The 222,483-nt window shown below is 68.9% G+C and carries 236 protein-coding genes, 2 tRNA genes and 1 pseudogene (2 of these 239 cut by a window edge); 174 read left to right on the top strand and 65 right to left on the bottom strand.

Annotation, left to right across the window (positions count from 1 at the left end; translation table 11 throughout):
• The 3 genes in view from FGL91_RS01465 to FGL91_RS01455 are tightly spaced (at most 59 nt apart) and all read right to left on the bottom strand, a layout consistent with a single transcriptional unit that may run on beyond the window.
• Window positions 1-614 carry the 5' portion of a tryptophan 2,3-dioxygenase gene (locus FGL91_RS01465; protein ID WP_153242873.1) on the bottom strand. 238 nt of this gene lie to the left of the window's left edge, so the window shows 614 of its 852 coding nt (coding positions 1-614); the start codon lies at window positions 612-614; its stop codon lies beyond the left edge, outside the window.
• Window positions 615-673: 59 nt separating this feature from the next.
• The gene (locus tag FGL91_RS01460) at window positions 674-2,401 is read right to left on the bottom strand and encodes an amidase (protein ID WP_153242872.1); all 1,728 of its coding nucleotides are present in this window, start codon (window positions 2,399-2,401) and stop codon (window positions 674-676) included.
• Complete coding sequence (locus FGL91_RS01455) at window positions 2,401-3,441, bottom strand: agmatine deiminase family protein (protein ID WP_153244641.1); 1,041 nt, start codon at window positions 3,439-3,441, stop codon at window positions 2,401-2,403. The genes FGL91_RS01460 and FGL91_RS01455 overlap by 1 nt, the downstream gene beginning before the upstream one ends.
• Before the next feature lie 80 nt (window positions 3,442-3,521).
• Here FGL91_RS01455 and FGL91_RS01450 point away from each other — a divergent pair, with 80 nt between their 5' ends.
• Window positions 3,522-4,181 carry a TetR/AcrR family transcriptional regulator gene (locus FGL91_RS01450; RefSeq protein WP_131494231.1) on the top strand — a complete coding sequence of 220 codons (660 nt, stop codon included), beginning with the start codon at window positions 3,522-3,524 and terminating at the stop codon, window positions 4,179-4,181.
• Between the two features lie 10 nt (window positions 4,182-4,191).
• Window positions 4,192-5,565 (top strand): pyridoxal phosphate-dependent decarboxylase family protein, encoded by a 1,374-nt coding sequence (locus FGL91_RS01445; RefSeq protein ID WP_131494233.1) that lies wholly within the window; start codon window positions 4,192-4,194, stop codon window positions 5,563-5,565.
• Window positions 5,566-5,706: 141 nt separating this feature from the next.
• Here FGL91_RS01445 and FGL91_RS01440 read toward each other — a convergent pair whose 3' ends face one another.
• Window positions 5,707-6,231, bottom strand: coding sequence for a TetR/AcrR family transcriptional regulator (locus FGL91_RS01440; protein WP_153242871.1), 525 nt, complete (start codon window positions 6,229-6,231; stop codon window positions 5,707-5,709).
• 80 nt (window positions 6,232-6,311) lie between these two features.
• Between FGL91_RS01440 and FGL91_RS01435 the strand changes: the two genes are divergently transcribed.
• Window positions 6,312-7,019 (top strand): MBL fold metallo-hydrolase, encoded by a 708-nt coding sequence (locus tag FGL91_RS01435; protein ID WP_153242870.1) that lies wholly within the window; start codon window positions 6,312-6,314, stop codon window positions 7,017-7,019.
• 17 nt (window positions 7,020-7,036) lie between these two features.
• On the opposite strand, the gene FGL91_RS01430 is transcribed toward FGL91_RS01435, so the two are convergent.
• The 3 genes from FGL91_RS01430 to FGL91_RS01420 all read right to left on the bottom strand — a co-directional run bounded on the left by FGL91_RS01430 (window position 7,037) and on the right by FGL91_RS01420 (window position 10,383).
• The gene (locus FGL91_RS01430; protein ID WP_153242869.1) at window positions 7,037-7,594 is read right to left on the bottom strand and encodes a cysteine hydrolase family protein; all 558 of its coding nucleotides are present in this window, start codon (window positions 7,592-7,594) and stop codon (window positions 7,037-7,039) included.
• A complete protein-coding gene (locus tag FGL91_RS01425) occupies window positions 7,591-9,033 on the bottom strand; it encodes a purine-cytosine permease family protein (protein ID WP_131494241.1) in 1,443 nt (480 codons plus the stop codon). The genes FGL91_RS01430 and FGL91_RS01425 overlap by 4 nt, the downstream gene beginning before the upstream one ends.
• Window positions 9,034-9,099: 66 nt before the next feature.
• Window positions 9,100-10,383: a M18 family aminopeptidase gene (locus tag FGL91_RS01420; RefSeq protein ID WP_131494243.1), complete on the bottom strand. Its 1,284-nt coding sequence runs from the start codon at window positions 10,381-10,383 to the stop codon at window positions 9,100-9,102.
• A 266-nt stretch (window positions 10,384-10,649) separates the two neighbouring features.
• Between FGL91_RS01420 and FGL91_RS01415 the strand changes: the two genes are divergently transcribed.
• The 3 genes from FGL91_RS01415 to FGL91_RS01405 all read left to right on the top strand — a co-directional run bounded on the left by FGL91_RS01415 (window position 10,650) and on the right by FGL91_RS01405 (window position 13,912).
• Window positions 10,650-11,513, top strand: a complete 864-nt coding sequence (locus tag FGL91_RS01415) for an EamA family transporter (protein ID WP_153242868.1) — start codon at window positions 10,650-10,652, stop codon at window positions 11,511-11,513.
• 108 nt (window positions 11,514-11,621) lie between these two features.
• The gene (locus tag FGL91_RS01410) at window positions 11,622-13,049 is read left to right on the top strand and encodes an HNH endonuclease signature motif containing protein (RefSeq protein ID WP_153242867.1); all 1,428 of its coding nucleotides are present in this window, start codon (window positions 11,622-11,624) and stop codon (window positions 13,047-13,049) included.
• Between the two features lie 113 nt (window positions 13,050-13,162).
• Complete coding sequence (locus FGL91_RS01405; RefSeq protein WP_153242866.1) at window positions 13,163-13,912, top strand: TIGR00266 family protein; 750 nt, start codon at window positions 13,163-13,165, stop codon at window positions 13,910-13,912.
• Between the two features lie 67 nt (window positions 13,913-13,979).
• Here FGL91_RS01405 and FGL91_RS01400 read toward each other — a convergent pair whose 3' ends face one another.
• A complete protein-coding gene (locus FGL91_RS01400; protein ID WP_227991794.1) occupies window positions 13,980-14,636 on the bottom strand; it encodes a response regulator in 657 nt (218 codons plus the stop codon).
• A gap of 227 nt (window positions 14,637-14,863) precedes the next feature.
• On the opposite strand from FGL91_RS01400, the gene FGL91_RS01395 reads away from it, so the two are divergent.
• Window positions 14,864-16,009, top strand: a complete 1,146-nt coding sequence (locus FGL91_RS01395; protein WP_153242865.1) for a sensor histidine kinase — start codon at window positions 14,864-14,866, stop codon at window positions 16,007-16,009.
• Between the two features lie 243 nt (window positions 16,010-16,252).
• Here the strand turns inward: FGL91_RS01395 and FGL91_RS01390 are convergent, their stop codons facing one another.
• Window positions 16,253-16,996, bottom strand: a complete 744-nt coding sequence (locus tag FGL91_RS01390; protein ID WP_227991793.1) for a GntR family transcriptional regulator — start codon at window positions 16,994-16,996, stop codon at window positions 16,253-16,255.
• A gap of 169 nt (window positions 16,997-17,165) precedes the next feature.
• On the opposite strand from FGL91_RS01390, the gene FGL91_RS01385 reads away from it, so the two are divergent.
• The 6 genes from FGL91_RS01385 to FGL91_RS01360 all read left to right on the top strand — a co-directional run bounded on the left by FGL91_RS01385 (window position 17,166) and on the right by FGL91_RS01360 (window position 23,730).
• Window positions 17,166-18,095 (top strand): phosphate/phosphite/phosphonate ABC transporter substrate-binding protein, encoded by a 930-nt coding sequence (locus FGL91_RS01385; RefSeq protein WP_047524604.1) that lies wholly within the window; start codon window positions 17,166-17,168, stop codon window positions 18,093-18,095.
• Window positions 18,096-18,202: 107 nt separating this feature from the next.
• On the top strand, window positions 18,203-19,033 hold the full coding sequence (gene phnC, locus FGL91_RS01380) for a phosphonate ABC transporter ATP-binding protein (protein WP_153242864.1): 831 nt from the start codon (window positions 18,203-18,205) through the stop codon (window positions 19,031-19,033).
• Window positions 19,030-20,784 carry a phosphonate ABC transporter, permease protein PhnE gene (gene phnE / locus FGL91_RS01375; RefSeq protein WP_131494252.1) on the top strand — a complete coding sequence of 585 codons (1,755 nt, stop codon included), beginning with the start codon at window positions 19,030-19,032 and terminating at the stop codon, window positions 20,782-20,784. Before phnC ends, phnE begins: the two co-directional genes overlap by 4 nt.
• Window positions 20,781-21,926 carry a TIGR03364 family FAD-dependent oxidoreductase gene (locus FGL91_RS01370; RefSeq protein ID WP_153242863.1) on the top strand — a complete coding sequence of 382 codons (1,146 nt, stop codon included), beginning with the start codon at window positions 20,781-20,783 and terminating at the stop codon, window positions 21,924-21,926. The genes phnE and FGL91_RS01370 overlap by 4 nt, the downstream gene beginning before the upstream one ends.
• Window positions 21,923-22,630: a phosphonatase-like hydrolase gene (locus FGL91_RS01365; protein ID WP_134352142.1), complete on the top strand. Its 708-nt coding sequence runs from the start codon at window positions 21,923-21,925 to the stop codon at window positions 22,628-22,630. Before FGL91_RS01370 ends, FGL91_RS01365 begins: the two co-directional genes overlap by 4 nt.
• Before the next feature lie 11 nt (window positions 22,631-22,641).
• Window positions 22,642-23,730, top strand: coding sequence for an alcohol dehydrogenase catalytic domain-containing protein (locus FGL91_RS01360; RefSeq protein WP_153242862.1), 1,089 nt, complete (start codon window positions 22,642-22,644; stop codon window positions 23,728-23,730).
• A gap of 66 nt (window positions 23,731-23,796) precedes the next feature.
• Here the strand turns inward: FGL91_RS01360 and FGL91_RS01355 are convergent, their stop codons facing one another.
• Together FGL91_RS01355 and FGL91_RS01350 are read right to left on the bottom strand one after the other, a co-directional pair.
• Window positions 23,797-24,210, bottom strand: coding sequence for a CBS domain-containing protein (locus tag FGL91_RS01355; protein ID WP_131494260.1), 414 nt, complete (start codon window positions 24,208-24,210; stop codon window positions 23,797-23,799).
• Complete coding sequence (locus tag FGL91_RS01350) at window positions 24,207-24,686, bottom strand: FHA domain-containing protein (protein ID WP_047524595.1); 480 nt, start codon at window positions 24,684-24,686, stop codon at window positions 24,207-24,209. Before FGL91_RS01350 ends, FGL91_RS01355 begins: the two co-directional genes overlap by 4 nt.
• Before the next feature lie 189 nt (window positions 24,687-24,875).
• On the opposite strand from FGL91_RS01350, the gene FGL91_RS01345 reads away from it, so the two are divergent.
• From FGL91_RS01345 to FGL91_RS01335, 3 genes are all read left to right on the top strand, one after another.
• Entirely contained in the window at window positions 24,876-25,223 is a 348-nt protein-coding gene (locus tag FGL91_RS01345) for a hypothetical protein (protein WP_021201203.1), read from the top strand.
• A gap of 100 nt (window positions 25,224-25,323) precedes the next feature.
• A complete protein-coding gene (locus FGL91_RS01340; protein ID WP_153242861.1) occupies window positions 25,324-26,208 on the top strand; it encodes an SDR family oxidoreductase in 885 nt (294 codons plus the stop codon).
• Between the two features lie 51 nt (window positions 26,209-26,259).
• On the top strand, window positions 26,260-27,177 hold the full coding sequence (locus FGL91_RS01335) for an EamA family transporter (RefSeq protein ID WP_153242860.1): 918 nt from the start codon (window positions 26,260-26,262) through the stop codon (window positions 27,175-27,177).
• Here the strand turns inward: FGL91_RS01335 and FGL91_RS01330 are convergent.
• Window positions 27,149-27,928, bottom strand: coding sequence for a YidC/Oxa1 family membrane protein insertase (locus FGL91_RS01330; RefSeq protein WP_153242859.1), 780 nt, complete (start codon window positions 27,926-27,928; stop codon window positions 27,149-27,151). The genes FGL91_RS01335 and FGL91_RS01330 overlap by 29 nt on opposite strands.
• 66 nt (window positions 27,929-27,994) lie before the next feature.
• On the bottom strand, window positions 27,995-28,267 hold the full coding sequence (locus FGL91_RS01325) for a DUF6412 domain-containing protein (RefSeq protein WP_047524590.1): 273 nt from the start codon (window positions 28,265-28,267) through the stop codon (window positions 27,995-27,997).
• 133 nt (window positions 28,268-28,400) lie between these two features.
• Between FGL91_RS01325 and FGL91_RS01320 the strand changes: the two genes are divergently transcribed.
• Window positions 28,401-29,447 (top strand): NAD(P)H-dependent flavin oxidoreductase, encoded by a 1,047-nt coding sequence (locus tag FGL91_RS01320; RefSeq protein ID WP_153242858.1) that lies wholly within the window; start codon window positions 28,401-28,403, stop codon window positions 29,445-29,447.
• Window positions 29,448-29,500: 53 nt separating this feature from the next.
• Here FGL91_RS01320 and purU read toward each other — a convergent pair whose 3' ends face one another.
• Complete coding sequence (purU, locus tag FGL91_RS01315) at window positions 29,501-30,352, bottom strand: formyltetrahydrofolate deformylase (RefSeq protein WP_047524587.1); 852 nt, start codon at window positions 30,350-30,352, stop codon at window positions 29,501-29,503.
• Window positions 30,353-30,438: 86 nt separating this feature from the next.
• On the opposite strand from purU, the gene FGL91_RS01310 reads away from it, so the two are divergent.
• Entirely contained in the window at window positions 30,439-31,653 is a 1,215-nt protein-coding gene (locus FGL91_RS01310; protein ID WP_134352135.1) for a cation:proton antiporter, read from the top strand.
• On the top strand, window positions 31,650-32,120 hold the full coding sequence (locus tag FGL91_RS01305) for a glutaminase (RefSeq protein ID WP_153242857.1): 471 nt from the start codon (window positions 31,650-31,652) through the stop codon (window positions 32,118-32,120). The genes FGL91_RS01310 and FGL91_RS01305 overlap by 4 nt, the downstream gene beginning before the upstream one ends.
• Window position 32,121: 1 nt before the next feature.
• Here FGL91_RS01305 and FGL91_RS01300 read toward each other — a convergent pair whose 3' ends face one another.
• The 4 genes from FGL91_RS01300 to FGL91_RS01285 all read right to left on the bottom strand — a co-directional run bounded on the left by FGL91_RS01300 (window position 32,122) and on the right by FGL91_RS01285 (window position 35,482).
• Window positions 32,122-32,838, bottom strand: a complete 717-nt coding sequence (locus FGL91_RS01300; RefSeq protein WP_153242856.1) for a glutamine amidotransferase-related protein — start codon at window positions 32,836-32,838, stop codon at window positions 32,122-32,124.
• Window positions 32,839-32,878: 40 nt separating this feature from the next.
• Complete coding sequence (locus FGL91_RS01295) at window positions 32,879-33,568, bottom strand: substrate-binding domain-containing protein (protein WP_153242855.1); 690 nt, start codon at window positions 33,566-33,568, stop codon at window positions 32,879-32,881.
• A 61-nt stretch (window positions 33,569-33,629) separates the two neighbouring features.
• Window positions 33,630-33,944 (bottom strand): hypothetical protein, encoded by a 315-nt coding sequence (locus tag FGL91_RS01290; RefSeq protein ID WP_153242854.1) that lies wholly within the window; start codon window positions 33,942-33,944, stop codon window positions 33,630-33,632.
• Window positions 33,944-35,482 carry a PspC domain-containing protein gene (locus FGL91_RS01285; RefSeq protein WP_153242853.1) on the bottom strand — a complete coding sequence of 513 codons (1,539 nt, stop codon included), beginning with the start codon at window positions 35,480-35,482 and terminating at the stop codon, window positions 33,944-33,946. Before FGL91_RS01285 ends, FGL91_RS01290 begins: the two co-directional genes overlap by 1 nt.
• 106 nt (window positions 35,483-35,588) lie before the next feature.
• On the opposite strand from FGL91_RS01285, the gene FGL91_RS01280 reads away from it, so the two are divergent.
• From FGL91_RS01280 to FGL91_RS01270, 3 genes are all read left to right on the top strand, one after another.
• Window positions 35,589-36,842, top strand: a complete 1,254-nt coding sequence (locus tag FGL91_RS01280) for an ATP-binding protein (RefSeq protein ID WP_227991791.1) — start codon at window positions 35,589-35,591, stop codon at window positions 36,840-36,842.
• Entirely contained in the window at window positions 36,835-37,491 is a 657-nt protein-coding gene (locus FGL91_RS01275; protein WP_153242852.1) for a LuxR C-terminal-related transcriptional regulator, read from the top strand. The genes FGL91_RS01280 and FGL91_RS01275 overlap by 8 nt, the downstream gene beginning before the upstream one ends.
• 103 nt (window positions 37,492-37,594) lie before the next feature.
• Window positions 37,595-38,794: an Ig-like domain-containing protein gene (locus FGL91_RS01270; RefSeq protein WP_153242851.1), complete on the top strand. Its 1,200-nt coding sequence runs from the start codon at window positions 37,595-37,597 to the stop codon at window positions 38,792-38,794.
• A 19-nt stretch (window positions 38,795-38,813) separates the two neighbouring features.
• Here FGL91_RS01270 and FGL91_RS01265 read toward each other — a convergent pair whose 3' ends face one another.
• Window positions 38,814-39,221, bottom strand: a complete 408-nt coding sequence (locus FGL91_RS01265; RefSeq protein ID WP_047524579.1) for a DapH/DapD/GlmU-related protein — start codon at window positions 39,219-39,221, stop codon at window positions 38,814-38,816.
• Window positions 39,222-39,319: 98 nt separating this feature from the next.
• On the bottom strand, window positions 39,320-40,060 hold the full coding sequence (locus tag FGL91_RS01260; RefSeq protein ID WP_153242850.1) for an alpha/beta fold hydrolase: 741 nt from the start codon (window positions 40,058-40,060) through the stop codon (window positions 39,320-39,322).
• A 73-nt stretch (window positions 40,061-40,133) separates the two neighbouring features.
• On the opposite strand from FGL91_RS01260, the gene FGL91_RS01255 reads away from it, so the two are divergent.
• Window positions 40,134-40,835, top strand: a complete 702-nt coding sequence (locus FGL91_RS01255) for a helix-turn-helix transcriptional regulator (protein WP_153242849.1) — start codon at window positions 40,134-40,136, stop codon at window positions 40,833-40,835.
• Here FGL91_RS01255 and FGL91_RS01250 read toward each other — a convergent pair whose 3' ends face one another.
• From FGL91_RS01250 to FGL91_RS01235, 4 genes are read right to left on the bottom strand one after another with little or no spacing between them, the layout of a single operon-like run.
• A complete protein-coding gene (locus FGL91_RS01250; protein WP_131492427.1) occupies window positions 40,836-41,609 on the bottom strand; it encodes a DNA-formamidopyrimidine glycosylase family protein in 774 nt (257 codons plus the stop codon).
• Window positions 41,609-42,403, bottom strand: coding sequence for an EI24 domain-containing protein (locus FGL91_RS01245; RefSeq protein WP_131492426.1), 795 nt, complete (start codon window positions 42,401-42,403; stop codon window positions 41,609-41,611). The genes FGL91_RS01250 and FGL91_RS01245 overlap by 1 nt, the downstream gene beginning before the upstream one ends.
• A 23-nt stretch (window positions 42,404-42,426) precedes the next feature.
• Window positions 42,427-47,031, bottom strand: coding sequence for an ATP-dependent helicase (locus FGL91_RS01240; protein WP_153242848.1), 4,605 nt, complete (start codon window positions 47,029-47,031; stop codon window positions 42,427-42,429).
• 49 nt (window positions 47,032-47,080) lie between these two features.
• Entirely contained in the window at window positions 47,081-48,772 is a 1,692-nt protein-coding gene (locus tag FGL91_RS01235; RefSeq protein ID WP_153242847.1) for an ABC-F family ATP-binding cassette domain-containing protein, read from the bottom strand.
• A 283-nt stretch (window positions 48,773-49,055) separates the two neighbouring features.
• On the opposite strand from FGL91_RS01235, the gene FGL91_RS18825 reads away from it, so the two are divergent.
• Window positions 49,056-49,340, top strand: a complete 285-nt coding sequence (locus tag FGL91_RS18825; protein ID WP_194239383.1) for a hypothetical protein — start codon at window positions 49,056-49,058, stop codon at window positions 49,338-49,340.
• Here FGL91_RS18825 and FGL91_RS01225 read toward each other — a convergent pair whose 3' ends face one another.
• Complete coding sequence (locus FGL91_RS01225) at window positions 49,341-49,997, bottom strand: alpha/beta hydrolase (RefSeq protein ID WP_194239287.1); 657 nt, start codon at window positions 49,995-49,997, stop codon at window positions 49,341-49,343.
• A gap of 72 nt (window positions 49,998-50,069) precedes the next feature.
• Here FGL91_RS01225 and FGL91_RS01220 point away from each other — a divergent pair, with 72 nt between their 5' ends.
• The 9 genes from FGL91_RS01220 (at window position 50,070) to FGL91_RS01180 (ending at window position 59,023) form a co-directional block, all read left to right on the top strand.
• Window positions 50,070-50,675 (top strand): NUDIX hydrolase family protein, encoded by a 606-nt coding sequence (locus FGL91_RS01220; RefSeq protein ID WP_047524563.1) that lies wholly within the window; start codon window positions 50,070-50,072, stop codon window positions 50,673-50,675.
• A gap of 271 nt (window positions 50,676-50,946) precedes the next feature.
• On the top strand, window positions 50,947-52,671 hold the full coding sequence (locus FGL91_RS01215) for a dihydroxyacetone kinase family protein (protein ID WP_153242846.1): 1,725 nt from the start codon (window positions 50,947-50,949) through the stop codon (window positions 52,669-52,671).
• Window position 52,672: 1 nt separating this feature from the next.
• On the top strand, window positions 52,673-53,128 hold the full coding sequence (locus FGL91_RS01210; protein WP_194239286.1) for a ribose-5-phosphate isomerase: 456 nt from the start codon (window positions 52,673-52,675) through the stop codon (window positions 53,126-53,128).
• 13 nt (window positions 53,129-53,141) lie between these two features.
• A complete protein-coding gene (locus tag FGL91_RS01205; protein ID WP_153242845.1) occupies window positions 53,142-53,882 on the top strand; it encodes a triose-phosphate isomerase family protein in 741 nt (246 codons plus the stop codon).
• A 30-nt stretch (window positions 53,883-53,912) separates the two neighbouring features.
• Window positions 53,913-54,635 carry a GntR family transcriptional regulator gene (locus tag FGL91_RS01200; protein WP_131492420.1) on the top strand — a complete coding sequence of 241 codons (723 nt, stop codon included), beginning with the start codon at window positions 53,913-53,915 and terminating at the stop codon, window positions 54,633-54,635.
• A 112-nt stretch (window positions 54,636-54,747) separates the two neighbouring features.
• Window positions 54,748-55,695 (top strand): sugar phosphate isomerase/epimerase family protein, encoded by a 948-nt coding sequence (locus FGL91_RS01195; protein ID WP_153242844.1) that lies wholly within the window; start codon window positions 54,748-54,750, stop codon window positions 55,693-55,695.
• A 22-nt stretch (window positions 55,696-55,717) separates the two neighbouring features.
• A complete protein-coding gene (locus tag FGL91_RS01190) occupies window positions 55,718-56,692 on the top strand; it encodes a 3-hydroxyacyl-CoA dehydrogenase family protein (RefSeq protein WP_153242843.1) in 975 nt (324 codons plus the stop codon).
• A gap of 11 nt (window positions 56,693-56,703) precedes the next feature.
• Window positions 56,704-57,474, top strand: coding sequence for an SDR family NAD(P)-dependent oxidoreductase (locus FGL91_RS01185; RefSeq protein ID WP_153242842.1), 771 nt, complete (start codon window positions 56,704-56,706; stop codon window positions 57,472-57,474).
• A gap of 154 nt (window positions 57,475-57,628) precedes the next feature.
• Complete coding sequence (locus tag FGL91_RS01180; RefSeq protein WP_153242841.1) at window positions 57,629-59,023, top strand: MFS transporter; 1,395 nt, start codon at window positions 57,629-57,631, stop codon at window positions 59,021-59,023.
• A gap of 83 nt (window positions 59,024-59,106) precedes the next feature.
• Here FGL91_RS01180 and FGL91_RS01175 read toward each other — a convergent pair whose 3' ends face one another.
• On the bottom strand, window positions 59,107-60,174 hold the full coding sequence (locus FGL91_RS01175; protein ID WP_134352125.1) for a threonine aldolase family protein: 1,068 nt from the start codon (window positions 60,172-60,174) through the stop codon (window positions 59,107-59,109).
• A 55-nt stretch (window positions 60,175-60,229) separates the two neighbouring features.
• Between FGL91_RS01175 and FGL91_RS01170 the strand changes: the two genes are divergently transcribed.
• Complete coding sequence (locus tag FGL91_RS01170) at window positions 60,230-61,693, top strand: MFS transporter (RefSeq protein WP_153242840.1); 1,464 nt, start codon at window positions 60,230-60,232, stop codon at window positions 61,691-61,693.
• Window positions 61,694-61,717: 24 nt separating this feature from the next.
• Here FGL91_RS01170 and FGL91_RS01165 read toward each other — a convergent pair whose 3' ends face one another.
• Window positions 61,718-62,377, bottom strand: coding sequence for an SDR family NAD(P)-dependent oxidoreductase (locus tag FGL91_RS01165; RefSeq protein WP_153242839.1), 660 nt, complete (start codon window positions 62,375-62,377; stop codon window positions 61,718-61,720).
• 131 nt (window positions 62,378-62,508) lie between these two features.
• On the bottom strand, window positions 62,509-63,948 hold the full coding sequence (locus tag FGL91_RS01160) for a DUF6421 family protein (RefSeq protein WP_153242838.1): 1,440 nt from the start codon (window positions 63,946-63,948) through the stop codon (window positions 62,509-62,511).
• A gap of 72 nt (window positions 63,949-64,020) precedes the next feature.
• On the opposite strand from FGL91_RS01160, the gene FGL91_RS01155 reads away from it, so the two are divergent.
• A complete protein-coding gene (locus FGL91_RS01155) occupies window positions 64,021-64,479 on the top strand; it encodes an Lrp/AsnC family transcriptional regulator (RefSeq protein ID WP_047520924.1) in 459 nt (152 codons plus the stop codon).
• A 9-nt stretch (window positions 64,480-64,488) separates the two neighbouring features.
• Here the strand turns inward: FGL91_RS01155 and FGL91_RS01150 are convergent, their stop codons facing one another.
• Window positions 64,489-65,514 (bottom strand): ArsR/SmtB family transcription factor, encoded by a 1,026-nt coding sequence (locus FGL91_RS01150; protein ID WP_134352122.1) that lies wholly within the window; start codon window positions 65,512-65,514, stop codon window positions 64,489-64,491.
• 45 nt (window positions 65,515-65,559) lie between these two features.
• On the opposite strand from FGL91_RS01150, the gene FGL91_RS01145 reads away from it, so the two are divergent.
• From FGL91_RS01145 to FGL91_RS01135, 3 genes are read left to right on the top strand one after another with little or no spacing between them, the layout of a single operon-like run.
• Window positions 65,560-65,922, top strand: a complete 363-nt coding sequence (locus FGL91_RS01145) for a cupin domain-containing protein (RefSeq protein WP_153242837.1) — start codon at window positions 65,560-65,562, stop codon at window positions 65,920-65,922.
• Window positions 65,923-65,940: 18 nt separating this feature from the next.
• On the top strand, window positions 65,941-66,231 hold the full coding sequence (locus FGL91_RS01140; RefSeq protein WP_047520928.1) for a DUF4287 domain-containing protein: 291 nt from the start codon (window positions 65,941-65,943) through the stop codon (window positions 66,229-66,231).
• A gap of 51 nt (window positions 66,232-66,282) precedes the next feature.
• Window positions 66,283-67,257 carry a 1,4-dihydroxy-2-naphthoate polyprenyltransferase gene (locus FGL91_RS01135; RefSeq protein ID WP_153242836.1) on the top strand — a complete coding sequence of 325 codons (975 nt, stop codon included), beginning with the start codon at window positions 66,283-66,285 and terminating at the stop codon, window positions 67,255-67,257.
• Window positions 67,258-67,272: 15 nt separating this feature from the next.
• Here FGL91_RS01135 and FGL91_RS01130 read toward each other — a convergent pair whose 3' ends face one another.
• The 4 genes from FGL91_RS01130 to FGL91_RS01115 form a co-directional block, all read right to left on the bottom strand.
• Complete coding sequence (locus FGL91_RS01130) at window positions 67,273-67,578, bottom strand: DUF4229 domain-containing protein (protein WP_047520932.1); 306 nt, start codon at window positions 67,576-67,578, stop codon at window positions 67,273-67,275.
• 9 nt (window positions 67,579-67,587) lie between these two features.
• On the bottom strand, window positions 67,588-68,505 hold the full coding sequence (locus FGL91_RS01125; protein ID WP_153242835.1) for a hypothetical protein: 918 nt from the start codon (window positions 68,503-68,505) through the stop codon (window positions 67,588-67,590).
• Window positions 68,506-68,624: 119 nt separating this feature from the next.
• Window positions 68,625-69,404, bottom strand: coding sequence for an ABC transporter permease (locus FGL91_RS01120; protein WP_131492407.1), 780 nt, complete (start codon window positions 69,402-69,404; stop codon window positions 68,625-68,627).
• Window positions 69,401-70,441 (bottom strand): ATP-binding cassette domain-containing protein, encoded by a 1,041-nt coding sequence (locus tag FGL91_RS01115; protein WP_153242834.1) that lies wholly within the window; start codon window positions 70,439-70,441, stop codon window positions 69,401-69,403. The genes FGL91_RS01120 and FGL91_RS01115 overlap by 4 nt, the downstream gene beginning before the upstream one ends.
• 63 nt (window positions 70,442-70,504) lie before the next feature.
• On the opposite strand from FGL91_RS01115, the gene FGL91_RS01110 reads away from it, so the two are divergent.
• The 3 genes and pseudogenes from FGL91_RS01110 (at window position 70,505) to FGL91_RS01100 (ending at window position 72,776) form a co-directional block, all read left to right on the top strand.
• Entirely contained in the window at window positions 70,505-71,491 is a 987-nt protein-coding gene (locus FGL91_RS01110) for a helix-turn-helix transcriptional regulator (protein WP_131492405.1), read from the top strand.
• A gap of 85 nt (window positions 71,492-71,576) precedes the next feature.
• Window positions 71,577-71,652: pseudogene (locus tag FGL91_RS01105) on the top strand.
• Between the two features lie 122 nt (window positions 71,653-71,774).
• On the top strand, window positions 71,775-72,776 hold the full coding sequence (locus FGL91_RS01100; protein ID WP_047520937.1) for a TIGR00341 family protein: 1,002 nt from the start codon (window positions 71,775-71,777) through the stop codon (window positions 72,774-72,776).
• Window positions 72,777-72,809: 33 nt separating this feature from the next.
• Here FGL91_RS01100 and dacB read toward each other — a convergent pair whose 3' ends face one another.
• From dacB to FGL91_RS01080, 4 genes are all read right to left on the bottom strand, one after another.
• Window positions 72,810-74,390: a D-alanyl-D-alanine carboxypeptidase/D-alanyl-D-alanine-endopeptidase gene (gene dacB, locus FGL91_RS01095; RefSeq protein WP_153242833.1), complete on the bottom strand. Its 1,581-nt coding sequence runs from the start codon at window positions 74,388-74,390 to the stop codon at window positions 72,810-72,812.
• Window positions 74,387-75,652, bottom strand: a complete 1,266-nt coding sequence (locus FGL91_RS01090) for a serine hydrolase domain-containing protein (RefSeq protein ID WP_153242832.1) — start codon at window positions 75,650-75,652, stop codon at window positions 74,387-74,389. The genes dacB and FGL91_RS01090 overlap by 4 nt, the downstream gene beginning before the upstream one ends.
• Window positions 75,653-75,841: 189 nt before the next feature.
• Window positions 75,842-76,504, bottom strand: coding sequence for a response regulator transcription factor (locus tag FGL91_RS01085; RefSeq protein ID WP_153242831.1), 663 nt, complete (start codon window positions 76,502-76,504; stop codon window positions 75,842-75,844).
• Window positions 76,492-78,240: a sensor histidine kinase gene (locus FGL91_RS01080; RefSeq protein ID WP_153242830.1), complete on the bottom strand. Its 1,749-nt coding sequence runs from the start codon at window positions 78,238-78,240 to the stop codon at window positions 76,492-76,494. The genes FGL91_RS01085 and FGL91_RS01080 overlap by 13 nt, the downstream gene beginning before the upstream one ends.
• A 122-nt stretch (window positions 78,241-78,362) precedes the next feature.
• On the opposite strand from FGL91_RS01080, the gene arfB reads away from it, so the two are divergent.
• Window positions 78,363-78,803 carry an alternative ribosome rescue aminoacyl-tRNA hydrolase ArfB gene (gene arfB, locus FGL91_RS01075; protein ID WP_134352114.1) on the top strand — a complete coding sequence of 147 codons (441 nt, stop codon included), beginning with the start codon at window positions 78,363-78,365 and terminating at the stop codon, window positions 78,801-78,803.
• 97 nt (window positions 78,804-78,900) lie between these two features.
• Here the strand turns inward: arfB and FGL91_RS01070 are convergent, their stop codons facing one another.
• Window positions 78,901-79,377 carry a hypothetical protein gene (locus tag FGL91_RS01070; protein ID WP_227991788.1) on the bottom strand — a complete coding sequence of 159 codons (477 nt, stop codon included), beginning with the start codon at window positions 79,375-79,377 and terminating at the stop codon, window positions 78,901-78,903.
• A 178-nt stretch (window positions 79,378-79,555) separates the two neighbouring features.
• Here FGL91_RS01070 and FGL91_RS01065 point away from each other — a divergent pair, with 178 nt between their 5' ends.
• The 3 genes from FGL91_RS01065 to FGL91_RS01055 all read left to right on the top strand — a co-directional run bounded on the left by FGL91_RS01065 (window position 79,556) and on the right by FGL91_RS01055 (window position 81,884).
• Window positions 79,556-80,209, top strand: a complete 654-nt coding sequence (locus tag FGL91_RS01065; RefSeq protein WP_153242829.1) for a DUF998 domain-containing protein — start codon at window positions 79,556-79,558, stop codon at window positions 80,207-80,209.
• A 62-nt stretch (window positions 80,210-80,271) separates the two neighbouring features.
• Window positions 80,272-80,640, top strand: a complete 369-nt coding sequence (locus FGL91_RS01060; protein ID WP_131492398.1) for a YciI family protein — start codon at window positions 80,272-80,274, stop codon at window positions 80,638-80,640.
• Window positions 80,637-81,884, top strand: a complete 1,248-nt coding sequence (locus FGL91_RS01055; protein ID WP_131492397.1) for an RNA polymerase sigma factor — start codon at window positions 80,637-80,639, stop codon at window positions 81,882-81,884. The genes FGL91_RS01060 and FGL91_RS01055 overlap by 4 nt, the downstream gene beginning before the upstream one ends.
• A gap of 15 nt (window positions 81,885-81,899) precedes the next feature.
• On the opposite strand, the gene FGL91_RS01050 is transcribed toward FGL91_RS01055, so the two are convergent.
• From FGL91_RS01050 to FGL91_RS01030, 5 genes are all read right to left on the bottom strand, one after another.
• Entirely contained in the window at window positions 81,900-82,718 is an 819-nt protein-coding gene (locus tag FGL91_RS01050) for a nucleotidyltransferase domain-containing protein (RefSeq protein ID WP_227991786.1), read from the bottom strand.
• A 4-nt stretch (window positions 82,719-82,722) separates the two neighbouring features.
• The gene (locus tag FGL91_RS01045) at window positions 82,723-84,801 is read right to left on the bottom strand and encodes a bifunctional lysylphosphatidylglycerol flippase/synthetase MprF (protein ID WP_153242828.1); all 2,079 of its coding nucleotides are present in this window, start codon (window positions 84,799-84,801) and stop codon (window positions 82,723-82,725) included.
• A 51-nt stretch (window positions 84,802-84,852) separates the two neighbouring features.
• Window positions 84,853-85,659 (bottom strand): tyrosine-protein phosphatase, encoded by an 807-nt coding sequence (locus tag FGL91_RS01040; protein WP_131492394.1) that lies wholly within the window; start codon window positions 85,657-85,659, stop codon window positions 84,853-84,855.
• A gap of 96 nt (window positions 85,660-85,755) precedes the next feature.
• Window positions 85,756-86,406: a DsbA family protein gene (locus tag FGL91_RS01035; protein WP_153242827.1), complete on the bottom strand. Its 651-nt coding sequence runs from the start codon at window positions 86,404-86,406 to the stop codon at window positions 85,756-85,758.
• Between the two features lie 73 nt (window positions 86,407-86,479).
• On the bottom strand, window positions 86,480-86,908 hold the full coding sequence (locus FGL91_RS01030; protein ID WP_227991784.1) for a hypothetical protein: 429 nt from the start codon (window positions 86,906-86,908) through the stop codon (window positions 86,480-86,482).
• 75 nt (window positions 86,909-86,983) lie between these two features.
• Between FGL91_RS01030 and FGL91_RS01025 the strand changes: the two genes are divergently transcribed.
• From FGL91_RS01025 to FGL91_RS01015, 3 genes are read left to right on the top strand one after another with little or no spacing between them, the layout of a single operon-like run.
• Window positions 86,984-87,334 carry a PLD nuclease N-terminal domain-containing protein gene (locus tag FGL91_RS01025; protein ID WP_047524129.1) on the top strand — a complete coding sequence of 117 codons (351 nt, stop codon included), beginning with the start codon at window positions 86,984-86,986 and terminating at the stop codon, window positions 87,332-87,334.
• A 14-nt stretch (window positions 87,335-87,348) separates the two neighbouring features.
• Window positions 87,349-88,995 carry a 2-succinyl-5-enolpyruvyl-6-hydroxy-3-cyclohexene-1-carboxylic-acid synthase gene (gene menD / locus FGL91_RS01020; protein ID WP_153244638.1) on the top strand — a complete coding sequence of 549 codons (1,647 nt, stop codon included), beginning with the start codon at window positions 87,349-87,351 and terminating at the stop codon, window positions 88,993-88,995.
• Window positions 88,996-89,011: 16 nt separating this feature from the next.
• Window positions 89,012-89,854, top strand: coding sequence for a polyphosphate kinase 2 family protein (locus FGL91_RS01015; protein WP_153242826.1), 843 nt, complete (start codon window positions 89,012-89,014; stop codon window positions 89,852-89,854).
• On the opposite strand, the gene FGL91_RS01010 is transcribed toward FGL91_RS01015, so the two are convergent.
• Window positions 89,851-91,104, bottom strand: a complete 1,254-nt coding sequence (locus FGL91_RS01010; protein ID WP_153242825.1) for an isochorismate synthase — start codon at window positions 91,102-91,104, stop codon at window positions 89,851-89,853. The two genes, FGL91_RS01015 and FGL91_RS01010, sit on opposite strands and share 4 nt — an antisense overlap.
• Before the next feature lie 56 nt (window positions 91,105-91,160).
• Here FGL91_RS01010 and FGL91_RS01005 point away from each other — a divergent pair, with 56 nt between their 5' ends.
• The 5 genes from FGL91_RS01005 to FGL91_RS00985 are packed head-to-tail and all read left to right on the top strand — an operon-like array spanning window position 91,161 to window position 96,049.
• Entirely contained in the window at window positions 91,161-91,724 is a 564-nt protein-coding gene (locus FGL91_RS01005) for a DUF402 domain-containing protein (protein WP_153242824.1), read from the top strand.
• Window positions 91,721-92,440 (top strand): class I SAM-dependent methyltransferase, encoded by a 720-nt coding sequence (locus tag FGL91_RS01000; protein WP_047524124.1) that lies wholly within the window; start codon window positions 91,721-91,723, stop codon window positions 92,438-92,440. Before FGL91_RS01005 ends, FGL91_RS01000 begins: the two co-directional genes overlap by 4 nt.
• Window positions 92,441-92,486: 46 nt before the next feature.
• A complete protein-coding gene (locus FGL91_RS00995; protein WP_047524123.1) occupies window positions 92,487-93,548 on the top strand; it encodes a polyprenyl synthetase family protein in 1,062 nt (353 codons plus the stop codon).
• Between the two features lie 59 nt (window positions 93,549-93,607).
• Window positions 93,608-94,981 (top strand): FAD-dependent oxidoreductase, encoded by a 1,374-nt coding sequence (locus tag FGL91_RS00990; protein WP_153242823.1) that lies wholly within the window; start codon window positions 93,608-93,610, stop codon window positions 94,979-94,981.
• Between the two features lie 60 nt (window positions 94,982-95,041).
• Window positions 95,042-96,049 carry an alpha/beta hydrolase gene (locus FGL91_RS00985; RefSeq protein WP_134352105.1) on the top strand — a complete coding sequence of 336 codons (1,008 nt, stop codon included), beginning with the start codon at window positions 95,042-95,044 and terminating at the stop codon, window positions 96,047-96,049.
• A gap of 25 nt (window positions 96,050-96,074) precedes the next feature.
• On the opposite strand, the gene FGL91_RS00980 is transcribed toward FGL91_RS00985, so the two are convergent.
• The 3 genes from FGL91_RS00980 to FGL91_RS00970 all read right to left on the bottom strand — a co-directional run bounded on the left by FGL91_RS00980 (window position 96,075) and on the right by FGL91_RS00970 (window position 98,061).
• The gene (locus FGL91_RS00980; RefSeq protein WP_047524138.1) at window positions 96,075-96,713 is read right to left on the bottom strand and encodes a GntR family transcriptional regulator; all 639 of its coding nucleotides are present in this window, start codon (window positions 96,711-96,713) and stop codon (window positions 96,075-96,077) included.
• A 202-nt stretch (window positions 96,714-96,915) separates the two neighbouring features.
• On the bottom strand, window positions 96,916-97,407 hold the full coding sequence (locus tag FGL91_RS00975) for a YajQ family cyclic di-GMP-binding protein (protein WP_047524120.1): 492 nt from the start codon (window positions 97,405-97,407) through the stop codon (window positions 96,916-96,918).
• A gap of 9 nt (window positions 97,408-97,416) precedes the next feature.
• Window positions 97,417-98,061, bottom strand: a complete 645-nt coding sequence (locus tag FGL91_RS00970) for a hypothetical protein (protein ID WP_153242822.1) — start codon at window positions 98,059-98,061, stop codon at window positions 97,417-97,419.
• 200 nt (window positions 98,062-98,261) lie between these two features.
• Here FGL91_RS00970 and FGL91_RS00965 point away from each other — a divergent pair, with 200 nt between their 5' ends.
• The 44 genes from FGL91_RS00965 to rplQ all read left to right on the top strand — a co-directional run bounded on the left by FGL91_RS00965 (window position 98,262) and on the right by rplQ (window position 128,002).
• Entirely contained in the window at window positions 98,262-99,470 is a 1,209-nt protein-coding gene (locus tag FGL91_RS00965) for a sugar ABC transporter substrate-binding protein (protein ID WP_153242821.1), read from the top strand.
• A gap of 73 nt (window positions 99,471-99,543) precedes the next feature.
• Window positions 99,544-101,148, top strand: a complete 1,605-nt coding sequence (locus FGL91_RS00960) for an ABC transporter permease subunit (protein WP_153242820.1) — start codon at window positions 99,544-99,546, stop codon at window positions 101,146-101,148.
• 1 nt (window position 101,149) lies between these two features.
• Window positions 101,150-102,058, top strand: coding sequence for a sugar ABC transporter permease (locus FGL91_RS00955; protein WP_153242819.1), 909 nt, complete (start codon window positions 101,150-101,152; stop codon window positions 102,056-102,058).
• A 67-nt stretch (window positions 102,059-102,125) separates the two neighbouring features.
• Window positions 102,126-102,458: a PadR family transcriptional regulator gene (locus tag FGL91_RS00950; protein ID WP_153242818.1), complete on the top strand. Its 333-nt coding sequence runs from the start codon at window positions 102,126-102,128 to the stop codon at window positions 102,456-102,458.
• On the top strand, window positions 102,455-103,108 hold the full coding sequence (locus FGL91_RS00945) for an HAAS signaling domain-containing protein (RefSeq protein ID WP_153242817.1): 654 nt from the start codon (window positions 102,455-102,457) through the stop codon (window positions 103,106-103,108). The genes FGL91_RS00950 and FGL91_RS00945 overlap by 4 nt, the downstream gene beginning before the upstream one ends.
• 71 nt (window positions 103,109-103,179) lie before the next feature.
• Window positions 103,180-103,332 carry a hypothetical protein gene (locus tag FGL91_RS00940; protein ID WP_153242816.1) on the top strand — a complete coding sequence of 51 codons (153 nt, stop codon included), beginning with the start codon at window positions 103,180-103,182 and terminating at the stop codon, window positions 103,330-103,332.
• 115 nt (window positions 103,333-103,447) lie between these two features.
• On the top strand, window positions 103,448-104,488 hold the full coding sequence (locus FGL91_RS00935; protein WP_153242815.1) for an ABC transporter: 1,041 nt from the start codon (window positions 103,448-103,450) through the stop codon (window positions 104,486-104,488).
• A 65-nt stretch (window positions 104,489-104,553) separates the two neighbouring features.
• Complete coding sequence (locus FGL91_RS00930; RefSeq protein ID WP_227991782.1) at window positions 104,554-104,988, top strand: hypothetical protein; 435 nt, start codon at window positions 104,554-104,556, stop codon at window positions 104,986-104,988.
• Between the two features lie 67 nt (window positions 104,989-105,055).
• The gene (locus FGL91_RS00925; protein WP_194239285.1) at window positions 105,056-105,703 is read left to right on the top strand and encodes a spermidine/putrescine ABC transporter substrate-binding protein; all 648 of its coding nucleotides are present in this window, start codon (window positions 105,056-105,058) and stop codon (window positions 105,701-105,703) included.
• Window positions 105,704-105,929: 226 nt separating this feature from the next.
• Window positions 105,930-106,298 (top strand): 30S ribosomal protein S12, encoded by a 369-nt coding sequence (gene rpsL / locus FGL91_RS00920; RefSeq protein ID WP_017201609.1) that lies wholly within the window; start codon window positions 105,930-105,932, stop codon window positions 106,296-106,298.
• A gap of 5 nt (window positions 106,299-106,303) precedes the next feature.
• Window positions 106,304-106,774, top strand: coding sequence for a 30S ribosomal protein S7 (rpsG, locus tag FGL91_RS00915; protein WP_017201608.1), 471 nt, complete (start codon window positions 106,304-106,306; stop codon window positions 106,772-106,774).
• Window positions 106,775-106,861: 87 nt separating this feature from the next.
• Window positions 106,862-108,976 carry an elongation factor G gene (gene fusA / locus FGL91_RS00910; RefSeq protein WP_047524111.1) on the top strand — a complete coding sequence of 705 codons (2,115 nt, stop codon included), beginning with the start codon at window positions 106,862-106,864 and terminating at the stop codon, window positions 108,974-108,976.
• 169 nt (window positions 108,977-109,145) lie between these two features.
• The gene (gene tuf / locus FGL91_RS00905) at window positions 109,146-110,336 is read left to right on the top strand and encodes an elongation factor Tu (RefSeq protein WP_047524110.1); all 1,191 of its coding nucleotides are present in this window, start codon (window positions 109,146-109,148) and stop codon (window positions 110,334-110,336) included.
• A gap of 150 nt (window positions 110,337-110,486) precedes the next feature.
• On the top strand, window positions 110,487-110,699 hold the full coding sequence (locus tag FGL91_RS00900; protein WP_153242814.1) for a hypothetical protein: 213 nt from the start codon (window positions 110,487-110,489) through the stop codon (window positions 110,697-110,699).
• A gap of 835 nt (window positions 110,700-111,534) precedes the next feature.
• On the top strand, window positions 111,535-111,843 hold the full coding sequence (rpsJ, locus tag FGL91_RS00895) for a 30S ribosomal protein S10 (RefSeq protein WP_017201594.1): 309 nt from the start codon (window positions 111,535-111,537) through the stop codon (window positions 111,841-111,843).
• Between the two features lie 8 nt (window positions 111,844-111,851).
• Window positions 111,852-112,511, top strand: coding sequence for a 50S ribosomal protein L3 (gene rplC / locus FGL91_RS00890; protein WP_047524109.1), 660 nt, complete (start codon window positions 111,852-111,854; stop codon window positions 112,509-112,511).
• A gap of 2 nt (window positions 112,512-112,513) precedes the next feature.
• Window positions 112,514-113,176 carry a 50S ribosomal protein L4 gene (gene rplD / locus FGL91_RS00885; protein WP_047524108.1) on the top strand — a complete coding sequence of 221 codons (663 nt, stop codon included), beginning with the start codon at window positions 112,514-112,516 and terminating at the stop codon, window positions 113,174-113,176.
• Complete coding sequence (rplW, locus tag FGL91_RS00880) at window positions 113,173-113,496, top strand: 50S ribosomal protein L23 (protein WP_017829206.1); 324 nt, start codon at window positions 113,173-113,175, stop codon at window positions 113,494-113,496. The genes rplD and rplW overlap by 4 nt, the downstream gene beginning before the upstream one ends.
• A 20-nt stretch (window positions 113,497-113,516) precedes the next feature.
• A complete protein-coding gene (gene rplB, locus FGL91_RS00875; RefSeq protein ID WP_017201590.1) occupies window positions 113,517-114,356 on the top strand; it encodes a 50S ribosomal protein L2 in 840 nt (279 codons plus the stop codon).
• A 12-nt stretch (window positions 114,357-114,368) separates the two neighbouring features.
• Complete coding sequence (gene rpsS / locus FGL91_RS00870) at window positions 114,369-114,650, top strand: 30S ribosomal protein S19 (protein WP_017829205.1); 282 nt, start codon at window positions 114,369-114,371, stop codon at window positions 114,648-114,650.
• Window positions 114,650-115,048 carry a 50S ribosomal protein L22 gene (gene rplV, locus FGL91_RS00865; protein ID WP_021201121.1) on the top strand — a complete coding sequence of 133 codons (399 nt, stop codon included), beginning with the start codon at window positions 114,650-114,652 and terminating at the stop codon, window positions 115,046-115,048. The genes rpsS and rplV overlap by 1 nt, the downstream gene beginning before the upstream one ends.
• Entirely contained in the window at window positions 115,048-115,803 is a 756-nt protein-coding gene (gene rpsC / locus FGL91_RS00860) for a 30S ribosomal protein S3 (protein ID WP_017201587.1), read from the top strand. The genes rplV and rpsC overlap by 1 nt, the downstream gene beginning before the upstream one ends.
• Complete coding sequence (gene rplP, locus FGL91_RS00855) at window positions 115,803-116,222, top strand: 50S ribosomal protein L16 (RefSeq protein ID WP_047524107.1); 420 nt, start codon at window positions 115,803-115,805, stop codon at window positions 116,220-116,222. Before rpsC ends, rplP begins: the two co-directional genes overlap by 1 nt.
• The gene (gene rpmC, locus FGL91_RS00850) at window positions 116,222-116,539 is read left to right on the top strand and encodes a 50S ribosomal protein L29 (RefSeq protein WP_017829202.1); all 318 of its coding nucleotides are present in this window, start codon (window positions 116,222-116,224) and stop codon (window positions 116,537-116,539) included. Before rplP ends, rpmC begins: the two co-directional genes overlap by 1 nt.
• Window positions 116,539-116,871, top strand: coding sequence for a 30S ribosomal protein S17 (gene rpsQ, locus FGL91_RS00845; RefSeq protein WP_047524106.1), 333 nt, complete (start codon window positions 116,539-116,541; stop codon window positions 116,869-116,871). The genes rpmC and rpsQ overlap by 1 nt, the downstream gene beginning before the upstream one ends.
• Entirely contained in the window at window positions 116,868-117,236 is a 369-nt protein-coding gene (gene rplN / locus FGL91_RS00840) for a 50S ribosomal protein L14 (RefSeq protein WP_017201583.1), read from the top strand. The genes rpsQ and rplN overlap by 4 nt, the downstream gene beginning before the upstream one ends.
• Before the next feature lie 2 nt (window positions 117,237-117,238).
• Complete coding sequence (gene rplX, locus FGL91_RS00835; RefSeq protein WP_047524105.1) at window positions 117,239-117,598, top strand: 50S ribosomal protein L24; 360 nt, start codon at window positions 117,239-117,241, stop codon at window positions 117,596-117,598.
• Window positions 117,598-118,188, top strand: coding sequence for a 50S ribosomal protein L5 (gene rplE / locus FGL91_RS00830; RefSeq protein ID WP_047524104.1), 591 nt, complete (start codon window positions 117,598-117,600; stop codon window positions 118,186-118,188). Before rplX ends, rplE begins: the two co-directional genes overlap by 1 nt.
• 132 nt (window positions 118,189-118,320) lie before the next feature.
• Complete coding sequence (rpsH, locus tag FGL91_RS00825) at window positions 118,321-118,719, top strand: 30S ribosomal protein S8 (protein WP_047524103.1); 399 nt, start codon at window positions 118,321-118,323, stop codon at window positions 118,717-118,719.
• A gap of 6 nt (window positions 118,720-118,725) precedes the next feature.
• Window positions 118,726-119,262 carry a 50S ribosomal protein L6 gene (rplF, locus tag FGL91_RS00820; protein WP_047524102.1) on the top strand — a complete coding sequence of 179 codons (537 nt, stop codon included), beginning with the start codon at window positions 118,726-118,728 and terminating at the stop codon, window positions 119,260-119,262.
• A gap of 2 nt (window positions 119,263-119,264) precedes the next feature.
• Window positions 119,265-119,624, top strand: coding sequence for a 50S ribosomal protein L18 (gene rplR, locus FGL91_RS00815; RefSeq protein ID WP_017201578.1), 360 nt, complete (start codon window positions 119,265-119,267; stop codon window positions 119,622-119,624).
• Window positions 119,625-119,644: 20 nt separating this feature from the next.
• On the top strand, window positions 119,645-120,322 hold the full coding sequence (gene rpsE / locus FGL91_RS00810; RefSeq protein WP_269406194.1) for a 30S ribosomal protein S5: 678 nt from the start codon (window positions 119,645-119,647) through the stop codon (window positions 120,320-120,322).
• Window positions 120,322-120,507 (top strand): 50S ribosomal protein L30, encoded by a 186-nt coding sequence (rpmD, locus tag FGL91_RS00805; protein WP_017201575.1) that lies wholly within the window; start codon window positions 120,322-120,324, stop codon window positions 120,505-120,507. The genes rpsE and rpmD overlap by 1 nt, the downstream gene beginning before the upstream one ends.
• Window positions 120,507-121,142, top strand: a complete 636-nt coding sequence (gene rplO, locus FGL91_RS00800; RefSeq protein ID WP_052193795.1) for a 50S ribosomal protein L15 — start codon at window positions 120,507-120,509, stop codon at window positions 121,140-121,142. Before rpmD ends, rplO begins: the two co-directional genes overlap by 1 nt.
• Window positions 121,143-121,325: 183 nt before the next feature.
• The gene (gene secY, locus FGL91_RS00795) at window positions 121,326-122,648 is read left to right on the top strand and encodes a preprotein translocase subunit SecY (RefSeq protein WP_047524101.1); all 1,323 of its coding nucleotides are present in this window, start codon (window positions 121,326-121,328) and stop codon (window positions 122,646-122,648) included.
• Window positions 122,645-123,250, top strand: a complete 606-nt coding sequence (locus FGL91_RS00790) for an adenylate kinase (RefSeq protein ID WP_153242813.1) — start codon at window positions 122,645-122,647, stop codon at window positions 123,248-123,250. The genes secY and FGL91_RS00790 overlap by 4 nt, the downstream gene beginning before the upstream one ends.
• Window position 123,251: 1 nt before the next feature.
• Window positions 123,252-124,103, top strand: a complete 852-nt coding sequence (gene map, locus FGL91_RS00785) for a type I methionyl aminopeptidase (protein ID WP_131492367.1) — start codon at window positions 123,252-123,254, stop codon at window positions 124,101-124,103.
• Window positions 124,103-124,768 (top strand): DsbA family protein, encoded by a 666-nt coding sequence (locus tag FGL91_RS00780; RefSeq protein WP_153242812.1) that lies wholly within the window; start codon window positions 124,103-124,105, stop codon window positions 124,766-124,768. Before map ends, FGL91_RS00780 begins: the two co-directional genes overlap by 1 nt.
• Before the next feature lie 164 nt (window positions 124,769-124,932).
• On the top strand, window positions 124,933-125,154 hold the full coding sequence (infA, locus tag FGL91_RS00775; protein WP_017201569.1) for a translation initiation factor IF-1: 222 nt from the start codon (window positions 124,933-124,935) through the stop codon (window positions 125,152-125,154).
• Between the two features lie 64 nt (window positions 125,155-125,218).
• Window positions 125,219-125,335, top strand: a complete 117-nt coding sequence (rpmJ, locus tag FGL91_RS00770; RefSeq protein WP_005050492.1) for a 50S ribosomal protein L36 — start codon at window positions 125,219-125,221, stop codon at window positions 125,333-125,335.
• A gap of 148 nt (window positions 125,336-125,483) precedes the next feature.
• Complete coding sequence (gene rpsM / locus FGL91_RS00765; protein ID WP_047524098.1) at window positions 125,484-125,858, top strand: 30S ribosomal protein S13; 375 nt, start codon at window positions 125,484-125,486, stop codon at window positions 125,856-125,858.
• Window positions 125,859-125,889: 31 nt separating this feature from the next.
• On the top strand, window positions 125,890-126,288 hold the full coding sequence (gene rpsK, locus FGL91_RS00760) for a 30S ribosomal protein S11 (RefSeq protein ID WP_017829189.1): 399 nt from the start codon (window positions 125,890-125,892) through the stop codon (window positions 126,286-126,288).
• Between the two features lie 133 nt (window positions 126,289-126,421).
• A complete protein-coding gene (locus FGL91_RS00755) occupies window positions 126,422-127,411 on the top strand; it encodes a DNA-directed RNA polymerase subunit alpha (protein WP_047524097.1) in 990 nt (329 codons plus the stop codon).
• Between the two features lie 33 nt (window positions 127,412-127,444).
• Complete coding sequence (gene rplQ, locus FGL91_RS00750; RefSeq protein WP_153242811.1) at window positions 127,445-128,002, top strand: 50S ribosomal protein L17; 558 nt, start codon at window positions 127,445-127,447, stop codon at window positions 128,000-128,002.
• Between the two features lie 86 nt (window positions 128,003-128,088).
• Here rplQ and FGL91_RS00745 read toward each other — a convergent pair whose 3' ends face one another.
• Window positions 128,089-128,634 carry a helix-turn-helix domain-containing protein gene (locus tag FGL91_RS00745; protein WP_205802331.1) on the bottom strand — a complete coding sequence of 182 codons (546 nt, stop codon included), beginning with the start codon at window positions 128,632-128,634 and terminating at the stop codon, window positions 128,089-128,091.
• Window positions 128,635-128,810: 176 nt separating this feature from the next.
• Here FGL91_RS00745 and FGL91_RS00740 point away from each other — a divergent pair, with 176 nt between their 5' ends.
• The 12 genes from FGL91_RS00740 to FGL91_RS00685 all read left to right on the top strand — a co-directional run bounded on the left by FGL91_RS00740 (window position 128,811) and on the right by FGL91_RS00685 (window position 141,210).
• Entirely contained in the window at window positions 128,811-130,409 is a 1,599-nt protein-coding gene (locus FGL91_RS00740) for an ABC transporter substrate-binding protein (protein ID WP_131492364.1), read from the top strand.
• Between the two features lie 80 nt (window positions 130,410-130,489).
• Window positions 130,490-131,512, top strand: a complete 1,023-nt coding sequence (locus FGL91_RS00735) for an ABC transporter permease (RefSeq protein WP_153242810.1) — start codon at window positions 130,490-130,492, stop codon at window positions 131,510-131,512.
• On the top strand, window positions 131,509-132,411 hold the full coding sequence (locus FGL91_RS00730) for an ABC transporter permease (RefSeq protein ID WP_131492362.1): 903 nt from the start codon (window positions 131,509-131,511) through the stop codon (window positions 132,409-132,411). The genes FGL91_RS00735 and FGL91_RS00730 overlap by 4 nt, the downstream gene beginning before the upstream one ends.
• Window positions 132,411-133,235, top strand: a complete 825-nt coding sequence (locus tag FGL91_RS00725; protein ID WP_131492361.1) for an ABC transporter ATP-binding protein — start codon at window positions 132,411-132,413, stop codon at window positions 133,233-133,235. The genes FGL91_RS00730 and FGL91_RS00725 overlap by 1 nt, the downstream gene beginning before the upstream one ends.
• Entirely contained in the window at window positions 133,232-134,068 is an 837-nt protein-coding gene (locus FGL91_RS00720) for an ABC transporter ATP-binding protein (protein ID WP_131492360.1), read from the top strand. The genes FGL91_RS00725 and FGL91_RS00720 overlap by 4 nt, the downstream gene beginning before the upstream one ends.
• Window positions 134,065-135,291 carry an amidohydrolase family protein gene (locus FGL91_RS00715; RefSeq protein WP_153242809.1) on the top strand — a complete coding sequence of 409 codons (1,227 nt, stop codon included), beginning with the start codon at window positions 134,065-134,067 and terminating at the stop codon, window positions 135,289-135,291. Before FGL91_RS00720 ends, FGL91_RS00715 begins: the two co-directional genes overlap by 4 nt.
• A complete protein-coding gene (locus tag FGL91_RS00710; protein ID WP_153242808.1) occupies window positions 135,288-136,982 on the top strand; it encodes a DUF885 domain-containing protein in 1,695 nt (564 codons plus the stop codon). Before FGL91_RS00715 ends, FGL91_RS00710 begins: the two co-directional genes overlap by 4 nt.
• Window positions 136,979-137,368, top strand: a complete 390-nt coding sequence (locus FGL91_RS00705; RefSeq protein WP_131492357.1) for a nuclear transport factor 2 family protein — start codon at window positions 136,979-136,981, stop codon at window positions 137,366-137,368. The genes FGL91_RS00710 and FGL91_RS00705 overlap by 4 nt, the downstream gene beginning before the upstream one ends.
• A gap of 29 nt (window positions 137,369-137,397) precedes the next feature.
• Window positions 137,398-138,327: a dihydrodipicolinate synthase family protein gene (locus tag FGL91_RS00700; protein WP_131492356.1), complete on the top strand. Its 930-nt coding sequence runs from the start codon at window positions 137,398-137,400 to the stop codon at window positions 138,325-138,327.
• A gap of 2 nt (window positions 138,328-138,329) precedes the next feature.
• A complete protein-coding gene (locus FGL91_RS00695) occupies window positions 138,330-139,502 on the top strand; it encodes an NAD(P)/FAD-dependent oxidoreductase (protein ID WP_227992030.1) in 1,173 nt (390 codons plus the stop codon).
• On the top strand, window positions 139,499-139,780 hold the full coding sequence (locus FGL91_RS00690; RefSeq protein WP_131492354.1) for a 2Fe-2S iron-sulfur cluster-binding protein: 282 nt from the start codon (window positions 139,499-139,501) through the stop codon (window positions 139,778-139,780). The genes FGL91_RS00695 and FGL91_RS00690 overlap by 4 nt, the downstream gene beginning before the upstream one ends.
• The gene (locus FGL91_RS00685; protein WP_153242807.1) at window positions 139,777-141,210 is read left to right on the top strand and encodes an FAD-dependent oxidoreductase; all 1,434 of its coding nucleotides are present in this window, start codon (window positions 139,777-139,779) and stop codon (window positions 141,208-141,210) included. Before FGL91_RS00690 ends, FGL91_RS00685 begins: the two co-directional genes overlap by 4 nt.
• Window positions 141,211-141,245: 35 nt before the next feature.
• On the opposite strand, the gene FGL91_RS00680 is transcribed toward FGL91_RS00685, so the two are convergent.
• Complete coding sequence (locus tag FGL91_RS00680; protein ID WP_153242805.1) at window positions 141,246-142,820, bottom strand: AMP-binding protein; 1,575 nt, start codon at window positions 142,818-142,820, stop codon at window positions 141,246-141,248.
• Between the two features lie 88 nt (window positions 142,821-142,908).
• The gene (locus FGL91_RS00675) at window positions 142,909-144,129 is read right to left on the bottom strand and encodes a PAS domain-containing protein (protein WP_131492351.1); all 1,221 of its coding nucleotides are present in this window, start codon (window positions 144,127-144,129) and stop codon (window positions 142,909-142,911) included.
• A gap of 163 nt (window positions 144,130-144,292) precedes the next feature.
• Here FGL91_RS00675 and FGL91_RS00670 point away from each other — a divergent pair, with 163 nt between their 5' ends.
• The 13 genes from FGL91_RS00670 to FGL91_RS00610 all read left to right on the top strand — a co-directional run bounded on the left by FGL91_RS00670 (window position 144,293) and on the right by FGL91_RS00610 (window position 156,149).
• Window positions 144,293-145,312: a Bug family tripartite tricarboxylate transporter substrate binding protein gene (locus FGL91_RS00670; RefSeq protein ID WP_131492350.1), complete on the top strand. Its 1,020-nt coding sequence runs from the start codon at window positions 144,293-144,295 to the stop codon at window positions 145,310-145,312.
• A gap of 1 nt (window position 145,313) precedes the next feature.
• On the top strand, window positions 145,314-145,805 hold the full coding sequence (locus FGL91_RS00665) for a tripartite tricarboxylate transporter TctB family protein (RefSeq protein WP_131492349.1): 492 nt from the start codon (window positions 145,314-145,316) through the stop codon (window positions 145,803-145,805).
• Entirely contained in the window at window positions 145,805-147,352 is a 1,548-nt protein-coding gene (locus tag FGL91_RS00660) for a tripartite tricarboxylate transporter permease (protein ID WP_131492348.1), read from the top strand. Before FGL91_RS00665 ends, FGL91_RS00660 begins: the two co-directional genes overlap by 1 nt.
• Window positions 147,353-147,389: 37 nt before the next feature.
• Window positions 147,390-148,187, top strand: coding sequence for a sulfite exporter TauE/SafE family protein (locus FGL91_RS00655; protein ID WP_047524847.1), 798 nt, complete (start codon window positions 147,390-147,392; stop codon window positions 148,185-148,187).
• A gap of 71 nt (window positions 148,188-148,258) precedes the next feature.
• On the top strand, window positions 148,259-148,534 hold the full coding sequence (locus FGL91_RS18995; RefSeq protein ID WP_131492347.1) for a hypothetical protein: 276 nt from the start codon (window positions 148,259-148,261) through the stop codon (window positions 148,532-148,534).
• Complete coding sequence (locus FGL91_RS00645) at window positions 148,527-150,086, top strand: sensor histidine kinase (protein WP_153242803.1); 1,560 nt, start codon at window positions 148,527-148,529, stop codon at window positions 150,084-150,086. Before FGL91_RS18995 ends, FGL91_RS00645 begins: the two co-directional genes overlap by 8 nt.
• Window position 150,087: 1 nt before the next feature.
• The gene (locus tag FGL91_RS00640; RefSeq protein ID WP_131492345.1) at window positions 150,088-150,747 is read left to right on the top strand and encodes a response regulator transcription factor; all 660 of its coding nucleotides are present in this window, start codon (window positions 150,088-150,090) and stop codon (window positions 150,745-150,747) included.
• Entirely contained in the window at window positions 150,744-152,324 is a 1,581-nt protein-coding gene (locus tag FGL91_RS00635) for an SLC13 family permease (protein WP_153242801.1), read from the top strand. The genes FGL91_RS00640 and FGL91_RS00635 overlap by 4 nt, the downstream gene beginning before the upstream one ends.
• Window positions 152,325-152,443: 119 nt before the next feature.
• A complete protein-coding gene (locus FGL91_RS00630) occupies window positions 152,444-153,646 on the top strand; it encodes a glycerate kinase (RefSeq protein WP_153242799.1) in 1,203 nt (400 codons plus the stop codon).
• A 58-nt stretch (window positions 153,647-153,704) separates the two neighbouring features.
• Window positions 153,705-154,172: an FAS1-like dehydratase domain-containing protein gene (locus tag FGL91_RS00625; RefSeq protein WP_153242797.1), complete on the top strand. Its 468-nt coding sequence runs from the start codon at window positions 153,705-153,707 to the stop codon at window positions 154,170-154,172.
• A complete protein-coding gene (locus FGL91_RS00620) occupies window positions 154,172-154,570 on the top strand; it encodes a MaoC/PaaZ C-terminal domain-containing protein (protein WP_047524845.1) in 399 nt (132 codons plus the stop codon). Before FGL91_RS00625 ends, FGL91_RS00620 begins: the two co-directional genes overlap by 1 nt.
• 13 nt (window positions 154,571-154,583) lie before the next feature.
• A complete protein-coding gene (locus FGL91_RS00615; RefSeq protein WP_153242795.1) occupies window positions 154,584-155,717 on the top strand; it encodes a UDP-N-acetylmuramate dehydrogenase in 1,134 nt (377 codons plus the stop codon).
• A 30-nt stretch (window positions 155,718-155,747) separates the two neighbouring features.
• Window positions 155,748-156,149 (top strand): VOC family protein, encoded by a 402-nt coding sequence (locus FGL91_RS00610; protein WP_047524843.1) that lies wholly within the window; start codon window positions 155,748-155,750, stop codon window positions 156,147-156,149.
• Window positions 156,150-156,281: 132 nt separating this feature from the next.
• Here FGL91_RS00610 and FGL91_RS00605 read toward each other — a convergent pair whose 3' ends face one another.
• Both FGL91_RS00605 and ald read right to left on the bottom strand, forming a co-directional pair.
• Window positions 156,282-157,481, bottom strand: a complete 1,200-nt coding sequence (locus FGL91_RS00605; protein WP_153242793.1) for a pyridoxal phosphate-dependent aminotransferase — start codon at window positions 157,479-157,481, stop codon at window positions 156,282-156,284.
• Window positions 157,482-157,562: 81 nt separating this feature from the next.
• Window positions 157,563-158,657 (bottom strand): alanine dehydrogenase, encoded by a 1,095-nt coding sequence (gene ald, locus FGL91_RS00600; RefSeq protein WP_131492340.1) that lies wholly within the window; start codon window positions 158,655-158,657, stop codon window positions 157,563-157,565.
• 105 nt (window positions 158,658-158,762) lie between these two features.
• Here ald and FGL91_RS00595 point away from each other — a divergent pair, with 105 nt between their 5' ends.
• Complete coding sequence (locus FGL91_RS00595) at window positions 158,763-159,281, top strand: Lrp/AsnC family transcriptional regulator (RefSeq protein ID WP_131492339.1); 519 nt, start codon at window positions 158,763-158,765, stop codon at window positions 159,279-159,281.
• Between the two features lie 13 nt (window positions 159,282-159,294).
• Here FGL91_RS00595 and FGL91_RS00590 read toward each other — a convergent pair whose 3' ends face one another.
• Entirely contained in the window at window positions 159,295-160,749 is a 1,455-nt protein-coding gene (locus FGL91_RS00590) for a PLP-dependent aminotransferase family protein (RefSeq protein ID WP_153242791.1), read from the bottom strand.
• Between the two features lie 68 nt (window positions 160,750-160,817).
• Here FGL91_RS00590 and FGL91_RS00585 point away from each other — a divergent pair, with 68 nt between their 5' ends.
• Window positions 160,818-161,816 (top strand): aldo/keto reductase, encoded by a 999-nt coding sequence (locus FGL91_RS00585; RefSeq protein WP_153242789.1) that lies wholly within the window; start codon window positions 160,818-160,820, stop codon window positions 161,814-161,816.
• Window positions 161,817-161,942: 126 nt separating this feature from the next.
• On the opposite strand, the gene aceB is transcribed toward FGL91_RS00585, so the two are convergent.
• The gene (gene aceB, locus FGL91_RS00580) at window positions 161,943-163,598 is read right to left on the bottom strand and encodes a malate synthase A (RefSeq protein WP_153242787.1); all 1,656 of its coding nucleotides are present in this window, start codon (window positions 163,596-163,598) and stop codon (window positions 161,943-161,945) included.
• Window positions 163,599-163,741: 143 nt separating this feature from the next.
• On the bottom strand, window positions 163,742-165,067 hold the full coding sequence (gene aceA, locus FGL91_RS00575; RefSeq protein WP_153242785.1) for an isocitrate lyase: 1,326 nt from the start codon (window positions 165,065-165,067) through the stop codon (window positions 163,742-163,744).
• Window positions 165,068-165,312: 245 nt separating this feature from the next.
• On the opposite strand from aceA, the gene FGL91_RS00570 reads away from it, so the two are divergent.
• The 6 genes from FGL91_RS00570 to FGL91_RS00545 all read left to right on the top strand — a co-directional run bounded on the left by FGL91_RS00570 (window position 165,313) and on the right by FGL91_RS00545 (window position 171,978).
• Entirely contained in the window at window positions 165,313-166,755 is a 1,443-nt protein-coding gene (locus tag FGL91_RS00570) for a helix-turn-helix transcriptional regulator (RefSeq protein ID WP_153242783.1), read from the top strand.
• 113 nt (window positions 166,756-166,868) lie between these two features.
• Window positions 166,869-167,972 (top strand): ABC transporter substrate-binding protein, encoded by a 1,104-nt coding sequence (locus FGL91_RS00565; protein ID WP_131494301.1) that lies wholly within the window; start codon window positions 166,869-166,871, stop codon window positions 167,970-167,972.
• Complete coding sequence (locus FGL91_RS00560; protein ID WP_131494303.1) at window positions 167,957-168,769, top strand: ABC transporter ATP-binding protein; 813 nt, start codon at window positions 167,957-167,959, stop codon at window positions 168,767-168,769. The genes FGL91_RS00565 and FGL91_RS00560 overlap by 16 nt, the downstream gene beginning before the upstream one ends.
• A complete protein-coding gene (locus FGL91_RS00555; protein WP_047522375.1) occupies window positions 168,762-169,610 on the top strand; it encodes an ABC transporter permease in 849 nt (282 codons plus the stop codon). The genes FGL91_RS00560 and FGL91_RS00555 overlap by 8 nt, the downstream gene beginning before the upstream one ends.
• Window positions 169,611-169,721: 111 nt before the next feature.
• A complete protein-coding gene (locus FGL91_RS00550) occupies window positions 169,722-171,101 on the top strand; it encodes an NtaA/DmoA family FMN-dependent monooxygenase (RefSeq protein ID WP_047522373.1) in 1,380 nt (459 codons plus the stop codon).
• A complete protein-coding gene (locus tag FGL91_RS00545; RefSeq protein WP_153242781.1) occupies window positions 171,094-171,978 on the top strand; it encodes a ribokinase in 885 nt (294 codons plus the stop codon). Before FGL91_RS00550 ends, FGL91_RS00545 begins: the two co-directional genes overlap by 8 nt.
• Before the next feature lie 4 nt (window positions 171,979-171,982).
• On the opposite strand, the gene FGL91_RS00540 is transcribed toward FGL91_RS00545, so the two are convergent.
• A complete protein-coding gene (locus FGL91_RS00540; RefSeq protein ID WP_047522369.1) occupies window positions 171,983-172,582 on the bottom strand; it encodes a PadR family transcriptional regulator in 600 nt (199 codons plus the stop codon).
• 103 nt (window positions 172,583-172,685) lie between these two features.
• On the opposite strand from FGL91_RS00540, the gene FGL91_RS00535 reads away from it, so the two are divergent.
• Window positions 172,686-173,195, top strand: coding sequence for a flavin reductase family protein (locus tag FGL91_RS00535; RefSeq protein WP_131494309.1), 510 nt, complete (start codon window positions 172,686-172,688; stop codon window positions 173,193-173,195).
• The gene (locus FGL91_RS00530; RefSeq protein WP_153242779.1) at window positions 173,192-173,599 is read left to right on the top strand and encodes a riboflavin kinase; all 408 of its coding nucleotides are present in this window, start codon (window positions 173,192-173,194) and stop codon (window positions 173,597-173,599) included. Before FGL91_RS00535 ends, FGL91_RS00530 begins: the two co-directional genes overlap by 4 nt.
• Before the next feature lie 76 nt (window positions 173,600-173,675).
• Here the strand turns inward: FGL91_RS00530 and FGL91_RS00525 are convergent, their stop codons facing one another.
• Complete coding sequence (locus FGL91_RS00525; protein ID WP_131494312.1) at window positions 173,676-175,184, bottom strand: PucR family transcriptional regulator; 1,509 nt, start codon at window positions 175,182-175,184, stop codon at window positions 173,676-173,678.
• 98 nt (window positions 175,185-175,282) lie between these two features.
• Between FGL91_RS00525 and gabT the strand changes: the two genes are divergently transcribed.
• The 8 genes from gabT (at window position 175,283) to poxB (ending at window position 185,900) form a co-directional block, all read left to right on the top strand.
• Complete coding sequence (gene gabT, locus FGL91_RS00520; RefSeq protein WP_131494314.1) at window positions 175,283-176,650, top strand: 4-aminobutyrate--2-oxoglutarate transaminase; 1,368 nt, start codon at window positions 175,283-175,285, stop codon at window positions 176,648-176,650.
• 105 nt (window positions 176,651-176,755) lie between these two features.
• Window positions 176,756-178,138, top strand: a complete 1,383-nt coding sequence (locus FGL91_RS00515) for a flavin monoamine oxidase family protein (protein WP_047522362.1) — start codon at window positions 176,756-176,758, stop codon at window positions 178,136-178,138.
• On the top strand, window positions 178,138-179,022 hold the full coding sequence (locus tag FGL91_RS00510) for a universal stress protein (RefSeq protein WP_131494316.1): 885 nt from the start codon (window positions 178,138-178,140) through the stop codon (window positions 179,020-179,022). Before FGL91_RS00515 ends, FGL91_RS00510 begins: the two co-directional genes overlap by 1 nt.
• The gene (locus tag FGL91_RS00505; protein ID WP_131494318.1) at window positions 179,022-180,569 is read left to right on the top strand and encodes an APC family permease; all 1,548 of its coding nucleotides are present in this window, start codon (window positions 179,022-179,024) and stop codon (window positions 180,567-180,569) included. Before FGL91_RS00510 ends, FGL91_RS00505 begins: the two co-directional genes overlap by 1 nt.
• Window positions 180,570-180,591: 22 nt before the next feature.
• Window positions 180,592-182,058: an NAD-dependent succinate-semialdehyde dehydrogenase gene (locus FGL91_RS00500; RefSeq protein WP_153242777.1), complete on the top strand. Its 1,467-nt coding sequence runs from the start codon at window positions 180,592-180,594 to the stop codon at window positions 182,056-182,058.
• A gap of 58 nt (window positions 182,059-182,116) precedes the next feature.
• A complete protein-coding gene (locus tag FGL91_RS00495) occupies window positions 182,117-183,481 on the top strand; it encodes an NAD-dependent succinate-semialdehyde dehydrogenase (RefSeq protein WP_047522354.1) in 1,365 nt (454 codons plus the stop codon).
• A 112-nt stretch (window positions 183,482-183,593) separates the two neighbouring features.
• On the top strand, window positions 183,594-184,031 hold the full coding sequence (locus FGL91_RS00490) for a pyridoxamine 5'-phosphate oxidase family protein (protein WP_047522352.1): 438 nt from the start codon (window positions 183,594-183,596) through the stop codon (window positions 184,029-184,031).
• Between the two features lie 144 nt (window positions 184,032-184,175).
• Window positions 184,176-185,900 carry a ubiquinone-dependent pyruvate dehydrogenase gene (poxB, locus tag FGL91_RS00485; RefSeq protein ID WP_153242775.1) on the top strand — a complete coding sequence of 575 codons (1,725 nt, stop codon included), beginning with the start codon at window positions 184,176-184,178 and terminating at the stop codon, window positions 185,898-185,900.
• Window positions 185,901-185,908: 8 nt separating this feature from the next.
• Here poxB and FGL91_RS00480 read toward each other — a convergent pair whose 3' ends face one another.
• Together FGL91_RS00480 and FGL91_RS00475 are read right to left on the bottom strand one after the other, a co-directional pair.
• A complete protein-coding gene (locus tag FGL91_RS00480; protein ID WP_153242773.1) occupies window positions 185,909-188,713 on the bottom strand; it encodes a hypothetical protein in 2,805 nt (934 codons plus the stop codon).
• 23 nt (window positions 188,714-188,736) lie between these two features.
• On the bottom strand, window positions 188,737-190,560 hold the full coding sequence (locus tag FGL91_RS00475; protein WP_227991781.1) for an HSP90 family protein: 1,824 nt from the start codon (window positions 190,558-190,560) through the stop codon (window positions 188,737-188,739).
• A gap of 196 nt (window positions 190,561-190,756) precedes the next feature.
• On the opposite strand from FGL91_RS00475, the gene FGL91_RS00470 reads away from it, so the two are divergent.
• From FGL91_RS00470 to FGL91_RS00430, 9 genes are all read left to right on the top strand, one after another.
• Window positions 190,757-190,829 (top strand) — tRNA-Trp (locus tag FGL91_RS00470).
• Between the two features lie 40 nt (window positions 190,830-190,869).
• Window positions 190,870-191,142: a preprotein translocase subunit SecE gene (gene secE, locus FGL91_RS00465; RefSeq protein ID WP_017201518.1), complete on the top strand. Its 273-nt coding sequence runs from the start codon at window positions 190,870-190,872 to the stop codon at window positions 191,140-191,142.
• Window positions 191,143-191,184: 42 nt separating this feature from the next.
• Window positions 191,185-192,219 (top strand): transcription termination/antitermination protein NusG, encoded by a 1,035-nt coding sequence (nusG, locus tag FGL91_RS00460; protein ID WP_047522345.1) that lies wholly within the window; start codon window positions 191,185-191,187, stop codon window positions 192,217-192,219.
• Between the two features lie 330 nt (window positions 192,220-192,549).
• Window positions 192,550-192,981 carry a 50S ribosomal protein L11 gene (gene rplK, locus FGL91_RS00455; RefSeq protein ID WP_033106100.1) on the top strand — a complete coding sequence of 144 codons (432 nt, stop codon included), beginning with the start codon at window positions 192,550-192,552 and terminating at the stop codon, window positions 192,979-192,981.
• A gap of 11 nt (window positions 192,982-192,992) precedes the next feature.
• Window positions 192,993-193,682, top strand: a complete 690-nt coding sequence (gene rplA / locus FGL91_RS00450) for a 50S ribosomal protein L1 (RefSeq protein ID WP_047522875.1) — start codon at window positions 192,993-192,995, stop codon at window positions 193,680-193,682.
• 187 nt (window positions 193,683-193,869) lie between these two features.
• Window positions 193,870-194,691 carry an amino acid ABC transporter substrate-binding protein gene (locus tag FGL91_RS00445; RefSeq protein WP_153242769.1) on the top strand — a complete coding sequence of 274 codons (822 nt, stop codon included), beginning with the start codon at window positions 193,870-193,872 and terminating at the stop codon, window positions 194,689-194,691.
• A 3-nt stretch (window positions 194,692-194,694) separates the two neighbouring features.
• On the top strand, window positions 194,695-195,360 hold the full coding sequence (locus FGL91_RS00440) for an amino acid ABC transporter permease (RefSeq protein ID WP_047522873.1): 666 nt from the start codon (window positions 194,695-194,697) through the stop codon (window positions 195,358-195,360).
• Complete coding sequence (locus FGL91_RS00435) at window positions 195,347-196,150, top strand: amino acid ABC transporter ATP-binding protein (RefSeq protein ID WP_153242767.1); 804 nt, start codon at window positions 195,347-195,349, stop codon at window positions 196,148-196,150. Before FGL91_RS00440 ends, FGL91_RS00435 begins: the two co-directional genes overlap by 14 nt.
• A 39-nt stretch (window positions 196,151-196,189) precedes the next feature.
• Window positions 196,190-196,546 carry an iron chaperone gene (locus FGL91_RS00430; RefSeq protein WP_153242765.1) on the top strand — a complete coding sequence of 119 codons (357 nt, stop codon included), beginning with the start codon at window positions 196,190-196,192 and terminating at the stop codon, window positions 196,544-196,546.
• Between the two features lie 6 nt (window positions 196,547-196,552).
• On the opposite strand, the gene FGL91_RS00425 is transcribed toward FGL91_RS00430, so the two are convergent.
• Window positions 196,553-197,215: a LysE/ArgO family amino acid transporter gene (locus FGL91_RS00425; protein WP_153242764.1), complete on the bottom strand. Its 663-nt coding sequence runs from the start codon at window positions 197,213-197,215 to the stop codon at window positions 196,553-196,555.
• Window positions 197,216-197,285: 70 nt separating this feature from the next.
• Between FGL91_RS00425 and FGL91_RS00420 the strand changes: the two genes are divergently transcribed.
• Entirely contained in the window at window positions 197,286-198,230 is a 945-nt protein-coding gene (locus tag FGL91_RS00420) for a LysR family transcriptional regulator ArgP (protein WP_194239284.1), read from the top strand.
• Here FGL91_RS00420 and FGL91_RS00415 read toward each other — a convergent pair.
• Both FGL91_RS00415 and FGL91_RS00410 read right to left on the bottom strand, forming a co-directional pair.
• Complete coding sequence (locus FGL91_RS00415) at window positions 198,169-198,657, bottom strand: MarR family winged helix-turn-helix transcriptional regulator (protein ID WP_153242760.1); 489 nt, start codon at window positions 198,655-198,657, stop codon at window positions 198,169-198,171. The genes FGL91_RS00420 and FGL91_RS00415 overlap by 62 nt on opposite strands.
• Complete coding sequence (locus tag FGL91_RS00410) at window positions 198,644-200,365, bottom strand: DHA2 family efflux MFS transporter permease subunit (RefSeq protein ID WP_153242759.1); 1,722 nt, start codon at window positions 200,363-200,365, stop codon at window positions 198,644-198,646. Before FGL91_RS00410 ends, FGL91_RS00415 begins: the two co-directional genes overlap by 14 nt.
• Before the next feature lie 295 nt (window positions 200,366-200,660).
• Here FGL91_RS00410 and FGL91_RS19210 point away from each other — a divergent pair, with 295 nt between their 5' ends.
• The 4 genes from FGL91_RS19210 to FGL91_RS00400 all read left to right on the top strand — a co-directional run bounded on the left by FGL91_RS19210 (window position 200,661) and on the right by FGL91_RS00400 (window position 202,528).
• A complete protein-coding gene (locus FGL91_RS19210) occupies window positions 200,661-200,786 on the top strand; it encodes a hypothetical protein (RefSeq protein ID WP_265491361.1) in 126 nt (41 codons plus the stop codon).
• Window positions 200,783-200,974 carry a hypothetical protein gene (locus tag FGL91_RS18990; protein WP_227991779.1) on the top strand — a complete coding sequence of 64 codons (192 nt, stop codon included), beginning with the start codon at window positions 200,783-200,785 and terminating at the stop codon, window positions 200,972-200,974. The genes FGL91_RS19210 and FGL91_RS18990 overlap by 4 nt, the downstream gene beginning before the upstream one ends.
• Window positions 200,975-201,004: 30 nt before the next feature.
• Window positions 201,005-201,409 carry a S24/S26 family peptidase gene (locus FGL91_RS00405; RefSeq protein WP_227991777.1) on the top strand — a complete coding sequence of 135 codons (405 nt, stop codon included), beginning with the start codon at window positions 201,005-201,007 and terminating at the stop codon, window positions 201,407-201,409.
• Between the two features lie 624 nt (window positions 201,410-202,033).
• Entirely contained in the window at window positions 202,034-202,528 is a 495-nt protein-coding gene (locus tag FGL91_RS00400; protein WP_153242757.1) for a hypothetical protein, read from the top strand.
• Window positions 202,529-202,579: 51 nt separating this feature from the next.
• Here FGL91_RS00400 and FGL91_RS00395 read toward each other — a convergent pair whose 3' ends face one another.
• Window positions 202,580-203,260 (bottom strand): YqaJ viral recombinase family protein, encoded by a 681-nt coding sequence (locus FGL91_RS00395; protein ID WP_047522864.1) that lies wholly within the window; start codon window positions 203,258-203,260, stop codon window positions 202,580-202,582.
• 411 nt (window positions 203,261-203,671) lie between these two features.
• On the opposite strand from FGL91_RS00395, the gene FGL91_RS00390 reads away from it, so the two are divergent.
• From FGL91_RS00390 to rplL, 3 genes are all read left to right on the top strand, one after another.
• Entirely contained in the window at window positions 203,672-204,532 is an 861-nt protein-coding gene (locus FGL91_RS00390) for a hypothetical protein (RefSeq protein ID WP_153242755.1), read from the top strand.
• 351 nt (window positions 204,533-204,883) lie between these two features.
• Complete coding sequence (gene rplJ / locus FGL91_RS00385) at window positions 204,884-205,372, top strand: 50S ribosomal protein L10 (RefSeq protein WP_017829129.1); 489 nt, start codon at window positions 204,884-204,886, stop codon at window positions 205,370-205,372.
• A gap of 48 nt (window positions 205,373-205,420) precedes the next feature.
• Complete coding sequence (gene rplL / locus FGL91_RS00380; protein ID WP_017829128.1) at window positions 205,421-205,804, top strand: 50S ribosomal protein L7/L12; 384 nt, start codon at window positions 205,421-205,423, stop codon at window positions 205,802-205,804.
• 79 nt (window positions 205,805-205,883) lie between these two features.
• Here rplL and FGL91_RS00375 read toward each other — a convergent pair whose 3' ends face one another.
• Window positions 205,884-206,888, bottom strand: coding sequence for a LacI family DNA-binding transcriptional regulator (locus FGL91_RS00375; protein ID WP_153242753.1), 1,005 nt, complete (start codon window positions 206,886-206,888; stop codon window positions 205,884-205,886).
• A 285-nt stretch (window positions 206,889-207,173) separates the two neighbouring features.
• Here FGL91_RS00375 and FGL91_RS00370 point away from each other — a divergent pair, with 285 nt between their 5' ends.
• The 8 genes from FGL91_RS00370 to FGL91_RS00335 all read left to right on the top strand — a co-directional run bounded on the left by FGL91_RS00370 (window position 207,174) and on the right by FGL91_RS00335 (window position 216,216).
• Window positions 207,174-208,490, top strand: coding sequence for an ABC transporter substrate-binding protein (locus FGL91_RS00370; protein WP_047522129.1), 1,317 nt, complete (start codon window positions 207,174-207,176; stop codon window positions 208,488-208,490).
• 102 nt (window positions 208,491-208,592) lie between these two features.
• A complete protein-coding gene (locus tag FGL91_RS00365) occupies window positions 208,593-209,732 on the top strand; it encodes a carbohydrate ABC transporter permease (protein WP_131491375.1) in 1,140 nt (379 codons plus the stop codon).
• Complete coding sequence (locus FGL91_RS00360; RefSeq protein WP_047522133.1) at window positions 209,729-210,691, top strand: carbohydrate ABC transporter permease; 963 nt, start codon at window positions 209,729-209,731, stop codon at window positions 210,689-210,691. The genes FGL91_RS00365 and FGL91_RS00360 overlap by 4 nt, the downstream gene beginning before the upstream one ends.
• Window positions 210,692-210,789: 98 nt before the next feature.
• On the top strand, window positions 210,790-212,166 hold the full coding sequence (locus FGL91_RS00355; RefSeq protein WP_153242751.1) for a cystathionine beta-synthase: 1,377 nt from the start codon (window positions 210,790-210,792) through the stop codon (window positions 212,164-212,166).
• Between the two features lie 73 nt (window positions 212,167-212,239).
• Window positions 212,240-213,406 (top strand): cystathionine gamma-synthase, encoded by a 1,167-nt coding sequence (locus tag FGL91_RS00350; protein ID WP_153242749.1) that lies wholly within the window; start codon window positions 212,240-212,242, stop codon window positions 213,404-213,406.
• Between the two features lie 129 nt (window positions 213,407-213,535).
• Complete coding sequence (locus FGL91_RS00345; protein WP_194239283.1) at window positions 213,536-214,924, top strand: multidrug effflux MFS transporter; 1,389 nt, start codon at window positions 213,536-213,538, stop codon at window positions 214,922-214,924.
• A 31-nt stretch (window positions 214,925-214,955) separates the two neighbouring features.
• A complete protein-coding gene (locus FGL91_RS00340) occupies window positions 214,956-215,585 on the top strand; it encodes a phosphatase PAP2 family protein (protein ID WP_227991770.1) in 630 nt (209 codons plus the stop codon).
• A gap of 28 nt (window positions 215,586-215,613) precedes the next feature.
• Complete coding sequence (locus FGL91_RS00335; RefSeq protein ID WP_131491378.1) at window positions 215,614-216,216, top strand: GNAT family N-acetyltransferase; 603 nt, start codon at window positions 215,614-215,616, stop codon at window positions 216,214-216,216.
• A gap of 118 nt (window positions 216,217-216,334) precedes the next feature.
• Here FGL91_RS00335 and FGL91_RS00330 read toward each other — a convergent pair.
• Window positions 216,335-216,422, bottom strand: a tRNA-Ser gene (locus tag FGL91_RS00330).
• 192 nt (window positions 216,423-216,614) lie between these two features.
• Between FGL91_RS00330 and FGL91_RS00325 the strand changes: the two genes are divergently transcribed.
• The 9 genes from FGL91_RS00325 to mpaP form a co-directional block, all read left to right on the top strand.
• Window positions 216,615-217,337: a hypothetical protein gene (locus FGL91_RS00325; protein WP_153242748.1), complete on the top strand. Its 723-nt coding sequence runs from the start codon at window positions 216,615-216,617 to the stop codon at window positions 217,335-217,337.
• A complete protein-coding gene (gene mpaB / locus FGL91_RS00320) occupies window positions 217,337-218,386 on the top strand; it encodes a daptide biosynthesis RiPP recognition protein (RefSeq protein ID WP_153242747.1) in 1,050 nt (349 codons plus the stop codon). The genes FGL91_RS00325 and mpaB overlap by 1 nt, the downstream gene beginning before the upstream one ends.
• Window positions 218,387-218,388: 2 nt before the next feature.
• The gene (mpaD, locus tag FGL91_RS00315) at window positions 218,389-219,642 is read left to right on the top strand and encodes a daptide-type RiPP biosynthesis aminotransferase (RefSeq protein WP_227992029.1); all 1,254 of its coding nucleotides are present in this window, start codon (window positions 218,389-218,391) and stop codon (window positions 219,640-219,642) included.
• Window positions 219,639-220,823, top strand: a complete 1,185-nt coding sequence (gene mpaC, locus FGL91_RS00310) for a daptide-type RiPP biosynthesis dehydogenase (RefSeq protein WP_153242745.1) — start codon at window positions 219,639-219,641, stop codon at window positions 220,821-220,823. Before mpaD ends, mpaC begins: the two co-directional genes overlap by 4 nt.
• 4 nt (window positions 220,824-220,827) lie before the next feature.
• The gene (gene mpaA1 / locus FGL91_RS19205) at window positions 220,828-220,962 is read left to right on the top strand and encodes an MpaA1 family daptide-type RiPP (RefSeq protein ID WP_261812217.1); all 135 of its coding nucleotides are present in this window, start codon (window positions 220,828-220,830) and stop codon (window positions 220,960-220,962) included.
• Between the two features lie 42 nt (window positions 220,963-221,004).
• Window positions 221,005-221,130: an MpaA2 family daptide-type RiPP gene (gene mpaA2 / locus FGL91_RS19200; protein ID WP_261812218.1), complete on the top strand. Its 126-nt coding sequence runs from the start codon at window positions 221,005-221,007 to the stop codon at window positions 221,128-221,130.
• Between the two features lie 34 nt (window positions 221,131-221,164).
• Window positions 221,165-221,284, top strand: coding sequence for an MpaA3 family daptide-type RiPP (gene mpaA3 / locus FGL91_RS19300; RefSeq protein ID WP_308191516.1), 120 nt, complete (start codon window positions 221,165-221,167; stop codon window positions 221,282-221,284).
• Window positions 221,285-221,348: 64 nt separating this feature from the next.
• Window positions 221,349-222,188, top strand: a complete 840-nt coding sequence (gene mpaM, locus FGL91_RS00305; RefSeq protein ID WP_153242744.1) for a daptide-type RiPP biosynthesis methyltransferase — start codon at window positions 221,349-221,351, stop codon at window positions 222,186-222,188.
• A gap of 31 nt (window positions 222,189-222,219) precedes the next feature.
• Window positions 222,220-222,483 carry the start of a daptide biosynthesis intramembrane metalloprotease gene (mpaP, locus tag FGL91_RS00300; protein ID WP_153242743.1) on the top strand. 1,386 nt of this gene lie beyond the right edge of the window, so only the first 264 of its 1,650 coding nucleotides appear in the window; its start codon is at window positions 222,220-222,222; the stop codon falls past the right edge of the window.

Genomic DNA, 222,483 nt, shown 5'->3' with positions numbered 1-222,483 from the left:
ATCGCGGCCACCAGCTCCGGGGTCTCGCGGTACGGCTCGCGCACATCGCGGTCGAGGATCGACGACGGCACCGGCAGTCCGCGCCGGGCGGCGAACCGCAGGAACTCGTCGTACAGGGTCGGCTTCTCCCACTCGGCCGTGAGCAGCGCGAGGTTCGCGGGGTGGTCGGCGAAGACGTTCAGCATCTTCTCGTTCTTGTTGCCGAGGGCGAACTCCACCGCCCGGTACTGCACGGACTGGAACCCGGACGAGTTGCCGAGTGCTCCGCGGAACTGTGCGTACTCGGTGGGCGTGAGGGTGGCGAGCACCGACCACTGCTGCGTCATCACGTCCTGGATGCGCTTGACCCGGGCGATGCGCTTGAGTGCTTCGCGCAGGTCGTCACGGGCGAGCAGCTCCCGAGCAGACGAGAGCTCGTGCAGCAGCTGCTTGAGCCACAGCTCGGTGGTCTGGTGCTGGATGATGAACAGCATCTCGTCGTGGTGCTGCGGCTCGCTCACCGGGTGCTGTGCCGTGAGCAGCTGGTCCAGCGCCAGGTACGACCCGTAGGTCATCCGGCCGGACAGATCGGTGACGATCCCGGATTCGAGGGCGCGTTCGTTCTCGGTGCTCATGCGCCGAACATATCACTTCTGTGGCGAGCGTCACAGGTGTGAAATGTTCTCGATCCGGATCAGCCGTCCGACGGCAGGGCCGGTGTGCGCGGCGGGGGAGTGCGCCGCGTGCCCGGAGCGCCGGTGGCTTCGAACGCCGCGGCCAGGCGCAGCAGCATCGTGTCGTCGTACGCTCGTCCGGCGAAGGTCAGGCCGATCGGCATGCCGATGTCGCTCATCAGCCCCATCGGAACCGTGACCGTCGGGATGCCGAGGTGTCGGATGGCGAGGTTGCCGTTCGCGATCCAGGTGCCGTTACGCCACCCCAGGTCCGCGGAGTCCGGGTTCACGTCCATGTCGGCCGGACCCACATCCGCGACCGCGGGGAACACCACGGCGTCGAGGTGGAGCGCATCCATCCACTCCTCGAGGTCGCGGCGACGCGTCTCCTCCAGGCCCCGCAACCCGTTTTCGAGCTCGGGCATGTCCGTGAAGGGGGCATCGGGGTGGCTCCGCACCCAGTCCGGATACTCGGCGATGTCGTCGTCGAAGCCGGAGTAGCGGTCCGGGAGGGCGCCTTCCGGGTGCGGGAAGATCGTGGCCCCGTCGACCTCCGTGAGCGTGCGGAGAGCCGGATCGCCGTTCGCCTGTAGGAAGTCCTCCCACGCCCACGCCGAGAGGTCGACGATCTCGCGTCGCAGGTACTCGGGCGACACCAGTCCGCGTGTCGGGAGGGTGGGGGCGCCCGGGCGGTCTCCCTCGTAGTTGGACACCACCGGGAAGTCGACCTCGACCACGGTCGCGCCGGCGGCGCTGAGGTCGCGGCGGGCCGCCTCCCACCGTTCGATCACACTCGCCCGCGTCTCGATGCGCCGACCTGTCGGGCCGCCGATGCCCGGGGCCTGCGCGCTTCCGGCATCCGGATCCGCATTGATGTACATCTTCGGGATGCCGATCCGCATGCCGTCGAGCGCTGCCGGGGTGCCGGTGGCGAGGGCCGGATACGAGTCCGGTCGGACCGAGGCGGCCGAGGGGATCGGGACCCACGGCTGTGCTCGCCAGAAGTCGCCGCGGGAGTCGGGGTCGTCGGCGACGATCACCTCGAGCACTTCGAGCAAGTCGGCCATGGTGCGGGTGTGCGGCACCACCACGTCCATCGTGGGAACGAGCGGCCAGTTGCCCCGGGTCGAGATCACGCCGCGGGAGGGGGTGTAGGCGCACAGGGCGTTGTTGGTCGCAGGCCCGCGACCGGAGGACCAGGTCTCCTCCCCGAGCCCGAAGGCGGCGAAGCTCGCGGCAGTCGCGGTGCCGGAGCCGTTGGAGGAGCCCGACGCGAAGGGTGCGGTGAGGAACGCGGCGTTGTACGGGCTCTCCGCTCGGCCGTAGACCCCACGCTGCATGCCGCCGTTGGCCATCGGCGGCATGTTCGTCAGCCCGAGGCAGATCGCTCCGCCCGCGCGCAGGCGCTCGATCGTGAAGGCGTCGCGCTGGGCGATCAGATCCGCGAAGGCCGGGCTTCCGGCTGCGGCGGTGAGCCCCCGCACGAGGTAGCTGTCCTTGGCCGTGTACGGGATGCCGTCGAGGGGGCCGAGCACCTCGCCTCGGGCACGGCGTGCGTCGGAGGCCGCAGCCTCGGCGCGTGCGTCGGGGTTCGCGACCACCACCGCGTTCAGGGCGGTCGGCGTGCCCGGCGCATCGAAGGCGGCGATGCGAGCCCGGTAGGCGTCGACGAGGTCAACCGCGGTCGTGGTGCCGCTCTCGAGCGCGCGCCGCAGGTCGGCGATGGAGGCTTCGACGACGTCGAACATCAGCGCGACCCGTCCACGGAAGGCTGCTGCTGCGTGATGCAGTGGATGCCGCCGCCGCGGTCGAACAGCGGGCGCGCGTCGACCGTGACCACGCGGCGTCCGGGGTACGCGTCCGCGAGGATCTCGCGGGCCGCGGCATCCGCCTTCTCGTCGCCGAACCCGCACGCGACCACGCCGTCGTTCGTCACGAGATGGTTGACGTAACTCCAGTCGACGGGCCCTTCGTCGTCGCTCAGCGTCGAGGGCGCGGGCAGGACGATCACTTCCACGCGGCGACCGGCGGCATCCGTCTGCTCGGAGAGGAGGACGCGAAGGTCGCGGGAGACGGCGTGGTCCGGGTGCTGCGGGTTCTGCTGGTCGTGCAGCAGGAGCCGGCCGGGGGAGACGATCGTGGCGACGATGTCGACGTGGCCGTTCGTCCCGAAGTCGTCGTAGTCGCGAGTGAGCCCGCGCGGCAGCCAGATCGCCTTCGTCGCGCCGATCGTCCTGGCCATCTCGGCCTCGATCCGCTGTTTGTCGGCGTAGGGATTGCGTCGCGGGTCGAGCTGCACGGTCTCGGTGAGCAGCACCGTGCCTTCGCCGTCGACGTGGATGCCGCCGCCCTCGTTCACGAGCGTCGAGCTCACGAGCTCCGCCCCGACGGCGCCGGCCACGATGCGGGCGTGCTGAGCGGCCTTGCGCCACTCGGCCCAGTCGGGAGCGCCCCAGCCGTTGAAGATCCAGTCGACGGCGCCGAGCACGCCCGGGCGCTCGTCGTCGACGACGAAGGTCGGGCCGGAGTCGCGCATCCAGAACTCGTCGACCGGTGCCTCCAAGATCTCGATGCCGGCACCGAGCATGCGTCGGGCCCGCGCGATCTCGCTCGGGTCGACCAGCATCGTCACGGGTTCGAACTCGGCGACGGCGTGGGCGACGGCCGTCCAGGTCGCGTACCCCTCTTCGCGCTCGGCATCCGTGGCGCCGAGCGTCTCGCCCTCCGCGGGGAACGCCATCCAGGTGCGCTCGTGAGGTGCCGTCTCGGCGGGCATGCGCCAACTCATCGTGATCTCCTCGTCGACGATCTCGGGCGGACGGAATCCGCTGTTGAACACGTGATCAACGAGTGATACCGTAGCCCGCGATGAAGATCACGTCAAGAAGCACCGCGCCGCGGCGGATGCCCCCGGAGGAGCGCGAGCGATCGATCGTCGACGGCGCGATCGCCCTGGCACGCGAGGGCGGACTCGAGGTGCTCACCGTGCGTGCGGTGGCGGCGCGCGTCGGTGTCACCCCGGCCCTGGTCGCTCACTATCGGCCCGTCATGGACGCCTTCGTCGCCGAGATCTTCGGGCACATCGTCGCGGCCGAGCGCGATGAGGTGATCGCGGCCTTCGATGGCGTGGGCGACATCCGCGCGGGTCTGCACGACCTGATCGAGACCCTCCTCGACGGCGAGCGCGACGACGTGACACTGATCTGGGTGCAGGCCTGGGCGCTCGGTGCCCGCAACGACATCCTCGCTGCCCGCGTGCGGTCCGAGATGGACGGGTGGCAGAGCGCTCTCGAGCAGATCTTCGTCCGAGCGGCGGCGGCGGGAGTGATCGCCGACGGCCGTTCCGACACCGCCGCGTGGCTCCTGCTCGCCATGGTCGACGGCATGAATGCGCACTCGCTCGTGAAGTGGGCGCCGAGCGATCGCGCCGACCTCGCCCGCCGCGCGCTGTCCGCCGTCCTCGACAGCGCCGCACCCCACGCGATCTCCCTCGCTTCCCCGACCGAACCCCGCACCGAAGACCAGTAAAGGAACGCTCATGGATGCTGTGCGCATGCACGCGGCTTCGCCCGAATCGACGGCGATCGTGGATGCCGTGCTCGACTACTCGCGCCGTCGCATGCTCGCCGCCGACGTGCCACTCGACAAGCCCCAGACCGAGGCGGAGCTGAACCGTCTCGTGGGGGCGACGATCACCGACGCCGGGCTCGGAGCCCAGCGCGCACTCAGCGTGTTCGAGCACATCCTCGCGCCGGCCTGTCTCACCACGAGCCACCCGCTCTACCTGTCCTTCATCCCGACCGCTCCGACCATGGCGGCCATCGCGTTCGACCTCGTCGTCTCGGCATCCGGTCTCTACGGCGGGAGCTGGCTCGAAGGGGCAGGTGCGGTGCATGCCGAGAACGAGGTGCTCGCGTTCCTCGCCGGGGAGTTCGGGCTGCCGGACACCGCGGGCGGTGTGTTCGTGCAGGGCGGCACGATCGGCAACCTGTCGGCCCTCGTCGCGGCGCGGGAGGCCGCCAAGGCCCGGCTGGTCGCCCAGGGCAAGGAACTTCCGGCGCGCTGGAAGATCGTGTGCAGTGCGGAGGCCCACTCCTCGAACAAGTCCGCCGCGCGGGTGATGGATGCCGACGTGGTGCTCGTACCCGCGGGTGACGACGGCATGCTGCGTGCCGACGCGGTGCGCGAGGCGCTCGACACCCACGGCGACGAGATCTGCGCCGTCGTCGTGACCGCGGGTTCGACGAACTTCGGCATCGTCGACGACATCGAGGCGATCGCCGCGCTCAAGGATGAGTACGACTTCTGGCTGCACGTGGACGGTGCGTACGGGCTCACCGCGATGCTCGCGCCTGCCGCGCGCTCCCGCTTCCGCGGTGTGGAGCGCGCCGACTCGGTGATCGTCGACCCGCACAAGTGGCTGTTCGCGCCGTTCGACTGCTGCGCGCTGATCTACCGTGAGCCGGACCAGGGTCGCCGCGCGCACACCCAGCACGCCGAGTACCTCGACACGCTGACCGACGCCGAGGAGTTCAGCCCCTCGGACTACTCGATCCAGCTGACCCGTCGCCCGCGCGGGCTTCCGATGTGGTTCTCGCTCGCGACCTACGGGGTGGATGCCTACCGCGAAGCGATCGGCGCGACCATCGCCCTCACTGAGCGCATCGCCGCAGAGATCTCCCGCCGCCCGGAGCTGCGCCTCGTGCGGGATCCGCAGCTGTCGGTCGTGGTGTTCGAGCGCGACGGCTGGGAGCGCGCCGACTATGACCGCTGGTCGGCGGAGCTGCTCGACTCCCAGCGCGCCTTCGTCGTGCCCAGCTCGCACGCCGGTCGGCCGAACACGCGCTTCGCCATCCTGAACCCGCTCACGACCTTCGAAGACCTCACCGGCATCCTCGACACCATGAAGTAGATGGCCGTGCCGGATGTCGGGAGGATTCCCGGATGTCGGGGGAGTCGGCCCGATCTTCCCGACATCCGTCCTTCCTCCCGACATCCGTACCGGATACGGGAGCGGGGTGCGGGAGCGGGAGCGGCGCTCGGGGGCGAGAGATCAGCCGCCCATGCCGGCGATGAGTCGCGTCAGCCCGTACTCGAAGGCGCGGTCGACGTCGCCGCCGAGGCGGAAGGCGCCGGCGAGCTCCATCTGCAGGAAGCCGGTCGCCCACGCCGTGAAGAGACGGGCGGCGTCGAGGGCGTCGTCCTCGCCGACCAGAGCGGAGGACGCCCGGATCACCGGCGCGGCGGAGCGCGCGAGGGCATCCTGGGGGGCCGCGATCGTGAACATCAGCCGGAACCCCTCGGGGTTCTCCTTCGCGAAGCCGCGGTAGACGTGCGCGAGGCCGGCGAGGTCGTCGCCCTCGTGCTCGAGCCGTGCGGTGAGGGCGTCGATCGTGGACACGGCGACCGCGGTGTGCAGGGCGTCCCGATCGCGGATCCGCTTGTAGAGCGAGGGGGCACGGACGCCGACGCGAGCCGCGACCGCCTGCATGGTGAGTCCCGCGGGTCCGGCGATTTCGAGGATCTCCCGTCCGGCGGCGACGATCTCCGCGATGGACGTGCGTTCGGGGGTCGGCATCGGTCCTCCTGGATGGCTATTGACATTAGCCATGATAGCTACGTATCGTAGCTATCGCAACAATCCCGAGAGGATCCGCCATGAAGCTCGCACCCCACCTGCACCGACTGGGCAACGACATCGTCGCCTCCTACCTCATCGACCTGCCCGAGGGGATCACCCTGATCGATGCGGGTCTTCCCGGGCACTGGCACGACCTCCAGCGCGAGCTCGAGCTGATCCGCCGTCCGCTGTCCGATGTCCGCGGCCTCGTCCTCACCCACGGCGACAGCGACCACATCGGTTTCGCCGAGCGGCTGCGCACCGAGGCGGGGGCGCCGGTCTTCATCCACGCGGCCGACAGCCACCGCGTGCGCACGGGCGAGAAGCCGAAGACGGCGATGGGGCCTGCGAGGCTCGGGCCGACGCTCGGATTCTTCGCCTACGCCCTCCGCAAGAACGCCCTGCGCACACCGCACGTCTCCGTGGTGACGGAGGTCGCGGATGGCGACGTGCTCGACCTGCCGGGCGCTCCCGTCGTGATCGGGATGCCCGGTCACTCGCCGGGGAGCGTCGCGGTGCATGTCCCGGTCGTCGACGCCGTGTTCGTGGGGGATGCGCTCACGACGAGGCACGTGCTCACCGGCCGTACCGGCGCACAGCCCGCGCCCTTCACGGATGAGCCGGAGGCCGCTCTGTCCTCGCTCGATCGCCTGGCCGCGGTGTCGGCCTCCTGGGTGCTGCCGGGACACGGCGCCCCGTGGCAGGGAAAGCCGTCCGAGATCGCAGCGGCCGTGCGGGCGGCCTGAGCGGGCGACGCCCTGGTTCAGCCGAGGATCGTGTCCGTGTCGCTGACGGTGATCTGCGGGGGATAGAGCCTCATCACCTGCAGCGCGGCCTCATGGTTCTCCGCCGTCGATCCGGCGCAGGCGTCTGCGGCGATCGTGACGTGGGCACCCGCATCCGCGGCGGCCAGCGCCGTCGAGATCACGCAGCAATCGGTCGAGACGCCGGCCAGCACCACGCGGCCTCCGCGGCCGACCACGGTTTCGAGCTCGGGCCCCCACTTGCCGAAGGTCGGCAGGTCGATCGTCGGGTGGGTGCTCACGGTGGCCGCCTCCGGCACCAGCGCGAACAGCGGATCGCTCGGCGGCTGATCCGCGAACGGCCAGGCGTCGAAGTACGCACCCCACGACGTCGTCCGGTCGGCGGTCGGCATCCAGCGGGTCACGAGGACCCGGTCACCGAAGGCGTCGGCCAAGGTGCGGATGCGGGGCATCGCCTCGGCGAAGAAGGGAGACCCCCAGGCGGACTCCGGCGCGGCGAAGATGGCCTGCGGATCGATCACCACCAGCCAGGTGTCGTCGAGCGGGCCCGCACTCACGCGTTCTCCTGGCGCCGGATCTTCCCGGCCCGGGCGAAGTACGTCACGAGGAACGACAGCACCAGCGCGAAGAACACCCCGAGGTTCGCGTAGGCCCAGTCCCCGTCCCTGCCGCCGACCAGGAACAGCAGATAGCCCTGCCAGTTGTTCCACGCGGCATCCTCGGCGAAGTTGTTCACGACCAGCCCCCACCCGATCACGCTGGTCACGACCATGGTGCCGATCGAGGTCCAGTCCCAGGCGCCGTAGCGGCCGCGGCTGTCGAACAGGGCATCCTCGTCGTAGTCCTTCCGGCGGCGCAGGATGTCGGCGATCAGGATGCCCGCCCAGGATGCGAGCGGGACACCCAGTGTGATCAGGAAGCTCTGGAAGGGCCCGAGGAAGTCGGTGGCGAAGAACACGACGAAGACCGTGCCGAGGGTGAGGATCACTCCGTCGATCGCCGCGGCGGACGGACGGGGGATGCGGATGCCGAGGCTGAGGAGCGTCAGCCCCGAGGAGTAGATGCCCAGCACCGCACCCGAGACGAGGGCGAGCACCGCCGTCAGCAGGAAGGGCACGAGCACCCAGGTCGGCAGGATCGACGCGAGGGCGCCGATCGGGTCCGCGGCGATCGCATTCATCAGCTCTTCGTTCGACCCGCCGAGCAGCAGGCCGAAGACGACCAGGATGACCGGCGCGACCGAACCGCCGATGGTGTTCCACGCCACGATCGCCCCGTCGGACGCTGTGCGCTTCTGGTAGCGGGACCAGTCGGCGGCGATGTTGATCCAGCCCAGTCCGAATCCGGTCATCACCATGACGAGTGCGCCGATGACCTGGCCGATGCCGCCGTCCGGGCGGGCCAGCACCGCGGCGAGGTCGATCTGTGGCGCCGCGAGCACGATGTAGAGCACGGTGACGACGCCGGTGATCCAGGTGAGCACCGACTGCATCCGCATGATCGTGTGATAGCCCAGCACGGATGCCGTGACGATCAGCGCCGCGACGATTACCGTCGCGACGATCTTGAGTCCGATGCTGTCTCCGTCGCCGCCGAGCTGGGTGATCACGGTCGCGGTCGCGAGCACGGCCATGATCGCGAGGAATGTCTCCCAGCCGATCGAGGTCAGCCACGAGACGATGCCGGGGACCTTCTGTCCCTGCACGCCGAAGGCCGCGCGAGAGAGCACCATGGTCGGCGCCGAACCGCGCTTGCCGGCGATCGCGATCAGCCCGCAGAGCAGGAACGACACCACGATGCCGAGGACCGATACGAGGGTCGCCTGCCAGAACGAGATGCCGAAGCCGAGCACGAACGACCCGTACGACATCCCGAAGACCGACACGTTCGCCGCGAACCAGGGCCAGAAGAGGTCGCGGGGTCGCGCGGTGCGCTCCGACTCGGGGATGATCTCGATGCCCGCGCGCTCGATGAGAGCCGGCTTGATGTCCGTCATGCTGACATCCTGGCACTGCCGCCCCGTCACCGGGCGGACTTCTGCGGTCGAACCGCGCCAGAAGGCTCAGCCGGCGAAGAACGCCTGTGCGGTGCGCGTGAGGTCGTGGAGGTCGGAGACCCCGGCGAGTTCGCGGGCGGAGTGCATCGAGAGGATCGGGATGCCGACGTCCACCGTGCGGATGCCGAGGCGCGTCGCGGTGATGGGGCCGATCGTCGACCCGCAGGGCACGCTGTTGTTCGACACGAACTCCTGGGCCGTCACCCCGGCCCGCTCGCACCAGGACAGCCAGGACGCGGTGCCGACGGCATCCGTCGCGTACCGCTGGTTGGCGTTGATCTTCAGGATCGGCCCCGACCCGAGCACCGGCTGCACGACGGGGTCATGCTTGGCGGCGTAGTTGGGGTGCACGGAGTGTCCGACATCGCTCGACAGGCACCACGACGACGCGTACCCTCGGCGCCGCTCGGAGGCATCGGCGCCGAGCCCGGCATACAGGCGCTCGAGCACGTCCTCCAGGAACGGGCCGGCCGCTCCGGAGCGCGACTCGGAACCGAGCTCCTCGTGGTCGAAGGCGGCGAGCACGGCGATGGGGCCACCCGCCCTCGGCTCGTGTGTCGCGAGCGCGACCACCCCGGCGTGCACCGAGGCGAGGTCGTCGAGACGGCCGGAGGCGAAGAAGGCGTCGTCCTTGCCGAACACGGCGCCGCGTGCGCTGTCGGCGATCACCACGTCGTATCCGCGGATGTCGGCGGCCGCCACGTCGGCGGAGGCGGCGAGCTCGGCGAGGATGTCGGCTTCACTCGCGTCGCCCAGGCCCCACACCGGCTGCGTCTCGACCTGCTTGTCGAGGGCGAGGCCGTTGTTGACGCCGCGGTCGAGGTGGATCGCGAGCTGCGGCAGGCGCAGGAGAGGGCCGGTGTCGGCGAGCACCACGCGTCCGTCCGCGAGGGCCAGGCGTCCGGCGAGACGCAGCTCGCGGTCGAGCCAGGAGTTCAGCAGCGGGCCGCCGTAGACCTCGACGGCGGCCTGCAGCCAGCCGCGCGACCCCGTGGTCGGCTGCGGCTTGAGCTTGAAGCCGGGGGAGTCGGTGTGGGCGCCGAAGATCTGCACGGGTGTCGTCGCCGTGGCATCCGCGGGCACCGTCCAGGCGATCGCCGCGCCGTCGCGGACCACCACATACCGCCCGCCCGCGGGTGCGGTCCAGGCGTCCTCCTCACGCAGCCGGGTGAACCCTGCGCTCTCCAGGCGCCGAGCGACCTCCGCCGCCGCGTGATAGCTCGACGGAGAAGCGGCGACGAAGTCGGCGAGATCCTCGGCGTGGGCGAGCGCGGCGGGGGTGACAGGCATGTCGTGACCTTCCTTCGGATGTGCGGTCCTTCGAGCGTAGTCCGGGGTCTGCTCTCGGAATCGCCGTCGAGCGGGGCGCTTCGCGTTCCCGGGTGTTCACCACGGCGCGGTAGGGTCTTCTCGATAGCGCCTAGGGTTCCGGGGTTCACGCCCGTCTGGTCCGAGCGGCGCCACGGCACTCCTCCGCAGGAGAGCCGTCATCTGACAGGACAAAAGCCCGGAGGACCCTGTTCGTCGCGCCGTGCGTCGGACGGAAGGGTCTCGCCGTGTCGCCTCTCGCCTTCGTCCTGGTCTTCGGAGCCGCCATCGCCCACGCGGCGTGGAACATCATCGCGCACGGCATCAGCAGGGCCGGAGCGCCGTTCTTGTGGTGGGGTGCCGTCGGGAGCACCGTCGTGTGGGCCGGAGCCGTGCCGTTCACAGGCGGCCTCGGTACCGACGATGTGGGGTCCTTCGCCCTCGGTGTCGTCGTCTCGTCGATCCTTCACGTCGGCTACATGGCGGTCCTCCAGCGCGGGTATCAGCGAGGCAACCTCTCCACCGTCTACGCGACCGCCCGCGGCACCGGCCCCTTCCTCTCCGTGATCGTCGCCGTACTGGTGCTGGGGGAGCGCCCGTCGGCGGTCGCGCTCGTGGGCGTGGCGGCGGTGATCGTCGGGGTCGTCGCCGTCGGTCTCGTCGATCGGGGCAAAGGGGCGGGCACGGGGCGGATCGATCCCGGCATCGTATTCGGCCTGCTCACCGGCGTCGCGATCGCGATCTACACGATCTGGGACGCTCACGCGGTGCGGACGTGGGACCTCTCGCCCGTCGCGTTCATGGTCGGGACCACGGTGCTGCAAGTGCCGTTCTACTCGATCGCGGTTCGTCGCCGCTGGGATGCGGTGTGGGCGCTCGGCCGCACGCAGTGGCGCCGCATCCTCGCTTTCGGGATCCTCTCCCCGCTGTCGTACATCCTGGTGCTGACGGCGATCCAGATCGCTCCGGTCGCGCTGGTCGCACCGTTGCGCGAGGTGAGCGTCGTGCTGGTGAGCCTCTTCGGGGTCTTCGTCCTGCGGGAATCGCGTCCGGGATGGCGGATCGCCGCATCGCTCGTGGTCGTCGCAGGCATCGTGCTGCTCGCGCTCTGAGCGTCGTGGTCCGCTCCCCGCCGAACGCATTCCGGGATATCGCGAAACACCTCCTGAACAGGCCTGTTTCGGGCTCGAAATGTCAGTGGTCGGGCGTTGAATGAGGGCATGCACCCGCTCCTGGACTCTCTCGATCAGCTGGTCACCGACCTCGATCGCGTGCTGTCCAGCGGAGGGTTGGCGGGGCAGACCGATGCCGGGCGGATGGAGGTGCTCCGCACCGCAGGAGAAGCGCTGCGGCGGGTGGAGGCGGTGATCGTGGAGGCGGTTGCATCGACCGACCAGCGGTTCTCCGACGGCTTCGGGTGCCGCTCACTGAACGAACTGCTGCAGAGGGTGCTGCGGCTCGACGCGCCGGGGGCCTCGCGAGTCGTGAAGGCAGCCTCCGCCGTGCGTCGCGAGGTGTCGTTGTCGTCGGGGGAGCGACTGCCCGCTCGGTACCCCGCGCTGCGTGAGGCACTCCTCGACGGTGCGATCGGCGTGACCGGCGTCCTCGCGGCCACGACCCCGATCGATCAGGCGGGCGATCGCATCGGCACCGCGGAGCGGCTGGTGGCCGACGCGGCGCTGGCAGACATCGCCCGCGGCTGCCCCACTGCGGACGACGTCGCGGATGCCGACTCCGCGCCGCCCGCGACACCCGACGACCTTCGTCAGTTCGCGCAGGTGCTGGCCATGACGCTCGATCCGGATGGCGCTGAGCCGTCCGACCTCCGGGCACAGCAGCAGCGGTTCGTGACGGTCGGGCGCCTCCGCGACGGGGTGCATCCGCTGCGAGGCAATCTGCTGCCGGATGCCGCGGCGCAGCTGCAGCTGATCCTCGACGCGCAGTGCAATCCGAAGACCGGCGCTCCGGTTCCGCCCGGCGTCGTCTTCCGCGACTCCGAGGGAGAAGCGCCGGACGCTGAGCCGTGGAACACGGATCCGCGGCACGTGATCGACGGGCGCTCCGCGGCGCAGAAGCGACATGATGCGCTGACCGCCGCGTTGGGGATCGCAGCGCGCCATGACGAGATGCCGAGCCTGGGCGGCGCCGCCCCGACTCTGGTCGTGCAGGTGGGGGCCGAAAGTGTGGCGACCGGCACGGGATGGGCCACGATCGCGAACACGCAGGCGCCGGTCCCTCTCGGAGTGGCCTCGCAGGTCGCGTGCGCGGGAGCGATCCAGCGTGTCCTCACCGACGAGGGGCGGATCATCGGCGTGACGGTCAGCGATCGGGTGTTCACCGTGCACCAGCGGCGCGCGATCGTCGCGCGCGACGGGGAGTGCCTGATTCCGGGGTGCCACGTTCCCGCGTCCTGGTGCGAGATCCACCACGTGGTCGAACATGCCCGGGGTGGTCCCACCCAGACCGACAACGGCGTGCCGTTGTGCTGGTGGCATCATCGTTCGCTGGAGACCTCCGGATGGGAGATCAGGATGAGCGGGGGGCTTCCGCAGATCCGCGGTCCCGCGTGGTGGGATCCGGGGCGCCGCTGGCGCGCTCCCCATCGTCCGGTTCTGTCGAGCGTTGCGGGGACATGCCTCGCTCAGTGACCCCTGTCCTTCGGTGATCGCCGTCTCTCAGTGATCGGCGTCGCGGAAGAACGCATTCCGGTATATCGCCAAATCCCTCAATTGGCACGCCCTGTAGCAGTTATCCTTGCTGCATGTCAAGCTTTGAACTTCTTCCGAATGAGGGTGCCGCGACCGGCTTCGGCTACCGCGTCGACTACCGCCCCGCCTTCCCCATGGCCACCGTGGGTCTTGCCGCCGGCGCGTCGATGGCAGCCCAGGCCGGGGCGATGGTCTCGATGAGCGCTTCCGTCGAACTCACCTCCAAGATGGAGGGCGGGATCCTGGGGGCGATCAAGCGCTCCGCCGCGGGCCGCTCGGCGTTCGTCTCCACCTTCACCGCGGGATCGCAAGGCGGCGAGGTCGTCCTCGCACCGGCCACCCTCGGCGATGTCGTCCCCGTACGGCTCGACGGGGAGTACCTCATCGCGGCCTCGGGCTACCTGGCCAGCGAACCGGCGATCGACATCGACACTCGGTGGGGTGGCTCGGCGGGCTTCTTCGGTAGCAACAGCCTGTTCATCCTGCGTGCGAGCGGCTCCGGAGTGATGTTCCTCACGGCGTTCGGAGCGCTCCACCAGAAGCAGCTCGCTGCGGGCGAGGAGTACATCGTCGACACGGGGCACGTCGTGGCCTGGGACTCGACCCTGAAGTACAAGACCAAGAAGGCTGCGAGCAGCCTGTTCCGCTCGGTCACCTCCGCCGAAGGGCTGGTCGCGCACTTCACGGGGCCGGGCGTCGTCCTGATGCAGACCCGGAACGTCGAGGCCTTCGCAGGTTCGCTGAGCCCCTTCATCGGTGCGTCCAGCGGCTCCGGCGGCGACACCGTCAGCATCTTCGGCTGACGCCACTCGCCGCTGAGCCCGCGTCCCTCCTGTCGACCGAGTGTCGGGGGGAGGGACGCGCTGGTTCTCAGCGGAAGTTGACGAGGCCGGCGTGCGCGGCCGTGACCAGGATCTGCACCCGGTCGCGCAGGTGCCACTTCGACATCATGCGTCCGAGGTGGGCCTTCACCGTCCCCTCGGAGACGATCAGTGCTTTGGCGATCTCGGCGTTCGACATGCCCTTCGCGAGGCATTGGAGCACCTCCGCCTCCCTCTCGGTGAGCGGCTCGAGGGCATCCACATCGGCGGTCGCGGGGGTGGAGTCGCGGACGTGCTTGATGAGCATCGACGCGATCCGCGGGGAGAGCGAGCTCGCTCCGCTGTGCACCTCGCGCACCCCGATGACGATCTCTTCGGCGCTGGAGTCTTTGAGGAGGTAGCCGGAGGCGCCGGCGCTCAGCATGGGGAGGACCGTGTCACTCCCGTCCAGCGTCGTCACGGCGAGCACTCGGACGTGCGGCCAGCGTTCGGCGATCACACCCGTGGCCTCGATGCCGTCCATCTCGGGCATCTGCACGTCCATCATCACGACGTCGGGCTGCTCGCGCTCGACGGTGGCGATCGCCTCGAGCCCGTCCTCCGCCTGGGCGATGACGGTGATCTCGGGGTCACGGGAGACGAAGTGAGACAGCGCCGAGCGGACCAGCGGATCGTCGTCGACGATCAGGACACGGATTTCCTGCATAGAGGGAAGCCTAACGGCGTGAGCGGCTCGACGACCGCATGTAGACCTTTGGCTAAAAAGGTCTGGACTTGAGGCAGATGTGCCCCGTGAAGATCACCGAGAAGATGAATACAGACATCGACGAACGACTACATGATGGAGGTGAACACGATGACTTTCTGGCAGCAGGTGGGCAAGTTCTTTGGTCTCCACAACTAAGATAGTTGGCAAATAGGAGATAGTGAAGCATGGCCTTCGACCAATCGACACGGGAAACTGCGGACACGCTCCGCCTGACCCGAGGCGAGAAGCTCAGCGCAATCGAACGCATCGTCGTTCTGGTGATCCTCGGGATCACCGTCGCTGCAGATCTCATCGGCTTCTTCACCACACCGGGTGTGAACCCGGTCGCGCTTCTCCTGAGCATCGCGACCACGTCTGTGTTCGCGCTATACCTCTGGAAGCCGCTCATCGCGACATGCGCCCTCGGCGTTGTGTTCGCGCTTTCCTTCCTCCCCGGATCAGAACTCCAGGTCCTCACCGCGGCTGCAGTCGCGGCCAGCTTGGTCATGAGGCTGGGGTGGACTTCGCTGATCCTCTCGTATACCGGCGCGTTCTTGGTCGCCGCGGCAATCGTCCCGTTTGCCGCTGAGCCAGGCGTGACCGTCAATGTTGGTCTCTATCTCGTCTTCGCCACGGTGGCCGGAGCCGTCGGGTTCGCCCTTCGGCTCGCGTTCGCCCGTGGCAGCCGCCTCGAGCGCGAACTCCAGGCGGCGGCCGAACAGGAGCGCCAAGCAGTACTCGCCGAGCGGCGCTGGATCGCCGGTGAGTTGCATGACAGCATCGCTCACCACCTCACGGTGGTGTCGTTGCACGTGCAGATGCTCGAAGACCCCCAGACAAGTACAGATTCGCAAGAGGCGATTCGCGTCGCCGCGCGCAAGGCGATGACCGATCTCCGTTTCGTGATCGAGCTCGCCGACGACGCGCCGCAATCCTCGAGCGTGCAGACCGGTGACCTCGCTGCGGCGATCGACGAGGCCCAAGAAGAATTCGAGGCTGCAGGTCACTCCGTGGACCGCGTGGGAGATCCTCGGGACGAGCGCATCCCGCGTGCGGTCGAGATCGTCCTCGCGCGCATCACGCGCGAGTCCGCCACGAACATCCTCAAGTACGCCGGCCCCGGCGAAGTGCAGATGCACCTCGCGGTCGACGACGAGGTCGCGCATCTCATCCTCCGGAGTCCTCTCCCGACCGCCCCGCGCCGGGAGCTCTCCTCGAGCCGTACGGGTCTCACCCGCATGGCGGAGCGTGTGATGGGAGCGAGCGGACAGTTCAGTGCCGGCGAAGAGGAAGGATTCTGGGTCGTGTCGGCCCGCCTTCCGGTCGTCTGATGCTCTAGAGTGTGTGAGCACGCTTCGTCGATGACCGCAAAATCTGGACAAAAGTCTAGATAAACCTCGACGTTCGGCCCTACGTTTCGGGTTGAGTCTCTCCGTATTCTGGAGGCTCCCCAGATAAAGCGTCCCCAGCGCTGCGATCGCGAGCGCGGTCTTTCTGGCTTCTGAAACACTTTGCGCGCTCGCGATCGCCATCTGCGTTAACGGGCGATTTTCCGGCCCCGTTCTGGCCCCGGGCTACGCGCCCACCGCTCGCATGTAGTGCCCATCGGTGGAGATTCCCGACGCGGCGACGGTGAAACGCACGACCTCGCTCAGGTAGCGGTCCTCCGACGCCTCGAAGATCCGTCCCTCCGCGTCGCGCGAGGTACGGGTGAGGCGCAGGATCGGCGTGCCGCGCGGTACGCGCAGGAGTGCGGCATCCTGGTCATCCGCCGCGACCGCGTCGATCACGTGCTCCAGGGTGACGATGGGGTGTCCCACCGACGACAGATACTCGGTGATCGAGACCTCATCCAGGTTCACCTCGAACAGGTGACGCCCCGCGACCTCGGTGTAGTTGAGGCGCTCGAGCATGGTCGGGCGTCCGTCGAGGAAGCGCAGCCGTACGACGCTCACGATGGTGTCGCTCTCGTCGACGCCGAGCGCCGCCCCCAGGGTACCGGCGCGCCGCAGGCTCAGCTCCTGGGTCTGGGCGCCGGGCGAGACCCCGAGTTCGCGCGCCCAACGTGTGAACGGCACCGACACGTCCACCGCCTGATTGGCCTTGCGCGCCACCACGCGCGCGGGGCGGCCGCGCGTCGTCTCGATCAGGCCCTCTGCGCGCAGAGCCGCCAACGCATTGCGGATCGGGCCGCGCGAGGTCTGCCACCTCTGCGCGAGCTCCGCCTCGGTCGGGACGTCGTCTCCTGGGCGCAACCCGCCGTCGGCGATCCGAGCGCGGAGGTCGTCAGCGATCTGGGTGTACACAGCTTCAGCCACATAGGTACATTACTTCGTCATGCCCGCTCGCGCGATCGCGTTCCAGGAGCGTTCATCCAGGCGAATGGCCGGTAAACGAGTTCTGAACTCTTCCGAGTTAGGTACATATCTCGGTGCGGCACCTGTCAGAGTCTTCCGTGGATCACCCCTCCCACTCTGAAAGGTCCTCATGAAGCTTCGCGCTCTCCCCGCCCTCGCCGGTGTCGCGATCCTCGCACTCGGTCTCGCCGCCTGTTCCGGCTCGGCTGAGGCGACCGGTGCCTCGGGCGCCGACGGGTCGTCCTCTGCGAGCGGATTCGCGGTCGACGAGAACACGCTCGTCTTCGGCGTCGTGCCCGACTCGGTCGACACCGAGACCAACTACCAGCCGCTGATGGACTACATCGCCGACCTCACGGGCAAGTCCGTCGAGTACCACGAATCGACCGACTACGCCGCGCTCATCGAGGCGGCCGTGGCCGGCAAGGTCGACGTGGCGTCGTTCTCGGGCTTCACCTACGTCACCGCCACCAACAACGGCGCCAAGCTCACTCCCATCTCCTCGATCGTGACCGAAGAAGGCCAGGAGCCGGGCTACTACTCGCAGGCGATCGTCCCCGCAGACAGTGACATCACGAGCATCGACGGCTTCAAGGGCAAGAAGGTCTGCTTCGTCGACCCGTCCTCGACCTCGGGCTACCTGTTCCCGTCGTACAACCTGCTCGAGGCCGGCATCGACCCGAAGACCGACATCACCCCGGTCTTCGCCGGCAAGCACGACGTCAGCGTCACCAAGGTCGGCGAGGGCGTCGAGTGCGAGGCGGGCTTCGCCGAGGACTCCGAAGTCGAGAAGTCGGACAAGGTGAAGGTCATCGACGAGACCATGGTGCCCGGTGCACCGCTCGTCTACTCGTCCACGCTCCCCGACGACGTCTCGAAGAAGCTCATCGACGGACTCTCCGAGATCACGATCGACGACATCATCGCCGCAGGCATCGACAGCGCCGACACCGACTCCTTCCGCAGTGTGTTCTACGCCACGAAGCCGGTCGACGACGCGTACTACGACCTGATCCGCGACATCTGCAAGGAGACCGAAGCGGAGCAGTGCAAGGCCTGAGCCCGGCCTGACCACCTCGCCTCATCGGCGCCCTCCGTCCCGTCCGCCTCGCACGGACGAGACGGAGGGCACCACCGCACGACTCACCACACCACAGGAGCCACGACATGACCGCCTCGGCATCCGACGCCCTCATCCGCCTCGACGGCGTGACGAAGACCTTCGGGACGACCACTGCGTTGAAGGACGCCTCGCTGGAGGTGTCCCGCGGCGAGATCGTCGTGCTTCTCGGGCTCTCCGGCTCGGGCAAGTCGACCCTGCTGCGCCACCTCGACGGCCTCGAGATCCCCACCTCGGGCTCGGTCGAGGTGTTGGGAGCCGAGGTTCCCTCGCTCAAGGGCCGGGCGCTGCGCGACCTCCGCAGCCGCGTGGGCTTCATCTTCCAGCAGTTCGAGCTCGTGCCCTCGCTCACGGTGCTCGAGAACGTCCTCACCGGTTCGCTCTCCGACCTGCGCGGACCGCGCCTCGGGCTCTGGGGGTACTCGCGAGCCGCGAAGGTCACCGCGCTCGAGCACCTCGATCGGGTCGGGCTGCTCGACCGCGCCTACCAGCGCGGCGACACCCTCTCGGGGGGACAGCAGCAGCGCGTGGCCATCGCCCGTGCCCTCATGCAGAAGCCCGACATCCTGCTCGCCGACGAACCGGTCGCCTCGCTCGACCCCGAGTCGAGTGAACAGGTGATGGCACTGATCCGCGAGATCGCCGCCGACGAGGGACTCACCGTCGTGTGCAGCCTGCACCAGGTCGACCTCGCGATCAGCTGGGCCGACCGCATCGTCGGACTCCGCCACGGCGAGGTCGTGCTCGACACCCCGACCGGCGACCTCACCAAGGCCGAGGTCATGGAGATCTACGGCCGCGTCGCCACCACGACCGCCGAGATCCGTGCCGTCCAGGAAGAACTCGTCGAAGCGGCGGCGCAGGTGGCCGCATCATGACGGCTCTCGACGCGTCGACGGACTCCTCGACGCGGGGCGGTGGCGCGGCTCCTCGGCAGGCGGGACAGGTGAGGGAGCGCGCCCCGAAGCGGGTGGTCTCTCCGGAACGCATCGCCGCATCCCTCACCCTTGTCGCGCTCTTGGTCCTCGGCATCCTCGCCGTCCGTGACGTCGACATCTCGATCCCCGCCATGGTGCAGAGCTGGGGCAACGCCGAGAACTTCATGGCCCGCATCGGCGGACTCACGTTCCCCGCGCCCGGCGATCTCGTCTGGCTGATCGCACTCACCGTCGGTCTCGTGCTCGTCGGAACCCTGCTGGCCGCGGTTCTCTCGGTGCCGATCGCCTACCTCGCCGCGTCCAACACGACTCCGGGCAACGGCTGGCGTGCCGCCGCTCGATTCATCGGCGTGCTCACCCGTGCGCTCCCCGATGTTGTCCTCGCGATGGCGTTCGTGCTGATGTTCTCGCTCGGCACCCTTCCCGGCATCCTCGCCATCGGCATCCACTCGATCGGCATGATCTCGAAGATGTTCGCCGATGCGATCGAGCAGATCGACGAGGGTCCCCGCCTCGCGATCCGTGCCGCGGGCGGTTCGAAGATGCAGGAGTTCTCTGCGGGGATCCTCCCTCAGGTGCTGCCCAGCTGGGTGGCCACCGTGCTGCATCGCAACGACATCAACCTGCGAGGCAGCGTCGTGCTCGGCTACGTCGGGGTGGCCGGTCTGGGCCTGGAGATGTCGTACGCCTTCAAGTCGCTGAACTACGGCAAGGGTCTCGGCATCGCGCTCGTCATCTTCCTCCTGTGCATCGCGATGGAGGTCATCTCGAGCATGGTTCGCGGTGCGATGCTGGGCGAGCAGAAGCACACCCGCTCGTGGATCGACCGGATCCTCCACCCGCGCCTCGGAGCGAACACCGCAGCCGCGCCGGTCGGTCGCCCTGCTTGGGCCACGAGCCCCGAGACCGCCGTGCGTCGCCCCTGGACCTCCCGACGCGTGCGCCACACCGTCGCCGGCGTCGTGGCGGTGCTCGTCGTCATCGGCAGCATCGTGGTCAGCCAGATCAACTGGATGGACCTCATCACCTTCTGGGCCAAGCTGCCCGAGGTCGCCGCGCTGTTCTGGCCGCCCTCCTTCGGGAACTACGACGCGAGCGCCATGTTCGAGGCGATGCGGGAGACGGTCGCGATCGCGCTCGCCGCCACGGTGCTCACCCTCCTGCCTTCGCTCGTGCTCGGCTCGCTCGCCGCCCGCAACGTCGCGCCGAACTCCGGAGCACGGGGGACGGCACGACTCCTGCTCGTCGGCATCCGCGGCATCCCGGAGCTGATCCTGGCGATCGTGCTCGTCGTGATCACGGGACTCGGCGCGCAGGCCGGCGTCATCGCCCTCGCGATCGGCGGGATCGGGCTCCTCGGCAAGCTCATCGCCGACTCGTTCGAAGAGGTGGATCGCGGCCCCGAGCGCGCGCTCCGGGCCGTCGGGGCGACGCGTCTGCAGACCTACGCCTCGGCCACGGTGCCGCAGGGGACCCAGGCGCTGATCGGTCACAGCTTCTACATGCTCGACACGAACATCCGTGCGGCGACCATCCTCGGGATCGTCGGTGGCGGTGGGGTCGGCTACTACCTGCTCAACGCGAGCCAGGGTTCGCGCTACGAGACCGTGACGGCGATCGTGCTGATGATCCTCGCCACCGTGCTCGTCGTCGAAGGCCTCGCCATGTGGATGCGGAAGGTGTTCCGATGAACCCGGATCGCTCCGCGGACTCTGCGGACGTCGTGGTGGTCGGGGCCGGGATCGTCGGTCTCGGCGCGGCCTACGCGGCGGTCCGTCGCGGGCTGCGGGTGATCGTGGTCGACCGCACCGATGCACCGGTCGGCGCCACGATCCGCAACTTCGGGCACCTCTGCATCGGAGCGCAGGGCGGCGAGGCCCGGCGGTATGCCGACACCTCGCGCGAGCTGTGGCTGCGTCTCTCCCAGGACGCGGGCTTCTGGCTGCGCGAGTCGGGAACGCTGGTCGCCGCCCGCCACGACGACGAGATCGCGGTGCTCGAGGCGGCCGCTCACGACGGCGGGATCCGGATGCTCGAGGCCGACGAGCTCCTGCAACTCGCACCGCTGCGCGCCCAGGGCCTGGTCGGCGGCGCACACATCGAGAGCGACCTGCAGACCGATCCGCGCACGGCGGCGTCTGCGATCGTCCGCCACCTCGCAGCCCTCGGCGTGGACTTCCGCTTCCGCACCGGCGTGACCGGAGTCGGGCGCGGCCGGGTCGACACCACCCGCGGGCCCCTCACCTGCGGCAGCGTGGTCGTCGCCGTGAACCACGACATCGACCAGCTGCTGCCCGAAGTGGCCGAACGGCACGGGATCGTCCGCTGCGCCCTCGACATGATGCGGGCGGCCGTGTCGTTCCGGCATCCGCTCGCGGCGCCCTTGCTCACCGGATGGTCGCTCGTGCGGTACGGGCGCTTCTCCGACGGACCGGAGGCCGCCGTGCTGCGCGAACGTCTCCACGCCGAACGGCCTGATCTCGCCGCGCTCGACCTGAACCAGATGTACACACAGCTCCCCGACGGCACGCTCATCATCGGGGACTCGCACGCGACCGCCGCGGCTCCTTCGCCGTTCCAGCCCGAGGCCGCCTTCACCGCGTTCCTCACCGAGGCGGAAGCGCTGTTCGATGCGCCGGCGCCGCGGGTGATCGAACGCTGGCAGGGCGTGTACGCCAAGGGTCGGCAGGCGTTCCTGATCGATCGGGGCGACGACGGTGTGCTCGTGCTCGCCGCCACGACAGGGATCGGGATGACCACGGGCCTGGGTCTCGCGGAACACAATCTCACCGCCGCCTTCGGATGGGCGGCAGCAAGGGAAGGAACAACATGACCACTCCCCTCGAACTCGTCGTCCTCGACATGGCGGGAACCACGGTGCTCGACGACGGCGTCGTGGAGCAGGCGTTCCAGCGCGCGGCCGAGCGCACGGGCGTCGCGGACCGGATGCCGTGGGCGGAGGCACTCGACCACGTGCGTGCCACGATGGGGCAGTCGAAGATCGACGTCTTCACGCACCTCTCCGGCGGCGATGCCGATGCCGCGGCACGGGCGACCGCGGCCTTCGAGGGCGCCTACGCCGAGATCATCACCGAGCAGGGCGTCTCCGAGATCCCCGGTGCGGCGGACGCCATCCAGGGTCTCAAAGACGCCGGACTGCGGGTCGCGCTGACCACGGGCTTCGCTCCGATCACCCGAGAGGCCCTGCTCGACGGTCTCGGTTGGCGCGGCCTCGTCGACCTCGCGCTGTCGCCGATCGATGCCGGACGCGGTCGCCCCGCTCCCGACCTCGTGCTCACGGCGCTGCTGCGCACGCAGACCTCGTCGGTCTCCGCGGTCGCCGTCGCGGGCGACACCGTCAGCGATGTCGAGTCCGGACGCCGGGCCGGCGCCGGCTTCGTCGCCGGTGTGCTGACCGGTGCCCATGATCGGCCGGCCTTGAGCGCAGCGGGCGCCGATGCCGTGCTCGCCGACGTCACCGCGTTGCGCGGAGTGCTCGCCCAGCGCGAGCTGCTTCCACTCATCACGACCTCCTGAGAGACCGTGACATGGGAACGCTGCTGATCCGTCCTCCCGGGCACCGCAGAGACGTCGCGCTGCGCCCGGCGGCGACCGCGATGGTCTGGATCGGCGCCGGACACCCGCACGAGACGATCGCGGTGCCGGGAGTGGCGCTCGCCGATGGCGACGTGCTGGTCGCGGTCGAGATGTCGACCATCTGCGGCTCCGATGTCCACACCGTGCAGGGGCGCCGCTCCGCTCCGGTGCCGCTGGTGCTCGGGCACGAGAGCGTCGGGCGTGTGATCGCGACCGGTGACGCCGGGGCGAGCGGGGTCGACGGCACCCCGCTGCGCATCGGCGATCGCGTGGTGTGGTCGGTGACCGTCTCCTGTGGGAGCTGCGACCGCTGCCTGCGCGGGATACCGCAGAAGTGCCGCGACCTCGGCAAGTACGGTCACGACCGGGTCGGTGTCCACGGCGACCTCACCGGCGCCTTCGCGAGTCACGTGCAGCTGCGCACCGGCACCGCGATCGTCCGCGTGCCGGAGGCACTCCCCGCCGCAGTGCTCGCTCCCGCCTCGTGCGCCACGGCGACCGCCTGGGCAGCGGTGGCCAGGGCTGCCCAGGGACGGGACCTCGACGGCGCCGCCGTGCGAATCCACGGCGCGGGATTGGTCGGGCTGTCCGCCGCGGCCATCGCCGTCGAACAGGGCGCGACGGTGGAGGTGCTCGACCCGAACCCGGAGCGCAGGGCGCTCGCGACACGATTCGGCGCGACCGTGGTGGACCGCGAACCCGATGTCGTGATCGAGGCGTCCGGTCACGCGGTCCGCGACGCGCTCGAAGGCGTGGCGGTCGGCGGCACGGTCGTGCTCGTCGGCAGCGTCTTCCCCGCAGACCCCGTACCTTTCGACGCCGAGAGCATCGTGCGGCGCCTCGTGACGGTCGCCGGTGTCCACAACTACACGGGTGCCGAGCTGGCGGAGGCGGTCGGCTTCCTGGCCGGGCGCGGTCGCGCCTATCCCTTCGGTGACGCCGTCGGCGCGGTCCGCGGGCTCCTCGAGATCGACAGGGCCTTGGAGGAGGCAGCCGAGCCAGGGGCGCCGCTGCGGATCGGGCTGGTCCCGGGGCGCTGACCCCCCGGGCGCGCTGACCCCCCCCGGCGCGCCGGCCTCCTGCGCGCCGGCCTCGTGGACCTGGGCTCAGCGGGAGATGCTCTCCACGGTCTTGCCCGTCGTGGCCGCCGAGAGCGATCGGGCGATGTCCGCCTGGCTCACGATGCCGACCAGGCGGCGGTCCGCGATCACGGGCAGACGGCGCACCTGGTTCTCCTGCATGCGCTCCAGGGCCACGCGGATGTCGTCGTCCGCGCCCACCGTGACGGGTTTCCCCTTCGCGAGCGCTTCGACCGGTGTCGTCTCGGGATCCATCCCCAGAGCGACCGCACCGACCACGATGTCGCGATCGGTGAGCATGCCCTTGAGGCGGCTGTCCTCTCCGCAGATCGGCAGCGCGCCGACGTCGAGCTCGGCCATGACGGATGCGGCGATGCGGAGCGAATCGTTCACGCCGATGCAGCGCGGACTCGGCGTCATGAGGTCGCGCGTGGTGGTCATCGCTCTTCGCTCTCGTCGTAGTCGGGACGCGGCGGCTGCAGCGGCTGATCGGAGTACTCCCCGCCCGCGCGCCCCCCGTACGGACGTCCGTGGTCGGCGAACTCGTCGCGTGCGAACACGAACGTCCAGGGCCCCGCCGTGAAGTGCGCGCCCGTGCGCAGCGTCTCGGAGGACTCGTCGGTGTGAGTCGCGTCCACACCCAGGCTCGCGTTGGTCTCGCCCTCGCCGTTCAAGGTCAGCACGTACTCGTCGCGGTCGTCGTGCGTGATGGTCGCGTGCACGGGGTCGGTCTCGGGGAGGCGCAGTTCGTTGCCCTCGGCCGACCCGATCCGCACCACGTCGGCCTCGAGCGCGAATTCGGTGCGTTCGTCGTCTCGGCTGATGCGCAATCGAGGGTTCCCCGCGCCCCATTCGGCATGCGTGGTCGTGGGGGTGTATCCGTCATCCGGGCGGTCGTCGATGTGTCGGTCGTTCATGGCAGTCCTCCTCGAATCGCGTGTCCCGAGGCTAGGGTCCTGCCGTCGCTCCGCCGAAGGGGGTTGACTTCGGTGCAGCGAGTCGCCAGCGCGCGGTCGACCGCACTCGGAGGCGATAACCTTCTCCCGAGTACGGGAGAATGAGGTGAGCCGTCGTCTCGGCCCGGCAGCGACCAAGGAGCACCACCCATGGGTAAATTCGTCTACGAAGGCGGCGTGAAGACCGAGATCGAGGATCGCGCCCTCACCCACCTTCAGCTCGTCATCACCGCGAAGCTGCGCCGCGGGGAGCCCTTCCCGTTCAGCTGGCGTGAGGATGCGAGCGTCGGCGGCGGGCGCACCACGGTGTGGATCCAGCCGGGGAGCTCGCTCGTCTTCAAGTACTTCGGCAGCCGTCAGCCGTCCATCAACCGGGCGTGGATCGAGGCACTCGCCTTCACCGCGAACGCGCCGAGCGGGCTGTACCTCGTGCCCGAACCCGCCGAGGCCGGCGACGAGCCCGGTGCCGGCGAGGTTCCGGTCACCCCTCCGCTCTGAGCCGGGACCGCGGCTCCGAGCCCGGGATGTCAAGCCCCTGACCACGGGCGGGCAAGGGTGGAAGTGTGGGCCTCGTTCGACGAGACGAGGAGGATCGGCCATGACCGACGACACCACCGACCCCCGGCACGCGCACCGCGAAGAGGGCTTTCCCGACCAGCACCAGGACCAGCCGGGGCTGACCGAGCGGACGCGCCCTGAACCGGATCACGGCGAAGGGACCTACGTCGGCCACGGGCGCCTGGAAGGTCGCCGTGCTCTCATCACGGGCGGTGACTCCGGGATCGGTCGGGCCGTCGCGATCGCCTTCGCCCGGGAGGGCGCCGACATCGCGATCGCGCACCTGCCCGAGGAGCAGGACGACGCGGAGGACACGCTCGCCCTCGTCCGCGAGACGGGGCGCACGGGTGTGGGCTTCGCAGGCGACCTGCGAGAAGAGGCTTTCGCGACCGACATCGTCGCCCGCACGCGGAGCGAGTTGGGTGGGCTCGACGTGCTCGTGCTCAACGCGGGCTATCAGCACGACATCGACGACTTCGGGAGTCTGGAGACGGACCGCATGCGTCGGGTGTTCGACACGAACCTGGCGGGCATGCTGTTCTCGGCGCGGGCGGCCTACCCCGACCTCCAGCCCGGAGCGAGCATCATCGTGACGGCTTCCATCCAGGCCTACAACCCCTCACCGGGATTGATCGACTACGCCATGACCAAGGCGGCGCAGATCGCGTTCGTCAAGGCGCTCGCCGAGGAGGCGGGACCCCGCGGGATCCGGGTCAACGCCGTCGCGCCGGGACCGGTCTGGACACCCCTGATCCCCGCGACCGGATGGGATGCCGAGCGGCTGGCGACCTTCGGTGCCGACACTCCGCTGGGGCGGGCGGGTCAGCCGGCGGAACTGGCCGGCGCCTACGTGTACCTGGCATCGGCGGAATCCTCATACACGTCCGGCTCGGTCATCGCGGTCACCGGCGGCAAGGGCCTCTGACACGTGCTCAGGCGGCGGCACCGAGGGGGAGCCGCCGCCTAAGCTTGGGGAGTGCAGAAGCCGGCCGCGTCCCGTCCCCTCGTCGGAGTCGCGCTCGTCATCGGCTCCTGCCTCTCGCTTCCTTTCGGCGCCGCCGTCGCGGCCCAGCTCTTCCCGGTGCTCGGTCCGTGGGGGGTGACCTCACTGCGCGTCGCCATCGCCGCGATCCTCCTGGTCGTCATCGTGCGCCCGCGGCCCGGGAAGTGGACCCGCCCGCAGTGGTTCGCCGCGGTGCTCTTCGGCGTCTCGCTGGCAGCGATGAACGGCTTCTTCTACGCGGCGATCGACCGCATCCCCCTGGGCCCCGCCGTCGCGATCGAGTTCCTCGGACCACTCGTGCTCGCGGCCGTGCTCACCCGGAAGGTCACGGACTTCGTCTGGGTCGGAGTGGCCCTCCTCGGAATGATCGTGCTGGGCATCGACGGCCTGATCGGTGCCGAGCCGCTCGATCCGCTCGGTGTGCTGTTCATCCTGATCGCAGCGGCCTTCTGGGCCATGTACATCCGGATGAGCGCCCGCGTCGGCTCCCTCATCCCGGGCAGCAGCGGCCTGGCGATGGGGCTCGTGGTCGCTGCCGTCCTGCTCATCCCGGTCGGCATCCCGGCCGCGTCGACGGTGGCGATGGATCCGCAGCTGCTCCTGCTCGCTGCGATCACCGCGGTGCTGTCGTCCGTGATCCCCTACAGCTTCGAGCTCGCGGCGCTGCGCCGTCTGCCGCAGCGCGTGTTCGGTGTGCTGCTGAGCCTCGAACCGGCGTTCGCGACGCTCGCCGGCTGGCTCATCCTCGGGCAGGACGCCACGCCGCTGCGGATGCTCGCCGTCGCCCTCGTGATCGCCGCGAGCGTCGGGACCACGCTCGGGGTGCGGAGGGAACGCCGCGACGACGGTCCCTCCGGCCTGTTCACTGCACCGATACCGCTGCCCGACTGACCGCGGGGACCGGCAGCGGGTACCGGCGGCGCAGGATCACGCGCTGCACGAGCGTCCACACCACCGTGACCGTCAGGTAGAGCGCAGCGGCGAGAGGCACGAACACGGCGAAGACCGCGGTCGCGTAGTGCATCGCCGAGACGACGCGCAGCAGGGTGGGGGAGTTCAGGGGTGAGTCGTCCCCGTCGACCGGCGTCGGGCGGAACACGCGGCGGGTGATCTCGGCGACGGCGAGCATGACCGCGAGCAGCACCCCGAACACGAGGAAGGTGGCGGGTGTCGCGGTGCCCCCGAACAGCGCCGACACCAGGCTCGTGCCCAGCGGTGCGCCGAACAGGTCGTGCGCGAGCAGCTCGTTCGGGTGTCCCGCGATCTCGGTCCGGAGGAACAGCGTGTAGAGGATGCCGACCACGGGGGCCTGTGCGAGCACCGGGAGCATCCCCGCGAACGGCGACGTGTTCTCTGCGCGGTACAGCGCCAGCGTCTCCTTCTGCAGGCGCTCGGGGTTCTTCTTGTGGCGGCGCTGCAGCTCGCGCAGCTTCGGCGCGAGACGCGCCCTGGTCTGCTCGGCCTTGGCCTGGGAGATGCCGACGGGGATGAGCAGTACCCGCACGAGCAGTGTGACGAGGACGACGGCGAGAGCGGCGGCGGAGGCACCGGCGATGGGGGTGAGCAGGTCGGAGAGCCCGGTCAGCGCGCCGTAGGCGGCGTCGAGGAGGGCGGCGAGGGGTGGAAAGGCAAAGGGGTCCATGGAAGTGTCCGTTCGAGGTGTCGGGAAGGGTCGGCGAAGGCCGCGCGGTCCCGTCGAAAGAGCGGACTACGCGGCGGTCGCGACTCCCGGCGCCCGAGGGCGCGGATGCCCGGCGGCATCAGGGTCACTCTGCGTGAGGAGGGTGCCGACGTCGATGGCGCGCAACGGATGCGGGGCACCGGTCGAGGCCTCGGGGCGCACACTCAGCACGATCGCGAGGGTGAGTGCGGTCACCGCGAGCAGGGCGACGGCGAGGCCGAGAGCCGTGGCATCCGGCATCGACACGAGGCCGAGCGCGGTCGCGACGATGCTCAGCATCTGCCCGAACCACTCGCTCATGCGCGCTCCCTTCCTGTTGTGAGGGTAGCACCGGGGGCCGCCGCCGCTTTCGAATCGCGCGAATGGTGCGCTCCCGGCCACTTATGCCACACAGTGCGCGATTCGAAAGCCGACGGGGCGTACGGTCGAAAGCATGAGTGACCTTCGCGCCCTGTTCGGGATCGAGCATCCGATCATCCTCGGCCCGTTCGGCGGGCTCTCCTCGACCGCCCTCACGGCTGCGGTCAGCGCTGCGGGCGGCCTCGGTTCGTTCGGACTCTACGGCTACGACGTCGACCGTATCCGTGCGACCGGCGCGGCGCTGCGGGCGGCGACCGATCGTCCGTTCGCGGTCAACATCTGGCTCCCCACCGGCGACGAGGTCGAGCCGAATCCGCAGCACGCGGTGTTCGCGCAGGCGCTGCAACCCTTCTACGAGGCGGTCGGCATCGATGTCCCGGCGCGCCCGGAGCGGTACGTCCCGTCGCTCGAGGAGCAGCTCGACGCGATCTGGGAGATCCGGCCCGCGGTGCTCAGCACGGTGTTCGGGGTGCCGTCGGCCGAGGTCGTCCAGGCGGCACAGCGCCGGGGGATCCGCATCGTCGGTACCGCGACCACCGTCGCCGAGGCCGTCGCGCTCGCCGACGCCGGGGTGGAGGCGGTGGTCGCCACGGGTGCCGAGGCGGCCGGGCATCGGGTGTCGTTCCTCCGTCCCGCTGAGGACTCGCTCGTCGGCACGTTCGCGCTCGTCCCGCAGGTGGTCGATGCGGTGGACGTGCCGGTGATCGCGGCAGGCGGCATCGCCGATCGACGGGGAGTCGCCGCGGCGTTCGCGTTGGGGGCGACCGGCGTGCAGGTCGGGACGGCCTTCCTCGCGACGGCGGAATCCGTGGCCACGCCCGCGCATCGCGCCGCAATCCGTGCGACCGCCGCCGAGGGGACGGTGCTCACCCGTGCCATGAGCGGTCGTCTGGCCCGGGGCGCCCGCAACCGTGCGGTGCGGGCGATCGAGGCGAGCGGCACGATCGCACCGTTCCCGATGCAGAACTGGCTCACCGGACGCTTCCGGGCCGCGGCGGGGGAGCAGAATCTCGGGGAGCTCCAGTCGCTGTGGATGGGGCAGGCGGCGCCGCTCGCACGCCATGACAGCGCCGCCGAGGTGTTCGCGGAGCTGGCCGCCGGCGTGCCGCGCCCCTCCTGACCGCTCACCGCATGCGCCCCCGAGACCGGAGGAAGGCCCAGCGGGCGTCGGGGCTAGAGGATGACGGTGGACTTGCCGTGCACGATCACACGGTCCTCGGCGTGCCACTGCACGGCGCGGGCGAGCACGAGTCGCTCGACATCGGCCCCGCGGCTCTGCAGCTCGGCCGCTGACTCGGAGTGGGTCACGCGCGTGACGTCCTGCTCGATGATCGGCCCCTCATCGAGGTCGGCCGTCGCATAGTGCGCGGTCGCGCCGATCAGCTTCACGCCGCGGTCCTTGGCGCGGGCGTAGGGGTTCGCCCCGATGAACGCGGGCAGGAAGGAGTGGTGGATGTTGATCACCGGCGCTTCGAGGCGGGTGATGAAGTCGTCGGTGAGGATCTGCATGTAGCGCGCCAGCACGACGAGGTCGACGTTCCCGCGCAGCAGTTCGAGCTGTCGCTCCTCCATGGCGGCCTTGTCGCCCGAGGGGATGTGCACGAAGGGCACGCCGAAGGAGCGGACCGACTCGGCAAGGTCGGGGTGGTTGGAGACGACCATCGTGATGTCGATGTCGAGCTGGCCGCGCTGTGTGCGCCAGAGCAGCTCCATCAGGCAGTGGTCGTACTTCGAGACGAAGATCGCCACGCGCTTGCGGCGGGCGACGTCGTGCAGCGACCACTCCATGCCGAAGCGTTCGGCGACGACGGCGATGTCGGCTTCGAGCGCGGGGCGTGCGGCGGCGAGTCCATCGAGGTGGATCACGGTGCGCTGGAAGAAGCGTCCGCCCTCGGAATCCGTCGAGTGCTGGTCGAGCGAGATGATGTTCGCACCGTGCTGGGCGAGCACGCCCGCCACGGCGGCGACGATCCCGGGCTGGTCGTCGCAGGCGATGAGCAGGCGGGCGGTATCGGGCTGGGACATGGAGGCTCCTCGAGGGTGTGCATCGATTCTGCCGTGGATGCACACCGGGGGCGAATCGCGGGAGGCGACTCGCTACTCTGAGAATCGTGGAAGCGAGCGATCTCGGCCTGGTGCTGATCCCCCTGCTGGCTGTCGCCGCGCCCCTGCTCGCCCGCGGGGTCCGCCCGGCGGTGCGGGTGCCGATCGTGGTGTTCGAACTCGTGCTCGGGATCCTCGTGGGGCCGGCGGTGCTCGGCTGGGTCGAACCGGGCCCCCTGCTGGAGAAGCTCAGCGACTTCGGTCTGGCGCTGCTGTTCTTCGTCGCCGGCACCGAGATCGACTTCAAGACCGTGGCGGGCAAACCGCTCGCCCGCGCCTCCCTCGGCTGGCTCCTCAGCGTTCTGCTGGGCATCGGCCTGGGCTTCTTCTTCGCCCCCGGCGAGGGGATGGTCGTGATCGGCATCGCGCTGAGCTCCACCGCGCTCGGCACGCTGATGCCGATCCTGCGCGACGCCCGCGAGCTGGACACGCCGTTCGGTCGTGCGATCAGTGCGATCGGCGCGGTCGGCGAGTTCTTGCCCCTGATCGCGATCTCGATCTTCCTCAGCACGCGCACCACACCGATCGCCACGGCCGTCCTGCTGACGTTCGTGGTGCTGGCCGGGCTCGCGGTGCTGCTCGCGCACCGTGTGCCGCACGGGCGGCTGCACCGCATCGTCCGTGCGACGCTGCACACGTCCGACCAGTTCGGGGTGCGCTTCGTGATCCTGCTCATCGCGGCGCTGGTCGGCCTGAGCGTGATGCTCGACCTCGACATGCTGCTCGGAGCCTTCGTCGCGGGAGCGGTGTGGCGCATCATCATGACGCGGGCACCGAAGGAATCCGCCGAGGAGGTCGAGAGCAAGATCGAGGCGATCGCATTCGGATTCCTCGTGCCGATCTTCTTCCTCTACACGGGCGTGACCTTCGACCTGCAGGCCCTGCTCACCTCGCCGACGGCCCTCGCCCTGGTGCCCATCTTCCTGATCGCGCTGCTGGCCATCCGCGGGGCGGCCGCGCAGCTCTCGGCCCCGGTGGGGATGAGCGTCCGCGACCGTGCGGCCCTCGGGCTCCTCGCCGCCACCGGACTGCCGATCATCGTCGCGGTCACCGCGATCGGCGTCGACGAGAAGATGCTCGACACCGGCACCGCGGCGGCACTGGTCGGAGCGGGCATGCTCTCGGTGCTGCTCTATCCGTTGATCGGGATGACCCTGCGCGGGGATCGCGCCGACGTCGTCGGGCCCGCCCGTGCGGGCGACGCCGTGCAGGGGGAGCTGTGACGAGTGCGTCGGCGCTCCTGACCCGTACGGTTCAGAGCCTCGACGGCATCGCGAAGGAAGGGCTCGGCGAGCAGCGCGTCTCCCGGTGGCGCGGGCGCCGCATCGTGCGGGTCGGCGAAGCATGGCATCTGGGTGTGCTGCTGCTGACCGACACGCACGCGCTGGCCACGGCCGAGGTGCTCCGCGCGGCCGATCCCGGACGCCGCGGTTACACCGCCGAGTCGTCCAGAGCACGCGCCGAACGTCGCGCAGAAGCCCTGCGGGGTGGCTTCGACGAGGGCGATGTCGTCCACGTGGGATGGAGTGTGATCGACGTCGACGCCGTGGATGCGGGCGGCTCCTCCGGTCCGCTGGTGCTCGTCGACGGCGTCCCCTCGGTGCGGTGGAGCGCAGCCGGCGGGTACATGCCCCTGGAGGTATACCTGCGTGAGCGCGTGTCCCTGTTGCGGGATTCGGCGGAAGGCTGAGTCAGGCGAAGGTCTCGGCGAAGCGGCGCAGAAGCGCGGCGCCCTCGGTGACCGATGCGGCGAGCACCTGCTGCTGCACCGCGTCGAACTCCTCCGGGTCGAAGTAGCCGGTGGTGCGGTAGAACGTCATCCGGTCCGCGAAGTCGCGGGGAGTGGGCTCCGGATGGAACTGCGCTGCATACAGGTGCGTGCCCACGCGGTAGGCCTGCACCAGGCAGGCCTCATTGGTCGCCAGGAGCACCGCGCCCGGCGGGGTGCTCGCCGAGCTCTCCTTGTGTGCCGTGAACACCGTGAGAGCGGGGCCGCTCGGACCGAACACGGGATCGGCGGCGCCGGCTTCGGTCACATCGATCACGGTGGCGCTCGCGGGCTCGGGAGTGTCCGTCACGACCTCGCCCCCGAGCATGCGGGTCACGACACCGATGCTGAAGCAGGTGAAGAACACCGCGATCTCGCCGGCCATCGCCGCGTCGGCCAGTGTGCGGAGGTCGGCTTCGACCCGCAGCTGCTCCGCGGACTTCACCGTGTCGGAGACGTTGAACGGCGAGCCCCCGACCACGACGCCGCGGTATCCGCGTAGACGCTCGATGTGCAGCGGTGTCTGCAGCAGGTCGAGTCGATCGACGACGTCGACTCCGAGCGCCCGTCGGAAGGACGCATGCTCGGCGTCCGCCGCCCCGATCTCGGGTCGCACGCACACGTAGAGAAGCGAGGCCATCAGGAGATTCTAACGAGCGCGCGGAGCCGGGCCGACGCGGTCACCGGGAGGAGTTCGCGGTCCGGCCGCGGACGATGCCGACGAAGGTCTCGACGTCGGGTGTGGTGCGATCGCGAGGCCAGACCAGCGCCACCGTGGACGTCGGAGCGCCGACGAGCACGCGGTGGTCGGCATCCTTGCGGTGGTGCAGGCGAGCCAGCGACATCGGGACGATCACGATGCCGACGCCGGAGGCCGCCGTGGCGATCGCCTCTCCGGTAGGCAGTGCGGCGAAGGCGGCCGGGAGTGTGCCGGGGAGGTCGAGCGGGCTCAGCACGTCATCGGACAGCCCGATCACGACCTCGCCCTCGAGATCCGCGGCGGAGAGCTCTTCGGCCGCCATCAGGTGCGAGTCGACCGCGGCGATCACGACCGGTACCTCGTCGTACAGAGGGATGATGTGCAGGGACTCGTCCGTGAGCGGCAGACGGACCAGCGCCGCATCGATCGCGTCGAGCGCCTCGCGCTGGGCGGCGACCTCGATCGGGACGAGCTCGAGCGGCACTCTCGGCATGCGCTGCTTCCACGCGTCGATCCACTTGCCCGGTGTCGCGCCCGGCACCGCGCCCAGACGGAAGGTACGCGGTGCCTCGGGCTCGGGCTGAGGGGCATCGAAGACGACCTTGGCCGTCTTCTTCTTCGGCTTCTGCGGCGGGAACCGCTCGGCGGGGGCGGCCTTGTTGCGACGCACAGGGGTACCTCGACCTGCGCCCTTCCCGGGCCGCCTTCCCTGATTCGCCATGGGGTCCAGGCTACTCGGCGGGGGAGGCGGGCACGTCCGCCCGCGCGACGGGGTCCGCCGCCGTCGCGAGTTTCCGCTGCGCACGGCGGATGAGCCCTGCGGCTCCCCCGACCAGGATCAGCACGCCCACGGTCAAAAGGAGGATCGTGACGATCGTGGTCGGCGTCAGGGCGAGGAGCCCATCGGCGACGGTGTCCCTCCGGTCGGCGTCGGCCAGCATCCATAGGGCGACCGCGGCGATCGCGGCGAACAGGAGGCCCCAGATGATGGCGGCCCAGCGCGTGCGGGGAGGGGAGGGGGCTTCGACGATCGTCGGCGTACTCATCACTGGTCTTCCTTCGCGGGCTCGTAGAGGGTGACGGAGATCACTCCGCTGGTCTGATCGATCGTGACGGGTTGTACGAGGGTGGGCTCGGTGTCCTCAGCGGCGACCTTCTGCAGGACGATCGACTCCCCGTTCCTGCGCACGGGAGTCCAGGTGCCGTGCGCAGTGATCTGGCCGGTCTCCTCATCCACTCGGGTCCACGAAACGGTCGCCGATCCGACGACGGCGCGCAGATCGAGCTCGACGCCCGACTGGACGTCGATGTAGGTGTTGCCGGATCCCTTGTCCACGACGATCGACCTCGCACCATCCTCGAACGGATTCAGCGTGAGGAACGTATCGCCGAAGGGCTGCCGGACGTGCGCGGATTCGTTGTTGCCGAGCGCGACGTAGCCCAGCGTGACGCCCGGGAAGGCGGAGAAAGCGCCGGCGACGAGTCCGCCGATGAGCGTCACCACGGTCGCGAAGGCCAGGAACCCGCTGCGCCGACGGAACGCCCCGGCCACGATCATCCCGAGTGCCAGGATGAGCGCCGCCGCGAGCATTCCCAGGGCACCGCCGAGGGCCTCACCGCCCGTGACGAGACCGACGGCAGAGCCCGTGATGATCGCGAGGCCGACGATGGTCGCGGCGAACGCGAAGCCGGCCCGGGGGTTCGAGGCACGGCGGAGGCGTCGGCGCTCCGCGGCTTCGGTCGCGAACACCGCAGCCTCGGCCTGGCGTTCACGACGCAGCTGGTCGCGGGCGGCCCGCTCGATGTCCTGCTGCTGGCGGCGCCACGCCTGATCCTGTTCCTTCCAGGCCGCGTGCTGGGCGCGCCAGGCCTCGAGAGCGGTGGGGTCCTGCGAACCGGGCGGGAGGGGGGCGGGCGGTTCCGGGGGAGTGAAGGCGAGCGCGGTGTCGGAGACCTCATCGGCGAGAGTGGCATCCGCCCCCTCAGCGGTACCCGAATCGCTGAGGGGGTCGGATGCGGCCGGGGCCGCCGAATCTGCGGAAGCCATCGGCAGATCCGGCGCGGAAGCACCCGGGGTGCGGCGCATGGCGCGCACGATCAGGAAGAGCAGACCGGCGACGAGCACGAGCCCGACGATCCAGCTGACGACGGAGAGGGCCGACCACCCGTCGTAGCCGAGTCCGAAGAGACGTCCGGCCAGTGGTGCGGTCGGGAAGAGACCGATGACGGCCATCGCGAGGATGCCCCACTGCGCCGGCTGATAGTCGCGGCGGAACAGATCGCGGAGGTGGACCCGTCCGTCGATGTCGGGCAGCAGCGCCCAGGCCACGGCATACAGGAAGATCACCGGCAGGCCGAAGAGCGCCGCGACCACGAGGATCCCGCGGACGATCAGCGGATCGATGCGCAGCCGGGCAGCGATCCCCGCGGCGACACCGCCCAGCCAGCCCTCGGACCGGGCGACGCCGAGGCCGGCGACCCAGAGGAGGAAGCGTTCGGCTCCGCGGGGGATGCCGGTGCCCGGTGCGCCGACGGCCGGAGTGGCCTGGTCGGCAGGAGGCGGGGGTGCAGTCGGAATCGTCATGCTTCGATCCTGGCGTCATCCGTCGGGCCCCTGCCATGGGGGGAACCCCTGAGTGGCCCCTGATTCTGGCCAGGGGAGGACCCGGAGCGCCCATGCGGATGATTGGATGGGCGACATGTCCTCTTCGGCGCACGCTCCCGTGCGATCAGCGTCCATCGCTGCGCCGCGCCCGCCGCTGACCCGTGATCGCGACTGCCTGGTGGCCGGGGTGAGTGCGGGCCTCGCGCGACACCTGGGCGTGCGGGTGGGGCTGGTGCGAGCACTGTTCCTCGCGCTGACCCTGTGCGGCGGCGCCGGCATCCTCCTCTACGCCTGGTGCTGGGCCTTCACACCGTGGAGCGAGGGGGAGGAGGCCCCGACCAGACGCGTACCGGTCGCCTGGCTGCTGCTCGCTCCCGCCGGTGTCGGGATCCTCATCGTGCTGGCCTGGCGCGGCGGCAGCGACTGGCTGAGCGGATCGATCCCGCCCGATCTCGCCGCGGTCGTCGTCGGCGGCACCGTGGGCTTCGCGACGGGCGCCGGGCTCTGGGCGACCCTGATCGATCGCACCGACACCGCGCGCGGACCGCGACACACGATGACCGTCCGGATCCTGGCTCTCGTGCTGCTCGCCCTGCTGTTCACCGTGCTGCTCTCCTGGCCCGTCGCGCGCTCGGGGGTGGCGCTCGTGCTCCTCCCTCTCGCCGGGCTCGCTGCGGTGATCTCCTCGGCCCTCATCCCGCGATGGCGCGAACTGTCCGGCGAACGGGTGCGCCGCATCCGCGAGGAGCAGCGCAGCCAGATGGCCGCGCACCTGCACGATTCCGTGCTGCAGACGCTGGCGCTGATCCAGAACAGGGCAGGAGCCTCCAGCGAGGCGGCCCGCCTCGCCCGGGCACAGGAGCGCGAACTGCGCGCATGGTTGTACGACGGCGACGCACCGGCCGACAGCGACCTCCCGACGGATCTGCGTGACTACGCAGGGGCCCTCGAGCTCGACTATCCGGTGCGCATCGACGTCGTGTCGGCGGGCCTCTCCACCGAGCGCGCCAGCGGGGAACTCGCGGCGGCGGCCCGAGAGGCGATCCTGAACGCCGCGCGGCATGCCGGCGGGGACATCTCGGTGTACATCGAGGGGAGCGCCGCGGGCGTCGACGTCTTCATCCGGGACCGCGGCGAGGGCTTCGACCTCGACGATGTGCCGAGCGATCGCCTCGGGGTACGGGAGTCGATCATCGGCCGGATGCGTCGTGCCGGTGGTACCGGAGCGGTCCGCAGCGACGCGAACGGGACCGAAGTGCATCTGAGCATTCTGGCGGCCCCGCCGTACGACCGGGCGGCGGGGCGACCGATCCCCACCCGGGAGGACGACCATGCCTGAGAGCATCCGCGTCGTGATCGTCGACGACCATTCGATCTTCCGCTCCGGCCTGCGTGCCGACCTCGATGCGAGTGTCGACGTGGTCGGCGAGGCGGCGGACGTGCCGTCCGCGATCGCCGTGATCGCGGAGACACAGCCGGACGTCGTCCTGCTCGACGTGCACCTGCCGGGTGGGAGTGGCGACGATGCCGCGGGCGGAGAAGCGGTGATCCGCGGGTCGGCCACGGCAGCGCGGTTCCTCGCGCTCAGCGTCTCGGATGCTGCCGCCGACGTCGTGTGCGTGATCCGGGCGGGCGCCCGCGGCTACATCACCAAAGGGTCATCGGGCATCGAGGTCAGCAGTGCCGTGCACGCCGTGGCGGACGGGGATGCGGTCTTCTCACCACGGCTCGCCGGGTTCGTGCTCGACGCCTTCGGAGCGGTCGCCGGTGAGACCGCGACGGCGACCGACGAACTGGATCGCCTCTCCGCGCGTGAGCAGGAGGTCATGCGGCTAATCGCCCGCGGCTACGCCTACAAGGAGGTCGCTTCGGAGCTCTTCATCTCGATCAAGACGGTCGAGACGCACGTCTCATCCGTGCTGCGCAAGCTGCAGCTCTCCTCCCGCCACGAACTCACCGCGTGGGCGTCGGAGCGCCGCCTGCTGTAGTCGTGACGCAGGATCGGCTTGTGCGTCGGTTCGATTCGCGAGACTCTGGCCTGGAAACGAACCGGGAGCCGAGCCATCGGCAGCACAGCAGAACGGAGCGATCATGCGCGTACGCAGGGCCTTCGGAGCGATCAGTGCGGTCTCGGTGCTGGCCTTCGCTTTCGCGTTCGCCTCGCCGCCACGGCAGGCTTCGGCCGTCGAGATCGGAGACGTGTTCACGTCGATCACGATCTCGCCGGTGCTGGGAACGCCGTGGCAGCAGACAAGCGATCCCACAGCGGTCCCCGATGGATCGCTCGTCGATGTGTCGTTCGCCTTCGCCCTCCCCGACGAGGCCACAGCCGGCGATACCGCCAGCATGACGTTCCAGAGCACCGGGGGCGTCACGACATCGGTCGCCGACCTGGCACCCTTCCCCATCCTGTCCGAAGACGGGGAGACGATCGCCACCGTCACCGGGGCAGGGGACACCGTGACGGTGACCTTCGCTCCGTATGTGGACACGCATACCGCCGTCAGCGGATCCGGGACCTTTCAAGCCAGAGTGAGCGCCGCGGCTGCCACGCCGACGCCGTCAGCGTTCGGCATCCCCATCGCGGTGTCCAGCGGGCAGTTTCCTGCGACCGTGAGGATCTACCGCGTCACCGAGCTCACCACCGAGGTCACGGGCGTGCGTGGAGCGGTGCTCGACGACACCTCCCTCGAGTGGAGGTACTTCAGCGCCGTCCCGCTGTTCAACCTCGATCTCGCCCTGATGGATGGTGCGACCGCCGTCGATTGCGCGGCGCTACAGCTCGAATACCGTGATGCCGCGTGGACGACCGGCGATCCGTATCCGAGCGACGCGCAGTTCGGCGCACCGGTCGACGTGGCCACCGCGAGTTGCACGCCCGTATCCTCGGGACTCGACGCGGCTTCGCAGGTCGTCAGCGTCGTTCCGGAAGCGCAGGTCCCCGCCGGGACGCTCCGCGAGTTCCGGCTCATCGCCGGCATCACCTCGGACGAGCAGCCCGAGTTCCAAGCCGTGCTCGCGACAAGCGATGCGGGGTCCACGCAGACCCTCGCGTTCGTCGGGTTCGCGGAACGACAGACCGCACGTGGCGTCGGGCAAGGAACGCTCATCCCGCTCCCGCCCGAGCCGGACCCGGACACGTCGGGCGGCGGCACGACGCCACCCGACACTCTGGCAGACAGCGGAGTGAACCCGAGCGGGCTACCGGGACTCGGCCTGGCCCTGGTCGCGCTCGGTCTCCTGGTCGTCGCCGGTGCGCGCCGGGTCAGGCACACAGCGATCCAGGAGTGACGACCCGGCTGTCACCCCGTCAGGCCGCGAGCCACAGCCCCTTCTGATCCGTCGCGATGGTGAGCCCGGCCGCGACGGTCTCGTCGTCGCCGATCCTGGCGCCGCGGATGATGCGCGCTCCGGCGCCGACATCGGTGCGGACACCCACGTAGGCGTGGTCGCCGATCGCGGCACCCTGGCCGATGTGCGCGTGCGCGTCGACGAACGCGCCCTCCCCGACCACGGCGTCTTCGTCGATCCAGGCGCCGCGGGCGATGGTCGCCCCGGCGCCGACGCGCGCGCCCGGTTCGATGTAGGCACCCGCCTCGATATGCGCCTTCGGATGCACCTTCGCGCCATGCGCGACGAGACCCCGACCGTTCGCGTGCTTGCGGTACCGCAGCGTCGCTCCCTGGTCGTTCTCGATGTCGACGTAGTTCTTACCCACGATTCCTCCCGTGCTCCGGAGTCTCTTCCGGATATATCAACAACCACGGCAGGGGTGGATTCATTCCCTCGGATGGATGTCCTCGGTGTCCGCGGTGCTCAGCTCACGCGCGAGGCCGCGTCGCGGATCGCCATTGCGAGATCCGCGGGACGGCTCCACAGGGGCCAGTGGCCGGTGGGCAGGTCCACGAGCTCCAGATTCTCGAGTGCGTCGACCTCGGCGAACATGGGGTGTCCGGCGCGGGCGAGTTCCTGCAGCTGCTCGCTCGGGATCGAGCAGCAGACGATGGTGGTGGGGATCCGGCGGCGCGCATCGTCGGAGAGGGGCACAGGGTCCCGGAGCACGGGTCCCGGCTCGGGGACCGCGCGTTCGCGGAAGCGGTCGAGCATCGCGGTGCTCAGGCCCTCGAGGCTGGCCTGCTGTCCGAGAACGTCGAACGGTGGCAGGGGCAGCGCCTCCACCGTCTCCGGGAGGTCCGGTGCGAAGACGCTTCCCGGCGCGACCGGGCCGGAATCGACCCACACCACACGGCGGACGAGCGCGGGGTGCCGATCGAGGACGATGCTGACCGGGGCATTGGCTCCGCTGTGCCCGACGAGCGCGACCGGCTGCTCCGCCGTGGCTCCGGAGCGCAGGACGGCCGCTTCGATCGCCGCCGCCTGCTCGTCGAGGGTCCGCGAGGAACGGTCGGGGTCATCCGGATCCAGGCCGGGGAGCGTGAGCGCGATGGCGTCCGATCCGTCCGCCGCCAGGTGTGCGCGCACCTCGTCCCAGGCCCATGCGCCGAGCCAGTGGCCCGCGATCAGGAGGATGGTCGGAGTACTCGATGCTGTCGTCATGACCCGATGCTCGCACGGCGTGCGGACAGCTGTATGGCACTATTTCTGTCATGAATTCATCGGAGTGTGCAGAGTGAGGCGGACCGAACGACTTCATGCGCTGTCCGAGATGCTGCGTCGCGGCGGAACCAGGGGTTACCCGGCCGAGCGGCTGGCGGCGGAGTTCGAGGTGTCCGTCAGAACCGTCAAGCGAGACCTCGCCGCCTTGGCGAGCAGTGGCGCGCCCGTCTGGTCGAGACCCGGACCCGGAGGAGGCTACGGACTGGCTCCGAGCGCGAATCTGCCGCCGATCACCCTCTCGCCGGCCCAGGCGGTGGCGCTCCTGGCGGCTGTCTCCGCGGCGTCCGACGCCCCGTACGCCGATCTGGCTTCGGCCGGGGTCCGGAAGATCCTGGACGTCCTCGATCCCGCCACGCGCGGCCGCGCGGCCGACCTCGCACGTCGGATCTGGGTGGCGGGGGCGCCCTCGTCCTCACGCACCGTCCGGTCGGTCCTGGAGGAGGCGATGTCCGCGCAGCGTACGGTCCGCATCCGCTATACGTCGCGCGTCGGGGCCACGACCACGAGGGAAGTGGAGCCCGTGATGTTCGCCTCCACGAACGGGCAATGGTACCTCGTCGGGTGGTGCCTGCTGCGCGACGCGATGCGCTGGTTCGTCGTGTCGAACATCGAGAAGGCGACCCTGACGAGCGCGGCCTGCAGCGGCCATACCGTTGCGGAGGTCGGAACCCCTCCGCCGAACGCCAGGCCCGTGCTCGTCAGCGACGGCGAGTGACTAACGCTGACACGACGGGCACCAGAAGGTCACGCGTTCGCGTGTCGGATCCGCGCCCTGTTCGCCGCGTCGGATGAGGGTGCCGCAGCGTCGGCAGGGGCGTCCGGCGCGGCCGTAGACCCAGGTGCCCTGACCCGGTCGATCGATGCCCGTGAAGGTCCTGCTGCGGCGGTCGCGGTTGGCGCGGATGGTGCGCACACCGAGGTCGAGAAGAGCGGAGACATCGACCTCCGGCGTCGGCGTCGTCGGCAGGATCCCCCGGAGGAACAGGAGCTCTGCAGCGTACTCGTTGCCGAAGCCCGCGACGTTGCGCTGGTCGAGGAGGGCGACGTGGATACTGCGGGCGTCGGCACCGAGCCGCCGGTTCGCCTCGTCTGCATCCCAGTCGTCGGCGAGCGGGTCAGGGCCGAGATAGCCCACCAGCTGTTCCTCGTCGCGGGTCGGGACGACCTCGATCTCGGCGAGATCGACACCGACGGCCTCACGGTCGGCCGTGCCGATGATCGCGCGGACCTTGAAGGCCGGATGCCGCCACTTCTCGCCGTGGCGGTAGACGAACCACGCCCCGTCCATGCGCAGATGGGAATGCAGGGTGCTGTCGCCGATGCGCGCGAGCAGGTGCTTGCCCCGGGGCACCACCGCGTGCACCCGCTGACCGGTCAGATCCAGGGTGGCGAAGCGGGGGACACGAAGGTCGAACCGGGTCACCTCGGACCCGGCCAGAGCCTCGTCGAGGCGTCGCGCCGTGCGGAAGACCGTGTCGCCCTCGGGCATCAGGGAGCCTCGGACGGCGCGGGTGGAGGCGGGAGCAGCGGGGGGTGAGGGGAGGCCGTGACGGCGGCACGAGCGAGCATGTCGCGCGCCAGCACGGTGCTGCCGGCGACCGCAGCCGGCATCACCGCGACGGCACCACCGGGAATCAGGAAACAGAGCTGGGTGGCGACGCCGAAACCGAGCACCCGCGCCCGGCTGCCCGAGAACAGGGCGGCACGGTCGGCCGGACTGAGGTCACGAGCGTCGAAGGCACGCCCGGTGAGTTCGCGCGCCAACAGTCGGCCGGTCAGCACCACACCCGCGATCGCGCCGAGGAATCCCCCCACGGCAGGGAGGAAGCCGATCAGGAGGACCAGGATCGCGATCAGGATGCCGAGCACCACGAGACGCAGCCCCTCGCCGATCGTGGTCCAGAAGCTGCCGCCGTCGGCGGGAGGAGCATCACCGAGATCGACCTCGACGGCGTGCCAGATGCGCTGGTAGAACGGGTCGCCGATGGTCAGCGTCAGTGCGCTGAAGACCACGCTGGCGAGGGCGAGGGCGGCTGCGACGACCACGAAGCCCACGGCCGCGCGCAACAGGCCCTTCCACGGCTCGATCCATCCCTCCGCGAACGGCGTGAGCCACGCGGAGACCGAAGGCATGCCGATCACGAGCGGGATCAGCGCTGCGGCGAGGATCAGGACCGCGATGATCGCAGGGATCAGACCGAGCATCATGAGCCCGGGACGCGTGCGCCACAATCCGAACCCGTGCAACAGCGTGCGGACGCCGGTGGCGAACTCTCGGATCATGGCTTCCAGCGTAGGTGCATCGTTCAGGTGGCCTTGCGGAGGGTGTAGCCGCGGGGCGTCGCCACGAAGCCCGCCTCCTGCAGGGCGAGGGCGAGCTCGGTGCCGTAGACGCCCTCGCCGTTGATCTTCTCGACCGTGAGGGTGTCGAGCCGGCGTGCGCGTGCGGTCGCCGCGAGATCGGTGGCCGCGGCCCGCAGCACGTCGCCGTCTTCGCTGAAGGCCAGCACCGTGCGTCCGCCGCGCTCGAGGGAGAGGACGAGTGTTCCGTCGACGAGGACCACGAGCCCGCCGGCCTTGCGCCCCGGGCGGTGCGAGACCCCGTCGAGCTTGGGCCAGCCGAGAGCGGCACCGTAGGGGTTGGCGGGGTCGGTGGCGGCGAGGGTCACGGCATCGCGTGGGGGCGGATCGGCGAGTCCCGCATAGGTGCGCAGACGATCGACCGTTCCGGACGCGGCGAACTGGGCGGCCCCGAGCTTCTCGATCACGTAGCCACGACGACAGTGCCCGGCCTCTTCGAAGCCCGCCAGCACGCGGTACGCCTGGGCGAAGCCGCCGGGGAGGCCCTCCGCCTGGACCGCACCGCGGGTGACGACACCGTAGCGATCGAGGAGGAGGCCCGCGGTCACAGTGGCCCTGCGGGAAGCGTCCTTCTCGACGGGAGGCAGCAAAGACCATCGGCCTCCGATCGACGGCGGCCTCGGCGCGGCGGAACCGGTGAAGGACACACCGCGGTAAGTGCGGGCGCGGGGGGCGCGGCGTTTCACCTTGTGCGCCTGCGAGCCGCCGGCGAGCAGGGAGCGGATCGGCGCGAAGGTGTCGTTGGTCACGTAGCCCGACCAGGTCAGCGACCACAGCGCTTCGAGGACGGACTGCTCGTTCTCGGCGGCTGCCATGTCTTTCAGCTGCCCTGCGAAGTACGCGCCGCCGACGTCGAGGGCGATGAGGATCCGCGACTCCAAGGAATCGGAGGCAATCTCGGCATCGGGCTCCGGCAGCGTGAACGGCGCGAGATCGGCGGGGTGCATCGACACCCAGCCGTCGCGTCCCGGGAGCGTGCCGTGGCCGGACCAGATCACCTCGCCGGCTGCCGTGAGCTCGTCCAGAAGGGCGGGCGTGTAGTCGCGCACGCGAGAGGGCAGCACCAACGATTCCCACGCGCTCGCAGGGATCGGCACGCCCGCGAACTGCTCGATCACGGCGAGCACGCCGTCGACGCCTTCGAGAGGGCGACCGATGTGCTGCCAGTCGGGGAGGAAACGGGCGTAGGCCTCGGGGGAGACCGGTTCGACGGATCCGCGGATCGCGGCGAGCGAGCGCATGCGGAGCCGGCGGAGCACCTCGGCGTCGCACCACTCGATCGCGTCGCCGCTCCCGGCGGCCTCGGGGAGGAAGTACCCGCTGGTGAGGCGCCCCGCGGTCTCCAGGCGCTGAAGCGTATGACGGGCGACCGCGGCGCCGAGTCCGAACCGGGTGGCGACGGCGTCCGTCGTGAACGGGCCGTGCGTGCGGGCATACCGGGCGACGAGATCGCCCAGCGGATCGGCGACGGGTTCGAGGAACGCGACCGGGATCCCCGTCGGGAGTGCGGAGCCCAGCGCATCGCGCAGTCGTCCGGCGTCCTCGATGGCGGCGACACGGCTCATCCCGCCGACCGTCACGGGGATCGCGCGCCGGGCCGCGACCAGGTCGCCCAGCAGTGCGGCGGCGGCATCCGCCCCGACGGTGTCTCCCGCTGCGCCGGGCACGCTCTCCGGGTCGAGGCGCAGGGCCACTTCCTCCGCATCGAGCGGCCCGAGCATGCGCAGCAGATCGGCCACGCCCTCGATGCCACGCGCGCGACGGTCGGGGTCGAGCCGCTGGGCCTCGCGCTCGAACTGGGCGAGCACCTCGGGGTCGAGGAGTTCACGCAGTTCCACCGTGCCCAGCAGCTCTCCGAGGAGCGCAGGGTCGACCGACAGCGCGGCTGCCCGGCGTTCAGCGAGGGGCGAGTCGCCCTCGTACATGAACGCGCCCACATAGCCGAACAGCAGATCGCGGGCATAGGGCGACGGCTGGCCGGGCTCGGTCTCCACCAGGCGGATCCGGCGGTCGGCGATCGACGTCGCGAGGGCGCGCAGGGAGGGGAGGTCGTAGACGTCTTGGAGCACCTCGCGCAGCGTCTCGAGGATCACGGGGAAAGTGGGGTGGCGCCTGGCCACTTCGAGCAGCTGCGCCGACCGCTGCCGCTGCTGCCACAGCGGGGTGCGCTTGTTCGGGTTCATGCGGGGCATGAGCAGCGCGCGTGCCGCGCACTCGCGGAAGCGGGAGGCGAACAGGGCCGAGCCGCCCACCTCCTCCGTCACGATGTGCTCCAGCTCTTCGGGCTCGAACACGAACAGTTCGGCGCCCGGCGGCTCCGCCTCCGCGTCGGGGATCCGCACGATGATGCCGTCGTCACTCGCGACCGCCGACCCCTCGACGCCCAGGCGTTCGCGCACGCGGGCGTTGATCGCCAGAGCCCAGGGCGCGTGCACCTTCATGCCGTACGGGGAATGCAGGATGACCCGCCAGTCGCCGACCTCGTCGCGACCCCGCTCCACCGTGAGCGTGCGGTCGGTGGGGAGCGTGCCCGTCGCCTCGCGCTGCTCCGTGAGGTGCGCCAGGAGGTTCGCTCGAGCCTGCTCGTCGAGGCCCGCATCGATCAGTCGCTGTGCCGCCTTCTCGGGGGGTGCCGTCGACACCTCGCGCGCGAAGGCGCCGAGCGCCTCGCCGAGCTCGAACGGCCGGCCGATGCCGTCGCCGTGCCAGAACGGCACCTTGCCGGGCTGTCCGTAGGCGGGGATCACGTTGACACGGTCGTGGGTGATCTCGGCGATCCGCCAACTGGTCGTGCCGAGCGTGAACACGTCGCCCACCCGCGATTCGTAGACCATCTCCTCATCGAGCTCGCCCACGCGGGCACCGGTGGTCTCGCCGGCCACGAAGACCCCGAACAGTCCGCGGTCGGGGATCGTCCCGCCGCTGGTCACCGCGATGCGCTGCGCGCCGGGCCTCCCGGTCAGCGTCCCCGCGTCGCGGTCCCAGACGAGTCGCGGACGCAGCTCGGCGAACTCATCGGACGGGAAGCGTCCGGCGAGCAGATCGAGCGTGGCCTCGTACGCAGAACGCGGGAGGGACTGGAACGGTGCCGAACGACGGACGGTCTCGAACCACTCCTCCACACTGATCGCCCCGAGGGCGCTCGCCGCGACGGTCTGCTGGGCGAGGATGTCGAGCGGATTGCGCGGCACCTGGATCGCCTCGATCTTCCCCGCCAGCATCCGCTCGGTGACGATCGCGGTGTGCAGCACATCGCCGCGGTGCTTGGGGAAGAGAGCGGCACGGCTGATCTCGCCCACCTGGTGTCCTGCGCGTCCGACGCGTTGCAGGCCGGAAGCCGCCGACGGCGGGGCCTCGACCTGGATCACGAGGTCGACCGCACCCATGTCGATGCCGAGTTCGAGGCTGCTCGTCGCGACGACGCAGCGCAGGACGCCCGACTTGAGCTCTTCCTCGACCTGGGCGCGCTGCTCCTTCGACACCGATCCGTGATGTGCCTTGGCGAGCACGGGATCGGCGCCGGCCGTGGCTCCGGCCTGCGCCATCATGGCTGCAGGGACGGTCGCTGCGGGCAGCTCGACGCCGATCCGCTCGGAGTGGATCTCGTTGAGACGACCTGTGAGCCGCTCGGCCAGGCGCCGCGAGTTGGCGAACACGATCGTCGAGTTGTTCTGCAGGATGCGGTCGACGATCGCCTCCTCCACATGCGGCCAGACCGAGCCGGTGACTTCGGTGTACTCCGCATCCCCGGTCTCGCCCGCGACACCGGGCGGGGGCGGCGGATTGGTCATGTCGTCCATCGGTACGACGACCCCGAGTTCGAAGGTCTTGGACGCCGGCGGTGCCACGATCTCGACCGGAGCCGACCCGCCGAGGAACCGCGCGACCTCGTCGATCGGACGCACGGTGGCCGAGAGGCCGATCCGTTGTGCCGGTGTCTCGATGCCGTTCGTGCGGCGCAGCGCGTCGAGGCGTTCGAGACTCACGGCCAGGTGCGCGCCGCGCTTGGTGGCGGCGACGGCGTGCACTTCGTCGATGATCACGGTGTGCACGCCCCGCAGCGTCTCGCCCGCGCGGCTTGTGAGCATGAGGTACAGCGACTCGGGGGTGGTGATCAGGATGTCGGGCGGATCAGACACCAGCTTGCGGCGGTCGCTCGACGTGGTGTCGCCCGAACGCACTCCCACCGTGACCGCGGGCGCGGGCACACCGAGGCGGCGCGCGGACTGGCCGATGCCGATCAGCGGGGAGCGCAGATTGCGTTCGACGTCGACGCCCAGTGCCTTCAAGGGGGAGATGTAGAGGATGCGGGTTCGAGGCTCGCCCTTCGCCGGGAGCGCGGCCTCTGACGTGCGTTCTCGGAAGACGCTGTCGATCGACCACAGGAACGCCGACAGCGTCTTTCCGGAGCCCGTGGGCGCCACGACCAGAGCGTGCTTCCCGGCGGAGATCGCCTCCCACGCACCCGCCTGGGCCGGGGTGGGCGCGGGGAACGCACCCCGGAACCAGTCCTGTGTGGCCGGGGTGAAGCGGTCGAGCACGTCGCTCATCCCTCCATCTTCGTCGAGGCCGGGGACATCCGGGCCGTCCTCCCGCGCGTCAGGGCTCCAGCGAGACCTCCCGCAGCGCGCCGTCCTCGTCGATCTCGAGGGTGAGGTCGAGGTCGAGCCGACGCAGGAACGCGTCGTCATGACTCACCACGAGCACCGCACCGCGGTAGGCGCGGAGGGCTTCGACCAGCTGGTCGACCGTGTCGAGGTCGAGGTTGTTCGTCGGCTCGTCCAGCACCACGAGGTGCGGGGCGGGGTCGGCGAGCAGCAGCGTCGCCAGCGCGACGCGGAAGCGCTCGCCGCCGGACAGCGCCGACACCGGGCGGTCCGCGGTGGCCCCTCGGATGAGGAACCGGGCGAGGCGGTTGCGCAGTTCCTTCTCCGGTACGTGCGGCGCCGCGGCGGCGATGTTCTCGAACACCGAGCGCTCCTCGTCGAGACCGTCGACCCGCTGCGGCAGGTAGCCGATCAGGTCGGTGTGGGCCTCGGCATGCAGGCTCGGGCGTTCAGAACTCAGGACTTCCGTCTCGGATCCGCCTTCTTCCGCCCTCGGCGCCTCGAGGGGAGCCGTTTCTCCTGAGTTGTGAACCCCGCCGGCCACCAACCGCTCCAGGAGGGTCGTCTTCCCGGCACCGTTGCGCCCGATCAACGCCACCCGCTCGGGGCCCTGGATCACCCAGGCCCGCTCGTGATCGCCGATCGTCGCGATCCGGCGGCTGCGCGACATCCCGGGGTCGGGCAACTCGATCTTCATCGACGCCTCGGAGCGCACGCGTCTCCCGGCGTCGTCGAGCACCGACCGTGCGGCATCCTCTTTCGCCCCGACCTCGGTGCGGAGCCTGCCGGCCGACACCTCGGCCGCCATCTTGCGGCCGTGGGCGATGATCTTCGGGACCCGCTTCTCGATCTCGGCCTTCTTCGCCGTGCGTGCGCGGTGGGCGAGCTTCACCTCGGCCTCGATCCGCTGGCGCTTCTCCTTGCGGAACGCCTGGGCGGCGGTGACCTCGGCCTGTTTCGCCGCATCCTGCTCGGCATCCAGCCAGGCGCGCCACTGCGAGTACGGTCCGCCGAACACACTGAGCGTCTGGGCGTACAGCTCCGCGGTGTCGTCCATCAACTCGAGCAGGGACAGGTCGTGGCTGACGACGATGAGCGTGCCCTTCCAGGCGCGCACCATCGTGCCGAGCTTCGCCCTGGCGTCACGGTCGAGGTTGTTGGTCGGCTCGTCGAGCAGCGTGATCGGCGCGCGGCGCAGGCGGATGCCGGCGATCGCGACCAGGACCGCTTCGCCGCCGGACAGCTCGCCGACCCTGCGATCGAGGAACTCCGGCGCGAGGCCGGCTTCCGCCAACGAGGCCTCGGCGCGCGCCTCGATGTCCCAGTCGTCGCCGACGGCGTCGAAGTGCGCGGGATCGATGTCGCCCGCGCCGATCGCCCGGACGGCGTCGAGCGCCGCGGAGACGCCGAGAAGCTCCGCGACCCGACGGTCGACATCGAGCGTCAGCTGTTGCGGGAGATACGCGACATCGCCGGACGCCGTGACGATGCCCGAGGTGGGGTCGAGCTCGCCGGCGATCAGCCGCAGCAGTGTGGACTTGCCGGCACCGTTGCGACCGACCAGGCCCGTGCGACCGGAACCGAAGCTGCCGGAGACGCCGTCGAGCGCGATCGTGCCGTCCGGCCAGGCGAAGGCGAGCCGGTCGAGGGTGACCGATGCGTGAAGGGAAGTGGGTGTTGACATGGGTGTCTCCTGTCGAGTGCGAGGGTGCACTGACACCGAGCACCGGCCGGACGTGTGGAGTCACAGGTCGCGGAGGAGCGGGTCTGCCGTGGAGTCGGCGATCGTCGGGTCAGCGCGCGGGAAGAGAGGCGCGGAGGCGACGGATCAGATCAAAGGACTTCCAGACACGGCGGACAGGACTCCCCGACGATACCCGGGCGTGTCGGTGCCGCGCAACCCGGGCGTGTCGCGCATCCGTCGCGCGGGGGATGCCGCCGTGCGCAGGGATGCGTAGCGTGGAGGCATGGCAGATCGAGGTCCGAGTCCCCAGGAGTCCCGTTCGCGGATGGGGCTGGGCGTCGGTCTCGCGCTCGGAATGGCGATCGGCGTGTCCCTCGGCTCCGCGCTGCAGAACTGGGCGCTCGGCATCGGGATCGGGATGGCGATCGGCATCGCGCTCTCCGTCGCCATCACGTCCGGCGGCACGTCACGCCGCCCTGCCGAGGGTGAGGCCGAGGACGAGGAATCCGAGGACGGGGACTCTCTCCCGGGCGAGCCGGATGTCGACGGGGATCGGCCCCCGCGCTGATCAGGGCGACGGGATCCGCTCGAGCCACTTCGCCAGGAACCGATGCACGTCGACCAGCTCCTCTTCGGAGATGCTGTGGGTCAGACCCGTGTACACCCGTCCGGAAAGCTCGGAGTGCGCGGGGAGCCACTGTGCCGTGTGGTCGATCAGTGCGGTCGGGATGACGTCGTCGTTCGTGCCGCGGCCCCAGAACACGGAGGGGCGCAGTTCGGTCAGCGCCTCGTCGTTCGGCAGCTCGCCCGGTGCGGCGTATCCGCTCAGCGCCACCACGGCGTCGATGCGCTCGGGCGCGAGTCGCAGCGCTTGCAGTGCCACCGCGGCACCCTGCGAGAAGCCCAGCAGAGCGACCGACGGGGCATCTCCGACGGCCGTGGCGAGCCACTGCAGGAAGGCCTCCCCGGCAGCGGTCACGGCCTCGGGGGCGCGCCCTTCGAGCCCCTCGATCGGGTACCACGAGCGGCCCGGCATCGGCCACGGAGGCGTGAGGGGTGCAGCGACGGAAGCCACGGCGATGCCCTCCGGCAGATAAGGGGTGAGCCCGAAGAGGTCGTGCTCGTCGGCCCCGTAGCCGTGCAGAAGGACCAGCAGCGGCATCCGTCCGCGGTCGAGGGACGACCATCGGGTCGCGGTGTCGTCGATCGTCAGGTTCTCGCTCACACCGTCATCCTGCCAGCAGCCGCCGACGTGGGGCCGGTGTCGGTCCGAGGAGGCGGCTGGTAGAAAGGACACATGGCGGTCCGTACACCTGATCCCGACCCGGAGCCCGAAGACGAAGGTCTCGGCGCTTTCCGAGACGCGAACCCGCCGGCTCCGGATGCGAACCCCGGCTGGCTGAGCGAGTTCGAGCTGGAGGAGGCGCGGCGGCGACTGCCGATGCTCTACGTCGAGGCGATCCCCGTGCGCACCGACGGCTCCGGCCAGGTGACCGAGATCGGCATCCTGCTGCGGTCCACCCCGATGGGGGAGATGACGCGCACGATCGTTTCCGGACGTGTGCGCTTCGGGGAGACGATCCGCGAGGCGCTCTTCCGACACGTGGAGAACGACCTGGGCCCGATGGCCTTCCCGCTGCTCCCGCCGCAGCCGCTGCCGTTCACGGTGGCCGAGTACTTCCCGATCCCCGGTGTCAGCGCCTTCCATGACGATCGGCAGCACGCCGTGTCGCTGGCCTTCGTCGTGCCCGTCACCGGAACGTGCGAGCCGCGCCAGGACGCGCTCGAGGTCACCTGGTTCTCGCCGGAGGCCGCGGGATCCGACGCGGTCGCGGCCGAGATGGAGAACGGTCGAGGCACCCTGATCCGTCAGGCTCTCGCGAGCCTGGGTCTTCTGCGATAGCACCCGCGCCCGGCACCCTTCGCGCCCGCCAGCCCCCGCGCCCGGCACCCCCGCGCCCGGCACTCCCGCGCCCGGCACTCCCGCGCCGAGACCCCGCCTGCGCACCGAGACCCCGTCCTGTCCGCGTCACTAGCAGGGGGCTTCGGCGCGCAGGCGGGGTCTCGCGTGTGCCCGCTTCGATCTCTGCGCAAGTTGAAGACTTCTGTCATCCCATTTCCTATAGGATCGACGAAAAGATCTAGCCCGCATCTGTTCCGCAGAGGAGACCGCAATGACGCGTTTGTTCGATCAGCCCGACGATTTCGCCGCAGATTCCGCCGTCGGCTTCGTCGCCGCCTCGAGTCGCTGGGTGCGTCCTGTGAGCGGCGGTGTCGTCCGCTCGACCCGGGGTGCCGACCCGACCGTCGCGGTGGTGATCGGCGGCGGGAGCGGGCACTATCCCGCCTTCGCCGGTCTGGTCGGTCCCGGCCTCGCGCACGGGGCCGTCATGGGCAATCTGTTCGCCTCGCCGTCCGCGCACCAGGTGCACGCGGTCGCCACGGCTGCCCACGAGGGGCGCGGAGTCCTCCTCAGCTACGGCAACTACGCGGGCGACGTGCTCCACTTCTCGCGAGCGCAGGAGCGGCTCCGTGCAGCGGGGATCGACTGCCGGACGGTCACCGTCACCGACGACATCTCCAGTGCCCCGGCGTCGGAGCATCGGAATCGGCGGGGCATCGCCGGGGATCTGGTCGTCTTCAAGATCGCGGGCGGCGCGGCCGAGGAAGGGATGTCGCTCGATGATGTCGAGCGCGTGGCCGTCCTCGCCAACGAGCGCACCCGATCGCTGGGTGTCGCCTTCAGCGGCTGCACACTGCCGGGCGCCGAGGAACCGCTGTTCACGGTCCCCGAGGGGCGCATGGCGGTCGGTCTGGGCATCCATGGCGAGCCGGGCATCGACGAGGTGGACGTGCCGACGGCGACCGGCCTGGCCGAGCTGTTCGTGTCGTCGCTCCTCGCCGAGGTTCCGGACGGCGTCGACGTCGCCGGCGCCAGGGTCGTCCCGATCCTCAACGGTCTCGGAAGCGTGAAGTACGAGGAGCTCTACGTGGTCTACGCCGCTGTGGACCGGCTGCTCTCCGAGGCAGGACTCACCGTGGTCTCGCCGGAGGTGGGGGAGTTCTGCACCAGCTTCGACATGGCGGGAGTCTCGCTCACGCTCCTCTGGCTCGACGAGGAGCTCGAGCGCCTCTGGCACGTGCCCTGCGACACTCCCGCGTATCGCCGGGGCGCGGTCGGCGGTCGCATCGCTCGCGACTCGGTGCTCCTCGCCCCGGAAGACGAGGTCGTCATCGGCCCGGCCAGCGAGGCCTCCCGTCGCGCCGCCGCCACGATCGGACGAGCGCTCGATGACATCGCGCACATGTTGCACGCCCAGGCCGAAGAACTCGGTCGCCTGGACCGCATCGCCGGCGATGGCGACCACGGCATCGGGATGCAGCGGGGGAGTAGAGCAGCATCCGCCGCTGCGGCGACGGCCATCGCTGCCGGGGCGGGAGCGCGTACGGCGCTGCACCGTGCCGGCGACGCCTGGGCCGACCAGGGCGGCGGCACGTCGGGGGCCATCTGGGGCGAGATGCTCGGTGCCCTCGGCACGGCGCTCGGTGATGACGCGGTGGTCGACGCCGCGGCGGTCGGCGGCGGGATCGTGCGGATGAAGGAAGCCGTCATGTCCTACGGCAAGGCGACGGTGGGCGACAAGACGATGATCGATGCGATCGTCCCGTTCGCGGACCGGCTCCGCGCCCGCCTCTCCGCCGGCGACGATCTCACGGTGGCGTGGGCGGATGCCGCGGAGACCGCGAGCGTCGCCGCGCAGGCCACCGCGACGCTCACCGCCCGCCTCGGCCGTGCCCGCTCGCACGGGGACAGGAGCCTGGGCACCCCGGACCCCGGCGCGATCTCGTTCGCGCTCATCACGCACACCGTGCACCACATCCTGGAAGGGGATGACTGACATGACACTTCGTCTCGTCATCGGTTCGGACGACGCCGGACACGTCTACAAGGAGCGCATCAAAGCCGACCTGCTGGCCAATCCGCAGGTCACGGAGGTGGTGGATGTGGGGGTGGACGCCGACGGTCACACGCACTACCCGGCGATCGCCACGACCGCTGCGGAGAAGGTCGCTGCGGGAGAAGCGGATCGAGCGATCCTCATCTGCGGGACCGGTCTGGGCGTCGCGATCGCCGCCAACAAGGTGGCGGGCATCCGCGCGGTCACCGCACACGACTCGTTCAGCGTCGAGAGATCCGTCCTCTCCAACGATGCGCAGGTGCTGTGCATGGGACAGCGCGTGATCGGGGTGGAGCTCGCGCGTCGCCTGGCGGCGGAGTGGCTGACCTACACGTTCGATCCGGAGAGCGCCTCGGCGGCGAAGGTGCGCGAGATCCGCGCGTACGAAGGATGCTGAACGCGGGCCCCGCATGCTGATCGGGGCGAGCCTGAAGATGTACTTCTCCCATGCGCGGACGCGGGAGTGGGTGTCCGCGGTGGAGGAGCTGCTCGACGCCCATCCGGCGCGGGACGCCGTCACGGCCTTCGTGCTCCCGCAGTATCCCTCGATCCCGGCCAGCATCGCGCACGGCGGGCGGCTCCTGGTCGGTGCGCAGGATGTGGCCGCCGAGGACCGCGGCCCTTTCACGGGGGAGGTGTCGGCGGAGGTCCTCGCGGAGCTGGGCTGCCGGTTCGTCGAGGTGGGGCATGCCGAGAGGCGCCGTCTCTTCGGTGACACGGAAGAGGTGATCGCCGCTAAGGTCCGGGCGGCTCTGCGCCACGTGCTCATCCCGATCATCTGCGTCGGTGAGGCGGAGCGCGTGGATGCCGACGGTGCCGCGCAGGTGTGCATCCGCCAGGTTCGCTCGGCTCTCGAGGCGGCGGATGCTGCAGATGTGGGCGGCGAGATCGTCATCGCCTACGAGCCCGTGTGGGCGATCGGCGCCCCGGAACCCGCCGATCCTGCGCACATCCGCGGGGTGTGCGGGCGACTGCGCACGCAATTCGGGAGCGGTGCGCGCGGGGCGAAGGTGATCTACGGAGGAAGCGCGGGACCGGGGCTGCTGAGCGGCATCGCCGAGAGTGTCGATGGGCTCTTCCTCGGCCGATTCGCGCACGATCCGGCCGCAGTTCGTGACATCCTCGATGAAGTGGACGCGCTGACTCGGTGAGCTGCGTCCCCCTGATCCGGAAGAGGGACGATGGCCACAGCACGTGACGGCAGCCTGAACGGGCTCGACGCGACGATCGAGCGCCGAGGGCTGCGCGACCACGTGTACGAGCGCATCCTGCGGTTGCTGCTGAGCGGAGAAGCGGCCCCGGGGGAGCGGCTCTCGATCGACACGATCGCCCGTCAGCTCGACGTGTCGCCGACGCCCGTCCGCGAGGCCATGGTGCAGCTCGAACGCACCGGGCTCGTGACCCGCGAGGCGCTCAAGGGGTACCGGGTCGCCCCGCCGCTCGGTCTCGCGCAGTTGCGGGAGCTCTTCGACGCGCGCATCATGCTCGAAGCGCGCGCCGCTCGCATGGCGACGCCGGCCACCCCGCAGATGCTCGAGGAGCTCCGCGTCGCGGAAGAGGCGCATCGTCACATGGGCGAGCGCGTGATCACGGCTCTGCGCGCCGGTGCCACCGACGTCGAGCTGACCGCCGCGTACTTCGCGGCCGATGCGGCCTTCCATCGCGTCGTGTTCGCCCACTGCGGCAATCGCTATCTGACCGAGATGTCCGAGACGCTGGGGGCGCAGCTGCACCGCATGCGCCAGTCGATGCTGCATGGGGTGACGGACGTGCGCGAAGCGATCGCCGAGCATGAGGCGATCGTCGATGCCTTCGCGAGCGACGATGCGGACGCCCCGGAGCGACTCATGCAGCACCATGTCGAGCAGGTGCGGGCTCGCTCGCTCGATCTCGAGCAGGACTGAACGCACGGAGAGCGCCGCCGGGATGACCGCGCGAAGCGTTGCTTGACTCTATGCCTATTTCCTATAGGATCTACGAAGAGTCGCTCGGACTCATCACGTCAACGGAGTCGTCATGAACGCATCGCTGCACCCCCTCACCCGCGAGAACTGGCCCATCGCCGTGTGCATGCACGGATTCGCGCCGATCGCCGCTGACGGCAGTCGCCTGCATGACGCCTCGGGCGAGAGCTGGGACGCGATGTTCCGACAGATCGCGCGCCTGGGCTTCACCGCGGTCGAGATCGCCGACAGCCACATCCGACCTGCCGACCTCAGCCCCACCCGTCGCGCCGAGCTCGCGGCGATCGCGAACAGCCACGGGGTCGAGCTCCTCTCCGTGCACGTGCAGCGTCAGAGTGTGATCCAACCGGGCAGGGGCGAGCAGAATCTCGCCTACGCCCACCGGGCCATCGATGCGGCGGCCGAGCTCGGCATGCGCGTGTTCTCGACGGGTCTGCATCAGCCGTTCACCGAAGCACAGCGCGCGGCGCTCTGGTTCTGGACGGCCCAGGGACCCGTCGACCCCGACGACGCCGAGACCCGTGCCCTCGCCGTGCGCCGGCTGCGCGAACTCGGCGAGCACGCCGGCTCCGTCGGTCTGCCGATGTCGCTCGAGATGTACGAGGACACGTATCTCGGCACCGCCGACAGCGCCGTGCGCCTGATCGAGGAGATCGGGCTCGACAACGTCGGCCTGAACCCCGACATCGGCAACCTCGTGCGCCTGCATCGACCGATCGAGGACTGGCGGGAGATGCACGAGAAGACCCTGCCGTACGCGAACTACTGGCACGTGAAGAACTACATGCGTGACGAGGCCGGCGACGGTACGTGGCAGACGGCGGTGCCGACCAGCCTCGAGCTCGGCCTCATCAACTATCGGGCGATGGTCGCGCACGCGGTCGAGGTCGGGTTCCGCGGGCCCTTCCTCATGGAGCAGTACGGGGGAGACAGCCTCGGTGTCTGCGCCTCCAACCGTGACTACCTCCGAACGCTGCTGCCGGACTCGACCGACGCCTGAACGAGAAGGACCAAGGAGAACCATGAAGAATGAGAACGGACGTCCCGTATACGCGGTGGTCGGCAGCGGGTACATGGGCGGAGGCATCGCCCAGTCGCTCGCGCTGTCGGGGGCGGACGTGCGCATCGCCGACGTCGACATCGAGATCGCCCGCGGCAATCGTGATCGCCTGATCGCCGAGGCGGCGCAATTCGCGGCGGACGAGCTCTTCCCCGTCGACGCGGCGGCCATCGTCGCCGAGCGCCTGACCGCGGCCACGATCGAAGACGCCGTCGCCGGGGCCGACTTCATCGAGGAAGCGGTGCCGGAGAAGATCGAGATCAAGCACGCGACGCTGCGCCGCATCAGCGCCGCCGCCGACCCCGCGGCGATCATCGGGAGCAACACCTCGACGATCCTGATCGGTCGTCTGGCGGAGGCCGTCACGAACCCCGAGCGGTTCCTCGGTGTGCACTTCTCCAATCCCGCACCGTTCATCCCCGGAGTCGAGCTGATCCCTCACGCCGGCACGGACGAGGCGGTGGTGTCCGTCGTCGAGGGCATCATCGCCGCCACCGGCAAGGAGACCGCGCGCGTCACGGATGCGACCGGTTTCGTACTCAACCGCCTGCAGTACGCACTCTTCCACGAGGCGACCCAGCTGGTGGAGGAGGGCGTGGCGACACCGGAGGACATCGACACGATCGTGCGCACCACCTTCGGCTTCCGGCTTCCGTTCTTCGGGCCTTTCGCGATCGCCGACATGGCGGGACTCGACGTGTACGCCTTCTGCTACGCCTCGCTGCAGACGGAGTTCTCGGAGCGGTTCGCGACCCCGGCCATCCTCGAGGACCTCGTCTCGGCAGGGAAGCTCGGAACGAAGTCCGGCGCAGGATTCCTCGACGTCCCCGCCGATCGCGTCCCCGAACTCGTCGCCTACCGCAACAAGGCGTATGTCGCGATGAAGAAGCTGAGCGACGAGCTCGGCCCCGCCCCGGTCCGTCCCCTCCAGAGCTGAAGGAGTCCGCCGTGGCATCCCCCTTCCCCGAAGAACGCACGGTGATCCTCACCGGAGCGGCGAGCCCCCGCGGCATCGGCCGTGCGGCCGCCTTCCATCTCGCCGCGCGCGGGTGGAACGTGGGCATCATCGACCTCGACGTGGAGGCCGCCACACGCACCGCGGCCGAGGTCGCCGAGACCCATCACGTGTGCGCCGCCGGAGTCGGGGCCGACGTGTCGGACCACGACCAGGCCGTCGCCGCGGTCGATGCCCTCGAAGGGGCACTTCCGCAGATCGTGGCGCTGGCGACCTTCGCCGGTGTCTCGTCGCCCGTCCCCTACCTCGACGTCACACCCGAGGAGTGGCACCGTGTGCAGCGGATCAACCTCGAAGGGACGCACTGGGTCACCCAGCGCGTGGCGCGCACACTCGCCGAGAACGGCGTCGGCCGGCTCGTCGGCATCTCCTCGGTCTCCGCCCAGCGCGGCGGCGGCACGTTCTCGAAGACCCCGTACTCGGCGTCCAAGGCCGGCGTCGTCGGACTCATGCGCTCGATCGCCCGTGAGCTCGGCCCGCTCGGCATCACCGCGAACGTGATCTCGCCCGGCCCCATCGACACCGACATCATGGGCGGCACCCTGACCGAGGCGCGGAAGACCGCGATGGCCGCGGACGGCGTGCTTCCCCGTATCGGCACCCCGACGGACATCGCCGCGGCGGTCGCCTACCTGATCAGCGAAGACGCCGGTTTCGTGACGGGGCAGACCCTGAACGTCGACGGCGGCCTCTACATGCACTGAAGGAGAAGACCATGAACCGCACCTGGTCCCGGGGCCGCATCGCCTTTCTCGCGCTCGGCGTGATCTGCGTGGCCGTCGGCCTCTTCCTGATCATCCCGGCACTGGGCGCCTGAGCCCACCGTCCCTCGTGAGAAGCACTCAAAGGAGAGTCCACATGTCACCCATCCCGTCCGGTCCCACGACACGGGCAGACGCCGACGTCGCGTCGGATCTGCTGTCCAGTCCGCATCTCGCCAGCGGCATCAAGAAGGCCACTTTCCGGCTGATGCCGATGCTGATCATCCTCTACTTCGTCGCGTTCCTCGATCGCACGAACGTCGGTTTCGCGGAGGCTGCGCTCGAGGTCGACCGCGGCATCACCGCCGGTGCCTACGCCCTCGGTGCGGGCATCTTCTTCATCGGGTACGCGCTGTTCGAGATCCCCTCGAACCTGCTGCTGGACAAGTTCGGAGCGCGCTTCTGGCTCGCCCGCATCGCAATCACCTGGGGCATCGTCGCCGCCGCGTTCGCCTTCGTCAACGGTGAGCCGATGTTCATCATCCTGCGCTTCCTCCTCGGCGTGACCGAGGCCGGCCTGTTCCCCGGCGTGATCATGTTCCTGTCGCAGTGGTTCCCGAACAAGCGTCGCGTGCAGATGTTCGCGCTGTTCTACCTCGCTCAGCCCTTCTCGCAGATGCTCGGCGCGCCGCTCTCGGGCGGACTGATCAGCTTCGGTGACCAGTTCACCCCGTGGGCCGGGTGGCAGGTGATGTTCTTCGTCGAGGGCGCGCTCGCGGTACTCGCCGGAATCGCCGCGTTCTCCTTCCTCGTCGACTCCCCGCAGAAGGCGAAGTTCCTCGATGACGACGAGAAGCGCGCGCTCAAGGAGGTCATGGCGCATGAGGACGCCGTCAAGGAACAGGACGGTCCGCGCGGTATCGGGGCCGCGCTGATCAGCGGGAAGGTGTGGTACTTCACCACCATCTACTTCTGCCTGCAGATCGCCGTCTACGGCACGACCTTCTACCTGCCGCAGCAGGTCTCGAGCCTGATCGGGGAATCCGTCGGGTGGCAGGTCGGCCTCGTCTCCGCCATCCCGTGGGCCTGCGGCCTGTTCGCCTGCTACTACGTCGGCAAGCACGCCACGACGTTGCGGCGTCGCCGGACCTGGGGTGCGCTGTTCTTCCTGATCACAGGACTGGCGATCCTCGTCTCGGCCTGGGCCGGCGCGAACGGGCAGGGCCTGCTCGGTATCGTCGCGATCACCGTGGCCGTCGCGGCGTTCCTGTCGACGGGTCCGATCACCTGGTCGTTCCCGACGTCGTTCCTCACCGGAGCGGCCGCTGCGGCGGGTATCGGTCTGATCAACTCGTTGGGCAACCTCGGAGGGTTCGTCGCGCCGATCATGCGCACCGCCGTCAACGAGTCGATCCCGACGGACAGCGGCGCGTGGGGAGTGGTGTCGCTCGGTGTCTTCGCGTTCCTCGGAGCGATCCTGATGTGGGCGACGCGGTTCTTCAGCGCGAAGGCCGATGCCCTGCTGGGCCCGGAGAGGGCGTCCGGAGACTGACGCGGACGGAAGCGGACGGGCGGGCGCGCATCCCTCGGGGTGCGCGCCCGTTCCAGGAGCACCGCGCCGAGGTCGGCCCCGGGTCAGCGCCGCGTGAGACGGGAGAGCTCGGCGACGAACGCGTCGACGTCGGCCTCCTCGGTGTCGAAGCCGCACATCCAGCGGACTTCCTTGCGGGCGGCATCCCAGTCGTAGAAACGGAACGAGTCCCGGAGCTGGTCGGCGACGCCGTCGGGCAGCGTCGCGAACACGCCGTTCGACTGGGTCGGCTGCGTGAAGCCGACGCCGTGGATGGATCCTTCGGCGATGCCGGCCTCGATCTCGGAGCGCAGACGGGCCGCCATGGCGTTGGCGTGCTGAGCGTTGCGCAGCCAGAGGTCGCCTTCGAGCAGCGCGATCAGCTGGGCCGAGACGAAGCGCATCTTCGACGACAGCTGCATGTTGAACTTGCGCGAGAATCTGAGGCCTTCGGCGGCGTCGGGGTTCAGCACCACGATCGCCTCGCCGAGCATCGCACCGTTCTTGGTGCCGCCGAACGTGAGCACGTCGACGCCGACGTCCCGGGTGAAAGCACGCAGGGGCAGGTCGAGGGCGGCGGCGGCGTTGGAGATGCGGGCGCCGTCGAGGTGCAGCTTCATGCCGCGCTCGTGCACGTGATCGGCGATCGTGCGGATCTCTTCTGCGGTGTACAGGGTGCCCAGCTCAGTGCTCTGCGTGATCGAGACCACCAGAGGCTGCGCCCGGTGCTCGTCGCCCCAGCCCCAGGCCTCGCGGTCGATCAGCTCGGTGGTGAGCTTGCCGTCGTCGGTGGGAACCGTCAGCAGCTTGAAGCCGCCGATCTTCTCCGGGGCGGCAGCCTCGTCGACGTTGATGTGCGCGGTCGACGCCGCGATCACGGCGCCCCACCGGGGGAGCATGGACTGCAGGCCGGTCACGTTCGCACCCGTGCCGTTGAACACGGGGAACGCCTCCACGCCGTCGCCGAAGTGCGCCTGGAAGACCTCCTGCAGGCGGGCGGTGTACGCATCCTCGCCGTAGGCGCTCTGGTGACCGCCGTTCGCCGCGGCGATCGCCGCGAGGACGTCGGGGTGGATGCCGGAGTAGTTGTCACTGGCGAAGCCGCGGATCGCGGGATCATGCTGGATGCTCACCGCTCAAGCCTAATCGCCCTACCGGATGTCCCCGCCCCGCCCTACCCTCTAACCCATGGAGCGCACCGCAGCCAAGAGGGCTTTCGGCAACGTCCTCGTCAACACGCTCATTGCGAACGTGACGACGAGCTTCCTCTGGTTCGCGCTCACGTTCTGGGTCTACATCGAGACGCAGTCCGTGCTGGCCACGGGCATCATCGGCGGTGCGTACATGCTCTTCATCGCGTTCTTCGCGATGGCGTTCGGCACCATCGTCGACCGCAACCGCAAGCACACGGTCATGGTCATCTCGAGCGTCATCTCGGCGGCCGCCTTCCTGGTCGCCGGCGCTCTGTATCTCTGGCAGCCCGAAGCAGCGCTCCTCGATCTGGGCGGCCCGTGGTTCTGGCTGTTCTCCGGCGTGATCCTGTTCGGCGGGGTGATCGAGCAGCTGCGCAACATCGCCCTCTCGACCACCGTCACCCTGCTCATCCCCGAAGACCGCCGCGCGAACGCCAACGGCCTCGTGGGAACCGTGCAGGGCATCGCCTTCCTGGTCACCAGCGTGTTCTCGGGGCTCTCGATCGGGTTCCTCGGCATGGGCTGGACCCTCGCGATCGCGATCGCTGCGATGGCGCTCACCTTCGCGCACCTGCTCTTCATCCGCATCCCCGAGGGGACGCCGAAGCCCGACCCCGAGGCGTCGAGCGCTCTCGACTTCCGCGGCAGTGTGAAGGTGATCCGCCTCGCTCCCGGGCTGTTCGCGCTCATCATCTTCTCCACGTTCAACAACCTCATCGGCGGCGTCTACATGGCGCTGATGGATCCGTACGGGCTGACCCTGTTCGACGCGCAGACCTGGGGCTTCGCCTTGGCGTTCGCGTCGACCGGCTTCTTGATCGGTGGTGCGCTCGTGGCGAAGTTCGGCCTCGGCCCCAAGCCGATGCGCACGATGCTGCTCGTGGTCATCGCGATGGGGCTGCTGGGCTCGGTGTTCATGCTGCGCGAGTGGTGGCCGCTGTACGTGGTCGGCATGTGGGTGTACATGGCACTGGTGCCGCCGGTCGAGGCCGCGGAGCAGACCGTGATCCAGAAGGTCGTCCCGTTCGAGCGACAGGGGCGGGTGTTCGGGGTCGCGGCGGCGATGGAAGCGGCGGCGGCGCCGATCACCGCGTTCCTGATCGCCCCGATCGCGGAGTTCCTGATCATCCCGTACATGAACACCGCCGAGGGGCAGCAGCAGTGGGGGTGGCTGCTCGGCGAGGGCGAGGCCCGGGGCATCGCCCTCATCTGCCTCTTCGCGGGATTGATCATGGTGGTGGCCGCGACGCTCGCCTTCTTCACCCGCTCGTACCGCAAGCTCACCGAGCTCTATGCGCAGGCGCCGGAGCAGGACATCCCGACGCCCGAGGGAGACGCCGAGGGGTCGGCGCCGCACAGCCCGGACGCGAGCGGGGGAGAAGAGCCGGAAGAGCACGCCGAGGTCCGGCACGTGGAGGCCCCGCCCGTCGTACCGGGCATACCGCCGGAAGCCCGCTGAGCGCGGCGGGGATCCCGTCCGGACTCACTCCAGGTCGAACACCCGGTCGTTGAGGTCGGCGGCGTCGGCGTCCCACAGCGAGAGGATCCGGGTTGCGAGAGCCTCGGGGTCGAGAGCCTTGGCGCGGAGCACGACGGAGGCGGTGCGCAACGGTACCCCGGCTTCCCGCGCGGCCTTGGCGTACCCCTGAGCAACCGCCCGCGCCCAGGCCTCACTGGCGGCCTTGACGGAGGCGTAGTTCGCTCCGCCGGCGAGGGGTCGTGCGACGGCGGTCGACGACACGATCGCGAATCGTCCGGCCTCGGAGGCGCGCAGCGCGGCGTCGAAAGCCCGGCTCGTGGCGCGCACGGATTCGAGGGCGGGCAGCAATGCGGCGAAGTCCTCGTCCGACTGCCCGGCGAGGCCGCCGCCGCCGCGCCAGCCGCCCACCAGCGGGATCACCGCGTCGACGGCTCCCGACCGGGAGGCGAGTGCGGCCATCTCCGCGAGGGAGGTCGCATCGGCGACCACGACCTCGGCGCCGGCATCGGCGAGCTCCTGCAGTCTGTCGGCGGAGCGACCGGTGGCGATGACGTGCGCACCGGCTCCGTGCAGGGCACGCGCGACCGCGAGACCCGCAGTGCTGGTCGCTCCCGCCAGCACGACCCTGCGGCCGGAGAGTCTCGAATCCGTCTGTTCAGCCATGTCTCCCACTCTTCCGCGTCGGAGGGGCTTCTGCGGCCGGAACCCGCGGAAGAATTCGCAGAACAGGTTCCGGCCGCAGCGCGGTGCGCCCCAGCGTCACACTCGGAACGCGCGCGATGCGCGCGTGGTCATCAGTCGTCCGTGCCGCGGATGCCGACGGTCGATTCGATGACCGGCTTCATCTTCTTGTGGAGGGTCTCGAAGAACATCGACAGCGGGAACTCGTCGTCCATCACCGCGTCCGTATAGCCCCTCGGTGCGCCGGCGAGGATCTCGTCCGACAGACCGCGCGCCCACTGCGAGGCGGGGTGCGGGGTCAGCGTGCCGCGGACGAGCTCGTACGCGGCGAGCCAGTGCGCGACCTTCGGGCGGTCGATCGAGTGCCAGTACAGGTCGTCGATCGCGTCTCCCAGAGCGACCACGGCGTCGGGCACGTTGTCCCAGTCGAACGCGAGGGCGGTGTCGGTCCAGTGCAGCACACCGCGCTGGTGCAGCCAGGCGAACAGCAGCTGGCCGCCGACCGCGTCGTAGTTGCGGGTGCGGGTGCCCGTGATGGCGAACCGGAAGATGCGGTCGAAGATCACCGCGTACTGCACGAGGTGCGCGTAGTCGTGCATCTCCTGCTCGGTCTCGGTGAGTTCCTCGCCGGCGGCGATGCGGGCTGCGAGCGCGCGCTCGATCTTCACGGACTCGCGGAACGCCGTCATGTCGCAGCGCATCTCCTCCAGCGAATAGAGGAAGAACGGCATCCGCTGCTTGATCATGAACGGGTCGAACGGCAGATCCCCGCGCATGTGCGTGCGGTCGTGGATGATGTCCCACATGACGAAGGTCTTCTCCGCCACCTGCTGGTCGTCGAGCATCGCGGCCGCGCGCTCCGGCAGCTCGAGGTTGGTGATCTCGGCCGCGGCACGGGTGACGCGACGGTAGCGGGCGGCCTCACGGTCCTGGAAGATCGCGCCCCACGTGAAGGTCGGGATCTCGCGCATCGCGACGGTCTCGGGGAACAGCACGGCCGAGTTGGTGTCGTAGCCGGGCGTGAAATCGACCAGACGCAGCGAGACGAACAGCTTGTTGCCGTAGTCGCCGGCCTCGAGAGCGGCGATGAACTCAGGCCAGATGGTCTCGACGATCAGAGCCTCGACCAGGCGGTCGCTCGAACCGTTCTGGGTGTACATCGGGAACACGACGAGGTGGCGGATGCCGTCGACTCGGTGCTGCTGCGGCTGGAAGGCCACGAGCGAGTCGAGGAAGTCCGGCACGCCGAAGTCCTCCGATGCCCACCGGTCGAAGTCGACCACCGATGCGGCGAGGTACTCGGCGTCATGCGGGAAGGCGGGGGCGAGTGCGCGGATCGCGCCGGTGATCGCGCCGACGAGCTCGCGGGCTGCGGCGTGGTGCGCGGCGTCGGGGATCGAGCCGTCCTTGATCTGCATCTCGCGAATCGCGATCGCGGCGTCCTTGAGCTGCGCCCAGGCGGCGGACTGCTCGGCGATCGCTGCGTCCTCGACGACCTCGGGTTCGCCGACGATGGCCTGAACAGCGGAACTGTTGGCGGAAAGAAGGGACATCGGGACCTCCGATCAGAGATTTAGACGGAAAGATTCCTGCATAAACGGAATCCTGACGATAATCTTACAGCCATGGATGACTCTGTCGACCGCGCGATCCTGACCGCGATCTCCCGCGACGGGCGTGCCACGCTCTCCCAGCTGTCGGATGCCGTCGGGCTCTCGGTCTCGGCGGTGCAGTCCCGCCTGCGCAGGCTGGAGACGCGCGGCGTGATCTCCGGATATCGGGCGATCCTCGACCCCGAGCAGGTGGGCACGCCGCTCTCCGCCTTCATCGAGATCACGCCGCTCGATCCGGCTCAGCCCGACAACGCGCCCGAGATGCTCGAGCACCTCGGCGCGATCGAGGCCTGCCACTCCATCGCCGGCGACGCGAGCTACATGCTGTTCGTCCGCGTCCCGACTCCGCGGGCGCTCGAGGAACTCGTGCGGGACGTGCGCCTCGCGGCGAACGTCAGCACGCGCACCACCGTGGTGCTGCAGACCTACTACGAGCACCGGCCGATCATCCCGGTGGGCTCGACCGAGTAGCCGCGCGACTCAGAGCACGGCGCCCACCATCGCCTCGCCGAGCGGGGTGCGCAGGTGCTGCATCCTGGCGCCATCGCGTTCGCTGGCGATCAGGCCGGCGCCTCGGAGCACGGCGAGGTGATGCGAGGCGGTGGAGATCGCAACGTCGGCCTCCTGGGCGACCTGCGAGGTGGTGCGCGCGGTGCCGGCCCGAAGCAGGATGCCGGCGCGGGCCGGCCCCAGCAGCGCGCCGAGGGCATCGGCGATGTCGGTCGCGTCCCGCGCCCAGCCGGCCGTGACGCCTCGGGCGGGGTAGAACAGGGTGGGTTGCGCGGGAGGCTCGGTGAGCACCATGCACCCCCACGACGACATGACCGAGGGGACCAGGACGAGACCGCTTCCCCGGCAGTCGACCTGCTCGCTGTGACGGCGGAGGGAGACGCGGACGGCACCTGCACCCCAGGTCACCTGAGGGTGCAGGTCGCCGGCCATCCCCGCGATGCCCGTGCTCGCGATCGCGCGCGTGCGGACGGCGATGTCGGCGCGCAGCAGGCGTTCGAGCTGCGGCCACACCGGGGCGAGCGCCGCGTCCCAGACGGCGGCGCAGGCGTCCGCGATGAGGCCGCGGGCGCGCTCGGGGTGATCCTGCATCTCGCGCAGCGCCTGTCGTCGAGCGCCGGTCGAACGCACCACCATCTTCCCGAAGTCGACGCGCATCGGCTCGAGCGGTGCGCCGCGCAGCTCCTCGAGCTCGACCTCGGGCGTCAGATCCCACCGTGGAGCGGTGGTCAGGAAGTCGGGCAGGTAGCCGTCATCTCCGATCACGGTGGTGAGCAGGGCGAAGTCGTCGCGCGGAAGACGATCGCGAACGGCCCGCAGCCATCCCCACTGCAGCGGATGCGCGGCCGGACGCCGCAGCACACGTACCGCGTGAGCCAATTCGTGACCGGGCGAGATGCCGAACCGCACCGCCTCGACGTCGCCGGGGGTGAGGTGGAACTCGACCCGATGATCGGGATGCTCAATGCCCTCGATCGGACCGGAGTTTCGATGCACATCGAAACTCTAGGGGGTGAGTCCTTCGCTGTCGAGACTGGGATCATGAACAGCACATCTCTTCCCGTGGCGGTCGTCGCCGGCGCCGACATCCGCATCGGCTCGGGTCGCAGCCGCCGATTCGTCGGGGTCGAACACGGCGCCGAGGTGTCGTACTTCTTCGTCGAGAATCAACCGGGCGAGGGGCCGGGGCTGCACTGGCATCCCTATCCTGAGACCTGGGTCGTGATCGAGGGCGTCGCCTCGATCACGGTGGGCGAGGAGACGTTCGTCGCCGAGGCCGGAGACACGGCCACCGGCCCCGCTTTCATCCCGCACCGCTTCATCAATGCGGGTGACGGGGTTCTCAAGATCATCGGCATCCACGCCTCCGCCACCATCATCCAGACGTTCCTCGACGAGGACTGACACACCGTAGGAGACCCCATGTCCTTCCAGGCATACCTCGACAACATCGAGACCAAGACCGGCCTCACCCCGCGACAGTTCATCGAACGCGCCACGGAGAAGGGCTTCGACCAGACGACCAAGGCCGCGCCCATCGTCGCGTGGCTCAAAGAGGACTATCAGCTGGGACAGGGCCATGCGATGGCGCTCGTGCACGTGATCACGAAGGGTCCACAGATCAGTGACAAGCACGTGGGCAAGGGCGGCGCCCACGGGGACGCCTCCGACACCCTGTGGCTCGACGGCAAGGACAGCAATCCGAACGCCTGATCCCTCCGCACGCGCAGGCCGCGCATCGCCCCGGCCAGTAGGATTCCCTGCGTGGCAGCATCCTCCCAGCGCAAGAAGAAGGCCCCGAGTGCCCAGCGCACGCCGACCCGCAGAAGCGGCAACCCGGCGAAGCGTCCGGTCGTCGAAGCGGGGCCGGTGACGGCATCCGACTGGATCGGGGCTGCACGGCTGCGCACGCTGCCGCTCGCGATCGCGCCGGTGGTCATCGGCACGGGGGCGGCGCGCAGCACCGGTCCCGAGTTCCACTGGGTCATCGCGCTCGCCTGCCTCGCCGTCGCGGTGCTGCTGCAGATCGGTGTGAACTTCACGAACGACTACAGCGACGGCATCCGCGGGACGGACACCCACCGCGTCGGCCCGGCGCGGCTCACCGCCTCCGGACGGGTGAAGCCCCGCACCGTGCTGATCATCGGTCTCGGCTTCTTCGCGCTCGCCGCAGCGGTCGGGCTGGCGATCGTGATCCGCACGGGGCAGTGGTGGATGCTCGCCGTCGGTGCCGCGTGCATCATCGCGGCGTGGTTCTACACCGGGGGCAAGCGTCCCTACGGCTACTACGGCCTGGGCGAGGTCTTCGTGTTCGTGTTCTTCGGGCTCGTGGCGACGCTCGGCACCACGTGGGTGCAGGTGTTCGACCTGCCGCAGCAGGCCTGGCTCGGGGCGATCGCCGCCGGCCTGTTCGCATGCGCCGTCCTGCTGGCCAACAACCTGAGAGACATCGATCAGGACCGCGAGGTCGGCAAGCGCACGCTCACCGTGCTGATCGGGCGCCGGGCGACCCAGGTGCTGTTCACGCTGTTCGTCCTGGTGCCGTTCGGCATCGCGGCCGTCCTGGCGCTGCTGTTCCCGATCGCGTGGATCTCGCTGCTGGCGTTGCTCGCAGGTCTCCCCGCCATCGCGATCGTCTGGTCGTACCGGCAGCCGAAGGAGCTGGTGACCGCGCTCGCGCTCACCTCTCTCACCGCGCTGCTCTACGCGGGCGCTCTCTTCTGGGCGTTCGTCGGCTGACCCGGCGCGCGAGAGTCAGACCCGCGGGTCGTCGTCGACGGATTCGTTCGCATCGTCGATGGCCCGGTCCTCGGCCTCCGCGTCGGCCTGACCACCGGAGGAGCGGCTCTCCCGACGCTCCTGCAAGCGGGCGGAGACGTCGGTGAGGGGCGTGCGCAGGAACAGCATCGAGATGCTCATCCCGATGAGGGCGGCGAAGATCGCCGCGAGCCACCAGAACTCGCGGAAGATCGGGAGGAAGAACCACAGGATGGCGAGCGGCACCAGGAATGCCAGCAGCCGCAGCACGGTGTAGACGAGGAAAGGGGCGGGCTTCTTCACCCCTTCAGTCTACGTTCGCTGTGCTTTGCCTCCGTCGCCGATGCCCAGGTGAGCGAAGGGGATGCCACGCACCACGCGCCGCCAGGGGTGTTCGCCCAGCGTCCACAGCAGCTCGGCGTCGAGGTCGAGTGCGAGGTCCTCGCAGCCGACCGGCAGTGCCGCGCGATCTCGGGTGAGCGCGGACTGCGGACCGCTCCACAGCACGCCGGGGTGCAACTGGTCGGACTGTGACACGAAGTAGCGGTCGCCCCACCGCACCGCCCCCTGCATGCGGGCGATGTCGGGGGCGAAGCGGTCCGTTTCGAGGAAGGCGTCCTCAGGGTCCTCGGGGATGGAGAACTCGCCGATCCGGCCGCTGCCGTCGGTGCGGTGTTCGCCGATGAGCACGCGTCGGAGGGGAGAGCCGTCGTCGTCGAACACCCGGCCGAGGAAGGAGCAGCGCAGAGCGACCGGATGCACGGCGGTGCGCACGGCCACGAGCGCGGTGGCACGGCTCCTGCGGGCGCGCGCTCCGGCGAGTCGTCGGGCGTCGGCGCCGCGGACCTGGCGGATGTCGGAGAGGTCGAACTCCCAGATGCCGCGTCCCGTCGCCGCGACGAACAATCGATCCCCGAACCAGGCGAGGCCACCGGCGTGGATCGGCGCCGGCTCGAGCTCGCCGTCGTCCCCGGTGACCACGAGGATGATGTCCAGGTGTCGCGCGCGTTCCCGATCGACGAGGGTGACGCGGGAGGCGAGATGGACGCCGTCGAGGCGCTGCCGGAACCAGCTCACGGCGATCGTGGGGCGGTCGCGCCAGCTGCCGAGGTCGATGCCCTGCGGGTACCAGCGGCGGGTCCACGTGCGGGCCGAGAGCCAGCGCAGCTCGAGGGCGTCGCGCCGTCTCCACCGCACCGGGCGCCAGGTCGATCCGAAGGGCCAGAGCATGCTCCTCATCGTCCCTGATCCGAGGGCGTTGCCGAAACCCAGACGCGTCGTGCGGTTGTCGGTGTGTCGCGGGACGACATGCTGACGGGCCGACGCCGCGTCCGGGTTTCGCACTCGCGTCAACTGCTGCGACGGATGGCGCGTACGCCGACGGCCAGTCCGACGACCGCGACCGCGAGCGCCGAGAGCCAGCCCCACATCACTGTCTCATCCCCGAGGTCGCCTGCGAAGAGTGCGCGCTCAGCCTGCACGACCCAGTTCACCGGGTTGAACGAGGCGACCACTCGCATCCATCCAGGCGCCGCGTCCAGCGGCAACAGCATCCCCGACAGGATCAGGAGCGGGAAGATCAACGATTGCTGCACCCCCCAGAAGAGCCACTCCCGGTCCTTCGTCGCCAGCGCGAGCGAGTACGACAGTGAGCCGAGGCCCACCCCGAACACGGCCAGCAAGGCCAGCCCGATGAGCAGGCCGGGGACGTCGACCGTGAATCCGAAGGGCCACGCGATCAGGACGATCACGAGTGCCTGCACGACGATGGGCGCGATCTCCTTGAGTGCACGGCCGATCAGCAGCGAGGAGCGGGCGAGCGGGGCGACCAGTGTGCGCTCGTGCGAGCCGGTCATCATCTCGTACTGCAGGTTCGATCCTGTGGACCCGGTGCCGAACAGCACGATCATCACTAGCACGCCCGGCACGAACCAGGCCAGGGTCTCGCCGGCCGGTCGCCCGGAGTCGCCGATCAACAGCGGGGCGAACAGTCCCAGGAAGATGAGCGGCTGCAAGAGGCTGAAGATCAGCGTGAACGGGTCGCGCAGAACGGGCTTGAGCTCCCGGCTCAGCACATTGCCGGTGTCGCGCGCGAGGTTCGGGCGCACGCGTGTGTCGTTGTCGGTCATGAGTGGACTCCTGTCATGTCGTTCCCCGAGAGGGAGGGTGCGGGATCGGGCGAGTCGACGGCGGCCTCGGCGCCCTCTCCGGCCTCGCGCAGGGTGCGTCCGGTGAGAGCGAGGAACACGTCGTCGAGGGTGGGTGGCACTCCGGTCGCCCGATGGACGGTGATGCCGGCGGCGTCGAGTTCTCGCACGACCACCGGGAGCAGCCTGTCGCCCTCCGGGACCGCGAGCGAGATCTCGGAGTCTTCGACCGTGACCTCAGCCGCGCTGAGACGAGCGACCACGCTCCGCGCGCTCGCCGCGTCGGCAGCATCCGCGAATCCGAACGTCAGCACGTCTCCGGCGAGCTTCGCCTTGAGGGAGGTGGCGTCGTCGTCCGCGATGATGCGGCCCTTGTCCATGACCATCACTCGTTCGGCGTAACGGTCGGCCTCTTCCAAGTAGTGCGTGGTGAGGAAGACGGTTGTGCCGTGCTGGGTGCGCAGGTCGAGGATGTGCTCCCAGAGGTTGGCCCTGCTCTGCGGGTCGAGTCCGGTGGAGGGCTCGTCGAGGAAGATCAGGGGCGGAGCGTGCATGAGCCCCAGCGCGATGTCGAGTCGACGCTTCTGCCCGCCGCTGAGTTGCTGCACGCTGCGGTTCGCGAAAGAGGTGAGATCGAGCGATTCGATGAGCTCGCTCGCCCGCCGTGCGCTGTCCCGGCGAGACATCCCGTAGAACGCGCCCTGGCTCAGCAGCTCATCCCGAACGCGTTGCGAGAAGCTGCCGCTCGTCAGCTGCCCGACGTAGCCGATGCGCGCGCGCACCCCGGCTGCGTCCGTGCGGATGTCGTGTCCGACGATCGTCGCGCGACCGGAGGTCGGCGGGATCAGAGTGGTCAGCATCCGGAGGGTGGTCGATTTGCCTGCGCCGTTCGGGCCGAGGAAGGCGACGAGCTCGCCGCGCACGGCGGTGAAGGAGACATCGGTCACCGCGTGCACCGGTGTCTTCTTGACGGTGAAGACCTTGGTCAGGCCTTCGGTCTCGATGAGGGATTCGTTCATGAGGGGGAGCGTAGAAAGAAATGCGGACAGATCTCGTCCTCGTTGTCTGGCAATCTGTGACGCATGACCGACACGACCACCCGCGCCCTCGCTCTGCTCAATCTGCTGCAGACGCACAGACATTGGCCGGGAGCCGAGCTCGCGACACGCCTGGGCGTCACCGAGCGCACAGTGCGTCGCGACGTCGATCGTCTGCGGGAGCTCGGTTACCGGGTGGAGTCGACGCCCGGGGCTGCGGGTGGTTATCGATTGGAGGCCGGGAGCGCCGTGCCGCCACTGCTGCTCAACGACGATGAGGCGGTGACCATGGCCATCGGGCTGCGGGTGGCTGCCACTCAGCAGCTGGTCGGGGGGCCGGATGTCACGCTCACGGCGCTCGCGAAGCTCGAACAGGTGCTGCCTTCGGCATTGCGACAGCGGGTCAACGCGCTCGCCGCGTCGGTGCAGGCGCCCCGTATCGGCGATGCTCCGGTGGTCTCGCCGGAGGTGCTCGGAGAGATCGCCCTCGCCACGCGCGACACAGAACGGTTGCGGCTGCGCTACGTGGACGGGGAAGGGCAGGAGAGCGTCCGCCGGGTCGAGCCACATGCTCTCGCACCGGCCGGCCGCAAGTGGTTCCTGCTGTGTTGGGATCTCGATCGTGACGATTGGCGCACTTTCCGAGTGGACCGCATCGTGTCGGTCGAGCACACCCGCGTGCTGTTCAGCCGGCACGAGATCACCGAACAGGAGATCGAAGAGCGCGTGCTCGTGGCGGCGTCCTGGTCGCCGCAGAACGTCACGGCAGCGGCCGTGATGGAGCTGCCGCTCGCCGAGGTGCAGGAGCGTTTCGGGCCGTGGTGGGAGGGGGCGACGCCCGTGGGCGACGACCGCACGCACTGGCCGGTCGGCGGCTCCGATTGGCGGGAGGCCATGTATGGACTGCTCTGGATCCCCGAGGGGGTCGAGTACACGGTGGCGCTGTCCGAGCCGCATCGCAGCGAGCTGCGCGAGGCCGTCGGACGGCTGCTGCGCGCCCTCGACGCTGCTGCGCCGGATGAACTCGAGTGACGGGCCGGTCATCCGAAGACTCGGAGCGTCATCCCAGGAAACGGTTCTAGCGAGGAAGATCACGGCCGGGTAACGTCGTTCGCATCGCGGCGATCCGGGTGGTCCCGGGCCTCAGCTCATACCTGACGGCGTTGCGGGTTCGACTCCCGCCGTCGCGTCCACTTCTTCCTGACGGTCCGCCACTCCTCCTCCCGTGCGGGCGAGGGGATCTTGCGCGCAGGGGTCCGCGTGCCTAGCTTTCGGTCATGACGAGAACACGAGGCGCGGAGACGGGGTCCGCGGCATGTCGAGACTGACGCAGACTCTGATCCCGCCGTCGCAGCGGCTGTCGGCCGAGGCGCTGGACGATGCGCTGAACCTGGGCGCCGGAGACGCCCTCAGCAAGCGGACGGGCTTCCTCATAATGCTCACGCTCTCCGGCGTGATCGCGATCGCGGGAGTGCTGACCGACTCGACGGCGACCGTGATCGGGGCGATGATCATCGCCCCACTGGGCACACCGATCCTCGGCATCGCCTGGGGGATCGTCACCGGCCATCCGCGGAGGGTCCTCTCGTCAATCCTGTGGGTCCTCAGCGGGGTCGTCATCGTCATCGCGCTCGGATTGGTGTTCGCGGTCTTCGTCGCGACCCCGGAGAGCCTGTCCACCAACTCGCAGGTGATCGGACGGACCTCGCCGAGCCTGATGGATCTGATGGCCGCGCTGGCGACCGGGTTCGCCGGCGGATTCGCGATGTGCCGCAAGGACCTGAGCGCGGTGATGCCGGGCGTCGCGATCGCGATCTCCCTCGTGCCGCCGCTCGGCGTGGTCGGCGTGTGCGCGGGGCAGGGGCAGTGGCCCGAGGCGCTCGGTGCTCTCGTCCTCTTCCTCTCGAACGTGTTCGCGCTGGTGATCGCGGGCAGCATCGTGTTCACGGTGGCAGGGTACGCGCGGGACCCCGGGTCATCGCCCACCGCCGATCGGCGCCGGGCCTATGCGATCGTCGTGACGCTGGCCCTGATCATCGCTCTCCCGCTGGCGGCGAACTCGATCGCCTCGATCGCGGTCGCCCGCTGGTCGGTCAGCATCCGGAATGTGACGGCCGACTGGCTCGGAGACGAGAGCGGCGGTCACATCCACGGGCCGGTGCAGTGGAGCGGGCTGACGGCCACGGTCTCCCTCACCACCCCAGACGGCTCGACTCCGCCGCTGGACGACCTTCAGGAGGAGATCGCCAAGACCGTGCCCTCGTACATCGGGGTCGTCGTCGACGCGGGTCAGGGGACCGAGCTCGTCGTGCAGTGAGCACCCCCATCCGTCGGGAACGACCGCGCGACGTCAGAAGGCCTGCTGGATGATCGCGGTCACGGCGCCGACGTCGTCATTCGCGTCGAGGATGCCGTCCGGGTCGTCGAAGAACCCCTGGGTGACGATGATCGTGAAAGCGAGGTCGCGTCCGGACGCCGTCTCCATGACGCCGCCGAGTGTCTTGGTGGCGAGTCGGAAGCGCTGGTTGAAGGCGTCCCAGTTGAGGAGGGTGCCGGTCTTCGCGAACACCTTGCCGGCGGCCGGACCGTCGGCCTCGACCATCGCGAGCGAGCCGTCGACGCCGAGCACCGGCAGCGTGGCCTTCCAGCGCTCGGCGTCGGGGCGCTGGGCCATCAACGTCTGGATCTGCAGGGCATTCGCCGGTGTCACGTAGTTCCCCTCGAGACCCGAGCCGTCGATGAGCGCTGCTCCGGTGACGTCGAGCCCGGCGTCCTTCCAGATCTCGCCGGCGATCGGCATGCCCGCGTCGCATTCCGAGTCGCCGCGCTCCACCGCGAGACGGCAGATGAGCGTCTGCGCACCGCGGTTGTAGCTGATCTTCATGACATACGTGACCTCCTCCGCGAGGGGGAGTGACTCCAGCTCCGCGACCGTCGGCATGGTGTCGACCTCCGCGCGCTCGGCGAGTTCCGTCCCGGGGTTCGTGGCGAGCGGATCGGCGGCCACCGCGACGTCGGCGCGCCCGAGGGCTTCGATGAACGCCGTGCGTGCGAAGGTGGCGGGGTCGTCGAACGCATAGACCTTGAGCTGCGGCTCGCTGTCGGCCGCGATGGTGCCCGACAGGACGACTTCGCCGTCGTGCGAGGACTCGTCGATGGTGATGTCGGTCGTGCCCCCGGCCTCCACGGTCTCGACGGTCGAGGTGACGGTCCACGGTGAGACGGCGGGGGTCAACGTCGTGCCGGCCGGCTCTCCGGGCTCCGTCGGCTGCACCATCACGTCGACCAGATTCTGGTTGATGATGGTCGGGGTCACCGCTTGCCCGCCGAGCGTGCCCGTGAAGAGACGGTCGTCCACCACCACGTCACCGACGACCGAATCGATGCCCGACGCCTTCACCTGCGCGGCGAGATCGTTCAGCCCGCCGAGGGGATCCTGGGGCGTGAGCGTCGAGCCGGGGAGGAAGTTCGCGTCGTTGTGGTCGAGGTTCGTGAAGTCCACGCCTCCGTCGTCCTTCGTGCGTCCACCCATCGTGAGGTCGCCCATCCCCACGAGCACGAGATCGCCGGCGAGGACACCAGCCGTGACCTCGCCGGTGCGCTTGACCGGTGTCGTGATGGTGTGGTCAGGACCCCACTCGAGCCATGCGGCTCCGGCGCTGTAGGTCTTGGCGAAGGAGCCGGGCTCCACCATCCGGTCCGCGCCGAGATCGATGAGCACCTCTCCGGTCTCGAGGTCGTGCACGGCGATCGACCAGGTGGCGTGCTCGTACCGGTCCTGGTTCATCACGTCCAGCGCGGCGTCCGGAAGGCCGTCGACGGCCCAGGGGTCGGTGGGGGCCTCCGTGGTGCACGCGGTCGTGCCGGCGAGGACGAGTGCCGACACCGCCGCGACCGTGGCGCCGCGCCGGAGGAAGACCGCGGCGTTCATTCGGCGTTCCGATCGGCGAGGAGATCGGCGATCCGGCGGAACGTCTGATCCGCAGGATGCGCCTTCGGAACCACGTTCGATTCGTTCATGAACACGGCGACGTTCGTGCCCGTCTCGGGGTCGTGGAACACCGCCGCGGTGAAGCCCAAGCCCTCGCCGTTGTGCCCCCACCAGCCCTTCGTCTCACCGATGCCCAGGGCGTATCGATCGTAGGGAGGTCCCTGGTCGAGGGGTGCCCCGTCCTGGCGTTCGGCTTGTGTGGAGGGCTCGAGGAGGAGGCCGGAGCCCAGCGCTTCCGCCCAGACACGGGCGTCGTCGAGCGTGGACACCATCGACCCGGCCGGTCCGTAGATCGACAGGTTGTCGTTCTGCACGACCTGCTCGCCGTCCAGCATCACGTAGCCGAGCGGATGCTCGGTCCACGTCGTGGCATCCAGGGTGTACCGTGTGCCGTTCTGTCCGAGCGGCTCCAGGATCCGCTCGTCGAGTGCCGCCTCGAACGGTTGTCCTGCGACCTGCTCGACGACCGCACCGAGGAGGTTGGTGTTCGCATTCGTGTAGATCCGCTGCGTGCCCGGTGCGAACTGCGCAGGCTGGTCGACGAGGAATTCGTTGAGCTGGTCGAGGGTGAAGATCGTCGACTCGTCGGCGCTGTAGGCCGCGCCGAAGCCCTCGGTCGTGGTGTAATCCGCGTTGCCGCTCGACATGTCGGCGAGCTGGCGGATCGTGATGCTGTCACCGTTCGTGATGCCGTCGACGTACTGGTCGATCGTGTCGTCGAGGCTGATCTCGCCCGCGTCGACGAGCTGGAGGATCAGGGTCACGGTGTACGACTTGGTGACGCTTCGCAGGGGCCAGGTCATGTCGAGCGATACCGGCACCTCGCCCTCGATGTCGGCGAGGCCGAAGGCCGAGGTCCACGAGCCCTCGCCCGGAATCCATACGCCGACCGCGGCGCCGGGCACCGCGTACTCGGCCATCGCTTGGTCGACGATCTGCTGCAGCGCGGTCTGCGTCTCGTCGGGCAGCGTACCCTCGGGCGCCGCGGGGCGGAGCGTGCCAGAGGTCTCGGAACCGCCGCTGGTGCTCGCTGCCGGTGTCGGTGCCCCGCTGCACCCCGCCAGCAGCACGGCGAAGATCGCGACTGTGGCGAGACCGGTGACGGCCCGCGCGCGGGCACCGTCAGCGTCGGTCCGGGGAGCCCGCGCGCGTGCGCGCGTGCGCGCAGACGTGAGCAGCGGGCGTCGGGTGCGGTGCGTCATGGGTCTCCCAGCGTGAGATTCGGCGGGCGATGGCCCACCCCAGCCACTGTGGTGCACAGCGGCGCCCGCAGCAATGGACCCCGGTCGCCTCTTCGGAATGGCGACTCAGGTCTATGGCCGCCGGGGAACGCGCCGGTGAGGCTGGGGCCTGGAGGGAGGGGACCGTTCGGTCCGCCCGCGCTCAGTGCCTCAGGTCGCGGGCGGGGGCGCCGCCTGGAGATGGCGGAGGACGGCGAGCACGCGACGATGATCGTCCGCGTCGACGGGGAGGCCGAGCGCGTCGTAGATTCTGGAGGTGTGCTGCACGACGGCCTTCTCGCTCAACACGAGTTGTGCGGCGATGGCCGCGTTGCTGCGTCCCTGCGCCATCAACTCGAGCACTTCGACCTGACGCGGCGTGAGACGCGCGACGGCCGATGCGCCGCGGCTCGCACGTGCCACCAGCACCGAGACGACCTCGGGATCGAGGGCGGTGCCACCGGCGGCGACACGACGGAGATCGGTCGTGAACGTGTGGACATCGGCGATCCGTTGTTTGAGCAGGTACCCGAAACCGCCGCCGCCCTCGAGGAGCTCGGTGGCGTACCGGCGTTGCACGTGCTGGGAGACCACGACCACGCCGAGGTTCGGACGGGCGCGACGTATCCGTACGGCGGCGAGCAGTCCCTCGTCGGTGTGCGTCGGCGGCATCCGGATGTCGGTGAGGACGAGGTCGGGGCGGTGTCGTTCCACCTCCTGTTCGAGGTGGAACGCGTCGCCGACGGTGGCGAGCACATCGAACCCGTCGTTCGAGAGGATGTGGGCGATGCCGGTGCGCAGCAGCACTTCGTCCTCGCCGATCACGACGCGCATGGCAGCTCCACGCGGACGCGGGTGCCGCGCAACGGCTCCGAGCGGATCGAGATCGTGCCGCTGAGCGCGTCCACCCGGTCGGCGAGGCCGCGCAGGCCCGCTCCTGCGCCGATCCGCGCGCCGCCGACCCCGTCATCCTCCACGTCGAGCGAGATCCGCCCGTCGCGCTGTGTCAGGGCGATGCGGACCCGGGAGGCTCCGGCGTGCTTGACGGTGTTGGCCAAGGCCTCCGCGATGATGAAGTACGCGGTGTGGGCGGTGGACGTCGAGATCATCGTCTCGTCGACGTCCGCCTCGAGCGTCGTCGGCACCGACAACCGGTCCATCAGGTCTTCGGTGGCGGCGAGGAGACCCCGCTCGAGCAGGGCGGCCGGCAGCACGTCGTGGACGAGGCGACGCAGGTCGGCGGCGGCGAGGTCGATCCCCCGACGCAGCTTCTCGATGTCATCGGTCACGGCGGATCCGCCTGCTGTGTTCGCGATGGTCTGTGCTTCGATGGCGAGGAGGACGAGCTGCATCTGCAACCCGTCGTGCAGATCGCGCGCGATGCGCGAGCGTTCACGGTCGGCGGCTTCGACGAGGCGGACCCGCGACCGGCTGAGAGCTTGGTTGCTGACGAGGAGCTGCGCGGTCAGGCGTTCGCGATCGAGGGCGATGGCGAGGACTTCGGCGGCGCGACGCACGGGTCCTGGCTCGGCGATCATCCGGGCGTCGTAGTCGACCGCCCCGACGACGTCGTCATCCACTCTCACCTGAAGCCATGCGCGGTCGCGGTCGGAGAGCAGCTGGTCCCGGAGCACCTGCTCACCGCGTTCGTCGACATACTGTCCTTTCGCGGCATCCCAGTAGGAGACCCGCAGGGTGTCATCCCCGACCGTCGTCGCCAGCGCCTGCGCGACGGCCGGACGGCTCGCTCCTCGGATCGCAAGCCATTCGCTCAGTGCTTCGAGGGGAGCCGTGCGGGAGAAACCGCCGCGGAGGACCCCGAAGAGGAACGCGATCGGCAGTCCCGCGAGAAGCACGCACTGCAAGGAGATGACGATGTCGAAGTCGAGTCCCATCGGCAACAGGACGTTCGGGATGAGCGGCAGGCAGATCACCGCGAGAAGTCCGTACGTGTAGAGAGGGAGCAGGCGTCGCCGATGCGCCGCATCCGCGGACTGCAAGCGCTGGGCGAGCACCACCGCGGTCATGGCCATGGCCGTGACGCCGAGCACGCTCTGCACGAATGACAGCGGTTCGAACGCCGGGGTGCCGGTCGTGAGCGCACGTGCCGTGTCGAAGACGATGCAGGTCACGTAGCCGAGCACGACCGCGGTCGCCGAGAGTCGGCCACGGACGCGCCCGGAAGGGAACGCGAGCAGCAGATGGATCGCGACGCCGAGCGGCGTCGTCGCGAAGATCGCGTTGAGCCAGTTCATCGAGGGAGGGCCGAGAACGCCGGTGCTCATGAGGAAGATCGAAAGAGAACCGACCAGGAGCAGACCACCGATGCCGTTGGTCGGCCGCCGCCACCACGCGCAGATCCCCGCGCCCGCCCAGATCCACGCGAGTGCGACGAAAGCCAGCACGGCGAACGGCTCGCCACTCTGCTCGGAGCCGACGGCGATCACGATGATTCCGAGCAGGGCCGTGAAGACGGCGACGACCATCAGGGCGAGTTCGAGCGACCCCGTGCGGCCGCCCTGCAGGCGTCGCGGTGTGGGGCTGGTGAGGGGCGAGACGGGGGCAGACACGAAGGGTCTCTCGGTGAGCAGGACGGGTCGGTGTGCTTCCACACTGGCGGACGGGGGTGCCGCAGAGCAACCGGACAGCGGTCGTCGTCGAGTGCGGCCTCGCAAGGGCCGATGATGGAGGTATGCCTTCTGCCCATCGCCCCGGTCTGCGGGTCTCGTCGGGCCTCACCATCCCCGAGTCCGAGCTGTCGTGGCGCTTCTCGCGGTCGTCGGGACCCGGCGGGCAGGGTGTCAACACCGCCGATTCGCGGGCGGAGCTCGTCTGGGATGCGGCGAACTCGGCGGTGCTCTCCCCGCATCAGCGGAATCGGCTGCTCGACCGGCTCAGCGGGCGTCTGGTCGACGGGGTGCTCACGATCGCGGCATCCGAGCACCGTGCACAGCTGCGCAATCGAGACGCCGCGCGGGATCGGCTCGTCGCGCTGGTGGCCGAGGCGCTGCGCCCGCCGGCTCCTCCGCGTCGCCCGACCGCACCCACTCGCGGTTCGAAGGAGCGTCGGCTGAAGGCGAAGCAGCGCCGCACCGAGACCAAGAACCTGCGTCGACCGCCTCGCGACTCCTGAGCGCGGAGCGACCTGCGCGGTTCCTTTCCGCGCTCCCGTCGCACTTTGCCCGCAAACGGCCCGATAGCCATCGAAAGTGCGACGGGAACGCCTGCGCTCACTTCCTGGTCATCGTCGAGGGGTAGCCGCCACCACCGGGATAGACCCACTCGCCGGCCATGACCCGGTCGTCCTCCGTGAACGTCCCGCGGAAGTACGCCGGGCTGCCCTTGACCCCGCCCCAGATCGTGAGCGTGTCACCCTCGAGCTCGTACACATAGTCGAGGGTGTTGCCGAGCGAGTCGTAGAAGCGGGAGACGACGTCCTCGCCGACGGGTTCGCCGAACGGGTGCAGGTTGCCGATCACCTCGAATCCGGTGATCCGCTGGCCGAACTGCTCGAGGTCGACGTGCTGGAGGAGGAAGTACCCGCCGGGCATCCACTCGTAGCGCACGGTGCCGGGGGCCCCGCCCTCGACCACCCACTCGCCGACGAGCCGGTCGAGGGCGCGCAGCCGGGGATCGGGCTGGGGCTGTTCGCCCATGGCCTCATCGTCGCCGAGCTGTGTGCTGTCGGTCTGCGTCTGGTCCGTCATGATTCTCTCCTGTTCGAAATCGGCCCGGCGGATGCCGCGCTCACAGACACGACGGAGCCGACTTCGGAATCTCGACACGGCGATGGGCGAGAAGTCCTCGGCGAGGATGTCGAGATCTGCGGGTCGGCACCGTGGTGTCTTCAGATGCGCCGCCCGGGGCATCGGAGAGGAAACCACCATGACCACCCATTCCGCGCCCGCTCCGGAGCAGGTCCGCCCGCCGCGAAAGGCGTCGACGCAACGGCTGCTGCTGTTCGCTGCTGTCGCCGGTCCTGTGTTCTATGCGTCGTCGATCATCCAGGGGATCGCCAGGGAGGGGTTCGACATCCGCATCCATCCCCTGAGCCAACTCGCGACGGGCTCCGTCGGCTGGGTGCAGATGCTCACCTTCGCCGTCGCCGGCCTCGGCGGGATCGCGCTCGCCATCGCCTACCGGCGGGTGCGGACCGAGGGCATCGGACGACGCCTGGTACCGATCTTCGTCGGGATCTTCGGCGCGGCGTTCCTCCTCGCCGGGCTCTTCCCGATGGATCCGCAGAACGGATTCCCGGTCGGCGCCCCGGAGGGCGTCGTCGCGATGTCGTGGCATTCGATCGTGCACACCTCCGCCGCAGCGCTGTCGTTCCTCGCGCTCGCGGGTGCCGCCATCACACTCCTGATCCGCGAGATCCGCGCGCGTCATGGGGCAGCGGCGGTCGGTCACGGGGTGGTCGCCGTCGTGCTCCTGCTGCCGATGTCGCCCACCGAGTCCAGCATCCAGATCGCGATCACCGGTGCTGTGGCCTTCGGATGGGTGAGTGTGATGGCGCTTCGGGTGCGGCGGTCGGCATGACCCGTACGGTGGGAGAGACGTATCGGACATCATCGGATGACATGAGACCCCGGAGGAGAACAGTGAAGTTCCTGTTGCTGAGCTATACACCCGCCGACGCCTGGGACGCTGAGACGGCGGATACCCCGAGCCAGGAGGCGCTGGATGCCTTCGCGGCCTATCAGCGTTTCGAGGAGTCGCTGCGCGCTTCGGGCGAGTTCGTCCTCAGCGAGGGACTGGGGCATCCCGCCGTGACCACCACCGTGCGTCCGACCGGATCGGGTGCGGTCGCGACCGACGGTCCGTTCGCCGAGCTGAAGGAGGTGCTCGCGAGCTTCGCCGTGATCGAGTGCACGGGCATCGAGCGGGCGCGGGAGATCGTCGCGGAGATGGTGTCGGTCCTCGGGGAGCCGATGGAGATCCGCCCGATCATGGGTGACGACTTCGCGTGACGTCACCGACCGTCCGTCGGCGGATCGAGGAGATCCTTCGACAGGAGGCGCCGCAGGTCCTCGGTGCCCTGGTCCGTCGGTTCGGACGTTTCGATCTGGCGGAGGATGCGACGCAGGAGGCGCTGCTGGCAGCGCACGGGACGTGGCAGGCCGAGGCCATCCCCGCGGAACCGCGGGGTTGGCTGATCCGGGTGGGCTACCGCAAGCTGATCGATCTCCTGCGCGCGGAGGACGCGGATCGGCGTCGCGAGTACGAGTGGCTGGCGTCCGATCCCCGTCGCCGTGACGTCGCCGGAGCGTTCGTCACGCCCGTCGCGCGAGACGACAGCCTCGAGCTGCTGGTGCTGTGCTGCCATCCCGCGCTGACCGGGTCGTCGCAGATCGCGCTCACCCTGCGCGCGGTCGGCGGCTTGACGACCGCAGAGATCGCACACGCCTACGGAGTACCGGAAGCGACCATGGCCACCCGGATCAGCCGGGCGAAGCAGACACTGCGCAGGGCGGGTGCGCGCTTCGAGCTCGCCGGTGTCGATGACCTCGATGCCCGTCTCACCGCGGTCGAGCGCGTCCTCTATCTCATCTTCAACGAGGGGTACACGGCGACGGCGGGCCCCTCGCTCGTCCGCGTCGATCTGACGAGCGAGGCGATCCGTCTCGCTCGCATGCTCGTGGCCGCACGCGACGACGATCCGGAGGCGCAGGGGCTCCTCGCCTTCATGCTCCTGACCGAGGCGCGAAGGGAGGCCCGCGAGATCGACGACGTCCTGGTCGTGCTCGACGATCAGGATCGGGCGTCCTGGGATCGCACGCTCATCGAGGAGGGGTCGCGGCTGATCGAGGCCGTGTGGGAGCGGGGCCAGGTCGGTCCGTTCCAGCTCCAAGCGGCGATCAGTGCGGTGCACGTGAACGCCGCGACCGCGGCCGACACGGACTGGCCGCAGATCGCCGCGCTCTACCTCTGGCTCGAACGGCTCGAACCGACCGGCGTCGTCCGGCTCAGTCGTGTGGTCGCCGTCTCCCGTGCCTTCGGCGCGCGGCGGGGGCTGGCCCTGCTCGACGAGCTCGACCGGAAGCACGCGCTGTCCTCCGATCCGCTGACGGCCAGCAGGGCGCGGATCGTGCGTGCGCACCTGCTCGATGAGGTCGGCGAGCATGCGGCGGCGCGGGCCGGCTTCGCGGAGGCCGCCGCGAGTTCCGCCAATGAGGTCGAGAAGCGCTACCTCGAGGAGCGCGCCCGGGGGTGACCGCCCCTCTGCCGGTCAGCCGGCTGCAGAGCCGCCGGGGCGCGGGAGCTCCCGCAACCGGCCGACCGCCGCGAGCAACTCCTCGGCGGAGGAGCCCAGATTCCCGAGAGCGGCAGCTGCGGCCGCGCTGAACCCGCCGGTGTCGATCGGAAGGCGGGCCACGTTCGGGACGAGACCCTTCTCGTTCGTGACCCAGGTGCCGGCGGCAGCATGCCACCCGTGCGCGGTGAGCATGGTCGTCGTGGTGCCGCACAGCGACACGTAGGCGACATCGCCGGCCTTCGCGCCCTTCACCGCGGCATTCAGCAGGAAATCGACCTGCCAGAGGTTCGCGAGGAGCGCCTCCCGCAGCGCGTCGGGGTACGGGGTCACCCCGCGCGCGAGAGTGACCAGCAGCCCGTCCGGATCACGCAGCGGCACACTCGTCGCGACCTCACCCGCGTAGGCGACGTCGAGGAAGCCGAGCGGGTGCCCGGGCTGGGGATGGAAGGCGAACTGGCCCCGGACGGCGCGGGCGCACTGCTCCGTCACCCGCTCCACGTCTCGGAGGATGAGGTCCACGGGCACGCCGTCCACGATCAGCCAGGCACCGCCGTCGACCCAGGGGCCCCATCCGCCGCGCTCGGCGACCTCGACGTGTTCGCCCGTCCAGCTGCTCGCGACGCGGGCGATACCGGCGCGGTCGACGTCCGCATCCACGTACAGTCCCAGGTCGATGTCGGAGTCCGGGCGATGGGTCCCGCGGGCGCGGCTCCCGCCCAGCGCGACCGCGCGCACGCCGGGGACGCGGCCCAGGTCGTCGGCCATGGAGCGGAGGCGGCCTTCATCGAGCACGGGCTCAGTCCTTCCCGCCGCCGCGGACGAGTTCGAGCCCCGCGCCGGCGAACTGCCGCAGAGTCGCATCCGGCAGGAACGCCCTGGTGAGGGCACCGCCGATGCGGGTGAGGTCGCTCTCGTCGCGGAAGAGCAGGTACATGGTCTCGTAGCGGGGATGGAACTTCTGCTTGAACCGGTGCAGCGAACCGAAGCCGTACACCGGTTCCAAGGCCTCGGCGAGGCGGTCGCTCAGCGCTGCGATCACACCGGCATCCGGGGGATAGTCGTGGGCGAGGGGCGCTCCGGACAGTGACATGATCTGTGCGCCCTCGTCGGAGAACTGCCGGGCGGAGGAGCCGATCAGGAACTCCATCACCGGGCCGAACCCGCCCTCGCGGCGGCGCATGAGGTCGAGGGTCCAGCCCCGCACTTCGCCGTCGTCGCCGTACACGGGCAGCCAGGAGAGGAAGCCGTCGACGTCGCCGTTCGGGGCGAGCGCGAGGGCGAGCCGCACTTCGGGATCCTCGGCCTCGTCGAGCGTGCCGAGGGTGAAGCGCATCTCGGGCAGATCCTTGTCGCCGACCCATGCCTCCGAGATCGCCCGCAGCTGCTGCTGCACCCCCCACGGTTCCGACTTGAAGTGGGTCATCCGGAAGGTCATGTCCTCGCGCCCGGCCTTGTTGAGCGAGGTGCGCACCGAGTTCCACCGCTTTCCCGTGAACTCGAGTCCCGGCAGGTCGACGATCGTGTCGTCCGCCACGACGATGCTCCGCCAGGTCGAGGGGACCGCGGCGCGGGTGGCCTCGTCCGCGCTGAAGAAGCACGGGACGAGACCGGCGAGTTCCGCCGTGCGGATGAACTCCTGCACCGCCTCGGCACGGGCATGCGCCGGGCCGATCGGGTCGGCGAGCGCGAGCGCGACGCCGTTGCGCCTTTGGTACGCCACGATGCCGCCGGGCACACGCGCGTAGCTGTTGCCGTCCCAGGTCGTCATCCACGAGAGGGTGCCGCCGCCGTGCGTGCGCAGTTCGTGCTTCATGTCGTCCGCGGTGGGGGAGGGCTGCGTGCCGAGCTTGGACTTCCGACGGGCATGGAACGCGCGGCGTACCCAGATCAGGTACACGAGCATGATCAGCCAGAGGAAGCCGTTCGCGAGGGCGAGCTCGGTCTCGCCGTCCCAGCGGACGTCGACCTGGGCCTGGCTGAAGACGGTGATCAGCGTCAGCACGAGCGCGGCCGTGACGATGTTGAGGATCCCGAGCAGGAGGGCGAGCACCCAGGTCCAGCGTCGTCCGCGACGCAGCCCGTTCACGAGCACCAGGATCACGACCAGGTCGATGGCGAGGTCGATGAAGCCGCCCGAGGCGGGCTCGGTCGGACCGAACGGACCGTCGGTCGGCAGGAGGGTGGTGATGATCTCGACCGCACCGAGCACGAGGATCGCCATCACCGCGATCAGCCTCTGCTCGCGGACGGTCGTGTGACGCACGCGCAGGGTGCGATCCACCACGAGGATCAGCAGCACGGCGAGCAGATGCTCGAGGTCGGCGAGCTTGCCCCAGAACAGCATCGCGATGAAGACGAAGCCGAGCAGGATGAGCCACCCGCGCACCCGCCACGGTGGCCGGAACAGGCCCACCGCCGCAGCGATGCAGGCCATGGTGCCTCCGGAGGCCCCGACATCGAGCGCCTGTGCCTGCGTGGTCGCCCACGCCCACGGGAACGAGGAGAGCACGAGGAGCACCAGGGCGGTGGCGAAGATCGCGAACAGCTGGCCGACCGCGTAGTACGCGATGGCGACGCGCGTTCCGCGCCGGAACTCCAGGTAGGCCATGCCCCAGAACCCGGCGATCGTGAACACGTAGACCCACGGCTGGTTCACGAAGAACGTGCCCGTCAGCGGCGTCCACCACTTCCCCTCGGCGAGATTGGGCAATCCGTAGGCGACGGTAGGGAACAGGTCGCTGTCCTCGAACGGTGTCCACAGGCCGCGCCAGATGACCCCGACGGCGAGGATCAGCACCACCATCGTCAGCGTCGCGGGGATCCGCCGCGCGAACGCCGGCAGCGGGTGCAGCGAGGGGGAGCGCTCCTCAGTCATGCGATCAGCGTAGCGACGGCTCCGGTGATGCGGGGAGATACGGGGGCGGGACTACTCGCCGCGTAGCACCCGCCGCAGGTCGGCGACCTCGTCGTCCGTCAGACCGCCGCTGCGGAGGTAGCCCGCGGCGTCACCGTGAGTCGCGTCGATCCAGTCCAGCGCCGCCTCGATGGCCGAGGCGGGTGATTCGGTCGCCAGCGTCTTGAGTCCGGGGGTCAGGGGAACGCCGAGCGAGGTGATGAGGCCGGTGAGTGCTTCCGCGAATCCGAGCGCAAGGTTCTTCTCGGTCTCCGTGTAGTCGCCGACGATCGCCTCACGCGGCACGCCTGCGACGGAGAGCAGGATCGCCGCAGCGAGACCCGTCCGATCCTTGCCCGCGGTGCAGTGGAACAGGACGCCGGGGCGGGGGGTGCGCGCAGCGTCGAGCACCGTGCGCGCCACGGTCGCGAACTGCGCGGCGCTGTCCGTGAGGATCGCGATGTACAGCTCCTCCAGGGTCGGCACCTGCTTCAGGAGCTGGGCGACCTGGGTCACCGACAGGCTCTTGCTTCCGGCCGCAGGGAGCAGATGCTTCACCATCTCGTCCATCGCTCCGCCCTGCATGGGCAACGGCAGAAGCGTCACGCTGCCGTCCGCGGGGAGACGGTCGGCTGCACGGGATCGCTCGGCATCCGTACGCAGATCGATCACGGTGCCGATGCCGAGATCCGTCAGAGCCTGCAGTCCATCGTCGGTCAGTCCGGCGAGAGCATCGGCACGGAACAAGAGCCCGGACGCGATGGTCCCGCCTCCCGAGACCGGCAACCCGGTGAGTTCCCGGGCGTTGTGCGTCCCCTGCAGAAGCGAAGTCAGTTCCATCGTCGTCCGGGCCCTCTCCCTGAATCTGATCTCAGAGTATCGGGGTTCGTGTCCGGCCTTCACCCTCGGCGTGGCTGCCGTGACGGGCGCCAGGACTCAGCCGTTCAGGGCCTTCTCGATCGCCTGCTCCGGGTCGTCCCAGGTCTCGAGCACGACCTTCTCGCCGTCCACGAAGAAGGTCGGGGTGCTGGTCACACCGATCTTCTCCCCGTCGGCCTTGTCCGCCTGCACGCGCTCGGCCGTCGCCGGATCCGCGATCGCCGCGTCGTAGGCGGCCATGTCGAGTCCGAGCTCCTCGGCGAAGGCGCGGAACACCTCGGGTGTCTCCTCACCCTGCTCTCCCCACTGCGCCTGCGTCTCGAACAGTCGGTGGTACATGTCCTCGAATCGGTCCTGCTGCGCCGCCGCCTCGGCGGCGAGGGCGGCCTGGGTGGAGTTGATGTGACCCGGGAGCGGGAAGTAGCGGACGACGTAGGTGATCTCGCCGTCGTACTTCTCCCGGAGCTCTTCGACGACGGGATAGAACGCCCCGCAGGCCTCGCACTCGAAGTCGAGGAACTCGACGACGGTCACGGCGCCCTCGCCCCCGTCGTCGAGTACGTGCGAGTCGGTGCGGACGGTCTGCTGCTCCGCGCCTTCGGGCGGCGTGGGGGCTGCGCGCTGGTTGAGCGCGAACACGAGGGCGACGATCAGCAGGACGATGGCGACGGCGATGGCGATCAGGGTCGCTTTGACAGAGTTCTTCATGGGGTCTCCAGACACACGGGTACGACGGGAAAGGGGATGCCGCGCGAAGGCGGCCCGAGGGACGCGTCGGTGTTCAGGTGCGGGAGATCGAGAGCTGTGTGAGCGAGAGTGCGGAGAGGAGAGGACGCGGTCCGGCGCGCGCCGGCGGTGCTGTGCGCGGGGCGCGCGAGACGAGCAGCTGTGTGCCGCGACCGCGGAGACGCCGGAACAGCAGCACCAGTGCGACGCAGCAGAGCGCGACGACCAGGCAGACCCCGGCGTCGGCGGTGAGGACGTCGACCGCGGTCGCGCCGTCGACCACGGCGGTGCCGGATTCCGTGCCCGTCGACGCCGTGGTGCCGGAGGCGAGGCAGAGCGTGGCGTGCACCTCGGCGGAGCCGCGCGACGTCGACCACGCGCCGACGACGAGCAGGAGCGCGAGACCGACGGCGAGGACCACACGCGCGATCATCGTCCGCTCGGCCCGTGCTCGCGGCATCCGATCCGGCGATGAGGGCAGCATTTCCCGCGCAGTCTAGCAACGGCGCCTCTGCCTCCTCCGAACCCCGGACGCTGAGGACATGCCTACACTGGAGGGGTGGCGAGACTACTGATCATCGGCGGCTTCCTCGCCGCCGTGTTCTGGGTGTTCAGCATCGTCGACTGCGCTGTGCAGCCGGCGACGCGGCACCGGGGCGTGCCCAAGGCCGCCTGGATCGCCATCGTGGTGCTCCTCCCCGTGATCGGGGGGATCCTCTGGTTCGTGATCGGTCGTCGGCGGGCCAACGGTTCCGGTGCTCGCCCGGTGATCGCCCCGGATGACGATCCCGCCTTCCTGCGCAGCATCGACAAGACCGAGCAGGATGCGCGCATCCGCCGGCTCGAAGAGGAGCTCGCACGCCTGGACGAGGAGACCGACGAGCCTCCCGCCTCGGACCCGCGCCCGTGAGCTCGTCGCCGGCGATGGATGCGGCGGCGTCCCTGCTCGCCGATCTCGTCGCCCATGGAGTCCGCGACGTCGTCGTCTCCCCGGGTTCGCGTTCGCAGGCCCTCGCGCTCGCCGCGGTGCGTCTGGCGGATGAGGGTCACCTCCGTGTGCATGTGCGCATCGATGAGCGGGTCGCCGGTTTCACCGCGCTCGGCATCGCCAGGGAGACGCAGGTCCCCGCCGCGGTGATCTGCACCTCGGGGACGGCCGTCGCGAATCTGCTGCCCGCGGTGATGGAGGCGTTCCACTCGGGCGTGCCGCTGCTGCTGCTCACCGCTGATCGCCCACCCGAGCTGCGGGGCGTCGGTGCCAACCAGGCGACGCTGCAGAACGGTCTGTTCCACCCCTGGGTGCGCGATCAGGTCGACGCGCCGGTTCCGGGAGACGGCGAGTGGGCAGGGCTCGCCGAGCGTGCGGTGGCCGCGGCGATGGGCGTGCGCGACGTCGATGCGCTTCCCGGCGTCGCAGGACCCGTCCACGTGAACCTGCCGTCGCGTGAGCCGCTCTCCGGCGCATTCCCCGAAGTCAGGGTTGCTCCCGGCGATACGCCCGTCCGGCGTGCGGCCGACTCGTTCGAGCTCGCCCGGGGTCCGCGCACCGTCGTGCTGGCCGGTGCCGATGCCGGGCCGGACGCCGAGGAGATCGCCTACGCCGGTGGGTGGCCGCTGATCGCCGAGATCGTGAGCGGGGCCCGGTTCGGTCGGCAGATCGTGCACGGGTATCGCCGCCTCCTCGCGCAGGAAGAGCTCGGTGGACGTATCGAGCGCGTGGTCGTGCTGGGTCACCCGACCCTCAGCCGGGAAGCGACGGCCCTGCTCTCGCGCCAGGATGTCGACGTGGTGGCCGTCCGTCGCGGAGGGGAGGAGCTCAACCTGAACCACCGCACGCGCGCCGTCGGGGCCGCCACGGTCGCCTCCGGTGCCGCCGATCGTGCGTGGCTCGGTGCGTGGCTCCAGGCCTCCGCCGCCGAGACCGTCGACCTGAGCGAGAACGCCCCGGATCCGGAAGGCCTCGCCTCCACGGACTTCGCCGCCCGTCGGGAAGCCGTGAAGGCCGAACTCGTCGCGGTCCGGCGCCCGCTCGATCGCGAGCTGCTCGTCGATGCCGTGTGGCGGGCCACCTGGCCGCACGATCGGCTCGTCTTCGGCTCGTCGCGGCTGGTGCGCGTGGCCGACCAGGTGCTCGGGGGCAAGAAGGTGCCCGTCCACGCGAACCGCGGTCTCGCGGGGATCGACGGCACGATCGCGACCGCGACCGGTATCGCCCTCGCCAGCCAGGCCGCGGGCGCTCCCGGCGTGACCAGGGTGCTGCTGGGCGACCTCGCCTTCCTGCATGACGTCGGTGCCCTGCTGCTGCCGCCGGATGAGGCGGAACCGCGTCTCCAGGTCATCGTCGGCAACGACGGCGGCGGGACGATCTTCGACGCGCTGGAAGTCGCCGCCTCCGCACCCCCGGCCGACCTCGATCGCGCCTTCTACACCCCGCACACCGTGCGACTGGAACACCTGGCGTCGGCGTACGGCTGGGAGTACCAGCGGGTCACGACCCGCACCGCGCTGGATCAGGCGCTCACCACGCCGCGAGGCGGACGTCAGATCATCGAGGTGCCGCTGCCGCGTTGACTGGCAGGATGTGCGTATGAACGCGCACACCTGGACGCAGCGGCTCCGCGTCGACGAGGGTTTCCGTCTCGCTGACCTCGACCCCGACACCAAGCCCGGCTATGTCGGCGGCAAGTCGCACGGGGTGCGCGATCTCGCGGCCGGGCTCGACGCGCTCAACGATCTGCAGGAGCGGTTGTTCGCCGAAAGCCGGGTGGGCGTGACGAAGGACGCGGTGCTGCTCGTGCTGCAGGCGATGGACTCGGCAGGCAAGGGCGGGATCGTGCGGCATGTGGTCGGGGGTGTCGATCCGCAGGGGGTCGCGCTCGCCGCGTTCAAGGCCCCGACTCCGGAAGAGCTCGCCCACGACTTCCTGTGGCGCGTCGAGAAGCGCCTGCCCGAGCCGGGGTTCATCGGCGTCTTCGACCGCTCCCACTACGAGGACGTCCTGATCGGGCGGGTGCGCGGGCTCGCGGACGCCGCGGAGATCGAGCGCCGCTACGACGCGATCAACGAGTTCGAGGCGCGGGTGGCGGCGTCGGGCACACGCATCATCAAGGTCATGCTGCACATCTCGCCGGAGGAGCAGAAGGCGCGGCTCATGGAGCGACTCGACCGGCCGGACAAGCACTGGAAGTACAACCCCGGCGATGTGGACGAACGGCTCCTGTGGTCGCAGTACATGGAGGCGTACCAGAGGGTCTTCGACCGCACCTCGACGGAGGCCGCCCCGTGGCACGTGATCCCGGCGAACGCCAAGTGGTATGCGCGCCTCGCGGTGCAGGAGCTGCTGCTCGCGGCCCTCGAGGACATCGATCCGCAGTGGCCGGTCGCCGACTTCGACGTCGAGGCCGAGAAGGAGCGCCTCGCCGCGAGCTAGGCCAGGGCGTCGACGAGCGGGCGGAACTTGACCCGGGTCTCGAGCAACTCGCTCTCCGGGTCGGAGCCGGCCACGATCCCGGCACCCGCGTAGGCGGTCACCCCGATCGCGTCGGTGCCTGCCGTGAACTGCGCGCACCGGAGGGCGATCGCCCATTCTCCGTTGCCTGCCGCGTCCACCCAGCCCACCGGCCCGGCGTAGCGTCCGCGATCGAAGGGCTCCAGGTCGCGGATCGCGGCGATCGCCGTCGGGGTCGGGGTGCCGGCGACCGCTGCGGTCGGGTGCAGGACGCGCACCAGGTCCAGGGCCGACTCGCCGTCGGCCAGCTCGCCCTCGACATCGGTCGCCAGGTGGAAGAGGTTGGGCAGTTTCAGCAGGAAGGGCTGTTCGCTCGCGGCCAGGGCTCTGGTGTGGGAGCGCAGCGATGCGAGCACGCTCTGCACCGCGTACTGGTGCTCGTCGAGGTCTTTCACGCTTGAAGCGAGGTGTGCGGATGCCGCGGTGTCGGCGTCGGCGTCGGCCCCGCGCCCGATCGTGCCGGCGAGCACACGCGCCGTGACGGTGCCGTCGTGCACGGTGACCAGGGTCTCCGGGCTCGCCCCGATCAGGCCGTCGACCGCGAAGGCCCAGGTGTCGGGGTAGCCGGTCGAGAGGGCGCGCACGAGGCGACGCAGGTCGGACCCCGCAGGGATGCTGCCGGTCAGGTCGCGCGCGAGCACGACCTTGCTCAGCTCGCCGTCGGCGATGCGGGTCAGGGCCCGGCGCACCGCGTCCTGGTAGCGCTGAGGGGTCTGCGCGCCCGGTCCGACCGTGCCGGCCCAATGGGGTCCGTACGGCTCTGTGGCGAGTGCATCCTCGTGGACTGCTGCGTCGGCGAGGCGGATGCGGGTCTCCCAGAACCGGTCGCCGTGTCGGCCGAGCACGCGCGTCGGCACCAGGAGCACGCTGTCAGCCGTCGACGCCTCATCGAAGGTGAAGGCACCGAAGGCGACCAGCCCGGTGCCCGGGAGCCCGATCGGATCGGTGATCTCGGCCTCGGCGGCCAGTCCCCGCCAGGCCGTCGCGAGGGCTTCGACGCGTGATCCGCCGGGACGCGCCGGAGGGCGGATCTCCGCGAGCGTCTCGCCGACCGCGACGATCCCGTCCCCGCGCCGCAGCCAGGCGAGCGGGCGGGCGGGATCCGTGTAGGCGAGCAGATCTTCGACCGGGTCGATCTCTCGGGTCTCCACGACCAGGGGGGTGGTGTGCACGGTTCCAGCCTATGCCGCTCAGGGGGCAGGGATCCGCGCCGTCGTAGGGTGAGCGGATGAGTGATGCACGCCCCGCACCCGGCACCGAGATGGTCTTCCAGTGGCGAAAGTGGGACGGCTCGCCGCACTGGCGCCACGAATGCGTCTACCTCGGGGCCGACGAGTGGGGGGACTGGCTCGGGCAACCCGTGGGATGGCACAGCGAGCGCCCCGGGGCCGCGTTCCATGCGGGCGGCCCCAACGTGACGCTCATCCCCGCCAGTGGAGACCACGCGGTGACCGTGAACCGCCGTCACCGCCGCGGGATGCGCATCTACATCGACCTGGGGTGGGACATCCGCTGGTCCGACGACCCGCTGCTCGCGACAGGCATCGACATGGACCTCGACGTCGTGCGGGTGGCGGGTGCGCGGGGGACCTGGGTCGACGACCGCGACGAGTGGGCCGAGCACAGCGCTCAGTACGGCTATCCCGCCGACGTGATGACGCATCTCGAGGCGCTCGCCCTCGACCTCGAGGAGCGGGTGCGTGCGCAGACCGCCCCGTTCGACGATGCCACCGCCGATCCCTGGCTCGACCGCCTCGAAGCCCTGGGTCTCGCGCCTAGACTGAAGCCGTGACCCCGAACGAAGCCAACCGCGCCGATCTCGGCAAGGACCCCGCCCGCGTCAGCGGCATGTTCGACCAGGTCGCCGCAGGGTACGACCGCACCAACACGGCCATGACCTTCGGCAACGACATCCTGTGGCGGGCGGCGACGACCCGCGCGGTCGCGCCGAAGCCGGGGGAGCGGATCCTCGACCTCGGAGCGGGCACCGCGTCTTCGTCGGCCTCTCTCGCCCGCAGTGGCGCCGACGTGGTCGCGGCCGACTTCTCGCCGGGGATGCTCGCCGAGGGCCAGCGCCGCCACGGGGCGATGCGCAACCTCTCGTTCGTGCAGGCGGACGCCACGGCACTGCCGTTCGCGGATGCCGAGTTCGACGCCGTCACCATGTCGTATGCGCTGCGCAACGTGAACGACCCGAAGAAGGCCCTCCAGGAGCTGTTCCGGGTGACCAAGCCGGGAGGAAGGCTCGTGATCAACGAGTTCTCCACCCCTCCGGGCAAGCTGTTCCGTGGTGCCTACCGGCTCTACAACGATCAGGTCCTGCCGCGCGTCGCACGCGTGGCCGGCACGAACGGCGACGCGTACGACTACCTCAACGAGTCGATCCGGGAGTGGCCCGACCAGAAGAAGCTGTCGGCCTGGATCCGTGAGGCGGGGTGGACGGACGTCGCGTACCGCAATCTCACGTTCGGCATCGTCGCCCTGCACAGAGCACGCAAGCCGGAGTGATTCCTCCGCGCGAAACCGCGGCACCCGACGAAGGTAGGCTGGGAACGTGACTTCGAGCCCCATCGCCCCGGGTTCGCGACTGGCGAGCCGTCTCGGCTTCAGCGATCGCGTCTTCATCGGCCCCGCCGCCCGCCGCGTCGCGCGCGCCATCGAAGACGGGTTGGAGCTGGTCGAGACCGGACTCGCCGAGGACGTCCGCGTCGCCGATCCGCTGGCCGACGCGGCCAGCCGCTACCTGTACGAGGCTGGCGGCAAGCGCATCCGACCGGTGCTCACGCTGCTCGCCGCGCAGCTGGGCGACGGCAACACCCGCGAGGTCATCGACGTCGCCAAGGCGCTCGAGATCACACATCTCGGCTCGCTGTACCACGACGACGTCATGGACGGGGCGGACCGCCGACGCGGCGTCCCGGCCGCGCACGCCGTGTGGGGGAACAACATCGCGATCCTCACGGGGGACATCCTGTTCTCCCGCGCGAGCCAGTTGATGTCCCGACTGGGCGAACGCGCGATCCGGCTTCAGGCCGATACGTTCGAGCGGCTCGTGCTCGGGCAGATGCACGAGACTCTCGGCCCGCAGGAGAACGACGACCCGATCGCGTTCTACATCCAGGTGCTCGCCGACAAGACCGGTTCGCTGATCGCCGCAGCCACGCAGGGCGGTGTGATCTTCTCCAACGCCCCGAGCGAGTACGAGGAGCCGCTGCGGATGTACGGCGAGAAGATCGGCGTCGCCTTCCAGCTGCTCGACGACGTGATCGACCTCTCGGCCAAGCCGGAGGAGACGGGGAAGGTGCCCGGAACCGACCTGCGCGCCGGTGTCCCGACCATGCCGTATCTGCTGCTCAAGGCCGAAGCCGACGAGGCGTCCGCCGACCTCGCTGCGCGCATCGATGACGGGGTCGCCCGGATCGCGGATGGTGCGGACCCGGCGATCCTCGACGAGCCCCTGGACGAGCTGCGCGACCACCCGGTGACGCAGAAGACCCTCGAGCTCGCGCACGCCTGGACGCAGGACGCCATCGACGCCCTCGGTCCGTTGCCGCGCGGCACGGTGCGCGAGGCCTTGACCCGATTCGCAGAGACCCTCGCCGAACGATCCAGCTGATCTGCGCGGGCGGCCCGTCGGGCCGCGCGCCCGCTGCGACGGCATACGAAAGGACCTCCATGACCAAGCTCAGACTGGCCATCGTCGGTGCGGGCCCCGCCGGCATCTACGCCGCGGACATCCTTCTGAAGGCCGAGCGCAAGTTCGATGTGTCGATCGACCTCTTCGAGCAGCTTCCGGCGCCGTACGGTCTCGTGCGCTACGGCGTGGCTCCCGATCACCCTCGCATCAAGGGCATCATCACGGCTCTGCGCGACGTGCTCGACCGCGGCGACATCCGCCTCTTCGGCAACGTGCGCTTCGGCGAGGACATCACACTCGACGACCTCAAGAAGCACTACAACGCCGTGGTCTTCGCGACCGGCGCGATCCGCGACACCTCGCTGGACATCCCCGGCATCGATGCGGTCGCCTCCTACGGAGCGGCGGACTACGTCAGCTGGTTCGACGGTCACCCCGATGTCCCGCGCGAGTGGCCGCTGGACGCCGCGTCCGTCGGTGTCCTCGGCAACGGAAACGTCGCGCTCGACGTCGCCCGCATGCTCGCGAAGCACGCGGAGGACCTGCTCGTGACCGAGGTTCCGCAGAACGTGTACGAGGGACTCCAGGCCAGCGAGGTCACGGATGTGCACGTCTTCGGTCGGCGCGGCCCCGCTCAGGTCAAGTTCACGCCGCTCGAGCTCCGCGAACTCGGAGAGCTGCGCGACGTCGACATGGTCGTGTACGACGAGGACTTCGACTACGACGAGGCCTCGAAGGACGCGGTCGCCAGCAACAAGCAGGTCATGGTCATCGACCGCATCCTGCAGTCCTGGCGCAAGCGCGACTCGGTCAACAACGCGGGAGGCACGGCCTCACGGCGCCTCCACCTGCACTTCTGGGCGCGCCCCGTCGAAGTGCGCAAGGACGAGAACGGTCGCGTGGCGGCGCTGGTGTACGAGCGCACGCGGCCCGACGGACAGGGCGGCGCCGTGGGCACGGGCGAGATGCGCGAGGTCCCGCTCCAGGCGCTGTACCGCGCCATCGGCTACTTCGGTTCGCCGCTGCCGGGTGTGCCCTTCGACAAGAAGCACGGTGTGATCCCGAACCGCGAGGGCCAGGTGCTCGCGAAGGATTCGAACGAGCGCGTGTCCGGCATCTATGCGACCGGGTGGATCAAGCGCGGCCCGGTGGGTCTGATCGGCCACACGAAGTCCGACGCCATGGAGACCGTGCGGCACATCATCAACGATCAGGGCTCCTGGTGGCACCCGGAGGACCCGTCGGAGGAGGCGATCGTCGCTCTCCTGCAGGAGCGCGGCGTGCAGTGGACCGACCTGGACGGCTGGCACCGCCTCGACGAGCACGAGATCGCCCTCGGTGCGCCGCAGGAGCGCGCTCGCGTCAAGGTCGTCCCGCGCGACGAGATGGTCCGCGTCTCCCGGGGCGAGTAGCGCCGGACCCGCTCTCGGCGTCGCGCCTGGGCTAGCCTGGCGATGACGGGGGAGGACCGCATGGCCGACTGGACGCCCGACGTGCTCGGCGACGAGTTCGAGCAGCTCACGCTCGATCTCGGCGCGGACGACCAAGGGCCCGTCGTCGCGACGCTGGTGCGCGCCCTTCCCGCGGAGCCGGGGTGGTGGGACCGGGTGCGCCGCCGTGCGCCGCAGCTCGACGGCGTCGACGTGCTCTACGTGCACGGGTGGTCGGACTACTTCTTCCAGAAGCGACTCGCGCGCTTCTGGACCTCGCGGGGTGCGCGCTTCTTCGCCCTCGATCTCCGCAAGTACGGGCGCAGCCTCCGCGAGGGGCAGACGCCCGGCTACGTCGCCGACCTGGCCACCTACGACGAAGACATCGCCGCGGCTCTGACGGAGATGGGACGCGGGGAAGGCGGGGGTGAATCCGACCGGCGCCTCGTCCTGCTCGGGCACTCCACCGGCGGTCTCACGCTCAGCCTGTGGGCGTCACGGCATCCGGGCGTGGCCGATGCGGTGATCCTGAACAGCCCGTGGTTGGAGTTCCAGTTCGCCCCCGCCAGGGCGGCGATCGCGCCGATGGTCGAGTTGCAGGCACGGATCCGTCCGCTGGAGGCCGCACCGCAGGTCGATCTCGGGTTCTACACCCGCGCCCAGCAGGAGGTCGCCGATCCTGACGACCCGATGGAGGTGAACCCCCTCTGGCGCCCGGTGCAGACCATGGCGGTCTACGCCGGATGGCTGCATGCGATCCTCTCGGGTCACAAGACCGTCGCCGGGGGACTCTCGATCACCGCTCCGGTGTGCGTGCTGCTGTCCGCGAGGTTCGTGCCTCCGACCCGTTGGTCCGAGGAGCTGACGTCGGCGGACTCCGTGCTAGTGGTCGACGACATCGCCCGTGCGGCTCTCCGCCTGGGCTCGACGGTCACTGTGGAGCGCATCGACGGAGCTCTGCACGATGTCTTCCTCTCACGTCACGAGGCGCGAGAAGACGCGTACCGGCGGCTGGACCGATGGGTCACGGGCTGGCGAGCGGCCGACTGAGTTTCCTCAGAGGTACGGAGTTTCCTCAGAGGTAGTGCATCGACCGGACGAGCTGCTCGGCGCGTCCCCCGTCACCGTCGAGGACGGCGTCGCGGAAGTCGAGGTAGATCTGCCGCATGCGGTCGCGGTCCGTCGGCGTGATCTTCCAGTTCCGGAGGTTGCGGAGGAGAGCCATGCTCGCGTCCTCCATCAGCGCCCGGTGCTGGGTGTTGCCGCAATGCTCGCCCAGGTAGGAGAAGACCGCCCAGCGGGCGTCGGACGTCTTCGCGCCGTCGTCGAGTGTGGCGTACATCGCCGCCACGAGGCGGACGACGTGTGCGCGCTGCGTCGCGGTGAGCCGGGGGACCGCCAGACGCGCGGCGATGCCGGCCTGGCAGCCGGCGAAGACGAGCGACTGCGCCTCGGTCTCCGCCGTCACGGAGGTGACCTCGGTGTACCGGCTCGGATACATCATCACCATGCCGAGCCGTTCGAGACGTTGCAGAGCCTCTCGCACCGGTGTCCGCGAGACGTGCAGTTCCTCGGCGACGTCGACGTCGCGGATGCGTTCTCCCTCCGTCAGTGTGCCCGTGACGATCTGCGTGCCGATGTGCCGGAAGACCTCCTCCGCCAGAAGCTGCTTGCTCTCACCGATGCCCGTCGATGTCGATCCGATGTTCCGCATGGATGCGCTCCCCGTACGCTTGTGTCCCGAGCACCCGACGTTCAGGCTCGGAGGGCCACTGCACCAGGAGGTCGCGTGGATCCCGAAGGTCTCCACCCTCGCGCCAACACGAGCAGTACAACTGCATCCATTCGGAGACATACGCAGAGAGGGGGCCGGATGCCGTGGCATCCAGCCCCCTCTTGCGTACCAGCCGCCGGGGTCAGCGGTAGTTGATGAACTGCAGATCGAGGTCGAGATCGGCACCCTTGAGAAGCGCGATGACCTCCTGGAGGTCGTCGCGGCTCTTCGACTGGACGCGCAGCTCGTCGCCCTGGATCTGGCTCTTGACGCCCTTGGGTCCCTCGTCGCGGATGATCTTGCCGATCTTCTTCGCGTTCTCCGAGGAGATGCCGTCCTTGAGCGTCGATACGATGCGGAACTCCTTTCCGCTGGCGAAGGGGTCGCCCGACTCGAGGCTCTTCAGGGAGATGCCGCGCTTGATGAGCTTGGACTGGAACACGTCGAGAACGGCCTTCGCCCGCTCCTCGGTGTTCGCGGTGATCAGGATCTGCTCGCCGCTCCAGGCGATCGACGCCCCGGTGCCCTTGAAGTCGTAGCGCTGCTCGACCTCCTTGCGGGCCTGGTTCACGGCGTTCTCAGCCTCCTGGTGATCCACTTTCGAGACGATGTCAAAGCTAGAGTCGTTTGCCATTCTGCAATTCTAGGCAACGGGTGTGTCGGGACCCGCTGATTCGAACACAGGCACGGTGTTGACCCGACGGTGGCCGGCGAGCGTCACCGCCACGATGCCGAGCCCGAGAGTGGTGGACAAGAAGCCGAGGAGCCCGAGCGCGGGAAGAACGGCGGCCATCTCGATGAGCGCGCGGGGGGAGCTCGCGCCGACGGCCTGCGGAACCACCCAGACGATCGTCTGAACGCCGAGCGCCCAGAGCGGAGCCCCGTTCCAGGGCGCTGGCACCGTACGCGCGCGGGCCACCTGCATCGCGGCGATCACCCCGGAGATGAGCGGGATCAGCACCGACAGATACGACCAGGTCTGCCATGCTTCCGTCGCCGTCGGCTCCTGGGGGAGGACGAGCGGCCCGAGGACTGTGGCCGTCACCGGCCAGAGGGCGACGACCGCGGAGGCGCTCAGTCCCAAGGGTCTTCGTGCGACGACGCTCGCCTCGCGACTCAGGCCGATGGACAGGAGGAGGATCGCGCCGGCCCAGAGCAGGTCGCTGAGGAGCGCGAGGACGACGTCCGCTCCGGGAGCACCCAATACGGAGCTCCGTGCGATGCCGACGATGCCGCACGAGATCAGTCCGATACCGCCGAGCAGCCACGAGCGTCGGATTTTCCGCATCTCTCGACGGTATCGCGTCGTGCCGCTACCTCCCAGTTTCCTGCCGTCGTGGAAGCGTTTTCACTACGAAATTGCGAGTTCGCCCCGGTCACAGGTTGATATCACCCGCTCTCTTCGTTGCAAATCGCCCTTGCTTCGATGCATACTGTAAGCGCTTGCAGTCTGTGCAGGCCACCCAGCACTGAGAGAGGCACACACCAATGAAGGTGAACAAGAGGGGCATCGCCGCCGCGGGCGCGATCGCCATCGTTTCGACTCTGACGCTCGCCGGCTGCTCCACGGGGACCAGCGGCGATGACACCTCCGGCTCCGAGGACAGCGGCACGCTCGTCGTCTGGGTCGACGCCGAGCGCGTCGACGCCCTGCAGGGGGCGGCGGACGCGTACGAGGACAAGACCGGGGTCACGGTGGAGCTGTTGGGCAAGTCCGTCGACGACATGAAGGACGACTTCATCCAGCAGGTGCCGACCGGCAAGGGACCCGATGTGGTCATGGGCGCGCACGACTGGCTCGGGGAGCTGTCGACGAACGGCGTCGTCGCTCCGATCGAGCTCGGTGACAGCGCGGGGGACTACCTCTCGGTCGCGCTGCAGGCCGCGACGTATGACGGCACCGTCTACATGCTTCCCTACGCCGTCGAGAACATCGCCGTGCTGCGCAACGCCGACCTGGTCCCGACCGCCCCGCCCAGCTTCGACGACATGATCGCCCAGGGCACGTTCGTCGTGGAGCAGGGCGCCGAGGGCAACCCGTACCACCTGTACCCCTTCCAGACGGCTTTCGGCGCTCCGGTCTTCGGCACGGATGACACGGGCAGCTACGACGCCACCGACCTCCAGCTCGGCAGCGAGGGCGGTTTCGCCTTCGCCGACTGGCTCGGCGTGCAGGGCGCGGCCGGCGTGCTGAACACCGACATCGACGGTGAGATCGCCAAGCAGCAGTTCCTCGACGGCACCGCGGCCTTCTGGCTGACCGGTCCCTGGAACGTGGGGGCGGCCACCGACGCCGGCATCAACGTCGCGATCGACCCGATCCCGAGCCCGACCGGTGAGACCGCATCGCCGTTCGCCGGCGTCAAGGGCTTCTTCGTGAGCTCCGAGTCCAAGAACAAGGTCGCGGCGAACGACTTCCTGGTCAACTACCTCGGCACGGAAGACGTCCAGCTCGAGCTGTTCAAGGCCGGCAACGTCCTGCCCGCGCTCACGGCGGCGGCCGACACGGCGGCATCCGACCCGATCATCGCCGGCTTCCAGGCCGTCGGTGCCGACGCCGTCCCGATGCCGGCGATCCCGGCCATGGGCTCGGTCTGGCAGTTCTGGGGTGTCGCCGAGGCGGCGATCATCAACGGAGCGGACCCGACGACGACGTGGCAGAAGCTCGTCGACGACGTCACCGCAGCGATCAAGTAACAGCCATCACACGGGCCCTGCCGGGGCGGACGGCGACCACCGCCCGCCCCGGCAGGATCATGACGAGGACGACATGACAGACACCGACGAGCGCACGGCTCCTCCGACCCGACGTCAGCGCCAGGCCGCGAAGATCGCGGAGGCCGCATCCGGACCGATCGGCTGGATGCTGCTGAAGATCCTCCTGCTGGCGGTGGTCGATGCGATCGCGCTCTACGCCGCGTTCGTGCTCTTCGCGAACCAGGAGTGGCTGATCCTCGGCGTCGTCGTCGCGGTCGCCGTCCTCGTCAACTACATCTACTTCTCGCGCAAGCGCATTGCAGCGAAGTACCTCACCCCCGGCATCATCTTCCTGGTCGTGTTCCAGGTGTTCACGCTCCTCTACACCGGGTACATCGGCTTCACCAACTACGGCACCGGCCACAACGGCACCAAGGAGCAGGCGATCTCCTCGCTCCTCGCCTCGGCACAGGAGCGGGTCGAGGACTCGCCCACCTACCCCGTTACCGTCGTCGAGCAGTTCGGGACGTACGGGTTCCTCGTGACGGACCCGGAGTCCGGCGACGCCCTCCTCGGCACGTCCGAGCAGCCGCTCGAAGAGGTCGACGCCGAGTTCGCGGGCGGTCAGGCCATCGCGGTCGACGGCTGGACGACGCTCCCGCTTGCGACCGTCTTCACGCTCTCGGAAGAGCTCGAGAAGCTCTCCGTCCCGTTCAGCGATGACCCCAACGACGGCAGCCTGCGGGCTCCGGACGGCCAGAAGGGGTATCTGTACGTCTCGACGCTCGAGTACGACGCGCCTGCCGACACGATCACGGACACCACCACCGGCACCGTCTACTCCGACGAGGGTGACGGAGCCTTCACCGCGGCGGACGGGGAGCAGCTGCTGCCCGGGTGGCAGACGACCGTCGGCTTCGACAACTTCGTCCGTGCCGTCACCGATTCCTCTATTCGTGGGCCGTTGATCTCGGTCACCCTGTGGACGTTCGCGTTCGCGGTGATCTCGGTCGCGTCGACGTTCTTCCTCGGGCTCCTGCTCGCGCTGGTGTTCAACAACACCCGGATGCGCTTCCGCAACGGATACCGGATCATCCTGATCCTGCCGTACGCGTTCCCCGCGTTCCTCTCCGCACTCGTTTGGGCCGGGATGATGAACGAGAGCTTCGGCTTCATCAACCAGGTCCTGTTCGGAGGTGCGGCGATCCCGTGGCTCACGGATCCGACGCTCGCGAAGGTGTCGGTCCTGCTGGTCAACCTGTGGCTCGGCTTCCCGTACATGTTCCTGGTGTGCATGGGTGCCCTCCAGGGCATCCCGGAGGACGTGAACGAGGCGGCCGTCATGGACGGCGCGAACCCCTGGCAGGTGTTCCGGCGCATCAAGCTCCCGCTGCTGCTCGTCACGGTCGCGCCGTTGCTGATCTCGTCCTTCGCGTTCAACTTCAACAACTTCAACCTGATCTACATGCTCACCAAGGGCGGGCCGCGATTCAGCGACGTGTCGATCCCCGTGGGACACACCGACATCCTGATCTCGATGGTGTACAAGGTGGCCTTCACCGGGCAGACGCGCGACTACGGTCTCGCCTCCGCCTTCACCATCCTGATCTTCATCGTGGTCGCGACCATCTCGATCATCAGCTTCCGCAAGACCAAGGCCCTCGAGGAGCTGAACTGACATGAGCACCGCCAGCCCCGCCACCGACACACACGCCCCCGCCGCGCGCCGACGCACTCTCGGCGCCTGGTTCGCCGACACCGGGTGGCGTCACCTCGTCGCGATCGTCGTCAGCGTATTCGCCCTGTTCCCCCTCCTGTACGTCGTGTCGGCCTCGCTGAACCCGAAGGGGACGCTCACCGGATCGAATCAGCTGTTCTCGGCGATCGGGATCGACAGCTACGTGCGCATCCTGAGTGATCCGCAGAACCCCTATGGCACCTGGTTCCTGAACACCTTGCTCATCGCGGTCGTCACGGGCGCCGTCACGGTCTTCATCGGCGCGTGCGCCGCATATGCGTTCTCCCGCATGCGATTCGCCGGGCGCCGCGTCGGACTCGTCACGATCGTCGTGGTGCAGATGTTCCCGCAGCTGCTCGCCGTCGTTGCGATCTTCCTGCTCATGTCGACGCTGGGGGACTGGTTCCCGGCGATCGGGCTCAACACCCACACGGGACTCATCCTGGTGTACCTCGGGGGCGCACTCGGCGTGAACACGTATCTGATGTACGGCTTCTTCAATACGATCCCCAAGGAGATCGACGAGGCCGCCCGCATCGACGGCGCCGGACATGCCCGGATCTTCTTCACGATCATCCTGCGCCTGGTCGCGCCGATCCTCGCCGTCGTCGGGCTGCTGTCCTTCATCGGCACCGTCAACGAATACGTGATCGCGAGTGTGATGCTCGTCGACGTCGACCAGCAGACGCTGGTCGTCGGGCTCACCAAGCTCGTGGCCAACCCGCGCTACGCGGATTGGTCGGCGTTCTCTGCCGGTGCCGTGATGGCGGCGATCCCGGTGATGATCCTGTTCCTGTTCCTGCAGAAGTACATCGTCGGCGGACTGACGGCGGGCGCGACCAAGGGCTGACCGCCTTCGGACCGCCTCGCGTATCGGCCGGTCGCGGTAGCTTGTGTCGCATGCTATCTTGTGATGCATGACAGCTGACGTCGGCGCCCAGATGCGCAAGGGGGTCGTCGAGTACTGCGTGCTCGGCCTGCTCGCGCGCGAGCCGATGTACGGCTGGCAGCTGGCGGACGCACTCACACGCGCCGGACTGATCGCCAGCATCGGCACGCTGTATCCGCTTCTGGGGCGGCTGCGTGACGCCGACTGGGTCAGCACGTTCGACCAGCCGTCCGAGAGCGGTCCGGTGCGCAAGTACTACCGGCTCACGGAGGCGGGTGTGCAGCAGCTCGAGCGCTTCCGCGACCAATGGACACCGTTCGCCCGTGTCGTCACGGGCATCGTCGGAGAGGGACGACCATGACACAGACAGACGCACACGCACTGCGCGACGACTACCTCACGCGGCTCGATGAGGCCATGCGAGACCTCCCGCACGGCGTCGCCTCCGACATCCGCGGCGGCATCGTCGAAGAGCTCGAGGGGCTCGACGCCGAAGCGATGGCCGCACGGATCGCGCGGCTGGGGGATCCGGCCGCGATCGCGCGCGAGGCCCAGGACGAGGTCCCGGACAGCCCGAGGATCGTGGTCGCCGCCCCGGTCTCCGCCCCGCCGGCGCCGCGCCGCCCATCGACGTCGACGCGAGGGTTCGCGATCACGGCGGCACTGACGTTGAGTTTCGGCGGATTCATCGTCCCGGTACTCGGGTGGTTCGTCGGAGCGGTGCTCGTCTCGCTGAGCGCCCTGTGGAAGACGTGGGAGAAGGTCGTCTCGATCGTCGTGCCGTTCGTGTTCGGCGCGCTGTCGCTGCTGCTCCTGCAGTTCATGAGCTTCGTGGAGTTCGCCTCCTCGGGAAGCTCCTCCGGGTCCGGTCCCGGGCCGGACGACGTCACGAACAATCCGCTGGTGCCGAGTCTCAGCATCTGGCACCTCCTGCTCCTCTTCGGCTTCCTCCTCATCCCCGCATCGGGCCTGTGGCTGCTCTGGAGGCTGCGGGGGCGCACCGCCGCCTGACCGTGCAGCGACCGCGTCATCGCTCGGCGTTGCGGCCCGCGAGTTCGCCCTGCCCGTCGTAGCGTGAGGATATGGCACGAGTGGCTGGGCGCAGCATCGCGATGAGCTGGTTCGCCGGTGTCGTCTGTGCCGCGATCATCGGGGCGCTCGTCTGGCTGTCCCTCCCGATCCTTCCCGTGCTGGCCGCGTTCGCGGGCGACGCCCTGCGCACCGCCCTCCCCTGAGCGGTGGCGACCGGCCCGTCCTCACCCGCATGGCGACACGTCGGCACGCCTGCGTGAGCGGCCGTTCACGCGGCGGTACCCTCGCAATGCACATATCCGATGAGAGGCGCACCCCATGAGTGATCCCGACGGCCCCCAGCCCGAGAAGCCGGCTGACGTCGACGACGTCGTCGGCAGCGCGAACGCCGGTCTCGCAGACGCCGCCGCCGCGGGCGCGGATGTTCCCGGCGCGAACGACAGCGTGGACGACGGTCCCGTCGACCCCGTCGCCGCGCCCGTCGACCCCGACCTCGCCGCCTTCGAAGAGGCCGAGCGGGAACACCCCGGCACGTTCGCTCCTCCGCCCCCCGCCGCGACAGCGACGCCGGCCGCCGCATCGAACCCCGACGTGCGCGATGTCCGCGCTGAGGCCGACGCCGACAGTGCTTCCTTCTTCCCTGAACCGGTCGTGGCCGAGCCCGCACCGTTCGGCCACGAACAGTCCGGCATGGCCGGGGGTGCCTACGCGCAGTATGGCGATGAGGCCGACACCCGTGTCGTCCCGTCGGAGCCGCTGATCGCCGCGAGCGCGGGTGCGGCCGCGGCCCAGCCGCAGCCGATCTTCGTGCAGGCTCCGGAGCCGCCGCGCGATCGCGGAAACCGCGGAACCGCCGGGCTCATCGGTCTGCTCGCGACCCTCGTCTTCGCCGTGCTCTACCTGGGCGCGGCGCTGGGATTCGGCGCGGTCGCCGGTGATGTCACGGGCGAGAACATCGGTGAAGCGGCGCTCGCGCCGCTGCTCACGTGGGGATACTGGACGCCCGTCGTCGTGTTCTTCCTCGGGTTCTGGCTGCTCGGCGCGATCATCAACCGCGGACGCTGGGGCCTCTGGGTCGTGTTCGGTCTCCTCGTCGGCGTCATCGCGTACGCCGGCCATATCCTCGGGCAGCTGTTCGAGGCGCCGTTCTGGAAGCTCACCGCCTCGCAGGGACTCGACCTCGTCGGGGAACAGCTGCTGGCACCGTTGGCGATCGCCGCGTTCGTGTTCGCCCGTGAGCTGACCATCTGGTTCGGCGCATGGGTGTCCCGCAGCGGTGCGCGCAAGACCGAGCTGAACGCCGAGGCGCAGCGCGAGTACGAGCGCACCCTCGAAGCCGGTCCGACGCTGTCGAGGTAGTCACGAACTCCACCACGCCGAACCCCCGCGGGCCCGAGTCCGCGGGGGTTTCGGCTGTCTTGGCGGTGGTGCTCGCCACCATCAGCTTCTTCGCGCTCGCGGTGTTCGGGCTCGGTGCCCTGAGCGTGGCGACCGACACCGACATCATCTCGACCCCCGACCTCGGTCAGGCTCCGGGGGTGGTGGGGATGCTCGCCGCGGTCGTCGCCTTCGCGGTGCTCCTGGGGGTGACCCTCCGGACCCGGCGTCCGTCCTTCGTCTCCACGATCACGATCGCGCTCGTCACTGTCCTCGCGCATCTCGCGGTCGTGTGGTTCGCCGTTCTCCTCGGAACGTCGGACGTCGTGATCGGCACGGCGGTCGCCGGGGACCTCGTCCGGGGTGGAGTGAGCGCGGTGCTGCTCGTGGCGGCGCTGATCGCCGCGTGGGGTGGCATCGCTCTCCGCCGCACTCGTGCTGAGCATCCGCGTTGGCCTTGGGAGCGCGACGAGGACGAGTGACCTTCCACGCCCCGCCGCGGAAGGGGAAATCGACGCGGTGAAGGGCGACGCGCCGTACGCTGGTGGGGTGGAGCGCTCACTGGAGACGCAAGTGGACCAAGCCGTCGAGGCCTGGTTGCGCTGGGTGCCGCGCTGGGAGCCGGCGACCCATCGAGGCCGCGTCGCGCCCTGCCGTCGTTGTCTGGGATCTCCGATCCTCGCCGCCGCCGGGATCGGCGCGAACGCGCCCCACGGCGTGCAGCATGGGCTCTCGACCCGGATCAAGACCATCGTCGACCACGCGGTCGCCGAGTACACGGCGCAGAACCTCCCGATGCTGCAGCGAGAGCTCGACCAGCAGGCCGCACGCAATCGCGCCCGCAGCTACCGACCGGCCGAAGACCTCGACCCCGAGTTCGACGGGCTCCCGCTCGATCCGGAGCCGGTACCCGGAGCACCGTTCCTGTTCACGATCGCCGGCCTCGCCGACGACTCCGCCGCAGAGCTCCCGGCGCTGCCACCGCTCACGGAGGAGGCGAAGATCGCCCTCCGCCAAGAAGTCGCCCTCGCCGACGAGTACGCCAACATGGTCGGCCGGGAGATCTGCAACATGCTGCTCGGGCACCGGATCGTCATCCAGGCGGCGATCTCCCAGCATGTCGAGCCTCAGATCGAGGCGCTGCTGGCGGAGTTGACCGAGTCGCTGGACTCGCCCTTCGATCCCGACATCCCCTGATCCTCGCGACGGTTCGCGGCCGCACGCTCATTTGACCGCCACGTTACGCGGCATTACACTTGACCAGGTGTGTGCACGTCTCGACGTGCGCGCTGGGCGTCGGCACCATGCCGGTCCGCCCCCACGGCATACCCACCACACCAAAAGCTCGTCGATTCCGGCGTGCCGGTGGGTCATGATGTGAAACCCATCACGCTGTCACCGTGCAGCACTATGAGGAGAGAACGTGCCAACCATTCAGCAGTTGGTTCGCAAGGGTCGCTCGCCCAAGGTCACCAAGACCAAGGCGCCGGCGCTCAAGTCGAACCCGCAGCAGGCCGGGGTCTGCACCCGCGTCTACACCACCACCCCGAAGAAGCCGAACTCGGCGATGCGCAAGGTCGCTCGTGTGAAGCTCCGCAACGGCACCGAGGTCACCGCGTACATCCCCGGTGAGGGCCACAACCTGCAGGAGCACTCGCTCGTGCTCGTGCGCGGCGGTCGTGTCAAGGACCTTCCCGGTGTGCGTTACAAGATCGTCCGTGGCGCCCTGGACACCCAGGCAGTCAAGAACCGTAAGCAGGCTCGTTCCCGCTACGGCGCGAAGAAGGGTTGAGTTAGATGCCTCGTAAGGGACCCGCCCCGAAGCGCCCCGTCGTCAACGACCCGGTATACGGCGCACCGATCGTCACCTCGCTGGTGAACAAGATCCTCGTCGACGGCAAGAAGTCGCTGGCCGAGTCGATCGTCTACGGCGCCCTCCGCGGTGTCGAGGCGAAGAACGGCCAGGACGCCGTCGCCACGCTCAAGAAGGCGCTCGACAACGTGCGCCCGACCCTCGAGGTCCGCAGCCGCCGCGTCGGTGGTTCGACCTACCAGGTGCCGGTCGAGGTCAAGCCTCACCGCGCCAACACGCTCGCTCTGCGCTGGCTCGTGAGCTACGCGAAGGGCCGTCGTGAGAAGACGATGACCGAGCGTCTCCAGAACGAGATCCTCGACGCGTCCAACGGCCTGGGTGCCGCGGTCAAGCGCCGCGAGGACACGCACAAGATGGCCGAGTCGAACCGCGCGTTCGCTCACTACCGCTGGTAAACAGCTTCGCCCGTCCCCCGGCCTCCCGTCGGGGGACGGGCACCCCCTCTTCGCAGTAAGACTGCTCCAAAAGATAAGGACACTCCTGTGGCACAAGACGTGCTCACGGACCTGAGCAAGGTCCGCAACATCGGCATCATGGCGCACATCGATGCCGGCAAGACCACGACGACCGAGCGCATCCTGTTCTACACGGGCGTCAACCACAAGCTCGGCGAGACGCACGACGGCGCCTCGACCACCGACTGGATGGAGCAGGAGAAGGAGCGCGGCATCACGATCACGTCTGCCGCCGTGACCTGCTTCTGGAACAAGAACCAGATCAACATCATCGACACCCCCGGTCACGTGGACTTCACGGTCGAGGTGGAGCGCTCGCTCCGCGTCCTCGACGGTGCGGTCGCCGTGTTCGACGGCAAGGAGGGCGTCGAGCCCCAGTCCGAGACCGTGTGGCGTCAGGCCGACAAGTACAACGTGCCGCGCATCTGCTTCGTCAACAAGATGGACAAGCTCGGTGCCGACTTCTACTTCACGGTCGACACGATCGTCAGCCGCCTCGGCGCCAAGCCGCTGGTCATCCAGCTGCCCATCGGTGCGGAGAACGACTTCATCGGCGTCATCGACCTGATCGAGATGCGTGCACTGGTCTGGCCCGGCGACTCCAAGGGTGATGTCACCATGGGCGCCAAGTACGAAGTCCAGGAGATCCCCGCCGACCTCAAGGAGAAGGCGGACGAGTACCGTCAGCAGCTCCTCGAGGTCGTCGCCGAGACCGACGACGCGCTGCTCGAGAAGTTCTTCGGCGGCGAGGAGCTCACGGTCGCCGAGATCAAGGGCGCGATCCGCAAGCTGACCGTCGCGAGCGAGATCTACCCGGTGCTCTGCGGTTCCGCGTTCAAGAACCGCGGTGTCCAGCCGATGCTCGACGCGGTCGTCGACTTCCTGCCGAACCCCCTCGACGTCGGTGCCATCGAGGCGCACGACCCGAAGGACTACGACACGATCATCGAGCGTCACCCCGACGCCAACGACCCGTTCTCGGCGCTGGCCTTCAAGGTCGCCGTGCACCCGTTCTTCGGTCGCCTCACCTACGTGCGCGTCTACTCGGGTCACCTCGACTCGGGCTCCGCCGTGGTCAACTCGACCAAGGGCAAGAAGGAGCGCATCGGGAAGATCTTCCAGATGCACGCCAACAAGGAGAACCCGGTCGACTCGCTGACCGCCGGCAACATCTACGCGGTCATCGGCCTGAAGGACACCACCACCGGTGACACCCTCGCCGACCCGGCAGCTCCGGTCGTCCTCGAGTCGATGACGTTCCCGGAGCCCGTGATCGAGGTCGCGATCGAGCCGAAGACCAAGGCCGACCAGGAGAAGCTGGGTCTCGCGATCCAGAAGCTCGCTGAGGAGGACCCGACCTTCCGCACGGAGCTCAACCCCGAGACCGGTCAGACGACCATCAAGGGCATGGGCGAGCTGCACCTCGACATCCTCGTCGACCGCATGAAGCGCGAGTTCCGCGTCGAGGCGAACGTCGGCAAGCCGCAGGTCGCGTACCGTGAGACGATCCGCAAGACCGTCGAGAAGCACGACTACACGCACAAGAAGCAGACCGGTGGTTCTGGACAGTTCGCGAAGATCCAGTTCAACATCGAGCCGCTCGAGCTTGACTCCGAGACGACTTACGAGTTCGTGAACGCCGTCACCGGTGGTCGCATCCCCCGTGAGTACATCGGCTCGATCGATGCTGGTTTCCAGGACGCGATGAACGTCGGTGTGCTCGCGGGCTACCCGATGGTCGGCGTCAAGGCGACCATCGTCGATGGTGCAGCGCACGACGTCGACTCCTCGGAGATGGCGTTCAAGATCGCGGGCTCCATGGGCTTCAAGGAGGCCGCTCGCCGTGCCAACCCCGTGCTGCTCGAGCCGCTGATGGCCGTCGAGGTCCGTACTCCGGAGGAGTACATGGGCGACGTCATCGGTGACCTGAACTCGCGCCGTGGCCAGATCCAGTCGATGGAAGACGCCGCCGGCGTCAAGGTCGTCCGCGCTCAGGTGCCGCTGTCCGAGATGTTCGGCTACATCGGCGACCTGCGCTCGAAGACCTCGGGCCGCGCCGTCTACTCGATGGAGTTCCACAGCTACGCTGAGGTTCCCCGCGCGGTGGCGGACGAGATCGTCCAGAAGACCAAGGGCGAGTAATCACCCTTCTGGGTTCCCCGCGGCGCCGAGCACGGCGAAGCGCCGCGGGGTTCCCAGGTCACCTACAACTTCACATTCCCTCTCTACTAAACTGAGAACCTAACCCGTAGAGAACCGGTCGCAAACCAGTGCCCGGTCACCTCTACAACGACGTCCTGAGGAGGACCCAGTGGCTAAGGCCAAGTTCGAGCGGACCAAGCCGCACGTCAACATCGGAACGATCGGTCACGTCGACCACGGCAAGACCACGCTCTCCGCAGCGATCTCGAAGGTGCTTGCTGACAAGTACCCGTCCGACACCAACGTGCAGCGTGACTTCGCTTCCATCGACTCGGCGCCGGAAGAGCGCCAGCGTGGTATCACCATCAACATCTCGCACATCGAGTACGAGACCCCGAAGCGCCACTACGCGCACGTCGACGCTCCCGGCCACGCCGACTACGTCAAGAACATGATCACCGGTGCGGCTCAGATGGACGGCGCGATCCTCGTGGTCGCCGCCACCGACGGCCCGATGGCTCAGACGCGTGAGCACGTGCTGCTCGCCAAGCAGGTCGGCGTTCCCTACCTGCTCGTCGCGCTGAACAAGTCCGACATGGTCGACGACGAGGAGATCCTGGAGCTCGTCGAGCTCGAGGTCCGCGAGCTGCTCGCCGGCCAGGGCTTCGACGAGGACGCTCCTGTCGTCCGCGTCTCCGCTCTCAAGGCCCTCGAGGGCGACGAGAAGTGGGTCCAGGCGATCCTGGACCTGATGCAGGCCGTCGACGACAGCGTTCCGGACCCGGAGCGTGACCGCGACAAGCCGTTCCTGATGCCCGTCGAGGACGTCTTCACGATCACCGGCCGTGGAACCGTCGTCACGGGTCGCGCCGAGCGTGGCACGCTGGCCATCAACTCCGAGGTCGAGATCGTCGGACTCCGTCCGACCGTCAAGACCACGGTCACGGGTATCGAGATGTTCCACAAGCAGCTCGACGAGGCCTGGGCCGGCGAGAACTGTGGTCTGCTGCTCCGCGGTACCAAGCGTGAAGACGTCGAGCGCGGTCAGGTCATCGTCAAGCCGGGTTCGGTCACGCCGCACACCGACTTCGAGGGCACCGCGTACATCCTGTCGAAGGACGAGGGTGGCCGTCACAACCCGTTCTACACGAACTACCGCCCGCAGTTCTACTTCCGCACCACCGACGTCACCGGCGTCATCTCGCTGCCCGAGGGCACCGAGATGGTCATGCCCGGCGACACCACCGACATGACGGTCGAGCTGATCCAGCCGATCGCCATGGAGGAGGGCCTCGGCTTCGCCATCCGTGAGGGTGGACGTACCGTCGGCGCCGGTACGGTCACGAAGATCATCAAGTAAGCATCTGCTTCCTCGCAAAGGGGTCGGGCCTTCGGGTCCGGCCCCTTTGTCGTGGGCGGGCGGCGAGGGTTCCCTTCGGCGGGGTGGACATGCACAATGAGTGTGGTCGCCCCGATCGGACGACCGCACACGTCTCAGAAGGGGAGTCACATGGGTATCGAGGACGCCGTGAACAAGGGCAAGGACCTCTACGAGCAGAACAAGGACAAGATCGCCGAAGCCGTGAAGAGCGAGCAGGCGGAGGACATCAGCGACAAGGTGCTCGACGGTGTCGCCGACTTCGCGAAGAAGATCGCACCCGGCGCGGCGGACAAGATCGAAGAGATCCGGGACAGCGCGGACAAGGCCGTCGGCAACGAGTAGCCTCGCCCGTCGTCGCTGAGCGGCGCCCCACCGGTGGTGGGGCGCCGCTTTTCGGTGCCGGGCGGTGAGACCCGGTGTCAAATGTGGCGGATTCGCTCCTGCATCGAGTAAGATCGTCTCGACCGCCTGGGGATCTTGCGGTCATGGAAGCCGAAGGGGTTCGGCTTCCGGGAACACGCGGTCATCCGCGTCCAAACTGGGGATATGCGATCTTGGGGATCATCGTGCGACGCGCGCAGCCACTGCGCCTGAGCGTCTCCCTGCCTGCGCGGCGGGTCTTCCGCCGCGCCCTCGGTCGAGGAGCTCGGCGTCCCTTCACGCCGGGCTACTCGCGTTCGGTGTGCCCCCTCGCACTGAACGCCCTCCCCAAGCGGGGCGAGGCATGGGGATGCCTCGCCCCGCTATCTCCTGCGATCTGACGTCTCCGCCGCGCGTCTGAGGCGCGGCGAGACGACCGCGACACGCCCGGGTTTGCAGAAGTGAAATCGGCCGTGGCAGAATAGACAGGTTCGATATTCCGTTGCCGCTGTGCGTGCAACGGATCACTGCCAGGGCAGTGCATAGACGGCGCCTCCTCCGGGACGGCGCAGGGTTCTAGGCCGCGGGTAGCAGAACACACCCCGACACCCCCTCATGATGAAGGGTTCCGCCGTGCGCGGTGGAAGGTCGGCATCCGGTCGCCTCGCGGCTTCCGGCTGACAGAAGAACAGTGGTGCAGCAGATCGACTCGTGAGAGCCGTTCTCGTGCCGAGGCGCGAACAGCGCCGACGTGCGTCCAATGCCCCAGGGCCACCCGGTCCCGGACGGTAAGACGCCTAAAGAGAGAGAGCAGACAATGGCGGGACAGAAGATCCGCATTCGCCTGAAGTCGTATGACCACGAGGTCATCGACACGTCCGCACGCAAGATCGTCGACACCGTGACCCGTGCGGGCGCAACCGTCGTCGGCCCCGTGCCCCTTCCGACCGAGAAGAACGTCGTGTGCGTCATCCGGTCGCCCCACAAGTACAAGGACAGCCGCGAGCACTTCGAGATGCGCACCCACAAGCGTCTGATCGACATCGTCGACCCGACGCCCAAGGCTGTCGACTCGCTGATGCGTCTCGACCTGCCGGCCGATGTCAACATCGAGATCAAGCTCTGAGGTTCGACATGGCTGACATCAATTCCAAGGTTTCCAAGGGCATGCTCGGCACGAAGCTCGGCATGACCCAGGTCTGGAACGAGAGCGGCAAGCTCGTTCCCGTCACCGTCATCGAGCTGGCACCGAACGTGGTCACCCAGGTCCGTACCCCCGAGAAGGACGGCTACAACGCCGTGCAGATCGCCTACGGCCAGATCGACCCCCGCAAGGTGAACAAGCCGCTCTCCGCTCACTTCGAGGCAGCCGGCGTCACGCCGCGTCGTCACGTCACCGAGATCCGCACCGCGGACGCCGGCGACTACACCCTGGGCCAGGAGCTCACGGTCGACGGCACCTTCGAGGCAGGCCAGCTCGTCGACGTCGTCGGCACGAGCAAGGGCAAGGGCTTCGCCGGTGTCATGAAGCGCCACAACTTCAAGGGCGTCTCGGCTTCGCACGGTGCACACCGCAACCACCGCAAGCCCGGCTCCATCGGCGCATCGTCGACCCCGAGCCGCGTCTTCAAGGGCATGCGCATGGCCGGCCGTATGGGTGGCGAGCGCGTGACCGTCCTCAACCTCACGGTGCACGCCATCGACATCGAGAAGGGACTCATGCTCGTCAAGGGCGCCGTCCCCGGTGCTCGTGGTCGCATCGTCTATGTCCGCAACGCAGTGAAGGGTGCCTGATCATGGCTGACTCCACTCTCGCGCTCGACGTCCTCAAGGCAGACGGCAAGAAGGCAGGCTCCATCGAGCTTCCCGCCGCCCTGTTCGACGCCAAGACGAACATCCCGCTCATCCACCAGGTCGTCGTCGCGCAGCTCGCGGCGGCACGCCAGGGCACGCACTCGACCAAGCGTCGTGGCGAGGTCTCCGGTGCCGGCCGCAAGCCCTTCAAGCAGAAGGGCACGGGTAACGCCCGTCAGGGTTCCATCCGCGCGCCCCACATGACCGGTGGTGGCATCGTCCACGGCCCGAAGCCGCGTGACTACTCGCAGCGCACCCCCAAGAAGATGATCGCCGCCGCCCTGCTGGGCGCGCTCAGCGACCGCTTCCGCGGAGACCGCATCCACGCCATCGACTCCTTCGGGATCGACGGCACGCCCTCGACCAAGACCGCGGTGAGCTTCCTCACCAACGTCGTCTCGTCGAAGAACGTGCTCGTCGTCATCGAGCGGGGCGACGACGTGACGCTGAAGAGCATCCGCAACCTGTCGAACCTGCACGTGCTGACGTTCGACCAGCTCAACGCATACGACGTGCTCGTCTCCGACGACATCGTCTTCACCCAGGCCGCGCTCGAGGGCTTCATCGCCTCCAAGTCCGGCGCCAACCAGGAGGTCTCCGCATGAGCGAGCAGGCATCTGTTCTCCAGACGGCCCTGAACAAGGACCCGCGCGACATCATCCTGAAGCCGGTCGTGTCCGAGAAGAGCTACGGGCTCATCGATGAAGGAAAGTACACCTTCCTCGTCGACCCGCGCGCTTCGAAGACCGAGATCAAGCTCGCCATCGAGAAGATCTTCGGCGTCAAGGTCGCAGGGGTCAACACCCTCAACCGCGTCGGCAAGGCTCGCCGCACCCGCTTCGGAACCGGCAAGCGCAAGGACACCAAGCGCGCCATCGTCACCCTGAAGTCGGGCACCATCGACATCTTCACGGCAATCGGCTGATCCGGGGGATAAGGACAATCATGGCTATTCGCAAGTACAAGCCCACGACCCCGGGCCGTCGCGGCTCGTCGGTGGCTGACTTCGCCGAGATCACTCGATCGACGCCGGAGAAGTCGCTGCTGCGCCCGCTCTCGAAGACCGGTGGTCGCAACAACCAGGGCCGCATCACGACCCGTCACATCGGTGGTGGCCACAAGCGCCAGTACCGCGTCATCGACTTCCGTCGCAATGACAAGGACGGCGTCAACGCCAAGGTCGCTCACATCGAGTACGACCCCAACCGCACCGCGCGCATCGCGCTGCTGCACTACTTCGACGGTGAGAAGCGCTACATCCTCGCTCCGGCGAAGCTGAAGCAGGGCGACATCGTCGAGTCGGGTGCCGGGGCTGACATCAAGCCGGGTAACAACCTCCCGCTGAAGAACATCCCCACCGGTACCGTCATCCACGCGATCGAGCTCCGCCCCGGCGGCGGCGCGAAGATGGCACGTTCGGCCGGTGCATCCGTCCGTCTCGTCGCCAAGGACGGCCCCTACGCCCAGCTGCGTCTCCCCTCGGGTGAGATCCGCAACGTCGATGCGCGCTGCCGCGCGACCATCGGCGAGGTCGGCAACGCCGAGCAGTCGAACATCAACTGGGGCAAGGCCGGCCGTATGCGCTGGAAGGGCGTCCGCCCGACGGTCCGTGGTGTCGCGATGAACCCGGTCGACCACCCGCACGGTGGTGGTGAGGGTAAGACCTCCGGTGGTCGTCACCCCGTCTCCCCGTGGGGCCAGGCGGAGGGTCGTACCCGTCACGCCAACAAGGAAAGCGACAAGTACATCGTGCGTCGTCGTAACGCCGGCAAGAAGCGCAAGTAGGAGTAAGAGAAGATGCCTCGCAGTCTTAAGAAGGGCCCCTTCGTCGACGATCACCTGCTTCGCAAGGTGGTCGTGCAGAACGAAGCCGGCACCAAGAACGTCATCAAGACCTGGTCCCGTCGGTCCATGATCATCCCGGCCATGCTGGGTCACACGATCGCGGTCCACGACGGACGCAAGCACATCCCTGTGTTCGTGTCCGAGACCATGGTCGGTCACAAGCTGGGCGAGTTCGCGCCCACCCGCACCTTCCGCGGTCACGAGAAGGACGACAAGAAGGGGCGGCGCCGCTAATGGTCGAATCGATCGCACGCGTGCGACACATCCGCGTGACCCCTCAGAAGGCTCGCCGTGTCGTCGCGCTCATCAAGGGCAAGCAGGCTCAGGAGGCTCTCGCCATCCTGAAGTTCGCGCAGCAGAGCGCCAGCGAGCCGATCTACAAGCTTGTCGCGTCGGCCATGGCCAACGCGCAGGTGAAGGCGGATCGCGACGGCGAATTCCTCGACGAGCAGGACCTGTACGTGGCGAACGCGTACGTCGACGAGGGCACGACGCTCAAGCGTTTCCAGCCCCGTGCACAGGGTCGCGCTTTCCAGATCAAGAAGCGCACGAGCCACATCACGGTCGTGCTCTCGACGCCTGAGGCAGCTCCGGCCGCCACGGGCGACAGCAACAAGAAGGCGAGCAAGTAATGGGACAGAAGGTAAACCCGTACGGCTTCCGTCTCGGCATCACGACGGACCACGTCTCGCGTTGGTTCTCTGACTCGACGAAGCCGGGGCAGCGTTACGCCGACTACGTCGCCGAGGACATCAAGATCCGCAACCTGCTCAAGACGCAGCTCGACCGCGCCGGTGTCTCGAACATCGAGATCGAGCGCACCCGTGACCGCGTCCGCGTCGACATCCACACCGCCCGTCCGGGCATCGTGATCGGTCGTCGTGGAGCCGAGGCCGAGCGCATCCGCGGCGACCTCGAGAAGCTCTCGGGCAAGCAGATCCAGCTGAACATCCTCGAGGTCAAGAACCCCGAGGCCGACGCTCAGCTCGTCGCGCAGGGCATCGCCGAGCAGCTCTCTGCTCGTGTGGCGTTCCGTCGTGCGATGCGCAAGGGTCTGCAGGGCGCTCAGCGCGCCGGCGCCAAGGGCATCCGTATTCAGGTCTCCGGCCGCCTCGGCGGCGCCGAGATGAGCCGTTCGGAGTTCTACCGCGAGGGTCGTGTGCCGCTGCACACGCTGCGCGCGAACATCGACTACGGCTTCTACGAGGCGAAGACCACCTTCGGCCGCATCGGCGTGAAGGTCTGGATCTACAAGGGCGACCTGACCGCGAAGGAGCTCGCTCGCGAGCAGGCCAACGCACCCAAGGCTCGTCGTGACGACCGTGGTGGCGACCGCCGCCGTGCCCCGCGCAACGAGGCACCTGTCGCAGAAGGAGCGTCGGCATAATGCTCATCCCCCGTAAGGTCAAGTTCCGCAAGCAGCACCACCCCGGGCGCTCGGGTCAGGCCACCGGCGGCACGAAGGTCTCCTTCGGCGAGTACGGTATCCAGGCGCTTTCGCCCGCTTACGTGACGAACCGTCAGATCGAGTCCGCTCGTATCGCGATGACCCGTCACATCAAGCGTGGTGGAAAGGTGTGGATCAACATCTACCCCGACCGTCCGCTCACGAAGAAGCCTGCCGAGACCCGCATGGGTTCCGGTAAGGGTTCCCCCGAGTGGTGGGTCGCCAACGTCAAGCCGGGCCGTGTCCTCTTCGAGGTCGCGGGTGTCGACGAGCAGCTCGCTCGCGAAGCTCTGACCCGAGCAATTCACAAGCTGCCGCTCAAGGCACGCATCATCAAGCGCGAGGAGGGCGACGCGTAATGGCGATCGGCACCAAGGAGCTCGCCCCGGCAGAGCTCGACACATTCGAAGACCAGCGCCTCGTCGAGGAGCTGCGCAAGGCCAAGGAGGAGCTGTTCAACCTCCGTTTCCAGTCGGCCACCGGCCAGCTGGAGAGCCACGGCCGCATCCGCGCCGTCAAGCGCGACATCGCGCGTCTCTACACCGTGATCCGCGAGCGTGAGCTGGGCATCCGTGCGACGCCCGCTCCGGTCGAGGCTCCGGCCAAGAAGGCGACCAAGTCGAAGGCGAAGAAGGCGGACTCCGCCGACGACGCCGTGAAGGAAGAGGCTGAGTGATGGCCACCAAGAAGGAAGCGACTGCGGAGACGCAGGCCGCAGGACACGAGTCGTCCGAGCACGACGTCCGCGACACCGCTGCACGCGGTTACCGCAAGGCGCGTCGCGGCTACGTCGTCAGCGACAAGATGGACAAGACCATCGTGGTCGAGGTCGAGGACCGCGTGAAGCACCCGCTTTACGGCAAGGTCATCCGCCGCACCTCGAAGGTCAAGGCGCACGATGAGGCGAACACCGCCGGCATCGGCGACCTGGTCCTGATCAACGAGACCCGCCCGCTCAGCGCCACGAAGCGCTGGCGCCTGGTGGAGATTCTGGAGAAGGCCAAGTGATCCAGCAGGAATCCCGACTCAAGGTCGCCGACAACACCGGCGCCAAGGAGCTGCTCACGATCCGCGTTCTCGGTGGCTCGAAGCGCCGCTACGCGGGCCTCGGCGACACCATCGTCGCGACCGTCAAGGACGCGATCCCCGGTGGCAACGTCAAGAAGGGCGACGTCGTCAAGGCGGTCATCGTCCGCACCAAGAAGGAGGTCCGTCGTCCGGACGGCTCCTACATCAAGTTCGACGAGAACGCCGCCGTGATCCTGAAGAACGACGGGGAGCCCCGCGGCACCCGTATCTTCGGACCGGTCGGTCGTGAGCTTCGTGACAAGAAGTTCATGAAGATCGTCTCGCTGGCGCCGGAGGTCATCTAATCATGGCGAAGATCAAGAAGGGTGACCTGGTTCAGGTCATCACGGGTGCCACGCAGGAGCGTGGCGGCGACCGCGGTAAGCAGGGCAAGGTCCTCGACGTCCTTTCCGACAAGAACCGCGTCATCGTCGAAGGCGTGAACTACGTCACCAAGCACACCCGCGTCGGACAGACGCAGCGTGGCACCAAGACCGGAGGCCTCGAGACCGTCGAAGCCTCCATCCACATCTCGAACGTCGCACTCGTCGACCCCTCGACCAAGAAGCCGACCAAGGTCGGCCACCGGGTCGAGGAGCAGACGAAGGACGGCGTGAAGCGCACCGTCCGCGTGCGCTACGCGAAGAAGAGCGGTAAGGACCTCTGATGAGCACCGACACTGCCGCGCCGGCTGGCAAGATCCAGCCGCGCCTGAAGCAGAAGTACAACACCGAGATCAAGAAGGCGATGCAGGAAGAGTTCGGTTACTCGAACGTCATGCAGATCCCCGGACTGGTCAAGGTCGTCGTGAACACCGGTGTCGGCGAGGCAGCTCGCGACAGCAAGGTGATCGATGGCGCGGTCGACGACCTCACCAAGATCACCGGCCAGAAGCCGATCGTCACGAAGGCCCGCAAGTCCATCGCGCAGTTCAAGCTGCGTGAGGGTCAGGCCATCGGCGCGCACGTCACCCTCCGTGGTGACCGCGCGTGGGAGTTCGTCGACCGCCTCGTCTCGCTCGCTCTGCCCCGAATCCGCGACTTCCGCGGTCTCTCGGCCAAGCAGTTCGACGGCAACGGCAACTACACCTTCGGTCTCCAGGAGCAGAGCGTGTTCCACGAGATCGATCAGGACAAGATCGACCGGGTTCGCGGTTTCGACATCACCGTCGTCACCACCGCGAAGACGGATGACGAGGGTCGGGCACTGCTCCGCCACCTCGGCTTCCCGTTCCGCTCGGAAGACGCACAGGCGTAACACCCTTGACGGGCTCAGTGGTCTCGTGTCACTGAGCCCGTCGATGTGCACGTACAATTGAAAATTGCGTGTCATCGCAGGCCGTCTGTCGTGTAACGGCAGCCGGAACCTCATGAACAAAGGAAAACAACAATGACAATGACAGACCCGGTCGCAGATCTGCTGACCCGTCTGCGCAACGCGAACTCGGCGCACCACGATTCCGTGACCCTGCCGTCGAGCAAGCTCAAGACGCACATCGCTGAGATCCTCCAGCAGGAGGGCTACATCGCCGGTTGGGAGACCTCTGACGCTCGCGTCGGGAAGAACCTCACGCTGACGCTGAAGTACGGTCCCAACCGTGAGCGCTCCATCGCCGGCATCAAGCGCGTCTCGAAGCCCGGTCTCCGCGTCTACGCGAAGTCGACCGAGCTGCCCACGGTCCTCGGCGGCCTCGGCGTGGCCATCCTGTCCACTTCCTCCGGTCTTCTCACCGACCGTCAGGCTGAGCAGAAGGGCGTGGGCGGAGAAGTTCTCGCCTACGTGTGGTAATTCGAAATGTCGCGTATTGGACGACTTCCCATCGACGTTCCTGCGGGCGTGACCGTTTCGGTCGACGGCCGTGAGGTCGCGGTGAAGGGCCCCAAGGGTGAGCTCACCCTCACGGTGGCCAGCCCCATCGAGGTCGCGGTCGAGGAGAACCAGGTTCTGGTCTCCCGTCCCGACGACGAGCGCGAGTCGCGGTCGCTTCACGGCCTGACCCGCACGCTCATCAACAACAACATCATCGGCGTGACCCAGGGATACACCAAGGGTCTCGAGGTCGTCGGCACCGGTTACCGCGTGCAGCAGAAGGGGAGCTCGGTCGAGTTCGCCCTCGGCTTCTCGCACCCGGTCCTGGTCGACCCGCCCGCCGGCATCACGCTCACGGTCGAGGGCACCACCAAGCTCACCGTCAGCGGGATCGACAAGCAGGCTGTCGGTGAGGCAGCTGCGAACATCCGCAAGATCCGCAAGCCTGAGCCGTACAAGGGCAAGGGTGTGCGCTACGCCGGCGAGAACGTGCGTCGCAAGGCCGGAAAGAGTGGTAAGTAACCATGGCTCTCAAGTCAAAGTCTGACGCCCGCGCGCGTCGTCACGCCCGCCTTCGCAAGAAGGTCGTCGGCACCGAGGCGCGTCCGCGTCTCGTCGTCAACCGTTCGGCCCGCCACGTCTTCGTGCAGCTGGTCGACGACAGCAAGGGTCACACCGTCGCGTCGGCTTCGACGCTCGAGACCGACCTGCGCTCGCTCGAGGGTGACAAGACCGCCAAGGCCCGCAAGGTCGGCGAGCTCCTCGCCGAGCGCGCGAAGGCCGCAGGCGTTTCCGAGGCAGTGTTCGACCGTGGCGGCAACCGCTACGCCGGTCGTGTCGCCGCCATCGCCGACGGCGCCCGTGAGGGGGGTCTGGCACTGTGAGTGACAACAAGGAGAACGAAGTGACCGAAGCGGCTGCTGCCACTTCCGAGACGGCTGCAGGCACCACGCAGGCAGAGCCGACTCGCGATCAGCGCGACGGCCGCCGTGGTGGCCGTGGTGACCGCAACCAGGGTGGCCGCGACCGCAACTCGCGCGACCGTGGTGACAACCAGTTCCTGGAGCGCGTCGTCACCATCAACCGTGTCTCGAAGGTCGTGAAGGGTGGTCGTCGCTTCAGCTTCACCGCTCTCGTGGTCGTCGGTGACGGCAACGGTCTGGTCGGCGTCGGCTACGGCAAGGCCCGTGAGGTCCCCCTGGCCATCTCGAAGGGTGTCGAAGAGGCCAAGCGCAACTTCTTCCGCGTTCCGCGCGTCGGCAGCACCATCCCGCACCCCGTGCAGGGTGAGGCCGCCGCTGGTGTGGTCCTGCTCCGCCCGGCCGCTGCCGGTACCGGTGTCATCGCCGGTGGTCCGGTCCGCGCCGTGCTCGAGTGCGCCGGCATCCACGACGTGCTGTCGAAGTCGCTCGGCTCGTCGAACACGATCAACATCGTGCACGCGACGGTCACCGCCCTGAAGCAGCTCGAGGAGCCTCGTGCGGTCGCCGCACGTCGTGGCCTCGAGTTCGACCAGGTCGCCCCTGCGCGTCTCGTCCGCGCCGAGGCCGAGGCCATCGCCGCACAGAAGGTAGGTGCCTGATGGCCGCGCGACTGAAGGTCACGCAGATCAAGTCCAAGGTGAGCGAGAAGCAGAACCAGCGCGACACGCTGCGCAGCCTCGGTCTCAAGCGGATCGGTGACACCACCGTCCGCCCCGACGACGCGCAGACGCGCGGTTACGTCAAGACCGTCGCCCACCTCGTCAAGGTTGAGGAGATCGACTAATGGCTGAGAAGAACGAGGCCGTCGAGGCTGAGAAGGCCCCGAAGAAGGCTGCAGCCCCCAAGGCTGCCGCCGAGAAGAAGCCTGCTGCGAAGAAGGCTCCGGCCAAGAGCGCAGCAGCCGACGCCAAGGCTGAGGCTCCCGCCAAGAAGCCGGCTGCCAAGAAGGCTGCGCCCGCGAAGGACGCTCCGGCGTCCCGCCCCGGCGTGCTGAAGGTGCACCACCTGCGTCCCGTCCCCGGATCCAACACCGCCAAGACTCGCGTCGGCCGTGGTGAGGGCTCCAAGGGTAAGACCGCTGGTCGTGGTACCAAGGGCACCAAGGCGCGCAACACCGTTCGCGTCGGCTTCGAGGGTGGGCAGATGCCGCTGCACATGCGCACCCCGAAGCTGCGCGGGTTCAAGAACCCGTTCCGCGTGGAGTACCAGGTCGTGAACCTGGAGAAGCTCGCGGAGCTGTACCCCAAGGGTGGCGACGTCACCGTGGGCGACCTGGTCGCCAAGGGTGCCGTTCGCAAGAACGAGAAGGTCAAGGTTCTCGGTAACGGCGACATCGCCGTGAAGCTCACCGTTTCGGTCGACAAGGTCTCGGGTTCCGCCGAGCAGAAGATCGTCGCGGCGGGCGGATCCGTCAAGTAACCGCAGTGCAAGAGGGGCCGGAGATTCTCCGGCCCCTCTTGTGGTTTCACACTCCGAGACCTCGCTCTGGGGCCGCATCCGGCGGGCCTGGTATCGGTGGCGAATTCCGGGAAGCCCGGTTTGCGTTACCCTGGTCTTTCAGCCGTCCTTCGGGAATCGGCAACCTTTTCAGGAGGAACGTCCTTGTTTAGCGCCATCGCGCGGATCTTCCGCACCCCCGACCTGCGTCGGAAGATCGGTTTCACCCTCGCCATCATCGCGATCTACCGGCTCGGCTCCAACGTCCCGGCACCGTTCGTGAACTTCCCGAACGTCGAAGAGTGTCTCGCCGCCAACGCGGGCACCGATGGTCTGCTCGGACTGGTCAACCTCTTCTCCGGTGGCGCGCTGCTGCAGCTGTCGATCTTCGCGCTCGGCGTCATGCCGTACATCACCGCGACGATCATCACGCAGCTCCTGCGCGTGGTCATCCCGCACTTCGAGGCGCTGCACAAGGAAGGTCAGGCCGGTCAGGCCCGCCTGACCCAGTACACGCGCTACCTCACGATCGCTCTCGCGCTGCTCCAGTCGACGACCCTCGTCACGGTCGCGCGCAGCGGTCAGCTCTTCGGGACGACAGATCTCGCGGCCTGCCAGCAGCTCCTGACCAACGACGTGTGGTGGGCGCAGCTGCTCATCATCATGGCGATGACGGCCGGTACCGGTCTGATCATGTGGTTCGCCGAGCTCGTCACCGAGCGCGGCATCGGCAACGGCATGTCCCTGCTCATCTTCACCTCGATCGCCGCGACGTTCCCCGGCGCCATGGGGCTCATCTGGCAGACCAAGGGCTTCGAGGTCTTCCTCCTGGTGCTGCTCGTCGGAATCGTCGTGATGGGGCTCGTCGTCTTCGTCGAGCAATCCCAGCGAAGGATCCCCGTCCAGTACGCCAAGCGCATGGTCGGTCGCCGTACCTACGGCGGGACGAACACCTACATCCCGATCAAGGTCAACATGGCGGGTGTGATCCCCGTGATCTTCGCGTCGTCGCTGCTGTACATCCCTGCGCTCATCGCTCAGTTCAACACCCCACAGGACGGCTCGACGCCGCCCGCCTGGGTCTCGTGGATCAGCGCGAACTTCACGACGGGCAACAGCCCGGTCTACATGGCCGCGTACTTCCTGCTGATCATCGGCTTCACCTACTTCTACGTGGCGATCACGTTCAACCCGGTCGAGGTCGCGGACAACATGAAGAAGTACGGCGGCTTCATCCCGGGCATCCGTGCAGGGCGTCCCACGGCCGAGTACCTCGACTACGTGCTCACCCGCATCACGCTTCCCGGCTCGCTGTACCTCGGTCTCATCGCGCTCATCCCGCTGATCGCGCTGGCCACGGTCGGCGCCAACCAGAACTTCCCGTTCGGTGGCGCGTCGATCCTGATCATCGTCGGTGTCGGTCTCGAGACGGTCAAGCAGATCGATGCGCAGCTCCAGCAGCGTCACTATGAAGGGCTTCTCCGATGACAGCATCCGCACGTCTTCTCATCGTCGGTCCGCAGGGCTCCGGAAAGGGCACGCAGGGCGTGCGCATCGCCGAGTCCTACGGCATCCCGGTCGTGTCGACCGGTGACATCTTCCGCGCGAACACCAAGGAGGGCACGCCCCTCGGCCAGCAGGTCACGGCGATCCTCGACAAGGGCGACCTCGTTCCGGACGAGCTGACGAGCGAGATCGTGCGCGACCGGCTTTCGCAGCCCGACGCCGCGCAGGGCTTCCTGCTCGACGGGTACCCGCGCAACACCGCGCAGGTCGCTCACCTGGAGTCGTTCCTCGCGGAGCGGGGGGAGGCCCTCGACGCCGTCATCCTCCTCGACGTGCCGCGCGAGGAGAGCCTGTCGCGTCTGTCCCTGCGCGCGACCGAGCAGGGACGTTCGGATGACACCCCGGAGGCCATCGGCCACCGCCTCGACATCTACGAGCGCGAGACCGCGCCGATCCTCGAGGTCTACGGCGCCAAGGGCATCGTCGACCGCATCGACGGTGTCGGCTCCCTCGACGAGATCACCGAGCGCATCGCGGATGCTCTGGCCGCGCGCGGTCTGCGTCTCGCGGCCTCCGCCTCCTGAGATGTTCCGCCGGTCGATCTACAAGACCCCGGCTCAACTGCGAGCCATGGTCGAGCCCGGGCTCATCACCGCCGCAGCACTGGACGCCGTCCGCCCGATGATCAAGGCCGGCGTCACCACGCTGGAGCTCGACACCGTCGCGAACCGCGCGATCTTGTCACGCGGTGCGGAGTCCAACTTCCAACTCGTGCGCGGCTACCACCACACCACCTGCATCTCGGTGAATGAGCAGGTCGTCCACGGCATCCCGGGGGAGCGGGTGCTGCAGCCGGGGGACATCGTCTCCGTCGACTGCGGTGCGCAGTTCCAGGGATGGAACGGCGACAGTGCCATCACCGTCGTGGTGCCCGATCCGGAGCGGCCCGAACTGGTCGCCCAGCGCGAGGAGCTCTCGCGCGTCACGGAGGGCTCGATGTGGGCCGGAATCGCCGCCATGGCATCCGCGTCGTCGATCGATGAGATCGGTGCGGCCATCCAGGGGTACATCGAGGCGCAGGGCCCTTCCGCGGTCTCCGGTGAGCCGTACGGCATCCTTCGCGAGTACGTCGGTCACGGCATCGGCCGCAAGATGCACGAGGCCCCCAGCGTCTTCAACTACCGCACACCTGATCGCGGGGAAGACGTCAAACCGGGACTCGTGCTGGCGATCGAGCCGATGGTCACCGCGGGCGGAGAAGCGACCTTCATCGAAGAGGATGACTGGACCGTCACGACCGTCGACGGAACCGATGGCTCCCATTGGGAACATAGCGTCGCCCTGCATGATGGAGGTATCTGGGTGCTGACCGCGCCCGATGGTGGAAGAGCCGGACTCGCCCCGTTCGGGGTCGAGCCTCGAGAGATCGGAAAGTAATGGCAGCGGCGAAGAGCAACACCAACTGGTTCGCGATCGGCGTCTCCATCGCCGTGGTCGTGGTGCTGGTGGCGATCGGTGGACTCGTGGTGTTCCTCAACAACCAGGCGACCTCGCCCGGTGCCGCACCCAGTGCCAACGACACGTTCGACCCGGAGACGGGCGCGATCTCCTTCGGGGACGGTGAAGACACCGTCGCGGTGTTCCTGGACTTCCAGTGCCCCATCTGCAAGAGCTTCGAGGATCAGTACGGAGAGCAGCTGGAGGCGGCTGCGGCAGACGGGCGCATCACGCTCGAGTACCACCCGATCGCGATCCTCGACCGCTATTCGCAGGGAACGGACTTCTCGTCGCGCTCTGCCGGTGCGGCCTTCTGCGTCGCGGAGTCGAACCCTGACCTGTACCTCGATTTCGCGAAGACGCTGTTCGAGAACCAGCCGGCGGAGAACTCCTCCGGTCTCACGAACGACCAGATCGCCGGCTTCGCGACACAGGTCGGTGCGGATGACGCGGTCTCGTGCATCACCGACGAGACGTACCGCAAGTTCGGTGCGGCGCAGGCGAAGGCCCACGAGATCGGCGGGACGCCGACCATCGAGGTCAACGGCGAGCGTCTCGACCTCCAGGCCGGGGACATCTCCAAGATGGAGCAGCTGATCGGCTGACCGGTCGGCTTCGCGCCCCGGACGCCCGAGTTGCCGGATGGTAATCGAGCGTCTAACATAGATCTTTGGTGCTTTGTGCCTTGATTCGGCGTGTCCGTCGGTGCAGCACCACAACCCATTCACCCACCGCAGATCGACCGATCTGCAGAAGCGTCAGCGAGGCTATGGCTAAGAAAGACGGTGTCATCGAGATCGAGGGCGTGATCTCCGAGGCTCTGCCCAACGCGATGTTCCGCGTTGAGCTCAGCAACGGACACAAGGTCCTTGCAACGATCTCCGGCAAGATGCGGCAGAACTACATCCGTATCATCCCCGAGGACCGTGTGGTCGTGGAGCTCAGCCCCTACGACCTGACCCGCGGCCGTATCGTCTACCGCTACCGCTGATCGGTCGAGAAGTAACGGCCTGCCCCTGTCCGGGGCGGTACGAAGACAGCGAACAGGAAACATCATGAAGGTCAACCCCAGCGTCAAGCCCATCTGCGATCACTGCAAGGTGATCCGCCGTCACGGCCGCGTCATGGTGATCTGCAAGAGCAACCCGCGTCACAAGCAGCGCCAGGGCTGAGTCCCTCGCTGTGCGGCATCGCTCACGCACATCTCACAACTGAACACACACGACGGCAGGATCAGAACCCGCGGAAGCGGGGGACACCTCGGGCGGAGGCCCGGGCACCGATCCTGTCCCACACCTCCACAACACCCAGGAGAACCGCATGGCACGTCTTGCCGGCGTTGACATCCCGCGCGACAAGCGCGTGGTGATCGCCCTTACCTACATCTACGGCGTCGGCCGTACCCGCTCGGTCGAGATCCTCAAGGCGACGGAGATCGACGAGAGCATCCGCGTGAAGGACCTCAGCGACGACCAGCTGATCGCCCTCCGTGACTACATCGAAGGCAACTACAAGGTGGAGGGTGACCTGCGCCGCGAGGTCGCCGCAGACATCCGCCGCAAGGTCGAGATCGGCTCCTACGAGGGCATCCGCCACCGTCGTGGTCTCCCGGTCCGTGGTCAGCGCACCAAGACCAACGCCCGTACCCGCAAGGGCCCGAAGCGCACCGTCGCAGGCAAGAAGAAGGCCCGCTAAGCGCGGCCCCAGGGACTAGGAGAACATTTTCATGGCTGCACCCAAGGCCGCCGCGCGCAAGCCGCGCCGCAAGGAAAAGAAGAACATCGCGCTGGGCCAGGCCCACATCAAGTCGACGTTCAACAACACCATCGTTTCGATCACCGACCCGTCCGGCGCCGTCATCGCCTGGGCATCGTCGGGTGGCGTGGGCTTCAAGGGCTCCCGCAAGTCGACCCCGTACGCCGCCGGCATGGCAGCCGAGTCCGCAGCCCGTCAGGCCGCGGAGCACGGTGTCAAGAAGGTCGACGTCCTCGTGAAGGGTCCGGGCTCCGGCCGCGAGACGGCGATCCGCTCGCTGCAGGCCGCCGGCCTCGAGGTGGGTTCGATCCAGGACGTCACTCCGCAGGCGCACAACGGTTGCCGCCCGCCGAAGCGTCGCCGCGTCTGATACGCGCTTCGAGCCGCTCGGCCCTCCATGGTCCGAGCGGCTCGACGCCCGCGTACGGGCATCGACTTCCACAACTCAAGACCTCACCCCACCACATGTCATATAGCGGGCATGTGATCGAAAGGAACACAGAGTGCTTATTGCACAGCGTCCCACACTGACCGAGGAAAAGATCGTCGAGAACCGTAGCCGGTTCATCATCGAGCCTCTGGAGCCCGGCTTCGGTTACACGATCGGCAACGCGCTGCGCCGCAGCCTGCTGTCGTCGATCCCCGGTGCTGCTGTCACCAGCGTTCGCATCGACGGCGTGCTGCACGAGTTCAGCACCATCCCCGGCGTGAAGGAGGATGTCACCGAGATCATCCTCAACATCAAGCAGCTCGTCGTCTCCTCGGAGCGCGATGAGCCCATCACCGCGTACCTGCGCAAGACCGGAGCGGGCGAAGTCACCGCCGCCGACATCTCGGCTCCGGCCGGTGTCGAGGTGCACAACCCCGAGCTGGTCATCGCGACGCTCAACGACACCGCCAAGTTCGAGCTCGAGCTCACGATCGAGCGTGGCCGTGGCTACGTCTCCGCGACGCAGAACCGCAACGAGTACGCCGAGGCCGGTCAGATCCCGATCGACTCGATCTACTCGCCGGTCCTCAAGGTCAGCTACCGCGTCGACGCGACCCGTGCCGGGGAGCGCACCGACTTCGACAAGCTCGTCCTGGACGTCGAGACCAAGTCGGCGATCAGCCCCCGCGACGCTGTCGCTTCGGCTGCCAAGACGCTCACCGAGCTGTTCGGTCTCGCCCGCGAGCTGAACGTCGAGGCCGAGGGCATCGAGATCGGCCCGGCGCCGGTGGAGGCTGTGAACTCCAGCGAGCTGTCGATGCCGATCGAGGACCTCGACCTGTCGGTCCGCTCGTACAACTGCCTGAAGCGTGAGGGCATCAACACCGTTTCTGAGCTCGTCGCCCTGTCGGAGACGCAGCTCATGAACATCCGTAATTTCGGCCAGAAGTCGGTCGACGAGGTGCGCGACAAGCTCATCTCGCTCGGTCTGTCGCTCAAGGATTCGGTGCCCGGTTTCGACGGCTCCCACTTCTACGGCGGCAGCGAAGACGAGTCCTTCTGATACCCGACCTTTCTGACCAGGAGTTAGACGATTATGCCCAAGCCCACTAAGGGTCCCCGCCTCGGAGGCGGCCCCGCACACGAGCGCCTCATGCTTGCCAACCTCGCGGCGGCGCTCTACACCCACAAGTCGATCAAGACGACCGAGACCAAGGCGAAGCGCCTTCGTCCCCTCGCTGAGCGTCTGATCACCTTCGCCAAGCGTGGCGACCTGCACGCGCGTCGTCGCGTGCTGTCGGTCATCGGTGACAAGGAAGTCGTGCACATCCTTTTCTCCGAGATCGCGCCGCTCGTCGCCGAGCGTGAGGGTGGCTACACCCGCATCACGAAGGTCGGCAACCGTAAGGGCGACAACGCTCCGATGGCCGTGATCGAGCTCGTCCTCGAGCCCGTCACCCCGAAGGCGAAGTCGACCAAGAAGGCCGCTGCGCCGAAGGCCGAAAAGGTCGAGGAGCCGGCTGAGGTCGTCGAGGAGACGCCCGCTGAGGAGGCTCCCGCGGAGGACGCCGCTGACGCCGGCGCCGAGTCGCAGGCCGAGGGCGAAGCCGCTGAGGCTGCTGCCGAGGACGCTGTCGAGAAGAAGTCCGAGTAAGCACTTCGCTCACGAAGAAGCCCGCCGCCCCATTCGGGGTGGCGGGCTTCTTCGTTTGCCGGGCCGTGGGCCGCGTCGGGGTCATATCACGGCGATGGCGGAGTGACCGAGACGACGATCGAGGTCATCGCGTCACTGGCGTTCATGTAGCGATGCGGCTGGCGGGAGTCGAAGGTGATCGACTCGCTTCCTACGATGATGTACGTCTGCCCCGCGATCTCGACGGTGAGTTCCCCGCTGATGACGAAGACGCACTCGGTCGACGGGTGGGCCCAGGGGTGTGCGGAGCTCGCGGCCCCCGGGGGGATGTCGGCGGTGAGGACTTCGAGGTCGCCGCGTCCCGGGGTCAGGCGCTCGTAGACGAAGCCCGCGTCGGATCCGCTGAGTCGATGCCGGGCGCCCGGCCGGCTGACGGAAACGTTGGGGGCATCCGGATCGCTGAACAGCGTGGCGATCGAGGCTTCGAACACCTGGGCGAGCTTGCGCAGCGAACCGAGACTCGGGTCGGCCGAGCCGCTCTCGATCTGGCTGAGCATGCTGACCGAGAGGCCGGACAGGTCGGAGAGCTGCCGCAGGGTGAGACCCTTCGCGGCCCTGAGGGATTTGAGGCGTTCGCCGAGCACGTGATTCATCGATCCTTTCGATCGAACGGATGACTGTTGCATCTTCGATTTCAATGTGATTGTATCTTTTAATCGGATTGAAAATCTCGATCAGATTGAAATCCGTTCCCCCGAACGCGCGAGCAACCGGATCAACTTCCCAGAACTCTACTGCGTCCTGCCCCTTGATCACAGGAAGATCGACGATGACTTCATCCTTCGCGAAACCCCTCGCACTGGCCTCATCTCTCGCCGTCGCCGCACTCGTGCTCGCCGGTTGTTCAGCTTCATCGAACAATGCAGCCTCGGGCGGCGGTGGGACCCTCACGGTCGACACCTCGTTCGTGCTGAAGACCCTCGACCCGGGACTCGTCTACGAACAGACCGGCAACATCATCGTGCACGCGCTGTACGACACGCTCGTGACTTACGAGGGCTCCGACGTCACCACTGTCGTGCCGGAGCTCGCCAGCGAGTGGGCGCAGTCCGACGACGGCACGACCTGGACCTTCACGTTGAACCCGGACGCCACGTTCGCCGACGGCTCCGCGGTGACCGCGGAGGATGTCGTGTTCAGCCTCACGCGCCTGCAGAACCTCAAGGGGTCCTCCTCCCAGACCGTCGAGGGGCTGACCTTCGCCGCGGACGGTGACGACACTGTCGTCGTGACCAGCCCGACCCCGAACCCGAACGTCCCGGTCGTCCTCGCGATGCCCGCGGCGAGCATTCTGAACGCCGAGGAGGCAGAGAAGCTCGGCGCGACCGACGCGGCCGATGCAGCCTCCGCGGACACGATCGGCACGCAGCTCGACGAGGTCAGCCTCGGTTCCGGCCCGTACAAGATCAAGAGCTACGACTCGAGTTCGAAGGTCGTGCTCGAGGTGAACGAGGACTACTGGGGCGACGCCCCGGCCTACTCGCGTGTGGTCGTGCAGAACGTCGACGTGCAGAACCAGAAGCTCACGATCTCGCGCGCCAAGGCAGACGAGATCGCCCTGGATCTCTCCGGTCCACAGGCGGCCGAGCTCTCCGACGACCTCCAGGTCTCCGGGGTCGCCGACACTTCCTACTTCCTCAGCGTGAACCAGGATCCCGCCGTCTCGGAGATCACCTCCAACCCGGCGTTCCTCGCGGCGCTGCGTGCCAGCGTCGACGGTGCGGGAATCGCCGAGATCTTCGGCGAGGGCGCGACGGCCGCGGCCGGGCTCGTCCCGCCCGCATTCGGCGGCGCGCTCGACGAGTCCGAGGTGCAGCCGCAGGACATCGAGAAGGCGAAGTCGCTGCTCGAGGAGGCGGGCATCCCCGCACCGAAGGTGAACCTCGTGTACCCGGCGATCACCTATCGTGGCGTCGACCTCGGCACCATCGTCACGAAGGTGCAGCAGGACGCGAAGAAGGCAGGCATCGAGATCGAACTCCAGCCCGAGCCGATCAACGTCTTCCTGCAGTCGCAGTCCGAGGGCAAGAACGAGATCAACTTCTCGCCGAACAGCCTGAACTACCCGGCCGCGGACTCGCTCGTGAACAACATGGCACCCGGCGCCTCGACCTCGACCCGTGCGGGATGGACCGTGGAGCGGGCAGATCCGCGCGCGGTCGAGGCCAGCGACGCCGTGAACGCCGAGGTGACGCCGGAAGGCCGTGCCGAGGCGATGATCGCCTGGCAGAAGGTCATGAACGAGACTTCGCCCTTCGTGGTCCTCGCGAACAACGCCGGCATCGTCGTCGCCACTTCGAACCTGGTCGGTGCGTCGTACACGCCGGCAGGCTGGACGGTCGACCTCGCGGCCATCTCCGCGAAGTAGTCCGCCGCGGTCGGCCGCCTGTCCCTCCTGTCGGGCGGCCGACCTCCGGTTCTCACCACCTCACCGAAGGCGAACGAGCAATGCCAGCCCTCCTGCACATGATCGGCCGCCGGCTGATCAGCGCGATCATCCTCCTCTGGGGGGTCACCGTCGTGACCTTCGCGCTCATGACCATCGTCCCCGGGGACCCGGCCGCCGCGAACCTGTCGCAGCAGGCCTACGACGACCCCGACCTGCGTGCCGCGTTCGAGCAGAAATGGGGGCTGGACCAGCCCATCTGGGTGCAGTACGGCCGCTACATCGCGAACCTCTTCCAGGGGGATCTCGGTATCTCGCAGCAGACCCACCGCCCGATCACCCAGGACCTCGCGCAGTACATCCCCGCGACGCTCGAGGTGGCGTTGCCCGCCATGATCCTCGCGATCGTCATCGCCGTCGCGCTGGGCATGATCGCCGCCACCCGCAAGGGTTCGGCCATCGACGGAGGCATCCGCGGCGTGGCCCTCATCGGGCTCTCCACCCCGCCGTTCTGGCTCGCGCTCGTCGCGCTGTACGTCTTCTTCTACGCCCTCGGGCTCGTCCCCAACGGCGGGCGCCTCAGCAATGAGTACGACCCACCGCCCACCGTCACCGGTATGTACACGCTGGACGCCGTGTTCGCCGGGCAGTGGGACGTGTTCGCCGACGCCGTCTGGCACCTCGTCCTCCCCGTCGGCATCCTCGCCGCGCTCACCGTCTCGGGCCTGCTGCGCTTCGTGCGCTCCGCCATGATCGAGGTGCTGGACGCCGAGTACATCCGCGCCGCCACCGCGAAGGGACTCCCGGCGCGGACGATCACCTGGCGCCACGTCTTCAAAGCGGGACTGCTTCCAGTGCTCACGGTGACCGGGCTGATGTTCGCCTCCCTGCTCGGTGGCGCCGTGCTCGTCGAGCAGGTGCTCTCGTGGCCGGGACTCGGGCAGTACGCCTACAAGAGCGCCCTCTCGCTCGATCTGCAGGCGATCCTCGGTGTGACGCTGTTCATCGCCGTCGTCTACACCCTGATCAACCTCCTCGTCGACGTGCTGTACACGATCGTGGACCCCCGGATCGGAGCGAAATGACCATCCTGTCCTCGGACACGCTCGCCGTCGCGAAGGAGCCGCGGCGTCGCGGATTCCGTCGCAGCCGCCGGTTCACACCGCGCACCTCGTTCTGGACGCCGGTGACGGTGATCTCCTTCGGCGTGATCGCCGCGTGGATCCTCGCGGCGCTCCTCGCCCCGATCATCGCGCCGTTCGACCCGCTCGAGACGAGCGGACCGTTCCTGGACGCACCGTCGGCCGCGCACTGGATGGGGACGGACGACCTCGGTCGCGACGTGCTGAGTCGAGTGATCTACGGTGCCCAGCTCTCGCTGCCGCTAGCCCTCGCGATCGTCGTGTTCTCGCTGCTCGTCGGCGGGGCCGTCGGCCTCGCGGCCGGGTACTTCGGCAAGGCGGCGGACAACGTGCTGATGCGCGTGGCCGACCTCGTGCTCGCGTTCCCGCAGATCATCCTCGCCATGGCGGTCGCCGCGGCCTTCGGGCCGAGCGTCGGAAACGCCGTGCTCGCCCTCGTGATCGTCTCCTGGCCGCTGTACGCGCGGATCATCCGCAGCTCGGTGCTCAGCGTGCGCGAACAGGAATACGTCTTCTCCGGACGACTGCTCGGGTCGACGACCCTGAAGTCCATCGTCAAGGACGTCATCCCCAACAGCGCCGGCCCCGCGCTCGTGATGGCGACGATCGAGCTCGGCAATGCCATCCTCATGCTCGCCGCGCTCTCGTTCCTCGGCCTCGGCCCCCGGCCCCCGGCTGCGGAATGGGGCGCGATGATCGCCCTCGGCTCGCAGAACCTCGGGAACTGGTGGATCAGCCTGTTCCCCGGTCTCGCGATCCTCACGATCGTGATGGCCTTCAACCTGCTGGGAGACGCGGTCCAGGACTACCTGGATCCCCGCTCACGGAATGCGAGGAAGTGATGAGCGCCGCGACGCTGCTCTCGATCGAGGACCTCTCCGTCGTCATGCCGACGCCGGACGGCGAGATCGAGCTCGTGCACGATACGAGCATCCGGATCGGCCAGGGAGAGGTCGTCGGCCTCGCCGGCGAGAGCGGCTCGGGAAAGAGTATGACGGCCTCGGCGGTCATGGGCATCCTCCCCGAGGGCGCGACCGCCTCCGGCCGGGTGCTGTTTGAAGGGCGGGATCTGCTGACCCTCAGCACCCCGGAGCTCAACGAGGTGCGCGGCAACCGCATCTCGATCGTGTTCCAGGATCCGACCGCCGCACTGCACCCCCTGCTGCGGATCGGCACACAGATCACCGAGCACCTCATCCACCACACCGGCGTGAGCCTGAAGCAGGCACAGGCGCGAGCGATCGAGCTGCTCGATCTCGTGCGCATCCGTGACCCGCACCAGGCGATCACGGCGTACCCGCACCAGTTCTCGGGAGGCATGCGCCAGCGCGCGGCCATCGCGATCGCTCTCGCGTGCGAGCCCCGCCTGCTGATCGCCGACGAACCCACCACCGCTCTCGACGTCACGGTGCAGGCCGGCATCCTCCGCCTGTTCGACCGCCTGGCGCGCGAGACGGGAGTGTCGATGCTGTTCATCACGCACGACCTCGGGGTGATGAGCGCGATCGCCGACCGCACCTACATCTTCAAGGACGGCACCGTCGTTGAGCACGGTCCGACGAACGAGATCCTCAACACCCCGTCGCACGAGTACACCCGCGCGCTGATCGCATCCAGAGCGCAGTCGCTCGCCGCGCAGCGCACCCACCGAGGAGGCGCACGATGAGCGCGTTGGAGATCGACGACGTCGTCGTCACGCACCGCCGACGCGGCGCCCCGCCCGTACACGCGGTGAAGGGCGTCTCGCTGACCGTCGAACGCGGCCAGATCGTCGGGCTCGTGGGGGAGTCGGGATGCGGAAAGTCGTCGCTTGCCCGGGTCGCGGTGGGGATCGACCGTCCGACCTCCGGCACGGTGCGCTTCGACGGCGAGCCGTTGCATCCACTCACGATGCGCCGCCGCCCTAGCCGCGACCGCGGGTTGCAGATGGTGTTCCAGAACCCGTACGCCTCGCTGAGTCCACGCCGCTCGATCGGAGCGCAGCTGCTGGATGGCGCTCCCGATGCGCTCGAACGATCTGCCCGTGCTGCCGAGGTTTCGCGACTGCTGCGACTGGTCGGACTCGACGAGTCGGCCGCCTCTCGCTACCCCACCCAGTTCTCGGGTGGTCAGCGGCAACGGCTCGCGATCGCCCGTGCGCTCGCCGCCCAGCCCAGCGTGGTCGTCGCCGATGAGCCGGTCACGGCCCTCGATGCCTTCTCGTCGGCGCAGATCGTCGAGCTGCTGCAGGGACTCGTTCGCGAACTCGGCATGGCGATGCTGTTCATCTCGCACGACCTGTCGTTGGTGCGGGCCATCGCCGACGAGACCGCCGTGATGTACGCGGGTGAGATCATCGAGCGCGGGCCCAGCGAACAGCTGTGGCAGCACGCAGCGCACCCCTACACGCAGCGCCTCATCGATGCCATCCCGGAGATCGGCCCGACGAAGCGGCTGCCGGGCAGAGAAGAAGACCTCGCGGAGGCCGTCGCGGCCCCCGCCACGGGAGGAGAAGCATGATCACCATCGCCGAGGACCGCCGCGTCCTCCTCACCGGAGCCCGCATCTTCGACGGGCGCTCCGAGTACCTGCGGGACGGGCTCGACATCCTCGTCGACGCCGACGGAGTGATCGCGGGACTCGGCGCCACCGGCACCCTCGACGCCGGCGACGCACGGGTCATCGACCTGGCCAGCCGGATCCTCAGCCCGGGGCTGATCAACATGCACGTGCACCTGGGGCTCGCGCTGCCCGGGACCGCCGGGGCGGAGATCGCCTCCAAGGGCGACACCGACCTGCTGCTGGTGATGGCCGACAGCGCCCGACGCACCCTGCATGCCGGCGTCACCACTGCGCGGCTGGTCGGCGAGAGTCGCTACCTCGACTTCGCCCTGCGCCGCGGTATCGAAGCCGGGATCATAGCGGGCCCACGGCTGTACACCGCCGGACACGCACTGTGCTGCACCGGTGGGCACGGCTGGGAGTCCGACGCGCTGGAGGGCGACGGCGCCGACGACTTGCGCAGACTGACGCGCCTGCAGATCCGTCACGGCGCCGACCTGATCAAGGTCTGCATCTCGGGTGGGATCGCGGGGGAGCACGAGCAGATCGACACTCCGCAGCTGACCGACGACGAGATGGCCGCCGTCATCCAGACCGCGCATGACTGGGGCCGCAAGGTCACCGCGCACGTCGGGCCGTCCGAGACGCTGCGGCGCGCCATCGAACTCGGCCTGGACTGCGTCGAGCACGGCTACGAGCTCACCCGCGAGGTCACCGACCTGATGAGTGAGCGCGGCGTCTGGTACGTGCCGACCATCACGGTCAGCCGGTGCGAGGAGTTCTTCGACGCGCAGGGCGTGCCCACCTGGATGAAGGAGCGGGCGCTCGGGGCGGGTCCGCGTCACTGGGAGAGCCTCGAGAACGCAATCGCGAGCGGGGTGCGCATCGCCATGGGCACCGACATGCCGCCCGCCGCGGACTTCGACGGCACGACCGCGACGGTGCGCGAGATGGAGTTCATGGTCGACGCGGGCATGACCTCGCTGGACGTCATGCGCTCGGCCACCTCGTACGCGGCGGAGCTGCTCGGAGCTGACGACCTCGGCGTCGTCGAGGTCGGTGCGCGAGCGGACTTGATCGCCACAGACACGGATCCGACAGCGGATGTGGCTGCGCTGCGCGGAATCGACTGGGTCATGCAGGGCGGCGCCGTGCTGCGGGACGACCGGGCCGGACGGTGAACACCCCGACCGCGAGCACCCCGACCGCCCGCATCGCCGACGAGTACGTCGCGACGCTCGCCGACCACGAGCCGTCCGCCGCGCAGGCGCTGGGTGCCACCGCGCAGGATCGGTTGCCCGACCTGAGCGCCGAGTGGGCGGTCGAACGCCGCGCGCTCGCCGCGCGCACGCTCGACGCCCTGGCGCACATCGAGCCGACGACCGCGGATGCGGCGTTGCACGCGGCGCTTCGGGAGCGCATGGACAGCGACATCGCCCTGTTCGACACCGGCTTCACGGCGCGGCTGCTCGCACCGCTGGCCACCCCGGTTCATCTGGTGCGCGAGGCGTTCGACGACGTCACCGTCACAGATGATGCCGCCGGCGACGAGATCATCACCCGTCTGTCGGCGGTGCCCCGGGCGCTGACCCAGCTCGACGATCGCCTGAAATGGGCGCGCGCGGCGGGGGAGCGGGGCGAGTTCATCGGCACCGGCATCGCCGCGGAACGGCAGGTGCGCGAGGTCGCGGATCAGATCGCGAGCTGGATCGATCCGGATGGGGTCGACTACTTCCGCTCCCTCCGCGCGACAGACCTGTCCACCTCCCGCCGCAGCGCTCTGGATCGTGCGGCACTCGCTGCGACCGACGCGATGGCGGGGTTCGAGCGGATGCTGCGCGACGAACTGCTGCCCCATGCACCACTGCAGGATGCCGTCGGCGAGAGCGTCTATCGCGCGACCGCGCAGAGCTTCCTCGGCACCGAGCTCGACCTCGACGAGGTGTACGACTACGGCTGGCAAGAACTCGATCGGCTGTGGCGGCAGGCGCGCGGCGTCGCGGGGGAGATCCTCGGCACCGGTTCGCCGGCAGTCGTTTCCGTCGCCGCTCGCGCGCTCGCGCAGGACCCCGGGCACCGCGTCGATGCGGACGCTGTCATCGGCTGGTTGCGTGATCGCCTGGACTGGACCCTGGATCGGGTCGACGGCACGGCCTTCACGCTGCCCGCGGACGTGCGAGATGTCGACATCGTCGTTCCGCGGGCCGCGAAAGGCGTCGTCTACTACACGCCTGGTGCCCCCGACGGCTCGGTGCGCAGCAAGATCGTCTGGACGATCCCCGCCGGAGCGACATCGGTGCCGACCTGGCAGGAGCTCACGAGTCTCCACCATGAGGGCGTCCCCGGCCACCACCTCGAGCACGCGGTGAACCGGGCCAATGCGTCCCTGCATCCCTGGCAGCGCTACCTGTGTGAGATCCACGGCTACGCCGAGGGCTGGGCGCACTACTCGGAGGCCCTATCGGACGAGCTGGGTCTGCTGCGCGATGCCCCGGAACGGCTGGGGATGCTGCTCGGACAGCTGTGGCGCACGGTGCGCATCGTCGCCGACATCGGGCTGCACACCGGTCGGCCGCTGCGGCGCAACGAAGTCACCGACCAGACGGAGTGGACGCCGGCGATCGCCTGCGACTTCCTGGTGCACTACGGCCTCGTCGACCCCGTGACCGCGCGGTTCGAGGTGGACCGCTACCTCGGCTGGCCGGGCCAAGCCCTGGCGTTCAAGGTCGGCGCGAAGCTCTGGGCTGAGGCGCGTGCGGCGAGCACCGCATCCACTCTCGGCTTCCACTCCCGGGCACTCGCGCTCGGACCGATGGGGCTCGCGCCGCTGCGCGAGCGTCTGCTGCAGGATCTGACGAAGGAACACGCATGACCACCACCGCCGAGCTCGAGCACTTCATCGTCGACCTGTACCAGGACCTCGCCGACCGTGCCGCGTTCGATGCGCGCCTCGCCGACGACGTGACGGTGTGGGAGACGCCCTGGCCGACGCTCATGCACGGCATCACCGAACTCGACGAGCTGCGGGGGCCCGCCGCCGACCCCGAAGAGCGCCGGCGGACCCTGCCGAGCGTCGTGCCGACCGGCATCGTCACGAGCAACTTTGGCGACACCGGGGTGATCCGGTATGTGCTCGAGGTGCGCCCTGCGGCAGGCGAGCCGCTGGTCGAGGTCGTGCGCGTCACGGATGTGGTGCGTCGTGACGCCGACGGATGGCGGATCGTGCACCACCACGCCCAGGACATGCCGGTCGAGTGAGTCGCACGAGTCGGAGCAAGGAGAGACAGATGGACCGCAACACCGTCGACTGGCACGGGTACATCCCGGCGATCACCACCCCGTTCACGCGCGAGGGGGAGCTGGATCCCGTCGCGTTCGAAGGGCAGATGCAGTGGCTGGCCGCGCAGGGGATGCACGGCGTCATCCTCGCCGGCACCTCCGGGGAGTGGTTCAGCATGACCGAGGCCGAACGGGCAGAGCTGTTCGCACTCGGCGGCCGGTTCCGCGCGGACATGCGGGTGATCGGCGGCTGCAATGCGTTCACGGCCGCCGACGCGATCAGGCACGCGCACGCGGCGGAGGAGGCCGGGCTCGATGGCATCCTCGTGACGCCGCCGCCCTATATGGTGCCCACCCGCGAGGAGATCGTGGCCTTCTACCAGGAGGTCTCCGACGGCACATCGCTCCCCGTCACCGTGTACAACTGGCCGCGCGGCTGCATCGTCGACCTGAGCCCGGACCTCCTGAGCGAACTGGCCGACATCGAGAACGTCGTGGCGATCAAGAACTCCACCGGCGACTTCCGCGCGTTCCTCGACGCCATGTATCTCGTGGAGGATCGCGTGCGCTACTTCGGCGTTCCGACGAACGCGCTCGGAGCCGACCTCGCGACGCTCGGTCACGGAGACGGTCTCATGGGCTCCGGAGCCCCGCTCGGCAACGACCACCCCGGCTTCTGGGATGCGCTCGCCGCGGGGGATCGGGCGCGGGCGATCGAACTCGGCGCTCGTGATCGCGTGGTCATGACCAGCTGGTTCGGGCCGGACTACGGCGCGCAGTTCGGGAACCAGCAGGCGATCATGAAGACCGCCCTTCGGCTGCAGGGCGTTCCGGCCGGTTTCGTCCGCCGCCCCCTGCTCGAACTCTCGACCGAACAGGTCGACCGTGTCCGCACCACGCTGGAGGGGCTCGGCATCGCGACCGTGCCCTTGTCGTGAGCATGCGGTACGACGCGGTCGTCATCGGCGGTGGCCTGCTCGGCGGGGCACTGGCCTGGATGCTGGCACGCGAGGGCGCCTCCGTACTGCTGCTGGAGAAAGACCAGTTGAACCAGCACGCTTCCGGCCAGAACGCCGGCAGCCTGCACTTCCAGCTCGAGTATCGGATGGTCGAGAACGGGTGGGAGTCGGCGCGCACCGCCGCCGCAGCCATGCCCCTGCATCTGGACGCCGCCGAGGCCTGGAATCGGCTGGGAGATGAGCTGGGCGAATCGGTCGGCGTCGTGCAGCGCGGCGGCTTCATGCTCGCGGAGACAGCGGAGCAGGTCGCGGTGCTCGAACGCAAGGTCTGTCTCGAGCAGGAGTGGGGGCTGGATGTCACCCTCCTCGACGGTGATGAGGCGCTGCGCATCGCGCCCTACCTGTCGGAGTCGGTGCTCGCAGCCGCCTTCTGCCCGATCGAGGGTAAGGCCGAGACGCGCACCGCGGGGCCTGCTTTGGTGCGTGGTGCCGTGAAGCTCGGCGCAGAAGTCCGCACGCACACCCGTGTGACCGGGCTCGAGCGCGACGCGCGCGGCTGGAAGGTGACCGCCGCCGGTCCGGATTCGACGTTGAGCATCCACGCCGACACGGTGATGATCGCCGCGGGGGTGTGGACGACGGAGGTGGGTGCGCTCGCCGGGGCGGACCTGCCGACCATCCCGCTGGCTCTCATGATGAGCGTGAGCGCGCCGGTAGAGCCCTTCATTGGACATCTGATCCAGCACGCCGGCGCCAAGCTCTCGCTCAAGCAGACGAAGGATGGCACGGTGCTGATCGGCGGGGGGTGGCCGGCAGCACTCAGCCGCCGCGCGGGCTCCCTGGACCTGGAGACGCGTCCTCGCCTTCTCCCGGAGTCCATCGTGGGCAACGCCCGCGCGGCGATCGGCGTGGTGCCGGGCACAGCCCGGCTGCCCATCGTGCGGTCCTGGGCGGGGACCACGACGGTCACGCCGGATCAGCTGCCCCTCGTGGGAGAGGTGCCCGGATGCCCGGGGATGTTCGTGGCCACCGGCGGATCGGCCTTCACGCTCGGGCCGAGCTTCGCCCGTTCCCTCTGCGACCTGGCCGCCGGTCGCACACCCCACATCGACCTGCGACCCTACGCCCCGGACAGATTCGGAGTTATGGCATGAACGAGCAGCCCCTCGCCGATCGCGCGGTGTCGCGGCGGCTGGACGTGTCCTTCGTCGTGGACGGTCGGTCCGTGCTCGCCGCTGCGGGGGAGACCGTGGCGGCGGCCATGCTGGCCGAGGGCGAACGGTGCTTCGCTCGACGGGGCGACGAGCAGCGCGCCCCGCTGTGCAACATGGGCACCTGCTTCGAGTGCGCGATCACGGTCGACGGCGTGCCGATGACGCGCACCTGTCTGACCACCGTCCGCGACGGCATGAACGTACGGACCGACGCATGAGCGCCGACCTCTATGACCTAGCGATCGTCGGGGCAGGACCGGCCGGTCTGGCCGCGGCCCTGCAGGCGCATGCGCAGGGTCTTCGGACGCTCGTGATCGACGAGCAGCGCGCCGCCGGGGGACAGATCTTCCGTCAGCCGCCGACCGAGTTCGATGAGCCGGTGCGGTCTCCGGTCGGGTATCCCTGGGCGGCGGATCTGCTCGCGGATGCCGCCGCGGCGACCGGCATCGACTGGTGGTTCGAGTCGACCGTGTTCGGCGTGCTCGATGCGCGCTCGACCGGGCGCGACGATTTCGAGGTGCTGGTCACGAGCCCTCAGCGTTCACGGCGCGCCCACGCGCGGAGGCTGCTCGTCGCGACCGGCGCCTACGACATGCCGGTGGCGATCCCCGGATGGACGATGCCTGGCGTGCTGATGGCCGGTGCGGCGCAGGGACTCCTGAAGGCACAGCATTTGCGGGCAGCGGGTCCGGTCGTGCTGGCGGGTTCGCATCCGCTGATGCTGATCGTGGCCGCCCAGCTGGTCCGTTCGGGGGCTGAGGTGACGGAGGTGGTCTTCGCCCGCGGAGTGCCCTCCGTGCGCGAGCTGTTCCTCGCCGCTCCGGCCGTGCCCGGGCACGTGCGCCTGCTGGCCGAGCTGGCAGGCAACGTGCTGACCCTCGTGCGGCACGGTGTCCGGATCACGACGTCGACGGTCCCCACGGCGATCGTCGGTGACGCTGGCGTGAGCGGCATCCGACTGGCGCGGGCCGACCGGGCGTGGCGCGTGCGCGGGCCCGAACGCGAGGTCCCGGCGCGGACCGTCGTCCTCGGGTACGGTTTCCAGGCCTCCACCGAGCTCGCGCGTCAGCTCGGATGCCCGGTGCGATGGGACTCTGTTGCCGGCGGGTGGCTGGTGGAAGTCGACGGGAACTTCGAGACGGGCCTGCCCGGGGTCTTCGTCGCGGGCGAGCCCACCGGTGTCTCCGGGGCCGAGCAGTCACGGGCGGAGGGGGCCGCGGCTGCGGCGGCGATCGCCGCTGGTCTCGGCAGGCCCGTCGACGCCTTCCGTGCTCGCGCGATCGAACGGGACCTGCGCCGCTCCCGACGGTTCGCCGCGGTCGTGCAGCGGATGTTCGCGCCCGAGCGACCCGGCCTCACGGCGCTCGCCTCCCCGGCGACGACGGTCTGTCGGTGCGAAGGGATCCCGCGATCGGACATCGACGGATTCCTGCAGGCGAACCGGCACGCCGACACCGTGGATGCGGTCAAGCTGAGCTGCCGGACGGGCATGGGGCCCTGCCAGGGGCGGTACTGCGAGACGACCGTGGCCGGTGCTGTCGCGGCGGCGCGCGGGGGAACGGCTGCCGAAGCCGGTCGCTTCGCCGCTCAGCTTCCCGTCAAGCCGGTGTCCCTGGGGACGTACGCCGACCTCTTCGATGCGGACTGACCGTGGTCGGCGCCCGGTGGGCGCCGACCACGGCGTCAGCGTGCACGCAGATCCTTGCGGAGGATCTTTCCGGAGCTCGACTTCGGGATCACCTCGATGAACTCGACCTGTCGCACCTTCTCGTGCGGCGCGACGTGGGCGGCGACATGCGCCATCACGGCCTCCGCATCGAGGTCGGCGTCCGGCTGTCGAACCACGAAGGCCTTCGGGACCTCCTGACCGTCGGCGTCGAGCGCGCCGATGACAGCAGCATCGGCGATGGCGGGATGCTCGAGCAGCACCGCCTCGAGGACGGCCGGGGCGACCTGGTAGCCCTTGTATTTGATGAGTTCCTTGAGCCGGTCGACGATGCGGTAGATGCCGTCCTGGGTGACGGTCGCGACGTCTCCGGTGTGCAGCCAGCCCTCGGCGTCGAGCATCTCGGCCGTGGCGTCGGGGCGGTTGAGGTAGCCGACCATCACCTGCGGTCCGCGCACCCACAGCTCACCCGGCTCGCTGGCACCCTCGGCCGGTACGGCCACGTCCTCGCCGGAGTCCGGATCGACCAGGCGTGCTTCGGTGTTGGGCACGAGCGGGCCGATGGCGGAACGATCGATGTCGTCACGGGTCTCGGAGATGAGGTTCACCGCCGGACTCGTCTCGGTCATGCCGTAGCCCTGCGTGACGGTGCAGCCGAGCCGGTTCGCCACCGCCGAGGCCAGGGCCCCGTCGAGCGGGGCGGCTCCGGAGAAGATCACCTTCACGGCGGAGAGGTCGTACTGGTCGACGATCGGATGCTTCGCCAGCGCGACCGCGATCGGGGGAGCGACGAACACCCAGGTCGTCCGGTGTTCCGCGATGATGCGGAGGAACTCCGGCAGGTCGAACCTGGGCATCGTGACGAGGCCCGCGCGCTGCCGTAGCGCGAAGTTGAGCAGCACCGTCATCCCGTAGATGTGGAAGAAGGGGAGCACGGCCAGCACGCGATCGCTCGCCTCGACGCCCAGGACCGGACGGCATTGCGACACGTTGGCGACGAGGTTGCGGTGGGTGAGCATGACACCCTTCGGGCGGCCGGTCGTGCCGGAGGAGTACGGCAGCACGGCCAGGTGTGTCGCCGGGTCGAACGACACGTCCGGCGCCGGGTGGCCTTCGCCCAGGAGCGCCGGAAGCGACGGGTGCCCCTCGGCGCCGTCGAGCACGATGACGTGGTCGGCCGCGAAACCGAGCTTCTCCGCGGCAGCAGAGGCACCGGGCAGCAGCGGAGACACCGTCACGAGCCACGTCGCTCCGGCGTCGGTGAGCTGATTCGCGATCTCCTCTGCGGTGTAGAGGGAGTTGATCGTCGTCGCGGTCGCTCCGGCGCGGAGGATGCCGTGGAACACCGTGGCGAACGCGGGGACGTTGGGGCAGAGGACTCCGATCGTGGTCCCGACTCCGACTCCGCGGGCGGCGAGGGCACCGGCGAAGAGATCGATCTGGCCTACGAGCTGTCGGTAGGGGGTGGTCGCCCCGCTCACTCCGTCGACGAGAGCGATCGTGTCGAGCTCCTCCTCGCCGAGACCTCCGAAGAGGAATTCGTGGATGGAGACCTCGGGGATCTCCACATCGGGGTAGGTGCTGCGAACCATGAGATCTCCTTCGATCCTGGGTGTGCTGACGGCGTCGTCGAGTGCGATCCAGTGTCGCATACAACGGCACTGCGTCCCAGGGGAAGATTCAGATCGTCCCGTTCATGCGGTAGCGCGTGCCGGGGCGACCCTTCGTGGCGTAGTCGAGTGCGCGGACCGCGCGTCCGGAGCTCGCGAGATGCTCGAGGTAGCGTCGTGCGCTCACCCGCGAGATGTCGAGATCCGCGCCGATCTCGGTGGCGGATGCGTCGGGACGCGCAGCGAGGGCGGCGGAGACCCGGTCGAGCGTCTCGGCGCTGAGCCCCTTGGGGATGCCGAAGCGCTGACGGAAGGCGATGATCGCATCGGCCGCCTCGACTCTGCGCACGACATCGTGGAGCTCGGTGTGGTCGCGCAGCAGCAGCGTCGCCCCGATCCCGCCGTCCTCGCCCTCGCTGCCGGTACTGCGGGCGACCAGCACGTGGGAGCCGACGATCACCGGCCGTCCGGCGGACTCGCCCTCGCGCAGCACCGTGGTCAGCTCTTCGCCGAGCACGTCGGCAGCGGGGGAGCCGTCGAGTTCGGCGGCATCGCGGTCGAGGAACCGCGCCGCTGCGTCGTTGACGAGCGTGATACGGCCCTCGTCGTCGACGGTGATCACGCCCTCGCTGAGGCCGTGCAGCGTCGTCTCCTGATTCTTCACGAGTGCGGCGATCTGGTGGGGTTCGAGGCGGTAGATGCGCCGTCGGATGACCGAGGTGACCCACGCGGATCCGAAGACCCCGAGAACCGCCGCGGCGAGCATGGCGGAGATCAGCCAGGCGAGGTTGGACGTGAACTCCTCATTCAGCTCGGATTCGAGGATGCCGACGGACGCCGTGCCGATCACCTCGTCATGGTCGTCGCGGATGGGCACCTTGACTCGCCAGGACGTGCCCAGCGTTCCGGTCTGCGTGCCGACGTACACCTCGCCGGAGAGGGGGATGGAGGGGTCGGTGGAGACGGTCTCTCCGATGCGGTCCGGATTCGGGTGGGAGTAGCGGATGCCCTCCTCGTTGGCGACCACCACGTAGGCGAGATCGGACGCCTCGCGGATGACCTCGGCGATGGGCTGGATCGCCGTCGACGGCTCGACGTCGTCGAACGCGGCGAGGACGGCGGGGAGGGCGGCGATCGACTGGGCGACGGCCTGCATCCGGTCCTTGTAGGCCTCGCGGAGCGCCTGCTCCTGGAACGCCCCGGCGACGATGCCGGTCGCGAGGGTCACCAGGAACACGATCAGCGCCTGCAGCACGAGCAGCTGCATGCGGAGCGTCATCTTCGAGGCCACCTGACCATTGTCGCCCCAGACGGCGGACCGTGCGAGCGGGGGACGGCACTGTCCTCGACCAATAGTTTCGAAACTCCGACCAATGGTTTCCGAAGCTTGAGCGAGGGCTCTCCGGCTCTCAGTGTGGACGCACAGCACCACGAACGCTCAAGGAGGAGCGCACATGAAGCACGCACGCATCGGAGTCCTGGCCGCCATGGCGGTGGCCGCACTCACCCTCACGTCCTGCGCCGGAGGCAGCGCACCGACGGACGACGGCGGCGGTGGGGACGCCGAGGCCGCCGCGGTCACCGACGTCTCGATCGTGGTCCCGGCCGATCCGGGCGGCGGATGGGACCAGACCGGTCGTGCGCTGTCCCAGGTGCTCACGGAGGACGACATCGTCAGCTCTGCACCCGTCACGAACGTCGGTGGAGCCGGCGGCACCGTGGGCCTGGCGCAGCTGGCCAACGAGAAGAACCCGAACACGCTCATGGTGATGGGCCTCGTGATGGTCGGGGCCGTCGAGACGAACGCCTCGGCTGTGCGCATCGAGGACACGACACCGATCGCCCGGCTCACGGATGAGCCCCTCGTCGTGGTGGTCCCCGCCGACTCGAAGTACGACACGCTCGAGGACCTGGTGGAGGACATCGTCGACAACGGGCAGTCGGTCACGATCACCGGTGGGTCGGCGGGCGGCGCCGACCACATCCTCGCCGGGCTCATGCTCGAAGAAGCGGGCCTCGACGAAGCGGCGATCGCCGAGAAGCTCAACTACACCCCCAACTCCGGTGGCGGTGAGGCGGTGCCGCTGCTGATCGGCGGCAAGGTGTCCGCGGGCATCTCGGGCGTGGGCGAGTTCGCCCAGCATGTCGAGAGCGGTGCGCTCAAGGCGCTCGCCGTATCCAGCGAGGAGCCGGTCGAACAGCTCCCCGACGTCCCGACCATCACCGAAGAGGGGTACGACGTCGTCCTCACCAACTGGCGTGGTGTGATCGCCCCCGGGGGCATCTCCGACGGCGCCAAGGACGAGCTCGTGCGCGTCATCACCGAGCTGCACGAATCGGCGGCGTGGACCGAACAGCTGGAGACGAAGGGCTGGACCGACGCCTTCCTGGTCGGGGACGAGTTCGACGAGTTCCTCACGGGCAACATCGAGGAGGTCACGGCGACGCTGAAGAACATCGGGCTGGTGCAGTGACATGAGGGTCGCCCTCGGCGAACTCGTGTTCGCCGGCATCATGGTCGCGCTCGGCGTCTTCGCCGTCGTCGGCATCTTCCTGATCCATGTCCCCGTCGGTATGAAGGCCGGCCCCACCGTGTTCCCGATCTTCGTGTCCGTCATCCTGCTCGCCTCTGCAGTCGCCGTGCTGATCGGCGTGCTGCGCGGTGAGCGCGGCGGCGCCGAGGAGGCGGAGGACGTCGACACCACACTGCCGACCGACTGGGTGACGCTCGCCAAGCTGGTGGGTCTGGTGGTCGCGCACCTCCTGCTGATCGAGCCGCTCGGCTGGGCGCCGGCCGCCGCACTCCTGTTCGGCGGCGTCGCCTGGTCTCTCGCCGCGAAGCGCTGGTGGATGGCCTTCCTGATCGGGATCGGCGTCGCGGTTGTGATCCAGATCGCCTTCGGCGGCCTGCTCGGTCTCTCGCTCCCGTGGGGTCCTGCCCTCGGCTGGCTCGGAAGGATGTTCTGATGGACAGCTGGACGCTGCTCCTCGAAGGCTTCGCGACGGCGCTGCAACCCGAATACCTCGCCTTCGCTTTCCTCGGCGTCTTCGTCGGTACCGCGGTCGGCGTGCTGCCGGGGATCGGCCCCGCCATGACGGTCGCCCTGCTGCTTCCCCTGACGTACACACTGGACCCCGCGGCGGCGCTGATCACCTTCGCGGGCATCTACTACGGCGGCATGTACGGCGGCTCGACGACGAGCATCCTGCTCAACACCCCGGGGGAGTCGGCGTCGATCGTCACCGCGATCGAAGGCAACAGGATGGCCAGGATGGGGCGGGGCGCAGCCGCACTCGCCACGGCGGCCATCGGCTCGTTCATCGCCGGCACGCTCGCCACGTTGGGGTTGACCCTGCTGGCGCCGCTGCTCGCACAGTTCGCGGTGAACCTCGGACCGGCCGACTACGTCGCCCTCATCGTCATCGCGTTCGTCACGGTGGGTGCGCTGATCGGCAGCTCGATCTCCCGGGGGATGCTCTCGCTCGGCGTCGGGCTGTTCCTCGGACTCGTCGGCACCGACTGGCTCTCGGGGCAGCAGCGCTACACGCTGGGGATCCCGGCGCTGTCCGACGGCGTCGACATCGTGCTGGTCGCGGTCGGACTGTTCGCCGTGGGGGAGACGTTCTACATCGCCGCGCGGCTGCGTCACGGCGGCGTCGACGTCATCCCCGTCACCCGGGGCTGGCGCTCGTGGATGACGAAGGCGGACTGGCGCCGGTCGTGGAAGCCGTGGCTGCGAGGAACGGCGATCGGCTTCCCGATCGGCACGATCCCCGCCGGCGGTGCGGACGTCGCGACGTTCCTCTCGTACGCGACCGAACGCAAGCTGTCGAAGCACCGCGAGGAGTTCGGACGAGGTGCCATCGAGGGCGTCGCCGGTCCGGAGTCCGCGAACAACGCGGCTGCCGCCGGTGTGCTCGTGCCTCTGCTCACACTCGGGCTGCCGACGACCGCGACCGCGGCGATCATCCTCACGGCGTTCCAGTCGTACGGCATCCAACCGGGACCCCTGCTGTTCGAGAACCAGTCGAACCTGGTGTGGGCGCTGATCGCGAGCCTGTACATCGGCAACGTCATCCTGATCGTGCTCAACCTGCCGCTCGTGGGCATGTGGGTGAAGCTGCTGCAGATCCCGCGGCCGTACCTGTACGCGGGGATCCTGCTGTTCGCCGTCTTCGGGGCGTACGCCCTGCACAGCTCCCCGATCGACATCCTGATCCTGCTCATCGTCGGCATCCTCGGATACTTCATGCGCAGGTACGGATACCCGGTGGCGCCGCTGGTGGTCGGGATGATCCTGGGGCCGATGGCCGAGGAGCAGCTGCGCAAGGCGTTGCAGCTGAGCCAGGGAGACCTGAGCACGTTGGTGATGCAGCCGTTCGCAGCCATCGCCTACGGGGTGCTCGCTCTGCTGATCATCGGTGGGCTGTGGTTGCGTCGGCGGCAGCGTCGCTACGAGCAGGCGCTCACCGAGTCGATCGCCGTGCCGATCAAGGCGGACTCGGAGGTCTGAGTTCGGGACGGGAGGAGGCCGGGAGTAGGCTGATCCGGTGAGTGACGTACAGGCCAGGGCACGAGGGCCTCGCGCCTACATCACGTTCATCGGGATCGGCCTTCTCGCCGGTCTCCTCTCCGGCCTCTTCGGCGTCGGCGGCGGCACGGTCATCGTCCCGCTGCTGGTTCTCCTGCTCCACTTCGACCAGCGCCTCGCGGCCGGAACCTCGCTCGCGGCGATCGTCCCGACGGCGAGCGTCGGCGTCATCTCGTACGCCACGACCGGATCCGTCGCCTGGATCCCCGCCATCATCCTGGCGGCCGGGGCCGTGCTCGGCGCGCAGATCGGTACGCGCCTGCTGCCGCGCATCTCGCAGACAGCCCTGCGCTGGGGCTTCGTCGGCTTCCTCCTCGTCGTGATCGTCAGTCTCTTCCTCGTCATCCCCTCGCGCGACGCCGCGTTCGAGCTCACCTGGCTGACCGGAATCGCCCTGGTCGGCGTCGGCATCGGCACCGGCATCCTCGCCGGTCTGATCGGGGTGGGTGGCGGCGTCATCGTCGTCCCCGTGCTGATGCTGGCCTTCGGCACCAGCGACCTCGTCGCGAAGGGCACCTCGCTGCTCATGATGATCCCGACGGCGATCTCGGGCACGGTGGGGAATCTGCGCAACCGCAATGTCGACCTGCTCGCCGCGCTGCTCATCGGCGTCTCCGCGTGCACCACGACCGCGCTCGGGGCGTGGCTGGCGACGATCGTCGATCCGACCCTCGGCAACATGCTGTTCGCGGCATATCTCGTGGTGATCGCCGTGCAGATGGCGATCAAGGCGGTCAGAGGGCGTAAGCGCGCCTGACCGAGAGGTGGATGAAAGGATCTTCATCCACGGCTCATCTGCGCATCATGATCGACCGGCATCATGGGGTCATGCCCACTCCACGACGCCTCCTCCTCACCGGCGCCCTGATCGCCGTTCCGGTCGCCTTCGCGGTCGGGAGCGTCGTGCTGGCGCAGATGCCTCCGTCTCCCCACCTGCCCACGGAACCCGTGTCGGTGCAGCTCGCGCCGCCGACCGAGGAGCCGGCGCCACGTGTGACCCCGGCGCCCGCACCTGCTCCTGCTCCGGCACCCGCCCCGCAACCGGCGCCGGTGCCCGCGCCGCCCGCGGGCGACGACGACGATGACGACGGCGACGATGACTGACGCGCCCACGCTCCCGCTGGAGCTCGACGCGAAGGACACGCCTCGTCCCGAGCCGCGCGCGGTGGCGCACGGGCCGACGGCCACCGGTGTCCCGCTGCGCACCCTGCGTCGCCGCACGCTGCCTGCGCGCTGGCGGATCACCCTGTGGATCATCCTCAGCACCGCCGTGACCCTCTTCGCCGTCGGGATGATCGGCCGCAGCATCTTCATCGCGGGCGTCGAGCAGTCCGCCAACGCCGAGATCGAGCAGGAAGCCGCCGAGTTCGCCCGCTTCGCGGAGGATGCGGCGGCGAGCGGCCACACCACGGCGGAGGAGCTCGTCACCGAGTACGTCGCCCGGCAATCCGCGCACGAGAACGAGGTCGTCGTCGCCACCGTCGGCGGCACGGCGATCGCGGTCGCGAACGGCTCGGCGACAACGACGGATCCCTCCGCCGTCTCGGACGTGCCCGGCGGGGAGGCGCTCGTGGCCGAGCTCCTCGGCGCCACGGAGACCTCCGGCGCTCAGGAGGAGCGCGAAGCCGGACCCCTGCGCTGGGGCCGGCTGGACTTCACGACCGGTGACGGCGACGGCTCGGTCCTGATCATGCAGTACACGAAGGACGCGCGGGCGCAGGTCGATGCCGGCTTCGCGACGATCGCGTGGGTCGCGCTGGTCGGCATCGTGCTCAGCTCCGGCGTCGCCTGGCTCGTGGCAGGCCAGATCCTGGCACCCGTGCGAGAGGTGTACCGGGTCGCGCGCGACATCGGGGAGCACGACCTCTCGGCCAGGGTGCCGGTGGAGGGGACGGATGACATCGCCGCCGTGGCCACGACCTTCAACCAGATGCTCGACCGCCTCGAAGCCGTGCACGCCACGCAGCAACGGTTCGTGGACGACGCGGGGCACGAACTGCGCACCCCGATCACGATCGTGCGGGGACAGCTGGAGCTGCTCAGTGAAGACCCCGAGGAGCGAGCCGTGACCCTGCGTCTCGTCAGCGACGAGCTCGACCGCATGAGCCGCATCGTCACGGACCTCCTCGTGCTCGCGCGGGCCGAGCAGCCTGACTTCGTGCGCGTCGCGGACTGCGACATCGCCGCCCTCACCCTCGACATCGAGGCCAAAGCGCAGAACCTGGGTGACCGCCGGTGGCAGCTCATGGAGGTGGCGGAGGGAGCGGTTCCGCTCGACCCCCAGCGGGTCACCCAGGCCGTGCTCCAGCTCGCGGCGAACGCGGTGCAGGTCACCGAGCCGGGCGATCGCATCCTCATCGGCTCCCGCTTCGACGGCGAGGGCTCCGAGCGGCGCCTGCGACTCTGGGTGCGAGACTCCGGTCCCGGAGTCGCCGTGACCGATGCCGAGCGCATCTTCGAACGCTTCGCCCGCGGGGATAGCTCCGGTGCACGCCGCGGATCGGGGCTCGGGCTCGCGATCGTGCGGGCGATCACCGATGGACACGGCGGCTCGGCGTGGGTCGACAGCGTGCTCGGCGAAGGCGCCACATTCGGTATCGACCTCCCCGCGCCCACCCCTACGCGGTTCGACGCCGCGACAGAGAGGAGCGAGTGAGATGCGCAGCATCCTCATCGCCGAAGACGACCCGCACATCACCTCGTTCGTCCGCCGCGGGCTGCGCGCGGCCGGGTACGAGACCGCCGAGGCCGCCGACGGGCACACCGCACTGCTGATGGCACGCAGCGGCATGTTCGACCTGGTGCTGCTCGACATCGGGCTCGGAGGCATGGACGGCTTCGACGTGCTCGCCAACCTGCGCGGCGAAGGCGTCGCGACACCGGTCATCATCCTCACCGCCCGTGACTCGGTCATCGACACCGTGCGGGGTCTGGAGAGCGGTGCCAACGATTACGTCACCAAGCCGTTCCAGTTCGCCGAACTCATCGCCCGGGTGCGGCTGCGGATCGGTGACGGTGAGGGACGCGCGGCCGGTCCGGTGCTCACCCACGGCGAGGTGCGCGTGGATGTGCGCGCACGCACGGTCACCGTCGAGGGGGACATGCGCGAGCTCACCTCGCGGGAGTTCGCCCTGCTCGAGGTGTTCCTGCAGAACGCCGGACAAGTGCTGTCGCGCGATCAACTGATCGGGCACGTCTGGGGGATGGACTTCGATCCGGCTTCCAATGTGGTCGACGTCTATGTACGGGCGCTGCGCGGCAAGATCGGGGTCGACCGCATCGAGACCGTGCGCGGGGCGGGGTATCGATTCCGATGAGCGATCGTATCGAGACCACGAGCCCGAGCGCGGACGCGACGGCCGTCGAGCGCACACGCTTCGCCACGATGCCGCCGCGACACGGACCGGTGCCCGTCGGAGCCCGGTCCGCGCGGCGCCGAGCCCGGCGCGGGCGGTCCGTCCGCCTGGTCATGCTCGGACTGGTGCTCGTCGCCGGGCTCGGGATGACCCTGTCCGCGCTGACCGGGACGACGGGGAGCGGCGCGCCGACCCTGCCGATCGCGGCGACGCTCACCGTCTTCCTGCTCGCCGTGTGGGCCTGGACCTCGACCGGCCTCGATGACACGCTCGTCGCCTTCCTCGCGGCGATCGCGCTGATCGTCACCGGGGTGCTGCCGCCGAGCGACTTCTTCGCCTCCCTCGGCGACGAGACGATCTGGCTGCTCATCGGCGCCTTCGTGATCTCCTCGGCGGTGTCTTCGTCCGGTCTCGCCCTGCGTGGTGCCTCGCACCTGCTGCGGCTCGCGCGGGGCCCGCGGAGCCTGTTCCACCTCACCACGGTCGCCCTGACGCTCACTGCATTCGCCGTGCCCGCCACGTCCGGGCGCGCCGCGCTGGCGGTCCCCGTGCACGGTGCGGTCTCGGCCGTCCTTCCCGGACGCGAGCGGGTGGTCCGCGCTCTCGCCCTCCTGATGCCGACCGTGGTCCTGCTCTCCGCCGTCGGGTCCCTGCTCGGCGCAGGGGCGCACATCGTGACCGACCAGTTGCTGCGTGCAGCGGGGGAGGAGGGCTTCACCTTCCTGACCTGGCTGCTGCTCGGGCTTCCGCTGGCCGTGGTCTCGTCGCATCTGGCGTGCGAGATCATCCTCTGGCGTTTCACCCGCAGGGAAGACCGCAGGGAACCACTCCGGATGAGCGCCGCCGAGATCGGTCGCGCCGCACCGACGGCGGTGACCGGGCCGCTCAGCGCCGCGGAGCGTCGGGCCGCGCTGCTTCTCGCCGGGGTGATCGTGCTCTGGAGCACCGAGCCGCTGCACCACCTCTCGCCCGCGTTGGTCGCCCTGCTCGGAGCCGTCGCCACCGTGACGCCGGGCATCGGCTGCGTGACGTTCCCCGCCGCGATCACGCGCGTGCCGTGGTCGCTGCTGCTGTTCCTGGCCGCAACCCTGGCCCTCGCATCCGCGCTCACCACGACGGGAACCGCTGCCTGGTTGAGCTCATCGGCGCTCGCTCCGCTCCGCGGTCTCGGCGCTGCCGGTGCCTTCGCCTTCGTGCTCGTGGTCATCGCGATCTCGACCGCAGCGCACCTGCTGATCCCGTCGCGGTCGGCGCGCTCGGCCGCCATCATCCCGGTCGTGATCGCTCTCGCTCCCGCGCTCGGCGTCTCCCCGATGGCGGCGGCGTTCGCCTCCACCGCCGCGGCCGGCTTCTGCCACACACTTCCCAGCTCCGCGAAGCCGGTCGCGATGTTCGCCGACCCCGAGATCGTGAGAGGGGGCTTCACCCCGCACGACCTGCGTCGGCTCTCGGTGGTGCTGGCGCCCGCGATGTTCGTGCTCGTCGCCGTCTTCGCCCTCTGGATCTGGCCGCTGATGGGCCTGCCGCTGCTGCTCTGATCCGCAGCCTCCGGCCCCACCGCATCCGCCGCATTCCCGCGTGCGCCGCCGGCGCACCGGTGCTCGTCGTGCCCGCATACCGGGCGTTCGTCGCCCGTCCGGGCGCAGAAGGAGGAACCATGTCGATCCACACCCCGCAACGCATCCTGGTCGCGCCGAGCGGATTCAAGGAGAGCCTCAGCGCCGAGGCCGTGGCCCAGGCGATCGCCGCCGGTGTGCGACGGGTCATCCCCGGCGTGCAGGTGGACGAATACCCCGTTCCCGATGGCGGGGAGGGCACCGCCGCCGCGCTCGCCGCAGCCACCGGAGGAGAACTCATCGCGCTCCGGGTCACGGGCCCGGTCGGTGATCCGGTCGAGGCGCAGTGGGCGCGACTGGGCGGACACGCATCGGGTACGGCCGTCGTCGAGATGGCGTCTGCCGCAGGGCTGCGACTCGTGCCGCGCGACCGGCGGGACCCGGGGGCGACCACGACCCGCGGCGTCGGCGAACTGATCGCTGCGGCTCTCGACGCCGGTGTCGAGCGGATCGTGGTCGGCTGCGGCGACTCCGGCACGAGTGACGGCGGCGCCGGTGCGCTCGAAGCGCTGGGCGCACGCATCCTCGAACGCGACGGTGTACCGCTGGCCGCCGGGGGACGCCACCTCGGCGAGGCGGTCCACCTCGACCTCACCGGCCTTCATCCCCGTATCGGTGAGGTGGAGATCGTGCTCGCCTGCAACATCCACAACGTGCTGTGCGGGCCGCGCGGCGTGGCCAGGGTCTTCGGACCGCAGAAGGGCGCGACCCCGCAGCAGGTGGAGCAGCTTGCGGAGGCTCTCGACGTCTGGGCCGCTCTGCTCGAGGAGCAGAGCCCGTTCGGCGCGGCGATGGACGTGCGCACGGGTGCGGGCACAGGGGCATCGGGTGGACTCGGTGCCGGGTTGGCCGCGGTGCTCGGCGCCCGTCTCGCTCCTCGTTTCGAAGTGCTGCTCGACAGCGGGCTGCTGCCCGAACCTCTCGACGAGCTGATGTCGGGCGCGGACCTCGTGATCACGGCCGAGGGCGCCATCGACTTCCAGACTCCCCGCGGCAAGGTGCCCGCCGAGATCGCGATGCGCGCGCGGGTCGCGGGCGTCCCGGTCCTCGGCATCGCCGGATCGCTCGGCGTGGGCGCCCCGGCCGTGCACGACATCGGCATCGACGCGATCGCCTCGATCATCACCGTGCCGATGCCGCTCGAAGAAGCGGTGGAGCACGGCGAGGCGTTGCTGCGCGACGCCGCGGAGCGCAGTATGAGGATGGTTCTGCTCGGGTCGGCGATGTCGGCGCGAGCAGCGTGAAAGCTCCGCCTGGGTCCCGGGGGCGGCTTCACTGCCACCCCCTCGGTAGGATCGAGGGGTGGCAGTGAACCAAGAACTGGTCGGCCGGGAGTTCCCGCCGACGGCCCCGTACCTCGTCGGCCGTGAGAAGGTGCGCGAGTTCGCGCGTGCCGTCTTTGCCGACGCTCCGCAGCACATCGACGTCAAGGCGGCCCGCGCGGCGGGCTTCTCCGACGTGGTGGCGCCGCCGACCTTCGCGATGGTCATCCAGGACCTCACGCTCCAGCAGCTGCTGGGGCAGGAGGACTCGGGCATCGTGCTCGCGCGCACCATCCACGCGGAGCAGCGCTTCACGTACACGCGGCCCATCGTCGCGGGCGACGAGCTCACCGCACAGCTGCGCGTGACCGGCATCCGGATGATGGGGGGCAACGCGATGATCACCAGCGAGGCGGAGATCACCGACCCCGCGGGTGCCCACGTCGTGACCGCGACCAGCGTGCTGCTGGTCGGCGCGGACAGCACGGATGAAGGGGAGGCCGTCTGATGGGCTACACCGTCGGAGACGTGATCGCCGAGCGCACCGTGCACCTCACCCGCGAATCGCTCGTGCGCTACGCGGGAGCATCCGGAGACTTCAACCCCATCCACTACCGCGACGACGTGGCGGCGTCCGTCGGGCTCCCGGGCGTCCTCGCCCACGGCATGCTCACGATGGGCATCGCGTCCTCGGTCGTCGTCGCGGCCCTCGACCCCGCGACGCGGATCCTCGACTACGGCGTGCGCTTCACGAAGCCGGTCGTCGTCGACCCGGTCGACGGTGCGGACGTGAAGGTCGTCGCGACCGTCGGTGCGGTCGACGAGCAGGTCGCACGCATCGACCTCAAGGTCACGTTCGGCGAGACCACCGTGCTCGTCAAGGCGCAGCTGCGCGTCGCCGTCTGATGAGGGCGGTCTGATGCGGGAGATCGAGCCGGTTCGTCTGGCGGAGCTGACGACGCTCCGCACGGGCGCAGCGCCGGAGCGGATGTTCGAGGCGACGACGACCGAGGGCCTCGTCGAGTCCCTTCGTGAGACGTGGGCGCGCGGCGACGAGTGGTTCGTCCTCGGCGGCGGCTCCAACCTGTTCGTCGGCGACGAGCCCTTCGAAGGCACCGTGATCCGAGTGCGTACGGAGGGCATCGAGGAGCTTCCCTCCCCGCACCCGGGTCGCATCCGTCTGCGCGCGCAGGCCGGACACGGCTGGGACGATCTGGTCGCCTACGCGGTGGCCCACGGCTATGCGGGACTCGAGGCGATGAGTGGAATCCCCGGCACCGTCGGCGCCGCCCCCGTGCAGAACATCGGTGCGTACGGGCAGGAGATCCAGGAGACGCTGGTCGAGGTCGAGCTGATCGACGAGTCGACCGGCGAGATCTCGACCGTTCCGGCGGCCGACCTGGGCCTCGGCTTCCGTACTTCGGTGCTCAAGCACCACCACGGAAGCGTGCCGCAGCGTCGTGCCGTGATCCTCACGGTGACCGTCGACCTGCTGATCGCCGGGGAGCGCGTGGTCCGCGGCGAGCAGTTGCGGCGTGCGCTCGGCCTCGTCGACGAGACGCCGGTCCCGCTCAGCTGGGTCAGGGAGCGGATCCTCGCCACCCGCGCGTCGAAGGGGATGATCCTGGACGATGCGGATCCTGACACGCACGGCGTCGGATCCTTCTTCCAGAACGCCATCGTGACCGCGGCGGTGGCCAGGTCGCTGCCGCCCGAGTGCCCGCGCTGGCCGGTCGCCCCGGACCTCGATGCGGTGACCGTGATCCCTCTCGCCGCCTACGACGGGCAGGTTCCGCCGTCGAAGCCCGCGACCGTCTCCGACGTCAAGGTGAGCGCGGCCTGGCTGATCGAACAGGCCGGCATCCGCAAGGGGTTCAAACTCCCGCGCTCACGCGCATCGGTGTCGACGAAGCACGCGCTCGCCCTGACCAACCGGGGTGGTGCGACGGCGGCAGAGGTCTCCGAGCTCGCACGGTTCATCCAGAGCAGGGTGCACGCCGAGTTCGGTCTCGTGCTGCAGCCGGAGCCCGTGCTGGTGGGCGTCGACCTGTAGGACCTCGACGGTCGCGGATACACTCGCGGCATGAGCGGACTGATCCCGTACCTGCTGTTCCCCGGCAACGCCGCAGAGGCGCTCCATCACTACCAGGGCGTGTTCGGGGGTGACCTGCAGCTGTTCGACTACGCCGCAGCAGGGCGTCATGACGGCCCGGGCGATGCGGTCGCGCACGGGCAGCTGAGCGGGCTCGTCGAGCTCGCCGGCGCGGATGCCGGTGCCGACGACGACGCCGTCCAGATGGGCGGCATGTTCCTGTCGCTCCTCGGCACGGCCGACGCTCTGACCCTCACCGAGTGGTTCGACAAGCTCGCCGCCGACGGGCGAGTGCTCGACGCCTTGCAGAAGCGCCCCTGGGGTGACTACGACGGCACGCTCGTCGACCGCTACGGCATCCGCTGGCTGATCGGCTTCCATCCCGAGGACTGACCGCCGAGACCCCCGCCACACGTCGAGACCCCCTCGCAGCACCGCGGCTGCGAGGGGGTCTCGACGGTCAGCGGGGGTCTCGGCCGACGGGCCGGGACCGGACGGAGCGGGACCGGACGGAGCGGGACCGCGTCAGGCGAACAGGCGCTGGAGGCGCTGTACGCCCTCGAGCAGCTGATCGTCGCCGAGCGCATAGGACATGCGGATGTAGCCGGAGGGACCGAAGGCCTCGCCGGGCACGACCGCGACCTCGGCCTCGTCGAGGATGAGGTCGGCGAGCTCGAGCGAGGTGGTCGGCGTGACGCCGCGCCAGGTCCGACCGAGCAGGCCCTGCACGTCGGGGTAGACGTAGAACGCGCCGAGGGGGTTCGGGACGACGAGGCCGTCGATCTTCGACAGCTCCGACACGATGAGGCGACGGCGGCGGTCGAAGGCCTCGCGGAACTGCTCGGCCTCGGTCTGCGGACCGTTGAGCGCGGCGATGGCAGCCTTCTGCGCGACGTTGTTCACGTTGCTGGTGAGGTGCGACTGCAGGTTCCCGGCGATCTTGATGGCGTCGGTCGGGCCGACCATCCAGCCCACCCTCCACCCGGTCATGGCGTAGGTCTTCGCGACCCCGTTGACGAGGATCGTCTGACCGGCGACCTCGGGCACCGCCTCGACGATCGAGGTGGCCTTGGCACCTTCATAGGTGAGGTTCTGGTAGATCTCGTCGCTGATGATCCAGATGCCGTGCTCGAGTGCCCACTGTCCGATGGCACGCGTCTCTTTCGCGGTGTACACCGATCCGGTCGGGTTCGACGGCGACACGAAGACGAGCACGGTGGTTCGTGCGGTGCGCGCGGCCTCGAGCTGCTCGACCGTGACCTTGTAGTCCTGGTCGGCGCCGGCGAAGACCTCGACCGGGGTGCCGTCGGCGAGACGGATGGCCTCGGGGTACGTGGTCCAGTACGGGGCGGGGAGCAGCACCTCGTCGCCAGGGTTCACGACGGCCTGGAACGCCTGGTAGACGGACTGCTTGCCACCGTTCGTCACGATGACCTGGCTGGGGGAGACCTCCAGCCCGGAGTCGCGCAGGGTCTTCGCGGCGATCGCCTCACGCAGCGCAGGCAGGCCGGGAGCGGGCGTGTACCGGTAGCTCGCGGGGTCGGCGAGGGCCTCCGCGGCGGCGTCCACGATGAACTGCGGCGTCGCGAAATCGGGCTCGCCGGCGGCGTAGGAGATGACGTCCTTGCCCTCGGCCTTGAGGGCCTTGGCCTTGGCATCGACCTTGAGGGTCGCGGATTCGGCGATGGCGGACAGCTTGCGGGAGAGAGGAGCGCGTTCGGTCACGACTACGAGCGTACTCGGGTCGATGCGGCGCGCGAGGTGTGGGATGTCGCCAAGATCCGAGGTTCTTTCGGGTCTGGAAGGTCAGTCGGTCGGGAAGCCATGCGCCTGCGCGACGGCGGGGAGGGTGATGTGCCCGTTCTGGACGTTCAGTCCCTTCGCGAGCGCGGCATCCTCGGACGCGGCACGCTCCCAGCCCTTGCCGGCGATCGCCGAGACGTAGGGCAGCGTCGCGTTGGTCAGCGCACGGGTCGCGGTCTCGGGAACCGCGCCGGGCATGTTCGCGACGCAGTAGTAGATCGAGTCGTGCACGGCGAACGTGGGGTCGTCGTGAGTGGTCGGGCGCGAGCCCTCGAAGCACCCGCCCTGATCGATCGCGATGTCGACGAGCACGGATCCCGGCTTCATCGCGGCGACCATGTCGTCGGTGACGAGTTTGGGGGCAGCGGCGCCGGGGATCAGCACGGAGCCGATCACGAGGTCGGCGGTCCTGAGCTCTTCGGCGATGTCGTAGCGGCTCGAGGCGCGGGTCTCCAGCGCGCCGCCGTAGCGGTGCTCGAGCTCGCGCAGGCGGGGGAGGGAGACATCGATCACGGTCACGTTCGAGCCGAGTCCGAGGGCGTTCGCGGCGGCATGCTCACCGGCGACGCCGCCTCCGATCACGACGGTCTTGGCGCGAGGGGTGCCGGCGATGCCACCGAGCAGCATTCCGCGACCACCCTGCGAGCGCAGCAGCGAGTGCGAGCCCATGACCACGGAGAGTCGTCCGGCGATCTCGCTCATAGGCACGAGCAGCGGCAAGCTGCGGTCGGGCAGCTGCACGGTCTCGTAGGCGACGGCTGTCGTCCCGGCATCCACGAGCGCGGTGGTCAGCGCGCGGTCGGCGGCGAGGTGGAGGTAGGTGAAGAGCGTGAGGTCGGGCCGCAGGAAGCCGTACTCCTGGGCGATCGGCTCCTTGACCTTGATCAGCAGATCGGCTTCGCCCCAGGCCTCGGCGGCGGTCGCGACGATCTCGGCGCCGGCGGCGCGGTAGGTCTCGTCCGTGATGCCGGAGCCGAGCCCTGCGCCGGTCTGCACGAGCACGCGGTGGCCTTCGTGGACCAGCCGATCGGCGCCGGCCGGGGTGAGGGCGACGCGGTTCTCGTTGTTCTTGACCTCGGTGGGGACGCCGATCTTCATTGATCCTCCAGGGGTGTGATGAGGTGACCGACCCAGGATCGCAGAAACATCGCCAGATCAACAGAATCACTGAAGACTATTCGTCGATGCCCGAAATCCTGAATAATGCTTCGCATGGAGATGCCTTCTGACGCCCCGGGGCCGAACAGCGTTCGGGCGCCCGCGCTCGATGCGATCGACGCGAGGATCGTGCAGCTGCTCACCGCCGACGGACGGATGACGAATGCGGAGCTCGCCGCTCGGCTCGGGGTCGCACCGTCGACGGCGCACACGCGGTTGCGCGCGCTGATCGATCGGGGGGTGATCACCGGGTTCCACGCGAGCGTGGACGAGCGGAAGCTGGGGGCCGGGCTCCAGGCGATCATCGGGGTGACCCTGCGTCCGAGCGGTCGCCGGGAGAGCATCGTCGAGTTCGCGGACCGGGTGCGTGTCCTCCCGCCCGTCATCCAGGTGTTCTTCCTCGGCGGTGACGATGACTTCCTCCTGCACATCGCGGTCGCCGATTCATCGGAGATGCGGGAGTTCGTGCTCGAGCATCTGTCGGCCCAGAGCAGCGTCGCCTCCACCCGCACCAGCATCGTGTTCGACTATCACCGCAACTCGGTGGCCGCGTCGTTCCATTGAGCGGAGTGAGTCGTCAGCGGACGAGCGGGGAGTCCAGGACCGCCGCCAGGCGAGCCACCGCCTCCTCGAGGAGTGCATCATCGAGGTGTCCGTATCCGAGGACGAGCGCATCCGGAGGATCGGCCGTGTCGGTGTAGCGGTGCAGCGGGGTGAGGGCGAGCCCCTCGGCGGATCCGGCGTCGACCACAGCGGACGCGCGGGCGTAGGTCGGCAACGTCAGCACCAGGTGCATGCCGGCGGCGATGCCCGACACCCGCAGCTCGGGGAGCTCGGCCGTGAGCGCGTCGAGCAGCCGTTGCCTCCGACGACGGAACCGTGTGCGCGAAGCGCGCAGGTGTCGCTCGAAGTCACCCTGGGTGAGGAAGTGCGCGAGGGCGGCCTGATCGATCAGTGACGGCGCACTCGGGGACGGCGCGGGGGTGAGGCCCGGCGGCAGCACCATCCACCCGAGGCCCAGCGCGGGCGAGACCGATTTCGACAGCGAACCGATCAGCACGACGCTGTCGGGCGCGAGTCGCTGCAGTGCGGGGACGGGACGCCGGTCGTAGCGGAACTCGGCGTCGTAGTCGTCTTCGATGACCAGTCCCGCGCAGTCCCGCGCCCAGCGGACCAGCTGCTCGCGACGGGCGGGCGCGAGCGCGGCTCCGAGCGGGAACTGATGCGCAGGAGTCACGAGCGCGGCACGTGCTCCCGTGCGAGCGGCGAGGGCGGCGAGCATCTCGGTGTCGACGCCGCCGTCATCGACCGGGACGGGTACCGGACGCAGTCCGTTGTGTTCGGCGATCACGCGCAGTCGTGGCCAGCTCGGGTCCTCCACCAGGATCGTCCGGTGCCCGCGCCCGTGCAGTTCCCGCGTGAGGATGTCCATGCCGTCGGTCGCGCCGTGGGTGATCGAGACGCGATCGGGTTCGGCATCCGCATGGCGTGATCGGGCGAGGTAGGCGGCGACGGCGGCGCGGGCGGGAGCGTATCCGAAGGGATGCGCGGCGATGAGGTCGCGATCGGGGAGGTCGGCGAGACCGGCGCGCACGGCTGCCGCCCACCGTGATCGGGGAGTGGCGCGGAGGTCGGGGATGCCCGGGCGCAGGTCGTAGCGGATGGGTGGCGCGGGGGCCTCTGCGGGTCTCGGTGCGAGGTCGCGCGACCACGGGCGATCGGGGAGGCGGGCGGCGTTCGGCATCACCGGCCGTTCGGCGACCCTCGTCGCGGACCCAGTCCGCGCCTCCAGCACGCCCTCGGCGACGAGCTGCCCGTAGGCCTCGGTCACCACCCACCGTGAGACTCCCAGCGTCTCCGCCAGGGCCCGGCTCGGCGGCACCGCGGCTCCGGGGGAGAGTCGCCCCTCGTCGATCGCTCGGCGTACGGCTGACTCCATCCGATCCCGTAGTGGCAGGCGCACGGAAGGCCCGCTCTCGGCACCCAGGTCGAGGAGGGTCTCCCACGCGAGAATCGGTCTGGTGTTCTGCATCGTGATTGGAGTGTATCCCCGAGCCGATTCGTCTCTAGCGTGGAGCCATCCCCCGAGAAAGGACCTCCATGCAATACCGCACCCTCTCCGACGGCCGTACCTCGTTCGACGTCTCGACCCTGTGCCTGGGGGCCATGAACTTCGGCACCCGCACCGATGAGGCCACCGCGCGTGCGATCCTCGACCGCTTCGTCGAGGCGGGCGGCACGTTCATCGACACCGCCAACAACTACAGCCTCTGGGGCAACGGCACCGGTCGCGACAGCGAGGATCTGCTCGGGCGCTGGATGAGTGACCGCGGCAACCGTGACGCGCTGCGCATCGCCACCAAACTCGGCGCCGCGCAGAAGGATCCGTCCAAGCCTCTTTCGAACACGCCGCCGACGAACTTCGAGGGTCTCTCCGCCGAGGTCATCCGACGGCAGGCTCCCGAGAGCGCACGGCACCTGGGCATCGAACACATCGACGTGCTGTACGGGCACGTGGACGACAGCGAGGTTCCGCTCGCTGAGACGGTCGGCGCGTTCGGCGAGCTTCAGGCGGAGGGCCTCGTCGGCATCACCGGCATCTCCAACGTCCCGACCTGGAGGGTGGTGGAGGCGCGAGAGGAAGCGCGGCGACTCGGCATCGCGCCCTACGGCGTGGTGCAGCAGCAGTACAGCTACCTGTACCCCGCGCCACGCCTCGGGCGGAACAACTTCGTCACGCCCGGGCTGCTCGACTACGCGGCCTCCACCGGCACCGCCGAGCGTCCGCCGCTCGCCGTCACCGTGTACTCACCGCTGCATCAGGGAGGGATCGCGCGTCTCGACAAGCCGCTGTGGGGCGGCGTCGATCATCCGTCCAGTCATGCTCGCCGTGCGCTGCTGCACGAGGTCGCCGGGGAGATCGGCACGACACCGAACCAGGTCGCCCTGGCGTGGCTCCTCGGTGCACAGGTGCCGGTGATCCCGGTCGTCGGGGTGTCGTCGCTCGCCCAGTTGGAGGAGGCGTTGGGTGCGGCGGATCTCGTGCTGGGCGCGGAGATCCGCGAACGCCTCGACGCCGAGCCGGGCGAGGCTCGCTGAGCAGGCTCGCGCGGCAGGCGCCGTTCCGCGCTCCCGGCCAAGCCTTTCCGGTCGGCCCGGCTCGGGATCGGGAAGAGCCCCCGGATGCGGTGTCCGCCGCGATCCCGAGGGCTCTTCGTCTATCGCTCAGTCCTCGTCGACCAGGAACCGGCTGTAGGCGCCGAGTGTGAGGAAGGTCGGGAACTCCTCGCGCAGCGCGACCTCACGGAAGATCTCCGCCGCATCGTCGAAGCGGTCGCCGTGGCTGCGCGTCGCCTGGGCGAGCACCTGGGCGATGAGTCCCTCGATGTACTCGGCGGTGATGGGGGTGCCGTCCTCGGTGGTGCGGTCCTGGTGGATCCACTGCCACACCTGCGAACGGCTGATCTCCGCGGTCGCGGCATCCTCCATCAGGTTGTCGATCGCCACGGCGCCCAGTCCGCGCAGCCAGGCTTCGAGGTAGCGGATGGCGACCGAGACGTTGTCCCGCACACCCTGCGCGGTGATCGGCCGTCCGATGTGCAGGTCGAGCAGATCACGCGCCTCCACGTGCACGTCGTCGCGCTGACGGTCGACCTGATTCGGACGATCGCCCAGGACGGCGTCGAACTCCGCCTGCGCCGTGGGGATCAGGTCGGGGTGCGCGACCCAGGTGCCGTCGAAGCCGTCGCCCGCCTCGCGCTTCTTGTCGGCCGTGACCTTCTCGATGGCACGCGCCGTCACCTCGGGGTCACGACGGTTCGGGATGAACGCGCTCATGCCGCCGATGGCGAAGGCTCCCCGCTTGTGGCAGGTCTGTACGAGCAGGTCGGTGTACGCCCGCATGAACGGCACCGTCATCGTGACCTCGCTGCGGTCGGGGAGCACGAACCGCGCCCCGCGACCCCGGTAGTTCTTGATGATCGAGAAGATGTAGTCCCACCGCCCGGCGTTCAGCCCCGCGCAGTGGTCGCGCAGCTCGTAGAGGATCTCGTCCATCTCGAATGCGGCAGGCAGCGTCTCGATCAGCACGGTCGCGCGGATGGTGCCGTGCGGGATGCCGATGTACTCCTCGCTGAAGGAGAAGACGTCGTCCCACAGCTTCGCCTCTTCGCTCGACTCGAGCTTGGCGATGTAGAAGTACGGTCCGCGACCGCTCTCGATCAGCGCCTGCGCGTTGTGCAGGAAGTACAGCCCGAAGTCGACGAGCGAGCCGGACGCCGAGGTGCGACGACCCGCACGGTCGGTGAACGCGATGTGCTTCTCCGGAAGGTGCCATCCGCGCGGGCGCATCACGATCGTGGGGGTGCGCTCCGCCGTGACGCGGTACTCCTTGCCTTCCGGAGAGGTGAACGACAGCTCGCCGCGGATGGCGTCGCGCAGTGAGAGCTGCCCCTCGATCACGTTCTTCCAGGTCGGGCTCGTGGCATCCTCCTGGTCGGCGAGCCACACGCGTGCTCCGGAGTTGAGGGCGTTGATCGTCATCTTCGGGTCGGTCGGGCCGGTGATCTCGACGCGCCGGTCCTCGAGGCCGGGTCCTGCGCCGGCGACGCGCCAGTCGCGGTCTTCCCGGATGTGTGCCGTGTCCTCTCGGAAGCGCGGGTCGTGTCCGTTGCCGATCTCGAAGCGCCGACGCATCCGGTCGGCGAGTCTGTCATGGCGACGGGCGGCGAACCGGTGGTGCAGTTCGGTCAGGAAGGCGATCGCCTCGGGCGTCAGGATCTCCTCGTAGCGTTCGCGGAGGGGTCCGGTGACCTCGATCGCAGGGCCCAGCTGGGTCGTCTGGATCGGGCCCGTGGTCGGGGGAGCGGTGGGAGTGGTCATGATCGTGGGTCCTTTGCGTTGCGGGGATGCCGAGAGAAGGTCGACGCCCCCTCCTGTCGTCGACACCCCCTCCGGCTCGCGTGGGAGGGCGGGGGTCTCGACGGGGAGAGGGGGCCTCGACGGAGGCGGCATCGGCTGACGGATCAGTGGAACTGTGCGGCCTCGGTGGAGCCGGCCAGGGCGAGGGTCGCGCTTTCGGGGTTGAGCGCGGTGGAGATGACGTCGAAGTATCCGGTGCCCGCCTCGCGCTGGTGCTTGGTGGCGGTGTAGCCGTGGGCTTCGGCGGCGAACTCGGCTTCCTGCAGCTCCACGTAGGCGCTCATGGCGCGATCGGCGTAGCCGCGGGCGAGGTCGAACATCGAGTGGTTCAGGGCGTGGAAGCCGGCCAGGGTGATGAACTGGAACTTGTAGCCCAGGTCTGCCAACTCCTGCTGGAACGTCGCGATCTCGGCGTCCGACAGGTGCTTCTTCCAGTTGAAGCTCGGCGAGCAGTTGTAGGCCAGGAGTTTACCGGGGAACTGTGCGTGGATGGCCGCGGCGAAGTCCCGGGCGAGCTGGATGTCGGGCTCGCCCGTCTCGACCCACAGCAGATCGGCGTAGGGGGCGAAGGCGAGACCGCGGCTGATGACCGACTCCAGGCCGGGGCGGATCCGGTAGAACCCCTCGGTGGTGCGCTCGCCGGTGGTGAACTCCTGGTCGCGCTCGTCGACGTCGCTGGTGAGCAGGTCGGCGGCGAGGGCGTCCGTCCGGGCGATGATCACGGTCGGGACCCCTGCCACGTCGGCCGCGAGGCGAGCGGCGTTCAGGGTGCGGATGTGCTGCTGGGTGGGCACGAGCACCTTGCCGCCGAGGTGGCCGCACTTCTTCTCGCTGGCCAGCTGGTCCTCCCAGTGGATGCCGGCAGCACCGGACTGGATGAGCGACTGTGCGAGCTCGTAGGCGTTGAGGGGTCCGCCGAAGCCGGCCTCCGCGTCGGCGACGATCGGGGCGAGCCAGTCCTGGGTGGTCTCGCCCTCCGCGTGCTCGAGCTGGTCCTGACGCAGGAGCGCGTTGTTGATGCGGCGCACGACGGCCGGCACCGAGTTCGCGGGGTAGAGCGACTGGTCGGGGTAGGTCTGTCCGGCCAGGTTGCCGTCGGCGGCGACCTGCCATCCGGAGAGGTAGATGGCCTTGAGGCCGGCGCGCACCTGCTGCACGGCCTGGCCGCCCGTGTAGGCGCCGAGTGCCCGGACGTAGTTCTCGGTGTGCAGGAGGTTCCAGAGGTTGTCGGCGCCTCGGTGGGCGAGCGTGGCCTCTTCGCGGACCGAACCCCGGATGCGGATGACGTCCTCCGCCGAGTACGTGCGCTCGACGCCGTCCCAGCGGGGATCGGTGTCCCAGATCTCCTGGAGTTCGGCGGCCGTCTGAACCTGGTCGCCGGCTCGCAGACCGGCGGGGCGGGGCGTCGGGGCGTGGGCGGTGTTCGTCATGGTGTCTCCTCGGTGGATCCGGCTGCGGTGCCGGTGTGGCGTGGTTCCACTGTGCGTGAAGTTCAGGCATCTGAACGACCGATTCCGCGCAGAAGTTTCGTCATTCTTCTGCTTCTGTGACAGAATCGCCTCCACTCGCTCCGACCATCGGCGGTCGAAGTGCAAAAACGCGCCGGAAGTGCCTCGTGGAGGGGCGTTTCTGATCCCGCACGGGGTGCCCGCACGGCGAGCAAAAGAGGAGTGGGATGGATGCCGCAGAAGAGACCGACGCCCTCACGATCGGTCGACGCATCCGACAGTTGCGCACCGCGCGCGGGATGACGCTCGACGACCTCGCCTCGGCGGTCGATCGCGCCCCCAGTCAGATGTCGATGATCGAGACCGGCAAGCGAGAGCCGAAGCTCACGCAGCTGCAGATGATCGCCCGCGCGCTCGGCGTCACCATCGATGCGCTGCTGGAGGGGGAGCCGCTCGACGAACGCAGCGCGGTCGAGATCGCGCTGGAGCGGGCGATGAAGGGACAGACGTTCCAGGCCCTCGGCATCGAGCCGTTCCGGATCGCGAAGAGCGTGCCGACCGACGCGTTGAAGGCGCTGCTGGCGCTGCACGGCGAGATCGACCGGCTCAAGGACGAGCGGGCCGCCACCCCGGAGGAGGCTCGGCGGGCGAACGTCGAGCTGCGGCACCTCATGCGTCGTCAGGACAACCACTTCGCTGACCTCGAGGCGAAGGCCGCGGAGATCCTCGCCGCCGTCGGGCACCCCGGTGGCCCCCTCACCCAGCGCACCGCCTCCGAGATCGCGGCGTACCTCGGGTTCACGCTGCACTACGCGCCCGACCTGCCGCAGACCACCCGCAGCGTCGCGGACCTCGCGAACGGAAGGCTGTACCTGTCCAGCAGCGTGCCGGCCAAGGGCGATGCCCGCACCGCGGTGCTGCAGGCGCTGTCGAGCCGCATCCTCGGGCACTCCGAGCCGCGCAGCTACGCCGAGTTCCTGCGGCAGCGCGTCGAGACCAACTACCTCACGGGTGCGCTCCTCATCCCCGAGGGGCACGTGGTCCCGGCGCTGAAAGACGCCAAGCAGCGGCGGGCGATCTCGATCGAGGATCTGCGCGACGCGTACTCGGTGTCGTACGAGACGGCGGCGCATCGCTTCACGAACCTCGCGACGCGGCATCTCGACATCCCGGTGCACTTCCTCAAGGTGCACGAGTCGGGCACGATCACGAAGGCGTACGAGAACGACGACGTGAACTTCCCCACCGACCGTCTCGGGGCGATCGAGGGACAGATGTGCTGCCGCAAGTGGACGTCGCGAGTGGTGTTCGACGAGGACGACCGCTTCAACCCGTACTACCAGTACACCGATACCGGCAACGGGACCTACTGGTGCACCGCGCGGGTCGAGGCGTCGAGCGAGGGGCTGCACTCGGTCAGCGTGGGCGTGCGCTTCGATGACACGCGGTGGTTCGTCGGGCGCGACACCTCGCACCGCGGTGTCTCGAAGCACTCCGTCGAGGTCTGCTGTCGACGGGCACCTGCCGAGCTGGAAGAGCGCTGGCGCGAGAACTCCTGGCCCAATGTGAAGACTCCGCGCACGCTGCTGGCGACCCTGCCGACCGGGTCGTTCCCCGGCGTCGACACGACCGACGTGTACGAGTTCCTGGAGGCCCACGCCCCTCGCTGAGTCCCTGCCGCCCTTTCGCGGTTCGTCAAAAGTTAGTTCGATCTTGCTTAGTCAATCTTGACTATGTTACTTTCATCGAGCCATCAACGACGAACGGCCGAGAAGGGACCCTCATGGCTACTTCCTCTGCGGAAACCCGATTCCGCATCACTGCCACCCTGACGTGCGTTCTCGCCGCCACGCTGACGCTCGGAGCATGCTCCGCGCAGACGCCAGGCGGCGATACCGCCCCCACGAGTGCGAGCGACACCGACGCCTGCAAGCGGAATCAGGATGCCGGCACCATCACCTACATCTCCGGTTACGGCTACTCCGCCAGCGCCGGGCAGCTCGACGTGTTCCTCGCCGAGGAGCTGGGCTACTTCGACGATCTCTGCCTGGACGTGGAGATCAACGCCTCCGGTGCGAACGGGCAGCAGCTCGTGGCATCCGGCCAGGCGCAGTTCACCGCTCTCGGCTCCGCATCCGATGTGATGCTGGCAGCGGCGAACAGCAAGAACCTCACGGCGGTCGCGACCTACGGCACCACCCCGCCGTTCTCGATCTTCGGCAACGAGAAGCTCGAGAGCCTCACCGACCTCGAGGGGGGATCGCTCGGATACTTCATCAACCTGACCCCGATCGCCTCGGCCATGCTCGATGAGGCCGGTGTCGACGTGTCGAAGGTCGAGATGGTCAAGATGACCAACTACGACCCGACCGTCGTCGTGCGTGAGCAGGTCGACGCCATCGTCGGCTACGCGTCCAACCAGCCGCAGTCGCTCAAGGCGCAGGGTCTGCCGTTCAGCGAGTTCCTCCCCTCCGACCTCGGGGTCGAGGGCACGTACAACGTGATGGAGGTCAACTCCCGCTTCCTCGACGAGCACCGCGAGGTCGCTGCGGACTTCATGCGGGCGAGTCTCAAGGCGCTGCAGTACTGCCTGGACGAGTCGGACGCCTGCATCGACACACTCGCGAAGCTGGCAGAGGACAACAACCAGGGCGCCGCGTTCCCGCGCGATCAGCTCGCCCGCACGTGGGAAGTGGAGTCCGCATGGGTCCGGGAGAGCGCCGGCGGTAACCCCGGCGTGCAGAACGAGTCCATGTGGGAGCCCGAGTACGCCCTCGTGAAGAAGTACGGCGGCGTCAAGGACCTGCCCGCGATCGCCGACATGATGGACGCCGACCTGGTCGCCGACCTCTACGACGGTGACACTCTGACATGGCCGGCGAAGTGATGTCGGTCGCACAGGGCACGGGCGTCGAGGTCAGGAACGTCTCGAAGTCGTTCGGCGTCGACGGCGCCGAGGTCACGGTGCTCGACGACGTGAATCTGACGATCGGCATGGGCGAGTTCGTGTCGGTGATCGGCCCGAGCGGCTGCGGCAAGTCCACGCTGCTCAAGGTCGTCGCCGGTCTCCTCGAGGCCGATTCCGGCACGGTCACGATCGACGGTGAGAGCGTCACAGCGGCATCGCGGGACAAGAAGATCGGCCTCGTGCCGCAGTCGCCCGCGCTGCTGCCGTGGAAGACCGTGCGCGAGAACGTCGAGCTCCCGGTGCGCATCAACGCCAAGGCGAACGCCGGAAGGGCTCTGCGCGATCCGGCGGAGCTGCTGTCGACGTTCGGTCTCGGGCAGGCGATGACGAAGTATCCCGGGCAGTTGTCCGGCGGCATGCAGCAGCGTGCCGCGATCGCCAGGGCCTTCGTGTTCGACCCCGCCATCATGCTGATGGACGAGCCGTTCTCGGCCCTCGACGAGATGAACCGGGACCTGCAGCGCATCGCCCTGCTGGAGTTCTGGCAGTCCAACCGGAAGGCCGTCATGTTCGTCACGCACTCCGTGCCGGAGGCGATCATGCTCTCCGACCGCATCGTGGTGATGGCCGCCCACCCCGGGCGCATCGCCCAGGTGATCGACGTCGACCTCCCGCGGCCGCGCACCGAGGAGGCCTATGCGACGGACGAGTTCCGCGAGCTGGAGGCAGTCGTGCGCGGTGCGCTGCGCGCGCAGACGGAGAAGGCCCATGTCTGAGCTGACGATGAGAGACACCACCGCGACCCTCGCGACCGCCCGCCTGAAGGCCCAGCCGCGCCGGGGCGTCCCGCCGTGGCTGCGCTGGGGGTCGTGGGGTCCCACCCTGATCACCTTCGTGATCGCCGCACTGCTGTGGCAGATCGTGGCCTGGACCAACCCGTATGTGCTTCCGACACTCGAGGCGATCGGCGGGAGTCTCGTCGACGATGCCGGCATGTACTGGTCGAACTTCCTCGTCACCCTGCTCGAGGTCGTGGTCGGTGCCGCCGCAGGCATCCTCGCCGGCTTCCTGCTGGCGGTGGTGATGGCGGAGTTCCAGATCATCGAACGGGCCGTGATGCCGCTCGTGATCATCGTGATGGTGACGCCGATCGTGGCGATCGCCCCGGCGCTGGTCGTGGCCTTCGGCTTCGGGATGGTCCCGAAGTTCATCGTGACCGGGCTTGTGGTCTTCTTCCCGATGCTGGTGAACTCGCTCGCCGGTCTGCGTGATGTCGACCAGAAGGCTCTCGACGTCTTCAAGACGCTGCACGCCTCGCGGTGGGAGATCTTCCGCGAGCTGCGCTTCCCCGGCAGCATGCCCTACGTGTTCGCGGGGCTCCGCATCGCCCTGCCGCTCGCGGTCGTCGGCGCGGCGGTCGCCGAGTTCGTCGCGGCAGGTCAGCAGGCCGGCCTCGGTTCGCTCGTGACCACCTCGGCCGCGCAGGCGAATCTGCCCGTCACCTGGGCCAGCATCGCCCTGCTGTGTCTGCTCGGTGTGCTGCTGATCATCGTCCTCGCCCTGGTGCGCAAGCGCGTGCTCTGGTGGAGCGACGGCGAGGTCACCGCCAAGGGCTGACGCGGCGCCCCCATCCCGGGACGGGAGCCCCCGACCCGTCCCGGGGTTCCTCCGGCGTGCCCGGAACCACCCCAGAAAGACCAGAACCACCCACAAGGAAGGCACCCGCACATGACCGATCAGAACACCGTCAAGCCGCTGCGTCTCGGCCTCTTCGAGAACGCCCAGGCGAACGACTCCGGTACGGCGACCTGGCGACACCCCGACAACGGGCGCTACCTGTTCGACAAGCTCGAGTACTGGCGCGACACCGCCCGCATGGTCGAGGACGCCGGGTTCGACTTCCTCTTCCTCGCGGATGCCTGGGGCTGGGCCGACGTCGCCGGCGAGCGTCCCGACATCTGCTCGGTGGAGGGGCTGGACCTGCCGCGCCTCGACCCCGCGATCATCCTCGCCGCCCTCATCCCGGAGACCACGCGACTGGGACTCGTCGCCACGGGGTCGACGTTGCTGGAGCCGCCCTATGCCTTCGCGCGCCGCATGGCGACGCTCGACATCCTCTCCGGCGGACGCATCGGCTGGAACGTCGTCACCACGGGCACCGCCGACACCGCGGTGCAGGGCTTCGGTGTGCCGATGGTCGGCCACGACGAGCGCTACCTCATGGCCGACGACTTCATGCAGGTCGTGTACAAGCTGTGGGAGCAGGCCTGGGAGGAGGGCGCGCTGGAGCGCGACAAGTCCGGCCGCTTCGCCGATCCGTCCAAGGTGCACCGCATCGCGCACGACGGCCCCTACTTCCGCTCGCACGGCTACGGCAACACCTCGCGCTCGCCGCAGGGCACCCCGGTGCTGTTCCAGGCCGGTGCGTCACCCGCAGGCCGCGAGTTCGGAGGCAAGCACGGGGAGGCGATCTTCGTCGGCAGCGGCTCGGTCGAGCAGCTCCGTGCCCACTCCGCCGCGATCCGTGAGGAGGCGGTCAAGAACGGCCGCGCGGCCGACGAGGTGAAGATCATGTCGGCGTTCGCCGCGATCGTCGGCAGCACGGAGGAGGAGGCGCAGCGCAAGTACGCCGAGGTCGCCGATGCGCAGAACCCCGACGTCACGGTCGCCTCGTACGCCTGGTTCACCGGGCTCGACCTCTCGGCCTACGCGCCGAGCACTCCGATGTCAGAGCTGAGCACCGAGCTGTCGCAGACGCAGGTGGCCCGCTTCGCCGACAAGACCGTGGGCGACGTGCTCGGCGACTGGCACGCGCACGGCGTCGGCGCCCGCCCGATCGTGGGCACCCCCGAGCAGGTGGCGGACCGGATGATCGAGCTCGCCGACGGTGCCGACCTCGACGGCTTCCTGTTCGCCCCCGTCATCCCGCCGGCCTCGACCGTCGACTTCATCGAGCACGTGCTGCCGATCCTCAAGGAGCGCGGTGCGGTGGTCGAACCCTCGTCGGAGCCGCAGTCGCTGCGTGAGCGTCTGATCGGCACGCCCACTCCTGCGCTCGCCGACTCGCACACGGGCTCGCAGTACCGGCGGACGATGTCGCGTGTCTGACACCCGCACCGGTGTCGCCGTGGTGGGGAGCGCGAACCTCGACCTGGTCGTCGAGGTCTCGCGCCCCCCGCTCGTCGGTGAGACCCTGCTCGGTCGCGCTGGCGGACGCTTCTCCGGAGGGAAGGGCTTGAATCAGGCCGTCTCCTCCGCGCGCAGCGGCTCTCGCACCCGCTTCTGCGCGGTCGTCGGGCAGGATGAGGCCGCTGACGTGCTCGAGCGGACGCTGTCGGACGCCGGCGTGACGACTGTCCTGCGCCGCAGCGCCGCCGCTCCCACCGGCGTTGCCCACGTGCTGGCCTTCGCCGACGGGGACAACAGCATCATCGTGGCTGCCGGTGCGAACGCCGAGCTCGACGCGGACGATGCGATCGCCGGGATCGAGGGCGCCGCGGTCGTGCTCGCCCAGCTGGAGGTCCCGGCCGCGAGCGTGTCCGCCGCGCTGCATGCGGGACGGATGGCCGGCGCGCTGACGATCCTCAACGCCGCGCCCGCCCACCCCGCCGCGGTCGAGATGCTCCCCGATGTCGATGTGCTGGTGGTGAACGAGACGGAGTGCGCCGAGCTCGGCGGTATCGACCGGCTGCATGCGGCGGGTGCACGGACCATCGTGCTCACCCAGGGCGCCGGGGGAGTGGTCCTCCACCGCACGGGGCGCGACCCCCTGCACACTGAGGCCTTCCGGATCGACCCGGTCGACACGACCGGGGCCGGCGACGCGTTCTGCGGGGCCCTGGCTGCGTCCCTCGCCCGCGGCGACGGGATCGAGGAAGCTCTGATCGGCGCCTCCGCGGCCGGAGCCATCGTGGCCCAGCACCGCGGGGCGACCACCGCGGCCTTGTCCGCCGAGTCGATCGCGACGCTCGTCGCCTCGCGCTGAGCCTCTACTCCGTGCGGGCGGCGTCGTCGTCCGTGCTCACCGTCTCGCCGGCGAAGGTGTATTCGCCGCCGCGGAGGCGTTCCAGCAGGTCGAGCAGCCACTGCTTCTCGGCAGTGAGGCGGGCGGTGGAGAGGTCGAAGATCTCGCGTACGTACTTCGGGGTCGTCTCGGAGCGCAGCGTGTCCTGCACGTCGAAGCCGTTCTGAGTGATGATCGCGTCGCTCTTGATGAGGCGATGTTCGAGGCCGGCGATGACCTCCTGCCGGCTCAGCACGAACATGAACGAGGCGACGGTCATGATGGCCTGGGTGTCGAAGGCGGCGACGTTCCAGAGGTTCTCCCGCAGCATCCGCTGGAGCTCGACCTCGCCGGACGGTGTGATGCGATAGGTCGTGCGCGCGGGGCGCTTGCCCTCGGCCTCGGTGCCGCTCTCGGCGATGTAGCCGTCGACCTCGAGGGCGCGCAGGGCGTTGTAGATGGATCCGGGCTGGATGTGCGCCCACTCGTCGACATGCCACGTCATGAGCTCTCGGCGGAGGAAATACCCGTGTACGGGTTGGAACTGCTTCACGGCGCCGAGGACGACGAGGCGGGTGGTCGACATGCCCCTCATGCTAACGGCTGGGGTCCAAGATTCCGGTTGTTTGCATGATCAAAGTTGCCTATTATCGAAACTAGTCAAAGTTGACTAACGAAAGGAAGCCGAAATGACGTCTGCCGTGACCGAAGCCCTCCCGCGCGACCTCGCCCTCCGCCGGGCGTTCTCGGTATACCCGACCGGCGTCGTCGCCCTCGCTGCGCACATCGACGATCGGGCTGTGGGGATGGCGGTCAACTCCTTCACGTCGATCTCGCTCGAACCGGCGCTCGTCGCCATCAGCGCGGCGCGCACCTCGAAGACCTGGCCGGTGCTGCGCGAGGTCCCCGAACTCGGCATGAGTGTGCTGGCCGCGCACCACGAGCCGCTCAGTCGTTCGCTGTCGGCGCGTGAGGGAGACCGGTTCGGCGGTCACGAGTGGCAGCGCACCGACGGTGGGGCCGTGCTCATCTCGGATGCCGCGCTCTGGCTCACCTGCCGCCTGCACAGCACATTCGATGGCGGGGATCACGAGATCGCGCTGTACGAGATCGCCGATCTCACGCTGTTCGACGACGTCGAGCCCCTCGTCTTCCACCAGAGCCGCTATCGCGCCATCGCCGCCCCCGAGAGCGCGTGAGCGCTCAGCCGCTCGGGGCGATCGCCGGCCTCGTCGTCCCCGGTGACGGTCGGGGACGGGAGCTCGGCTTCCCGACGGCGAACCTGGAGCTCGCGGACGACAGCCTCCCCGACGACGGCATCTACGCGGCATGGGTCCGGATCGATGGAGCCGCGCATCCCTGGGCGGCGAGCGTCAGCGTCGGAGCGAACCCGACCTTCGACGGCGACCGTGAGCGGCGGGTCGAGGTGCATCTGCACGACGCGGACATCGACCTGTACGGCCGACGAGTGGATGTGACCCTGATCGCGCTGCTGCGTCCGATGCTCCGATTCGACCGCGTCGACGACCTGATCGCCCAGACCGCGGAGGATGTGGTCCGCTGCCGCTCCGTGTTGGGCGCGCCGCCGATCGGTCCTGGCTGATCGTTCCGGTCGCACTCTCTCTCGGAAAAGCGCCGGATTGGCGGCACGAACTGCGACCGGAACGACTTGCCAGGGCTCAGTCGCGAGCGGTCTGCAGAATCGTCCAGAGCTCCGCGCGCGCGGGAAAGGTCGACAGATCGATGTCGAGCAGCGCACCCGCATGGGCGATGCGGGAGCGCAGCGTGTGCCGATGCACCCCGAGTGCGATCGCGGCGGATTCGGCCTTGGCGTCGTGCTCCAACCAGGTGCGCAGCGAGCGCTCGAGCTCGGCGTCGGTGCGGGCATCGTGTTCGCGGATCGGTGCGAGGCGTGATTCCGCGACCAGGCGTGCCTCATCCGTCGCGAGTGCGGTGAGGATGCGGGAACCGACGGTGTCGGCATAGCGTGCGACGCCGTGGGTGCCCTGTTGCCGCAGTGCGGTGAGTGCCTGAGCGTGCGCCCGGGAGAAGGAGCTGTACCCCTCGGGCTCGGAGACGCCGATGCGGATGCCGAAGCGCGCGGCCGCCTCATCGAGCAGGGACTCATCACCGACGGAGAGGCACATCGTCACGCCGTCCTCGGACTCGGCCAGGAAGACGGCGGTGCCGTGCTCGACCCGGTTCCGCTCCCACCAGTCCGCGAGCGGGCCGGCCGGGGCATCGGCGGCGACAGCCACGACCACCGGAGCGGGCGGCATGCTCCCCAGAACTCTTCTGGCCAGGCCCGGGTCGTCGGCGAGGAGCGAGCCGAGGAGCTGTGCATGCAGGCGTCGGCGGCTCCGTGCGAGCTGTTCGCTCTGCTCCATCGCGAGTCCGGCCATCGCGATCACCGATGTCACGACCGACCGTGCTTCCGGGTCCAGCGCGTCGATGGCGAGGGCGATCACCCCGCGCAGATGCCCGCCGCGACCGACGGTGAACAGCATGAACGTATGCTCGCCGAGGACCAGCGACTGCCCGGCTTCGAGCCCACGGGTGAGGATCTCCATCACCCGCTCGCCCAGGGCGTCGCGCACCTCGGTGTCGAGGCGGTCCCGGGGGTGGGAGGCGACGACCGTTCCCGCGGCGTCGAACATCCCCGCCCAGACCTCGAGCCGTCGTCCGAGTTCCGCGATCGTCGCATCGAGACCGCTCGGGCGCAGGGCTGCGAGGGCGAGGGCGCGCTGTGTGTCCAGCGCCCAGGATCGGCGGGCATAGGCCTGCGCGGCGATCGCCTCGGAGTGGGCGCGGGCGACCGCGATGAACGGTGTGCGGTACGGCACGGTGAACAGGGGCATGCCGTGCGTGGCGCAGGCGGTGACCAGCTCGTCCGGAACGCCCGAGCGGTGCACCTCGGTGCCGAAACCGAGTCCGAGGACACCCCGATCGGCGAGGCGACCGACGTAGGTGTCGATGCCGACGGCCTCGTCGAACTGTGTGCCGGTGGTCAGCAGGGCGAGGTCTTCCGAGAGGAACGGTGTCGGATCGGCCAGGTCCGAGCTGTGCACCCAGCGCAGGGGACGGTCGAGAGCTCCGTCCGCCAGCTCGGCCTCGCGGGGGACGAGTGCGAGTCCGAGATCGCGGCGACGCAGCAGGGCGCGCAGTGTCGGCTGCTCGGTCGTGGGCACGGCGCGTCCTCCCGCATGTACAAGGTGGCGAATTCTTCTTCTAGATTGTACGCGTCGGCGAGTGCGGGGGTCTTCGGCACCGCCGTACGCTCGCGATCATGGCACTCCTCGACACCGCAGCCCCCGCAGTCCCTCTCGGCGGACCCGACCTCCCGCAGGAGCGTCGTCTGGTCACGGACCTCCCCGGGCCCCGCTCGGCCGAGGTGCTCGCGCGCAAGGCGGATGCCGTGGCAGCGGGTGTCGGCCACACCGTGCCGATCGCCGCCGTCGCGGCCGGCGGCGGAGTCGTCGTCGATGCCGACGGGAACTCCCTCATCGACCTCGGCTCGGGCATCGCCGTGACCACGGTCGGCAACGCGCACCCGAAGGTCGCCGCCGCCGTCGCCGCCCAGGCCGCGCAGTTCACCCACACCTGCTTCATGATCTCGCCCTACGAGTCGTACGTCGACGTCGCCGAAGCGCTCAACCGCGTCACCCCCGGTGGATTCGCCAAGAAGAGCGCCCTGTTCAATTCGGGAGCGGAGGCGGTCGAGAACGCCATCAAGATCGCCCGCAAGCACACCGGCCGCCAGGCGGTCGTCGCCTTCGACCACGGCTACCACGGCCGAACGAACCTGACCATGGCGCTCACCGCCAAGTCGATGCCCTACAAGAGCGGGTTCGGTCCGTTCGCCCCCGAGGTCTACCGCGCGCCGATGTCGTACCCGTTCCGTGACGGGCTCGAGGGTGGCGAGGCCGCTGCCCGCGTGATCCTCCAGCTCGAGAAGCAGATCGGCGCCGACAACCTGGCCGCGGTCATCATCGAGCCGATCCAGGGCGAGGGCGGCTTCATCGTCCCCGCCGACGGCTTCCTGCCGGCGATCGTCGACTGGTGCCGCGCGAACGGCGTCGTCTTCATCGCCGACGAGGTGCAGACCGGATTCGCCCGCACGGGGCACATGTTCGCGAGCGAGATCTTCGGCATCGAGCCCGACCTGATCACCACCGCCAAGGGGATCGCCGGCGGTCTTCCGCTCGCCGCCGTCACCGGCCGCGCGGAGATCATGGACGCCTCGCACTCCGGTGGTCTGGGCGGCACCTACGGCGGGAACCCGATCGCGTGCGCCGCGGCGCTCGCGTCGATCGGCGTGTTCGAGAACGACGGGGTGATCGAGCGTGCCCGGGAGATCGGCACGATCCTCATGGACCGCCTCACCGCGATCCAGGAGAGCGACCCTCGCATCGGCGACATCCGTGGCCACGGTGCGATGATCGCGGCCGAGTTCGTCGACCCCGAGACCAAGGCACCGAACGCCGCTCTCACGGCCGCGGTCGCCAAGGCCTGCATCGCGCAGGGCGTCATCGTCCTCACCTGCGGAACTTACGGCAACGTCATCCGCTTCCTTCCTCCGCTCTCGATCGGCGACGACCTGCTGAACGAAGGCCTCGACGTCGTGGCCGCCGCCCTCGCCGCGGCCACGGAATGATGTGCAGGCCGCGCCTCCGCGTGGCCTGACCCCCTGTCCGGTCGCGACCCCAATCGGGGGATTTCGGGTCGCGACCGGCACTACTTCCCAACGAAGGAGTTGCAGATGTCTGAGATCACCCGCGATGTACTGATCATCGGTGCCGGAGCCGCAGGGCTCACGGCGGCGAACGACCTCCGGAAGGCCGGCCTGTCGGTCGCCGTGCTGGAAGCCCGCGACCGCGTCGGCGGACGACTGTGGACCGACGTCATCGACGGGGCCATGCTCGAGATCGGCGGCCAGTGGGTCTCGCCCGATCAGGATGCGCTCAAGGACGCGATCGAGGAGCTGGGGCTCGAGACCTACAGCCGCTACCGCGAAGGGGACAGCGTCTACATCGGACCCGATGGGCAGGTGCACCGCTTCACCGGCGAGATGTTCCCCGTCGCCCCGGAGACCGAGGCGGAGATCGCCCGGATCACCGACATCCTGGATGCGCTCGTCGCCGAGATCGACCCGGATCGTCCCTGGGCGCACCCGAGCGCCGCCGACTGGGACTCCATCACCTGGGATGCGTGGCTGCGTCAGCAGACCGACGACGACGAGGCCGTACGGAACCTGGCCTTCGCCACGGGATCCGCGATGCTCACCAAGCCGACGCACGCGTTCTCGCTGCTGCAGTCGCTGCTGATGGCCTCGTCCGCCGGTTCCTACTCGAACCTCGTGGATGCCGACTTCATCCTCGACAAGCGGGTCGTCGGCGGGCTCCAGCAGGTGCCGCTGCGTCTCGCCGAGCGTCTGGGCGACGATGTGCTCCTCAACCAGCCCGTGCGCAGCCTCGAGTGGTCGGATGCCGGCGTCGTCGCCACCACCGACGACCTCACGGTCCGTGCCCGCCATGCGATCCTCGCGCACGCGCCGGTGCTGTACAGCCGCATCTCGTTCGTGCCGCCGCTGCCGCGCCGCCAGCACCAGCTGCACCAGCACCTCTCGATGGGCTTCGTCATCAAGGTGCACGCGGTCTACGACCGTCCGTTCTGGCGCGAGCAGGGCCTCAGTGGCACCGCGTTCAGCCCGTACGAGCTCTCGCACGAGGCCTATGACAACACGAACCACGGCGATGAGCGCGGCACCCTGGTCGGCTTCGTGTCCGACGCCAACGCCGACGGGGTCTTCGAGCTCTCGGCCGAGGAGCGCAAGGAGCGCATCCTCGAGTCGCTGTCGCACTACTACGGTCCCGAGGCCAAGAACCCGGTCGTCTACTACGAGAGCGACTGGGGCAGTGAGGAATGGACGCGCGGCGCCTATGCCGCGAGCTTCGACATGGGCGGCCTGCACCGGTACGGCGCGGATCTCCGCACCCCCGTCGGCCCGATCCACTTCGCCTGCAGCGACATCGCCGGTGCCGGGTACCAGCACGTGGACGGCGCGATCCGGATGGGGCACCTGGTGGCCTCGAACATCGTCGAAGCAAGCCGTGAGAACGGCTCCGCAGAGAGCGTCGGCTGATGAGCGGCTCGGTCGTCGTGGGGTACACGGCGACGGATGCGGGAGCGGATGCTGCCGCCCTCGGTGCGCGGCTCGCCCGCAGCCTCGGCGCGACGCTGCACCTGGTGATCGTGCTTCCCAACGAGGGCACCCGCAACGCCGCGGTGCCGCCGGAGCGGGCCTACGAAGAGCACATCAGGGCGCAGGCCAAGAAGTGGCTCGGCGAGGCCGTGGTCAGCCTCCCGCAGGAGCTGACCCGCAGCGGTCACGTGCGCTTCTCCGAGTCGTTCGCCGAAGGGCTGATCGCCGCCGGTGAGGAGTTCGGCGCCAGGGTCATCGTGATCGGCGCAGCGGGTGGTGGCATCTTCGGACGCCACCGTCTCGGCAGCGTCGCCTCCGAGCTCCTGCACTCGTCGACGATCCCGGTGGCCCTCGCCCCCGTGGGGACCGCGCAGCAGGACGACCACGTGATCCCGCGCGTCACCGTCGCGGTCGGCTCGCGGCCGGGCGCCGACGCCCTTCTCGACGAGGCCGTGGCCATCGCCGGCGACAGCGGTGTCGATCTCCGACTCGTGTCCCTCGTGCCGTTCGACGTGCCTCCGGGGCTCGACACCGGCGCGATCCGCACGGTCGGCGAGACGCATGCGCAGGAGGTGCTGGCGGTGGCGACGGAGCTGCTGCCGGACGGTCGCACCGCCGCGGTCGAGAAGGCACCGGGCGACTCCGTCGAGGATGCCGTCGCGCAGCTCCACTGGCTTCCCGGGGAGGTCGTCCTCGTCGGCTCCAGCCGCCTGGCCCAGCCCCGTCGTCTCTTCCTGGGGTCCACAGCAGCGAAGATGCTGCACGAGCTCCCCGTCCCCATGATCGTCGTCCCGCGCACCCGCAACGAGGCAGGAGAACGCTGATGAGCAGCACCAACCGGGCGACGGAGCCCGAATCCGGTGTCACCACCGGTATCTCCACGAAGGGCCTGAGCGCCGGAACGGTCGGCCTCATCGGCGCGGTCGTGATCGGCATCTCGTGCATCGCGCCCGCATACACGTTCACCGCGGCCGTCGGCCCGGTGGCGTCCACGGTGGGGTCGCAGATCCCCGCCATCATCCTCGTCGGGTTCATCCCGATGCTCCTGGTCGCCTTCGGCTACCGTGAGCTGAACAACCGGATGCCCGACTCCGGCACCTCGTTCACGTGGGCTGCCCGTGCCTTCGGACCGTGGGTCGGCTGGATGGCGGGCTGGGGCCTGGTGGTCGCCACGATCCTGGTGCTGTCGAACCTCGCCGGCATCGCGGTCGACTTCCTGTTCCTGCTGATCTCGCAGATCACCGGCAATCCGGACATCGCCGGACTGGCGAGCGTCACCTGGATCAACATCAGCGTGTGCCTGCTGTTCATGCTCGGCGCGACCTGGGTCTCGTACCGCGACATGCAGACGACGCAGAAGCTGCAGTACTGGCTGGTGAGCTTCCAGATCCTCGTCCTCGTCTTCTTCGCGATCTCGGCGATCGTCCAGGCCGTCGCCGGCAACGGCTTCGACTACCAGCCGTTCGATCTCAACTGGTTCAACCCCTTCGCGATCTCGTCGTTCAGCGCGATCGCAGCCGGCCTCTCGCTCTCGATCTTCATCTTCTGGGGCTGGGACGTCACGCTCACCATGAACGAGGAGACCAAGGATCCCGAGAAGACCCCGGGGCGTGCGGCCACCCTCACGGTGCTCACGATCGTCTCGCTGTACCTGCTGCTCGCCGTCGCGATGATCATGTTCGCCGGCGTCGGAACCGGTGCACTGGGACTCGGCAACGAGGACATCCAGGAGAACGTCTTCTTCCACCTCTCCGGCCCGATCCTCGGTCCGCTCGCGTTCCTCGTCTCGCTCGCCGTGCTCACCAGCTCGGCCTCGTCGCTGCAGTCGACGTTCGTGGGACCGGCGCGCACGCTGCTCGCGATGGGGCACTACGGCGCGCTGCCCAAGTCGTTCGCGAAGGTCAGCCCGCGCTTCTTCACGCCCGGATACGCGACGATCGTCTCGGCGATCGTGGCATCGGCCTTCTACGCCGTCATGCGCGTGGTCAGCGAGGACACGCTGTGGGACACCATCCTCACGCTCGGCATGATGATCTGCTTCTACTACGGGATCACCGCCTTCGCGTGCGTCTGGTACTTCCGCAAGCAGTGGTTCGACTCGACGCGGAACTTCTTCTTCACGTTCCTGTTCCCGCTCGTCGGCGGAGCGATCCTCGCGGTGCTGTTCTTCACCACGCTGATCGACTCGATGGACCCCGCCTACGGGTCCGGTTCGCAGATCGGCGGCGTCGGCATCGTCTTCATCCTCGGGATGCTGATCATCGTCGTCGGCATCGTCGTCATGATCTGGAACGCGGTCCGACGGCCCGCGTTCTTCCGCGGACAGACGCTGAGCATCGACGCACCGCCCAGCCGACGCCCGCGCTCCTAGCCCTCCTCACAGAAAGAGAATCATGAGCACCCAGACCGAACAGGCCCTCCTCGACAGCATCCCCACCGGTCTCTTCATCGGCGGTGAGTGGATCGACGGCGAGACCGGCGGCACTTTCGACGTGCAGGACCCCGCGACCGGTGCCGTGATCCGCACCATCGCCGACGCGACGCCCGCGGACGGCATCCGTGCGCTCGACGCCGCGGTCGCTGCTCAGGACGACTGGGCTGCGACGGCTCCTCGCGTGCGCAGCGAGATCCTTCGTCGGGCGTTCGACCTCGTGCAGGAGCACAAGGAGGATCTCGCCCTGCTCATGACCCTCGAGATGGGCAAGCCCCTCGCCGAGGCCCGGGGTGAGGTCGGCTACGGCGGCGAGTTCCTGCGCTGGTTCAGCGAGGAAGCCGTGCGCATCAGCGGCCGATACGGCATCAACCCGGAGGGCACCGGCCACATGGTGGTGTCGCAGCGCCCGGTCGGACCGTCCTTCTTCGTGACGCCGTGGAACTTCCCCTTCGCGATGGCGACGCGCAAGATCGCCCCCGCGCTCGCCGCCGGCTGCACCGTCGTGATCAAGCCCCCGGCACTCACGCCGCTCACCACGATCTTCTTCGTCTCGCTGCTGGAGAAGGCCGGACTGCCCGCGGGCGTGGTCAACGTCGTGCAGACGTCGAAGTCCAGCGCGCTCTCGGCACCCATCATCGCCGACCCGCGTCTGCGCAAGCTGTCGTTCACCGGTTCGACCGAAGTCGGCCGCAAGCTGATCGCCCAGGCGGCGGAGGGCGTGCTGCGCGTGTCGATGGAGCTCGGAGGCAACGCGCCGTTCGTGGTGTTCGACGACGCCGACCTCGACAAGGCGGTGGACGGGGCGCTCGCCGCGAAGTTCCGCAACATCGGACAGGCCTGCACCGCGGCCAACCGCTTCATCGTGCACAAGGACGTCGCGGGCGAGTTCGCGAAGCGCGTGACCGAACGTGTCAACAGCATGAAGATCGGTCGGGGCACGGAGGACGGCGTCGCGATCGGTCCGCTCATCGACGCGGATGCCGTCGCCAAGGCCGGCGAGCTCGTCGACGACGCGGTCGGACGCGGTGCGACCCTCCTCGCGGGTGGCAAGGCCGTCGAGGGCACGGGCACGTTCTACGAACCCACCGTGCTCACCGATGTCGTCGCCGGGAGCGCGATCCTCCGCGAGGAGATCTTCGGACCGGTGCTCGCCATCGCGACCTTCGAGACCGAGGATGAAGCCGTGCACCTCGCGAACGACACGGAGTACGGGCTCGTCTCGTACGTCTTCACCGAGAACCTGCAGCGCGGACAGCGGATGATCGACAAACTCGAGACCGGCATGATGGGTCTCAACGTGGGCGTGGTCTCCAACGCGGCTGCCCCCTTCGGCGGCGTCAAGCAGTCCGGCGTCGGCCGCGAGGGCGGGTCCGAGGGCATCCACGAGTACCTGTCCACGAAGTACACGCTGATCCCGGTCTCCTGATTCCGATGCGCGGGGCCCGCGCCGTCGGGCCCCGCCCCACCACACGAGAGGACATGTCATGACCGACTACGCCGTCATCAACCCCGCCACCGGAGAGACGCTGGCGTCCTTCGACACCTTCACCGACGCCCAGATCGAGGAGGCCGTCGCCGCCGCCGACGAAGCCCACCGCGAGTGGTCGCGCTCGTCGACCGTCGCCGAGCGCGCCGCGCTCCTGCACCGCGCTGCCGAGCTGCACCGCGAGCGACGGGAGGAGCTCGCCGACATCTTCGTGCGCGAGATGGGGAAGCCCCGAGAGGCCGCGCTCGGCGAGGTCGACTTCGCCGCGGACATCGCCGACTACTACGCCGACCAGGCGGAGTCGATCATGGCGGACCAGCCGATCGCGATCCTGGGGGAGGGCTCGGCCGTCATCCGCCGCTCCTCGCTCGGACCGCTCATCGGCATCATGCCGTGGAACTTCCCGGCGTACCAGATCGTCCGCTTCGCCGCCCCGAACCTGATCGTCGGCAACACGATCCTGCTGAAGCCGGCGCCGCAGTGCCCGGAGTCCTCGACCGCGATCGAGAAGATCTACCACGACGCCGGCTTCCCGAAGGGCGCCTACCAGAACGTGCTCGCGACGAACGAGCAGATCGCGACGATGATCGCCGACCCGCGCGTGCAGGGTGTCTCGCTCACCGGCTCCGAGCGCGCCGGCGCCGCGGTCGCCGAGATCGCCGGCCGCAACCTCAAGAAGGTCGCGCTGGAACTGGGTGGCTCCGACCCGTTCATCGTGCTCTCCACCGACGACCTCGACGCCACCGTGCAAGCCGGCGTCGATGCTCGTCTGGACAACAACGGACAGGCCTGCAACGGCGCGAAGCGGTTCATCGTGGTGGACGGGCTGTACGACGCCTTCGTCGAGAAGTTCACGGCGGCGATGGCGGCGGTCGAGGCGACCGACCCCATGCTCGACGACACGGTCCTCGGTCCGGTGTCCTCCGAGACGGCCGCGGTCACCCTGCAGAAGCAGATCGACCAGGCCGTCGAGCAGGGGGCGACCCTGCTCACCGGCGGAACGCGCGAGGGCACGTTCTTCGCTCCGACCGTGCTGGCCGACGTGACGCCCGAGATGAACGTGTACCGCGAGGAGCTCTTCGGGCCCGCTGCCGTCGTCTACCGTGTGGCGGACGAGGACGCTGCGGTCGAGCTCGCGAACGACACCACGTTCGGTCTCGGCTCGTACGTCTTCACCACGGATGCCGAGCAGGCCGAGCGCGTCGCCGACAAGATCGAGGCGGGCATGGTCTACGTCAACCTCGTGCTGGCTGACAGCCCCGAGCTGCCCTTCGGCGGTGTCAAGCGCAGCGGCACGGCCCGCGAGCTGGGCCACCTGGCCGCCGACGAGTTCGTCAACAAGAAGCTCATCCGCATCGGCTGAGCGCCACGATGAACGGCCCCTCGCAGACCGCGAGGGGCCGTTCGCGTGCCGTCATCGGAACGCGTGACGAATGGCCTGTCGGTGGAGACATCGAGTGGGAGACAATGGCGGCATGAGCGCGCACACCGACCCCATCGAGACCCTGACCTCGGACCGGAGCTGGGAGCTGCTCGGCACGCAGGAACTGGGACGCCTCGTCACCCATGTGGGCGACACGATCGACATCTTCCCGGTGAACTACGTGGTCGACGGCGAAGGCATCCTGTTCCGCACCGCGCCGGGCAGCAAGCTGTTCGAGCTGACCGTCAACACCGACGTGCTGTTCGAGGTCGACGACCACACCGACACGGATGCCTGGAGCGTGATCATCCGCGGGTACGCCACCGCACTGGAGTCGGATGCCGACGTGCAGCGGGCGGAGGCCGCGGGGCTTCGGCCCTGGATCCCCACCCTCAAGCGCGTCTTCGTGCGCATCGCCCCGACCTCGGTCTCGGGGCGGGCGTTCCGCCGCAGCGCCGAGCCGGAGCGCGACGGTCCCCAGGAGTACTGACCGCACCAGCACTGCGCGGCGCGTGTCCCGAAGGAGATCTCCCGTCCTGAAGGAGATCTCACAGGATGAAGGAGCGAAGACAGCATTCGCTCCTTCAGAGCATGAGATCTCCTTCGTGTGGGTGCCCGGGCGTAGGGTCGAAGCATGGCCAATGTCGCTGAGAACATCGTCAAGACTCTGCACGCCAATGGGATCGACCGGGTCTACGGCATCCCCGGGGATTCGCTGAACGGCTTCACGGACGCCCTGCGCAAGGACGGCACGATCCGATGGGTGCACGTGCGCCACGAGGAGTCCGCCGCGTTCGCCGCCGCTGCGGATGCCGCCACGACGGGAGAGCTCGCGGTCGTCGCAGGATCCTGTGGACCGGGCAACCTGCACCTCATCAACGGACTGTACGATGCGAACCGCTCGCGTGTGCCGGTGCTCGCCATCGCCGCGCAGATCCCCACCACCGAGATCGGCACGGGGTACTTCCAGGAGACGCATCCGCAGGAGCTCTTCCGCGAGTGCAGCGTGTACGTCGAGTACGTCGCCGATCCCGCACAGATGCCGCGCCTGCTGGAGATCGCCATGCGCGCCGCGATCGAGGAGCGCGGCGTCGCGGTGCTCGTGATCCCGGGGGACGTCGCCCTCGCCGACATCGCCGACGATCGCACCGTCGTGATCGAGCGCAGCCATCCCGTGATCGTGCCGAGCGCTGCGGAGCTCGAGAAGGCGGCGACGCTGCTGAACGCGGCGAACAGCGTCACGATCCTCGCGGGTGCCGGTGTGGAGGGCGCCCACGACGAGGTCATCGCCCTCGCCGACACGCTCGGCGCGCCGATCGTGCACGCCCTCCGCGGCAAGGAGTTCATCGAGTACGACAACCCCTTCGACGTCGGGATGACGGGGCTTCTGGGCTTCGCCTCCGGATTCCGCGCGATGGAGGCCGCCGACGCCCTGCTCGTGCTGGGCAGCGACTTCCCCTACGAGCAGTTCTATCCGGACGGTGCGAAGACGATCCAGGTCGACATCCGGGGTGCACAGCTCGGGAAGCGGCATCCCCTCGATCTGGGGCTGGTCGGTGACGTGCGCGCGACCGCCGATGCCCTGCTGCCGCGTCTGGCACGCAAGGACGACCGGAGCCACCTCGACGACGCCACTGCCCACTATCGCAAGACGCGCAAGAAGCTCGACGAGCTGGCGGTGCCCGCGAAGGGCGACCGCCCCATCCATCCGCAGTATCTGGCTCGGCTCCTGGACGAGTACGCGACCGACGACGCGATCTTCACCGCCGACGTGGGGTCGCCGACCGTGTGGGCGGCCCGCTACCTGTCGATGACCCAGGACCGCCGGCTGATCGGTTCGTTCACGCACGGCTCGATGGCCAATGCGCTGATGCATGGGATCGGGGCGCAGGTGGCCCACCCCGACCGACAGGTCGTGGCCCTCGCGGGTGACGGTGGTCTCTCGATGATGCTCGGTGAGCTGCTGACCCTGACGCAGAACGAACTGCCCGTGAAGACCATCGTGGTCAACAACTCGTCGCTGAACTTCGTCGAGCTCGAGATGAAGGCCGCGGGCTTCGTGACGTACGGGACCGGATTGGAGAACCCCAGCTTCGCCGCGATCGCCGAGGCGATGGGGATCTTCGCCCGTCGTGTGGAGCGCAGCGAGGATCTGCCGGAGGCCGTGCGCGAGGTGCTCGCCCACGACGGCCCCGCCCTGTTGGACGTGGTGACGGAACGGCAGGAGCTGTCGATGCCGCCCGCGATCGAGGCCGCCCAGGTCAAGGGCTTCGCGCTGTACGCGATCCGCACGGTGATGTCCGGGCGCGGGGACGAGCTCCTCGATCTCGCCAGGGCGAACTGGCGCCAGTTCTTCTGAGCGGGCGCTCAGCTCTCCAGGTGCGAACGGATCTCGGCGGCTTCACCGTGCCGACCGAGCGACTCGAAGACGTTGCCGAGTTCGAGTGCGGCCACCTGCAGCAGGGGAGGGTGGCCTGCGGCGTGCTCGATCGCACTGCGGTAGACGGGTACTGCATCGGCTGACCTGTCGTTTCCGGCGAGCACGCGTCCGGCGAACAGCTCAGAGCTCCCTGCAGAGCCCAGGTCTCCGAGCGCGGCGAACCCGTCGGCGGCGGTGAGCGCGGCCGCGACCGCCTCGTCGATCCGGCCGAGCTCGGCGAGAGCGCGACCGCGCGAATCCGTGACATCGGCGAGGAGCCACTCCGCCTCGTGCTGCTGCGCGAGCGCGGCGACCTCGTCGAAGAGCGCGAACGCCCGCTCGTCACCACGACCGCCGTACGCCTGCCCGAGACTGTGCAGCACCTCGGTCAGCGCTCCGACGGCGTCGGGTGCGCGGCGCACGATCTCGGCGGCCGACTCCAGCAGCCCGATCGCGTCCTCCTGTTCGTCGAAGCGTGCGAGGATCTTGGCCTGCTCGGTCATCGACATCGCCTGATCGGCGTGCTCTTCAGCCTGGCCGAACAGTTCGGAGGCGTAGCCGTGCGCCCCGACGGCCTGGCCGAACTCACCGGCCGCGCCCAGGGCGCGGGCCAGCATCGATGCCGTCATCGCACGGGAGCCGGCGGCCACCTCCGCGATCTCCTCCCGCTGCAGCACATCGCCGAACAGCTCCGCCGCTTCCTCCGCATCCCCGACCCGCAGCATGGCGCGCGCGAGACGGAAGTCGACACCGGTGGAGTCGCCCCCGGCCTCTCCGGCGAGCCGCGACGCGAGACGGTAGCGCGAAACGGCCTTCTCGGGCTCTTCCGCGTCCTCCCAGAGGGCCCCGGCGAGCAGGTGCGCATCGCCGAGCGCGCGGGTCGCTCCCAGCTCGGCGAGCAGCCGGCAGACCTCGTCCGCATCGGTGGCGCCTTCGACGTAGTTGTCGGTGCCGCCGCGCACCCGCGCCCTGATCTGCAGGGCCTGTGCCCGGTGTCCGGTGCTGAGGTCGTCCTGGGCGAGGAAGCGGTCGAGCAACGTGATCGCCGGTTCCAGGTCGCCCTTGCTGAGCACCGCCGAGATCGCCAGCAGGGTCGTGGTGTTCGAGAGGCGAACGTCCTCGGCCTCGGCGAACGAGCGGGCGGCGACCTCTGCGAGATCCAGTGCCGCATCCGCCTCGCCGGCCTGCAGGTGCAGTGCGGCGCGGCTGATCGCGAGGTCACCGCGCGACCAGGCGGGAAGCGAAGCCGAAGCCGCGTCGGAGATCGCCTCTTCCAGCGCGGCGGTCGTCTCGGGGGTGTTCAGCCCGAAGGTCGCGAGCTCCAGGTGTTCCTCCAGCGCGGCTTGCTCCTCGCGACCGGCGGCTCGGAGCGCGGCGATGCGCTCGGGCAGCAGCTGCAGGGCCTCCTCGGCGCGGTCGAGGGCGATCAGGATGCCCAGACGCATCGACAGCAGCTGGGCGCGCTTGTCGGGATCCTCCACCGCGAGAGCCCGGGGAAGAGCGTCGAGGGTCTCGTGCTCGGCCCCGAACTGGGCGAGCTGCATCGCGCGCTCGAACCATCCGTCCGCATCCACCGGGGCGGCGGACAGGGTCGGGGCGACGAACGCATCCGAGCGGATCGGCACGTCGTACTGCTCCGTGGCGAGGGCGCGCATCCGGTCCAGACTGCGGGCGTGTCCCCGGGTCCCGTCCCGCTCGTCGAACGCGGCGCCGATCCGCTCTGCGGCGGACCAGGCCGCCGCGGCGAGGTCGGTCGCGCTCCAGGGACCGTCGTGCGCGCCGAAGAACGGGACGAGGGAGGGGGCGTCCGCACCGCGCACGGGGGTGTCGCCGTGCCCCGCGGCGGTGACCCGGTCCAGGGCCACGGCGAGGGCGGCGAGGGCGGCGAAATGCGCGTCGACGTTCAGTCCGTCGTGCGCCAGCCAGGCGATGTGCTTCTCCACCATGGCGAGTGCCCGCGCCTCGTTGCCCGTGATCGCGGCGAAGACGATGTTGTTGGCCACGATGCGGAGGTTGTCCGGGTTGTCCTTCGCCAGACGGTAGCTGCGCAGGTGGGCGGTCTTCGCCTCCGCCGGGCGGCCGGCGCGGAGGTAGGGGAGCAGGGCCCGGGAGAGCGCATGCTCCGGCTCCTCGCCGCAGGAGAAGCCGCCCTCGATCATCTCCTCGACCAGCTGGATCGCCTCGTCGTCGCGGTCGGTGTCCGCATAGAAGCCGGCGACCTGACTGCGACCGCAGGCGTCGCAGTGACTGTGGTCGTCGCGGGGAGTGGCCTCGAGCTGCACGCGCAGCGCCTCGGCATCGTCCATGCGACCGGCGTCCCACGCATCCTCGAAGCGTGCGGTGAGCACGCCGCTCAGGCCGAGTCCGGCGGCGCGGTAGTGTGCCTCCATGTCGTCCAGCACGGCGGCGATCTGCTCCTGCGAGAACGAGGGCGAGGACCGCAACGAGGAGGCCATCCACTTGAACTGCCACATCAGGTCGGCGCCGCCGTTGTCGAGGTCGGCGGGGAACCGCTGCGGATCCGCGTCATGGTGCGCGAGGCACCACGCGAACGAGTTCAGCATCACGTCGGTCGCGCCGCCCATGTTGGCCGAAGCCGTCTGCCGCATCCGCGCCTCGTACTCGAGGCGCTCGTCGCCGACCTCGACCGCCAACGCCACGGCTTCCGCGACGAGGGCCTGCTCGGCGGGGCCCCAGGGTGTGCGATCGATCTCCTCGATCAGCTGCTGGAAGCGCTTCTTCGGACGTGCCATGGACGGAACCCTTCGATGGAGAGTCAGCGGACGTCCTCGAAGGGGATCTGATCCCCTTCGAGGCCGGCCGAGAGCGAGACGAGATCGGCGAGCGCACTCGTCATGAGCGCGCGGTCGGCGTCGGCGAGCGGATAGTGCCCGGCGAGCAGTGCCTGGATGTAGAGGAGCTGCACCGTGCGGGCGAACACGGCATCGTCGTGCACGCGCACCAGCGCGCGGACGACACGGTTCGACCAGTTCAGGCACAGACGTGCACGGAGATCTTCCTGGCGTCCGGACGACAGCGTCCGGTCGATGCGGTCCAGCACCCCGCCCCAGAGCGCCCCGGTGACGCCCTTGGTGCGGCCGCGGTCGATCGCGCGCAGCACCTCGGGGTCGGCGACGTAGAGTCCTGCGAGGTCGGGGCGGTCGATGGAGCGCACCACCACGGAGCATCCGGATGCCGTGAGCACGGCCTCGGCGCGGGCCTCCAGTGCGACGGCGGCATCGCGGTCGTCGAGCGGCGGAGGATCGAGGCGGTCCAGCTCGGCGGTCACATCGACCTGCTCGACCGTGACGTGCGGGTACAGGTCGGGAAGCATCCGGATCAGATCGGCGTCGTAGAGATACCCTCCGTTGACCAGTACCTCGCCGCCGGGGGAGATGCCGGCCACCTGGCGGAACTCGTCCACGGTGTTCGCGTACCGGATGTGCGGGTGACGCTCGACGAGGTCGCCGATCCGGAGGGTGCCGTGCGTCGTCTCGACGGTCAGCCAGCGGGAGATGAAGCGGGCCAACTCCTCGTCGTGGCGGACGAGCGACTTCAACCCGACCTCGTGCACGGCGACGAACTGCGCCAGGCGGTGCGGCTCGCTCAGTCCGAGCTCGAGCACCCAGCGGCGGATGCCGGCGCCGAGCTGCTCGCGCACGCGCTCCAGGGCGTCGTCCTCGACGAGCGACTCCCGGCTCGCGGTGGGTGCGAGCCCGGTGGAATCCACCACGGCGCGGACGAAGAAGGCCCACTCGGGCAGCACGTCGTCGACGCGCTCGGAGAGCAGCATCCGTCCCAGATACATGCGCGTCGCCTGACGTGCACCGGGAGGCGGGGCGTAGGGCAGCACGTAGGCGAGGCCGCGGGTGCCGGTGGCCGGCTCGCTCAGCTCGATGACATCGAGAGGGCCGGCCCCGAGGAGGTCGCGTCCGTAGCTCACGGCGGCCTCCGGGTCCTGCGCGGCGTCGAGGAAGGGCGCGTCGCGGGTGATGTCGATGTCGCCGGAGGCGGTGTCGATCGTGACCCGCACCGGCAGGAACTCCCCGAACGTCGTCGCCAGCTCGTGCACGCTGGCCGGGCGCAGCAGGTCTCCGGCGTCGAAGCGCGGGACGAGGTGCACGCTGGTGCCGATCGGCAGGTCCTCGTCGATCTCGGCCACCTGGAACGTGCCGTCCGCACTTCCCGTCCACTCCACGCAGGCCCCGCCGCGGGCGCTGCGGGAGCGGATGACGATCGTGTCGGCGACCATGAAGCAGCTCAGCAGTCCGATGCCGAACTGTCCGAGGTAGTCGCTGCGCGGCAGGTCGAAGATGTCGCGCTTGGAGCTTCGGCCGACGGTCGCGAGCAGATCGGCGACCTCGGTCGCGGTGAGCCCCACGCCGTCGTCGCGCAGCACGAACTCGCCGCTCTCGGCGGTCAGCGGAGTGATCCGGATGCGTCCGCCCCCGCCGTCGACCTCGCGACGCGCCGTGATCGCGTCGCGGGCGTTCTGCAGAAGCTCCCGCAGGTACACCCGGGGGCTGGAGTAGATGTGTCGACTGAGCAGATCGACGACTCCGCGCAGATCCACCTGGAACTGCTGCACTTCAGCGCTCACCGGCGCTCCCTCCTCCTGCACACGCTCGCCGAGCCTAACAAGAACACGCCATCGCGATCCCCGGTTCGGCGCGACCGGATCGATGCCGTATGCTTGTGGGGCAGTTGTTGTCTGCATTCTTTCGCCATGCCTGGGGTCTCCCGATCACGGTCACGGCGGCAGAATGGGGAGAACACCCCGAGACCTCCCGGTCTCTAGGGCGGTAGCTCAATTGGCAGAGCAGCGGTCTCCAAAACCGCAGGTTGCAGGTTCGATTCCTGTCCGCCCTGCGCGTCAGCGCAACGCTGACACACGAAAGGTACATTCAGGATGGATCAGGACGAACCGCGCGGCGAGGTCGTCGCGGCCGGCGCCACCCGCGAGAAGAAGGGCAACCCCTTCTCCCGGTTCTTCGGGAGCATCGCCCTGTTCATCCGCCAGGTCATCGCCGAGCTCCGCAAGGTCGTCACCCCGACTCGCAAGGAGCTGTTCAAGTTCACCGGTGTCGTGCTCGTCTTCGTGATCATCGTCATGGGCATCGTCTACGGCTTGGACACGCTGTTCGCATTCGTGACGCACTGGGTGTTCGGAATCCCTGGCTGATGACCCCCGCGGCTCACGCCGCAGCTATGGAGAAGAAGCAACGTGTCTGAACGATATTCCGACGACGCCGACTGGGCGACCGCCGCAGAGCAGTCCAGCGAGGAGGACGAGGCCCAGGAGGGCAACGTCCTCGCCGCGGAGGAGCTCTCGGTCACCTCGGCCGAGCACGTCGCGGTCCACGTCGAAGGCGAAGACGGCGAAGAAGACGGCACGGAAGACATCGACATCGACATCGACGACCCGGAGGCGGACGCGATCGTGAACGACGCTCTCAACCTGGACGAAGCGGCAGAGTCTGAGGCTGCCGCTGAGGTCCTCAACGAATCTGTGGCCGAAGAGGCCGCCGACCACGACGCGGCTGCGGCCGAAGAGGTCACCCCCTACGACGGTCCCGAGGTCGGTGCCGATGAAGTCCAGAGCGACGAGGACTCCGCGGCGGACGAGGGTGCGGAAGAAGACCCGTACGAGGCCTTCCGTATGGACCTGCGCATGCTCCCCGGCAAGTGGTACGTCATCCACTCCTACGCCGGTTTCGAGCGCAAGGTGAAGGCGAACATCGAGCAGCGCAAGTCGACGCTCGAGGTCGAGGACGAGATCTACCAGGTCGAGGTCCCGATGGAAGACGTGGTCGAGATCAAGAACGGCCAGCGCAAGATGGTCACCCGCGTGCGCATCCCCGGCTACGTGCTGGTGCGCATGGAGCTCACGGAAGACACCTGGTCGGTCGTGCGTCACACCCCGGGTGTCACCGGCTTCGTGGGCAACGCTCACAACCCGACGCCGCTGCGCTTCGAAGAGGCCTTCAACATGCTGAAGTCGCTCGTCGAGGTCAAGGACGTCCCCACGGCCAAGAACATCGCGTCGAAGGGCGGCGTCGCCGTCGCTCGTCCGCTCCCCGCCGAGGTCGACTTCGAGGTCGGCGAGACCATCACGATCAAGGAAGGCTCGTTCGCGGGGCTTCCCGGTTCGATCAGCGAGATCAAGCCCGAGAGCGGCAAGCTCACGGTCCTCGTCTCCCTCTTCGAGCGCGAGACCCCGGTCGAGCTGTCGTTCGACCAGGTCACCAAGATGGTCTGACGCACACATCCTTCACGAGAACGGCCGTCCCCTTCCGGGGCGGCCGTTCTCGCGTCCCCCCGTCCGTTGCGGGATCAAAAACGCGCCCGGGAACCCTCCGCGAGGAACGTTTTTGATCCCGCAACCGGCGATCCGGGGGCGATCCCGGGACGGGGGCGGGGCGGGGACGGACGGGACGGGCGGGACGGGGACGGGAGGGGGCGGGGGATGAGGTAGAATTGTGTGGTTTGTGTGCCGCTTCGGCGTGCGCAGAGACGACCACGGTTCGGAAACGCCGGATCTGTGGGAGAAGCGGATGCTCCGGTATCCGATTCGATGAAAGGAAAGAGAATGGCACCGAAGAAGAAGGTGACCGGCCTGATCAAGCTTCAGATCAACGCCGGTGCAGCCAACCCGGCGCCGCCGATCGGCCCCGCGCTCGGTCAGCATGGCGTCAACATCATGGAGTTCTGCAAGGCGTACAACGCCGCGACCGAGTCGCAGCGCGGCAACGTCATCCCCGTCGAGATCACCGTCTACGAGGACCGCAGCTTCACGTTCATCCTGAAGACCCCGCCCGCCGCGGAGCTCATCAAGAAGGCCGCAGGCGTCGCGAAGGGCTCTTCGACCCCGCACACCGTCAAGGTCGCGAAGATCACCAAGGACCAGGTCCGTCAGATCGCAGAGACCAAGCAGGCCGACCTGAACGCGAACGACGTCGAGGCTGCTATCTCGATCATCGCCGGCACCGCCCGTTCCATGGGCATCACGGTCGAGGGCTGAGGAGAATAATCATGGCTACCAAGTCCAAGGCTTACAAGGCTGCCGCCGAGAAGATCGAGGCAGACCGTTTCTACACCCCGGCCGAGGCCGTCGCCCTCGCGAAGGAGACCGGCTCGTCGAAGTTCGACTCGACCGTCGAGGTCGCGCTGAAGCTCGCTGTCGACCCCCGCAAGGCGGACCAGATGGTGCGCGGCACCGTCATCCTGCCCCACGGCACCGGTAAGACCGCCCGCGTCATCGTCTTCGCCACCGGCCCCGCGGCCGAGGCAGCGATCGCCGCAGGTGCAGATGAGGTCGGCGGCGCCGAGCTCATCCAGAAGGTCGCCGACGGCTGGACCAACTTCGACGCCGCGGTCTCCACCCCGGAGCTCATGGGCCAGGTCGGTCGTCTCGGAAAGGTGCTCGGACCGCGCGGTCTGATGCCGAACCCGAAGACCGGCACCGTGACCCCGAACCCGGCCAAGGCCGTCGAGGAGATCAAGGGCGGAAAGATCGAGTTCCGCGTCGACAAGCACGCCAACGTGCACTTCGTCGTCGGCAAGGCCTCCTTCACCGCAGAGCAGCTGGGCGAGAACATCGGCGCAGCGCTCGAGGAGATCGTCCGCCTCAAGCCGTCGAGCTCGAAGGGCCGTTACATCCAGAAGGGCGCCGTGTCGACCACGTTCGGCCCCGGCATCCCGCTGGACGTCAACGCCATCTGAGTCTGACTCGCAGAGAACGCCCTCGGGTTCGCCCGGGGGCGTTTTCGCGTCCCTGCACCCGGGCTCCGCGTGCGCGGTGAAACGAAACGTCATCGGATGAGGGAAACCGGCGGCCCCCGCGTACTGTGAGGAAGTTCCCGCGCCGGTCACGTAAACTCGCACCGCGCTTCACACCCCAGGAGGGTCCATGTCCCGTCGTCTCATCGCCGTCACCGCACTCGTCGCCGCTGCCGCGGTGCTCACCGCCTGCAGCGGGTCGAGCACTCCCGCGAGTACTCCGGGCGGCGGAGACGGATCCGCGAACGCCGACTTCGGGCTGGTGCAGGAGGGCACGCTCACGGTCGCGACCGAAGGCACCTATCGTCCCTTCAGCTTCCACGACGACGGCGGCGCGGGAGACCTCACGGGCTTCGACGTGGAGATCATCCAGGCCGTCGCCGACAAGCTGGGCCTCGAGGTGAAGTTCCAGGAGACGCAGTGGGATGCGATCTTCGCCGGGCTGGATGCGGGACGGTTCGACGTCATCGCGAACCAGGTGTCGGTCAACGACGAGCGCGAGGCGAAGTACCTCTTCAGCACCCCGTACACGGTCTCACCCGGCGTCATCGTGGTGGCGGACGACGACGACTCGATCTCGTCCTTCGCTGACCTCGACGGCAAGTCCACCGCGCAGTCGCTCACGAGCAACTGGTATGAGCTGGCCACGGATTCGGGGGCCAAGGTCGAAGCGGTCGAGGGCTGGGCCCAAGCCGTCGAGCTGCTGCGCCAAGGGCGTGTGGATGCGACGGTCAACGACAAGCTGACCTTCCTCGACTACGAGACCACCAACAGCCCCACCGGGCTGAAGATCGCGGCCGAGACGGACGAGGCCGGCACCCAGGCCTTCGTCTTCACCAAGGACAAGGACGCGCTGGTCGAGGCCGTCGACGGCGCGCTCGAGGAGCTCCGCGCCGACGGCACCCTGGCCGAGATCAGCGACAAGTACTTCGGCGAAGACGTCACGAAATAGCCGATGGAGAGTCCCTGGCAGCTGTTCCTCGATGCGCTCGGGCCGATCGCCTGGGCGGGTCTGACGGCGACGGTGCCGCTCGCGTTGCTGTCGTTCGCGCTGGGACTCGCGATCGCGGTCGGTGTCGCTTTGATGCGGATCTCGGTGAATCCGGTGGTCGCGGGGGTCGCGCGCTTCTACATCTCCGTGATCCGGGGCACGCCCATGCTCGTGCAGCTGTTCGTGATCTTCTACGGCATGCCGTCGGTAGGGATCACGCTGGACCCGTGGCCGAGCGCGATCATCGCACTGTCGCTCAACGTCGGCGGCTACGGTGCCGAGGTCGTGCGTGCGGCGATCCTCTCCGTCCCGAAGGGGCAGTGGGAGGCCGCCTACACGGTCGGCATGAATCGCACGCGGACGCTCACGCGCATCATCCTGCCCCAGGCGGCGCGGGTGTCGGTGCCGCCGCTGTCGAACACCTTCATCTCCCTCGTCAAGGACACCTCTCTCACCTCGCTGATCCTGGTCACGGAACTGTTCAAGGTGGCGCAGCAGATCGCCGCGACGACCCTCGAGTTCATGGTGGTGTACCTCGCGGCCGCGCTGGTCTACTGGGTGTTCTGCCTGGTGCTCTCCTTCGGACAGAGCGCCCTCGAGAGGAGGCTTGACAGCCGTGTCGCCCACTGAGAACACCACCGACGCCCTTCTCACCGCCCGCGGTCTCCGCAAGAGCTTCGGTGACAATGAGGTGCTGCGGGGCATCGATCTGACGTTGCACCGCGGCGAGGTCGTCGTGCTCATCGGCCCCAGCGGTTCCGGCAAGACCACCGTCCTGCGAGCGCTCAACGGACTCGAGACCCCGGATGCCGGCACGATCGTGGTCGCGGGTGGCCCCGACCTCGACTTCGCCCCGTCGGCGAAGCCATCGCCGCGGGAGCAGAAACGCAAGCGGCTCGCGCTCCGGGACCGCTCCGCGATGGTGTTCCAGCATCACAACCTCTTCCCGCATCTCACCGTGCTCGAGAACGTCATCGAGGGGCCGTGGCGGGTGCAGGGGCGCCCGAAGGCCGAGGTCGTCGCCGAGGCGCTCGTGCTGCTCGACAGGGTGGGGCTGAGCGACAAGGCCGATGCGCGTCCGCATCAGCTCTCGGGTGGGCAGCAGCAACGGGTGGGCATCGTGCGTGCCCTCGCCCTCAAGCCCGACCTGCTGCTGTTCGACGAGCCGACCAGCGCGCTCGACCCGGAACTGGTGGGCGAGGTGCTCCTGGTCATCAAGGAGCTCGCGGACGAGAACTGGACGATGGCGGTCGTGACCCACGAGCTGAGCTTCGCCCGCGAGGCCGCGGATCATGTGCTGTTCATGGACGGCGGGGTGGTCGTCGAACAGGGGCCTCCTGCCGAGCTCTTCCGCGCGCCGAAGCACGAGCGCACGCAGCGTTTCCTCACGCGCATCCTCCGCCCGCTCGACGGCGCCTGACCACTCGCGGTCGCGGGCGACGGCTGGAAGGATGACGTGATGGGCACCATCGACGACTACCTCGCTGAACTCGACCCCGCGGATCGTGAGGCGATCGACCGGGTCTACGCGGTCGCCCGCCGGGAGGTTCCGGATGCGGAACAGGGCAAGGGATACGGCATGCCGGCACTCGTGCACCGCGGCAAGGCACTCCTCTCGGTGATGCGCGCCAAGAAGCACATCGGCATTTACCCGTTCAGCCCGGACGCGGTCGCGGCGGTCGCGGGCCTGCTCGAGGGCGGTCCCGGGATCAGCGTCGACAAGGGCACCATCCGATTCCAGCCCGAGCATCCGATCCCGACCGCGGTGCTCGAGAGCCTCGTGCGGGCGCGGCTCGCACAGATCGACGGAGCGTGAACGCCGTCAGCCTCGAAGCACCGGAAGCACGAGGCTGACCGCGATCGTGATCATCACCACGGCGATCACGGCATCGAGGATGCGCCAGGAGAGCGGGGTGCGCAGCCAGCGCCCCAGATAGCGCGCGCCGAAGCCGAGCGCGGTGAACCACAGGATGCTCGCGGCGATCGCTCCGCCGGCGAACAGCCAGCGGTCGTCGCCGTGCGTGGCCGCGATCGATCCCAGCATCAGAACCGTATCGAGGTACACGTGCGGATTGAGCCACGTGAGCGCGAGGGTCGTCAGGATGACCGGTGCCAGTCGGGGGCGGACGAGTGTCGACGTCGCGCTGTGGGGGAGCGGCGCGCTCGGATCCACGGCTTCCGTCTCGTCCACCCGGAGCTCCTCCCCGCCGCGCCACGCACGACGTGCGGCGAGGACGCCGTAGGTCAGCAGGAACAGTGCGCCCGCCCACCGGGCCACGACCACGAGCCACGGGGCCGCCGAGAGGACGAAGCCCAGCCCCGCCACCCCGGCGGCGATCAGGGCGGCGTCGGAGGCGGCGCAGATGATCACGACGGCGAGCACGTGCTCCCGGCGGATCCCTTGACGCAGCACGAAGACGTTCTGCGCGCCGATGGCGACGATGAGAGAGAGTCCGAGTCCGAGCCCGGCGAGGACGGTGAGCACGGGTTCAGCCTAGGAACCGTTGGACATGAGAGGAAGCGATGGTTTCTTCAGAACCATTAGTATCCCTAATGTGAGGATCGACCCGGAATTGGCCACCACCCTTGCCGCGATCGTCGATGAGGGGACGTTGGACGCCGCATCGAGGCGTCTGCGGATCACGCCGTCCGCGGTGAGTCAGCGGCTGAAGATGCTCGAGCAGCAGCTCGGCCGCATCCTGCTCGTGCGCGCCAAGCCCGCGCGGGTGACGGAGGCGGGGGAAGCGGTCGTGCGGCTGGCGCGACAGGTCGCCCTGCTCGAACACGATGCTCTGCTCGGCGTGGGCATCGACGAGGCCGGCGGGACGCGTCGCATCAGCATCCCGCTGGCCGTGAACGCCGACTCGATGGCGACGTGGTTCCTCGCTCCGCTCGCGCGTCTGTCCGCCGGGCACGACATCGACTTCGATCTGCATCGTGATGATCAGAACTTCACCGCCAGATTGCTGGAGTCGGGCACCGTGATGGCTGCGGTCACCAGCGAGGCGGCTCCCGTCGCCGGGTGCTCGGTGTCGCCGCTCGGGGTGCTCGAATACCGGGCGATGGCGGAGCCGGGGTTCGCGGCGCGTTGGTTCCCCGAGGGGGTCACGACGGAGGCGTTGGGGTCGGCCCCCTTCGTGGACTTCGACCGTCGAGACACGTTGCAGCACGAGTGGCTGCGTGCGATGTCGGTCGGGCAGGAAGGCGTGCCACGGCACTACGTCCCCGCCTCGAACGACTACGCGCTCGCGGTCGGTCTGGGCCTCGGCTGGGGAATGGTCCCGCTGCTCCAAGAGCGACCGGGCCTGGTTCCGCTGGGCGGGCCGACCCTGCGCGTGGAGCTCTACTGGCAGCAGTGGAACCTGCGCTCGGAACTGCTCGACACCATCGCCGGGGAGGTCGCCGCCGAGGCCCGCCGTGTGCTCGGCGGCACCGGGGTCACGCAGACGGCTTCTCGTCCGGAGCCGCCCCGGAGGCCAGGGCGTGCAGCAGCCGGGTGAGGCTCCCGATGTCGGCGAGGCTCCACTCCGCGAGCGTCTCGAGCAACCGGCCCTCCTGCGGAAGCCGGGCGGCAGCGAGGCGCTGTGCACCCGTCGCCGTCAGCTGCAGCAGGAACGAGCGGCCGTCGGTGGGATCCGCCGAGCGCTCGATCAGGCCGAGCTCCTCCAGTTCCCGCACCGTCCGGCTGACCTGCCCCTTGTCGATCAGCATCCGCTCGGACAGGGTCGACACCGTCACCTTCTCGCAGCGCGCGATCGTGGTGAAGACCTTGTAGGCCCCGGGCAGCATCCCGGGGCTCACCCGGTTGGCGTTCTCGGTGATCACACGACGGAAGTGCGTGATCAGTTCGCCGAACTCCGCTTCGAGGGCGCGGACCGCCTCGGCCCGCGCCTCCGGAGTGTCGAGCACGTCGTCAGCGGCCCGCATCGGATGCCGTATCGCCGCGGTCGTCGCCGGATCGGCTGATCACGGTCACGGAACCGGTGGATGCTCCGGAGAGCGCCTCCGCGTCGGCGATCGCGACGTCTGCGGCATCCTCCACGGAACCGTCGGACGCCTGCTTCCCGGAGGCATCCGCCCGAGCGCGCTCGGAGGTCGTCATCGTGGTGAGCGGACGGTTCGGAAGGAACAGGATCGCGATCAGGCTGATCACCGCGAGCGGGATGCCGATCAGGAACGCGTGCGAGATGGCCTGCGCGTAGAAGTCCTCGATGATCGAGCGCACGGGCTCGGGGAGGAGCCGGACCTGGGGAAGAGTGCCGGACGAGAGCTGTGCGGCGACCTCGGCGCCCTTGTCCCCGAGCTTCGCGATCGCCGCGCCGATGCGCTCCTTGCCGTCGGAGAACAGCCCGGTGAGGCTGTTCGCGAGCACGGCGCCCATGACCGAAACGCCGATCGTGCCCCCGAGGCTGCGGAAGAACGTCACTCCGGAGCTGGAGACGCCCATCTCACTCGGCTTCGCGACGTTCTGGACGATGAGGACGAGGTTCTGCATCGTCATGCCGACGCCCGCGCCCATCACGAACATGTAGATCGAGACGAGGATGAAGTTCGTGTCGTAGTGCAGCGTCGACAGCATCACGGAGCCCGCGATCAGCAGCACCGAGCCGAGGATCAGGTACCCCTTCCACTTGCCGAAGCGGGTCACCAGCTGACCGACGACCATCGAGGAGATCAGCAGGCCCGCCATCATCGGCAGCGTCATCAGTCCGGCCTCGGTGGGGGTGGCGCCGCGCGACAGCTGCATGTACTGCGCGAGGTAGACCGAGGTTCCGAACATCGCGACGCCGATGGAGATCGATGCCAGCACCGACAGGGTGAACGTGCGGCCGCGGAACAGCGTGAGCGGGATGAGCGGCTCGCGCACCTTGAGCTCGACGATGATGAACGCGATGGTCGCGATGATCGCCGCGCCCACCATCAGCACGGTCTCGGTGCCCCACCAGTCGAAGGTCGAGCCTGCGTTGGTGATCCAGATGAGGATGAGCGAGACGGCGGCCGAGAGCAGCACGATGCCGACGTAGTCGATCGAGACCTTGCGCGTGCGCTCGGTGCTGATGCGCAGCGTCTTCTGCAGGATGATCAGGGCGGCGACGGCGAAGGGGAGCGCGACGAAGAAGTTCCAGCGCCAGTTCGCGACGTCGGTGATCCACCCGCCGAGCAGGGGGCCGCCCACGGTCGCGACGGCCATCACGGCGCCGAACAGGCCCATGTAGCGGCCGCGCTCACGCGGACTGATGATGTCGGCCATGATGACCTGGCTGAGGGCGGCCAGTCCGCCACCGCCGATGCCCTGGATGGCGCGGAACGCGATGAGCGTGTTCGTATCCTGCGCGAAGCCGGCGGCGGCCGTCGCGGCCACGAAGATGACGAGGGCGAGCTGGATCAGCAGCTTGCGGTTGAACAGGTCGGCGAGCTTGCCCCAGATCGGTGTGGAGATCGCCGTGGTGAGGAGCGTTGCGGTGATGACCCAGGTGTAGGCGGCCTGGTCTCCGCCGAGGTCGTGGACGATGACCGGCATCGAGGTGGACACCACCGTCGTCGCGATCATCGAGACGAACATGCCCAGAAGGAGCCCGGTGAGGGCTTCGAGCACCTGCCGGTGCGTCATCTTGACGGGGGAGTCCGTGGTCATGCGGGACCTTTCGCTGTCGTGAACGGGGACGCGGCGACGGCTCTGGCGCGCACGAGATGGTTGAACTGGGTCAACTATACGTCGATCGTTGATTTACGTCAACCATCTTCGACCGCGGAGGGACTGCGCGCGATGAGCGCGGAGCATGCGCGAAATCGCCTTGTCCTGTTCGGAGGCGTGGATGAGGATGAGGGCACAGCGGGGATGCGAGGCTTCTGAGGGGCAGCCGTTCTCAGACATCCACGCGATCGCCTGATTCCTGAGGGGGACACCAGGAGGCGCCTCGACCCAGGCGGTGAGCGCCAACGGCACCGCGCAGGTCAACTACTGCATCGCCGTCACGCTGCCGACCACCGCGCTCAACGCCGCGCAGGGGCTCACGATGTCCCAGACCTGGCACATCCAGGGGACGTCGTCGTGACGCAGCTGACCCGGCGCAGTGCGCGCGCGCAGGCGGAAGGGATTCGCGCGGACGAAGGCGCCGACGTCCGGACCCCGGCACGTGTCCGAACACGGCCCGGTCGGACGATCGGCGATGCGCTCCTCTGGCTCGCCGCGCTGGCCGGCGTGATCTGCATCGTGCTCGTGGTCCTGGCGTTCACGGCGTAGATCACCCTGATCCTGTTCCGGACGGGGTCGATGTCGCCCACGATCCCCGCCGGATCCGTCGCAGTGGTGCAGCGGATCCCGGCGAGTGGGATCGAGGTCGGAGACGTCGTGACCGTGGACCGCGTCGGAGAGCTTCCGGTGACGCACCGCGTCACGACCATCGCACCCGGGGTCGGGCCTGAAGAGCGGATCATCACCATGCGCGGAGATGCGAACGCCTCGGAGGATCCCTTCCCGTACACGGTCTCCAGCGTGCGGATCGTCCTGTTCTCGGTTCCCGGCGTCGCGACGCTGATCGTCGGCATGGGCAACCCCGTCGTGCTCGGCACACTGACCCTGGCGGCGACGACGCTGGTCGTCTGGGCGTTCTGGCCCCGCACGCATCGTCGTGCGGATCGGGGCGGTCGTATCGGAGCAGGCGGGCGAGGCGGATGAGGCGTGTCTTCGGGATCCTCACGATCGCGGCCGCCGCGGTCATGACGCCGAGCGCTGCCTGGGCGGCGCCGACCACGCAGGTCATCCAGGGAGAGGTGCTCCGCCTCGTCTCGGTGGCGGACTGGGATGCCGCGGCCGGCCTGCTTCCCGGGGCACCGGTGCGATGGGACGTCGCTGTGAGCGCGGATGCTCCCGACCCCGGTGTGGTGCGGATCGGCGTGAGTGCGACCGGCACGGCCCGACTGCTCGTCGACATCTCGACGTGCTCGCGGGCCTGGCGCGATGCCGGATGCCCCGGGTCGGAGACGGTGCTGCGCACGGAGTGGCGGATTCCGCGGGACGGTGCGGTGGTCCCGCTCGCCGAGATCAGCGACGCCGACACCGCCCATCTGCGCCTCTCCGTCGCTCTCGACCCGGCCGATGGCGCGGGCAGCACCGACCTGCGCGTGATCGCGACGGGGGCGGGGGAGACCGCGGACGTCGGGCTCGGAGGAGGCCTCGCGAGCACCGGCCCCGCGCCCGGGGCTCGCTGGGCGGTCGTCGGCGGAGTGCTCCTCGCGGTGGGGGCGGTGCGCTCGCCGTCCTACGCCGGCGCCGGGCGGAGGCAGAACTCGGAGAGCGGCCATGAAAGGCGGGCGGCGGCGGATCCTCGCGGGCGCGGTCGGCGTCGCGATCCTGGTCGGAATCGCGTCGTTCCCACCGGTGGAGTCGACCGAGGCGAGGTTCACCGACAGCGAGTACGGCGCGGGAGCCTTCACCGCGGCGACCCTCCCGACCCCGGTGGTCGCATCCTGCACGGTGACGAGTTTCCTCGGGACCTTCACCGGGTTCACGATCACGTGGACATCGCCCGCCGTGAAGCTCCGACAGCGCTTCTCCATCAACGGCGTCATCGTGGACAACACGAACGTCACGCAGACCGGGACCGGGCCGTACACGTACTCGTCGACGATCAGTTCCGGACTGCTGAACACGCTCCTGGGAAGCCTCCTGGGCTCGACCAACACGGTGAAGGTCGAGACCATCTACCCCGGAACATCGTGGGTCTCGCCGGCGGCGACGCGCTCCCTGTCCGTCGGCGGACTGTTCGGGCTCGGCGGCAACAACACCTGCACCTGAGCCGGACCCTGCTCTCCCGCGCAGGGGTGCGCGAGGGGCCGTCGGCGAGCGTCAGTCGGCGAGGGCCAGCGCGCGGAAGGCGTCTCGTTCGCGCAGCTGCTCGCGGCGGCTCATCGCAGGGTCCGCGGTCCGGCTCGGGACCTGTTGGCCGGTCGTGCGCCGATAGAGCTCGTCGATGAGATCGGTCGCGAGGCCGACGAGCTTGGCGATCTCACGGTCGTCCCGGTCGATCCACACGCACCGGGGCTCGTCGTGGATCGGGGCGAAGTCGACGTGCTCCTCCCACACGAACAGCGTCCGCTCGGCGCCGAGCACGTGCTGCTGCCACCACACCTGGCGCAGGTAGGTGCGTGGGATCCCGCGGAACGCCTTGTTCGTCGTCTTGATCTCGGCGAGCTTCACGCGGCCCTCGGCATCGACCGCGATCCCGTCGGGCGTGGCGAGGTGGCGGTGCTCGACCTCGGCGCGGAAGAGGGCGGAGGAGGGGAGGATGCCGTGGGTCGCGGCGACCCAGGCGGCGATCTCGGGTTCGCGACGGCGACCGTGGTCGGTGTAGGCGTTGCCGCCGAAGCGCGGGCCGCCGCCGAGCTTCGAGTCCGCAGCCCGGGCGATCGACCTCTCGGAGGTGAGTCCGGCCACGTCGGTGGCCGTGATCCCGCGCGAGCGAGCCCGCATCCATGCCACGCGATCGCGAGAGTCCGCGACGATGCGTGCAGCGAGTTCCGGGGTCACCCTTCGACCCTAACCCCGCTCGCCGACCCTTCCTCTCCCACACGCCGTCCTCCCTCCCGCCCCGCCCCGTCCCTCCCCGTCCCTCCCCTCCCTCCCCGCCCGTTTCGGTCGACGCCCCCTCTGCTCGTCCGCGCCCCCGCGTGCTTGCGCGATTCAGCGGGGGTGCGGACGGTCAGCGGGGGTGTGGGGCGGTGGCGACTGTTCCTGCACCGATCGGTCGACGTCGAGACCTGGGATCGGCCCTGTGAGTGACGGTGGCAGGGGGTGTCGGAGGCCTCACGATGACGGGATGCCGAACAGGATCGATGTCACCGACGTCCGCTCGCTCCTCAGGACGCGGGGCGAGTTGCTCGTGAAGGGGCACACGGAACGGGAGATCGGATCGCGTGTCGCTGCGGGTCCCTCCGCCGAGTGCGCCGGGGTCGCTACGTCGAGGCCGACCGATGGGACGGGCTCTGGAACGAGGGGCGTCATCTCGTCGAGGTGGTTGCGACCGCTCTCAACTCCGACGGTCCGGGGCCGGTGTTCTGGGGGCCGTCCGCCGCGGTCCTGCACGGCCTTCCGTTGTACCGGCTGGCACCTCGGAAGGTGCATGTGGTCATCGCCGGGGCCCGGCATGGGAGGACCCGGTCCGGGGTGATGTGGCACGACGTCGAGGTTCCTCCCGCCGAGGTCGTCGACGTCGATGGCATCAGGTGCACGTCGCTCGACCGCACGATCCTCGACCTGGCCTGCCTGACCCGCGAGGAGGTCGGGTTGTCCGCCGCGGATGCCGCACTCCGTCGCGAGGCCGTCTCGGGTCAGGTCCAGGACTCCGGGGCGGTCGAGGGCTGGCGGGCACGGATGATGGTGCGAGCGCTCCGCTCGCACTCGCGGGGCGTGCGCCGGGCGCGACGGGTGATCGAGTTCGCCGACGGACGTGCACAGCTGCCGGGTGAGAGCGTCAGTCGCCTGCAGCTGCACAGGCTCGGCTTCGCGGCGCCCGAACTGCAGGTGCACGTGCGCGGGCCGGGAGGCGAGGACTACTGGGTCGATTTCGGGTTCCGTCGCTCGCACTGTTTCGGCGAGTTCGACGGAGAGGACAAGTACCGCGACGCCATCCTTCGCCGAGGACGGAGCGTCGAGGAGGTCGTGCTCGAGGAGAAGCGCCGGGAAGACGCGATCCGAGGGGTGACCGGATGGCGGATGGTCCGGTGGGGGTCGTCCGACATCGCCTCCCCGGATGCGCTCGGCGCCACGCTCTCCGCGTACGGCATCCGCCCTCCCGGGTAGCCCGCGTCGACGCCCCCGCACGCCGCCGAGACCCCGTCGGGTTCGCGGGGCGCAGGAGGGGCCTCGGCGCTCAGAGGGGGTGTCGGCATTCGGAGGCCGGGGAGGGGAGGGGACGGGACGGGGGTGGATTTGGGGGAGGGGGATGCGTCGGGTACAGTTGTCGTAACCGAAGACCGCTGGTCATCGTCGTGAGCACATGCGCACAACGATCGAAGCTCTGCACAGCAGGGGCCCGCGCAGGACACGAACTTTCCAAAGCTCCGTGCGCTTGCGCCGGAGCTTTTTCTATGCAGGTGGTCCAGGTCGGCGCCCCACCACCGTGCGGCGCCTCGTACACACCAAGGAGTGACCATGGCGCAGAAGGATGCATCGGTCGCCGAGCTCACGAAGTCATTCGAGAACTCGACTGCCGTTCTGCTGACCGAGTACCGCGGTCTGACGGTTGCCCAGCTCAAGGAGCTGCGCAACAGCATCCGTCAGGACGCTGAGTACGCCGTGGTGAAGAACACGCTGACCAAGATCGCCGCCAACAAGGCTGGCATCTCCGCGCTGGACGACGACCTCAAGGGTCCGTCGGCTGTCGCGTTCGTGCACGGTGACTTCGTCGCCACCGCCAAGGCTCTGCGTGACTTCGCCAAGGCCAACCCGCTTCTCGTGATCAAGTCCGGCATCTTCGAGGGCAACGCCCTCACCGCGGACGAGGTCAACAAGTACGCCGCGCTCGAGAGCCGTGAGGTTCTGCTGGCGAAGGCTGCGGGCATGATGAAGGCGACGATGGGCAAGGCTGCCGCCACCATCGACGCTCTTCGCGAAAAGCTGGAGACCGCAGAGGCCGCGTAAGCGACCTGCGATCTCGTCTACAAACCCCATCTATCTAGGAGATACATCATGGCGAAGCTTTCCACCGAGGAACTGCTCGAGCAGTTCGCCGGCCTGACCCTCATCGAGCTCAACGAGTTCGTGAAGGCGTTCGAGGAGAAGTTCGAGGTCACCGCTGCTGCTCCCGTCGCCGTTGCCGGCGCTGCGGGTGGCGCAGGCGCTGCTGAGGCTGAGGAAGAGAAGGACTCCTTCGACGTCATCCTCGAGGCCGCTGGCGACAAGAAGATCCAGGTCATCAAGACCGTCCGCGAGCTCACCTCGCTGGGTCTCGGCGAGGCCAAGGCCGTCGTCGACGGTGCCCCGAAGGCCGTCCTCGAGGGCGCCAACAAGGAGACCGCCGAGAAGGCCAAGGCTGCTCTCGAAGAGGCCGGCGCGACGGTTACCCTCAAGTAATCACGCTTCAGCGTTTTCTGCGAAGGCCCCGGGTTCGCCCGGGGCCTTCGTGCGTTCCGGGACGCGCGCGTGGCCGTCGTCAGCGCGGGGGAGCGGTCGAGTTGCGCACCACGAGGGCGGAAGCGGCAGCCACATGCTCCTGCGGAGCGTCCGGCCGGTCGATCCGCTGCATCAGCAGGCGAACGGCTTCGTGACCCTGTTCCCTCGGGGACTGCCCGATCGTGGTGAGGGCGAACATGTCCGCGTGCTCGTGGTCATCGATGCCCACGACGCTGAGCTCGGTGGGGACGGCGATGCCCAGGCGGCGGGCGGCGATGATCGCCCCGATGGCGGCCTCGTCGCACACGCCCACGATCGCGGTCGGTCGGTTTCGCCGATCGCCGAGCAGCCCCGCCGCCGCGGTGTAGCCGCCGGGCATGGTCGGGGCCGTGCCCGCGACCCGGGCGTGCGAAGCGAGTCCCGCGGCGCTCAGCGCGTCGCGGTAGCCGTCGAGCCGCCGCGTGTCACCGAAGCTCCGTCCCATCGCGTCTGTCGGGCCGCCGACGAAGGCGATCTCAGTGTGGCCGAGCTCGATCAGATGCTCGGTCGCGATGCGTGCGGCCGCCGCATCATCGATCGAGACCGCGCTCGAGCCCTCGCCGTAGGGCCCGACGCTCACCAGCGGCCTTCCCGTGCGCTGCAGGCGCTCGAGCTCATGCGCGCTCGGCTGGATGCCGACGGCGATGATCCCGTCGAAACGACGGCCGGGCAGCACGTTCTCGAACAGCCGTTCCCTGGTCTGCGACCCCTCGGGCACACCGTAGAGGGAGAGGTCGTAGTCGAGGGCGAACAGCGACTCCTGGATCCCGGCGAGGAGTTCGGCGAAGAACCAGCGGTCGACGGGCGGCATGACGATCCCGACCGTCTGCGTCCGCCCCGTCGCGAGACTCGTCGCGGAGGAGTGCGCGACGTAGGCGAGTTCGCGGGCGGCGACCTCAACGCGCGTCCGCGTCTCGTCCGAGACATAGCCCCGTCCGCTCAGGGCGCGGCTCGCCGTGGCCTTCGACACCCCGGCACGCGACGCGACATCCGCGATCGTGCTCATCGGTCCTCCTCGACCTGATCACGCGGTTTCGTGGGCGGCGGCGTAGCGCGCGCCGGGTGTCAGCGTAGCCCGTGGGCAGGGAAAAAGGAACCGGTTCCAGGCCTGAGGTGAGGGAGCGCTCCCAAGCCCGGAGGTTCCGCGCGCCGAATGGTTGCGAGCTTGTGACCCTTGCGTGTTGTGCGGGGGCGCACAGGGACAGTAGGTTGGCCTGGAATCGGTTCCCTAACGATGCCGCGGGGTGGCGTCGCACCAGGAGGGAACCTGTACTCGAAGAGGAGAATTCACATGGCTCTGTCACAGCGTTCCCGGCGTTACGCGCCGATCGCCCTGCTGGGGGTCGCGGGCATCGCGCTCGCAGGCTGCGGGGCTCCCGGCGGTGCGCCGGGCACAGACGGTGGTGATGGTGGCGACGCCACTGTCACGATCTACGGCACGATCGTCGACTCGGAGGCGGAGCTCCTCCAGGAGTCCTGGAAGGACTGGGCCGACGAGAACGGCATCACCATCAAGTACGAGGGCAGCCAGGACTTCGAGACGCAGCTCGGTACCCGCGCACAGGGCGGGAACCCGCCGGACATCGCGATCTTCCCGCAGCCCGGTCTGTTCGCCGACTTCGCCAAGCGCGACTTCCTCAAGCCTGCTCCCGAAGAGGTCGAGAAGAACGCCAACGAGTACTGGACCGAGGACTGGGTGAACTACGGCACCGTCGACGGCACCTTCTACGGGGCGCCGCTGATGGCCAACGTCAAGGGCTGGATCTGGTACTCGCCGGCGAAGTTCGCGGAGTGGGGCGTCGAGGTTCCGAAGACGCTCGACGAGATGTCCGCGCTGACCGAGACGATCCAGACGGCGACCGGCACTCCCGCGTGGTGCGCCGGTTTCGAGTCCGGAACGGCGACCGGCTGGCCGGGAACGGACTGGGTCGAGGACTACGTGCTGCGTCAGTCCGGCCCGGACGTCTACGACCAGTGGGTCACCAACGACGTCAAGTTCACCGACCCGCAGATCAAGTCGGCGTTCGACTCGGTCGGCGAGATCCTGCTGAACCCGGCGAACGTGAACGCCGGTTTCGGTGACGTGCGCTCGATCAACTCGACCGCATTCGGTGACGTCGCTCCCGCCCTCGCCGAGGGCACGTGCGCACTGACCCACCAGGCGTCCTTCCTCTCCGGCTTCTTCCCGGAGGGCACGGAGATCGCTGAGGACGGCGACATCTGGGCGTTCATGCTCCCGGGTGAGTCCGAGGGTGACACGGCCGTGACCGGTGCCGGTGAGATCGTCGGCGGGTTCAGCGACTCCGAGGCGACCCAGAAGGTGCTCGCGTACCTGTCCAGCCCCGAGTGGGCGAACAGCCGCGTCAGCCTCGGTGGCGTCACGTCCGCCAACAACGGACTCGACCCTGCGAACGCGAAGGACCCGATCCTCCAGGAGACCATCAAGATCCTGCAGGACCCGGACACGACCTTCCGCTTCGACGCGTCCGACCTGATGCCTGGTGCCGTCGGCGCCGGGACCTTCTGGAAGGGTATGGTCGCGTGGGTCAACGGCACCTCGACCGATGAGGTGCTCACGCAGATCGAGACCGGCTGGCCGAGCAGCTGATCCGGGGGAGGGGTCGTCCCGCACGGGGCGGCCCCTCAGCCCCCGCGGCGCGCACACCGACGTGCGCGCCGGTGATCCGGTCCGCGTGATGAAGGGGAATCCGTGAACGCGACTAATTTCTTCCGTTGGATCGGCTCGCTCCCGCCGGTCCTGCAGGCCGTCGCCGTGGTCATCGCTTTCGCGGTGGTCGTGGCGATCATCCTGCTCCTGGTGGACATCGCTCCGCGCAGGGGAAAGCTCTACACCTTCGTCCGATTGGCGATGTGCCTGCTCATCCCCCTCGTGGTGATGTTCTTCTTCAACTCCTATTACTGGGCGATGGGAGTGGCCGTCGCCGTCGGCGCTCTGTTCTTCTGGCTCGACTATCGCTCCCGCGATGGCGCGGGGTATCTGATCCAGCTCGTGGCCTTCATGGCTCCGGCGCTGCTGCTGCTGCTCGTCGGCCTCGTCCTGCCGTCGATCCAGACGATGTTCTCGTCGTTCATGAACTCCTCGGGCAACGAGTTCGTCGGTCTGAACAACTACCTGTGGATCTTCACGCAGTCCGACGGCATCACGGCCGTGATCAACACGATCGTCTGGGTGCTCCTGGTGCCGACGGTCTCCACGATCGTCGGCCTCGCCTACGCAGTGTTCATCGACCGCACCCGCGGCGAGAAGATCTACAAGGTCCTGGTCTTCATGCCGATGGCGATCTCCTTCGTCGGGGCGAGCATCATCTGGCGATTCATCTACGAGTACCGCGGGCCGCAGTACGAGCAGATCGGTCTCCTCAACCAGATCCTCGTGTGGCTCGGGGGCACGCCGCAGCAATGGCTGCTCAATGAGCCGTGGAACAACCTGTTCCTGATCGTCGTGCTCATCTGGGTGCAGACCGGTTTCGCGATGGTCGTGCTGTCGGCATCGATCAAGGGAGTGCCGGCGGAACTGCTGGAGGCGGCGGAGCTGGACGGCGCGAACGCCTGGCAGCGGTTCGTGTCGGTGACCGTCCCCGCGATCCGCCCCGCGCTCATCGTGGTCCTCACGACCATCTCGATCGCATCGCTGAAGGTGTTCGACATCGTGCGGACGATGACCGCCGGCAACTACGGCACCTCGACTCTCGCGAACGAGATGTACACGCAGTTCTCGAAGTTCGAGGCGGGGCGCAGTGCCGCGCTCTCCGTCATCCTGTTCATCCTGGTGCTGCCGATCGTGATCTACAACGCACGCCAGATCAAGAAGCAGCGGGAGATCCGATGACCGACACCGTGAAGTCAGACGCCGCCCTCAGCACGCGCGCGATCACCACCGGCGGCGGGTTCGAGGGCGCCGCAGGCCGCACTCGCAAGAAGCTGTCCCGGCCATGGGCATCGGTGGCATCCATCGTCATCGCGTTCATGTGGACGATCCCGACGCTCGGACTGTTCATCTCGTCGTTCCGGCCGCGGGACCAGATCCAGACCACGGGATGGTGGACGTTCTTCGCCGATCCGCAGGTGACGATCGAGAACTACGTCGACGTGCTGCAGTCCGGCACGACGCAGCTCACGATCCTGGAGTCGTTCGTCAACTCGATCGCGATCACGATCCCGGCGACGATCGTGCCGCTGATGATCGCTTCCATGGCGGCCTACGCGTTCGCCTGGATCGACTTCAAGGGCCGCAACGCGCTGTTCATCTTCGTGTTCGCACTGCAGATCGTGCCGATCCAGATGGCCCTGGTGCCGTTGCTGAGTTCGTTCTCCCGCGGGCTCAACCTCTTCGGGCTGCAGGTCACACTGCCGCTCGATGCGTCCCAGGGCTACGCGCAGGTGTGGATCGCGCACTCGATGTTCGCGCTTCCGCTGGCGATCTACCTGCTGCACAACTTCATGTCGGAGATCCCCGGCGAGATCATCGAGGCCGCACGCGTCGACGGTGCATCCCGCGGGCAGATCTTCTTCCGTGTGGTGCTTCCGCTGACGATGCCGGCGATCGCCTCGGTCGCGATCTTCCAGTTCCTCTGGGTCTGGAACGACCTGCTCGTGGCGCTGGTGTTCGCCGACGGAGCCGCGGCGCCGATCACGAAGCTGTTGGCCGAGATCACGGGCACGCGAGGAAACGACTGGTACCTGCTCACGGCAGGCGCCTTCGTCTCGATCATCGTGCCGCTGATCGTGTTCTTCGCCCTCCAGCGCTACTTCGTCCGCGGCCTGCTGGCCGGATCGACGAAGGGCTGACACACTTCGGAAGACAGAGGGGCCTTTCGTGAGAACGGATGCCGCGGTCGGGAGAAACACAACCCCGCCCGCGGCATCCGCGCGTCTACCCTGAAGGCATGAAGTACGCAGACTCCATCGTCGACCTCGTCGGCGACACGCCCCTCGTGAAGCTCCGTCACGTCACCGAGGGCGTCGCGTGCACGGTCCTCGTGAAGCTCGAGTACCTGAACCCGGGTGGCTCGTCGAAGGATCGGATCGCCGCGCGGATCATCGACGCCGCCGAAGCCGCCGGCGACCTGAAGCCGGGCGGGACGATCGTCGAACCGACCAGCGGCAACACCGGTGTGGGTCTGGCGCTCGTGGCCCAGCAGCGCGGCTATAAGTGCGTGTTCGTGCTGCCCGACAAGGTGGGCGAGGACAAGATCGACGTGCTGCGCGCGTACGGGGCGGAGGTCGTGGTGACGCCGACCTCGGTCGCGCCCGACAGCCCGGAGTCGTATTACAGCGTGAGCGATCGGCTGGCGCGGGAGATCCCCGGCGCGTTCAAACCGAACCAGTACGAGAACCCGAACGGCCCGCGCAGCCACTACGAGACCACGGGTCCGGAGATCTGGCGCGACACCGACGGCGGGGTCACGCACTTCGTCGCCGGGGTCGGCACGGGCGGCACGATCACGGGCACCGGTCGCTACCTGCGGGAGATCTCGGAAGGCCGGGTGCGGATCGTCGGTGTCGACCCGGAGGGCAGCGTGTACAGCGGGGGTACCGGACGGCCGTACCTCGTCGAGGGCGTGGGGGAGGACATCTGGCCGGGCGCCTACGACCCCACCGTGCCGCACGAGATCGTCGCGGTGGGCGACGCCGACGCCTTCGCGATGACGCGGCGCCTCGCCCGCGAGGAGGGCATCCTCGTCGGCGGATCCAGCGGGATGGCGGTGGTCGGTGCGCTGCGCGTCGCACGGGACCTCCCGGCGGATGCCGTCATGGTCGTGCTGCTGCCCGACGGAGGCCGCGGCTACCTGGGCAAGATCTTCAACGACGGATGGATGCGCTCCTACGGGTTCAGTGATGTGGAGGACGGGGAAACCGTCGCCGACGTGCTCGCGGCACGTCCGCACAGACAGGGAGCGGCGATTCCGGACCTCGTGCACGCCCACCCGACCGACACCGTGCTCGAAGCGATCGGCATGATGACCGAGTACGACGTCTCGCAGTTGGTCGTGCTCAGCGCCGAGCCGCCCGTCATGATGGGCGAGGTGCTCGGCGCGGTCGACGAGAAGGGGCTGCTCGACCTGCTGTTCCGCGGCGAGGCGAACGCGACCGACGCCGTGGGGGAGCACGTGGGGGAGCGGCTTCCGCTCGTCGGCATCCACGCCTCGGTCGCACAGGCGCGGGCCGCGCTCGCCGAGGCCGACGCGCTGCTGGTGACGGAGGACGGCAAGCCGCACACGGTGCTGACCCGCCAGGACCTGCTCGCGTACCTGTCCCGTTGACGTCTTCCGAGGAGCGGCGACCCGTGGCGTAACGGGACGTCCGCGGCTCCGGGCGCGGACGTAGGCTGAGGTCATGTCCGACCACGCCTTCGCCACCCGCGCCATCCACGCAGGACAAGCTGCCGACCCGACGACGGGGGCGATCATCCCGCCGATCTACCAGTCCTCCACGCACGTGCAGGACGGTATCGGCGGCTTCCGCGAGGGTTACGAGTACAACCGTGCGGGCAACCCCACGCGTTCCTCCCTGGAGACCCAGCTCGCGGCTCTCGAAGGCGGAGTGAGCGCGCTCTCCTTCGCCTCGGGGCTCGCGGCGGAGGACGCGCTGCTGCGGGGAATCCTGAAGCCGGGGGATCACGTCCTGCTCGGGAACGACGTGTACGGCGGCACCTACCGTCTGCTCACCCGGGTGCTGGCTCCCTGGGGTGTGGAGACGACGACGGTCGAGCTCTCGGACGTGGACCTGCTCCGTGCCGCGATCCGTCCGGAGACGAAGATCGTGTGGCTGGAGACGCCGAGCAACCCTCTGCTGAAGATCGTCGACATCGCCGTGATCACCGAGCTCGCGCATGCGGCCGGTGCGATCGTGGTCGTGGACAACACCTTCGCCTCTCCTGCGCTGCAGCAGCCCCTCGCGCTCGGTGCCGATCTGGTCGTGCACTCCACGACGAAGTACCTGGGCGGGCACTCCGACGTGCTCGGCGGTGCGGTCGTGTTCGGCGATGACCGCTACGTCGAGCAGGTCAAGTTCCAGCAGTTCGCCGTCGGTGCGGTGTCCGCTCCGATGGATGCGTGGCTGACGACCCGCGGCATCAAGACACTCGCGCTGCGCATGCGGCAGCATTCCGAGAACGCGCAGGCGATCGCGGAGTGGGCGGCGGCGAAGCCGGAGTTCTCGCAGGTGTACTTCCCGGGACTCGCCTCGCACCCCGGGCATGAGATCGCCGCCGCGCAGATGAGCGGTTTCGGCGGCATGCTGTCGCTCGGCCTCGCAGCCGGCGCCGACGCTGCCCGTGCCTTCGCCGAGAGCACCTCGGTGTTCCAGCTCGCCGAGTCGCTCGGCGGCGTGGAGTCGCTCATCGGCTATCCGTCGGACATGACGCATGCGTCGGTGCGCGGAACGGAGCTCGCCGTCCCGGAGAACGTCGTGCGGCTCTCCGTCGGCATCGAAGACCTCGGAGATCTGATCGCCGACCTGGACGAGGCGCTGGCGCGCGTGAGGCGCGTGCGGGAGCAATAACGTGCCTGCGGGGTCGTCGCGAGGGACGTATTTGATCCCGCGACGGGGGAGACGGACGCGCTAGCATGGGGGCTTCCCCTTGGCGAAACGATTCGACAAGGCCACCCCCTCGAACGCTGGAAGGACGTCGTGTCCGACGCGCCCCGCACTGACTCCATCCCCGTCGCACCGTCGGAGCAGCAGACCGAAGAGACTCCGCAGCCCGCGCGCACCGCGACCGGGAGCATCCGCACCTCCACGGCGACCGGGGCGATCCGCACCCTCGGCGCGAATCCCGCGACGGCACCGATCATGCTGCACCCGGGAGATGCGATCTCCCTCGGCAGGCGGACGCTCTACATCGTCCTGCTCGGAGCTCTGACCGCGCTCGGTCCGTTCACGATCGACCTCTATCTCCCGGCCTTCCCGGTGCTGGAGGAAGACTTCCAGACCACGGCTGCCGCGATCCAGCTGACCCTGACCGGAACGATGATCGGCTTCGCCCTGGGTCAGCTCGTCGTCGGGCCCCTCAGCGACAAGGTCGGGCGCCGGGTGCCGCTGATCGTGGTCACCGCCCTGCACGTCCTCGCGAGCGTGGGGGCGGCCCTCGCGCCGGACCTCGGCCTGCTCAGCGCGGCTCGGGTGCTGATGGGGGTGGGAGCGGCCGCCGGTGGAGTGGTGGCCATGGCGATCGTGCGCGACCTGTTCGGTGGGCGGCGACTGGTCATCATGCTCTCGCGTCTCGCGCTGGTGTCGGGCGTCGCACCGGTCATCGCGCCGTTGATCGGCTCCTGGTTGCTGACCCTGATGCCCTGGCGGGGGATCTTCGGCGTGCTCGCGGCCTACGGCGTCGTGATGCTGCTGTCCACGCTCCTGTTCATCCCGGAGACGCTTCCGGTCGCGCGTCGCCAGGGCGGCGGCGCCACGATGGCGCAGCGCTACCGCTCGGTGCTCTCTGATCGCGTCTTCCTCGGCGTGCTCGTGATCGGCGGCATGACCTTCTCCGGATTGTTCTCGTACCTCTCGGCGTCGCCGTTCCTCTTCCAGGTGACCCACGGGCTGGACGCCCAGCAGTACGGTCTGCTGTTCGCCGTGAACTCGCTCGGTGTCGTCGCCGGGGTGCAGACGGCCTCACGGCTCGCCGCCCGCTTCGGACCGCAGTGGGTCATGGCCTACTCGACCGCTGTGCTGCTCCTGGCGGGTGTCGCGATCATCGTCACCGACCAGCTCGGACTCGGGCTGTGGGGCACGGTGATCCCGTTGTTCGTCTTCATGACGGCGTGCGGCTTCACGTTCCCCAACGTGCAGGTGCTGGCGCTCGATCGGCACGGCAAGGCTGCGGGGACGGCGGCATCCATCATCGGGGCGACGAACTTCGGCGTGGCGGGGCTCATCTCGCCGCTCGCAGGCTGGCTCTCGCACGACGCCGGGATCACGGCGACGACCATGGCCTCCGTGATGGTCGGTTGTGCCGCGATCGGCGTGCTGTCGCTGTGGTTCGTCGTGCGTCCGCGCACCGTGGGGATGCTCACTCCCTGAGTGCCCAGGCATCGTCCGACAGAATAGGACGATGGACAGGCGGATGCTGCTGTGGTGGGGAGTGGGCCTCCTCACGCTCGCAACGGCGCTCGGTGCGCTGGTCGTGTTCGCGTATCCGGAGACGCCGGGGTTCGACCGGTGGTGGAACGAGATGATCGCCGCAGCCCGTGCCGACGGCATGGTCGACTTCGCCCTCGTCCTGAACTGGATCGGCGGCGGCTGGGTGGCGATCTTCGCGGTGCCGCTGCTGACCATCATTGCTCTCGTGCTCGCTCGCCGATGGCGGGCTGCGGCGTTCGCCGCCCTCTGCTTCGCCGCGAGTGCCGGTGCGGTGCAACTGCTCAAGCTGCTCTTCGGGCGGGCCCGCCCAGACGACATGCTGGTGGCGAGCGACTACGGCTCCTTCCCCTCGGGCCACACGGCGAACGCCGCGACGATCGCGCTCGTGGTCTGGGTGCTGTTCCCGCGGGTCTGGACGGCGATTCTCGGCGTGCTGTGGGTGCTCGCGATGGCACTCTCGCGCACCTTCCTGTCGGTGCACTGGGCCAGCGACACGCTCGGCGGCGCGCTCGTCGGCGCCGGGGTGGTCCTGGTCCTGGCCGCGTGGCTGCTCCCGTGGGTGCGCCAACCGAGGTCCGAGGTCGCGGCGCCGATAGGCTGAACGGGCCCGTCGTCCAGAGGAGTCCTTCGTGTCGCGCATCCGTCCCTACCGCCCCACCGACCGCGCCGCGCTGTACGAGATCTGCGTGAAGACGGCTGACGCCGGCGTCGATGCGACCGGGGTGCTCTCCGACGATGCGCTCTGGGGAGACCTGTTCGCGGTCCCCTACGCCGAGCGGCATCCGGACCTCTCCTGGGTGGTCGAGAGCGACGACGGGCGCACGATCGGCTACATCGTGGCGACCGACGACACCGACGCCTTCTACACCTGGTTCCGCGAGGAGTGGTGGCCGACGCGTCAGGAGCGGTACCCCCGGCCGGCCGAGGTGGTCACCCGCGAGGATCGGATGGTCGACTACGGCTACAGTCGCGCGCCCGGCATCGAGCCGAATGCCGCAGACCACCCGGCCCACCTGCACATCGACCTTCTTCCGGAGACGCAGGGACAAGGGCTCGGCCGTGCCCTCATCGAGACCCTGTTCGCCGAGCTGACGCGTCGGGGCATCCGGGGCTTGCATCTGGGCATCGACCCGAACAACGCGGGGGCCGCCGCGTTCTACGAACGCCTCGGAATGACGCGACTCCCGGCGGAACCGGGCGGACAGACCTACGGCGTGCGCTTCGACGCCTGAACACCGCATCCCGCGGTGACGGCGGGACACCGGTGCTCACTGCGCTCGCTCCTCCCCGAATCCCCGGTGCCGGTTAAACATGAAAGAGCCCCCGCTGGCGCGGAGGCTCTTTCATGTTTGGCGGTGACGGCGGGATTCGAACCCGCGGTTGCTTGCACAACACACGCTTTCCAAGCGTGCTCCTTCGGCCGCTCGGACACGTCACCAAGGAACAACCTGTCCATCCTATCCGATCGGCGGAGCGCGACGTGACAGAGCGCTGTGGCGAAGCCCAGCATGCGATCCTGTCCTGACCAATATGACGCGTATGGAATATATTGCTAGTTGTGTGAGTGCTCAATAGCCTCAGATGAGGACGGATCAACGCCGTACCGCATCCGACGCTACTGGGGGAGACCATGCGCGCCAGCTCGACCACGGCACGACCGGACAGTCACCGCACGGTGGCGGCCTTCGAGCAGTACGTGACCGCGGAGCGCGCGATTCCGGGGTGCGCGGTGTTCTTCCTCGAGTCCGCAGTGCACCTCGACGAGGTGCGGGCGCTCGCCGAACGCGACGATGTGATCTTCGTCCCTGCGGGGTCCCTCCCGAAAGTGGATCCTCGGGTCGTCCCGTTCGCCGGGGCGCTTCACGCGCCCGGCGACGAGATGAGCTTCGGCGGGCGCCACGCGTTCCAGCTGCAGGACTACCTCGCCGGTCGCTTCCGCTTCCGCGGCGGGCTCACGGTCGTCCGACAGGGGTCTGCGGAAGGACTCGCTGCATTCCTCCGTGATGCCGACACGGCCCGGGCGACCGGCATCTTCGCCGAACGGCTCCTCGACGGTGCTCTGCTGCTGGATTCCGCCGCGTCGTTCACCCGCGCGTATCCGGTACCGGATTCTCTGGTGCGCGTGCATGTGACCGCGGACGGCGAGTACCGGGACGGCCCTGACGGACTCCTGCTCGGACGGGTGGGCGACGGGCGCGCAGACATCGAGGCCGTGGCCACCGAGAACGCCGGTCGTGGTCGAGCATTCGCGCGCATCGTGGACCCCCGGGTCCTCGAGGCGGATCTCGACGATCGGCCGTGGATCGAGTTGTACGTGTCGCTCGTGACGGCGAGTCGACGGGACCGCGTCTGATGCGCGACGCACACCGCGGGCCCGGGTCGGACCTGGTCGGAGCCCGGGCGCTCCGGGAGTGGATCACCGGGATGCCGGACCGGTACGCGCGGGTGTTCCTGGTCGAAAGCGGCGCGCAGGCGGATCGTGTCGCAGGCGCAGCAGGACGAGACGATGTGATTCTTCTGCCCGAGGGGAGCGGGCCCTGTGCCGGACCGGCCCGTGTCGTCCCGTACACCGGCGCGCTGCAGGACATCGGGGATGAGTTGTTCTTCGGTGAGCGCGGCGTCGAACTCCAGGACTACGTCGCTGCGGCATTCCTGCAGTTCACCGGGCCGACCGCTCTCAGCCTCTTCGACGCGGTCAGCTGGCAGGCTCTCCTCGACGATGCCGCGCTCGCGCGACGGACGGGCGTGTTTCCCTCGGCACTGATCGATCCGCGAGTCCTCCTGGCGGACCGCGGCGCACTCACGGAACCGGGCGAGCTCGCGACCCCGAGCGCGATCAGAGTGCGGGCGGACGGCGCCGTCAGCGTCGGGGTCCAGGGCGATCCCCTCGGAACCGTCGACGAGCTGCCCGCCGTGCTCGCCGTGCCGCGACCCCGGGCCGTGGCCTTGGGAGGATCGGTGCCTCGAGAGGCGTTCGTCGCCGATCGGACGCTGCGCGAGGGGACGACGCGATACCTCTGCGCGACGGACCTCGTGAAGATGCTCCGCCTGGGCAACGGCGAGGCCTGCATCTCGGGGTTCGGGTGGGCGCTCGTCGACGACGGCCTCGCGGATGCCGCCCCCTGGGCCGCGGATCCGTTCCTGATCGAGACCGCGGACGGCTTCGTCCTCGCAGACACGCGGACGTTGCGTCGACAGCTGCTGTCCCCGGTGGCCGCGCAGGTGGTCGCCGTCACACAGACGTCCACGACGCCGGAGGTCGCGGCGGAGCGCGTGGCTCGGCAGCTGGGCGGCTCCGTGGCCGACGCGCGAGCCCTGTGCCTCGAGGCCGTCACCATCCTCAACATCCGCTTCGGTACCCGAGCGGGCCTCGCTCGCCCGGCGAACGGCATCCGGCGTTGAGCGTGCCGAACGCCGTGTGGAGCTCGATGCTCCCCGCGGATGCGACCTTCCCTCCCGATCGCGTCGCCGTCCGCGCCGCGGGACATCGCATCGAGTTCGCCGACGGATCCACACGCCTGTGCGCGACGAGCGGGCTCTGGAACGTTCCGCTCGGGTACGGGAATCCGGTCGTCGGCGAGGCCGTGGCCAGAGCCACACACGATGCGTCGTACCTGACCCTGTTCCGCGCGTCGCATCGGTATGCCGAAGCCGCCGCGGAAGGTCTTCTCGACCTCGCGGACCCGACCAGGTACAGCCGCGTCATCTTCTCCACCTCGGGCGGCGCTGCGAACGATGCCGCCATGAAGCTCGCACGACAGTACTGGGCGCAGAAGGGCGCAGGATCCCGATCCCTCATCGTCGGGCTGAAAGGCAGCTACCACGGCACGATGTACGGCAGCCACGCGCTCAGCGGAGACGACCTCCTGCAGTCCGTCTACTCCGTCGATCGCAGGTCGGTGCGCCACGTTTCGTCCAGCGATGAGGGTGAAGAGCTCGCCACCCTGTTGAAGCGGGAAGGGTCCCGAGTCGCCTCGGTCGTCGTGGAGCCCGTCCTGGGCAGTGGCGCATATGCGCTGACCGAGGCGTTCATCGATCGCCTCGTGCTGCTGCGTGAGGAATACGGGTTCCTGCTCGTGGCCGACGAGGTCGCGACGGGATTCGGGCGCACCGGCGCGATGCTCGCCACCGACGAGTGGCCGGCCGCTCCCGACGTCCTCCTCCTCTCGAAAGCACTGACGAACGGCGCGACGGGTGCAGCCGCGATCCTCGTGGGTCCCCGTGTCGCCTCCGAGTTCGCGCGAGGCGGGTGGACCTTCGTCCACGGGGAGACGCAGGCGGGAACGCCGGTGTGCGCGGCGGCCATCACCGCAGTGATGGAAGAGCTGCGTCGGATCGACGTGGAGACGACGACGAAGGCACTCGGGGCCGAGCTGTTCCGTCTGGCGACGGCGCTGAAGTCCGACGGATTGATCACGGAGGTCACGGGGCGGGGCTGCTTCGTGGGGATGGGGCTCCGCCACGACGACGAGCGGCGGCTGTCCTCCTCCGAGGTTCTCCGTGTGGTCTCCGCCATCGCCGACCACGGCGTCCTGGTGCAGCCCGGCCCCAGCTCCATCGAGCTGATCCCGGCCTACGGATTCACCTCGGAGGAGCTCCGCACGGTGGAAGCCGCCGTGCGCTCCGGCCTCGCGCGAGTGCAGGAAGCGGCAGCATGACCGCGCACTTCACCGGACGCGTCCCGACCCTGTGGCACGGCCCCGGCGTCGCGCATCACGTGATGACGCACCTCACCGCGGGACGAGAGGTCCTCGTGATCGCGGACTCGGCGGTCACGGTTCCCTTCCGGGCCGGGTCTGCGGTGAGGACCATCACGGTGGACGCGCCGTCGGTGGATGTCGCGTCGGTCTCCAGGATCGCGCGGCACATCGTTCGTCGGTCGCCCGAGGTCATCGTGGCCGTCGGTGGGGGCAGCGTGCTCGACGCCAGCAAGATCGCCGCGCTCGCGCTCGCTCCGGGGAAGGTCTTCGACTATGCCATCGGTCATGCGGAGAGGTCCGCGCTGACCGTGCTGCCGGATGCGCCGCCGCCCGTGGAGATCATCGCCGTGCCGACGACTCTGGGCACCTCGTCGGAGACGAACAGCGTCGGCATCCTCAAGAACGGGAACGGCTATCGGCTCATCGTCGGACGCTCGCTCAGACCCCGTCATGCCGTCATCGATCCACGCAACCTGGAGTCCCTCACGTACGGCGCCGTCCGTGAGGGAGCGCTGGAGGCGTTCCTGCGTCTCGCCGGTACGTCGACGAGTTCGCGGCGAAGCGCCCGGGGGAACAGCGAGGCCGTCATCCTCGGGAGAGCCCTCCTCGAGACCGCCACCCAGGACGCTGGCTCGCCTGCGGGGCGGTTGCGCCTCGCACGGTTGAGCGCAGCCACCCAACGCGGTGCGGCTCTGCGCGGACAGGATCCCTACAGTGCTCGCCATTGGTATGTCGCGAACGAAGTGGCCTTCGTGCTCAGGACTCGCAAGATGGTCGCCACGGCAGCGGTGATCGCCGCGGTCTGGCGTCGTATCTGCGCGGGTGACACCCGCTGGGGAGATCGGCAGAGTCTCGAGGACTTCTGGTCGCGGGTCGCGAGCGGGGTGGCATTGCCTCTCGAACCGGCCGCGGGTATCGCCGCCCTCCTCGAGCGCTGGGATATCCCGCTTCCGTCGCGACCGACCACGCGGGAGGTCGGCCGCATCTCGATGTCCACCGAGGCGTCGTGGGGAGATCGCCGCCCGATGCTCACCGGCCTCGTCGCCGACGACATCCGTGAGGTCCTCCGCAGTTCCCGGTGGAGCGATCCGTGTGCCGGCGCTCAACGCCGGCCCTCGACTGCCGTGCAGAGGAGGTGAAGAGATGATCAAGGACGTGGAAGAGCGACTCCGGTTCCAGGAGCTGGACGACATGGAGGCTCCCAGCTGGGAGAGCTTCTATCAGGGCGCCATCAGTGCGCTGATCCTCATCGGGATCGGCGCTGCCGCTGCGACGTGATCCCGTCGCCGGACGGAGATCGAGACGAGGAAGGAGAGAGGTATGAACACCGAAGTGCAGAGGCTCGAATTCACTGAACTCGAGGCGATGGACGCTCTGAACAACACCGATGATTTCGTGCGGGGCTTCGCTGTCGGCGTCATCATCGGAATTCTCGCGCTGACCTAGGAAGCGCATCGCCACGTGATGAAGGAGGTACGAAATGCAGACTGATCTGCTGGAGTTCCAGGAACTCGAACGAATCGACGCGCCACTCGAGTGGTGGGAGCACGTCAGCTACATCATCGCCATCGTCGGCGGTGCCGCGGCGATCGCGACGTGACCGGTCGGGGTGCGGGCGGTTCCGCGCGCCCGCACCCCCTCACTCCCGCGGAGAGGTGTGGTGAATGTCAGGAACGATAACCGAAGCCATCGCGGCGCGACTCGACCGGGCGGGTGCGGTCCCTCGGGAACAGGACCTGTACACGGGCGAGGGGACCGACTTCTACGAGCGACTGGTCGGCGCCGATGCCGCGGAGATCCGAGAGGTGCTGGCGCTCGCGAGAGAAGCCGCGGGTCCGGTCCTCGATGTGGCCGCCGGCAGCGGGAGGCTGACCATCCCGCTGGTGCGCTCCGGCCGATCGGTGACCGCGCTCGATCTCTCCGACGACATGCTCTCGCACCTTCGTCGTGCCCTGCCCGACCATCCGAGGCTCGACTGTGTGATAGCCGACATGCGCGACTTCAGCCTGCCGCGTCCGTACGACCTCGTGGTCCTCGGTGCGACCTCCATCACCTTGTTGGACAGGGAGGGGAGGGCGCGCCTGTACGCGAGTGTGCGACGCCACCTCGCGCCGGGAGGGGTCTTCGCCTTCTCCGTCGCGGGAGGCGCCGCAGCGGAGAGCCTGACGGTGCCGAGCGAGCAGGAGATCCGTGTCCCCGGGCCCGGTCCCGGACCCGGCGGCGAGGAGACCTATCTGTTCTCGCAGCAGGTGGAGGAGGACGGCGCGGCTCGCCTGGTCAACTGGGTGCGCCTCGCCGACATCGTGGCGGGCGGCGACGTGCGCGTGCTCACGAGTCGGCTGCGTGTGCTCAGCCATGAGCTCCTCTCCAGCGAGCTCGTGGACGCCGGTTTCGCTGAACCTGCCGTCTCGCCCGTGCGGACGCACCCCGGAGCGGACATCCTTCTCCTCACGACGACGTGGGCCGGAACCCGGGATCGGGCGCGTGACGATGACACCGCCTAGTTTCGCTCGGCGGCGAGACTCTCGCGCCCCGGTGCCGCTCACGGCCGAGGATCGTCCGCTTCTCGCCCCCGGTGTCGTGTTCGAGGAAGTGGGGGAGGCCGGGGTGTGGATCGCGCTGCTGCAGGGGGTGCCCTCGTCGAGGGTCTCGCGGGCCGTCGTCGATCTGCTGACGGCGATGGACGGCGAGACCACGCTCCGCGACCTGCGCACGCGCTTCGCCGCATCCGAGCCGCGGGAGGAGTTCCTCCTGCTCGTCCAGCGCTTCCGCGCCAGCGGGCTCCTGGCCGGTGACACG

Origin of the sequence: Microbacterium sp. CBA3102 (assembly GCF_007954505.1) — a bacterium.
Classification (GTDB): Bacteria; Actinomycetota; Actinomycetes; order Actinomycetales; family Microbacteriaceae; genus Microbacterium; species Microbacterium aurugineum.
Note: the sequence above shows the minus strand (reverse complement) of the source record. Positions and strands in the feature narration are given on the sequence as shown.

Coding starts and splice junctions, on each gene's coding strand:
- FGL91_RS01460 (WP_153242872.1), bottom strand. CDS start 2,401: ATGTTCGACGTCGTCGAAGCCTCCATCGCCGACCTGCGGCGCGCGCTC.
- FGL91_RS01455 (WP_153244641.1), bottom strand. CDS start 3,441: ATGAGTTGGCGCATGCCCGCCGAGACGGCACCTCACGAGCGCACCTGG.
- FGL91_RS01450 (WP_131494231.1), top strand. CDS start 3,522: ATGAAGATCACGTCAAGAAGCACCGCGCCGCGGCGGATGCCCCCGGAG.
- FGL91_RS01445 (WP_131494233.1), top strand. CDS start 4,192: ATGGATGCTGTGCGCATGCACGCGGCTTCGCCCGAATCGACGGCGATC.
- FGL91_RS01440 (WP_153242871.1), bottom strand. CDS start 6,231: ATGCCGACCCCCGAACGCACGTCCATCGCGGAGATCGTCGCCGCCGGA.
- FGL91_RS01435 (WP_153242870.1), top strand. CDS start 6,312: ATGAAGCTCGCACCCCACCTGCACCGACTGGGCAACGACATCGTCGCC.
- FGL91_RS01425 (WP_131494241.1), bottom strand. CDS start 9,033: ATGACGGACATCAAGCCGGCTCTCATCGAGCGCGCGGGCATCGAGATC.
- FGL91_RS01420 (WP_131494243.1), bottom strand. CDS start 10,383: ATGCCTGTCACCCCCGCCGCGCTCGCCCACGCCGAGGATCTCGCCGAC.
- FGL91_RS01410 (WP_153242867.1), top strand. CDS start 11,622: ATGCACCCGCTCCTGGACTCTCTCGATCAGCTGGTCACCGACCTCGAT.
- FGL91_RS01405 (WP_153242866.1), top strand. CDS start 13,163: ATGTCAAGCTTTGAACTTCTTCCGAATGAGGGTGCCGCGACCGGCTTC.
- FGL91_RS01400 (WP_227991794.1), bottom strand. CDS start 14,636: ATGCAGGAAATCCGTGTCCTGATCGTCGACGACGATCCGCTGGTCCGC.
- FGL91_RS01395 (WP_153242865.1), top strand. CDS start 14,864: ATGGCCTTCGACCAATCGACACGGGAAACTGCGGACACGCTCCGCCTG.
- FGL91_RS01385 (WP_047524604.1), top strand. CDS start 17,166: ATGAAGCTTCGCGCTCTCCCCGCCCTCGCCGGTGTCGCGATCCTCGCA.
- phnC (WP_153242864.1), top strand. CDS start 18,203: ATGACCGCCTCGGCATCCGACGCCCTCATCCGCCTCGACGGCGTGACG.
- phnE (WP_131494252.1), top strand. CDS start 19,030: ATGACGGCTCTCGACGCGTCGACGGACTCCTCGACGCGGGGCGGTGGC.
- FGL91_RS01370 (WP_153242863.1), top strand. CDS start 20,781: ATGAACCCGGATCGCTCCGCGGACTCTGCGGACGTCGTGGTGGTCGGG.
- FGL91_RS01365 (WP_134352142.1), top strand. CDS start 21,923: ATGACCACTCCCCTCGAACTCGTCGTCCTCGACATGGCGGGAACCACG.
- FGL91_RS01360 (WP_153242862.1), top strand. CDS start 22,642: ATGGGAACGCTGCTGATCCGTCCTCCCGGGCACCGCAGAGACGTCGCG.
- FGL91_RS01355 (WP_131494260.1), bottom strand. CDS start 24,210: ATGACCACCACGCGCGACCTCATGACGCCGAGTCCGCGCTGCATCGGC.
- FGL91_RS01350 (WP_047524595.1), bottom strand. CDS start 24,686: ATGAACGACCGACACATCGACGACCGCCCGGATGACGGATACACCCCC.
- FGL91_RS01345 (WP_021201203.1), top strand. CDS start 24,876: ATGGGTAAATTCGTCTACGAAGGCGGCGTGAAGACCGAGATCGAGGAT.
- FGL91_RS01340 (WP_153242861.1), top strand. CDS start 25,324: ATGACCGACGACACCACCGACCCCCGGCACGCGCACCGCGAAGAGGGC.
- FGL91_RS01330 (WP_153242859.1), bottom strand. CDS start 27,928: ATGGACCCCTTTGCCTTTCCACCCCTCGCCGCCCTCCTCGACGCCGCC.
- FGL91_RS01325 (WP_047524590.1), bottom strand. CDS start 28,267: ATGAGCGAGTGGTTCGGGCAGATGCTGAGCATCGTCGCGACCGCGCTC.
- FGL91_RS01320 (WP_153242858.1), top strand. CDS start 28,401: ATGAGTGACCTTCGCGCCCTGTTCGGGATCGAGCATCCGATCATCCTC.
- purU (WP_047524587.1), bottom strand. CDS start 30,352: ATGTCCCAGCCCGATACCGCCCGCCTGCTCATCGCCTGCGACGACCAG.
- FGL91_RS01300 (WP_153242856.1), bottom strand. CDS start 32,838: ATGGCCTCGCTTCTCTACGTGTGCGTGCGACCCGAGATCGGGGCGGCG.
- FGL91_RS01290 (WP_153242854.1), bottom strand. CDS start 33,944: ATGAGTACGCCGACGATCGTCGAAGCCCCCTCCCCTCCCCGCACGCGC.
- FGL91_RS01285 (WP_153242853.1), bottom strand. CDS start 35,482: ATGACGATTCCGACTGCACCCCCGCCTCCTGCCGACCAGGCCACTCCG.
- FGL91_RS01280 (WP_227991791.1), top strand. CDS start 35,589: ATGGGCGACATGTCCTCTTCGGCGCACGCTCCCGTGCGATCAGCGTCC.
- FGL91_RS01275 (WP_153242852.1), top strand. CDS start 36,835: ATGCCTGAGAGCATCCGCGTCGTGATCGTCGACGACCATTCGATCTTC.
- FGL91_RS01270 (WP_153242851.1), top strand. CDS start 37,595: ATGCGCGTACGCAGGGCCTTCGGAGCGATCAGTGCGGTCTCGGTGCTG.
- FGL91_RS01260 (WP_153242850.1), bottom strand. CDS start 40,060: ATGACGACAGCATCGAGTACTCCGACCATCCTCCTGATCGCGGGCCAC.
- FGL91_RS01250 (WP_131492427.1), bottom strand. CDS start 41,609: ATGCCCGAGGGCGACACGGTCTTCCGCACGGCGCGACGCCTCGACGAG.
- FGL91_RS01245 (WP_131492426.1), bottom strand. CDS start 42,403: ATGATCCGAGAGTTCGCCACCGGCGTCCGCACGCTGTTGCACGGGTTC.
- FGL91_RS01240 (WP_153242848.1), bottom strand. CDS start 47,031: ATGAGCGACGTGCTCGACCGCTTCACCCCGGCCACACAGGACTGGTTC.
- FGL91_RS01235 (WP_153242847.1), bottom strand. CDS start 48,772: ATGTCAACACCCACTTCCCTTCACGCATCGGTCACCCTCGACCGGCTC.
- FGL91_RS18825 (WP_194239383.1), top strand. CDS start 49,056: ATGGCAGATCGAGGTCCGAGTCCCCAGGAGTCCCGTTCGCGGATGGGG.
- FGL91_RS01220 (WP_047524563.1), top strand. CDS start 50,070: ATGGCGGTCCGTACACCTGATCCCGACCCGGAGCCCGAAGACGAAGGT.
- FGL91_RS01215 (WP_153242846.1), top strand. CDS start 50,947: ATGACGCGTTTGTTCGATCAGCCCGACGATTTCGCCGCAGATTCCGCC.
- FGL91_RS01210 (WP_194239286.1), top strand. CDS start 52,673: ATGACACTTCGTCTCGTCATCGGTTCGGACGACGCCGGACACGTCTAC.
- FGL91_RS01205 (WP_153242845.1), top strand. CDS start 53,142: ATGCTGATCGGGGCGAGCCTGAAGATGTACTTCTCCCATGCGCGGACG.
- FGL91_RS01200 (WP_131492420.1), top strand. CDS start 53,913: ATGGCCACAGCACGTGACGGCAGCCTGAACGGGCTCGACGCGACGATC.
- FGL91_RS01195 (WP_153242844.1), top strand. CDS start 54,748: ATGAACGCATCGCTGCACCCCCTCACCCGCGAGAACTGGCCCATCGCC.
- FGL91_RS01190 (WP_153242843.1), top strand. CDS start 55,718: ATGAAGAATGAGAACGGACGTCCCGTATACGCGGTGGTCGGCAGCGGG.
- FGL91_RS01180 (WP_153242841.1), top strand. CDS start 57,629: ATGTCACCCATCCCGTCCGGTCCCACGACACGGGCAGACGCCGACGTC.
- FGL91_RS01170 (WP_153242840.1), top strand. CDS start 60,230: ATGGAGCGCACCGCAGCCAAGAGGGCTTTCGGCAACGTCCTCGTCAAC.
- FGL91_RS01165 (WP_153242839.1), bottom strand. CDS start 62,377: ATGGCTGAACAGACGGATTCGAGACTCTCCGGCCGCAGGGTCGTGCTG.
- FGL91_RS01160 (WP_153242838.1), bottom strand. CDS start 63,948: ATGTCCCTTCTTTCCGCCAACAGTTCCGCTGTTCAGGCCATCGTCGGC.
- FGL91_RS01155 (WP_047520924.1), top strand. CDS start 64,021: ATGGATGACTCTGTCGACCGCGCGATCCTGACCGCGATCTCCCGCGAC.
- FGL91_RS01145 (WP_153242837.1), top strand. CDS start 65,560: ATGAACAGCACATCTCTTCCCGTGGCGGTCGTCGCCGGCGCCGACATC.
- FGL91_RS01140 (WP_047520928.1), top strand. CDS start 65,941: ATGTCCTTCCAGGCATACCTCGACAACATCGAGACCAAGACCGGCCTC.
- FGL91_RS01125 (WP_153242835.1), bottom strand. CDS start 68,505: ATGCTCTGGCCCTTCGGATCGACCTGGCGCCCGGTGCGGTGGAGACGG.
- FGL91_RS01120 (WP_131492407.1), bottom strand. CDS start 69,404: ATGACCGACAACGACACACGCGTGCGCCCGAACCTCGCGCGCGACACC.
- FGL91_RS01115 (WP_153242834.1), bottom strand. CDS start 70,441: ATGAACGAATCCCTCATCGAGACCGAAGGCCTGACCAAGGTCTTCACC.
- FGL91_RS01110 (WP_131492405.1), top strand. CDS start 70,505: ATGACCGACACGACCACCCGCGCCCTCGCTCTGCTCAATCTGCTGCAG.
- FGL91_RS01100 (WP_047520937.1), top strand. CDS start 71,775: ATGTCGAGACTGACGCAGACTCTGATCCCGCCGTCGCAGCGGCTGTCG.
- dacB (WP_153242833.1), bottom strand. CDS start 74,390: ATGAACGCCGCGGTCTTCCTCCGGCGCGGCGCCACGGTCGCGGCGGTG.
- FGL91_RS01090 (WP_153242832.1), bottom strand. CDS start 75,652: ATGACGCACCGCACCCGACGCCCGCTGCTCACGTCTGCGCGCACGCGC.
- FGL91_RS01085 (WP_153242831.1), bottom strand. CDS start 76,504: ATGCGCGTCGTGATCGGCGAGGACGAAGTGCTGCTGCGCACCGGCATC.
- arfB (WP_134352114.1), top strand. CDS start 78,363: ATGCCTTCTGCCCATCGCCCCGGTCTGCGGGTCTCGTCGGGCCTCACC.
- FGL91_RS01070 (WP_227991788.1), bottom strand. CDS start 79,377: ATGACGGACCAGACGCAGACCGACAGCACACAGCTCGGCGACGATGAG.
- FGL91_RS01065 (WP_153242829.1), top strand. CDS start 79,556: ATGACCACCCATTCCGCGCCCGCTCCGGAGCAGGTCCGCCCGCCGCGA.
- FGL91_RS01045 (WP_153242828.1), bottom strand. CDS start 84,801: ATGACTGAGGAGCGCTCCCCCTCGCTGCACCCGCTGCCGGCGTTCGCG.
- FGL91_RS01040 (WP_131492394.1), bottom strand. CDS start 85,659: ATGGAACTGACTTCGCTTCTGCAGGGGACGCACAACGCCCGGGAACTC.
- FGL91_RS01035 (WP_153242827.1), bottom strand. CDS start 86,406: ATGAAGAACTCTGTCAAAGCGACCCTGATCGCCATCGCCGTCGCCATC.
- FGL91_RS01030 (WP_227991784.1), bottom strand. CDS start 86,908: ATGCTGCCCTCATCGCCGGATCGGATGCCGCGAGCACGGGCCGAGCGG.
- menD (WP_153244638.1), top strand. CDS start 87,349: ATGGATGCGGCGGCGTCCCTGCTCGCCGATCTCGTCGCCCATGGAGTC.
- FGL91_RS01015 (WP_153242826.1), top strand. CDS start 89,012: ATGAACGCGCACACCTGGACGCAGCGGCTCCGCGTCGACGAGGGTTTC.
- FGL91_RS01005 (WP_153242824.1), top strand. CDS start 91,161: ATGAGTGATGCACGCCCCGCACCCGGCACCGAGATGGTCTTCCAGTGG.
- FGL91_RS00990 (WP_153242823.1), top strand. CDS start 93,608: ATGACCAAGCTCAGACTGGCCATCGTCGGTGCGGGCCCCGCCGGCATC.
- FGL91_RS00985 (WP_134352105.1), top strand. CDS start 95,042: ATGGCCGACTGGACGCCCGACGTGCTCGGCGACGAGTTCGAGCAGCTC.
- FGL91_RS00980 (WP_047524138.1), bottom strand. CDS start 96,713: ATGCGGAACATCGGATCGACATCGACGGGCATCGGTGAGAGCAAGCAG.
- FGL91_RS00975 (WP_047524120.1), bottom strand. CDS start 97,407: ATGGCAAACGACTCTAGCTTTGACATCGTCTCGAAAGTGGATCACCAG.
- FGL91_RS00970 (WP_153242822.1), bottom strand. CDS start 98,061: ATGCGGAAAATCCGACGCTCGTGGCTGCTCGGCGGTATCGGACTGATC.
- FGL91_RS00965 (WP_153242821.1), top strand. CDS start 98,262: ATGAAGGTGAACAAGAGGGGCATCGCCGCCGCGGGCGCGATCGCCATC.
- FGL91_RS00960 (WP_153242820.1), top strand. CDS start 99,544: ATGACAGACACCGACGAGCGCACGGCTCCTCCGACCCGACGTCAGCGC.
- FGL91_RS00955 (WP_153242819.1), top strand. CDS start 101,150: ATGAGCACCGCCAGCCCCGCCACCGACACACACGCCCCCGCCGCGCGC.
- FGL91_RS00950 (WP_153242818.1), top strand. CDS start 102,126: ATGACAGCTGACGTCGGCGCCCAGATGCGCAAGGGGGTCGTCGAGTAC.
- FGL91_RS00945 (WP_153242817.1), top strand. CDS start 102,455: ATGACACAGACAGACGCACACGCACTGCGCGACGACTACCTCACGCGG.
- FGL91_RS00940 (WP_153242816.1), top strand. CDS start 103,180: ATGGCACGAGTGGCTGGGCGCAGCATCGCGATGAGCTGGTTCGCCGGT.
- FGL91_RS00935 (WP_153242815.1), top strand. CDS start 103,448: ATGAGTGATCCCGACGGCCCCCAGCCCGAGAAGCCGGCTGACGTCGAC.
- rpsG (WP_017201608.1), top strand. CDS start 106,304: ATGCCTCGTAAGGGACCCGCCCCGAAGCGCCCCGTCGTCAACGACCCG.
- FGL91_RS00900 (WP_153242814.1), top strand. CDS start 110,487: ATGGGTATCGAGGACGCCGTGAACAAGGGCAAGGACCTCTACGAGCAG.
- rpsJ (WP_017201594.1), top strand. CDS start 111,535: ATGGCGGGACAGAAGATCCGCATTCGCCTGAAGTCGTATGACCACGAG.
- rplC (WP_047524109.1), top strand. CDS start 111,852: ATGGCTGACATCAATTCCAAGGTTTCCAAGGGCATGCTCGGCACGAAG.
- rplD (WP_047524108.1), top strand. CDS start 112,514: ATGGCTGACTCCACTCTCGCGCTCGACGTCCTCAAGGCAGACGGCAAG.
- rplW (WP_017829206.1), top strand. CDS start 113,173: ATGAGCGAGCAGGCATCTGTTCTCCAGACGGCCCTGAACAAGGACCCG.
- rplB (WP_017201590.1), top strand. CDS start 113,517: ATGGCTATTCGCAAGTACAAGCCCACGACCCCGGGCCGTCGCGGCTCG.
- rpsS (WP_017829205.1), top strand. CDS start 114,369: ATGCCTCGCAGTCTTAAGAAGGGCCCCTTCGTCGACGATCACCTGCTT.
- rplV (WP_021201121.1), top strand. CDS start 114,650: ATGGTCGAATCGATCGCACGCGTGCGACACATCCGCGTGACCCCTCAG.
- rpsC (WP_017201587.1), top strand. CDS start 115,048: ATGGGACAGAAGGTAAACCCGTACGGCTTCCGTCTCGGCATCACGACG.
- rplP (WP_047524107.1), top strand. CDS start 115,803: ATGCTCATCCCCCGTAAGGTCAAGTTCCGCAAGCAGCACCACCCCGGG.
- rpmC (WP_017829202.1), top strand. CDS start 116,222: ATGGCGATCGGCACCAAGGAGCTCGCCCCGGCAGAGCTCGACACATTC.
- rpsQ (WP_047524106.1), top strand. CDS start 116,539: ATGGCCACCAAGAAGGAAGCGACTGCGGAGACGCAGGCCGCAGGACAC.
- rplX (WP_047524105.1), top strand. CDS start 117,239: ATGGCGAAGATCAAGAAGGGTGACCTGGTTCAGGTCATCACGGGTGCC.
- rplE (WP_047524104.1), top strand. CDS start 117,598: ATGAGCACCGACACTGCCGCGCCGGCTGGCAAGATCCAGCCGCGCCTG.
- rpsH (WP_047524103.1), top strand. CDS start 118,321: ATGACAATGACAGACCCGGTCGCAGATCTGCTGACCCGTCTGCGCAAC.
- rplF (WP_047524102.1), top strand. CDS start 118,726: ATGTCGCGTATTGGACGACTTCCCATCGACGTTCCTGCGGGCGTGACC.
- rplR (WP_017201578.1), top strand. CDS start 119,265: ATGGCTCTCAAGTCAAAGTCTGACGCCCGCGCGCGTCGTCACGCCCGC.
- rpmD (WP_017201575.1), top strand. CDS start 120,322: ATGGCCGCGCGACTGAAGGTCACGCAGATCAAGTCCAAGGTGAGCGAG.
- rplO (WP_052193795.1), top strand. CDS start 120,507: ATGGCTGAGAAGAACGAGGCCGTCGAGGCTGAGAAGGCCCCGAAGAAG.
- FGL91_RS00790 (WP_153242813.1), top strand. CDS start 122,645: ATGACAGCATCCGCACGTCTTCTCATCGTCGGTCCGCAGGGCTCCGGA.
- map (WP_131492367.1), top strand. CDS start 123,252: ATGTTCCGCCGGTCGATCTACAAGACCCCGGCTCAACTGCGAGCCATG.
- FGL91_RS00780 (WP_153242812.1), top strand. CDS start 124,103: ATGGCAGCGGCGAAGAGCAACACCAACTGGTTCGCGATCGGCGTCTCC.
- infA (WP_017201569.1), top strand. CDS start 124,933: ATGGCTAAGAAAGACGGTGTCATCGAGATCGAGGGCGTGATCTCCGAG.
- rpmJ (WP_005050492.1), top strand. CDS start 125,219: ATGAAGGTCAACCCCAGCGTCAAGCCCATCTGCGATCACTGCAAGGTG.
- rpsM (WP_047524098.1), top strand. CDS start 125,484: ATGGCACGTCTTGCCGGCGTTGACATCCCGCGCGACAAGCGCGTGGTG.
- rpsK (WP_017829189.1), top strand. CDS start 125,890: ATGGCTGCACCCAAGGCCGCCGCGCGCAAGCCGCGCCGCAAGGAAAAG.
- rplQ (WP_153242811.1), top strand. CDS start 127,445: ATGCCCAAGCCCACTAAGGGTCCCCGCCTCGGAGGCGGCCCCGCACAC.
- FGL91_RS00745 (WP_205802331.1), bottom strand. CDS start 128,634: ATGAATCACGTGCTCGGCGAACGCCTCAAATCCCTCAGGGCCGCGAAG.
- FGL91_RS00740 (WP_131492364.1), top strand. CDS start 128,811: ATGACTTCATCCTTCGCGAAACCCCTCGCACTGGCCTCATCTCTCGCC.
- FGL91_RS00735 (WP_153242810.1), top strand. CDS start 130,490: ATGCCAGCCCTCCTGCACATGATCGGCCGCCGGCTGATCAGCGCGATC.
- FGL91_RS00730 (WP_131492362.1), top strand. CDS start 131,509: ATGACCATCCTGTCCTCGGACACGCTCGCCGTCGCGAAGGAGCCGCGG.
- FGL91_RS00725 (WP_131492361.1), top strand. CDS start 132,411: ATGAGCGCCGCGACGCTGCTCTCGATCGAGGACCTCTCCGTCGTCATG.
- FGL91_RS00720 (WP_131492360.1), top strand. CDS start 133,232: ATGAGCGCGTTGGAGATCGACGACGTCGTCGTCACGCACCGCCGACGC.
- FGL91_RS00715 (WP_153242809.1), top strand. CDS start 134,065: ATGATCACCATCGCCGAGGACCGCCGCGTCCTCCTCACCGGAGCCCGC.
- FGL91_RS00705 (WP_131492357.1), top strand. CDS start 136,979: ATGACCACCACCGCCGAGCTCGAGCACTTCATCGTCGACCTGTACCAG.
- FGL91_RS00700 (WP_131492356.1), top strand. CDS start 137,398: ATGGACCGCAACACCGTCGACTGGCACGGGTACATCCCGGCGATCACC.
- FGL91_RS00695 (WP_227992030.1), top strand. CDS start 138,330: ATGCGGTACGACGCGGTCGTCATCGGCGGTGGCCTGCTCGGCGGGGCA.
- FGL91_RS00690 (WP_131492354.1), top strand. CDS start 139,499: ATGAACGAGCAGCCCCTCGCCGATCGCGCGGTGTCGCGGCGGCTGGAC.
- FGL91_RS00685 (WP_153242807.1), top strand. CDS start 139,777: ATGAGCGCCGACCTCTATGACCTAGCGATCGTCGGGGCAGGACCGGCC.
- FGL91_RS00680 (WP_153242805.1), bottom strand. CDS start 142,820: ATGGTTCGCAGCACCTACCCCGATGTGGAGATCCCCGAGGTCTCCATC.
- FGL91_RS00670 (WP_131492350.1), top strand. CDS start 144,293: ATGAAGCACGCACGCATCGGAGTCCTGGCCGCCATGGCGGTGGCCGCA.
- FGL91_RS00665 (WP_131492349.1), top strand. CDS start 145,314: ATGAGGGTCGCCCTCGGCGAACTCGTGTTCGCCGGCATCATGGTCGCG.
- FGL91_RS00660 (WP_131492348.1), top strand. CDS start 145,805: ATGGACAGCTGGACGCTGCTCCTCGAAGGCTTCGCGACGGCGCTGCAA.
- FGL91_RS18995 (WP_131492347.1), top strand. CDS start 148,259: ATGCCCACTCCACGACGCCTCCTCCTCACCGGCGCCCTGATCGCCGTT.
- FGL91_RS00645 (WP_153242803.1), top strand. CDS start 148,527: ATGACTGACGCGCCCACGCTCCCGCTGGAGCTCGACGCGAAGGACACG.
- FGL91_RS00640 (WP_131492345.1), top strand. CDS start 150,088: ATGCGCAGCATCCTCATCGCCGAAGACGACCCGCACATCACCTCGTTC.
- FGL91_RS00635 (WP_153242801.1), top strand. CDS start 150,744: ATGAGCGATCGTATCGAGACCACGAGCCCGAGCGCGGACGCGACGGCC.
- FGL91_RS00630 (WP_153242799.1), top strand. CDS start 152,444: ATGTCGATCCACACCCCGCAACGCATCCTGGTCGCGCCGAGCGGATTC.
- FGL91_RS00620 (WP_047524845.1), top strand. CDS start 154,172: ATGGGCTACACCGTCGGAGACGTGATCGCCGAGCGCACCGTGCACCTC.
- FGL91_RS00615 (WP_153242795.1), top strand. CDS start 154,584: ATGCGGGAGATCGAGCCGGTTCGTCTGGCGGAGCTGACGACGCTCCGC.
- FGL91_RS00610 (WP_047524843.1), top strand. CDS start 155,748: ATGAGCGGACTGATCCCGTACCTGCTGTTCCCCGGCAACGCCGCAGAG.
- ald (WP_131492340.1), bottom strand. CDS start 158,657: ATGAAGATCGGCGTCCCCACCGAGGTCAAGAACAACGAGAACCGCGTC.
- FGL91_RS00595 (WP_131492339.1), top strand. CDS start 158,763: ATGCTTCGCATGGAGATGCCTTCTGACGCCCCGGGGCCGAACAGCGTT.
- FGL91_RS00590 (WP_153242791.1), bottom strand. CDS start 160,749: ATGCAGAACACCAGACCGATTCTCGCGTGGGAGACCCTCCTCGACCTG.
- FGL91_RS00585 (WP_153242789.1), top strand. CDS start 160,818: ATGCAATACCGCACCCTCTCCGACGGCCGTACCTCGTTCGACGTCTCG.
- aceB (WP_153242787.1), bottom strand. CDS start 163,598: ATGACCACTCCCACCGCTCCCCCGACCACGGGCCCGATCCAGACGACC.
- aceA (WP_153242785.1), bottom strand. CDS start 165,067: ATGACGAACACCGCCCACGCCCCGACGCCCCGCCCCGCCGGTCTGCGA.
- FGL91_RS00570 (WP_153242783.1), top strand. CDS start 165,313: ATGGATGCCGCAGAAGAGACCGACGCCCTCACGATCGGTCGACGCATC.
- FGL91_RS00565 (WP_131494301.1), top strand. CDS start 166,869: ATGGCTACTTCCTCTGCGGAAACCCGATTCCGCATCACTGCCACCCTG.
- FGL91_RS00560 (WP_131494303.1), top strand. CDS start 167,957: ATGGCCGGCGAAGTGATGTCGGTCGCACAGGGCACGGGCGTCGAGGTC.
- FGL91_RS00555 (WP_047522375.1), top strand. CDS start 168,762: ATGTCTGAGCTGACGATGAGAGACACCACCGCGACCCTCGCGACCGCC.
- FGL91_RS00550 (WP_047522373.1), top strand. CDS start 169,722: ATGACCGATCAGAACACCGTCAAGCCGCTGCGTCTCGGCCTCTTCGAG.
- FGL91_RS00540 (WP_047522369.1), bottom strand. CDS start 172,582: ATGTCGACCACCCGCCTCGTCGTCCTCGGCGCCGTGAAGCAGTTCCAA.
- FGL91_RS00535 (WP_131494309.1), top strand. CDS start 172,686: ATGACGTCTGCCGTGACCGAAGCCCTCCCGCGCGACCTCGCCCTCCGC.
- gabT (WP_131494314.1), top strand. CDS start 175,283: ATGGCACTCCTCGACACCGCAGCCCCCGCAGTCCCTCTCGGCGGACCC.
- FGL91_RS00515 (WP_047522362.1), top strand. CDS start 176,756: ATGTCTGAGATCACCCGCGATGTACTGATCATCGGTGCCGGAGCCGCA.
- FGL91_RS00510 (WP_131494316.1), top strand. CDS start 178,138: ATGAGCGGCTCGGTCGTCGTGGGGTACACGGCGACGGATGCGGGAGCG.
- FGL91_RS00505 (WP_131494318.1), top strand. CDS start 179,022: ATGAGCAGCACCAACCGGGCGACGGAGCCCGAATCCGGTGTCACCACC.
- FGL91_RS00500 (WP_153242777.1), top strand. CDS start 180,592: ATGAGCACCCAGACCGAACAGGCCCTCCTCGACAGCATCCCCACCGGT.
- FGL91_RS00495 (WP_047522354.1), top strand. CDS start 182,117: ATGACCGACTACGCCGTCATCAACCCCGCCACCGGAGAGACGCTGGCG.
- FGL91_RS00490 (WP_047522352.1), top strand. CDS start 183,594: ATGAGCGCGCACACCGACCCCATCGAGACCCTGACCTCGGACCGGAGC.
- poxB (WP_153242775.1), top strand. CDS start 184,176: ATGGCCAATGTCGCTGAGAACATCGTCAAGACTCTGCACGCCAATGGG.
- FGL91_RS00480 (WP_153242773.1), bottom strand. CDS start 188,713: ATGGCACGTCCGAAGAAGCGCTTCCAGCAGCTGATCGAGGAGATCGAT.
- secE (WP_017201518.1), top strand. CDS start 190,870: ATGGATCAGGACGAACCGCGCGGCGAGGTCGTCGCGGCCGGCGCCACC.
- rplK (WP_033106100.1), top strand. CDS start 192,550: ATGGCACCGAAGAAGAAGGTGACCGGCCTGATCAAGCTTCAGATCAAC.
- rplA (WP_047522875.1), top strand. CDS start 192,993: ATGGCTACCAAGTCCAAGGCTTACAAGGCTGCCGCCGAGAAGATCGAG.
- FGL91_RS00445 (WP_153242769.1), top strand. CDS start 193,870: ATGTCCCGTCGTCTCATCGCCGTCACCGCACTCGTCGCCGCTGCCGCG.
- FGL91_RS00440 (WP_047522873.1), top strand. CDS start 194,695: ATGGAGAGTCCCTGGCAGCTGTTCCTCGATGCGCTCGGGCCGATCGCC.
- FGL91_RS00430 (WP_153242765.1), top strand. CDS start 196,190: ATGGGCACCATCGACGACTACCTCGCTGAACTCGACCCCGCGGATCGT.
- FGL91_RS00415 (WP_153242760.1), bottom strand. CDS start 198,657: ATGCGGGCCGCTGACGACGTGCTCGACACTCCGGAGGCGCGGGCCGAG.
- FGL91_RS00410 (WP_153242759.1), bottom strand. CDS start 200,365: ATGACCACGGACTCCCCCGTCAAGATGACGCACCGGCAGGTGCTCGAA.
- FGL91_RS00405 (WP_227991777.1), top strand. CDS start 201,005: ATGTCGCCCACGATCCCCGCCGGATCCGTCGCAGTGGTGCAGCGGATC.
- FGL91_RS00400 (WP_153242757.1), top strand. CDS start 202,034: ATGAAAGGCGGGCGGCGGCGGATCCTCGCGGGCGCGGTCGGCGTCGCG.
- rplJ (WP_017829129.1), top strand. CDS start 204,884: ATGGCGCAGAAGGATGCATCGGTCGCCGAGCTCACGAAGTCATTCGAG.
- rplL (WP_017829128.1), top strand. CDS start 205,421: ATGGCGAAGCTTTCCACCGAGGAACTGCTCGAGCAGTTCGCCGGCCTG.
- FGL91_RS00375 (WP_153242753.1), bottom strand. CDS start 206,888: ATGAGCACGATCGCGGATGTCGCGTCGCGTGCCGGGGTGTCGAAGGCC.
- FGL91_RS00370 (WP_047522129.1), top strand. CDS start 207,174: ATGGCTCTGTCACAGCGTTCCCGGCGTTACGCGCCGATCGCCCTGCTG.
- FGL91_RS00360 (WP_047522133.1), top strand. CDS start 209,729: ATGACCGACACCGTGAAGTCAGACGCCGCCCTCAGCACGCGCGCGATC.
- FGL91_RS00355 (WP_153242751.1), top strand. CDS start 210,790: ATGAAGTACGCAGACTCCATCGTCGACCTCGTCGGCGACACGCCCCTC.
- FGL91_RS00350 (WP_153242749.1), top strand. CDS start 212,240: ATGTCCGACCACGCCTTCGCCACCCGCGCCATCCACGCAGGACAAGCT.
- FGL91_RS00340 (WP_227991770.1), top strand. CDS start 214,956: ATGGACAGGCGGATGCTGCTGTGGTGGGGAGTGGGCCTCCTCACGCTC.
- FGL91_RS00325 (WP_153242748.1), top strand. CDS start 216,615: ATGCGCGCCAGCTCGACCACGGCACGACCGGACAGTCACCGCACGGTG.
- mpaB (WP_153242747.1), top strand. CDS start 217,337: ATGCGCGACGCACACCGCGGGCCCGGGTCGGACCTGGTCGGAGCCCGG.
- mpaC (WP_153242745.1), top strand. CDS start 219,639: ATGACCGCGCACTTCACCGGACGCGTCCCGACCCTGTGGCACGGCCCC.
- mpaA1 (WP_261812217.1), top strand. CDS start 220,828: ATGATCAAGGACGTGGAAGAGCGACTCCGGTTCCAGGAGCTGGACGAC.
- mpaA2 (WP_261812218.1), top strand. CDS start 221,005: ATGAACACCGAAGTGCAGAGGCTCGAATTCACTGAACTCGAGGCGATG.
- mpaA3 (WP_308191516.1), top strand. CDS start 221,165: ATGCAGACTGATCTGCTGGAGTTCCAGGAACTCGAACGAATCGACGCG.
- mpaM (WP_153242744.1), top strand. CDS start 221,349: ATGTCAGGAACGATAACCGAAGCCATCGCGGCGCGACTCGACCGGGCG.